Genomic DNA, 199,858 nt, shown 5'->3' on the forward strand with positions numbered 1-199,858 from the left:
CTGCGATGGCTGAGGTCTCCGCGTCGGACGCGTCTACCGAAGGCACAACATATAGGGGCGGCTCAAGCACCGGTGCGCCCGACTACCCACACGGAACGAGAAGGGACCAAAACTCGGCGCCCGTCATGCGGTGGTGATCGCCGGTCAGCGCATAGCCGCCCGGTTTTTCGTCGATGAACAGCTCTTCGGTCAGCGCAATCCCCGACGGCTCGTCAAGCGCGCCCATGTTGACGTAATAGGTCCCATGCTGCGGGCCGGGCATCGTCAGGCGAAACCACAGGCCACTGCCGCAGCGGGTGCAAAAGGCGCGCTCGCCCCATTCGGAAGAGGTATAGACGCCGATGGTCTCGCCAGCGGAGATTTCAAGAGCGTCCGCAGGCACCTCGACCGAGGTCAGGATGCCGCCCGACCATTTTCGGCACATGCCGCAATGACAGGCACCCGCCTGCGTAAGGGCACAGGTGACGGTGAATGTCGCGGCGCCGCAAAGGCAGGATCCGGTATGGGGCATGGGATTATCCTCAAAAAACACACCGCGCTTGGCGCAGGCGCAGGGAGTTAATCTTCTGTCGCGGCAGCTTCCTCAGTCTCGTCGGTCTCGCCAGTCTCGTCTGCCTCGACAGTGTCGTCAGTCGCGGCAGGTGAGGCCGGGGCCTCAGCTTCAGCAGGCACATCGGCGGCATCATCGGCGGTGGCGTCCGCGTCCGGCGCCGTTTCGGTGCTGTCCGGCTCGGCAGCCAGCGCGCCATTCTGCCACTGGCCTGTTTCCTCCTGCCCGCTGGCATAGCGCATCGTGCCGGTGCCCTGCCGCTTGCCGTTCTCAAAGAGGCCTTCGTAGACATCGCCATTGGCGTAGGTGGCCACGCCCGTGCCGTTGATCTCACCGTTCTGCCATTCGCCCTCATAGACAAATCCGTCAGGCATCTCGATGCGGCCCTGGCCATCGCGCTGCCCGGCGGTGAAGTCGCCGGTATAGACGGTGCCATCGGGATAGGTCGCCGTGCCGGTGCCCTCGCGCTCGCCCGCGATCCAGTCGCCCTCATAGCGATACCCATCGGCATAGGTCATAACGCCCTGACCATGGTTGCGTGCGTCCTTGAACATGCCTTCATAGACCAGCCCGCTAGGATAGGTCGCGCGGCCCAGCCCCTCGATCACGCCGTCCACCCATTGGCCCTCGTATGTGGCGCCATCGGGATAGGTGATGCGGCCCTCGCCATTGGCCAGATCATCGCGGAACTCGCCCTCGTAGATCGACCCATCAGGATAGGTGACACGGCCCGAGCCCGAGATTTTGCCGGCAACCCATGAGCCTGTGTAGACATAGCCGTCGGTGCCGGTGAACGTGCCCTGACCGTCGCGCTTGTCATCGGCGAACTCCCCTTCGTAGACGTCGCCGCCCTCATAGACGACGCGGCCCGTGCCCTCGCGGCGGCCTGCCACCAGATCGCCCTCGTAGACGTCGCCGTTGGGCTGGGTCAGCGTGCCTTCTCCGTCGATCTGGCCGTCCTTCCAGAGGCCCGCATAGATCAGGCCGTCGGGCATGGTCAGCGTTCCGGTGCCGTCGCGCGCGCCGCGCTTGACTTCGCCCTCATAGGTCGCGCCGTCGGGATAGGTGATGGAGGCGCTGCCCTCCTTGATCCCTTCCAGCCAGTCGCCGTCGTAGACGTAGCCATTGGGCGAGGTCATCGTGCCGCGCCCGTGGTGCATCGCGTTCAGAAATTCGCCCTCGTAGCGCACGCCATTGGCATAGTCGGCGGTGCCGCGCCCGGTGATCTTGCCATTGACCCACTGGCCCTCATAAGTGCCGCCATCGGTAAAGACGATGCGGCCGATCCCGTTCGGCTTGCCCAGTGCGAATTCGCCCTCGTAGACCGAGCCGTTGGGAAAGCGCGCCGTGCCGCTGCCCTTGATCTCGCCCTCGATCCACTCGCCGGTATATTCATAGCCGTTTGGCAGCGTGTAAGTGCCGGTGCCATGTTGCAGCCCGTCCTTGAAGGTGCCCTCATAGACACCGCCATCGTCGTATTGCTTGGTTTCAATCGCGTCGTCCTGCGCCGCCGCACCGCCGCCGAGGGCGCCTGCGCCCATCGCCATTGAGACGGCGAATATGATCGGTCGTGCCTTGCTGGATACCATGCTCTGCCCCGGATGTCCTTGCCCGCGACATCGCGCGGCTTTTGAGGAAGTTAATGGACGGCCCCCCTCTGGGCAACGCGATTCGGTCAAATCGGCTTTCCTCCGCGCGCTCATCTGCTATCTCAGGGCCAACAAACGTAAGGAAGCGCCCATGTCCGACCGGTTTCGCCTGACCCTCGCCCAGTTGAACGCGGTCGTGGGCGACATAGACGGCAACGCCGAACAGGCAAAAACCGCCTGGGGCGAGGCCAAGGCGGCGGGCTCGGACATGCTGGCGCTGCCCGAGATGTTCATCACCGGCTACAACACCCAGGATCTGGTGATGAAGCCCGTGTTTCATCAGGCCGCCATCGCCGCCATTCACGCGCTGGCCAAGGTGTGTGCGGATGGTCCGGCCATCGCCATAGGCGGCCCCGCTCTTGAGGGGGCTGAGCTTTTCAACGCCTATTACGTGCTTCAGGGCGGGGCGGTGACGGCACGGGTGCTCAAGCATCATCTGCCGAATGAGACTGTGTTCGACGAGGTGCGCCTTTATGGCTCGGCGCCTGTCGCGGGGCCATATACCGTCGGCCCCCTGCGCATCGGCAGCCCGATTTGCGAGGATGCCTGGCATGAGGATGTGGCCGAGACGCTGGCTGAGACCGGCGCCGAGATCCTTCTGGTGCCCAATGGATCGCCCTATTACCGGGGCAAGATGGACACGCGCCTGAACATCATGGTTAGCCGCGTGGTCGAGACGGGCCTGCCGCTGGTCTATCTCAATATGGTCGGGGGACAGGACGATCAGGTGTTTGACGGGGGCAGTTTCGTGCTCAACCCCGGCGGCTCACTGGCCGTGCAGATGCCGGTTTTCGAGCGCGCGCTGACGCATGTGGATTTCCTGCGCGGGCCTGAGGGCTGGCGCGCAGAGGCTGGCGATCTGGCGCATGTGCCGGATCTGATGGAGCAGGATTATCACGCGATGGTTCTGTCGTTGCGCGACTACATGCGCAAGACGGGTTTCAAGAAGGTGCTGCTGGGCCTGTCGGGCGGAATCGACTCGGCCATCGTCGCGGTTATCGCCGCCGATGCGCTGGGGCCGGAAAATGTCCGCTGCGTCATGTTGCCGTCCGAATATACCTCGCAAGGCTCGCTCGACGACGCGCAGGCGGTGGCCGAGGCGCTGGGCTGCGGCTATGATTTCGTGCCCATCACCGAAGGGCGCGGAGCGATCACAGCGACGCTTGCGCCGCTTTTTGAGGGGACTGAGCCGGATGTCACCGAAGAGAACATCCAGTCGCGCCTGCGGGGGCTGCTTTTGATGGCGATGTCCAACAAATTCGGGGAAATGCTGCTGACCACGGGCAACAAGTCCGAGGTGGCGGTCGGCTATGCCACGATCTACGGCGACATGAGCGGGGGCTATAACCCGATCAAGGATCTCTACAAGACGCGCGTATTTGACATCTGCCGCTGGCGCAACGCCAACCACCGCCCCTGGATGATGGGGCCCAAGGGCGAGGTGATTGCGCCGCGCATTATCGACAAGCCCCCCTCGGCCGAGCTGCGCGCGGATCAGAAGGACAGCGACTCCTTGCCCGACTATCCCGTCTTGGACGCAATCCTGCAAATCCTCGTGGATGGCGATGGCAGCATCGAGGATTGCGTCAAGGCGGGCTATGCTCGCGAGGACGCGGTGAAGGTCGAGCATCTGATCTACATCAGCGAATACAAACGCTTTCAGTCCGCGCCGGGCACGCGCCTGAGCAAACATGCCTTTTGGCTCGACCGGCGCTATCCCATCGCAAATCGCTGGCGGGACGGCAGGCATAACTGAAGATTTGAGTATTTTGGGAACAATGAAAGCGCGCTTGCGCGCATTGACGCAGGAACGATATGCTGCGTGTGTGCATTGAGGGCCATACACCAAGAGGAGAATTTCATGTCCGATACCCGCCTTTTGATCCTGTTCTACAGCACCTACGGGACCAATCACGAGATGGCCGAATGCGCCGCCGGGGCCGCGCGCGAAGCGGGTGCGGACGTGAGGCTGCGCCGGGTGCGCGAGACGGCGCCGCAGGAGGTCATCGACGCCCAGGATGCCTGGAAAGCGCAGATCGAGCGGATGAAGGACATCCCCGAGGCCGCGCCTGACGACATGGAATGGGCCAGCGCTTATCTCTTCTCGGCGCCGACGCGCTTTTCGTTGATGCCAAGCCAGATGCAGGCGTTTTTCGACACGCTCGGCCCGCTTTGGCAAAAGGGCGTCATGGCCAACAAGGTCGCAAGCGCCATGACGTCGAGCCAAAGCCAGCATGGCGGGCAGGAGACGACGCTCATGCATCTGCACGCGACGCTCATCCACTGGGGCTGCGTGATCACGGCGCCCGGCTATACCGATGAAGTGATGTTTGAGTTGGGCAACCCCTATGGCGCGACGGCCATCGCGGGCGAAGTCAATGACACCGTGCGCGGCGCGATCCGCCACCAGACACGGCGCATGATCGGAATGGCGGACAAGTTGGCGGGCTGACCGGCTTTATTCCCACCAGCGGTCTATGGTGGCGATATCGTCATCGGACCAGCCAAAGTGATGCGCAAATTCATGGATCGTGACATGGGAGACCAGCTCTTCCAATGTCACATCCTCGCGCGTCTCAAGCTCTGCCAAGATCGGCTGGCGAAAGAGCCAGACGGTATCGGGCCACGGCGCAGGGTAGCTTGCGGATTTTTCGGTCATCGGGATCCCCTCGTAGAGCCCGGTCAGCTCAAGCGGATCGTCCATGCCCAGATCGGCCAGCATGCCTGCATCCGGCATATCCTCGATTTGCAGGACCACCTCGCGCGCCGCCGCCGCGAATGGTGCGGGAAGCTCTGCGATCGCGGCAAGGGCGATCTCTTCTATCCGTGCAAGAGAGGGGATTTGTGTCATGCCCACCATATGAGGCAAGCGCCGCGCGAAGGGAAGCTTCGCGCGGCGCTATTCATGTGGAGGGCCGGTCATTGGGGGGCGATCATTGGCGGCCCGAAATCATTGGCAGTCAGAACGCCTCAGAGGCGGAGCTGGTAGCTTTCAGGGACATAGCCATAGCCGTCTCCGCGCGCCTCGACAAAGCCCATGGCCGGGAAGGGCATGTGATAGCCGATGAAGGGCATCCGCTCGGCCACGAGCATGTCCAGCAATTTGCGCCGTGTTTGGGCGGCGGCGGCCTTGTCCATGTCGAACTTGACCTCCCAATCGGGCTGCTCGAGCGAAAAGACCGGGTGGTTGGCGAAATCGGCTGCGATCAGCAGGGATTTGCCTTCGCTCTCGATCCGGTAGGCCATGTGGCCAGGTGTGTGGCCGAACGCCTCGACGGCTGTAATGCCTGACGCCGCATCCTCGCCGGGGGCGATCATGGTGGTCTGCTCGGCCAATGGGCGCACCTTGGCGTCGAAGCCTTCGTTTCCGGCGGCGGACCAATGGTCGAATTCGGTGGCGCCTGCGATGTAGCGCGCATTGGCAAAGGTCGTGCCCGCCTCGCCGCTGAGGCCGCCGATGTGATCGCCGTGCATATGCGTCAGAACAACGATATCGACCTGATCGGGGGTATAGCCCGCCGCCTCGAGCGCGGCGGTGATGCCCTCGGGATTGAGGCCCGTGTCAAAAAGGACCAGCTCTTCGCCGGTGTTGACCAGCGTCGGCGTGAAAAAGAACTGGGCCGCGTCTGTCGGCAGAAAGGCGGCGCGCGCGACCTCCTCAAAGGTGGTGGCATCGACGTTGAGGCCAAAAATCGAATGAGGGTCCTCGCGCGGCGTCGTGCCTGCAAGGAGCGTCGTCACCTCGAAGCTGCCGAGTGCGACGCGGCGGTGAATTGCGGCGGAGGCGCCCATCATGGGGGCGGCGGCCCTGGCGGCATGGGCAAGAGGCAGCGCGGCGGCCGCGCCCAAAAGCGTGCGGCGGGTCATGTTGGATGTCATGTTTCAATTCTCCCTATCAGCTGCGGTGAAAGGTAGCGCACGGGATTGCGGCGCGCGCTCACGTTCGTGTGATCGCGCAGTGCCGCACCAGTCAGAGTGGTAGGCACACGCGCCAGAAACCACCGGGCCCATCGCCCAGATCGGTGCCGCCGGTGGCGTCAAGCGCGCCTGCGTCGCTGCGCAGGCCGGGCCCGGTGTCGAGCAGGACATGCGTGCCGGGCATGGGTGCAAATGCCCAGTTTTCTGCAAATCCCTCCGGGGGGGCGAGCGGCGTATGGGCGACATGCTCGACCAGTTCCTGCCGCAGAAGGGCTGTCGAGACGTAGACAAGCCGCTCCGGCGGCGTTGGTGCATAGGCGCCCGCGCCGAATGCGCGGTAGGTGTTCGTTGCCAGAATGAGCCGCGCATCCTCGGCCAAGGGACGGCCCTGATGCCGCAGGTCGCGGATGCGCCCCGTGCCGCCCTCGGTCCGGTTCCCAGAGCGGTCGTAGAGCGGCGGGGCCGCCAGATCGATCGTGTAGGTCAGCCCCGAGATGACATCGAAATCATGGCCAGGCACGTCCATGTCGCGCAGCATCTGGTCGGGCGCGCCGGGCTGGAGGGTGGCAAAGCAGATTGCCGCCCTTTCAAGCCAGTCGCGCAGGCCCGCGCCATCAATCTCGATGCCGCACAGGCTGTTGGGAAAGGGGTAGAGGTCTGCGGCGTGGCGCCGTGACAACGGGCCTTCGGGCAGATCGGTAAAGTGGCTCGGGCCGCCGCGCCCGCCGGTCTTGAAGGCAGGCGTGGCGGACACGATCGGCAGCCCTTCGTGCGGTGTTCCTGCAAGGGCGCGCGCCAGCAACTGCGTTTGCACTGCGTTCAGCGCGGCGACCGACGGATCGGGCGGCGCCAGCGCGAGATAACTGTGCAGGCGCATCGCCGCGCGGCCGATCGGTTGGCGCATGTGGCGCAGTGTCATGTCATGCGCCGGAGCCAGCGTGGCCTTCAGCGGCAGATCGCAGGGCAGGGCGGCCGCATCGCGCACCTCGGCCCGGTGGCCAGAGCAGCGCCAGCGCCCGTTCGACGCGGTCACGGTCAGGTCCAGGACGCCCAAGTGTCCGCCGCAAGCCCCCGCCATCACCGCGGGCGTGCCCGACAGCAAGCCGCGCTTGTGGTCGATGCCGGCCTTTGCGGCATCGGGGCATATCTGGCCGGCCAGCGGGAATATCTGGTGACTGTGCCCCGTCATGATCGCATCGACCCCGTCGAGGCCCGCCAGTGCAAGGGCCGCGTTCTCGGCCATCGCATCGGGTGCGCGCGCGTCGATCCCGCTATGGGCCAGCAGGATCACGATATCTGCACCATTCGCGCGCAGCTTGGGGATCATCCTGCGTGCCGTCTCGACCATATCCTTGGCGCTCAGGCGCCCGCTCAGATGCATCTGGTCCCACATCGTGATCTGCGGCGGCACAAGACCGAGGACACCCACCTTGATCGGGCGGGCAGCGCCATCGTCGCAGATAAGCGTGCGCTCCAGAATGACCGACGGCAGAACGGGCCATGGGCTCTCGTCCGTGGCGGACGGAACCTCGACATTGCCGCAGGTGACGGGGAATTTTGCACAGCGCAGCGTGCGCGCCAGCCAATCTATGCCAAAGTTGAATTCGTGATTGCCAAGGGCCGCCGCGTCATAGCCCAGATGGTTCATCGCCGTGATCACCGGGCTTGGGCCCTGCCAAGCCTCCTCCGAGCAAGTGGTCAGATCCCCCATCGGCGTGCCCTGAAGCGCATCGCCATTATCGAAAAGCAGCGTATTGGCGGCCTCGGCGCGCGCGGCGCGGATGGCTGTTGCAACGCGCACCAGCCCGTATGGCTGGCCGCCCTCGTCGGCGTAGTAATCATAGGCCATCAGGTGCGCGTGAATATCCGTCGTACCCAGCAGGCGCAGCTGTGCGGTGGCGCCTTCCGGTAGGGCGCAAAGCGTCTGAGCCTCAGGCCGGGCCCTGCGGGCTTGCACGGGCGATCCTGCGGTCATGCGCTCTCCTTTGGGTGCGGTGTCATGCGTCGTGCAACGCGGCTTTACACGTCCCATCGGGGTAATGCACCCGTAAGATATTTCAAAGAATTAGAAAACAACTTTAAAGAGAATTGATCTGCGCCGTTGCAGCATTACCACCCTTGCAAGCGCCGCTTGCGTAGAGGCGGGGATCATGGCAGGCCATCCCGATCGGATCAGGCGGGGTCGCGCGTATGAAATTGGCGGAAACAGTGACATTTGCCGGCGGGGCGCTGGACCGCGCAGGCGAATTGCGCGGCACGGATCTGGATGCGGCGATTGCCTCCGCCGGGGCCGAGACGATCCTGATGTGGCGCGGCAAGCCGCTGACCCAAGGCGAGGTGCTGGCGCCGCTGGTGCGCCTGCCGCTGGATCATCCGGTGCTGGAGGGCGCGCGCCGGATCCTTCTGGGGCGCGGGCCGGACGGCCGGTTGATCTTTGCGCATGACATATCGCACTGGGTACCCGAGGTCGCGCCTGCCTTCCTCGATACATTCGCGGACCCGACCGAGCAGCGCCACCCCGGTCTGCCGGACACTTACGTCTTTGCCGAGTTGCGCCGGATCATGACACTTCTGGACGTCGAGGATGCGGCGCAGGCCTCGACGGCGCGCGCGCTGTTTGCATGGCATGACATTCACGGGTTCTGCGCGCGATGCGGCGCGGCCAGCGATATCGTGCAGGCGGGGTGGCAGCGCATCTGCCCGGCTTGCGGCGGGCATCATTTCCCGCGCACGGATCCGGTGGTCATCATGTTGATAACGGACGGCAATTCCGCGCTGCTGGGTCGGTCGCCGGGCTGGCCCGAGGGGATGTATTCGCTGCTGGCGGGCTTTGTCGAGCCGGGCGAGACGCTGGAGGCCGCGGTGCGCCGCGAGGTGTTGGAGGAGACGAATGTGCGCGTGGGAGAGGTGAGCTATCTTGCCAGCCAGCCGTGGCCCTTCCCGGCATCGCTGATGATCGGGATGCGCGGCACGGCGCTGAGCCGTGAGGTCACCATCGATCCGGTCGAGATCGAGGATGCCGTCAGGGTCACACGCGAAGATCTGATGGATGCCTTCGGCGGGCGGCACGCGTTTCTCAAACCCGCGCGCAAAGGCGCAATTGCGCAGTTTTTACTGAGCAACTGGCTTGCGGACCGCTTGGATTGAGGCAAGAATGGCGTTCAACGATCCGCCGCCGGCCCTGACAGGCGGGCCGGTAAAAACGGGCGAAGGCAGACAGGCAGTGCGGGCAAGCAGGGCAGACACATGATTTTCACCTCACGCGAAGATATCGAGGCACCGATTGATTTCGTATTTGCACAGGTTGCGAATTTCGCCGCGCTCGAGCGCTCGATCCTGCGGCGCGGCGCCGAAGTGCAGCGCAAGGTTGACCGCACCTCTGCGGCTGCCGGAATGATGTGGGAGACATCCTTTGACTTCAAGGGCAAGCGGCGGCAGATGGAGGTGACGCTGGTGTCCTTCGATCCGCCAAGCAGCATGAGCTTCGAGGGCAAGGGCAAGGCGCTGAATTGCGATTTCTCGGTCGATCTGGTGGCATTGTCGCGCGGTCGCACGCGCCTTTCGCTGGTTGCCGAGATCAAGCCTCAAAACCTGACCGCCCGCCTGATGATCCAATCGCTGAAACTGGCGCGCGGCAATGTGACCAAGCGGTTCGAGATGCGCGTTGCGTCCTACGCCAAGGACATCGAAGATAGGTATGCAAGCTGCGCCTGAAGGCGCGGCGGGATGCCCTGCGGCGTGAGGGCGCATCGTGGTCCACGTGATCAGACGGTTTGAAATCCACAACAAGAAATACGCCTGCCACGGGAAGATGGCAGGCGCTTTTCATCGTGATTTCAAAATGCTGGATCAGTCCCTGCGCGGGTCGCGAGGGTAGACGCCCAGAATGTTCACCTGGCTGGTGAAATAGTCCAGTTCCTCAAGCGCGCGTGCAACATTTGCGTCCTCGGGGTGCCCCTCGATATCCGAATAGAACTGCGTGGCGGTAAAGGATCCGCCAACCATGTAGCTCTCCAGCTTGGTCATGTTGACGCCATTGGTCGCAAAACCGCCCATCGCCTTGTAGAGGGCGGCAGGAATGTTGCGCACTTCAAAGACGAAGCTGGTGATCATGCCCGCGGCGCCGCGTCGCGCCCTGTCAGGCTTGGGTGACATGACCAGAAAGCGGGTCGTGTTGTTGCCCTCGTCCTCAATTCCTTTCGCCAGCACATCGAGGCCATAGATGCCGCCCGCCAGCGGGCTGGCCAGCGCGGCGGTGGCGCGATCGCCAAGCTCGGCCACTTCGCGTGCCGAGCCTGCGGTATCGGCCCCGGTGATGCGGGTGATGCCATGCTCGCCCAGAAAGGCGCGGCACTGGCCCAGCAGCATGGGATGGCTCATCGCCTGCTTGATTTCGCTCAGCGGTGTGCCCGGCACTGCCAGCAGGGCGATTTCGACCCGCACGAAGGCCTCGGCGATGATATGCAGTCCACTGCCCGGCAGCAGGTGGTGGATGTCGGCCACGCGCCCGAAGGTCGAGTTTTCGACCGGCAGCATCGCCAGATGCGCCGCGCCGCTGCGCACCGCGTCGATTGCATCCTCGAAGGTCCGGCAGGGCAAGGGCGTCGCATCGGGGTAGGTCTGAATGCAGGCCTGATGGGAATAGGCCCCTGGCTCACCTTGAAAGGCAATGGTTTGGCTCATCTGGCGGCTGTCCCTTTCTTGCGGGCCCGGCCCTGCGAACAGGGTGCAGGGCCGGGCATTTGGTCGCGGAAACTATACCTTGCGCAAGGGGAGGGGAAGCGGATAGATACGCGGCCAAGAGTTATCAAATGGAAGCGTGCGCATGTTCGATACAATGACATTCACCAAAATTCTCGGCGGTTTCGCGGGCGCCTTTCTGGTGTTCCTGCTGGGCAAGTTCGTCGCAGAGACGCTGTATCACTCCGAAGTTGCCGGCCATGATGGTGAGGTTGTTCAGGGGTATTTGATCGACACCGGCAGCGAGGACAGTGGCGAGGAAGAGGCCGAGGGCCCGACCTTCGAGGAAGTTTTTGAAGCGGCTGACGCGGGCCGCGGTGAGCGCGTTTACAACCAGTGCCGCGCCTGCCACGCGCTTGAGGACGGTGCGAATGGCGCGGGCCCGTATCTTTATAATGTGGTGGGCCGCGATGTGGGCACAGCCGAGGGCTATGCCTATTCCGGCGCGCTTTCGGAGGCGGCTGACGTCTGGACCCCCGAAAACCTCAGCGCATTTCTTGAAGACCCGCAGGGCTATGCGCCCGGCACGTCCATGGGCTATTCAGGCCTCGGGGATGTCGAGGATCGGGCCAACCTGATCGCGTATCTGGATACGATTGGCGATTGATCGCCGAAACCTGACGGAAGAGGGCCGCCATTCCCATCGGGATGGCGGCCTTTTTTCATGCGCTGTGCACTGCCACGGTGCCTATATTGCAAGCAGCTTGAGGGGCATGCGCCATTTTACCCGCTTGAATGTCGCGCCCGCCCTCCTTTAGCGTGCCGCAGGTGTATATATGAAATCTCGTATGTATCTTTTGGGAGGGACGGCATGACATCGGCACATACCGCAACGCAGGCGCGCGTCAGGGCGCATCCCCCACAAGCCGCAAGGGCATGGATCATCGGGGCGTTTTCAGGCCTGGCCATCGCCGCGCTCATGGCGCAGGCCGCGTTCTCGGCGAGCGATGACAGCAGCAGCGAGAGCGATGATGCCGAAATCATCAGCAGCCACGGATACAGCTATTTCGGTGAGCTAACATATCCCGAGGATTTCCCGCATTTCGATTACGTCAATCCGGACGCGCCCAAGGGCGGTGAAATCTCGCTGGCGGTCACGGGGTCCTTCAGCTCGATGAACCCCTATTCGCGCAAGGATCGCGCGGGCGCCTATTCGTGGATGGCCTACGAGAGCCTGCTGGGCGATATGCCCGCCACCAGCGAGGGTGCCCCTGCGGATGTCTATGGCGAATCCTACGGCCTTCTGGCCGAGCGGCTGGAATATGATGTGGGCAAGAACTGGGTCATTTTCTACATGCGCCCCGAAGCGCGGTTTTCCGATGGCACACCGGTAACGGCACATGATGTGGTGTTTTCGCATAATCTGTTCCTCGAGCAGGGGCTGCAATCCTATGCCGAGGCGGTTAAGCGACGGGTGACGGGCGCCGAGGCGCTGGATGATCACACGGTCAAATTCACCTTTGCCAGCGGGATCTCGCGTCGTTCACTGGTCGATCAGGTGGGCAGCGTCCCCGTCTTTCCCAAGGCTTGGTATGAGGAAACGGGTGCCCGCCTTGACGAACCCCGCATGGATCCGGCGCCCGGATCAGGGCCTTACGTGCTGCAAAGCGCCGAGCCCGACCGCAGCATCACCTATGAGCGCAATCCCGACTATTGGGGCCGCGATTTGCCGATCAACGTGGGGCGGCACAATTTCGATACGATCAGCGTGATCTATTTCGCCGACGACTCCGTCGCGTTTCAGGCGTTTACTGCTGGCGAATATACGTTCCGGGCCGAAACCACGTCCAAGACATGGGCGACTGGCTATGACTTTCCTGCCGTGCAGGAGGGCTGGGTCAAGCTGGAAGAGATCCCCGATGGATCACCCCCAACGCCATCAGGCTTTGTCTTCAACCTTGGCCGCGAAAAATTGCAGGATGAGCGGGTGCGCGAGGCCATTGCGCTTGGCTTCAACTTCGAGTGGACGAACGAGAGCCTGCAATACGGCCTCTTCGAGCAGCGCGACAGTTTTGTTCAGGACACGCCGCTGCAAGCGATGGGCCCGCCCGAGGGGGCGGAGCTGGAGCTTCTGCAAGGCCTTGGCGACCTGATCCCCGAGGAGATGCTGAGCGAGCCTGCCGTCAGTGCCCACACTTCGGACCCCGACCGACTGACCGACCGGCGGAACCTCCGCCGCGCGATGAGCCTGCTCGACGAGGCTGGTTGGCCGGTGGATGAAAGCGGCCAGCGCCGCAATGCGGCTGGCGAGCCGCTGACGATCGAATTGCCGGTGTCTTCCGCGGGATCGGCGACCATCGGTGCCGTGGTCGAGAATTTCATCAAGAACCTGCAGGCGATGGGCATCGACGCGCGGATGAACAAGATCGACTCGTCGCAATACACGCTGCGCAGCCGCGACCGCGACTATGATATCATCTTTGATAACTACATGGCCTTCTTGCAGCCCGGCACGGGCCTGATGCAGCGCTTTGGATCCTCCGAGGCGGAGTTCAGCCTCTTCAACCCCGCCGGTCTTGCCAGCCCCATGGTCGATGCCATCATCAACGCCGCGCTGGAAACGAACGAGTTGGAGGCGCAGAACGCTGCGCTCATGGCTCTTGACCGGGCGCTGCGTTACGAGCGTTTCATGATCCCGGTCTGGTACAACGCGTCCCATTGGGTGGCCTACTGGGACAAGTTCGACCACCCCGATCCCATGCCGGCCTATGCCTTGGGTGTGCTCGATTTCTGGTGGGTCGATGCCGACAAGGCCGCTGCGCTGGCCGAGTCCGGCGAGGTGAGGTAGCACCGTATGGGGGCCTACATCCTGCGGCGTCTGTTGCTGATCATCCCGACGCTGCTGGGCATCATGGTGATCAATTTTGCCCTCGTGCAATTCGTGCCGGGTGGCCCGGTCGAGCAGGCCATCGCCAACATGCAAGGCAAGGGCGATGTCTTTGACAGCTTTGCCGGGGGCGGCAATGACGCGGGTCAGGACATGGGCAGTCAGGGCGGCGAGAGCGCCTACGTCGGCGCGCGTGGCCTGCCGCCCGAAATGATCGCCGAGCTGGAACGCCAGTTCGGCCTCGACAAGCCTGCGCTCGAGCGGTTTGGCCTGATGATGTGGAACTACATGCAATTCGATTTCGGCGAGAGCTATTTTCGCAAGATCGAGGTGACCGATCTGGTGCTGGAGAAGATGCCGGTGTCGATCACGCTGGGGCTGTGGTCGACGCTGATTGCCTATCTCATCTCGATCCCTCTTGGCGTGTCCAAGGCCGTGCGCGACGGTAGCACATTCGACACCTGGACCAGCGGCGTCATCATCGTCGCCTATGCGATCCCTGCGTTCCTCTTTGCAATCATGCTGCTGGTCCTCTTCGCGGGGGGCAGTTACTGGAAGATCTTCCCCCTGCGGGGCCTGACATCCGATGAATTCGACACATTCACCTTGGGCGGCAAGATATTGGATTATCTGTGGCACATCGCGCTGCCCGTGCTGGCCAGCACGATCGCGGCCTTCGCGACGCTGACGCTGCTGACCAAGAACAGTTTTCTCGACGAGGTGAAAAAGCAGTATGTCATCACCGCCCGTGCCAAGGGACTGTCGGAAAAGCGGGTGCTTTACGGGCATGTGTTTCGCAACGCGATGCTGATCGTGATCGCGGGATTTCCGACCGTCTTCATCGGCATCTTCTTTGGCGGCTCGGTTCTGATCGAGACGATCTTTTCGCTCGACGGATTGGGGCGCTTGGGCTTTGAGGCTGCCGTGGGGCGGGATTATCCGGTGATGTTCGGCACGCTGTTCCTTTTTGGCCTGATTGGCTTGGTGGTGAACATCTTCAGCGACCTGATGTATGTGCTGGTCGATCCGCGCATCGATTTTGAAAAGCGGGAGGGGTGATGAGACTTCGCGACCTTGCGCCCGGCGCATTCGAGGCAGATGTTGCAGGGGGGCTTTGCCCCCCGCGCCGAAACTGCGTTTCGCCGCTCCCCCCAGGATACTTGGGGCAAGAAGAAACGGGGGGCGCGCGCTGAATGACCCTCTCTCCACTCAACCAGCGCCGGTGGCGCAATTTTCGGCGCAACAAGCGTGCCTTCTGGTCGCTGATCCTCTTTGTGATCGTGTTCGGGCTGAGCCTCTTTGCCGAGTTTCTGGCCAATGACAAGCCGATCCTCGTGCAGTATCGGGGCGAGCTTTATACGCCGATCTTCAACTTTTATCCCGAAACGGAGTTCGGGGGGGATTTCAGGACCGAGGCGGTTTATCGCGACCCCGAGGTGCGTTGTCTGATTGCGTCGGGGGGGCTAGATATCTGCTTTGACGATCCCGAAGCGGTGATTGAGGATGCCGCAGACGGCGTGGTCGAAGGCGAGCAGATCGATAAGGGTTGGGCCATTTGGCCGCCTATTCCATATAGCTACGACACGCCTGTCGACCGGCCCGGCGCGGCGCCGCTGCCGCCTAATGCGCAGAACCTGCTGGGCACCGACAACACCAAGCGCGACGTGCTGGCGCGGGTGATCTACGGATTCCGCCTGTCGGTGATGTTCACGCTGATCGTGACGACGCTGGCCTCGATCATTGGTGTCGCGGCGGGCGCGGTGCAGGGGTATTTCGGCGGCTGGCTGGACCTGTCCTTCCAGCGATTCATCGAGATCTGGGCCGCGACGCCGCAGCTCTATGTCATCATCATTCTGTTTGCGATCCTGCCAAGGGGGTTCTGGCTATTGGTGGGGATAACCGTTCTCTTTGGCTGGATGGCGCTGGTGGGCGTCGTGCGGGCCGAGTTCCTGCGCGCGCGCAATCTGGAGTATGTGCGCGCGGCCAAGGCGCTGGGCGTCAGCAACGGGCGCATCATGTTCCGCCATATGTTGCCCAATGCGATGGTGGCAACGCTGACCATGCTGCCCTTTGTCATCACCGGGACCATCAGTCTTCTTGCGGGGCTCGATTTTCTGGGGTTTGGCCTGCCGTCCTCATCACCATCGCTGGGCGAGCTGACCTTGCAGGCCAAGCAGAACCTGCAGGCGCCGTGGCTTGCCTTCACGGCCTTTTTCGCTTTTGCGATCATGCTGTCTCTGTTGGTATTTATCTTCGAGGGGGTGCGCGATGCGTTCGATCCCAGAAAGACGTTTAGATGAGCCTTCTGACAGTCGAAAACCTGACCATCGCCTTTCGGCAGGACGGCGCGCTGACGCGCTGCGTGCATGGCGTCAGCTTTAGCGTTGATCGCGGTGAGACCGTCGCGCTGGTGGGCGAAAGCGGGTCGGGCAAATCCGTGACGGCACTCAGCACGGTATCCCTTCTGGGGGATGCGGCCGAGGTGGGCGGCAGTGTGCGCTATGACGGGCAGGAGCTGATCGGCGCGCCGGCCAAGCTGCTGCGAAAAGTGCGCGGCAATGACATCAGCTTCATTTTCCAAGAGCCGATGACATCGCTCAACCCTCTGCACACGCTGGAAAAACAGCTGGGCGAGTCGCTGGCCCTGCATCAGGGTCTGACGGGGGCAGAGGCGCGCGCGCGCATCGTCGAGCTTTTGACCGAGGTGGGGATTCGCGACCCCAAGAGCCGCCTTGGCGCCTATCCCCACCAGCTGTCCGGCGGGCAAAGGCAGCGGGTGATGATCGCTATGGCGCTGGCGAACAAGCCTGATATCCTGATCGCGGACGAGCCGACGACAGCGCTTGATGTCACGATCCAGGCCCAGATCCTTGCGTTGTTGGCCGAGCTCAAGAGCCGCGACATGGGCCTTTTGTTCATCACGCACGATCTGACGATCGTGCGGCGCATCGCCGACAAGGTCTGCGTCATGAAGGACGGCATGATCGTCGAGGCCGGGCCTACAGCAGACGTCTTTGACAACCCCCGCCATGACTATACGCGCAAGCTGCTCGGCGCGCACTCCGTGGGCCTGCCGGGGCCGGTGCCCGACGATGCGCCGGTGGTGGCCGAGGCCGAGAACCTGCGCGTCTGGTTTCCCATCCAGCAGGGGTTTCTGAAACGGACGGTCGGCCACGTCAAGGCCGTCAACGACGCCAGCCTGACCGTGCGAGCGGGCGAGACGCTGGGCATCGTGGGAGAGAGCGGGTCTGGCAAGACGACGCTGGCATTGGCGATGATGCGCCTCATCTCATCCACTGGGCGCATCGTTTTTTGCGGTGAGGATGTGAACGGCTGGACCACCAAGACGCTCCGCCAGCGGCGGGCGGACATGCAGATCGTGTTTCAGGACCCCTTCGGCAGCCTCAGCCCGCGCATGACCTGCGCCGAGATCATCGCCGAGGGCCTGGGTGTGCATGGTCACCCGGATGGCAAGTCCGGCAAGGGATCGCAGCGCGAGCTGGTGGCAGAAATGCTGGACGAGGTGGAGCTTCCGCGCGATGCGATGGACCGCTATCCACATGAATTTTCGGGGGGGCAGCGCCAGAGGATCGCGATCGCACGCGCCATGATCCTGCGCCCCAGACTTCTGGTTCTGGACGAGCCGACGAGCGCGCTGGACATGACGGTGCAGGTGCAGATTGTCGACCTTCTGCGGCGGCTTCAGCAGAAATACGGGCTGGCCTATCTCTTTATCAGCCACGACCTCGCCGTGGTGCGCGCCATGAGCCACAAGATCATGGTGATGAAACAGGGCGACGTGGTCGAGGCAGGCAGTGCCGAGGACTTGTTCGAGCGCCCGCAGACAGAATACGCGCAGACGCTGTTGCGCGCGGCGCTTGACCCGGTGGGGTAGGCCCCGCTCCGCGCTCCTTTGACGCACAGCCGGGTTGCGCTAGCTCATTCTCCAGTTGCAAAAGTGATTTGGAGGATTGGCCGATGGCCAGAGCTGAAAACAGAGCCGGCGCGCGCCTGATGGATCGCCCGGAATATGCGCACAAGCCCAAGCCGCTCACCTGCAGCCCGGACAGCACAGTTGCCGATGCCGTCAGCGATATGTCCGAGAAGAATTTTGGCTGTGTGATCGTGGTTGATGGCGAAAAGAAGGTCGTTGGCATCATGACCGAGCGCGACATTCTCAAGAAGCTCGTCAACAAGGGGATGGACCCCAAGATGACCAAGGTTTCGGAATTGATGACCGAGGATCCGCGCTGTGCGCGCGAGGATGATCAGATCGTCGACTGGTTGCGCGTGATGTCAAACGAGCGGTTTCGCCGTTTGCCGGTCACGGGTGAGGATGGTCGCGTCACGGCGATCTTTACCCAAGGTGACTTCGTCAGCTACACGTGGCCCGATCTGATCAATCAGGCGAGGAACCTGGTCAAGGCGCAGGTCATGGGCCGGTTTCATTATTTTCTCATTGGCGGCGGTATCTTGATGTATGCGCTGGCAATGATCATCGTTCTCAGCGTCGTTTGAGGCTGCCAGATAGGTCGACCAGATAGGCTTGGCAAGGAAAGGCCCGTCCGTCCCGGTTTCAGGGGCAGGCGGGCCTTTGACGTTCGAGTTGCGGCTCAGTCCCTGCGGCGGGCAGTCAGGTGTGCTTCGATCTCGGCCGTGCGGCGTGTGTCAAAGCGGTTGCGGCGCCCTTGGTGGCCCTCGGCCTCGGGAGTGGTGGGCAAACGAGTGGCAGTCATGAAAGATTTTGCAAGAATGTTCAGCATGGCGCGTTCCTTTGATTGGCTTGGGATGTGCTATACAGATGCGCTTTTGCGTGCGATGTTGCGAGTCTGAAAGAATTCTCATTCGTAAGGTAATCTAACATATGGATTGGCGGGCGCTTCCTCCACTCACGGCGCTCAGGGCTTTTGCCGCCTTGGCGCAAACCGGATCGGCAAGCGCTGCGGGGACGGCGCTGAATGTCAGCCATGCGGCCATCAGCCAACAGATCAAGGCACTTGAGGCGCATATGGGTCTGACGCTCGTGCAGCGCGACGGGCGCGGCCTGAGCCTGACACCCGAGGGGCGCCATCTGGCCGAGGCGCTGGATGAAGGGTTCGGTATGATCGCGCAGCGCGCTGCGTCATTGACGGGCGCAGATGCGCAGCGCCCCTTGCAGATATCGACGACGCCGCAATTCGCCGCGACCTGGCTGATGCCGCGCTTGCGTGCGTTTCAAACGCTGCATCCCAAGATCGACCTGATGGTCCATCCCTCGCCGCAGCGCGCGGATCCGGCGCCGGGCGGGGTCGACCTGGCCATTCGGTTCGGCCTCGGCGTCTGGGATGGGCTTGAGGCAGAGCTGCTCATGCCGACCGACATCGTCGTGACCGCCGCGCCCGCGCTGGTAGGGTCGCGCGCGTTCAACGCGCGCGAGGAACTGCTGGAGTATCCGTGGTTGATGGAGCTGGATCTGAGCCCGGCGTCGGACTGGATGTTTCGCGCGGGCCTGGACGAGATGCGCGGCACCTCCGTCACGCAGGTGCCCGGCAACCTGATGCTGGACGGTGCGCGGGCAGGGCATGGTATCGCGGTCATGACGGCGTCATCAGTCGAGGCGGATGTCGCGGCGGGGCGCCTGCGCATCCTTTTTCGCGATTCCGGCGAGACGGGATATTTCACCGTCACGCGGCCCGGCGTGATGCGTCCGCAAGCCAAGGCGTTTCTGCGCTGGCTCAGGTCTCAGCGTCCGGAGGCGTGACCTGCGTTGGCTGGATGAAAATAGGGCGCCGAAAGGATGGTTCCCCGGCGCCCTTCATCGTGGTGGTGGTCAGACGTTGATCGCGGCAGGCCTCAGCCCGGCTCGATCATGAAGCACGTCACTTGGCGCGATTGCAGGCGGCGACAGGCGAGATCGGCGGTCTCTCGGCTGAGGCCGAGGAAGTTGGCGTCGAAGCCGTTCGAGCGTTTGGCCACCTTGCGCAGCGAGCCGTCGAGCGTGCTCATCTCGCTCAGCGCGGTCTTCAGCAGAACCTTGCGTGCCTGATATTGGCTGGGATAACGCCCGATGTTGATGCCCCAATTGCGCCCCCCCGAGGTGGAGACGCGCGTGACGACTTCCTGAATCGGATCTGCCTCTTCGGTTTGCAGGCTGGCCAGCGTCAGGCCCTCTGGGCGCACGACGGGGCGGGGCATGTCCGGGTCAGCTGCCGTGTCGGCCTCTGCGACGGCGACGGCTGCTGTGGCCGGCGTCGTCGCCTGTGCGGGCTGCTCGGCGCCGGGCAGTGAGGCGGCGGGGATCTCGGCCTCTTGCGCGGCCTGCAACGCTTTTTCGATATCGTCCGCGGCGGCGATCAGCACCGGCTCGGCGGGGAGGGGGCGCGACTTGGGCCGCAGGCTGGACTTGACGGCGGCCGCGGCTGCCAGGCGCACTGTCTTGCCGGCCACGCCGTGTCCCTCGTCGTCACCCACGGTCACGACGCGCGTTCCGCCCGGCCCCTGATAGCGGGGCTTGGACGGAAGGTTGAAGGCGACACGGGTGGGCGATTTTCGAAATCCGAGGTCCAGCAGTTCGGCCACGCGGGCATTGCGCGTCGCTGTGGACCGGCCGCCAAAGACGGTGGCGATCACGCGCTCGCTGCCCAGCTCGGCGCTGGCAACCAGATTGAACCCGGCGGCGCGGGTGTATCCTGTCTTGATGCCGTCCGCCCCCTTGTAGGAGCGCAGCAGCCTGCGATTTGTGTGCGAGACCTTGCTAATCCCGGCATCGGCGGTGATGCGCGAGAAAAGATTGTAATACTCGGGATAGTCGTAAAGCAGGTGGCGCCCCATGATCGTCATGTCGCGCGCGGTCGACAGGTGCCCCTCTTCGGTCAGGCCGTGCATGTTCTTGAATGTGGTGCGGGTCATTCCGAGGGCCTGGGCCGTTCGGTTCATCCGGCGGGCATAGGCCGCCTCGGTGCCCTCGATGGCCTCGCCGATGGCGGTGGCGGCATCATTTGCCGATTTCACGGCGGCGGCGCGGATCAGGTAGCGGAGCTTGATCCTTTGCCCGGATTTCAGACCCAGCTTGCTCGGCACCTCGTTTGCGGCGTTTCTGGTGATGACCACCTCGTCATCAAGGCCGATTTCGCCGTTCTCGATTGCCTCGAAGGCGACATAAAGCGTCATCATCTTGGTCAGGGAGGCGGGGTGCAAACGCGCGTCGGCGTTTTCTGCATGCAGCACCTCACCCGTCCGGGCATCTATGACCATCGCCGCATAGGGCGCCGCTACCGCGCTGAGCGGCAAGACAACAAACATCCAGAGCGTTGCGAACGCCCACAGACCCAGCCTGATTGGCCGCCTGTTCCGGTTTTTCATGGAACCACTCTTTTCACTGCCTCACGCCGCCGATTTGCTCGACTGGTATTCTTTATGGCGTTAAAGGTATCACATGACTTGTTTCGAATAAAGTCTTCTATTCAATGGAAGTTATACGCCCAAGCGGTATGGTGCGACTATATGTTGCGCCACCGGATGGGATATGCACAATACTGGCGATTGTGGCGGAACTGTGGCCATGCAGCCGCTTTTGAGAGGCGGGTCGTTACCGGGGCGGGGCCATCGCGGCCACAGGTGCGTGCCGATGGCACGTCGTCAGGTGATCGTTGACCAGCCCGCAGGCCTCCATGAAAGCATAGACGATGGTCGGACCACAGAATTTGAACCCGCGCCGCTTCAACTCCTTGGAGATTTCCGTGGAAAGGGGGGTGTGCGTCGGCACATCGGCATGGCTTTGCCACGCGTTCTGGAGCGGCGTGCCGCCGACATAACTCCATAAAAACGTATCAAACCCGCCCTCGTCTTCGATCTGGCGCCAAGCGCGGGCGTTGGTGATCGTCGCCTCGATCTTGCCCCTGTGGCGGATGATGCCGGGATCGTCCAACAGGCGCGCCACGTCCGCCTCGCCCCATTCGGCGATGATGTCGGGGTCGAACCCGGCAAAAGCGGCACGAAAGTTATCCCGCTTTTTCAATATGGTTATCCAGGATAGCCCGGCCTGAAACCCATCTAGGATCAGCTTCTCCCACAAGGCGCGACTGTCCCATTCAGGCACGCCCCATTCGGTGTCGTGATAGTCGATGTAGATTTCTTCGGGCCCAGCCCAGGCGCAGCGTTGGCACATATGAACAATACTCTCTATCGGACCCATGCGTCTTAAGTCTTCCTTAGGGCATGAGGCGCAAGTTAGGCACACTTCAATCGGAGCGAGTCATGCCAGATCATCGCACAGAAAAACAGAAGATAGGGAAATGGGCGGATGTGCCTCACGGGCATCATGATCCGTTGTCATATGCCATTACTGCAAGGGATAAATCGATCATCGAAATGGTCGATGATGCGGTGCGTCACAAACAGGTCATGCTGGCCTTTCAGCCTGTCGTGCCGACCGGTCAGGCCGACCGCGTCGCATTTTACGAGGGGTTGGTCCGCGTTCTGGACGCGACGGGGCGCATTATCCCTGCGCGTGAGTTCATCGGTGCGATTGAAACGACCCAGACGGGGCGGATCATTGACTGCCTCGCGCTGGAAAAGGGTCTGCGCACACTGTCGATGCATAGCGAACTCAGGCTCTCGATCAACATGTCGGCGCGCTCCATCGGGTATTCACGATGGATGCGCACGCTCCACAAGGGGCTCGATGCCCATCCGACCGTGGGCGAGCGTCTGATACTGGAGATCACGGAAAGCTCGGCGATGTTGGTCCCCGAACTGGTCACGGGCTTCATGAATGAAGTGTCGCAACGCGGGGTCAGCTTTGCCTTGGATGACTTCGGTGCCGGATTTACGTCGCTGCGGTATCTCAAGGATTTCTATTTCGACATTCTCAAGATCGACGGCCAGTTCATTCGCGGTATTGCGCAGGATGCCGACAATCAGGTGCTGACGACGGCGCTGGCCACGATCGGGCGTCAGTTCGATATGGTCACCGTCGCTGAAAACGTCGAGCGTGCGGATGACGCGGAATACTTGGCTGCAATCGGCATTGATTGCCTTCAGGGCTATTATTATGGCGCGCCAACGGTCAAGCCAGTCTGGCTTCAACCCGAAGCGCGCCGGGGCGTCGCCTGACGCAGGCCGTGCGCATGCTCCACGCATTCAGCAGTCGGAGAATGATCGGGCAGGTTGCCGCAGTGCAGTCCATGGGATATGAAATCTGCAAGTGGCGGTCCGGTGAGGTTGGGGCCGCTGTCACCATGGTGGAGGAACTCCTATGACCAAAGTCGTTATCGCATCTGCCGCACGCACTGCTGTCGGCTCTTTCGGGGGCGCATTCGCGACCACGCCCGCACATGATCTGGGAGCCGCCGTGCTCGAGGCTGTCGTCGCCCGCGCAGGAGTCGAAAAGGGCGAGGTATCTGAGACGATTCTTGGCCAGGTCCTGACGGCCGCACAGGGCCAGAACCCGGCGCGCCAGGCGCATATCAATGCGGGCCTGCCCAAGGAAAGCGCCGCATGGAGCATCAACCAGGTTTGCGGGTCGGGCCTTCGCGCCGTGGCGCTGGGGGCACAGCACATCATGCTGGGCGATGCATCCATCATTTGCGCGGGCGGCCAGGAGAACATGACGCTCAGCCCGCATGCCGCGAACCTGCGCGCGGGCCAAAAGATGGGCGACATGTCGATGATCGACACGATGATCCGTGACGGGCTGTGGGATGCCTTCAACGGGTATCACATGGGCCAGACCGCTGAAAATGTCGCCGAGCAGTGGCAGATCAACCGCGAGACGCAGGACGAATTCGCGCTCGCCAGTCAGAACAAGGCCGAGGCGGCGCAGACGGGTGGCAAGTTCGACGACGAGATCATTTCCTTTACCGTCAAGACGCGCAAGGGCGAGACGACGATCGACAAGGATGAGTATATCCGCCACGGCGCGACTATTGAGGCAATGCAGAAGATGCGCCCTGCCTTCTCCAAGGATGGCAGCGTCACGGCCGCAAATGCCAGCGGCATCAATGACGGCGCGGCGGCGACCCTCTTGATGAGCGCGGACGAGGCGGAAAAGCGTGGTATCGAGCCGCTCGCCCGCATCGCCAGCTACGCGACAGCGGGTCTCGATCCGTCGATCATGGGCGTGGGCCCGATTCATGCCAGCCGCAAGGCACTGGAGAAGGCGGGCTGGAGCGTGGATGATCTGGACCTTGTCGAGGCGAACGAGGCGTTTGCCGCGCAGGCCTGCGCGGTCAACAAGGAAATGGGCTGGGATCCGGCGATTGTGAACGTCAACGGCGGCGCCATCGCCATCGGCCACCCCATCGGCGCGTCGGGCTGCCGCGTCCTGAACACATTGCTGTTCGAGATGAAGCGCCGCGGCGCCAAGAAGGGCCTCGCCACGCTCTGCATCGGCGGTGGCATGGGCGTTGCACTCTGCGTCGAGCGGGACTGAATACGGCTTGGCGCCACATCGGCAATTCGGCACAAGGGCACCCATTCGGGTGCCCTTTTTCGTCGCCAGCGCTTGCACAAGCTATGTGAGTGTTTAATCTGCCAAATAGACGCTAGCAGTTAAATTTCCCAAATATTAGTATTTGGGTAATAAAATTGCGAATTGAGGACGCGACCGAAGGGTTTCGCAGAATGGGAGGAGACGAGACAATGACAAGAACGGCACTGGTGACGGGGGGCACGCGCGGGATTGGCGCGGCGATTTCAAAGCAGCTGAAGGCGGATGGTTGCACCGTCGCCGCGACCTATGCAGGCAATGACGAGGCGGCCAAGACCTTTACCGAAGAGACGGGCATCGCCACCTACAAATGGAACGTCGCCGACTACGAGGAAAGCGCGGCAGGCATTGCGCGCGTCGAGGCGGATCTGGGGCCAATCGACATTGTCGTTGCAAATGCCGGGATCACCAAGGACGCACCGTTTCACAAGATGACCCCCGAGCAATGGCATCAGGTGATCGACACGAATCTGACCGGCGTCTTTAACACCGTGCACCCGGTCTGGCCCGGCATGCGCGAGCGCAAGTTCGGCCGCGTGATCGTCATCAGCTCGATCAACGGGCAAAAGGGACAATTTGCCCAAGTCAACTACGCGGCCACCAAGGCGGGTGACCTTGGCATCGTCAAGTCACTGGCCCAAGAGGGCGCGCGCGCAGGGATTACGGCCAATGCAGTCTGCCCCGGCTATATCGCGACCGAGATGGTCATGGCCGTTCCGGAAAAAGTGCGCGAATCCATCATCAGCCAGATCCCCACCGGGCGTCTGGGTGAGCCAGAGGAAATCGCGCGCTGCGTGTCATTCCTTGCTGCCGACGGATCGGAATTCGTCAACGGATCGACAATTTCGGCGAATGGTGCGCAGTTCTTTGTCTGAACGCACGCTTTGAATGTAGAAAAGGGCCGGTGCGCATTGCACCGGCCCTTCGCATACCTTGTCGTCAGAAAAAATCAGGTGCCCGAAAGCCTGGCAATCTCTTCCTTCAGCTTCAATTTCTTTTTCTTCATTTGTGCCACATCAAGGGTGCTGACGCCGGGGGCGCGCTGTGCTTGGTCTACTTTGGCCGACAAGTCCTGATGTTTTTTCTTCAGTTCCTCGATATGCGAACCCAGACTCATGAAAGCACTCCTCTATGATTGTGTACGAATTGTAACAGGACGAGTGCAGCACAAAAATTGCGTTCTGTCACGCCGCAGGCGCAGCATGGGGGCGAGATTTTGCTTAGAACTTGATGAAAGATGTCGAAAAACAAGGCATCGCGCATCTGCGACATTTCGGCTCAGGTGCTGTCCGGCACCTCGATGCCGTTGTCGCGCAGTGCCTCGGCGGCATCGTCCCAATCATCCGGATGGACCATCAAACGCCTTGGAAATATGCCGATGCCACCCTCGAGGACGCTCATGTTTACGTCCATTTCAAAGCAGTCTATACCCTCGCCCTGAAGCAGGGCCTGAGCGAAGGCGATGGTGGACATGTCGGTCGTGCGCAGCAACTGTTTCATGAGAACGATCTAGGCATATGTGCCGCTTTTGTCGAGCGGCGTTAAATGGAATGGGTGGGGTTTGGACCAGGTAACGAGCAAACCGCATGACCGGCTGGCTGCCCGGTTCGAGGCCAAGCTGGACAGCGTCGGCGCATTGATCCGCGCGCGCATGGAATCGCGCCATGCCCCCCGCATTCCCGAGGTGACGGCGCATCTGGTCGGTGCCGGCGGCAAGCGTTTGCGCCCGATGCTGACACTGGCGGCCGCCGATATCTGTGGCTATCGCGGCACGGATGACGAGAAGCTGGCCGCAACGGTCGAATTCATTCATACTGCCACGCTCCTGCATGACGATGTCGTGGATGAGAGCAGCCAGCGCCGGGGCAGGGCGACGGCAAATCTGCTGTGGGACAACAAATCCAGCATTCTTGTCGGCGATTATCTCTTTTCACGCTCTTTCCAGCTGATGGTCGAGACGGGCAATCTGCGCGTGCTGGATATTCTGGCGAATGCATCGGCCACGATTGCCGAGGGTGAGGTGTTGCAACTGACCGCGGCGCGCGATCTGGCTACGACCGAGGACATCTATCTTCAGGTCGTGCGGGGCAAGACGGCGGCGCTATTTTCCGCGGCGACCGAGGTGGGCGGTGTAATTGCAGGCGCGCCCGATGATCAGACGCAGGCCCTTTTCGATTATGGTGACGCGCTGGGCATCGCCTTTCAGATCACTGATGATCTTCTGGATTTTCAAGGGGATACGGCGGCGACCGGCAAGAATGTCGGGGATGATTTCCGTGAACGCAAGCTGACCTTGCCGATTATCAAGGCGGTTGCGCAGGCGAATGAAGACGAGCTTGGGTTCTGGCGCAGGACGATCGAGCAGGGCGATCAGCACGAGGGCGATCTGGACCGTGCGATGCAGGTGATGGCATCACACAGCGCGCTGGATGCGGCGCGCGCTGATGCACTGGCTTGGGCCGCGCGCGCGACCGATGCGCTCAGCGTTCTGCCGGATCATCCGGTGCGCGGCATGTTGTCGGATCTGTCGGACTACGTGGTCGCACGCATCACCTGAGCGCGCGCGGCGCTCAAACTGCGTTGAGACGCGTGGCGGCCACCCACCAGCCCGAATGACTTTCCTGAAGGCGCCCTGCGGCCGAGGCCGCCGTCTCGGCGTCGCCGTAGATGCCAAAGCAGGTCGCGCCCGATCCGGACATGCGCGTCAAGAGGCACCCCGGCGTCACGCTGAGCGCGCCAAAAATCTGTTCGATCACCGGCTCTGCCGCGATGGCGGCCTCCTGAAGGTCGTTGCGCTGTCCGTTGAGCCACGAAATCAGCGCGCCCGCGTCGCAGTCGCTGGGCAGCATGTCCGGCATCGGCGCATTGTCACGCTTGGCAAGGTTGCGAAACACCTCGGCAGTCATCACGGGCACGTTCGGATTGACCAGCACGGCATGCAGTTCGGGCAATCCGGGCGCGGGAGAGATCTTCTCGCCGATGCCGCCCATGCGGGCGGCACCGCTGGGGGCCGCGCAGCAGATATAGGCATCGGCTCCAAGATCTTGCAGGTCCTCGGGAATGTCGTGACCCGTCATCTTGGAGAGGGCGCGCAGGGTCGCTGCGGCATCGCTTGATCCGCCGCCGATACCGGCGGCCACGGGCAGGCGTTTGTCCAATGTGATGGCGGCAGTGGCGCCCATCAGGCGCGCCGCGCGGATCACCGAGTTATCATCGCCGCGTGGCGTTCGCTCGGCCATCGGGCCGGTCAGCGTCAGGCTGGTGCTATCGGCTCTGCGGGCGCTGATGCGGTCGCCGATATCGGCAAACATCACCAGCGAATCGAGCGTATGATAACCGTCAGCGCGCTGGCCGGTGACATGGAGAGTCAGATTAACCTTTGCCGGGGCAAAGACTTCGATCACGTCATCATTCATCAGGGCGTGCTCATCCTTCATTTCCGCTCACTTTCAGGGGCTCGGCGCCCTCTTCTTCCAAAACCACATCCAGGCCGACTTCCAGTTTGCGGCGAATCCGCTCCGGCTCGACATCCGGCGCCGGGCCTTCGTCATTGATCAGCGAGAGCGCCCTGCGCCATTGAAAGCGTGCCTCTGTCGTGCGCCCGACGGCCCACATGGCATCGCCCAGATGATCGTTGACCACAGGGTCGACGGCATAAAGCTCGGCCGCGCGTTCCAGTGTCACGACAGCCTCCTGATACCTGCCAAGGCGGAATTGTGCCCAGCCGAGGCTGTCGACAATAGCACCGCTGTTGGGCTCGGCCTCGACGGCGCGTTCGATCATGTCCAACGCCTCGTCCAGCTTCTGGCGTTGCTCGACCAGTGAGTAACCCAGATAATTCAGAACCATCGGCTCATCGGGGTTCAGTTCCAGCGCGCGGCGAAAATCGGCCTCGGCTTCGGGCCAGATGCCTTGCCGCTCGTAGCTTATCGCGCGGGAGTAATAGACGAACCAAGGCTCGTCTCCGTCCCTTTCAGCATAAAGGTCCAGTGCCGCATCGTAGGCCGTGACGGCCTTGGCAAAATCCTCGTTCTGGCGGTAGAGATCGCCCGCCGAGGCATGGACCAGCGCGACCTGTGGATGCGTCTCGCGCAGTTTGGCCACCACCTCGATGGCCCCCTCCAGATCGCCGGAGCTGCGCAGCGCCTCGGCGCGCCCAAGCTCGGCTGTGTAATAGGCGGGGGCGTCGCGCGGCACGCGGGCGAACGCCTCGGTCGCCAATTCATAGCGTCCGAGTTGCTCCAGAAGCTCGCCGGTCATGATGATGGCATCAACATCCGTGTCATCCAGAAATTCGGCCATGCGGCTGTAAAGCAAAACATAATCAGGACTGGTGTCCTGCAGGAGAGCCATGCCCAGCGACAGAAAAACCTCGCCGATGCCCTGCGCGGGCGTCTCGATCCGGCCCAGGTTCAGGGCCTCGCCCGCCTCCAGCTTGGCGCGCATATCGACGATCTGCGGGTCGGGATCGCTGCCGAAGGTTTCGTCGAGAACCTCGATCGCATCCTCGTGGCGCTCAAGTTGGCTGAGCACTTCGACCCAGGCGATGACGCTTCGGCGCGTGGTTTGCATGGGGCCGTCGCTCTCGCCGGCATAGATATCGTCCGCGCTCTCGAAGTCACCGACCGAAGCCAGCGCCAGCGCCTTGTGATAGATGGCAAGGCCGCGCAGCCCCGGCTCGGCGGCGATGGTGTCGAATTTCTCCAGTGCCGCGCTCATGTTGCCTTGGCCCAGTGTGGCCCAGGCGCTGATGAGGCCGTCGGCCAGCGGCCCGACCCCTTGCTCGGCCTCGATCCGGGCGATGACGGCGTCGTAATCGCCCTCCATCACGTCATTGCCCAAGAGGACCATCTGAGCGACCTGGCTGCGAACATCGGCCTCGTCCATGCGCTGGGCAACGGGAATGGCGCGCTCGATCTCGCCGGTGGCCAGAAGGGCGCCAACGGCGCTTTCCATCAGCAAGGGGTTGTCGGTATCCGTGCGAAGCGCCTCAAGCGCGTATTTCGCCGCCGCCGCAAAGTCGCTGTCATAGCGCGCTTGTCGCGTGGCAAGGTAGGGACCGGACGCCTCTTGGGTCACAAGCTCCTCGGCCATGACCTCATCTGCCGCTATAGTTTGAGCCGCGACCTGGGCGGGCAGGGCGGTGTATGTAGGGGCCGCGAGGGCCAGAATGGTCAGAAATCGGAATGTCACGCGCGCTGCCCCTAATGTGATGGTTCGTGATCGTTGCGAGCAACGTAATGCGACGCCAGCCCAAGGGCAATGCAGGCCAGCGCATCAGCGCGGGCCCGCTTATGACTTCTGCGTGTGTGCAGGCCCTTCAGGGGGCGCTACATGTTCGGATAATTCGGCCCGTCGCCGCCCTGCGGCACCGTCCAATTAATGTTTTGTAACGGGTCCTTGATGTCGCATGTCTTGCAATGCACGCAATTCTGGAAGTTGATCTGGAAGCGCGGCGCCTTGCCCTCCTCCTCGATGAACTCATAGACGCCGGCCGGGCAATATCGCGCCGATGGGCCTGCATATTTCGGCAGGTTCACCTCGACCGGGAGGCTGGGATCCTTGAGCTTGAGGTGCGCGGGCTGGTTTTCCTCATGGTTGGTCATCGAAAAGCTGACATTCGTCAGTCTGTCAAAGCTCAGCTTGCCGTCAGGCTTGGGATATTCGAGTTTCTTGTGCTTCTCAGCCGGCTCGGTCGCCTCGGCGTCGCTTTTGCCGTGGCCCAGCGTGCCCAGCAGCGAAAAGCCGAAGCTGTTGGTCCACATGTCCATCCCGCCCAAGGTGAGCGAGGCCATGAGGCCATGCTTGGACCACAAGGGTTTGACGTTGCGAACTTTCTTGAGATCGTCGCCGATGTCGCCCGTGCGCACCTCGGTCTCGTAGTCGTTCAACTCGTCACTGCTTCGACCTTCCTTGATCGCTGCATGAGCGGCTTCGGCAGCGGCCATTCCCGAGAGCATCGCGTTATGGTTGCCCTTGATGCGCGGCACGTTGACCATACCGACCGAGCAGCCCAGCAGCGCCACGCCCGGTGCGACCATCTTGGGCATCGACTGATAGCCGCCCTCGCTGATGGCGCGGGCGCCATAGGCCACACGCTTGCCGCCCTTCAAAAGCTCGGCCACCATCGGGTGATGCTTGAACTTCTGGAACTCCATGTAGGGATAGAGGTACGGGTTCTTGTAGTTCAGGTGGACGACAAAGCCGACATAGACCTGATTGTTATCAAGATGATAGATGAAGGATCCGCCGCCCGCATTCTTGCCCAGCGGCCAGCCCATCGTATGCGTGACGCTGCCCGCGCTATGCTTGTCAGGGTCGATTTCCCAGATTTCCTTCATGCCGAGGCCGTATTTCTGCGGCTCGTGCCCGGCGGCCAGATCGAACTTGGCGATCACCTCCTTGGAGAGTGATCCGCGCACGCCCTCACCGAGGAAGACATATTTGCCGTGCAGCTCCATTCCCGGCTCGTAGTTGGGGCCCTCGGTGCCATCGGGATTGCGGCCGAACTCGCCCGCGACGACGCCCTTGATGCTGCCGTCCTCCGCATAGACGAGCTGCGAGCAGGACATGCCGGGGAATATTTCGACACCCAGCTCTTCGGCCTGTTCGGCCATCCAGCGGCAGACATTGCCCATCGAGACGATGTAGTTGCCATGATTGCTCATCAGCTTGGGCATCGGAAAGTTGGGGATCCGCACCTGTCCGCCTTCGCCCAGAAGGTAGAACTTGTCATCCGTGACCGGCACATTCAGGGGAGCGCCCTTGGCCTTCCAGTCGGGGATCAGGCGATCAAGGCCCACAGGATCGAGCACGGCGCCTGAAAGGATATGCGCGCCCACCTCGCTGCCTTTTTCCAGCACGACGACATCCAGATCGGCATCGAGCTGCTTGAGCCTGATCGCGGCCGAGAGGCCAGCGGGGCCAGCCCCGACGATGACCACATCGTACTCCATTGTCTCACGTGCCTGATCGGCCATCCGATGTTCCTTATCTGAGGGCCCTGTGCGGGCATTTCACGTCCGCGAAGTCCTAACGCGGCGCGCGAAGGATAGTCAAATCAAACACGAACCTCCCCCGGGTGCAAAACGGCATTTCGCCGCTCCCGCGATGCGATTGCGCGCCCAAGTTGGATGCCCTATTGCAAAGCCCCGCGCGCTCAGGTCATCCTTGTGCGGTAGCAAAGACGAAAGGCGGCAGCGCAGGGAGGAACCGCGCGGCCGATAAGGGAGTATCATGGACAAACTACCGATGACACGTGGCGGTTACGATGCGCTCAATGCCGAGCTGAAGCAGCTGAAATCGGTGGAGCGTCCGGCCATCATCCGCGCCATCGCCGAGGCGCGCGAGCATGGCGATCTGTCTGAGAACGCCGAATACCATTCCGCCCGCGAAAAGCAGAGCTTTATCGAAGGCCGGATCAAGGAACTGGAAGGCGCACTGGGCCTGTCCGAGGTGATTGATCCCAAGAAACTGTCGGGCGCGATCAAGTTCGGCGCGACCGTGACACTGGTCGATGAGGATACGGAAGAGGAAAAGACCTGGCAGATCGTGGGCGAGCATGAGGCCAATATCGAAAAGGGCCTGCTGAACATCAAATCGCCCATCGCCCGTGCCCTGATCGGCAAGGACGAGGGCGACAGCGTCGAGGTGCACACCCCCGGCGGCGACCGTGCCTACGAAGTGCTGAAGATCCAGTATATCTGAAAAGGCGCCGGTGATGCCCCCCTCGAATTCAGCGACCAGCAAGGTGAGCGCCCAGACGGCCGTGGCAGCCGGCAGCAAGTCGCCTCCCTCTGGTGCTGCCCCTTCTGACCCAAGTCTGTCGGCCCCTGAAAAGGTCGCGCTGGTGCTGTCTGTGCTTTGGCTGGCGCTGGCGGCTGTGGTCTTTGCAGTCTTCGGGCTGGGCGGCGCCGAGGGCGCGTTGGGGTTTCTGGTCATCGCGCTGGTCATCTTCTTGCCGGTCGCGATGATCTGGGTCGCCGCCACGGCGGCCCGCACCGCGCGCATCATGCGCGAGGAGAGCGCGCGCCTGCACGCGGCCATAGATGCCATTCGGCAGGCCTATATCAGTCAGAGCCAGAACCAGAATACTCCGGGCAGTGACGACAAGACGGTTGCACGCAAGCTGGACGAAATTGCCGCTGCGCAACGCAAGACCGAGGCGGCGATGGCCACATTCTCGTCGATCCGGCCCATGGCAACCACCAGTCAGCCGCCGCGCCGGGCTGCCGTGCCAGTGCAGCCTGCGCCAAGCGATGATGCGCAGGTGTCGCTGCCTCTGGGCACGCAGGCCGAGGATCTGCGCCCGCCGCTGGATCGCGCGGATTTCATTCGCGCGCTGAATTTCCCCGAGACGGCCGAGGACAAGGAGGGATTTGCCGCACTGCGCCGTGCGCTCAAGGACCGGCCCACGGCGCAGTTGATCCAGGCGGCGCAAGACGTGCTGACCCTGCTCAGCGAGGATGGGATCTATATGGACGATTTGCGCCCGGATATGGCCCGGCCCGAGACCTGGCGCAACTTTGCCGGCGGCACGCGCGGGCGCGCCATCGCGGCGCTGGGGGGTATCCGCGACCGCTCGTCCTTGGCGCTGGCGGCGGCGCGGATGAAGAGCGATCCGATTTTCCGCGATGCCGCCCATCATTTTCTGCGCCGCTTCGACCAGATGTTCAGCAGCTTTGCCGACGATGCCAGCGACAGCGACATCTCGGATCTGTCCGACACGCGCACGGCGCGCGCCTTCATGCTGCTCGGGCGGGTTGCGGGCACGTTCGACTAAGCCCGGCGGCGCGCCGGATTGCTGGCCGGGCGCGTGAGTATTTAAAGAACAATGAAAGCCCGGGGCGTTACGGCCTTTGAGCTGAGGCATCAGCCAAAGGTGTGGCGAGTGCATAGCTCATGTTGGGCATTCATACCTCTTGCGCGGCAAGGCGCGAGGTGCGCCGGGTGATCGCCATGCGCCGCAGAAAGGCGGCGATGAAGATCGCGGTCAGCATCAACACGATAGTGGCCGCGGGCGCGGAATCAAGAAAGAAGCTGACATAGGTGCCGCCCAGCATCGCGGCCACGCAGACCAGCACCGACACCCACAGCATCCGACCAAAGCTGCGCACCAGAAGGAAGGCGATCGCGCCGGGCGTGACCAGGAGCGCCACGGCCAGGATCAAGCCGACCGAGCTGAGCGTGGCCACGATGCAGAGCGACAGCGCGGTCAGCAGCGCGTAATGGAGAACTCCGGTGCGCAGACCTGACGCCTTGGCCTGTGCCGGATCGAATGCATGCAGCAGCAGATCGCGCCATTTCAGCGCGAGAAGGCCGGTGACGGCCAGTGCGATCAGGCCCGAGGTCCAGAGATCGGGGCGGCCAACGCCCAGCATGTTGCCGAAGAGGATATGATCGAGATGCTCGTTCGTGGTGATCGAGGTATACATCACGATCCCGAGGCCAAACATGCCGGAGAAGACGACACCCATCACAGTGTCCTCCTTGACCCGGCTGTTGTGCGACAGATACCCTGTTGCCAGCGCGCAGGCCATGCCCGCGCCGAACGCCCCCACGATCAGCGGCAGACCCAACATCCAGGCCAGTACGATCCCCGGCAGTGTCGCGTGACTGACGGCATCGCCCATCAGCGCCCAGCCCTTGAGCACCATGAAGCACGAGAGCATTGCCGTGGGCGGCGCGACAAGGAGCACGATCAGGAAGGCGTTCTGCATGAAGGGAAACTGGAACGGCAGGAGGAGCGTGTCGATCATGGGCGCAGCTTTCCGGTCTGTGCGCTCGCCCTATGGTCAGGGACCGCGTCGCGGCCGCCGGCGGCCTTGCGCCGCGCGGCCAGCATCCCGTGCTTGGGCGCGAAAAAGAAGGCGATGAGGAAGATCACGGTTTGCAGCACCACGATGATGCCGCCCGTCGCGCCGTCGAGGAAATAGCTGGCATAGGCGCCGAGAAAACTGGTGAGTGTGCCGATCAGGACAGACACAACGATGAGGCGTGGGAACCGGTCGCACAGCAGATAGGCCGTGGCGCCGGGGGTGACGACGAGCGCGATCACCAGAAACGCACCGACCGTTATCATCGCGGCGACGACCGCAGCGGACAGCAGGATGAAGAAGACGGCCTTGAGCAGGTCTGGCCTGAGGCCGATCGTGCGCGCGTGATTTTCATCGAAGAAGACGACCATGAGGTCTTTCCATTTGGCCAGAAGCACCGCCAGCGCGACAAAGCCGATGATGGCCAGTTGCAGCGTATCCTCGGGCGTGATGGCCAGAATATTGCCCATGATGATCGTCTGGATGCTGACCGACATGGGCGAGAGCGACACCATGAAGAGGCCGAGCCCGAAGAACGAGGTGAAGATGATGCCGATGATGACGTCGATCTTGAGCCCCGAGCGCCCCGACAGGAACAGCATGGATCCCGCCGCCAGACCGCCAGCGATGAATGCCCCAAGCGCGAAGGGCAGCCCCAGCATGAAGGCTCCGGCAACGCCCGGCACGACCGAATGGCTCAGCGCGTCGCCGATCAGGGACCACCCCTTGAGCATCAGGTAGCACGACAGGAACGCGCAGACCCCCCCTGTCAGCGCTGAGACCCACATCGCGTTGAACATGTAGCTGTAGGAAAAGGGCTCAAGCAGGGTCTGGATCATTCGGCGTCGCCTGCCTTGGCCGGTTTGGCCTTCTTGCGGCGTTCGCCATAATGGACAAAGGGCCGCTCGTCATCGGTGATGATGCGCAATTCGCGCGGATCATCGTCCTCATGCAACTCGTCTCCGCGCAAGGTGAAGTGGCGCAGCACGCCGCCGAACGCCTCTTCGAGGGTGTCGCGGGTAAAGACCTCATCGGTCGGCCCGTATGCCAGCACGGTGCCCTTGACCAGTACGGTGCGATCGCAGAATTCGGGCACCGAGCCAAGGTTATGCGTCGAGACCAGCATCACGCGGCCCTCGTCGCGCAGCTCGCGCAAAAGGGCGACGATCTGCTCTTCGGTCTTGACGTCGACGCCGGTGAAAGGCTCGTCGAGCAGGATCACCTGACCGTCCTGCGCGAGGCTGCGGGCGAGAAAGACGCGCTTGCGCTGGCCGCCCGACAATTCGCCGATCTGGCGGTGGCGAAACTCGGACATCCCGACGCGGGACAGGGCGGTGTCCACGGCGGCGCGGTCGGCCGCGCGGGGGCGCCGCAAGAAGCCCATGTGGCCATAGCGCCCCATCATCACCACGTCCTCGACCAGCACCGGAAAGGCCCAGTCGACTTCTTCGGACTGGGGCACATAGGCGACGAGGTTGGCGGCAAGAGCCTCCTTGACCGATTTGCCCAAAAGGCGGATCTGGCCGCTTGAGGCGGGCACGAACCCCATGATCGCCTTGAAAAGCGTGGACTTTCCCGCGCCATTGACGCCAACGAGGGCGGTGATCGTGCCGCGCGGGATCTGGAACGTGGCATCGCGCAGGGCCGTATGGCCGTTGCGGTAGGTCACGGTGACGCCGGTGGCGGTGATGCCGTCCATGGGGGGCTCTGTGCTGCCCTCTTGGGCATCGCCCGAGCGTGTCTGTTCCGCCGTCATATGTAACCTTGAGTTGTTCATGGCATGAGGTAGCGCATAAGGCCCCGCTGCATAGTCCGCCTATGGCTCCAGCTTGTCTGCGATGGTTTCAGCATTGACGCGCAAGAGGTCGAGATACGTGGGCACAGGGCCGTCCGGGCCGCTGAGGCTGTCGACATAAAGAACACCGCCATAGAGCGCGCCGGTCTCGCGTGCGACTTGCTGCGCGGGATCGGTGTTAACGGTGCTTTCGCAGAAAACGACGGGGATCGCGTTCTCGCGCACGCCGTCGATGACCTTGCGCACCTGTTGGGGCGTGCCGATCTGGTCGGCGTTCATCGGCCATAGATACAGCTCCTTGAGGTCGAAGTCGCGCGCAAGATAGCTGAACGCGCCCTCGCAGGTGACCAGCCAGCGGTCCTCTTCGGGAATGCGGGCGATCCGTTCGCGCAGGGGCTGCACGGCGCGCGTGATCTGCTGTTGATACGTCTCTGCATTGGAGGCGTAGGTGGCCGCGTTTTCGGGGTCATGCTCGGCGAAGGCGGCGGCAATATTGTCGATATAGAGCAGCGCGTTGTCGAGGCCCATCCAGCCGTGGGGGTTGGCCATGCCCTCGTAGGAGCCGCTCGAGATCGAAATCGGGTCGAGGCCATCGGACAGGGTTGCCGAGGGAATGTCGCCCAGATTGCGCAAGAACTGCTCGAACCACAGCTCGAGATTGAGGCCGTTGTAAAGGATCAGGTCCGCGTCCGAGGCGCGCACGATGTCCTGCGGGGTTGGCTGATAGCCGTGGACCTCGGCCCCCGGCTTGGTGATCGAGACGACTTCGGCGGCGTCCCCGGCAACATTCGCGGCCATGTCCTGCAAGATGGTAAAGGTCGTGACGACCTTCATTGGGGCGTCATCTGCCAAAGCGGTGGAGGCGCCAAGGATGGCCCAGACCGTCAGGGCGGCGCGCAGTGGGGCGTTGATGGTGCGGCGCATTGGATCCTCATCGGGAGTGAACATGAGGCCATGTAAATGCGAAGCACTCGCAAGATGCAAGTAAAATGATAATCATTCGCAGAAAGGGTGCGGGGCGCGCCTCAGGGGCTGTTATGGCCGTGTTCAGGGGGCCGCGCTGCCTTGCATCGTGACGGCATTGTCCGGCAGACGGCGCACGCGCAGGGCGAGGCCATCGGCGGTCTGGGACGCTTCGACGCGCACCGGCTGGCCGCAGATCAGCGGCGCCGTGCCGCGATAATCGAAGGCGCTGGGCGCGTTGCCCATGATCGAGGCGGCAAGGTTCTGCATCCAGATGGCCTGCATGGGTCCGTGAACGACAAGGCCATCATAGCCCTCGACACCCTGCGCGTAGGGCGCGTCATAATGAATGCGGTGGCCGTTGAACGTGAGCGCCGAATAGCGAAAAAGCAGCGTCGGATTGGTCGTGATGTCCCAACCCTCGGCGTCGGGCCATTGCTCTGCCTCGGGCAGCTTTGGTTTCGGCGCGCCGGGCCGCTGTGGGGCAGGGTCCTCGCGGTAGACGATATCCTGCCGCTCTTCGATGCGCTTCGTGCCGTCCACTTGGTAGAGATGCCGCACGGTGACAAATCCGAGGCGGCCACTGCGGCCTGTCTTGAAGGTGACATCCTCGATGGTCGAGGTGCGCGTGACCAGGTCGCCCTCCCCAAGGGGAGCGTGACGCTCGATCCGGCCCCCGGCCCACATCCGGCGCGGCAAGGGCAGATCGGGCAGGAATATCCCCGTCCGGGGATGCCCGTCGCGGCCCAGAAGGCCAGGGGTGCAGATATCGGGCGCAAGGCAAAACTCGACGCCGGGGGGCACTTCCAGAGGTGCAAGCATGCCATCCAGAGTGGCGCGATACTCGGCCAGAAGGCGCGGTGCCACCGGGTCCGCGCGCTCGGTGCTGCGCCCGATCCAATCTGAATAGTCGGTCACGCCTTGGCCTCCATGAGTGCGGCCAGATCGCTGGCTGCCATACCATCGAGAGTGGTCAGCGCATCGCAGAGCGCGGCGCCCGGCGCACCCAGCAGCGCCTGCGCCTTGCCGCGCAGACTGCGCGCCAGATCGTCGGGCGCAATCGGTGCGGCCAGATCGTGGGCGAACGTCTGTGTGCGGCCATCCTTCAGCGTGATCTCGCCCGTCGCCTGCATATCGCTGAGCGCGGCGTCGCCCGTGACCGTGACGGATCGGGCGAATTCGGCCAGCGCGGGGTCGGCGGCCAGCGCATCCGTATAGATACGGTCACTGCCCGTTGCATCCCCGCGCAGCGCCATGCCGGCCAGCCACGCATAGCTGAACTTTACCTCAAGGCCGGTGCGTGGCACCTTGATGTCGCAAACGCTCAGCCACCTGGGGTTGGTGCGCAAATGAACCGCTGCGACATCGGCCAAGGCCGCGCCGCGCAGGGCCTCAATCATCGCGTGAGTGCCGTGGCAGCAGGCGTGCAGCTTGTATTTCATCGCGTCCAGCAGCCATGCGCCATCCGGCGCGGCGATGTCGCCGGGCGCATCGCTGTGGGTGGCAAGATAGCCGTTCTGCCCAAAGAGGCCGTCATCTGGCGCGGTCATGCCAGCCTTTGCGAGTTGTGCGCATTCGACCCCCGCCGAGGCCGCGACGCCGGCGTTATAGGGCTTGCCCATCGTGCCGAACTGGCAGCGCAGGCCCGTTGCGCGCGTGGCACACAGGCCAATGGCGGCGCGCATCCGGGCGCGGTCCAGACCCATCAGGCGGCCCGCGGCGATGGTCGCGCCAAAGGCGCCGGCGGTGGCAGTCTGGTGGAACCCGCGCTCGTAATGCGCGCGCCCCAGCGCGAGACCGACGCGAATCGCCGCCTCGCCGCCGACGGCAAAAGCGGCAGATATCGCCTCGGCGCTGGCGCCTGCTTGCTCGCCCACGGCAATCGCGGCGGGATATATGCCGACCGAGAGGTGCCCGACATGGGCGAAATGCGTGTCATCGTAATCGAGTGCATGGGACGCGGTGCCATTGACGAGCGCGGCCATTCGCGCCGGGGCGCGTCCCCCGCCCAGCAGCGCCGCTTGCGGCGCGCCGCCCTCCGAGGTTGCCAGCCCGCGCAGGATACCCGCCACAGGCTCGGCCACGCCTGCGCGGCCGCACATCATCCAGTCCATCAGCGACAGATGCGCGATGCTCCGGCTGGCCTCGGGCACGGCGTGATCCGGCAAGGCGGCCAGATCGAGAAGGGGATCGAGGCCGCTCATACGCCGTAGGACTTCGGCAGGCCCAGCACACGCTCGGCAATGAAGCAGAGGATCAGGTTGGTCGAGATGGGGGCGACCTGGTAAAGTCGCGCCTCGCGGAACTTGCGCTCTACATCGTATTCCTCGGCAAAGCCGAAGCCGCCATGCGTTTGCAGGCACGCCTCGGCGGCCTCCCAACTGGCGTCGGCGGCCAGCATCTTGGCGGTGTTCGCCTCGACGCCGGGATTCTCGCCCGCATCATACATCGCGGCGGCGCGATAGACGATCGCTTCGGCAGCCATCATGTGGGCGTGGGCGCGGGCCAGCGGAAACTGCACGCCCTGATTGGCGCCGATCGGCTTGCCAAAGACGACGCGCTCGCGCGCATAATCCGACCCCTTTTCGAGGAACCACTTGGCGTCGCCGATGCACTCGGCGGCAATCAGGATCCGCTCGGAATTCATGCCCGACAGGATATAGCGAAATCCCTTGCCCTCTTCGCCGACGAGGCTCGAGGCGGGGATGCGGGCGTTTTCAAAGAAGATCTCGGTCGTGGCGTGGTTGATCATGGTGCGGATCGGGCGGATCTCGACACCGTTGCCGCGCAGCTCGCGCAGGTCGATCAGAAAGACCGACAGGCCGTCTGTTTTCGATTGGACCTCATCGCGCGGAGTGGTGCGGGCGAGCAGAACCATCAGATCGGAATGCTCGGCCCGCGAAATCCAGATTTTCTGGCCATTGACGATGTAATCATCGCCATCGCGCTTGGCGGTCGTCTTGAGTCCCAAGGTATCGGTGCCGCTGGTCGGTTCCGTCACCCCGAAGGCTTGCAGGCGAATCGAGCCATCGGCGATGCCGGGCAGATACTGCTGTTTTTGCGCGTCGCTGCCGTGGCGCAGGACGGTGCCCATCGTGTACATCTGCGCGTGGCAGGCCGCCGCGTTGCCGCCGCTGCGATGAATTTCCTCAAGGATCACGGACCCCGCCGTCAGGCTGAGCCCAAGGCCACCGTATTCCTCGGGAATCATCGCACCCAGATATCCCTCGCGGATCAGCGCCTGCACGAATTCGGTCGGGTAGGCACGGCGCGCATCCAGATCGCGCCAATAGCTGCCGGGGTATTGCGCGCAGACGGCCGCCACGCCTTCGCGGATGTCCTGATAGTCGGCTGTCGGATGAAAGGATGTCATGGGCTCACCTCGAAAACTTCTGTTGGCCTATATGTGAAGCAATGGGGCTGGATCGGCCAATAGGGCGGGCGTCTGGCGGCTATCGGCGCACCTTATGTCTCCAGTTCGCCCTCCCAGATGCCGCGCTCGACTAGGTCGCGGGCAACGTCCAGCGTGACTTGCGAAATGGCGTGGCAGGCGCGGCTGCTCTTGCGGGCGGGATTGGTCGCCAGATAGACGGGGCGCACCATGTCCGGCTCGCAGATCGGCGCCTTGACCAGATCGCCGCGCGCGACGAAATCATGCGCGGCGGCGGGGGCAAAAATGGCGTAGCCCGATCCGCGCGCCACCAGTTCCTTGATCTGGGTCATCGCATCCATCTCGATCGTGACATTCAGTTGAACGCCGCGCGGCTGGGCATAATCCTCGATCGTCTTGCGCAGGCCGTGGGACGGGCTGGGCAGGATCAGTTCCAGCTTTTGCAGGTCGCGCAGGCGCACGGGCGTGCCGGGGGGCGTGTCCAGCGGCCATGCGTCCGGGGCCGAGAAAAAGAACAAACGCTCGTTGAGCACATGGATGGTGCGGAAATGGTCGGCCTTGGCGAGGTCGTAGATGAACCCGATATCGACCGTGCCATCGTCGATCCATGTCTTGATATAGCCGCTCATCGCCTCGATGGCTTGCAGGCGAAGATCGGGGAATTCGACGCGCACCGTTTCGGCCAGCGGGACGGCCATGACCATCGACACCGAGGGCGGCATGCCAAAGCCTACCTTGCCGCGCAGGGCGCCGCCCGCCTCGCGCATCTCGTCGAGGCAATCCTCAAAAGCGGCGCATACCGTGCGGGCGTGCTTCAGAAAAAGCGTGCCGTCATCGGTCAGAACCGTGCCGCGCGGGCTGCGCTCGACCAGGCGCACACCCAGTTCTTCCTCCATGCGCACCACGTTCTGCGACAGCGATGGCTGCGCCACGCCCAATGTGCTGGCCGCGACCGAGAGGGACGGCGCTTCGGCGATGGCGATGAAGTAGCGAAGTTGGCGGATATCCATAGGCAGCCCCTTGGTGGTAGAGGGGTCAGCTAAAGGGGTTGCCTATGGGTTTGTCAAGCGAGCCGGGGCCGAGGTTTAGCTGAAGTCGACGATCTGGCGGATCGCAGTGCCGTCGTTCAGCCTGTCCATCGCAACGTTGATCTCATCCAGCCGGACACGGTGGCTCAACATCTTCTCGACCGGCAGCTTGCCTTGCTCGTAGAGGGCGAACATGCGCGGCAGGTCGCGTTGCGGCACGCAAGACCCGATGTAGCTGCCCTTGAGGGTGCGCTCCTCAGCCACCAGTTTCAGCGCGGGCAGGGCCATGCGCTGATCGGGGTGCGGCAGGCCCGCCGTCACGGTCAGGCCGCCGCGCCGGGTGATCTCATAAGCCGTCTCCAGCGCCTTGACCGAACCTGCGAGTTCGACCGCGCAGTCGACGCCGCCGTTGGTCAGGTCGTGCACGGCTTGAATTGTATTCTCGTCCGCCTTGATGCAGTCGGTTGCGCCCATGGTGCGAGCCGCCTCCATTTTCGACTCGAAGGGGTCGATGGCGATGACGCGCCCCGCGCCAGCCGCCGCTGCCCCCAGCACCGCCGACAGGCCCACGCCGCCAAGGCCGATGACCGCCACCGTCTGGCCCGGCAGGATGCGCGCCGTGTTGAATATCGCGCCCGCTCCGGTCAGCATTGCGCAGGAAAACAAGGCGGATACGTGCGCGGGCAGGTCATGCTCGACCTTGACGAGCGAGCGGCGGTCCATCACCGCATGGGTGGCGAAAGCCGACACACCGACGTGGTGGTTGATCGTGTCGCCGTCCATCGACAGGCGCCGCGCGCCGGTCATCAGCTCGCCCACGCCGTGATGCTTGGCCGCGCGCTCGCACAGGGCGGGGCGCCCCTCGGCACAGGGCGTGCAGATGCGGCAGCCGGGGGCAAAGATGCACACGACATGGTCACCGGGCGCCAGATCATCGACTCCCGCGCCGACCTCTTCGACATATCCCGAGGCCTCATGGCCCAGTGCCATGGGCAGGGGGCGGGGGCGGGTGCCGTTGATGACCGACAAGTCGGAGTGGCACACGCCCGCCGCGCCCATGCGGATCAGCACCTCGCCACGTCCCGGAGGGGCCAGGTCGACCTCCCGCACCTCCAGCGGGGCCTCCTTGGCAAAATTTTCGGTGATTCCATCGCGCATCAGCACGGCTGCGGTGATTTTCATGTGACCTCTCCCAATGTCGCGCCCGGCGCACTTGGGGTGCGGGGCGATATGTCTCTGGCCCTAGTCTTGCCTCGCCTTGGGCAATTACAAAAGGGCTGGCGACTCCAAGAGGTATAGGTTTATGATATGGCGGAGCAAGGCACAAACTATTAGTCGTGGCACGCTGATCGTGCTTATGCTGAGGCCGGTCATACCTTTGGGAGGAGGAGTGATGATGTCTATTTCACGAAAAGTAGCGGTCGCGGCCTTGGTCACATGCTTGGGCGCCGGAGCTTTTGCTCAGGACGCGGAGAAGCCCGAGTGGACGAAGTCGCAGTGGGGCCCCGATGATGAGATCGGTTCCGCCAACACGATGACGCCCGAGCGGGTCAAGGATGCAGCCGAGTTGGTCACGACGGGCAAGGTCTATAGCCTTGGCATGATCGTGGACAGCGATACGCCCGCCTTTCCGCCGCGCAGCCTGTCCGTGACCGTTCTGCAACCCAATCAGGTTTCAACGAGCGGATTGGGTGAGAATGCATTCACCTACAATGACGATATCTTCATGGGATGGCTGGGCATCGGCCCGCAGATCGACGGTCTGGGCCATTCCGGAATCGATCACATGTATTACAACGGCCATTCCGACCATGAGTTTGCGGATGCCGCCGGTCTGACCAAGCTGGGCCTCGAGAAGTTGCCGGGCCTTGTCGGGCGCGGCGTCCTGCTGGACATGACCGCGCATTTTGATGTCGACATGGTCGAAGAGGGCACACCCTACACCGAAGAAGACATCAAGGCCGCCGCCGAGGCGCAAGGCGTCACGATCGGTGAGGGCGATGTCGTGCTGTTCCATTCCAACTGGATGGACCTCTTGGATGGCGATGCGCCCGATCCCGAGCGCTTTGCCGCTGCCGAGCCGGGCGTGGGCGTCAGCGGAGCAGAATATCTCGCCTCGCTGGGGGTGATGGCCGTGGGCGCGGACACCTGGGGCATGGAAGTCGTGCCCGCCGAGGAAGAGGGGCAAGCCTTCCGCGCGCACCAGATCCTGCAACCCGAGCATGGCATCTACATTCTGGAGAACATGGACACGCGCGAATTGGCGCAGGACGGCGTCCATGAATTCCTGTTCGTTCTGGGGCAGGCCCGCATCAAGGGCGCGGTCCAGATGATCATCAATCCGATCGCGATCCGTTGATCGTCTATCGGGCCGCCGCAGTGTTCTGCGGCGGCCAACACACCAAAAAAGGGGAGAAAAACCAATGAAAAAACTGCTTATGGCTACTGCGGCCTGCGCAGCCATGCCGCTGGCGGCATTCGCGCAGGACAAGCCAGACGCGCTGCAAGTCGGCGTTACGGGCTTTTTGACGGGCCCGGCCTCCGTGTTTGGCGTTCCCGCCAAGGACGCGGCGGAAATCCTGGCCGAAGACATCAACGCAGATGGTGGCATTCAGGGCGTTCCGCTCGAGCTGACCTTCATCGACGAGGGCGCGGGCACCGAGGTGCTGACGACCGAATATCGCCGCCTTGTCGAGAATGGCGCCGATGTGATGCTGGCGGCCATTTCGTCGGGCAACTGCAAGACGATTGCCCCGCTGGCGGAAGACCTCGAAGTCATCAACATCATGTGGGACTGCGGCACGCAGACCATCTTTGAAGAGGATGACTACAACTACGTCTTCCGCAGCCAGGCCCATGCCGGCACCGAGATGCTGGCGACGGTTGCCTACCTGCTCAAGACCATGCCCGATTTCGAGACCATTGCCGTCGTCAACCAGGACTATGCCTGGGGCCGTGACAGCTGGGACATCTTCAGTGCCGCGCTGAAGGCGCTGCGTCCCGATGTGGAAGTCGTCGGCGAGTTCTTTCCGAAATTCGGCTCGCCCGACTTTTCGACCGAAATCTCGCGCCTTCAGGCATTGCAGCCCGACATCATCCTGTCGACCAGCTGGGGCGGCGATCTGGACACCTTCGTTCAGCAAGCCTCGCAGCGCGGCCTGACCAACAGCTCGACCTTCGTTCTGCCCCTCGCGGAAAGCTCGCTCGAGCGTTTGGGATCCAGCCTGCCATCGGGCCACATCGTCGGCGCGCGCGGCGATCACTACTGGAACCACCCCGAGCGCCGCGATGACGAGGACTTCAAGTCGTTCATGGCCAAGTTCGAGGAAAAGACCGGCTCCAAGGCGATCTACCCCGTCTTTCACATGAGCCAGGGCATCGCCGCGATGAAGGCTGCCTACGACAAGGCTGCCGAGGCGAATGATGGCAACTGGCCCAGCGAGGACCAGGTGATCGAGGCGATGGCCGGGTTGGAATTCCAGGGTCTGGGCCGTCCGGTGACGATCCGTGAGGACAACCAGGGTATCGAGGCACAGCTTCTGGGCATGTCCGTTCAGGGCGGCGAGCTTCCTTTTGCCACGCTTGAGAACATCATGATCTTCGATGGTGACGAGCTGACCACGCCTGTTGGCGAGGAATCCGTTTCTTGGGTTGGCACGCTCGATCAGGAATGGCTTGATGGGCTGACCGTCGATACCTACGAGAACTGATCGACCGAAGAACTTGCAGCGGGGCCTTCGCTAGTCGAAGGCCCCGTTTGCGCCACCACCAGCTAGCGAATCGCGCCCATCCTCGGACGGCCGACTGCCACGCTGGCACCCTCGGGCCTGAGCCTGACCTTGTCTTTTTCGCCGCCACCATCCTTGCCGCCATGAAACAGTGTGGACCCTCATGAACCTTACCTTGTTCCTCCTCGCCTTGTTCGACGGTATCGCCTACGCGGCGCTCGTCTTTATTGTCGCCGTCGGCCTGACGCTGATCTTTGGGGTGATGCGCATCCTCAATGTCGCGCATGGCTCGCTCTATGCCGTCGGCGCGTATCTCACGGCCTCGCTCACGACCTTTATCGTGTCGGCCGGATTGCCGCCCGTCTTGGCCTTTCCCTGCATGTTGGTCTCGGCCATCCTGATCGGCGTCGTTCTGGGCGGCCCGCTGGAGTGGCTGCTCTTGCGCCGCATCTATCACAAGCCCGAAGTTCTGCAGCTGCTTGTGACCTTCGCGATCTTCATGATCCTCGAAGATGTGCAGCGCCTCGTCTGGGGAACGCAGCCGATCTTCCAGTCGACAGCGTTGCAGCTGATGGGCAACGTGCAGGTGTTTTCAGTCAATTACACAGTCTACCAGCTCATCTTGCTGCCGCTTGTAGCGGTCGGCCTTCTTCTTGGGCTTCGGTATTTCTTGCGGCGGACGGTTGCGGGCAAGCTGATCACGGCCACCACCGAGGACCGCGAGGCGGCTCAGGCGATCGGCATTGATGCCGACAAGGTGTTCCTTCTGACCTTCATCGTGGGTGCCGGCCTTGCGGGCCTTGGCGGCGCGCTGGCCTCGCCGACCACCTCCATCCTGCCGGGTATCGGCGCGGATATGATCGTGCTCAGCTTTGCCGTGGTTGCCACCGCTGGCCTCGGCCAGATCGAGGGTGCGGCCTTGACCGCGCTGCTCATCGGTCTGGGGCGGTCCTTCGCGGTCTATGTCTGGCCCGAGACGCAAGTTCTCGTGCCTTATCTGATCATGGTTGCCGTGTTGCTGGTGCGCCCCGAAGGGCTCTTTGGCAGCCCGTCGGCACGCAAGATTTAAGGGGGGCGAGCTAGATGTCTATCCGTTTCATCATTCCCGCTATCCTCCTTTTGCTGCTGGCGTTGGTGCCTTTCGGGGCACCCGGGCTGCAAGTGCTGCTGACGCTTGCGCTGGCCAAGGGTATCGCTGTCATGGGCATCACGGTCCTCTTGCGCAGCGGGCAGGTGTCATTCGGGCACGCGCTCTATTTTGCGATCGCGGCCTATGGCGGCGCGTTTACCCTCATGCTGATGCCGGGAGCGGACCTGATCGTCGTGTTCCTGCTGGGCCTCATCGCTGCGGTGCTATCCGGCGTGATCGTCGGCCTCTTCGTGGCGCGCTATCGCTTCATCTTCTTTGCGATGCTGAACCTCGCCTTCTCGATGATCTTCTGGTCCATCCTCGAGAAATTCTATCACTACACCGGCGGCGCAGACGGCATGCGCCTGCCGCGCCCCACCGTCTTCTGGATGGAGCTTGAGCGCGGTGCGTATGAACTCTTCATGTTCTATCTCGCACTGGCGTTGGCGCTGGGACTTGGCTGGTTTTCGATGCGCTGGCTGGAGTCGCCCACCGGGCAGCTATTCCGCACCATCAAGACGAACGAGACGCGCTTGCAATATCTGGGCATGTCCCCCCAGCGCGTGATGCTGACGGGCTACGTGCTCTCGGCTCTGCTTTGCGGTGTCGGCGGCATCATCATGGGCCTCGTCCAGAACGTCGTCACGCCGGAATACGCCTTCTGGGTCCGCTCGGGCGAAATGGTGTTCATCGCGGTTCTCGGCGGCGCCGGATCGGTCCCCGGCGCCCTGGTGGGGGCAGCGATCTACGAGATCGTGCGCACCTACGCCTCGGCCTTTGCGGGGGATATCTGGCAGTTGGTGCTGGGCACCTTCCTGCTCATCATCATCCTTTTCGCGCCCGGCGGTATCGCGGGCATCTATAACAGCGTGATGGACCGCATCGCGGGCAAGAAGGAGGAGGGCGAATGACCCATCTGCTGGAAACCAAGGGGCTCGAGATCCGCTTTGGCGGCGTCGTGGCCGCTGATAATATCACCCTTCAGATCGATGCTGGCAAGAACCTGGCCATCATCGGACCGAACGGGGCGGGCAAGACGACCTTCCTTAACATCTGCACTGGCTGGCTCAAACCGGCCAAGGGCAAGGTCTATTTCGAGGGCCACGATGTTACCCCCCTGTCGCCGCGTCAGATCACGCGGCGGGGCGTTGCGCGCGCTTTCCAGATCCCACAGCTTTTTACCGAGCATACGGCGCTGGAAAATCTGCTGATCGCCGCTGCCGCGCGCGACCAGCTACGCAATCCGATCCGTGCGCTCAAGGACAGGCGTCAGCGGGCCGAGATGATGCACCTGCTGGACCTGATCAATTGCACTGATGTGGCCCACCGCCAAGTGGACGAGTTGTCCGAAGGCCAGCGCAAGCTGATCGACATCGCCGTAGCGCTGGCGCTCAAGCCCAAGCTGCTCTTGATGGACGAGCCGACATCAGGCGTCGCCAGCTCCGAGAAATTCGGTGTCATGGAGATTCTGGTCAAGGCCTTGGCCGAGGCCGAGGTGACTGCCGTTTTCGTGGAGCATGACATGGGCATCGTCGAGAAATACGCCGACGAGGTCGCCGTCTGGAACATGGGCAAGATCGAAATGCGCGGATCACCACAGGAGGTGCTGGAGCACCCCGACGTGATCCGCGACGTGATCGGGGAGGTCGCCTGATGCTGAGCTTTCACAATACCAACGCTTCGATCGGTAATATCCCCATTTTGCGCGGTTTGGATTTCACTATTCCGGCATCTGGGACAGTGGCGCTGATCGGCCGTAACGGCGCGGGCAAGACGACGCTTTTGCGCTCGATCATGGGGTTCACGAACGTCACGGGCGAGATCCGCTTTGATGGGCAGGACATCAGCGGCATGACCCCGGCCAAGCGGCCCGCCCTTGGGATCGGCTATGCGCCCGAGGATCGCCGCCTGTTTTCGGCCTTCACTGTCGAGGAGAACATCCTCCTGCCCGCTCAGGTGGCCAAGCTGGACGCCGAGACGACCCAGAAAAGGCTTGATCGCGTGTATCACATCCTGCCCGAGTTGCGCGAGATGGCCAACCGGCCTGCCGGGAACGTGTCGGGCGGGCAGGGCAAGATGGTTGCTCTGGGCCGCGCGCTGATGCTGGGCACCAAGCTGATCATGCTGGACGAGCCGTTTCAGGGTCTCGCGCCCGCGCTGGCCAAGCGGTATGCCGACGCGCTGCGCGATCTGCGCGACACGGACCAAAACGTGACACTGATAATCACCGAATCGAACCCCGCGCTGCTGCGCGGATTTGCCAGCCTGACCTTCGTGATCGAACGCGGCGCCGTCGCCGAGGGATCGCTGGACGACAAGAAGGAGACTGCGTGATGCCGTATGACATGACCCTGCCCAAACCCTTGAACCTGGTCGGCGGCAAATGGGTGCCGACCGCCTCGGGGGAGGAGATGGACGTGCGCTCGCCGCTGGATGGTGAGGTCTTTACCACGATTGCCGCGTCCCAGCCCGAGGATGTAGACGCTGCTGTGATTGCCGCGCGCGACGCCTTCGATACAGGCGCATGGGGCCAGTTGACCGCCGCCGAGCGCGGTCGCCTCATGCTCAAGCTCAGCCTGCGCATCCTTGAAGAGGCCGAGCCGCTGGCGCAGTTGGAGAGCCGCGACAATGGCAAGCCGATGAAACAGGCGCGCGCCGACATGGTCGCCTGCGCGCGCTATTTCGAATTCTACGGCGGTGCCGCCGACAAGGTCCACGGCGAGATCATTCCCTTTATGGCCGGCTACAACGTGCAGGTCGCGCGCGAGCCCTACGGCGTCATTGCCTGCATCATTCCGTGGAACTACCCGTCGCAGATGTTCGCCCGCGCGCTGGCGCCGGCGCTTGCCATGGGCAATTCGACCGTGTTGAAGCCTGCCGAGGATGCGTGCCTGACCTGCCTGCGTCTTGCGGAACTGGCGGGTGAGGTCGGCTTCCCGGACGGTGCGATCAACGTGGTGACAGGGCGCGGCGATGTCGCGGGCAAGGCCCTGTCAGAGCATCCCGGCGTCGATTTCATCGCCTTCACCGGCTCGCCCGAAGTGGGCCAGATGATCCAGATCGCGGCGGCGAAAAACTACATCCCCTGCACGTTGGAACTGGGCGGAAAATCCCCGCAGATCGTCTTTGACGATGCCGATATCGAGGCTGCGCTGCCCTTTCTCGTGGGCGGGATCATCGCCAACGCTGGCCAGACCTGCTCGGCCGGGTCGCGCATCCTGATTCAGGAGAGCGTCTATGACAAGGTGATCGCGGGCCTCAAGGAGCGGTTCGAGGCCATCGAGGCATCCGATCAATCCGAAGATGCCACGCTGGGCCCGGTCATCTCGGCCAAGCAGAAAAAGCGCGTCGAGGCCTATATCGACGGGGCCGACGCGCCGCTGATCGCGCGCGGCACGGTGCGCGAGGGTGCGCCGGAGGGCGGCTATTTCGTGTCGCCCGCACTCTTTGGTCCTGTCGATCCGCATTCGAAAATCGGGCAGGAAGAGGTCTTTGGCCCCGTCCTTTGCGCGATGACGTTCAAGGATGAGGCCGACGCGATCCGCATTGCCAATGACACCGAATACGGCCTCATGGCCTCGGTCTGGACCCGCGATGGCGCGCGCCAGCAGCGCGTGGCCAAGAAACTGCGCGGCGGCCAAGTTTACATCAATGGCTTCGGCGCGGGCGGCGGTATCGAACTGCCTTTCGGGGGCGTGCGCAAATCCGGGCATGGCCGCGAAAAGGGGTTCGCGGCGCTTCTGGAATTCTCGCAAATCAAAACGATCATCAACAAGCACGACTGAGGAGGCGCGTATGAGACTCAAGGGCAAAACGGCATTGATAACGGGCGCGGCCTCGGGCTTTGGCAAGGGCATTGCCGAGCTTTTCGTGGCCGAGGGCGCACGCGTTGCGATCGTTGATCTGAACGAGGCGGGGGCCAAGGAGGTCGCGTCCAGCCTCGGGGATGCGGCCATTGCCGTCGGCTGCGACGTCGCTGATGGCGCACAGGTGGCGAATGCGGTGACCAAGACCAAGGAGGCGTTTGGCGGCCTCGATATCGTGGTCAACAACGCGGGCTGGACCAATAAGAACAGTCCGTTGATGGAGACGGACGAGGCGACGTTCCGCAAGATCTATGACATCAACGTGCTGTCGATCTTTCACATGACCAAGGCGTGCGTGCCGCTGTGGCGCGAGCAAGGCAGCGGCGTCATGATCAATATCGGATCGGTGGCGGGCATCCGTCCGCGTCCGGGCCTCACGTGGTACAACTCGTCCAAGGGCGCGGTGAACCTGATGACCAAATCGCTGGCCGTGGAACTGGCACCAGACAAGATCCGCGTCAACTGTGTGGCCCCGGTGATGGGCGCGACCGGCCTGCTGGAGCAGTTCATGGGCATGCCCGACACCCCCGAGAACCGCAAGAAGTTCATCGCGACCGTGCCGATGGGCCGCCTGTCGGAGGCGCGCGATATCGCCAATGCGACACTCTACCTTGCCTCGGATGACGCCGATTTCATCACCGGCGTGGTGATGGAAGTGGACGGCGGGCGCACCATTTAAGCCACTTTAGCTTCTCTGGTTAAGCTCTTGCCACATATGTAAAAAATGCCACCACAGCAGGTCAGGCCCGCGCCCATTGGCGCGGGCCTGTTTCGTGGATCGAGTTACCGCGCGTATCGACCGCAACGGTCACTGGCATGTCCTCGACCGTGAATTCGCGGATCGCCTCCATTCCGAGATCGTCATATGCGACGACACGCGCCGATTTTATGGCTTGCGACACTAGGTAGGCGGCGCCCCCGACGGCGATCATGTAGACTGCGCCATGCCGGCGGATCGCCGCGATGGCCTCTGCGCCGCGCTCGGCCTTGCCGATCATCACCTTGAGGCCCGTCGCTGCCAGCACTTCTTCGGTGAATTTGTCCATGCGGGTGGAGGTCGTGGGGCCAGCGGGGCCGATGATCTCACCGGGCACCGCATCGACGGGGCCAACATAATATAGCGCGCGGCCCCTCAGATCGACGGGCAGAGTGCCCCCGGCGCGCAGGGTTTCGACCATGCGTTTATGCGCGGCATCGCGCCCCGTGTAGAGCGTGCCCGACAAAAGCAGCGTCTCGCCCGGCTCCAGCCCTGCCAGAACCTCGTTTGAGAGATCATCAAGCGAAAACCGCCGTCCGATCGGCCCCTGTCCCTCGATTTCGGGCCAGAGCGACAGGTCGGGCGGGGCGAACTCGGCGGGGCCATCGCCGGTCAGGGTGAACTCCGCGTGGCGCGTCGCCGCGCAATTGGGAATGAGAGCGACGGGCATCGAGGCGGCGTGGGTGGGATAGGTTGCGATCTTGACGTCGAGCGCGGTGGTGATCCCGCCCAGCCCTTGCGCGCCGATACCGAGGGCATTCACCCGGTCAAGGATCTCGAGCCGCATTTCTTCGACGCGTGTCTGCGGCCCGCGCGCGCGCAGGTCGGTTATGTCTATGGGCTCGTTCAGGGCCGCCTTGGCCATCGCCATCGCCTTGTCCACGCTGCCGCCGACCCCGATTCCCAGCATGCCGGGCGGGCACCAGCCGGCGCCCATTTGCGCCACGCGCTCCACCACCCAATCGGTCACGCTGGCCGAGGGGTTGAGCACCGCGAACTGCGTCTTGTTCTCGGATCCGCCGCCCTTGGCCGAAACGGTGACATGCACCTCGCGGCCCGCGACCAACTGGGTCTGGATCATGGCGGGCGTGTTGTCACCGCTGTTCTTGCGGCTGTCCAGCGGATCGACCACGACCGACGCGCGCAGGGGGTTCGTGTCGAGCGCCCAGGCCTGCCGCACCGCATCGTCGATCATGTCCTGCAGAGGGCGCGTCCAATTTGTCTGCGCCTCCACGCCGACCTCGACAAAGACATTCACGGTGCCGGTATCCTGGCAAATCGGGCGATGCCCGATGGCGCACATGCGTGAATTGACGAGGATCTGCGCAATGGCGGCCTTGGCCGAGGGGCTTTGCTCGCGCGTGTAGGCGCTGGCCATGGCGGCGATGAAATCTGGCGGGTGATAGTAAGAGACGTATTGCAGCGCATCCGCGATGCTGGATATCAGATCTGCCTCGGTGATGCGCCCGCTCATGCCGCTCGGCCCCCGCGGGCGATGATCTGGCGTGCGCGGGCGATCACCGGCGCGTCGATCATTGCACCCGCGACCTGCACCGCTGCGCCGCCCTCTGCCGCCTTCAGTACCTCCTCGGCCCATGCGAGTTCGTCGCCCGAGGGCGCAAAACCGCGCCGCGCCGCCGCCAGTTGCGCCGGATGAATGATCAGCTTGCCGCCCATCCCCATTTCCACCGCGTGGCGGCACTCGTCCTCGATCAGCGCCTCGTCGCGGATGGTCGTCGTCACCCCGTCAAGCGGGGCAGGGTGCCCGGCCAGCCGCGCGGCCAGCACCAGTGCCGACCGAGCCGTCATAAGCGACTGGCGCGTGTGGCCCATCCCCAGATCGGCGACATAGTCGATCGAGCCGAACGCCATGCGTGCCGAGGCGCCCGCGATCTCATCCAGCGATGACATGCCGCGCGCCGTCTCGACCAGCGCGAATACGGGCACGCCTGCGGTCTTGGCGACATGCGTGCAGATCTCGCCAGTCTCGGCCTTGGCCAGCATGACCGCGCTGAGGGGCAGGGCGGCGGCAGCGGCCAGATCGGCATCGAACCATTCGGTGCCGGCCGCATTGATGCGCAGGATGAGCGGCGCATCAATCGCGCCCAGTGCATCGGCCAGCCCCGACCGTGCGGCATCGCGGGCGTCGGGCGCGACGGCATCCTCCAGATCGACGATCACCGCATCGGCGCCCGCGGCTGCGGCCTTGGCGACACGCTCGGGGCGGTCGGCGGGCACGAAAAGGGTCAGGTTCATCTGATCTGGCAGGGCAAGCATAGGGGCACTCCGGCAATGTCGCTTTGGCTCATGCTACCCGGCGCCGGGCGATGCGGCCAGCCACCTGTGCCAAGAGGCATAGCCCCGGCCTATGGCACCACGCCAAGTCTGACTATTTCCGGGCAACCGCATGATCGGGCATCATCCCCGCAGGTTAAAAGGGACGGACAGCATGGCAGGTGATCTGGCAGGATTGATGGTGGTTTCGGTCGAACAGGCCGTGGCGGCCCCCTATGTCTCGGGGCGCCTCGCGGAGGCGGGCGCGCGCGTGATAAAGATCGAGCGGCCCGAGGGGGATTTTGCCCGCGGTTACGACCACCTCGTCCACGGCGAAAGCGCGTATTTCGTCTGGCTGAATCGCGGCAAGGAATCGATCTGCCTCGATCTGCGCGAGGGGGGCGACAAGGCGCTGATGGAGCGTCTGCTGGCAAAGGCGGATGTCTTTATCCAGAACCTCGCGCCGGGCGCCATCGCGCGGCTCGGGTTCGATCAGGCGGCCCTGCGCGAGAAGTATCCGCGCCTCATCACGGTCGCCATCTCGGGCTATGGCGAGGAAGGGCCGCTCAGGGATCTCAAGGCTTATGACCTTCTGGTTCAGGCCGAGAGCGGGCTGTCGCAGATCACCGGCACCGGGGACACGCAGGCGCGCGTCGGGGTTTCCGTTTGCGACATCGCGGCGGGTATGACGGCCTATCAGGCGGTGCTTCAGGCGTTGATCGGGCGCGGCATCACGGGGCAGGGACGGCATCTGAGCGTATCGCTTTTCCATGCGCTGACCGACTGGATGAACGTGCCCTATCTACAGTATGTTTACGGCGGCAAGACGCCGGTGCGCAGCGGGCTGAACCACCCCACGATTGCGCCCTATGGCGCCTATACCTGCTCGGACGGCAAGGATGTGCTCTTTTCCATCCAGAACGAGCGGGAATGGCAGGTGTTCTGCACCGATATTCTGGGCCTGCCAGAGTTGCCGCAGGAGTCGCGCTTTGGCACCAATTCGCACCGCGTCGAGAATCGCGAAGCGCTGGATGCGGTGATCCGGCCGATCTTTGCGCAGATCCCGCGTGACGACATGGCCGCGCGGCTCGAGGCGGCGCGCATCGCCTATGGACGCGTCAGCACGATGGAGGATCTGGCGCAGCATCCGCAGAACCGCTTTGTCGAGGTAGGCAGCCCGACGGGGCCGGTGCGGATGCTGGCGCCCGGCGCGCTGGCCAATGGCCAGGTGCCGCAGCCGGGCGATGTGCCCGCGCTAGGCCAGCATACCGATGAGGTGCGCGCCGAATTTTCCGAATGAACGAGGGGGGATGAAAGATGGCCGACACTGCCGAACGCCAGGAAATTACGGACGCCTTTATCAAGGATGCCAAGGCGATTGCCGATGAGGGGCCGATGGACCGGGCGCGTCTGGATCGGATCATGCATCGCCTGATGGATATCGCCGCGCGCGCCGATCTATGGGGCGCAGAGGATTTTCCGGCGCCCACGCCCGAGGACAAGCAGAACCGCTACTTCATCGCGGATGATCCCAGTGGCCTGACCCTCTATTTGAACGTGATGCAACCGGGCAAGGTGATCCCGCCGCATAACCACACGGTCTTTGCGTGCATTGCCGCAGTCGTCGGCTCCGAGCAGAACACCGTCTACGATCGGGTCGATGACGGATCGGTCCCCGGCAAGGCGGAATTGAAGCTGCGCGAGGAGGTCGATTTGCGGCCCGGAAATGCGCTGGCGATGATGCCTGATGATATTCACAGTGTCGTCATTGATGGCGATCAGGTGATCCGCCACCTGCATTTTTATGGCAAGCCTCTGGAATCGCTGGATCGCCGGATCAGTTATGACCTTGAGGCCGGGACGTGCAAGATCATGGACATTGGCGCCAAGACCCGAAAATGAGCGCGGCCCAGATCAGTGTTGCCGCAGTCCGTTCGGCCCTGACCGATGGCGCCGAGGTCGCGCTGATAGATCTGCGCGAGTTTGGTCAATACGGCGAGGGGCACCCTTTCTTTGCGGTCAATATCCCGTTCAGCCGACTGGAACATGATGCGCCGCGCCTGATGCCGCGCCGGTCGGTGCGCTGCATTCTGCTCGATGCGGGGGATGGCATTGCGCTGCGCGGGGCCGATGTGCTGGGCGCGCTGGGCTATACCGATCTGCATGTCATGGAGGGCGGCGCGCCGGGCTGGGCGGCTGCGGGGCACACGCTCTTCAAGGGGGTGAACCTGCCCTCCAAGACCTTCGGGGAGATGGTCGAGCATCAGCTCGGCACGCCCTCGGTTTCGGCGGGCGAGCTGCGGGCGATGCAGGATGAAGGGCGCGCCTTGCTGATCCTCGATGGGCGCAGCGCGGCGGAGTTTACCAAGATGTCGATCCCCGGCGCGCTGTCGTGCCCCAATGCCGAGCTGGGGTATCGCGCGCCCCAGATGGGCGCGCCGGGCACACCCATCGTGGTGAATTGTGCGGGGCGAACGCGATCGATCATCGGGGCCGAAACGTTGCGCCTCGCCGGGTGGGACGGCCCCGTTCATGCGCTGCGCAATGGCACCCAAGGCTGGCGGCTGGCGGGATACGATCTCGATCATGGTCAGGACGCTGGGCCCCTGCCGCAGGTGCCCGAGGCAGGGCTGGAGGCGGCGCGGGCACGGGCGGCGGCGCTGATCGCCAGCTATGACATCCCGGTGATTTCCTTGGCCGAGCTCAAGGAATGGGACACTGCCGCGCGGACCGTGTTCCGATTTGACGTGCGGACCGAGGCAGAGCACCGGGCAGGTCATGCGCCCGGCTTTGGCTCTGCGCCCGGCGGGCAATTGGTGCAAGCCACGGACGAGCAACTGGCCGTTCGTGGCGCGCGCATCGTCTTGAGCTGCGATACGGGCCTGCGGGCCGCGACCACGGCGATCTGGCTGCGCGGCATGGGGCATGACGCCTATGTGCTGCAAGATGCCCCCGTGGGCGAGGCCGCGCCCGATCAGGACCATGAGCGAGACCAAGAGCGGGGCGATCTTGGCCTGCTCCGTGGCTGCACCACGCTGCTTGATGCCTCGCGCGGGATGGACTACCGCGCGGCACATATCAAAGGCGCGGAGTGGGTCCAACGCGCGCAGCTGCACCGCAGCCGCCCCTATTTGAAAGAGCCCATTGCGGTTCTGGGCCGCGATCCGGCGCTGGTCGCGGGCGTCCGGGCCGAACTGCTGCATCAGGGACATGAGGATATTCGCACGGCCGTCTGCGGACCTGAGGATTGGCGTGCGGCCGGGCTTGAGATCGTCTCGACGCCGGACTGCCCGCCTGAGGCCGACTGCATCGATCACCTTTTCTTTGTGCATGACCGGCATGACGGCAATCTCGATGCCGCGCGCCGGTATCTGGAGTGGGAGACGGGCTTGCTGGCGCAACTGGACGCGGACGAACGGGCTGCGCTTCAGCCGCTCGAACCGCGCGCCTAAAGCGTCACGCCTGACCCTGAGACATTGGCCCAAGCCGAAGCAGCGCGCCCGTCATGTTGGGCACTGTGCTCCGCCCAAAGCTGTGGTGCAGGGTTTTGGCGAAGCGCTTTAGCGGCTCATCCTTGGGCCGCGCCCCTCGATCCAGCGGAAGCCGAGCGTGATGACCCCCGCGATGACGAGGTATCCGGCGGCCAGCAGCAAGAGAGGCTCGTAAATGATGAAGGTATCCTGCCGCACGCGGCCGGCGACGGCATAAAGTTCGACAATGGTGATGGTCGCAACCAGTGGCGTCGCCTTCAATTGCAGGATCGTCTCGCCGCCCAAGGTGGGCAGGGCATTGCGGATCGCCTGTGGCAGCCAGATGCGAAAGAATATCTTGTGGCGTGGCATGCCAAAGGCGCGCGCTGCCTCGATCTGGCCCTTTTGCACGGATGAAAAGGCGCCCCGCATGACTTCGCCCTCGTAGCCCGCATAGGACAGGGTCAGCGACAGAACCGCATAGGGCCACGCCTGACGCAGATAGGGCCAAAGCTCGGAATTGCGGATCCATGGGAACTGCGGAAAAAGGGAGCCGAGGCCGTAGTAGAGCAGCCATATCTGCAACAAAAGCGGCGTGCCGCGAATGACAGTGCAAAAGGCGCGCGCGGGCGCGGCCAGGTACCACGGCCCGATCGCTTGGGCGAGGCCCAAGGGCACCGCCAGCATGAAGCCGAGGATGATGGTCACCACCAGAAGCCATATGGTCACCCAGAGCCCCTCAAGCGCGAGCGGCGCATAGCGCGGCAGCCAGCTCCAATCCATGGCAATCGCGCACCAAACCACGAAGGCCGCGAAGAGGCCCAGCATGATGATGCGGCGGGGGATGAGCATGGCGCGGATCATCTGCATGGCGTCAGCTCCGGTGCGACGGCTGGCCGCGCCGCGCCCATTTTTCGATCCGGCCAAAGATCACGCCCGAAAAAAGCGTGACCATCAAATAGAGAAAGCCCGCTGCGAGGAAAAACGTGAAATAGGCCCGCGTCGATTGCGCGGCCTGCCGCGTCTCGAGCGTGAGTTCGGAAAACCCGACAACGGCCAGCAGTGCGGTATCCTTGGTGGCGATCAGCCACAAGTTCGCAAGGCCCGGAATGGCGAAGGCGGTCATCGCGGGGATCGTCACGCGGCGCGCCATCAGGCCGCGCGGCATGCCATAGGCGCGCGCCGCCTCGATCTGGCCGGGCGGAATCGCGCGGATCGCGCCGCGTAGAATTTCGGTGGAATATGCGCCCTGCACGATGCCCAGCACCCAGATACCGGCGGCAACACCGCTGATTTCGACGGGGCCGCGGCCCATCGCGCGGGCCGCCTGATTCAGAAGGTCAGTGCCCATGTAATAAAGGATCAGGATCAGGACCAGTTCGGGCACCGCGCGTACGACGGTGGTATAGACCTCCAGAAGGTCGCGCACCCAAGGGCTGCCATAAAGTTTGCCCATTGCGCCAAAGAAGCCGATGACAAGGCCAAAACCAAAGGCCCCCAGCGCGATCTGGATCGAATTGACCAGACCGCGCAGAAGGTTCGCCCCCCAGCCGGGGGGCGATAGCGAGAGCAGTTCGAGAGTTTGCTCCAAAGCGGGCTCTTACTCGCTATAGATCGGGGCCGAGAAATACTTGGCCGTGATCTCTTCGTGCGTGCCATCCTCGAGCACCTTGGCGATGCCTTCGTTCAGCTTTTCGCGCAGCTCGTCATCGCCCTTGCGCACGCCAGCGCCGACGCCCTGGCCCAGCACGGCCACATCATCGGCCACCGCGCCGACGATCTCGCAGCAATCGCCCATGTCACTTTCTACGAAATCTGCCATGGCGATGCTGTCGGCCTGAATCGCGTCGACGCGGCCCGAGAAGAGATCCTGATTGGCCTCGTCCTGGGTCTGGTAAATGCGGATCTCGGCGACTGCGTCCTCGAAATGCTTTTGCGCATACGCCTGGTGCGTGGTCGAGGCCTGGACACCCAGGATCTTGCCCTCAAGGCCCTCAAGGCCCTCGACCGTCGGCTCGATGTCCGAGCCTTTGGGCGCGACGACCACGGCCGGTGTCTTGTAGTAGTGATCGGTAAAGTCGATCTGCTTGGCGCGGTCTTCGGTAATCGACATCGAGGCCATGATGACATCGATCTGCTCGCCCATCAGCGAGGGGATGATGCCGTCCCAGGCGGTCGGCGTCAGCTCGCATTCGATCTCGGCGGCGTTGCAGACGGCGTCGATCATCTCGACTTCCCAGCCTGTCCAGTTGCCGGCGCTGTCGGGCGCGGCGAAGGGCGGATAGGGCTCGGCTGCGATGCCGACCTTGACGGTCTCGGCCATGGCGGCCCCCGTCATGAGGGCGAATGTCGCGGCCCCTGCGGCCAAAGTTGTCTTGAGCTTCATAATGTCGTCTCCCTGTTTTTCTTTTGTTGGGTTTGCATTCAACGGCCCGCCTCAGGCGACGGTCCGAAGAAACTGTTTGAGCCGTTCGGATTTGGGATTGCCGAACACCTCTTCGGGTGGGCCTTCCTCTTCGATCCGGCCCTCGCTGAGGTAGATGACGTGGCTTGCCACCTCTCGGGCGAATTTCATTTCATGCGTGACAAGGATCATGGTGCGCCCCTCGGCGGCCAGATCGCGGATCACACTCAGCACCTCGCCCACCAGTTCGGGGTCGAGCGCGCTCGTCGGTTCGTCAAAGAGCATGACAGACGGGTTCACCGCCAGCGCGCGCGCGATCGCCGCGCGTTGCTGTTGTCCGCCCGACAGGAACGCCGGATAGCTGTCTGCCTTTTCCGACAGGCCGACCCGCTTGAGCAGCACCATCGCGCTGGCAATCGCCTCGCGCTTGGGCACCTTGAGGACATGCACGGGCACCTCGATCACGTTTTCCATCAGGGTGCGATGCGTCCAGAGGTTGAAGGATTGGAACACCATTGCCAGCCGGGTGCGGATGCGTTCGATCTGGCGCGGCTTGGCAGGGCTGCCATCGGGCTTCATCTCAACTTCTTCGCCGCCGACGATGATGCGGCCGCTGGTCGGCGTCTCGAGAAAGTTGATGCAGCGCAGCATCGTCGACTTGCCCGACCCCGAGCCGCCGATTATCGCCACCACGTCGCCGCGCGCCGCCGTTAGCGACACGCCCTTGAGCACCTCGAGGTTGCCGAAGGACTTGTGCAGATCCTCAACCCGAATCGCCTCGGCGGCGGGTTCGGCCCGGTCTGCGGCATCATCTGCGGTGTTCGCCTCCGCTTGTGGCGCGGATTGTGCGGAACTCATGCAATTGTCTCCCTTACGTGCTTGCAGTAATTCCTATTTTGTATACTTATGCAACTGTATAATTATATTGTTTCCAGCCACCCCTTGCCAGAAAGGCCCCGGATGTCGCCCGATCGCAAATCCTTTCGCCGAATCGGCCCTGACCTGCGCCGCGACGCGATGATCGCGGGCATGCTGGCCGTGATCGCGGAAGAGGGCATCGCTGCGGCCACCACACGCGCCGTCGCCGCGCGTGCGGGCGTCACGCCGGGGCTGATCCGGCATTATTTTGACAGCAAGGACGCACTGCTGAGTGCTGCATTCGAGCGCCACATGGGCGATCTGACGGAGGCCACGCGCCGCATGGGGCAGGGGGATAGCGCCGCAGCGCGTCTTGCCGCGTTCATTGACGCGGGGCTGCGCGCCCCTGTCGTGAGTGCCGAAGCCGTCTCGCTCTGGGCCGGGTTTCTCACGCATGTGCAGCGCAGCGCCGAGATGCAGAGCGTTCACGCGCGCACCTACGCAGAGTTTCGCGATCATTTGCAGGGCCTTGTCGCCGATGCGCTGCGCGAGGCGGGCCGCCCCGCGCCGGATGCGGCCCTGCGCCGCCATGCCATTGCCTGCAATGCGGTGATCGACGGGCTCTGGCTGGAGGGCGGAATGCTGCCCGATGCCTTTGCTGGGGGCGAGTTGGCCGAGATCGGGCTTGAGACGATTGGCGAGATGCTGAATTTGCCGCTGCGCACTGCCGCGCCGCGCCACGACGAAATGACAAAAGAGGAAACATCATGAAGTTCGCAGACATCACGCAGCGCCTGTCCGGTCTTGGCAGTGCCAAATGGGCCGTTCATGTGCGGGGCCGCGCCCTTGCCGCCGAGGGCCGCGACATTGTCGAGCTCACCATCGGCGAGCCTGACGTTCCGCCCGTCGATGCCCTGATGGAGGAAGCGGCGAATGCGATGCGCTCCGGGCGCATGGGCTATTCCGACGGCATGGGCGAGCCGGGGCTGCGCGCCGCCCTTGCGCGGCGGTATACCGAATCGACGGGTCGCGACATTCACCCCGATCAGGTGATGTGCCTGCCCGGCACGCAGACGTCGCTTTACACCGCGCTGATGGGGGTGGTGCAGGACGGCGACGAGGTGCTGGTGGGCGATCCGATGTACGCCACCTACGAGGGGTGCATCCGCGCCACCGGCGCCGCCATGGTCCCGGTCCCGCTGTCGCCCGAGAACGGCTTTCGCATGAAGGCATCCGACATCGAGGCGCGCATCACACCGCGCAGCCGCGCGATCTTGCTGAACACGCCGCACAACCCCACGGGTGCGGTGCTGACCCGGGACGACATCCGCGAGATCGGCGCTGTCGCGCGCAAGCATGACCTCTGGATCATCTCGGACGAGGTCTACGAGGAGCTGATCTTTGACGGCGTTCCCTTCGCCTCGCCGCTGGCCGAGCCGGATCTGGCCGAGCGGACGGTGGTCGTGTCCTCCATCTCGAAAAGCCATGCGGCGCCGGGCTTTCGTAGCGGCTGGGCCATTGGCAGCACCGAGTTTACCTCCCGCCTGTTGTCGCTATCGGAAACCATGCTCTTTGGCAGCCAGCCCTTCCTCGCCGACGCAACCGCAGCAGCAATATCCGCGCCGTCGACCGTCGCGCCCGGCATGCGGCAAAGATTTGCGGCCCGCGCCGGATACATCGCAACGCGGCTCGAAAATGAGAGCGCACTGCGCGTCAGCCGACCGCAAGCGGGCATGTTTGCGCTGATCGACATCGCCTCCACCGGGATGGACGCCGAGAGCTATGCGTTCGATCTGCTGGAAAATTCGGGCGTCTCGGTGATGCCCGGCACATCCTTTGGCAAGACGCTGGACACTTGGGTGCGCGTTGCTCTGACCGCGCCCGACGCCGCAGTCGAGACGGCATGCGATCGCATCATTGCCCATGCCGCCGCGCGCGTCCCTGCTGCCGTTTGACCCAGAGGAACCAGTAACATGACCAGCCCCGCCACCCATTTCAGCCATGCCATCTCGCGCCGCCCCGGTGCCAGCGTCACCGCGGGCCTGCGGGCCGAGGATCGCGGCGCGCCGGATCGGGCCCGCATGATGGCCGCGCATGACGCCTATATCGCAACCCTGCGCAGCACGGGCGCCGAAGTGACGGTGCTGGAGGCGCTCGAGGAATATCCCGACGCGCTCTTTGTCGAGGACACTGCGCTTTGCCTGCCGGAGGGCGCGATCATGATGCGCCCCGGCGCGCCCAGCCGCATGGGCGAGGTGGCGCAAATGCGCCCGGTCCTCGCCACGCTTTTCGCAGATCTGCGCGACATTGCGGGGCCGGGTCACATCGAGGGCGGGGATATCCTTTATACCGGGCGCGAGGTGCTGGTGGGCCGTTCGGCCCGCACCGACGCGGCAGGCGTGGCCGAGCTGCGCGCCATTCTGGATGAGTGGGGCCACGCCTTGCGCGAGCTGCAGACGCCCGAGGGCGTGCTGCATTTCAAGACAGACTGCTCGCTGCTGGACCCCGAGACGATCCTCTCGACGCGGCTTCTTGATTCGGAAGGCTGCTTTGACGGCTACCGGGTGCTGCACCTGCCCGAAGGCGAGGAGGCGGCAGCCAATGCCATAAGGTTCAACGACGTGGTGCTGCTGCCGGACGGATTTCCCAAGACGGCCGAGATGCTGACGCGCGAAGGCTATGCCATCCGGCCCATCGACAACACCGATTGTGCGCTGCTGGATGGCGGCATGTCCTGCCTGTCGCTGCGCCTCAATCCGGCCCCCTGACTGGGGGCCTATTTCAGCTCGACCTCGATGAAGGACATCGGCGCGTCACCGCCATTGATGACATTATGCTCGATGCCCTCGTCGCGCCGATAGACGCTGCCCGCGGTGACATGGTTTTCCGCAACCTCGCCGCCGGGCAACTCCAGCCGCATGTGGCAATCTGTCAGCGCAGTGATGACGTAGTCCATGCCATGCACATGCCAGCCCGTCTGCTGCCCCGGTTCGAAGTCGAACCGGGTGACGCGTGTGCGGGCGTCATCGATCAGTTGGGTCGCGGTGCATGTCATGGCCATTGTCGGAGCCTCCGGCGGGAGTATTTCAGGAACTGTGAAAGATCATGTCGCCACAGATGGGCCGCACTGTCCAGAGGCCAAAGCCAATGGCAGAGGCGGCCCACCCTGCTTTTTCTTGGGAAGAGTACCCGGCCCACATTGGGGCCGGGCAGGGCGGTGCCTTCAGGTCGCGTAGTTTGACTTCTCGTCGTCCAGAACCGCCATCAACTCGGTAAGGTGTCTGTCGGCCTGGCCGGGGTATCCCTCAAGCTCGCGTGCGGTCTTTTCGGCGATGTCATCGGGCAGGACGCGCAGCGGCTGGCCGGTCTGAAGCGCGCGGATATAGGTCTCGGCGGCGCGCTCGAAGTAATACATGCGGTTGAAGGCGTCTGCGGGGCTGTCACCAAGGATGAGCACGCCGTGGTTGCCCATGATCATGACTTTCTTGGAGGGGTCTTGCAGCTGGGCTGCGCAGCGCTCGCCCTCTTCCTCGAAGGCGAGGCCGCCGTATCCTTCGTCGATCACGGTGCGGCCAAAGAAGGTGGCGCAGTTCTGGTCGATGGGCAGCAGGCGGCTATCAGCGAGGCTGGCGAGGACCGTGGCAAAGATGGAATGCACATGCATCACGCAGCGCGCGTGGGGGCAGCGGCGATGTACCGCGCCGTGCAGGCCCCAGGCCGTCGCGTCGGGTGCGCCCGGACGATTGAGGGCCTCTGCATCATTGGCGTCCAGCTCCAGCAGGTCGGAGGCGCGAATGCGCGAGAAATGCGCCTGATCGGGATTCATGAGGAATCGCGTGCCGTCTTCGTTGACCGCGAGGCTGAAGTGATTTGCCACCGCCTCGTGCATTCCAAGGCGGGCGGTCCAGCGAAAGGCAGCGGCCATCTGGCAACGCTCTGACCAATGGGTGATGTTCGGTGGTGTGGATGCGTCTGGCATGATGAGTCCTTTGGGTTTTCGGGGGTGAATGAAGGTCTTCGGGCCGGAGTCTGCACGATTCGGCGGAGGGGCCGCAAGCCTTGGCAGGGGCGATATTTAAGAGGCCGATGGCCGCTATATAATTGCACGTGACCGAGCCGTGGCGCCCACGGGCACCGGGCGAGGCCAGCAAAACAAGGGGGCTGTGCCGGGCGTGCGCCGGGTGCGGCAACACTGTGTGCCAAAATCGTCACAGCCTTGGCCGCATCCGCACCACCGGGCCGGGGTTCGTTGACAGCGAAGGGCAAAATACCGCATTTGAACTCAAGTCGCGTCCAACAGGGAGGCGGCGGATCATGACACACATCATTCCTGCTACTCTGAGGAGGGACATACCTTGAAAAAGCATCTGCTTAGCACCAGCGCCATCGCCCTGGGCGTCGCCGCAGCGGCCCCCGCCGCGGCCCAAGAATGGGACGTTTCGTTCGGCGGCTTCATGAGCCAGCACGTCGCATATGCCGACATCGGCGGCACCGCTGCAGCCGGTCTCGACCTTGACGGCGTCGACCTGCACTCGAACACCGAGATCATCTTCACCCCCTCGATCACGCTGGACAACGGCCTGACCTTCGGTGTGAACGTCCAGATGGAAGGTGAAAACCAAGGCGGTTTCAGCCAGATCGACGAATCCTACATGACGATCAGCTCGGACACTCTGGGTAAAATCGTTGTCGGTTCCGAGAACTCGGCTGGCTACATGTCCATGGTTGGCGCGCCCGGCGTGACCTCGATGTACATCAACTCGCCCTCGATCTCGACCTTCATCCCGTTCTCGCTGGCATATCCGGGCGGCTTCCGCCAGGCTGGCCTGTCGAGCTACACCGAAGTCGCGGGTAACAACGACGTTCAGCGTCTGACGTACTTCACGCCTTCGTTCAACGGCCTGACAGTCGGCATCTCCTATGCACCCACCGGTGCACTGAACGTTCGCAACAGCTATGGCGTCGACCGTAACGCCGTTCTGTCGGACATCTTCGACATCGGCGCGAACTACAGCCAGACCTTCGGCACCACCAGCGTCACGCTGGCGGCACGCTACGGCACAGGCGAAGCGCCGACTGGCGGCGGTTCGGATCCCGAGACTTGGGGTGTTGGCGCACAGGTTGGCTTCGGCGACTTCACAGTCGGCGGTAGCTATGCCGAGAACGACAACGGCCTTGCACTGGGTGCGAGCGACAGCGAAGGCTGGAGCCTTGGCGTGACTTACGACGTCGCTGGTCCTTGGGCTCTCGAAGCGCTTACCTACCAGGGTGAGACAAAGAATGCTGCCGGTAACAATGCCGACTACAAAGCCTACCGTATCGGCGCAAGCCGCGACTTGGGCCCCGGCGTCAGCTGGGACATCTATGCGGCACAGGTCGACGCGGACAACGGTGTGACCGGCGCAGGCGCGGCTGACATCGATGGTACGATCATCGGCACCGGCATCAACCTGTCTTTCTAAGACCGGTTCGCCAGACAATATCGAGCGGGAGGGGTGGCAACGCCCCTCCCGTTTTTTGTGCGAAGTCGTTTTTCTGCCCTCGTCTGATTCCGGCCTAAAGACATCGGCAGGGCGCGATGCGCCCTCGTCCCTTGGGTGCATTGATCTAAGCTTTTGCAGCGATGGTACCCCCGAGTTCCGCCAGAGGGGTAGCAACGCAGCGCCCCTTGGTTTAATTGGCTAGGGAACGGGCGATTTCCACGCAGGGGCCGAAAAGATGAGCAAGAAACCCAAGCCAAAGACCGCGCCAAAGCCGGCCGCCGCAGCACCCCGGCCCAAGCCGAAGGCAAGCATTGTCTGGCTGGCCTCCTACCCAAAGTCGGGGAACACTTGGACGCGGATCTTTCTCGCCAATTATCTGACCAATGCCGACAAGCCGGTGTCGATCAATGAGGTCCACCGCTTTGGCATGGGCGATTCCATCGCCAAGACCTACAACATGGTGGCCGCACCCCATACGCCTGATCTGAACGATTATCTCGTGACCCTGCGCCTGCGCGACAAGGTGCTGCGCGGCATCATCGGTAATGGCGCCGACGTCAATCTGGTCAAGACGCATAATGTGCGCAGCAAGGCCTATGGCACAGTGCTGATTCCGCCGGAATATACCCGATCATCTGTGTATATCGTGCGCAATCCGCTGGACATGGTGCTGTCCTACGCGCGCCACTACGGGATCGAGCCTGCGGAGGCCGTCGAGGCGATCGGCCGCGGCGACAATGCCAATGCGACCGATGGCGCTGCGGTCTGGCAGTTCCTTGGCTCGTGGTCCGAACATGTGGAAAGCTGGACCAACAATTCGCCCTATCCGTCACTGGTGCTGCGCTATGAGGACATGCTGGACAAGCCCGAGCAGGCGTTCGGCTCGCTGGTGCGGCATCTGGGCGTGCCCTTGCAGGAAGAGCGGCTGGAAAAGGCGATCCGATTTGCCAGTTTCGACGAGGTGTCGAGCCAGGAAAAGGCGACCGGGTTCAAGGAAAACCCCGGCAAGAGCGAGACATTCTTTACCTCCGGCAAGGCCGGAAAGTGGAAAGAGGCGCTGGGCGAGGATCTGATCGACAAGATCAAGACCGACCACAAGGCCACCATGAAGCGCTTTGGGTATCTTTGAGATGGCCGCGCTCAACCGTATCATCTGGATCGCGTCCTACCCCAAGTCGGGCAATACATGGATGCGCAGCCTTCTGGCGCATTACTTCATGCCGCAGGGGCAGGCGCCCGATATCAACAACTTGCGCAATTTTACCACCGCCGACGTGCGGCAGGATTTTTATGACGCGGCCAATGGCGGCCCCTACAAGGGCAAGGATCTGAACGATTGGATGCGCGTGCGGCCGGCCGCGCTGCGCCTGATCGCGCAATCCCGGCCCAATCATCATTTCGTCAAGACGCATTGCCAGACGCTGCGCATCGGCAATCAGGATGTGATCCCACCAGAGGTGACGGCGGGGGGCATTTACCTGATCCGCAACCCGTTTGACCTTGCGCCCAGTTTTGCGCGCCACCAATCGGCGGATATCGACACGGCCATCGACCGGATGTGCAATCCCGACACGGTGATGGGCACGCCCAGCGGCATTTTCGATCTGCTGGGGCGCTGGGACGATCACGTTGGATCGTGGACCAAGGCGCCGGGACTGAAGCGGCGCGTGATCCGCTATGAGGATCTGCTGACCAAGCCCGCCCGCGAGATGCGCGGCCTGCTTGAGGTGTTTCTGGGCCAGAAGGTGGATGCGACCAAACTGGCCCGCGCGGTCAAAGCAACCACCTTTGCCAACATGCAAAAGCAGGAGCGCGAGAAGGGCTTTACCGAGAAGCCCGCCGGGATGGGCAACTTCTTTGCGAAGGGGCAGGCGGGCGTCTGGAAGGACGATCTGACGCCCGCGCAGGTTGGTCGCCTGCGAGAGGCGTTCCTTCCGACGCTCGAAACGCATTACCCTGAAATGCTGGCCGAGACCGAAGCCTTCGCCGCAAAGGCGTGATATGATCGGCGCAAAGACAGGCCGCGACAAGACTGGAGGACCCCAGATATGACACATGCGATCAAGATCCTTATGGCCGGTGCCGCCGCTGCGGGACTTGCCGCCTGCTCGCCCAACATGCCTGCGGGCACCGCGACGCTGGGCCCTGCGCCCGCGCTGGGCGGCGGGACGTTTACCTCGCCGGGCGGTCTTACGGTTGCGGTGGATGCGCGCAACATCGGTGGGCGCACGGGCGTCTGCGGTGTCTGGGCCGAGAGCGTCAATCAGTCGGTCATGACCCGTAACACCGCGCCCAAGATCCTCGACAGCGCCGGTGTGACACTGGCGGGCGAGGGCGTGGCGCAGGGCCTCAAGTTCCTGCGCCAGGTTGAGCCTGCGACAAGCTATGCGGGCCTGGAGGCAAATTGCATCACGACCGAGCGTCCATGGCGTGCCGGCGATGAAGCCCGCCCCCTTGAGGTGCATATACCGCGCCAGATCGTCGTGAATGATCTCGACGGCGGCTTTGGCGAATCCGGTGGCATCCTGATCTGGTTCCGGCCGGGCGGACCGGGCGCACACCCCAGCGACCCCAAGCCGTGGTATCATCTCGGCGGAACGGGCGTATCCGGCCGGATCTCATCCCAGGAGCAACCTCAAGAGTAAGGCGACAGCCACCTTCTCATTTGGGTGCGCTCCCCGGCAGGGAACTGCCGGGGCGTGGATTGCGTTTGCCTTTGGACTAACTGTTTCAAGAGTTAAGTGCCAAAAGTTAAGTGAAGGAAAGTAAATGGTTGAAGTATCAGGTTTCGGCGGGCTGATCCTCCTTGCATGTACCGTTTGGGCAATCGTCTCGACCCTCGGAGCGCGGATTTCCTCGGGGCGCAAGGCGGTCTGGATCCTCGTCGTCCTCTTGCTTCCTTTGCTTGGCTTCTTGATCTGGTTGCTCTTCGGTCCGCGCGCGGATCGGGGCACGGCATGAGAGCGCGCATTGCGTCTGCCTATGCCGGCCGTCGGTGGCCTGTTGGTCTGTGGCCGGCGCTCAAGGGGGTCTGGATCCTGATCGGCGAGAAGAACCTGAACCTCATTGCCTCGGGCATCGGTTTTTACGGTATTTTGGCAGTTTTTCCATCTATCGCGGCGGTGATTGCCCTTTGGGGCTTCGTTGCCGACCCAGCGCTCGTGGAAGCGCAAGTATCGGAATTCACCACACTATTACCGGAAGAGGTTGCAACCCTGCTGACCTCGCGCGTGGCCGAACTGGTGGCTGCCGATGCGACGACTTTGGGATGGGCCGGGGTTTTATCGGTTGCCCTAGCGCTTTGGTCCTCCCGTGCGGGCGTTGCGGCGCTGGTCATCGGGTTGAACGCGGTTTATGGCGAGGATAACAGGGGCGGATTTCGCCATCTGATGGTCGCGTTTGGCCTGACTGGATCGCTCATGCTGCTTGCGCTGGCCTGTTTTGCGGCACTTGTCGTCGCGCCTATCGCGCTCACATTCCTGCCACTGGGGCCATTCGGAACCTTCGTAGCCGAAATGATGCGGTGGTGTGTGGCTGTGGCGACAGTGCTCATTGCCTTGGGGTTGCTCTATCGCTATGCGCCCAATCGTCGGCGCATGGCGCGGGCGAACTGGATCACTCCGGGCGCGGTCACAGCCACGATTCTCTGGGCGCTGGCCACTTGGGCCTTCACCGTCTATTTGCAGAATTTTGCGAATTACAACAAGATCTACGGCTCACTCGGTGCGGTGATCGTGATGCTTTTGTGGCTCTACATCAGCGCCTTCGTCTGCCTGCTGGGGGCTGCGCTGAATGCCGAGCTGGAGTTGCAGCAAAAGAAGGATACGACGCGCGGGCCCAGCAGACCGATGGGCAAGCGCGGCGCATTTGTTGCAGACAACCTCGAGCGCGATGGCGATAGCCGTTAACGACGCCCGCGTGCGGCGTGGGCGGCGTTGAGCCCGATGATGAAGGCTTCGGCCAAGGGCGACATGTTGCTTCGAGACGGGGGGGCTGCCGGATCATGAGCCGCCGCAGCCTCGGCCATGATGTCCTCGCGGCGGTCTTTGGAACTTGATGCCACTCCAAGGAAGATCAGCCCCAGACCGAGGAAGATTCCGCCCATGATAAGGGAGGCGAACAGGTTCGAATACGCTTCAGCCAGAAGTATCCAACCGGCAGAGGCCAGAAAACCGACGCCAACCGCGACGAGTGCCACGCCAATACCGCGCAAAAGCGCGCGCCGGATGGCGCGCGCCGAGCGCATTTTTAGCGCTTCTACCAAGCCTGACATAACGCTTAGCGCCGGTTGGTGGTCAAGATGCCGACGACAAAGCCGAGTGCGGCCGCCATGCCAAGCGAAAGGGCAGGCTTGTCATGAACAAACTCATGGGCCTGAGCGTTCAGCGCGTCTGCCTGCGCCTGAGCGGAATTGATTGCATTCGTGCCGCGGGCGCGGGCTTCGTCGAACCGCTTTTGCGCCGCTTCGGTCATTCCCTCTTTCTGCGCCTTGGCCATCGCGCCGAGCGTATCGGTGATGGAGGCGATGTCGTCGCGCAGAATTGCAATCTGCGCTTGCAGATCTTCGCTGTCGGGGGACTTGTTTTGTGCCATGGTGCGGCCTCCTGAATTTCCATTGTCGTTGCGCGTCAACGCAGCAGTTTGCCGTTGGTTCCTCGCTCCTGACGTTTGAGTGAACGCAGGAACCGCTACGAGACTGGCGCGTTTGAAAGGTCTAGCAGACTTTGCCAGCCACGTCGTTTCATAAGTCTTAAAAACAGGAGGCCACCATGCTGTATTGGGCCGCCGTCTTTCTTGTTGTCTCCATCGTCGCGGCCATCTTTGGATTTGGCCTCATCCCCTCGGCATCTGCGGGCGTTGCACAAACCGTATTCTTCATTTTCATCTCATTGTTCGTGTTGACCCTTATCCTGAGCGCCTTTCGCAAGTAATGCCAATCACCTTACCGGGCACCAGATGAGCAAGTCGATGAAAAACGCCGCCCACATCGAATGTGAGGGCGGCGTTGCTTTGATCCATCTTGAGTAGCGCTCGGGCTCAGGCTGTCTTCAGCGTCTCGGTCGATGAAAAGAACATGGCCTGACCGACAGCCGAGCGCACCTGATCTTCGCTATAGGGCTTGGCGATGACGAATGCCGGCTCGGGCTTGTCACCTGTCAGCAGCCGCTCGGGAAAGGCCGTGATGAAGATGACCGGAACATCCCCGATCTGCTTGAGCAGAGCATTGACCGCGTCGATCCCGGACGAGTTGTCGGCCAACTGGATGTCCGCCAGAATGAGATCCGGCGTCTTCTGCAGGCCCAACTCGATTGCGGCATCCCGCGTGCGCCCGATGCCAGTCACCCTGTGTCCGATCGACGTGACGATGCTGTGCAGATCCATCGCGATGATCGCCTCATCCTCGATGACAAGGACATCGCCCGCCATGCTTTCCTCGATTTCGCGGCGCGCGGCGGAGATCAGATCCTGGGCATCATCAGCGCTGATATCCATGATCTTGCCAATTTCCTGCGGTGTGAACTCTTCGATCGAGTTCAAAAGCAGGGCTTGGCGCGTGTCGGGCGTCAGCTGCCTCATCCGGTCCTGCGCCGCCGTTTCAAGGCTGCGCGGGAGGGAAACATCGGAGGCTTCGTCGGGCGCACCGGCGCTTTGCCAGACTAGGCGAAAGGCACGAAAGAGTGCAACGCGCGGCGACGCATCGTCCGCGTAAGCTGCGCGGTCGATCAATATCGCTTCAAGAGTGGCAGTTGCAAACGCATCCCCGCTGGACTGGCTGCCGGTAAGTGCTCGGGCGTAGCGCCTCAGGTAAGGAAGGTGGTGTGCGATCTGCTGCGAAAAATCCGCGCTCGCGTCAGAAGTACCCATCGTTGCTCCGTTGTATTACTGAATGTTTTTTGTAACGTAGGGAACCAACTATGTGACCGTGCGTTTGGTTCCAACGCGCGAAAAAAGTAACTCAAAGGTTGAAACCATGGATTGGCAGACGTGACGATGGGTAGCAAGCCAGACAGCGCCAAAGGTGGCGGGAAACCGCCCGCCAAAGTGCCCAAGCGCGATCAAATCGATGACAACCTCAAGCGTGTCTATAACGAGATGCTGGAAGAGGACGTGCCGGATCGGTTTGAAGAATTGCTGCGTCAGTTGCGCGAACAGGACAAGTCATGACATCCAAGCGAGCCGATGGCGATGCTGCGGATCTTGATCCACGCGAAGAGATCGTAACCCACCTCAAGCCGATGCGCGCCTTTGCGCTGTCGCTGACCCGCGACGTCGCGCGGGCCGATGATCTGGTGCAGGATACGGTCGTCAAGGCGTGGACCAACATCGACAAGTTTACAGCCGGGACGAACATGCGCGCGTGGCTGTTCACGATCCTGCGCAACACGTTCTATTCCGAGCGGCGAAAGGCCAAGCGCGAGGTTGCCGATGTCGATGGCGCAATGACAGAGCGCATGTCGGAAAAACCCGCCCATGACGGACGCTTGGCGCTCACGGATTTTCGCCGCGCCTTTGACCAATTGCCGGCCGAGCAACGCGAGGCATTGATCCTTGTTGGGGCTCAGGGCTTTGCATATGAAGAGGCTGCGCGCATGTGTGATTGTGCTGTCGGCACAGTAAAAAGCCGCGCAAATCGAGGCCGCAAACGCTTGGCCGAGATGCTGCACATGCACGAGGACGAAGCGATGGAACTGACCGACCAGGCCACCGTTGCAGTGATCAGCCGTAACCCGGGTGCTTAAAAGACGTGCATGAAAAGAGACCCGAGAGGGCCGTCGTGCCCGAGGAGGGGTGGCAATCTCTCAGTCGTCGCAATGCGTTGCTGCCCCGCATTGCGTTGATGCTGACGCTTGCGCTGCTTCCTCTGGGTATCATTGCCGTCGCTCAGACCAAAAGCGCGATCGACAATGCACAAGAGACATACCGCGCCGGTCTGAGCGCGCAGACGTCGCGCCTGATCTCTCCCGAGCGCGAAGCGCTTCAAAGCGCGCGGGGGATCACCCAGGGCCTCGCCGATGCACTGGCGGTTCTTGGACCCAGCGATGCTGTCTGCGCGGATCTCATGAAGTATTCGTCCCAGCGCAACGAGGATATCGTATTTCTGGGCTATATCGACGCCGAGCGTCGTTCGGAGTGCAACAATTACGGCATAGCCTATGATTTTTCGGGCATCGAGCCGCTCGGTCGAGCGATGGAAAAAGAAGATCTGTCGATCACATACAATCCCGCCGGCGGGGCCAGTTCCAAGCCGGTCGTCATCCTGCAACAGCCGGTCTATAGCGCACAGGGCGTCTTTCGCGGCTTCGTGACCCTGTCGATGCTCAGCGAGACGTTGAAGGCCGAGCGGGCACGGGAAATGGTGGCGGATGATGCTGTTGTCGTCACGTTCAACCGGGACGGAATGGTTCTGACGTCCGACGATGTGCCAGGGGGCTACGAGCAATACATGCCCGCGGACACGTCTTTGGCAAAATTGATGGGCAATGGTAAACAGCTCTTTTCAGAAATCAGCATCGGCGGCGAGGCGCGAGAATTTTCTGTCGTGCCGATCCTCGAGGACCGGGTTTATGGCCTTGCCAGTTGGCAAACGGCGCAGCCCTTGATGCGCGACCGCGCGTTTGCGACCTTCACCCTGCTCTTTCCGTTACTGATGTGGCTGATCAGCCTGATCGTTGCGCTGCTGGCGATCCGCTTGCAGGTAATCCGCCCGATCCGCATTCTCGGTCGCCAGATGCGCGACTTTGCCGAGGGTCGCCGGGTATTCAAGAGCGATGCGCTGAATCGGGCGCCCAGCGAGTTGCGCGAAATCGGCGAGACCTTCTCGATCATGGCGCAGAAGGTCGTCCGTGACGAAGCGGATCTGGAGAACACCGTTCACGAGCGTGATGTGCTGATCAAGGAGGTGCATCACCGGGTAAAGAACAACCTTCAATTGATGTCCTCGATCCTGAACATGCAATCACGCGACGCGCCCAGCACCGACACACGCAGTGCGCTTCGCAGGGTGCAGGACCGCCTGACCAGCCTCGCTGCGGTGCATCGCGGCCTCTACGAGACGCCGCAAGTCAGCCAGGTGCGCGTTGATGCGCTGCTCGATGATCTCTTGGGGCAGCTGGTCAAACTGGGTGATGGCGGCTCGACGCCGCTTGACGTGGAACTCAAGTTTGAGCCGGTGACGCTTGTGCCCGATCAGGCCGGGCCGCTGGCGATGCTGGCAGCCGAAGGCTTCACCAACGCGCTGAAATACGCGACGATCGGCGATGATGGGCGCCGCCGCATTCGTGTGCGGCTTTATCCGCACGACTCCGGTCCGGATATGGTGATGTTTGAAATCGCCAACACCGTGCAGAGCGAGATTCGCGCAGAGACCGAGCAGGGCCTTGGCCTCAAGCTTATTCAGGCGTTCTGTGCGCAGCTGGATTGCCGCATGAAGAGCAGCGATGAAGAGGCCGGTTGGTTTGCGATGCAGGTCTGCTTCAAGATGCAGGAATTCGCACCCGAGCAGCACACGCCGCGTGTCTGACGCGTCAGCCTTGCATCCTGTGATATAAGATCAAGGGAGGCGTGCGCATCTCTGTTGTGGGGCACTGCGCCTTGACACATTCGGCAGGTCATCCGCGCTGGGTGACAGCTATAAATCCACGAAAAAAGGGGCTGCCCGATGGGCCGCCCCTCTGAAATATCTCTGCGGTCGTAGGCGCTTACTTGGTTGCGCTGGTGTGATGTGCGCCGATGAACCACGCATCCTTGCTGACGCCGCGGCTGACGGCGGTAAAGAGGTCTGCGGTTTCCTCATCCCCCAGTTCGCCGACTTCCTTTAGGCTTTCATGAACGATGCCCGCAAAGGCAACCATGCGCGACTTCAGCTCGTCGATGTGCGTGTCCTGATGGACCGCGTCGCGCGGGTAGGCATCCAGCTTGCCATTCTTCTTCACGCCGTCCAGCGTGCCATCGGCGGTCCCGCCCAAGATGACGCAGCGCTCGGCAATGGTGTCCACGTGCTCGCTCATCCGGTCGTAAACCTCGTCAAGCAGCTGATGGATCCCGATAAAGCCGGGGCCCTTGATGTTCCAATGGGCCTGCTTGATCGCGAGTTGCAACTGGATGCTGCTGGCAAGGGCGATATTCAGGTGGTTGATCGACGCCTCGCGGGCGTTGTCGGTCAGATAGTTTGTGAACGTCTCGGTCATGAGCTGTCCTCTCTGTGCAGTGGAACGGGCAAGCGGCAGCCCGATCAGACTGCCGCTCTTTCAAAAGGAATACGCCCAAGGAGGCGGTTTGGTTCCACCGATGGCGCGCGGGTCAGCGCCCGCTCATGATCATGCGGAAGCGCAGCTGATCAAAGATCACCGCAAGGATCAGAAGCGAGCCGAGCAGAACCATCTGCATATAAGAGCTGACCTGTGCGAGGTTCATCCCGTTCTGCACGAGGATGATGAAGAAACCGCCCAGCACCACGTTCTCGACCCGGCCCAGACCGCCGCGCAGGCTGACGCCCGCAATGACGCAGGCGGCGATCGATTCCAGTGCGATGGTACCGCCCAGATTTGCCTCGCCCGACTCCACCCGCGCGGTCAGCAACAGGCCCGTCAGCGCCGCGATGAGCGAGCAGAGGATATAGGCGACCATCAAGGTGCGCTTGGTGTTGATGGCCGATAGGTGTGCGGCCTTGATATTGCCGCCCACCGCATAGACCTGCGCGCCCAGCCGCGTGCGCGACATGAAGACCCACATGGCGATGATGCAGACCCCGGCGACGATGACGGGCACAGGAACGCCCCAAAGGCGGCCAAAGCCAAATACATTGCCGAATTCAAAGGGCAGGCCCGAAACCGGGATACCGCCCGTCATGAAGAGCGCGAGCCCCGCGCCCACGGAACTGACGCCGAGTGTCATGATGAAGGGTGAGACTTCGAAAACCGCGACACCGATGCCGTTGATGCCGCCCACGACCAGAGCCGCGCCAAAGCCCGCGAGCGCGCCGATGGCAATGGCGATCCAGACGGCGTCAGGAAAGATGCCGACCATCGCCACCATGGTCGAAGCAGACACGACCGAGCTGAGCGCGATGACCGTGCCCACCGACAGATCGAAACCGCCCGAGATCAGCACCAGCATCTGCCCGAGGGAGACGAGGATCAGATAGACTGACTGGCGCCCCACATTCACAAGGTTCTGAATCGTCAGAAACTTGTCCGACAGTATGGTGAACACGATCAGCGCGATTCCGAGAAAGAAAGGCAGCACCCCGACGCGGATGAATATCCGCTTTATCAGGTTGTTCCCGGCTGCGGTGTCATTGGTGCTCATGCACTCTCTCCTGTCTCGTCAAAGAAATGGCGCAGCACGTTGTCTTCGGTGCGCTGATCGCCGGTCAGATCGGCGGTGATGTGGCCCTCGGCCATCACCAGAACGCGGTGTGCGAGGTTCAGAACCTCGGGCAGGTCCGACGAGATCACGATCACCGCCGTGCCCGAGGCCGCGATCTTGCCAATGAGGCGATAGAGCGCGGCGCGCGTGCCCATGTCGACGCCCACTGTCGGCTCGTCAAAGATATAAAGATCGGCCTCATGGCCAAAGCTCTTTGCGAAAAGCACCTTTTGCTGGTTGCCCCCCGACAGTTGCGCAACCACCTTTGAGCGGTAGCTTTCCTTCAGCTCGACGGTCTCGAATATTTCGGCCGAAGTCTCGCGCAGGGCGCGGGGGCGGATCATCGGACCGCGCGCCTCGCGGCCCATCATCAGGTCGATGTCGAGGTTTTGCCACGCTGATTTGGCCAGATCGAGGCCCTCGGCCTTACGGTCGGACGACAGATAATAGATCCCCGCGCCGATGACATGCCGCGTGGCCATGCCGGTGATGTCCTTGCCCTTCCAGCGGACGGTGCCGCCGCGAATGGGCTGGATGCCCATGAGGGTGCGAAACAGGCGCGACTTGCCCGAGCCGACAAGGCCCGCTATGCCCAGAACCTCGCCCCGCCGCGCTGTCAGGGACGCGCCGCGCACACCCCAAGAGTGCATGTCCTCGACCTCCAGCAACACCTCGGCCGGATAATGCTGGATGTCAGGGTAAATGTCGCGGATGGCCCGGCCTGCCATCATCTCGACCAGCGTGGCCTCATCCGTTTCGGCCATCTGGGTGGTGCCGATATAGGCGCCATCGCGCAAGACGGTGACGCGGTCGGCGATGCGTTCGAACTCGTGGATGCGGTGCGAGATATAGATGATCGCCACGCCCTGATCGCGCAGCTTGAGGATCGTCTTGAACAGATGATCGACCTCGCGGTCGGTCAGCGAGGCGGTCGGCTCGTCCAGGATCAGAACCTTGGGGTCGCCGTGAAACGCCTTGGCGATCTCCACCATCTGCTGCTGTGCGCGGCTCAGATGGGCAACGGTCTCGCCCACCGGCACGTCAAAGCCGAGACGATCCAAAAGCTCCTGCGCACGGCGCCGCATCGCGCGATGGTCGGTAAAGGGGCCGATCCCCGGCTCGCGGCCCAGAAACATGTTCTGCGCGACGGTCATCGTCGGGATCAGCGAAAATTCCTGAAAAACGGTATAGATACCAGCGGCCTGCGCATCGGCCACAGAGGCAAAGCGCACCGGTTGCCCTTCGACTGCGATCTGGCCGTCCGAGGGCGTGTTGGCCCCGGCCAAGAGGGAAATCAGTGTCGATTTACCTGCGCCATTCTCGCCAAAAAGCACATGGACCTCGCCGCGCTTCAGGTCGAAATCGACATGATCCAGCGCGGTCACACCGGGGTAGGTGCGCGTCAGTCCGGTCGTTTTAATGAGGGGGGTATCGGTCATATCGGGGGATGGACCTTCCTAGGGGTGCGCCGGGCGGCGGTAGGGGCCGCCCGGCGACAGTTCAGATCACTCGACCGAGAAGACGGGCGAGAAGTCTTCCGGCGGCAGAACGGCGCTGCGATCGGTTTCGGCGATATTGTCCTGATTGATGACAAAGATCTTGGGGCCGACATGTTTGACCACGTCCTTGCCTTCCAGGATGCGTACGGCCTGATCGACTGCCATGCGCCCTTGGATGACCATCGAGTCTGCGGGTGCGGCGGTGATGAAGCCACGCTCGATTCCGGTCCAGACGCCGGGCGTCAGGTAGAAGGCCAGAATGCCCGTCTCGCCCATCAGGCCGCGCTCGCGGATGAGGCCCTGGGCCGCCTCCGCCGTCACGGCGGTGCCGGCAATGTAGTCAACGTCCGAGTGAGCCTGAAGAACGTTCTCGACCAGGCTCATCTGTGCCTCTTTGCCGGTATCGCCATAGCGCGCCTCGAGCACGGTGACGGCGCTGCCTTCAACGGCGTCCATGAAGCCGGTATTCGCGGCTTCGACCCAGCCTGCGCCTGCGGGGCCGGGGAACCAGCCGACAGTGACTTCTTCGCTGCCTTCTGGGTGCTGCTCGGCCAGGTAGTTGCCGATCTCGCTGCCCATCGTGTTGAAGGACACCAGTGCCTTGGCGGCGATATCCTCGGAGGAGACGCCGTTGATGACGTCGATCACCGGAATGCCCTGATCCGCCACCTCGGAGATGACCGAATTGAGGCCATCATAGGAAATCGCGCCAACGATCACGGCGTCCGCGCCGCCGGAAACGCAATCCTCGATCTGGCTGATCTGGTTGGCCAGCTCGGTATAGCCGCCCGCCTCGGTCACGTTCAGCTTGACGCCAAGGCGGCGCGCCTCCTCAACCAAGCCGTAATCGACGCCCAGCCAATAAGCGTCCTTCATATGGGGCAGGGCGGCGCAGATGTTCCACGCCTTCTCGGCCGACTCGAGTGCCTCATAGGTGATCGGGCTGCGCTCGCCATCGGTGGCGAAGGCTGGTGTGGTCTCCTCGGCCTCATAGGGATACCAGCTGTCCTGCGCCAGGGCGGCGCCGGGCAACATCAGCGCACCAAGCGCTGTGCCGAGGGTCAGTTTTGTGAGTGTCTTTGTCATTTATCGTTACTCCCTTTTGGGTCTTTGCGGGCGGGCATCATGCCCGCCTCGTTTAGTGCCGTGCGCGCTCTTACTTCAGCGCACTGCGGATCTTTTCCAGCCGCGCGGTGCGTGCGTGACGCGCCTCCAGCGACTGGGCCATATCGACCTGCCGGAACTTGACAGGTGTGTTGGGCTGCAACTGTCCGATCAGGTCCATGTCGGCTGAAATGATCGCACCGATGGTGAAATACCCGCCGCCCGAGACGGCATCACGGTGCAGCACGATAGGCTCGGTGCCGCCGGGGATCTGGATGGAGCCGTAGCTGTAGCAGCCATCGACGATGTTCGACGGGTCCGAGCCTGCGCCAAACGGCTGCTCTCGCTCGACGAATTCCATCGGATTGCCGCCGCGAAAGCGGTATCCCATGCGATCCGCCTCGGGTGCGACCTTCCACTCGTCTTCAAAGAACCGCTTTTGCGAGGCCTCTGTCAGGCGGTGCCAGTAAAGGCCGGGCAATACGCGCAGCTCCACGGGTTTGGGCAGTTCCGCCAACAGGCTTTGGTCCAGTGTGCGCTCCTTGGCGCTGGCGCTGGGCTTGCCCACTGGCACGGTATCACCCGCCGCCAATGCGCGGCCCTCAAAGCCGCCCAAGGCGCCGATGGGATAGGTTGAGCGGCTGCCAAGCGCGGGGGGCGTGTCGATGCCGCCTGCAATGGCGATGTAGATCCGCGCGCCGGTCTTGAGGTAGCCAAACTTCAGCGTCTGGCCTGCCTTGACCGGGAAGGAGGACCAGCATTTGCGCTCTTCGCCATCGACGAAGACGGGCATTTCAGCCCCGCCGATCGCGACCAGCGCGTCGTCGTTGAACTTCAGCTCGGGGCCCATGAAGACCGCTTCGAGGCCCGCGGCATCCTCGGGGTTGCCGACCAGCATGTTGGCGATGCGCATTGCCGCGCGGTCCATCGCGCCGCCCTCGGGGATGCCGAGGTGGAAATAGCCGGGGCGTCCCAGATCCTGAATGGTGGTCAAAAGGCCGGGTTTGATAACTTCAAACGTCATTGAGAGCCTCCATCAGCTTGGCATTGGTGCCTTTCATGTCGCCGTTGAACTCTTCCAGATCGAAGGTCACTTCGGCAACGCGGGGCTGCCATGTGCCCTCTTCTACGGCCTTGAGGATGCGGTCGTATTCGTCCCGGTCGATCGGGCTGAATTTCACGATGTCGCCGGGCTTGAAGAAGACCATGAAGTCCTTGAGATAGCTGACCTCCTGATCTGCGTCGAAGATGGTCATGGGCGTGATGCCGAACATCTGGTAGCCGCCGGCGCCGCGCACGGAGTAGACGCAAGAGAAGCATCCGCCATAGCCCACCGTCTGCTTGGGCGTGTCCGTGCGGGGTTTCAGATACTTGGGCACCTCGATCTGCTTGTCGCGCTCGACCAGCTGATAGAGGAACGGCAGGCCCGAAACGAAGCCGACCATCGACACGAACCAGGGCGTGCTGTGATGCGCCTCGATGAACGCCTCGACACTGTCATACCCATTGATGCGCGCGGCATATTCCAGATCGGTGCCGCTGGGGTCCTGATGGCGCTCGCGAAAGCGCATGACGCAGTCGTGGGTCCAGGGATCCTGATAATAGACGGGCATCTCGACGATGCGGGTCGTCAGGCGCTTTTCAGCGTGCATTGCCTTTTGCTCAAGCTCCTTGAGCTTGGCCATCATGTCCTCGGGCGAGATGACTTCGGGGTCATAGCGCACCTGAAAGGATGCATTGGCAGGGCAAATCTCGCGCACGCCGTCAATGTCGGCCTCGCGGGCCGCATTGCTCATGGCGAGGGATTTGAAAAAGGCGTCCAGCGACATTTCCTCGTCCATCTCGACAAAGATATGTTCGTCGCCGCCGTATGAATACCGTGTCTTCACGATGCTCCTCCTGTCTCGGGGGTGAGGTTGCCCGCCTCCAGCCAAGGCTCGAGCCATTGGGTATGGATGCGGCCCGCCCGCACGTCGGGCGATGTCGCCAGCGCCTTGTGCAGCGGGATGGTGGTCTTGAGGCCGTCGATCTTAACCGCGTCCAGCGCGCCCGCCATCTTGTCGATGGCGGCCTCGCGGTTCTGTGCATGCACGATCAGCTTGCCGATCAGCGAGTCGTAGAAGGGCGGGATCTGGTATCCTTCGTAAAGGAAATGATCGACGCGGATACCGTCCGATTCCGGCAGATCGAGGCTGCCGACCACGCCGGGGAACGGCATGAACTTCTTGTGCGGATCCTCGGCGTTCAGGCGCACCTCGATGGCGTGGCCATTCAGCTTGATCTCGTCTTGCGTGACGGGCAGATCCTCGCCGCCGCAAATGCGGATCATCAGCGCCACCAGGTCAAGGCCGGTGATCATCTCGGACACAGGGTGTTCGACCTGGATCCGCGTGTTCATCTCGATGAAATAGAACTTGTCGGCGCGCGCATCATAGAGATATTCGACCGTGCCGGCGCCGCGATACTCGACCGCTTCGGCCAGATCCACGGCAGAATCGCACATCGCGGTGCGCGTCGCCTCGGGCAGGCCAAAGGCCGGAGCCTCCTCCCACACCTTCTGGCGGCGGCGCTGGAGCGAGCATTCGCGCTCGAAGCAATGGACCGCGCGGGTGCCGTCGCCAAGGATCTGCACCTCGATATGGCGCGGCTCGCGGATCACCTTTTCGATGTAGATGCCGCCGTCACCAAAGGCCGCCTCCGCCTCCTGGCGGGCTTGTGGCGCGAACTTGGCCAACTCCTCGGGCGTCTCGGCGATGCGGATGCCGCGCCCGCCGCCGCCTGCGCTGGCCTTGATCATCACCGGATAGCCGATGCGCTGGGCGATCTCGGCAGCTGTGTCCATGTCGTTGACGCGCCCGTCCGATCCGGGCACCACCGGCACGCCTGCCGTTTCGGCGGCCTGCCGGGCCGACACCTTGTCACCCATGCTCTGGATCGTGTCCGCTGAGGGGCCGACAAAGATCATGCCGGCATCGGTCACGGCGCGGGCAAACCGGGGGCTTTCAGCCAGAAAGCCGTAGCCGGGATGCACCGCATCGGCGCCTGCATCCTTGGCGGCCTTCACCACGGCGTCCACATCGAGATAGGATTTCGACGCCTGCGCGGGGCCGATACACACGGCCTCATCTGCCATGCGCACGGCCAGCATGTCAGCATCCGCCTCGGAATGGGCCTGGATGGTGTGGATGCCCAAGGATTGCGCGGCGCGCACGATACGCACGGCAATCTCGCCTCGGTTTGCAATGAAAAGGCGTTGAATGCTCATGTTATTTCAGCGTCGCCAGAACATCGCCCGCCGATACGGCCGCCTCGTTCTCGGCGGTGTAGCCGCCAAAGGTGCCATCGGCCTCGGCCTGCACTTCGATGAAGGATTTCATGACCTCGACAAGGCCGATGGTGTCGCCGGTTTTCACAGCGTCACCCTCGGATTTGAAGGGCGCATCCTCGGGCGAGGGCTTGTGATAAAAGGTGCCGGGGACGGGGGATTGAATGTCAGCCATGGTGTCTGTCTCCTATGAATTTCAAGCGGCGTCATGCGCCAGAACATCGCGCGCCGGCGCGATGATGATATCGTTTTCGGTCAGTTTCTTGCGGATCGCCTTGAGGATCTCGACGGCGCCGGGCGTGTCGGAATGGACGCAGATCGATTCAAAGTCGACATCGATGTCCTTGCCACTTTCAGTCTGAACCTTGCCTTCCTTGCAGGCGCGCAGGCATTTTTCGGCGATCGCCTCGGGGTCGGATGCTGCGCCCTTGCGGGTAAAGATGATCAAGCCATCGTCGGCATACTCACGGTCGGAATAGAACTCGCGGACGACGGGGTGCGAATGCCGCTTGGCGACCTCGTAGGTCAGGGCGGCGCCCATGCAAAAGAGGATCAGCTCGGGCGCGGTGGCCTGCAACGTCTCGACCAGATGACGCGACAGATCCTCGTTGCGCGCAGCCTCCATGTAAAGCGCGCCATGCGGCTTGACGTGTTGCAGCGGCACGTCATGGCGGCGGCCAAACTCGCGCAGCGCCCCGATCTGGTAGAGGATGTCATTGACCAGTTCGTCATCGGCGGCGTCGATCTTGCGGCGGCCAAATCCTTGCAGATCCTTGTAGGCCGGATGCGCGCCCAGTCCGACGCCATGTGCCTTGGCCAAGGCCGCGACACGGTTCATCGAATTGGGATCGCCAGCGTGAAATCCTGTGGCGACATTTGCGGAACTGATGACGGCCATCAGCGCCTCGTCGGGCGCGTCGCCATAGCTCCAATGACCAAAGCCTTCGCCCATGTCACAGTTTAGGTCTACAATCTTGCGCATAACATCATCCCCCCGGAAGTATTCTTTCCCGAAGCCTGCGCGCTCATTACATCTTTGTAAATTGCAAAAAATTGTGTAACGATTATCGGAATATCCGATAATCGGAATTTTCAAGGCAAAGCATGAATTTAAGACAGCTCAAGTATTTCGTCGCGACGGCTGAAACCGCGCAGGTCAGCCGCGCAGCCTCGGCCTTGTCGATCTCGCAAAGCTCGGTGACGACGGCGATACGCGATCTGGAAGCCTCGCTGGGCGCTACGTTGTTCTTGCGCACGCGGCACGGAATGGACCTGACCGATGCGGGGCGCGAGCTTCTGGCCTCGGCCTATGCGATTCTGAGCAAGATCGACGAGGCGCAGAACCTGCGCCACCGCGACACGGATGCATCCGGCACAATCCGCATTGCCGCCAGTTATACGGTGATCGGCTATTTCCTGCCCTATCACCTGGACCGGTTGCGCCGCCTGCATCCGAACCTAAATGTCGAGTTGCACGAGCTGAACCGCGACAGCATCGAAGAGGGGCTATTGTCGGGGCGCTTTGATGTGGCGGTTCTGCTGACCTCGAACATCACCAATCCCGGACTGGAGAGCGAGACCCTCCTGCGCTCGGCCCGGCGGGTGTGGTGTGCCAGCGGTCACCACTTTGCCCAGCGGCGCAATATTACCTTCGATGAGATCGCGGATGAGGATTACATCCTGCTGACCGTCGATGAGGCGGCCAACACGGCGATGAAATACTGGAGCGCGCAAACCCGCGAGCCGCGCGTGCGCCTGCGCACCATGTCGATCGAGGCGGTCCGCTCGATGGTGGCGAACGGGCAGGGGATCACCATTCTCAGCGACATGGTCTATCGGCCCTGGTCGCTTGAGGGCAAGCGCATCGCGACGGTCATGCCCGCCGCCCCGGTGCCGACGATGGATATCGGCATGGCGTGGCGGCGCGGCGCGGTCTTTACCCCGCAGATGGAGCTGATCCACGCCTATTTCCGGCAGGCCGTCAATTCGCCTTATGTGGCCAGCGCCTAGAGGATCGGGCCAATCGTCGCCACCGCATTGTTCCAGATGCGCCGATGATGCGGCCAGGCCGCGACATCGGCCAGCTCGATACGCGACGAGTTGGCGATGTATTCGGCCTGCCGCGCCTCGACGGCCCGCACGATCTGTGCATCCTGCAACAGGATATTGTTCTCGTAATTCAAATCGAAACTACGCAGGTCGATGTTGGACGACCCGATCAGGCAGGCGATCCCGTCCAGCGTCATCGTCTTGGCATGAAGCAGCCCGCCAGTGAACTCCTCTATGACGCAGCCCGCCTCAAGGAGGCGCCGGTAAAAGCTGTGGCTGACGGCGGCCACGACCCAGCTGTCGTTGCGCTGCGGCAGGATCAGCGTCACCCGGACCCCTCGGTGTGCGGCGGCGCAGAGCGCCTCGAGCACGGTGGCGTCGGGCACGAAATAGGGTGTGGTGATCGTCACGTGCTCGCGCGCGCAAGCAAGCGCGGTGGCAAATAGCTGCGGGGTCGAGCCGCGCCGCTCGGTCGGGCCATGGCCCATCGCCTGCGCAGGGAAACCGCCGGTGGCGGGCGGGCAAGGATGGCACAGCGCGCCGGGTGGCTCGCCCGTTGCACGCATCCAGTCACTTGCAAAAAGCAGCTGATTTTGCGCAACGACTGGCCCGGTCAGGCGCAGCATTATATCGACCCATGGACCGTATTTCGCCTTGGGCAAAAACTCGGGGTCGGCGGAATTCCGGCTGCCGCAATATGTGATCGCCCCGTCGATGACGGTGATCTTGCGGTGGTTGCGCATGTCGAGGCGGCTGGTCAGAATAGTGCGAATGGGCTGGCTGATGGGCAGCGCGACAGCCAGATGAACGCCCGCCTCGCGCATGCGCGTCCAAAGAGGCGAGCGGATCAGCCCGCGCGAGCCAAGGCCATCGGCCATCACGCGGCAGGTCACGCCGCGCCTTGCGGCGCGGATCATCGCTTCGGCCAGTTCCGTGCCGGTATTGTCGGTAAGCCATATGTAATAGAGCACATGGACATGGTCGTTGGCCGCGTCGATATCGGTGATCATGCGCGCGCGCGTCTCATCCGCATCTGTCATCAGCTGCGCGGTGTTGCCCATCATGGGGTAGAACCCGTTTATCGACGCGCCATAGCCAAAGAGGGGCCGGAACGCGGGCGCGATCTCGCCTTCAATCGTGGCAGCCTCGCCCATGAAGGCGCCCGCGCTGCCTTGAACCTCGTCATGTATCGACTTCTGCGAGGCGCGTGCCTTGCGGCCCAGATCCACCTCGCCAAAGAGCAGGTAGACAATGGTGCCCAGCACCGGCAGCAGGATCAGCACGATGATCCAGGCAAGCCGCGCGGAGGGTGACAGATCTTCGCGCAGCATCAGGCGCACCGTCATTGCGACAACCACGGCGATATGGGCGATAAGGGCAATGTTCATGGGCGCGCGCCTTTCGGCAAGGCCGGCCAGTCGAGGTCCAGCACGATGGGCAGATGATCGGAGGCGCGTGCAGCCAGATCTGAGGCGTGGACATGCGACGACGCCGCGCCGATAGCGCCCTTCAGCACAAAGCGGTCAAGCGGTGCGGCGGGCCGCGCGGCATGAAAGCTGTTGCCCGGCAGGATCATGCGGCAACTGTCGCCGAGCACATCGGCAATGCCCGGATCGCGCCGCCACGCGTTGAAATCTCCGCCGATGAGCACCGGATGATCCGCCGCCTCGATGTGTTTCGCGAGCGCGTCCAGTTGCCGCGCGCGAATCCGGCGCGCCAGCGCCAGATGCACGCCGATCACCTCGATGTCGGGCGGCGGTTGGTCCACGCCTTCGAGGCCCGGCGCGCCAAAGCAGGCCGAGATGGCGCCGCGTGGCTCAAGGGACGGCAGCACGATACGCGCCGAATCCGTCAGCACCAGCGACTGGTCGCGATAAAGGATCAGATTGCCGTGCCAGCCATGGCTGTCGGGCCGCACCGCCAGATCGACGGGACGATAGCCCAGCCTCTCGGCCAGCGCGTCAATGGGCAACACGCCCGCCCGCGCACCGATGCGCTTGTCCGCCTCCTGCAAGATCACGATGTCCGCGTCGATCTCTTCGAGGACGCGGGCAATGCGGTCCGCGTCGCGGCGCCAGTCAAGGCCGACGGCCTTGCGGATATTGTAGCTTGCGATGCGCATCGGCACTTCCTTGGATACAGTCGGCCGTCGGCCCGCTCAACACATAACATGTTGTTCCTATATGCGTATGTTGGCCACACCCATGCAAGCAGAGCCAAGCGGACTTGTGCCCGCCGGATCAGAACATCAAAGCGCAGATGCGCTAGAACCGGTTGACCGGCATTTTGAGATAGCTGTGCCCGTCGTTTTCGGCCTCGGGCAGGCGCCCGGCGCGCAGGTTGATCTGAAGCGCGGCCAGCATCCGGTCGGGCAGCGGCAGGCCGGCGTCCCGTTTCTGGCGGGCCTCGATGTAATCTGCCTTCGGGGTGCCGGTCTTCACGTGCTTGTTCTCGGCCTTGTGCTGGGCAACGGTTGCCTCCCACGCGGGGTCTGGCCGGTCCTCGGTGCCGTAATCATGACCGATAAAGAGGCGCGTTGCGTCCGGCAGGGACAGGATCTGCTGGATCGACTCCCACAGCTGATCCGCCGAGCCGCCGGGGAAATCCGCGCGGCTGGTGCCGGCATCCGGCATCATCAGCGTGTCATGCACAAAGGCCGCATCGCCGCACTGGTAGGTGATCGAGCCCAGCGTATGACCGGGCGAGAGTATCACGCGCAGTTCCAGATCGCCGATGGTGAATGTATCGCCATCCTCGAAAAGGTGATCGAAATCCCGGTCTGGATCGAAGGCATCCGGCGTGTTGTATAGGTCGCGCCACAGCTCTGCGATGTCGCGCACGCGGGCGCCGATGGCGTTTGGCACGCCAAGTCGCTCTTTTAGCTGGTTTGAAGCCATGAGGTGATCGGCGTGGGGGTGCGTGTCGAGGATCATCTTGATGTCGAGGTCATGCTGGCTGGCCAGGTCCAGCACTTGATCCATGCTGCTCGTGTCGGTGGCAAAACTGGTCGGGTCAAAGTTCCAGACCACATCGATCAGGGCCGCCGCGCGGGTGGTGGGGCAGGCGCAGATATACTGGATCGAGCCTGTGTCAGGCTCGTAGATCCCCCAGATATCGGGGCTGCCCGCGCCCGATGAAGGGGAATGGCGAACGATCGCGTCTTCGGATGTGCTCATGACTCAATTTCTCCTCTTCCGGTTCCGTGAAGGGCCCAAGCCACTGCCCCCTTTCGGGGCGCGGAATACCAACTGCTGCGCGCCTCGCTCGGTGGCCTGAAAACGCCATGCCGATCGAGGCCGCTGGACCGCAATCCTAGGCGATACACGTAACGACGCATTGCGCTGTATCAAGCCCGCCGTGCCTGCCTGACCATCCGCACCAGCAAGTATACCGCCAGCGCCAGCATCACCAACGAGATCGGCGAGCGCAGCAAGAAGAACGGATCGCCCCCCGAGGCCGTGAAGGATCCGCGCACCAGACCCTCGAGCGTCGGGGCCAGCAGGAAGCCAATGACGAAGGGCAGGATCGAGATATCGAGCCGCCGCAGCGCATAGCCGATCACCGCAAAGATGCAGGCGGTCATCAGGCCCAGATAGCCGCCGTCCTGCACATAGGCGGCGACCAGCGAAACAGTGAGGATGGCTGGCAGGATCAGCGTCTTGGGGATGCGCACAAGATGGCTGAGAAAGCCCATCAGAACGCCGCCCAGCGTCCAGTTGAAGAGGTTGGCGGCGACCATCATGGTGAACATGCCAAACGCCATCACCAGATTGGCGTTCACGATCGTGCCAAAGCCTTCGACCTGCTGAATGGGCGTGAACTGAAAGACCTGCGGGCCGAACGAGAAATCCCCGATGGTCTCGACCGCGAGGATGATGAAGACGGCGGCGAAATTGCCCGGAATGCCAAGGCTCATCACCGGAATGAGGTTGGCGCCGGAGACGGCGGAATTGGCCGCCTCGGTCGCGACGACCCCTTCGGGGGTTCCCTTTCCGAAATCCTCCGGCGTCTTGGACCGCTGTTTGGCCACGTCATAGCTGAGCGTGGCGGCCGTGGTCGTGCCGATGCCCGGCAGCGCGCCGATCACGGTGCCGATGGCGGCGCTGCGCAGGACGGCGGGCGTCATAGCCAGCCGCTCGCGCAGGGTCAGGCGGGGGGCCCATGATGGGGCGGTCCTTGCGGGCCTGCTCGGCCTTGCGGGTTTCGTGCATCTCCTCGATCGAGATCAGCACCTCGGAGATGACCAGCACGCCCAGCACCGTCGAGGTCAGGGGAATGCCGCCGCCCAGTTCGGGAATACCGAAGGTCAGGCGCGGTCCGTTGCCCGACAGGGTCGAGCCGATGAGCGAGACGAACATCCCCAGCAGGCCGCCGATCAGCCCCTTGAGCGGCGCATTGCCCACAACTGCGGCCATGAAGCAAAGCGACAGGATGATGAGCGCCGATTTCTCGGGAAGGCCAAGGATACGCTCGACTGCGACCGCAATCGCAGGGGCCGCGATGAAGAGCGTGATATCCGAGAAGCTATCGCCCATCACGGAGGAGAAATGCGCGGTCTGGATCGCCTTGCGGCCCTGACCCTTCTGCGCCATCGGGTAGCCGTCGAGCGTGGTCAGAAAGGCATCGGGCGTGCCCGGCGTCTTGAACAGGATCGCAGGCACCGCCCCGCCCATCGTCGCCCCCTTCATGATACCCAGAAGGCAGCCGAGGACCGGATAGAGTGCCTCGTTGGAATAGCCGAAGATCGACACGAGGACGGGCAGGGCGATGGCCATGGCAAAGGGGCCGGACATGCCCGGCGTCGCCCCGATCAGGATCCCGATCACAACGCCCGTCAGCACCATTGCAATGGGCAAAAGCCAAAGCGCGCCGTCGCCGGTCTGAAAGACCGAAGTGACACCAAGCCCAACATATTGAAGGATGAGGTCCATGCGCGCGCCCCTCAGAGATCGGCGTTTGGCGGCAGCTGGATATTGTTCAGCAGGCCGTCGAAGATGACGATTAGGACGATGGCGGTCGCCGCGCCGATGACGACATCGCGCCACCCCAGCTTGTGGCGCGCGGTATGGATGAGGCCGCAGGTGAGAAGGGTCGCGCCAACGAAAAAGCCCGACACATCGTAGGGAAAGGTGGCCGAAACGGCGCGATAGCCGCTGTGGTCCGTCAGGCCCGCCGTATTGGTCAGCCACACCAGCAGGGGACCGGTCCAGCCGGTGACCAGTAGGCAGGCCGCGATCAGCGCCGCGATGCGCGCGATGAACAGCAGGTTGCGCGGGGCGATCTTGCCGACCGTCTCGCCGCCTGCCTTCGATGTTCCGATGTCGCTGGCGATCAGCAACAGCGCCAGTGGCACCATCAGCCCGACCAGCAGGACAGGAAAGAAGCTGTCACCGGGCACGGTGCGCCCGGTGAGATTTTGCTCGAGAAAACCGCTGCCGATATCGACCGGAAACCAGACGAGCAGGCAGACTGCGACAAAGACAAGCGTGCCGATGCCGAGCCAGAGGTTCCAGCGCGCCGTTCCCGGCGCGTCTTCTGCGGTTTTCTCGGGGCCGCGTGTCATTCCGCGATGGTTTTCATGATGTCGACGTTCGCGTCATAGCCGGTCAGGATTTGTTCGCGCAGTTCTTCGCCTTGGGTCAGGATCGGTGCAGGCGGATACTGCTTTTCGATGAACTGGCGTGTCTCGCTGTCGGGGTTGTTCAGGATCTCGGCAACAACGCCGGCAATCTCGTCGCGAATCTCATCGGGGGTGCCTGCGGGCGCAGTGATGATGTACTGGTAGCCAAGGTTCAGATTGACGCCCAGGTCCTGCAAGGTCGGCGCGTCGGGGGCCAGCTCGACCGGGCCGTTCTCGGCCGATGCGAGGATCGTCAGTACGCCCGCTTCGACCAGTGGCTTTTGCACGCCGCCGCCCCACGCGAGGTTGGCGTCCTCGGCCACCAGCGCGTTCAGCGTGCCCTTGCCGCCCTGCTGGCGCACGTGGTTCACGTCGATGTCCAGAGCGCGCGCCACCAGTTCGGCACCCGCCTCGACCTGGGTGCCCCAGTTGGCCCAGACCAGCTCCTCGCCCGCCTCGGCGGCGGCCTTGACATCATCGAGCGATGTCCAGCCGCTATCGGTGCGCGCCAGAACGGCCATTTGCGAGCCTGCGGTGGTGGTGATGTAGGTGAAATCCTCGGGCGACAGGTTGTCGCTGTTCATCGGGGCGAAATCGTAGGTCGTGGTGATCGCAAAGCCCAGGGTCTGCCCGTCAGGCTCCTCGCCTTTCAGCTGTGCGGACATGACGGTGCCATCATCGCCGGCCTTGTTCTCGGGCACGACTTGCCATCCGCGCAGCGCCTCGATTTCCTTGGCCAGGGTCCGGCCCTGCACATCGGTGCCGCCGCCCGCGCCATAGCCGATCCACAGGCGGATCGGGCCATCGGGGTTCCATTCGGCCAGCGCGGGGCTGGCCAGCATCATCAGGGATGCGCCTATCAGGACTGTTTTTTTCATCTTAGTCTCCACTGTTGAATTTCGGTTTGGTGTCCGGCCTGAGGCCGGGTTTACCCTCGACCAGCTCCATCGGGCGATGGCCGCGGGGTAATTCAAAGCGTTGCAGGATTTGCAGCGTGCCGTTCTGATCATGTTCGTAGGCGTCCCAGATCATGCCGACATGCGGCGCTGCGAGGTCCAGATGCTCGCAGGCGCGGGCTGACAGAAGATCGGCATGGGCGCTGTGGCGCACCTGCGTCGTGCGGATCCCGAAGCGCTCCCACAAGAGGCGGTGATAGGAGGCGCCATGCAACGGCTGGTGGTCCTTGCCGGGTATTGGCACGTGATGTTCGCAGCGCATGAAAAAGGCACTAAAGGCCGGGGCGGCGCCCGTAACCCAGACGAGGCGGTCGATGCGCATAACTTCCGGCGCCTCGAAGCCGGTCAGAAGGCTGCCATATTCGGCAGTCTGGACCGCCTCGAGGCGCAAGACGCGGGTGTAGGGCATCATCTCGCGCCCGGTGACCGGATCGCGAAAGCGGTAGACATGCACCTCGGGCACCTGCCGGTCGCGGTCCGCGATAAAGCTGCCCAGCTTGCGGCGTCGCACGATCAGGCCGTCATCGACGAGCTGTCCAAGGGCCTTTTGCACGGTCGACAGGCCCACGGGCAGGGCGGCGCAGATTTCCGTCTCCTTGGGCAGATGGCCGCCGGGGCGATACGTGCCGGTGCGTATGCAGGTGGCAAAAGCAGCTGCGAGGCGGTGATATTTCGCGCCCGAGCCTTGCGCGTCGCCCACGGCGCTCCACTGCGCGACAAGCGGCTCCAGTGGCAGTTTGGGGGCAGGCTGTGACATGCAGCAACGGTAGTTAGCATGGTTTGCACTTGTCAACTGCGTAGTTAATTGGCTACCGTAATTATTAACAATGATATGACAGGACACAGGCAATGACCGCAAATTGGGCAGTGGCCACCGGACATCCCATCGCAACCGAAGCGGCCGAGAGGATCTTGCGCGCGGGCGGCAATGCGGTGGATGCGGGCGTCGCGGCGGGCATCGCACTAGGTGTGGTGCAGCCGGATCTGGTGTCAGTCGCAGGCGTCGCGCCGATCATCATGTATGATGCACGTAGCGGCGAGGTCACCAGTCAGGACGGCGTCGGCGGCTGGCCCGCCGCCGCGAATGTAGAGCGCTTTCACGCCCAAAGCGGCCCGCATGTGCCCGAGGGGATCTTGCGCACTGTCATCCCCGCCGCCCCGGCCAGCTGGATCGCGGCGCTGTCGCGCCATGGCACGCTCGGCTTTGGCGATGTGGCGGCCGCGGCGGTGCGGGCGGCGCGCGAGGGGTTCACCGTCTATCCGCTCTTTGCCGATTTCATCGCCTCGCGGGCAGAGAAATACGCGCGCTTCGCCTCGACTGCCGATATTTTCCTGCCGGGCGGCGCCCCGCCAAAGGTCGGTGATCTCTTTGTCCAGAGCGATCTGGCAGATACGTTGCAGATCATGATCGACGCTGAGGCGGACTGCGACGGGGATCGCCTTGCCGGCCTCGCCGCTGCGCGCCATGCGTTCTACGAGGGGCCGATCGCTGCTGAAATCACCGCATTTCACGCTGCCAATGGCGGGCTCCTGACCGCCGAGGATCTGGCGGGCTACGAGGTGCGGCAAGAGCCGACATTGCCGGTCGCGTTTCGCGGCGCCGAAATTCACTGCTGCGGCGCGTGGTGCCAAGGCATTTCCATGGCGCAGACGCTGGCAATGGTCGAAGCGGCGAGGCCGGATGCGGCCAGCCGCGAGGGCGCGCTTGATCTTCATTTCCTGATCGAAGTGCTCAAGCGCGTCTTTGCCGACCGCGAGGCATATGTGACCGACCCCGATTATATGCACGTCCCGCAAGAGGCGCTGGTCGCGCCCGACTTCATTGCCGAGCGGCTGGCCAGCATCGGGCCCGCCTCTGACCCGCTGCCCGATCCGGGCGCGGTGCACAACAGCGATGATGCGCCCGTCTATCGCGCGGGCTGTGCGGACACATCGCATGTCAGCGTGATCGACGGCGCGGGCAACATCTTTTCGGCCACGCCCAGCGATCCCAGCTATGACACCATCGTCATTCCGGGCACGGGCCTGTCGGTCTCGTCGCGCGGCTCGCAATCGCGCGCGGTGCCGGGGCATCTGAATGCCCTTGCCCCCGGCAAGCGTCCGCGCCTCACGCCCAACCCCATTCTGGGCCTCAAGAATGGCAAGCCGTGGCTTGCCATGGGCACGCCCGGCGGGGACGTGCAGGTTCAGGCGATGATCCAGGTGCTGCTGAACATGACGGATCTGGGGATGCCTGCCGAGGCCGCCGTGCGCGCGCCGCGCGCGGCCAGCTATTCCTATCCGGGCAGTTTCGCGCCCCATGACATTCATCCCAACAAGGTGCTCTGCGAGGGCGATCTGGATCAGGCCCGGCTGGCCGATCTGGCTGCGCGCGGCCATGATGTCGTGATGTGGCCTGCCGAAACGTGGATGGCTGGCGGCATCTGTCTTGCTCTGCGCGCCGAGGACGGTGCGGTCGCCGTGGCCGATCCGCGCAGGGCCGGCACAGCGGCGACGGGGGGCACATCATGAGCCGGGTGCCCGATCCGCTGCTTGCGCGCCTGTCGGACACGGCCACGCCGCTTGCCGAGGCTTATGAGATCTGCGCCGCGCAAATTCCGAACGGCCTCTTCACCGCCATGCGGTTCCACGAAGCGGCGATGGAGGTCGAGCGGCTGTATTCGACCTTGCCGGACGACTACCCGGTCAGCGGGCGCAAGCCCAAGCGCCAGACCGAGTGGGGCGACAAGGTGCTGATCCGGCGTGAAGTCAACGCAGGCTTTGGTGAGGATGACATCGCGTGGGCCTTTTCGGATCACGCGTTGATCGGATCGTTGGGCCTGCGCGCGGTTCTGAATGTGCCGGTCACGAACGGCGATCGGACGCTGGGCACGATCAATTACCTGCGCAGCGGGCCACAGTTCGACGCGGATGAAATCGAGATGGGCCGTGCACTTGCCGCGGCGCTGGGCCGCCGCGGCGCCCTGATCTGACAGGCAGACAGACCGCCGCGCGCCGTTTGCGCTTGAATGGCGGGCCGGTGCCTGTATTTTGCGGAACGTCAATCAGGAGACGTCATGACCGTGATCCCCACCCGCAAACCGGCCGAGCGCAAGCGCGGATCGGGCGTGCAGTTCATCTATGGTGTGCTGCGCGACGAGATCCTCAACCTGACGTTGGCGCCGGGCAGCCCCATCGACGAGGTGCAGCTGTCCGAGCGGCTGGCGATGTCGCGCACGCCGATCCGCGAGGCGCTGGTGCGGCTGGCGGGCGAGGGGCTGGTCACGACCTTGCCCAACCGCTCGACCGTGGTTGCGAACATCGACTTTCTCAACCTGCACACTTTCTTTGATGCGATCACGCTGATGTATCGCGTGACCACGCGCCTCGCGGCTGAGCATCGCACCGAGGCCGACCTCGAGGCGATCCGCGCACGGCAGGCCGAATTCGCACAAGCGGTCGCTGCGCAGGATGCGCTGGAGATGATCGGGACGAACCGCGAATTTCATGCCGCCATCGCCGTCGCCGGGCGCAATCCTTACTATGAAAGCCTGTTTTTGCGTCTTCTGGACGAGGGGCGGCGGCTTTTGCGCCTATATTATTCCTCATTCGACGACCAGCTGCCTCAGCGTTACGTGACCGAGCACGAAGAGATCATCGCCGCCATCGAGGCCCGCGACATCGAGGCATGTGATGCATTGGCTAAGGCACATGCCGATCAGATCACGGCGCAGATTCGCAAGATGATCGCTGTGGACCGCCGCCGGGAAATCGCTCTTTAAAGCGTTTCGCGAAAATCCTGACTAACAGAGTTTCGCGAAACGCAGAGCGACATCAAGCGTTGCATGCGTTTCCCCTTTCGCTGATGTCTCAGGTTAAAGGCGAAACGCTTTAGGCATCGGCCAGAATGGGTATCGGCATCAAATCCACAGCCATGTGATTTGTGTCGACAAAAAATATACAAGTGTTATCCTAGCGCCGATTCCTCGCCGCGCCATGCCGATGGCCAACCGGCCCAGACCCATGAAGGAGACCATCATGACCACCAGCATTTTCTCGGGCACGGTTCCCGCCCTGATGACGCCCTGCAAGGCGGATCGCACGCCTGATTTCGACGCGCTGGTGCGCAAGGGCCGCGAGTTGATCGATCTGGGCATGCGCGCTGTCGTCTATTGCGGCTCGATGGGCGATTGGCCGCTGCTGACCGATGCGCAGCGGATGGAGGGTGTCGAGCGTCTTGTCGAGGCGGGCGTGCCCGTCATCGTCGGCACCGGCGCCGTCAACACCAAGATCGCCGCCGAACATGCGGCGCACGCACAGAAGGTCGGCGCTCACGGCCTGATGCTGATTCCGCGCGTCCTGTCGCGGGGCATCTCGCCTGCCGCACAGCGCAGCCATTTCAAGACAGTCCTGTCCGCCGCGCCCGATCTGCCTGCCGTCATCTACAACAGCCCCTATTACGGGTTTGCCACGCGCGCCGATCTCTTCTTTTCGCTGCGGGCCGAGCACAAGAACCTCGTCGGATTCAAGGAATTCGGCGGGCCGGACGATCTGACCTATGCCGCCGAGCACATCTCTAGCGGCGAGGATGTCGTGCTGATGATCGGCGTCGATACCACCGTTTACCACGGTTTTGTCAATTGCGGTGCGGGCGGGGCGATTACAGGCATCGGCAACGTGCTGCCGCGCGAGGTCCTGCACCTTGTTGCGCTCAGCCAAGCAGCGGCGGCGGGCGACCCGGAGGCGCGTCAGCGCGCGCTCGAGCTGGATGCGGCGATGCAGGTGATTTCGAGCTTTGACGAGGGCCCCGATCTGGTGCTTTATTTCAAGCACATGATGGTGCTGAACGGCGAGTCCGAATACGAGCTGCATTTCAACGAGGACGATGTGCTGTCCGACAGCCAGCGCGGCCATGCCGAAGCGCAGCTCAAGCTTTTCCGCACATGGTATGCCGAGTGGAGCCGCCAGCCCGGCGCAGTCAGCAAATACGCCGCCTGAAAACTCCGGTAACTGGTTTAAACGGCCCCGCCACGAATGGCGGGGCCGTCTTGCGTTTCAGTCCGTTGCGTTTCAGTCCACTGCGTCAAGGCCCTGTTCGGCGAGGCGCTCAAGGTGCGACATTTCTTCGGCCGTCAGCGTGATCCCATCCGCCATCGCGGTCCGGCGCGCAGCAAAGCGGCGTTGCGAGGGCAGGCGCGCGCCCTGTCCGACGATCGCGCCAAAGAGCGTCTCGGCCCGCGCCATCGGATCGCCATCGCGCCCGGCGGCGAAACGCGCCGGATCAAAGGCGAGGATAAGCTCGCCATGACCGGGCAGGAGGGTGAAATTACCCAAGCGGTCCAGCGCCTCGCGGCTGGTCAGATCCCCGATCATGACGCCTGCCAGCAGCTCGATCATCGTTGCGATGGCCGAGCCCTTGTGCCCGCCGAAGGGCAGCATCGCGCCCTCCAGAGCCGCCTCGGGATCGGTCGTGGGATTGCCCGCGCTGTCCACCGCCCATCCCTCGGGCAGGGGGGTGCCGGCGCGGCGGTGCAACTCGATCTCGCCGCGCGCGGCAACGCTGGTGGCGAAGTCGAAGACGTAGGGGTCAGTGTCCGCGCGCGGCCAGCCGAACGCGAAGGGATTGGTGCCCATCAGGGCCTCCGACCCGCCGGTGGGTGCTACGCTGGAGTAGCTGGGGCACATCGCCATCGCAGCAAGGCCATGCGCGGTCAGCGCCTCGATCTCGGGCCAGAGCGCGGCGAAATGCGTGCAATCGTTGATGACAAGGGCGGCCATGCCCAGATCCTTGGCCCTGAGCGCCAGTTCCGGCGCGCCCAGCTCGAACGCGGCGTTGGCAAAGCCGCCGTTGGCCGCGACGCGCACGATCGCGCCCTCCTCGGGGGCCAGTTCGGGGACCGCATCCAGCGTCACCTTGCCCGCCTTGATCGTGCGCAGGCACCCGTCGATGCGGTAGATGCCGTGCGATTTGCACGCGTCCCTCTCGCCCGCCGCGATGGTGCGCGCGACCGCATCCGATTGCAGCGCAGACAGGCCGCCGCGCTGGAAAATCTGCGATACGCGCGCGATCAGATCGTCGTGGGTCAGGGTCGTCTCGGTCATGCTCGGGGCCTCGCCTTTGGGTTTCTCGCGGTTGCGCTCTTGCATACATACTGTATGCGTATACGTATCTAGGCAAGGGGGCGTACCCGCCCTGCCAAAAGACTTCAGGAGAATGATATGCCTTTCACACCGCATGGAAAACACTTGATCGCAGGCGAGTGGACCGAGGGCGAGAAGACCTTCGCGTCGACCCCCGCTCACGGCCCCTCGCATGACTTTGCCGTGGGCACCGAAGATCTGGTGGATCGCGCGGTGCGTGCCGCCGAAGATGCCTTCGAGATCTATGCTGCGACCAGCCGGTCGGCGCGGGCCGATTTTCTTGAGGCCATCGCAGAAGAGATTGAAGAGCGCGCAGAGCAGATCACCGAGATCGGCACGCAGGAAACGGGCCTGCCTGAGGGGCGGCTTGAGGGGGAGCGGGGGCGCACCGTGGGCCAGATGCGCCTCTTTGCCGATCATATCCGTGACGGCGCCTATCTGGACCGTCGCCATGATGAGGCAAAGCCCGATCGCGCGCCCGCGCCGCGTCCTGAACTGGTGATGATCCAGCGGCCCATCGGGCCGGTCGCGGTCTTTGGCGCATCCAACTTCCCGCTCGCCTTTTCGGTGGCGGGGGGCGATACCGCCGCCGCGCTGGCCGCCGGGTGCCCCGTCGTGGTCAAGGGCCATTCGGCCCATCCCGGCACGGGCGAGATTGTTGCCGAGGCGATCAAGGTTGCCGCCGCGCGGACAGATATGCCCGCAGGCGTCTTTTCGCTGATCCAGGGCGGCGACCGCAAGGTGGGGCAGGCCCTCGTGCAGCATCCGCTGATCAAGGCCGTCGGCTTTACTGGAAGCCTGTCGGGAGGCCGCGCGCTCTATGATCTGTGCGCTCAGCGCCCTGAGCCGATCCCGTTCTTTGGTGAGCTGGGGTCCGTCAATCCGATGTTCGTGCTCGACACCGCCGCAGAGACGCGGGCCGAGGAGATGGGCAAGGGCTGGGCCGGGTCGCTCGTGATGGGCGCGGGGCAGTTCTGCACCAATCCCGGTATCGCGATCATCACCGACGGCGCGGCGGCTGACCGGTTTGTCAAGGCCGCGGCCGAGGCGCTGGCGGGCGTCCAGCCGCAGGTCATGCTGACCGATCGCATCGCCGATGCCTATGGCGAGGGGCGCGCGCGTGTCGCGGGTGGCGCGGATGTCGAGGTCGTGCAGGTGGCCGAAGCGACCGGGCGCAGCGCGGCCCCCGCGCTCTACCAGACGACCGGCGAGGCATTCCTTGCCAATCCGGAGCTGCACCACGAGGTTTTCGGCCCTCTTGGCCTTGTCGTGCGCGCCGCGTCCGAGGACGAGCGGATGCAGATCGCGCGCGGCCTTGAGGGCCAGTTGACCGTGACGATGCACATGGATGATGCCGATATGGAAGACGCCCGCGCGCTGGCCCCGGTGCTGGAGCGAAAGGCGGGACGCGTCTTGGTCAACGGCTTTCCCACCGGCGTCGAAGTGGTCGATTCGATGGTGCATGGCGGGCCCTATCCGGCCAGCACCAATTTCGGCGCGACCAGCGTTGGCACCCTGTCGATTCGCCGCTTTCTGCGTCCCGTCTGCTATCAGAACATGCCTGCCGGGCTGCTGCCGGAAAGCCTGGACGACTGACGGGCGATCTGTCGGGCAACCGGTAGGTGCCCCCTTGGCAATATGGAACGGCGCGCCAGCGATGGCGCGCCGTTTTGCGTTTCTGCTGCGTCAAAAGCCCTTTATTTCAGCTGCCGGTGCGATGCTTCGCGTTTCGCACATAGATTGCATTTTATTTGTCGACAAATTTGCAGAACCTCTTGTAGCGTCGCTGAAAATGAGGAGGCTGAAAATTTCGCCTTTTCGCAGTATACAACTTGTATCCATAACATATCTGGTGTTCGCTGACTTCAGTCCCGACTCGTTGTCGTCAAGGCAGGAGGGGGCGGGATGCCATCAGGGAGATAAAAAATGAAATTTATTAAATTCGCAGGCGCGATGATCGCCGCCGCACTGGTCGCGCCCGCCGCGCAGGCCGACAAACTGGACGATATCATCGCCTCGGGCACGCTGCGCTGCGCCGTTGTTCTAGACTTTCCGCCCATGGGCTCGCGCGATGCCAACAACGAGCCGGTCGGTTTTGACGTCGATTATTGCAACGATCTGGCCAAGGCGCTGGATGTGGAGGCGGAAATCGTCGAGACGCCTTTCCCCGACCGTATTCCGGCGCTGGTGTCGGGCCGCGCCGATGTGGGCATTGCCTCAACTTCGGACACGCTCGAGCGGGCGCGCACCGTCGGCTTTTCGATCCCGTATTTCGCCTTTACCTTCAACGTGGTGACCAACGCTGATGCGGGCCTTGAGACCTACGAGTCGCTGGCGGGTCAGACCGTCGGATCGGTCGCGGGCACCTACGAGGCGATCCGCCTTGAGGAGGACATCAACGAATGGGGTGATGGCGGCTCTTTCCGGTCGTATCAGAGCCAGGCCGATGTGTTCCTCGCCCTGTCGCAGGGCCAGATCGACGCAACTGTCGTGACCTCGACCGTCGCCTCGTCGATCGTGCAAGGCGGCACCTATGAGGGACTGTCGATGACCGGCGCCGCACCTTATGACATCGACTACGTTGGCCTGATCGCGCTGCGCCAGGAATACGGCCTGCTGAACTACCTCGATCTTTTTGTGAACCAGCAGGTGCGCACCGGCCGCTATGATGAGCTTTACGAGCAGTGGATCGGCGGCGACGCGCCTCGCCTGACCGTCGACAAGGTCTACTACTGATCCCACTCGGCGGCCGGGCGGGGGCATCGCGCACCTGTCCGGCCCCTATTCCAAGGCCCCGTAGCCGGAGCGCGTATGTTCGAATATACCTTTCAATGGCGACAAGCCTTTCGCGCCCTCCCGCAGATGCTGGAGGGCGCGCTTGTCACGATGCAGATCTCGCTTTTGTCGATGGTTCTGGGCATCACGCTTGCGGTCCTTTTGGCTGTCGGGCGCAATTCGAAATCCATCTGGCTGCGCGGGCCGGCAACCGCCTGGGTCGAGGTGGCGCGCAACACGCCCGCTCTTTTTCAGATCTACATGGCACATTTCGGTCTTGGCTCTTTCGGCATTTACCTCAGCCCCTTTGTCGCGCTGCTGGCCGGGATCACGTTCAATAACGCAGGCTATCTGTGCGAGACGTTTCGCGGCGCGCTGCGCGCCATCCCCGAGACGCAGATCCGCGCGGGACGGTCGCTGGGCATGGGCCAAGCCAAGGCGTTCCGCTTGATCGTCATGCCGCAGATGTTCCGCATCGCCTTTCTGCCGACTATGAACCAGATGGTCTGGGCGATCCTCATGACCTCGCTGGGCGTCACCGTGGGCATGAACACGGACCTCACGGGCGTGACGCAGGCGCTGAACTCGCGCACCTTCCGCACGTTCGAGCTGTTTGCGCTGGCGGGTGTCATTTACTACTGCATCGCCAAGGCGGTGATGCTGGGTGCGCGTCTGCTCGCCTGGCGTCTCTTCCGGTATTGAGGAGATAGCCATGTTCGATACGGGGCTTTCCCTCAATGACCTGTGGTTCATGATAAAGGGCGCTGGCGTCACGCTGACGATCACGTTCTTTGCGGTCACCGGCGGCACGCTGATGGGCCTTGCCTTTGGCGTGATCCGCAGCCACGTGAACCCGTGGCTGACGCTGCCGCTGGTCTTTGTGCTGGACATCTTCCGCTCGGTGCCGTTGCTGATCCAGCTGATCCTTGCCAATGCGTTTCAGGCGATTGCGGGGCTGCAAATATCGCCCTTCACCACGTCCTGCATCGTGCTTGCCCTCTATACGTCGGCCTATTGCACCGAGATCGTGCGCGGTGCCATTGACGCGGTGCCCATCGTGACGCGCCGCGCCGCGCGGTCACTGGGCCTGAGCTGGGGCCAGGACATGACGCAGATCGTCTTTCCCATGGCGCTGCGCGTGGGACTGCCCAGCTGGATCGGGCTGACACTCGGGGTGATGAAGGACAGCGCGCTTGTGCTGTGGCTGGGCATCATCGAGCTTTTGCGCGCCAGCCAGATCATCGTGACGCGCTTGCAAGAGCCGATGCTGATCCTGCTGATCGCGGGTGCAATTTACTTCGCCATCAGCTTTCCCATCGCGCGGCTGGGCGGGCATTTGGAAAGAAAGTGGCAAGAGAATGATTGAGATCGAGAACGTCCATAAGTCCTTTGGTGCCTTGAAAGTGCTCAAGGGGATCGACCTGAATGTGCGAAAGGGCGAGGTCGTCTCCGTCATCGGGGGCTCCGGCTCGGGCAAGTCGACGCTGCTGACCTGCATCAATGGGCTGGAGCCGATCGACAGCGGCACGATCACCGTCGATGGCACGGTCGTCCATGCGCGCGGCACCGATCTGAACAAGCTGCGCCAGAACATCGGTATCGTCTTTCAGCAGTTCAACGCGTTCCCGCATCTGACCGTGCTGGAAAATGTCACGCTCGCGCCCCGCAAGGTAAAGGGCATGGGCCGCGCCGAGGCCGAAGAGATCGCGGTCAAGCAGCTCGAGCACGTGGGTCTCGGGGACAAGATCAAGGTCTATCCCAGCCGCCTTTCAGGCGGTCAGCAGCAGCGCATGGCGATTGCCCGCGCGCTGGCGATGTCGCCGGACTACATGCTGTTTGACGAGGTGACATCCGCGCTCGACCCGCAACTGGTGGGCGAGGTGCTCGATACGCTGAAACTGCTGGCCGAGGGCGGCATGACGATGATCTGCGTCACCCATGAGATGGGCTTTGCCCGCGACGTGTCGGACCGCGTCGCCTATTTCGAAAGTGGCGTCATGGCCGAAATCGGACCGCCCAGCCAGATATTTGGCGCGCCGGAAAACGAGGCCACGCGCAAGTTCCTGTCGAGCGTTCGCTGATGCAAAAGGACGTGTTGGTCGTCGGGGCGGGGGTCGTCGGCCTTTCCATCGCGCTTGAGGCGCAGTCGCGGGGCCTGAATGTGCGCGTGATCGACCGCACAGGCCCTGCCGCAGGGGCATCTGCCGGCAATGCGGGCGCGTTTGCCTTTGCCGATATCCTGCCGCTTGCCTCGCCGCGCATCATGCGGCAGGCACCGAAATGGTTGCTGGACCCGCTCGGGCCGCTGAGCGTGCCGGTGGGCTATGCACCGCGCCTGCTGCCGTGGATGTGGCGGTTCTGGCGCGCCAGCCGCCCGGCCCAGGTGGCTGCATCGACAAAGGCGCAGACCGCGATGATGCGCCACGCCCAAGGCACGCTGGATGGGTTTCTGGCGCGCGCGGGCGCGTCGAACATGCTGCGCCGCGAGGGGCAGATGCAGGTCTATGAGGGCGCCCGGCAGTTCGAGGCGTCGCTCGAAGGCTGGGCCGCGCGCGAGGCGGGCGGGGTGGCGTTTCGCCATCTGAAAGGCGATGAGGTCCAACAGATGCAGCCGGGCCTCTCGCCCCGCTTTACCCATGCCACATTCACCCCCGGCTGGGCCACGATTGACGACCCCAAGGCGTACGTGGAGACGCTGGCCGACAAGTTCCGCGCGAATGGCGGCGAGATCATCATCGCCGACGCCGAGGCGCTGATCCAAGACGGGCTGCGCACCAGCGCGGGGCCGCTTAGGGGGTGCGTCGTGATCGCGGCGGGCGCGCATTCGCATCATCTGGCGGGCACGGCGGGCGTGCGCATCCCGCTGGAGACCGAGCGCGGCTACAACACCACGCTGCCCCATGATGGCATCGAGTTGCGCCAGCACATCACCTTTCCGGCGCATGGTTTCGTGATCTCCAAGCTCGATGGCCGCCTGCGCATCGGCGGCGCGGTCGAGTTGGGCGGGCTGGAAGCGCCGCCCAATTACAAGCGCGCCGACGCGATGCTGCGCAAGGCGGCCACCTTTTTTCCCGGCCTCGACACCAGCGGCGGCACGCAGTGGATGGGGTTTCGCCCGTCGCTGCCCGACAGCCTGCCCGCCATCGGCCCACTGCCGGGCCGCCCGGATGTCATCTGCGCCTTTGGCCACGGCCATCTGGGCCTGACCCAGTCAACCGCAACGGCCGATATCGTCGCGGACCTCTTGACAGACAAGGCGCCGGGGATCGACATGGCCCCATTCTCGCCTGCGCGTTTCTAGGAGGCACCGATGACGCAACACACCTTTCCCTGCATCGACGGCCATACCTGCGGCAATCCCGTGCGCCTTGTCACGGGGGGTGCGCCGCTTTTGCACGGCGCCGACATGCTGGAAAAACGGGCGCATTTTCTGGCCGAATATGACTGGATCCGCACGGGCCTCATGTTCGAGCCGCGCGGTCATGATCAGATGTCGGGCGCCATCCTCTATCCCCCGACGCGGCCTGATTGCGATATCGCGGTCCTTTTCATCGAGACGTCCGGCTGCCTGCCCATGTGCGGGCATGGCACCATCGGCACCGTGACCATCGCGCTGGAGAACGGGCTCGTGCGGCCCGCCGTGCCGGGGCAACTGGCGCTCGAGACGCCGGCGGGCCGGGTCGATGTGACCTACCGCCAGGAGGGCCGCTTTGTAGAGGAGGTGCGCCTGACCAACGTGCCGGGCTTCCTGCACTCCGAAGGGCTGACCGCCGAGGTTGAGGGGCTGGGCGAGGTGGTGGTCGATGTCGCCTATGGCGGCAACTTCTATGCCATCGTGGAGCCGCAAAAGACCTTTGGGGACATCGCCGATTTCACCGCGTCGCAGCTGATCGGCCTCAGCCCGACACTGCGCGCCGCGCTCAATACCAAATACGAATTCATTCACCCCGAGCATCCCAGCATCAATGGCCTTAGTCACATCCTGTGGACCGGTGCGCCGCGCGACCCCGAGGCGCATGCCCGCAATGCCGTTTTCTACGGCGACAAGGCGATCGACCGCTCGCCCTGCGGCACCGGCACCTCGGCCCGCATGGCGCAGCGGGCGGCCAAGGGCCTGCTGAACGTTGGCGACGAATTCGTTCACGAAAGCATCATCGGCTCGCTGTTCCGGGGCCGCATCGAGGCGGCGGCCGAGGTGGCGGGCACGCCGGCGATCATCCCTTCCATCTCTGGATGGGCGCGCGTGACAGGTTTCAACACCATCTTCATAGACGAGCGTGATCCGTTTGCGCACGGCTTTGTCGTCATCTGAAAAAGGGGCAGTCGTGGCACAGATCATCCTCGAGGCCGCCGCCAAGGGCCCGGTTCTGGCCAGCGCTGAGGGGCTCAGTTTCTGGGGCGGGGTGGATGCAGCCACGGGCCGGGTGATCGACGCGCATCATCCGCTCCACGGGCGCACGTTGGGCGGCACGATCCTCTTGTTGCCAACCAGCCGAGGCTCCTGCACCGGCAGCGGTGTCCTGCTGGAGTTAGCGCTGTCCGGCAATGCGCCCGCTGCGCTGGTCTTTCGCGAGGAAGAGGACATTCTGACGCTGGGCGCGACAATCGCAGGGCGCATGTTCGGCCAGCCCGTGGCGGTCTTGCGGCTGGGCGCGGACGCGTGGGACCGGCTGGCCAAGGAGGGCCATGCCGAAGTCGATGGCGCGCGTCTGACGGCTGGCGATTGGGCGCTGGACCTTGCCCCGCCGCCGACCGCCACGCTGGAGCTGACCGAGGGCGACCGCGCGATGCTGGACGGCGCCGAGGGCGCAGCCGCCCAGCTGGCGCTGGAGGTGATCTGCACGATGGCCGCGGGGCAGGGGGCGAGCCGCCTGACCGATGTCACCCGCGCGCATATCGACGGCTGCATCTATGCCAGCCCCGCGAACCTGACCTTCGCCCGCCGGATGGCGGATATGGGCGCGCGGGTGCGGGTGCCGACCACGATGAACGCGATTTCGGTCGATCATTCCAACTGGCAGGCGCAGGGCGTGCCACCGGTTTTCGGCAATCCGGCGCAGAAGCTGGCCGACGCCTATGTCGAGATGGGCGCGCAGCCCAGCTTTACCTGCGCGCCCTATCTGCTGCGGGAGCCGCCCGAATTGGGCGAGATGATCGGCTGGTCGGAATCGAATGCCGTCATCTATGCCAATTCGGTGCTGGGCGCGCGCACGGTCAAACATCCTGATTTCATGGATCTTTTCATCGCGCTTACGGGCCGTGCGCCGCTGTCGGGCGTCTATCTCGATGAGGGCCGGGCCGCGCGGCGTGCGATCCATGTCGATTTGCCGGCAAGGCATGATGACGCGCTCTGGCCACTCTTGGGCTGGCTGGCGGGACGCGCTGCGCCCGACCGGATCCCGCTGCTGACGGGGCTGGAGCATACGGCGCCCAGCTCCGATGATCTCAAGGCGCTCTGCGCGGCCTTCGGCACCACCTCGGCGGCGCCCATGCTGCATATCGCAGGCATCACGCCCGAGGCGGCGGGCGCGCTGGATGCGGATGCCGATGCGCTGCGCATCGGCGCCGCCGATCTGGCCGAGGCATGGCGGCAGTTCAATGCCGCGCCCGCCGAGGTCGATCTGATCGCCTTGGGCAGCCCGCATTTTTCGCTGCCCGAATGCCGTGCGCTGGACGCGGCGATGGCGGGGCGCCGCCGCCGCGAGGGCACGCAAGTGATCGCTACCGTGGGACAGCACGTGCTGGATGCGATCCGCGCAGATGGCACGCTTGCCAGCCTTGAGGCATCGGGCGTTCAGGTTGTGCCCGATATCTGCTGGTGCTCGATCTCCGAGCCTGTCTTTCCGCCCTCGGCGCGCGTATTGATGACCAATTCGGGCAAATACGCCCATTACGCGCCGGGCCTGTCGAGCCGTGAAGTGCGCTTTGGCGCGCTGGCGGATTGCGCCGAGGCTGCCATCACCGGCATCGCGCCAGACCAGCCGCCCGGTTGGCTCCTCCCCTAGAAAGGCTCCATCATGCGCAGCACCAAGACCGTTCATGTCATCTCAGCCCATGCCGAGGGCGAGGTGGGCGATGTCATCGTCGGCGGCGTCGCGCCGCCCCCCGGCGATACGATCTGGGAGCAGAGCCGGTGGATCGCCGCCGACAATACCTTGCGTAATTTCGTCCTGAACGAGCCGCGCGGCGGGGTCTTTCGCCACGTCAACCTGCTGGTTCCGCCCAAGGATCCGGCGGCCGATGCGGCCTTCATCATCATGGAGCCGGAGGACACGCCGCCGATGTCCGGCTCGAACTCGATCTGCGTGTCGACGGTGCTGCTGGACAGCGGCATCGTGCCCATGACCGAGCCTGTGACCGAGATGCTGCTGGAGGCGCCGGGCGGCCTTGTGAAGGTGCGCGCCGAGTGCAACCATGGCAAGGCGCAGCGCATTTACGTGCAGAACCTGCCCAGCTTTGCCGCGCAGCTTGACGCACCGCTCGAGGTCGAGGGGCTGGGCACGCTGAGCGTCGATACGGCCTATGGAGGTGACAGCTTTGTCTTTGTGGACGCGGCCGCTCTGGGCTTTGCACTGGTTCCCGAAGAGGCGCATGCGCTGGCCAAGCTGGGCGTGCGCATTACGGCGGCGGCGAATGAGGCGCTGGGCTTTCACCACCCGGACAATCCTGACTGGCGACATATCTCCTTTTGCCTTTTTGCAGGCCCGGTGACGCGCGAGGGCAATGCCTTGCGCGCGGGGGCCGCTGTTGCGGTGCGACCGGGCAAGATCGACCGCTCGCCCACCGGCACCGCGCTGAGCGCGCGCATGGCGGTGCTGTCCGCGCGAGGCCAGATGGGCATGGGCGATACGCTGACCGCCGTGTCGCTGATCGGCTCGACCTTCGCTGGGCAGATCGTGGGCGAGACCATCGTGGGCGGCAAGCCTGCGATCCTACCCGAAATCTCGGGGCGCGGCTGGATCACTGGCACGCATCAGCACATGCTGGACCCCGAAGATCCGTGGCCAGAAGGGTATCGTCTGTCCGATACTTGGGGTGCGCAGTAACGGGCGCGCAGTGACGCGCGCAGTGTCCCGCGCGCGCTAGAGCGCGAAGTTGCCGAAGGGAATGTAACGCACCGGGTCGCCGGGCGCGATCTGGGCAGCGCCGTCGGGCAACTCGACCAGCCCTTCGGCCCAGCTGAGGCTGCTGACGCGGCCCGATCCCTCGGATGGGAAAACCTCGGCGCGGCCCTCGCGGATGCGCGCGCGCAGGTATTCGCGGCGCCCCGGCTTTTTGGACTTGCTGAAGGCGGCGGGCACGTCAAAGCCCTGCGGCACGCTCCACCCCGCACCGGCCAGAAGGGCCAGCGCCGGGCGCGCGAAGATCAGCGTGCAGACCAGCGCCGCCACCGGATTGCCCGGCAGACCGAAGATCGGCGCTTTCTGCCACAGCCCCAAGGCGAGGGGACGCCCCGGTTTCAGTGCGATCCGCCACTCGCGCAGCGCTCCGGCCTCGCCAAGAAGGGCTGAGACGTGATCCTCATCTCCCGCGGATGCGCCGCCCGAGGTGAAGATGACATCGGCGCGGCCTGCCGCCTCATCGAGGGCGGCGCGCAAGGCCGCGCGATCATCGGGGATGCGGCCCATGTCGATGGCCTCCATCCCCCAGCTGGTGATCTGGGCCAGCAGCATCGGGCGGTTGGCGTCAAAGATCTGGCCCCGGCCCGCGTCGCCGCCAGCCTCGATCAATTCGTCCCCTGTCGAGAGGATCGCAACGCGCAGGCGCTGATAGACCGGCACCTCGCCAATGCCGACGGAGGCCAAGAGCGCCAGGTCGGCGGGGGTCAGCACGCGGCCCGGTCCAAGAACTTCGGCGCCTTCCGGGGTGTCCTCGCCCGCCTTGCGCGCATTCGCGCCGGGTTTGATCCCGGTGCGAAAGGCGATCTGGCCCGCAGATTGGCGCGTGTCCTCTTCCAGAACGACGGTATCCACGCCGTCCGGCAGGATCGCGCCGGTCAGGATGCGGATCGATTGGCCCGCCGGGACTGCGCCGTCATAGGGCGCGCCCGCCGCCGCCCGGCCCGGCGCAAGCGGCATCACCGGATCGCCTGGCGGCAATGACCCATGGGCAAAGCCATAGCCATCAACCGCGGAATTGGCGTGGGGCGGGCTGGCGCGGCGGGCGGTGACGAGGGAGGCAAGGATGCGGCCGGCCGCAGCGCCCAGCGGGCAGGGGGCGGTGCGCGCAATCGGATGCAGGCCCTGTCGCAGCGCCGCCAGAGCCGTGTCCACAGGTGTCCATTCGGTGCCCTGCGGCATGGCAAAGCAATCGTCCCGCAGGGGTGGCGGCGCTGGTGGCGGGGCTATCGGGCCCGGTGCGGCAGGCGGGGGCGGCGGGGCGCTGCGATGGGCCAGATCGCTCAGCAAGTCGGCATGGCCCGCGCCGAGGATCCACGCCTCTTCGCGCGCCTCATCCTGCACCTCTGGGGGCAGGTCCGACATCATTGCGCTCAGGCGCGCGTCTGGCAGATGCGCCAGCGCGCGCGACAGCAGATCGACCTGCACCGCATCGCGGATCTGCGCAGGATCCGCGGCCAATGCCGCGCGCACCGCAGGCTCGATCAGGCCCGGCCATATTTCGGCCAGCACGACGTCTGCCTCCTGCCAATCCTGAAACGGCCAGACGGCAGTGCCCGGCTGCCGTCGCAGCCGCGACAGCATGGGCAGGCCCATCAGGGCCTGACTGCCGACCGTGGGATGGTAGCAAAGCTGAAAACAACTGCTGGCCGCCTTGGACGCCAGATCGCAGGCGCGTTTCTCGGCGATGGTGTCGTAACGGACGCCCTCCTTGCGGTAGGGGATGCCGGGCCAGCGATCGGCATGCGTCTTGCCCCAGAAGGGGCCGGGGCCGTCCCAGAGCGCATTGAGCGTCTCGGCCACGTCAAAGCGGTTGTTGGCGCCTGTCTCGCTGTCGGTGATGCGGGCGGCCAGCCAATCCCACAGGTCCAGCGGATCCTCCCCGCCGGTCACGCGGCGGGCCACGCCCGCCGGATAGCCGAAGGGAAAATCAAATCCGGCAAGCAGGCGGCGCCCGGCGGCGCGCTCTGCCTCCATGATGCCGGCAATGGCCACTTCGGCCTCGATCCGGCTGCGGCAATAGATCGGGCTTTGCGGCGCGCCCGCCTCGACGAACCCCAGCCAGATCGCATCCTTGGACGGGCGGGCCGGCGCGCGCGAGGAGGCGGCGGACCAATCGACGACAAGAACGCTGTCAAACCCGCTCACAGCCCCACCTCTCGCAGGATGAAATCCGCGATGGCCGGGGTGTCGTCCAGATCAAGCACCGGGCAGGGTGCGGCGCGCGGCACCTCGAGCGTGCAATCGGCAGCGACGGCGCGGATACTGGGATCGTCCGGTGCGATCAGGGGATTTCCCGCCGCCGCGCGATAGGCTTCGACCTTGGGGTGGGGCGCGCGTTTGTAGCCTTCGATCAGCACAAGATCCACGGGCGCAAGGCGCGCCAGCAGGTCGGCAAGGTCAGGCTCGGGCGCACCGCGCAGCTCTTGCATGAGGGCGATGCGCGCCTTGGAGGCCAAGAGCACCTCATGCGCGCCCGCCTCCCGGTGGCGATAGCTGTCGCGCCCTGGCTGATCGACCTCGAAACTGTGATGCGCGTGCTTGACCGTCGAGACGGAAATACCGCGCGCCGTGATCTCTCTCACAAGGCGCTCCATCAGGCCGGTTTTTCCCGCGTTCTTCCAGCCAGTGACGCCAAAGACCCTCATTCGGCCACCATCGCCTGGGCGCGGGCCAGATCCTCGGGCGTGTTGACGTTGAAAAAGGGATCGCCCGCTGCCGGAAACATCGCCGTGGCGGCCCCATGCGCATCTGTCCATTGCACGACCTTGCGCAAGCCGCCCTCCAGCGCCGCGCGCAGGTCTGCGCGCAAGGCGACCGGCCAGAGGCCAAAGGTGGGGTGTCGCCCGTCCGGCGTCGCGGCAAGGGCCAGCGGCACGTCCATGCCCTCGGTCGCCAAAAGGAGCTGCGGCACCAGATCGCACGGAAAGAACGGCGTATCGGCGGCCACGGAAACGACGGTTTCCGCGCCTTGCCGCGCCGCCCAATCCATGCCTGCCAGAACGCCCGCCAAGGGGCCGGCGAACCCCTCCACCGGATCGGCCAGCACGGGCAGGCCAAACCGGGCAAGCCGCGCCGGATCGCCATTGGCGTTGAGAGCGGTGGCAGCCACCTGCGGCGTGATCCGGTCGATCACATGATCCAGCAGCGCGCCCCGGCCCAGCGGCAGCAGCCCCTTGTCCCCCCCGCCCATGCGCGTGGCGCGGCCCCCGGCGAGGATGATGGCGCAAGGCTGCTTCATGACGTCTCTTGCGCGCTGCGCGCCGATTTGCGGCGATGCTTGCCCTCTTCCTCGGCCACGCTTTCGGGGTCGGTATCGCGCACGAGGCGCTCCTCGCCCGCAAGGCAGACAAAGCGCCGTCCGCGCATCCGCCCGATCAAGGTGAGGCCAACCTGCCGTGCGATCTCGACCCCCCAGGCGGTAAAGCCCGAGCGTGAGGCCAGCACCGGGATGCCCATCAGCGCGGTCTTGATGACCATCTCGGAGGTGAGCCGCCCGGTGGTGTAGAGCATCTTGCCCTGCGGCCCCACGCCCTCGGACAGCATCCATCCCGCGATCTTGTCGACGGCATTGTGGCGCCCGACATCCTCCATATAGACCAGCGGACGCGCCCCCTCGCACAGGACCGTGCCATGGATCGCCCCCGCCTCGAGATAGAGGCTGGGCGTCGTGTTGATGACATGCGCCAGATGATAAAGATCGGAGGTGCGCACCTCCGCCTCGGGCAGGCTAACGCCCTCCAGCCCTTCCATCATGTCGCCAAAGACGGTGCCGACGGCGCAGCCGCTGGTGCGCGTCTTTTTCTTGAGCTTGTCCTCGTAGGTGGTGCTTCCGTCCGTGCGCACCACGACAGTTTCGAGCTCTTCGTCGTAATCGACGCGCAGCACGGCCTCACCGTCCTTCAACATGCCCTGATTGCGCAAGAACCCGAGCGCCAGATACTCGGGGTAATCCCCGATGGTCATGGCCGTCACGATCTCTTGCGCGTTGAGAAAGATTGTCAACGGGCGCTCTTCGACCACGTTGATCGTCTGGGCGCGGCCCTCGTGATCGGTGCCGGTGACGGCGCGTGTCAGGCCCGGTGCGGCGGGCGCAGGGGCGATGATGTAGGGGCTGTCATCGGGCGGGGGCAATTGCATCTCCTTGGCGGGGCGGTTAAGCGCAGCGGGGCGCGGCATTTTCAGGTGGCGGCGCGGTTTTGCTTGGCTAGGCACCTCATGACACCAGAAAGCACCAAATCCACCTACTGGCAAGGCGTCGGCGCCGGGGCGCCCTTCATCCTCGTGCTGGTACCCTTCGCGCTGCTTTTCGGGGTGGTCGCGACCGAGGCGGGGCTGACCCTGATCGAGACATTTTCGTTCTCGCTGCTGGTTGTCGCGGGCGCTGCGCAATTCACCGCGATTCAGCTTTTGTCAGAACATGCGCCGACCATCATCGTCGTGGTCACGGCGCTGGCGGTCAACCTGCGGATGGCGATGTATTCGGCCTCATTGACGCCGCATCTGGGCGAGGCGCGCCTTGGCGTGCGGGCGCTGGTGGCCTATTGCATGGTCGATCAGGCCTATGCCAGCGCGATCCTGGCCTATGAAAAGCATCCCGGGTGGAGCCTGCGTCAAAGGCTTGCCTTCTATTTCGGGGCAATCACCCCGCTGATGCCTTTGTGGCTGATCTTTACCGTGATTGGTGCGCTGGTGGGCGAGCGGATTCCGCCCGAATTCGCGCTGGATTTCGCTGTGCCGATCACGTTCCTTGCAATGATCGCGCCGATGCTGCGCACGGCGGCGCATGTGGTCGCGGCGCTGGTGTCGATCACCGTGGCGCTGGTGCTGGCCTTTGTTCCCTACAGCATGGGCCTCCTGGTGGCGGGGCTGGTCGGCATGATGGCGGGCGCGCAGGTCGAGCTGATTATGACCCGCAAGGAGCGCGCGCCATGAACGAGATTGCTGCGCTGGATATCTGGATCACCATCGTCTGCCTCGGGCTGGGCAGTTTCGGATTGCGGTTCGTCTTTCTGGGTCTCATCGGGGATCGTCCGCTGCCGGCGTGGATCTTGCGCCACCTGCGCTATACGGCGGTGGCGGTTCTGCCGGGCCTCGTTGCGCCGATGGTGGTCTGGCCGCCCGCAACGGGCGGCGCGCTGGATCTGCCGCGCATGGCGGCGGCCTGCGCCACGATCCTGATCGGCCTTGCCACGCGCAACGTCGTGGCGGCCATCCTCGCGGGGGCGGCCACGCTTTACGGAATGCTGTACCTGCTGGGCTGATCCGGCGGGGCGCATGGCCGCGGGGTGAGGCATCCGTTCGGGCTGCCGCGCAGGCCTCTGCTCCGGATGCTGTGCTGGGCATTGCAATTGCGCGCTCAAGGCACAGGTAAGACCTTACCTGCTCAAACAGGTGAAACAATTCTCATCTCTGTGACGCGGCTCGGCGCCACATTTGGCGCGGGGGCATACAAACGCCCGCCCATCCGCAGGCTGCGACGGCAAAGGAGACCATCCATGACCCAGACCGATGACCAGAACCGAAAATTCGTGTTGGCCGAGCGCCCCAAGGGCGAGCCGGACGACCGGACGCTGCGCCTTGAGACCGAAGAGCGCCCGGTTGCTGGACAGGGGCAGATGCTGCTGCGCAACGCCTATCTGTCGCTCGACCCCTATATGCGCGGCCGGATGAGCGACGCACCCTCCTATGCTGCCCCGGTTGAGATCGGCGCGGTCATGGTCGGCGGCACGGTTGCCGAGGTCATCACCTCGGACGTCGACGGGTTTGAGGCCGGCGATTGGGTTTCGGCCTTTGGCGGTTGGCAGGACTACGCGGTCTCGGATGGCACCAGCGTGATCAACATGGGCAAAAACCCTGAAAATCCCTCATGGGCGCTAGGCGTTCTGGGTATGCCGGGGCTGACCGCTTGGGCAGGTCTGACGCAGATCGGTCAGCCCGAACCGGGCGAGACCCTCGTGGTTGCCGGGGCCAGTGGCCCGGTCGGTGCCACGGTGGGCCAGATCGGCAAGATCCTGGGCTGCCGCGTCGTCGGCATCGCAGGCGGGCCGGAAAAATGCGCGCATGTCGTCGATACCCTGGGGTTTGATGCCTGCATCGACTACAAGGCGGGCAGCTTTGCCGATGTGCTGCAAGAGGCCGTGCCGGATGGCATCGACATCTACTTCGAGAACGTGGGCGGCGCCGTCTTCGATGCGGTTCTGCCGCTGCTCAACACCTCCGCGCGCATTCCGGTCTGCGGCCTGATCTCGCAGTATAACGCCACGTCACTGCCGGATGGCCCGGACCGGCTGAGCCTGCTGATAGGCACCATTCTGCGCAAACGCATGACCCTGCGCGGGTTTATCGTGTTTGACGACTTTGGCCATCTCTACCCCGAGTTCGCCGAGCAGGTGGGCGCATGGGTCCGCGAGGGCAAGATCCAGTATCGCGAAGAGGTGATCGATGGGCTGGAACAGGCGCCAGAGGCGTTTGTTGGGCTGCTCAACGGCGAGGCTTTCGGCAAGCGTGTCATCAAGCTGGCCAACTGAAACTCAAAGACAAAGGTTTATTAAATGAAAATTCTCATGGTCCTCACGTCGCACGACAAGCTGGGCGATACTGGCAACAAGACGGGCTTCTGGCTCGAAGAATTCGCGGCGCCGTATTACGTCTTCAAGGATGCGGGCGCTGAGATCACGCTGGCCTCGCCCAAGGGCGGCCAGCCCCCGCTGGACCCATCGAGCGATGCCGAGGATGCCCAGACAGAGGCAACCAAACGCTTCAAGGGCGATAGTGCGGCGCAAGAGGAGCTGGCCAATACCAAGGCGCTGTCCGGCGTTTCGGCCGATGGGTTCGATGCCATCTTTTATCCCGGCGGGCATGGCCCCTTGTGGGATCTGGCCGAGGACGCCGACAGCGCGGCGCTGATCGAAACCTTTGCGTCCACCGACAGGCCGGTCGGTGCGGTCTGCCACGCGCCAGCGGTCTTCAAGCACCCCAAGGGTGCGGACGGCAAGCCGCTGGTGTCGGGCAAGACCGTGACCGGCTTTACCAATACCGAGGAGGAGGGCGTGGGCCTGACGGACGTTGTGCCTTTCCTTGTCGAGGACATGCTCAAGGCCAACGGGGGCGACTATCAGAAGGGCGACGATTGGGCCTCCTTCGTGGTGGTCGATGGCAAACTCGTCACCGGCCAGAATCCGGCGTCATCCGAAGAGGCGGCCCGGAAGATGCTCGCCCTGTTCTAGCGCGCTGTTGGCAGGTGGATCAGCCGCTGGTCTGCCTGCCAACATGCTCTGAACACGCGGGGTTGCCCAAGATGGCAGTGCCGCTGCGGCTAGACGGCTAAAATGCCTCGTAAATTCTCTTTTTCGTTCTCCATTTCTTAATGCCTGCGCACGCATGTTTGCTCGGCAGCCGAAAATTCGGCGCTGCGTCGCAAGGACAACTTGGAGATCCGGGTTTTGGCTACGATTTATGATCTCATCGAGGTCACGGGCATTCGTGAAAACACCACCTATTCCGTAGCCAACGGCAATCTACTGGGCGTCGTCGAAAATGTCACGTCACCCGAGCTTGATGATGGCGAATTCGACGAACGGGACGACATTTTCATCGGCGGCGTCCGATACAGGATTGACCTGATTCAGGAACCTGAAAGCAGCGGCCGATTTACGGATGGGAACGGGGTGGACTACCCCTTTGATCCGAAAAGCGAGTCGAACCTGGATGTGGTGTTCCTGACGGTGTCGAACGGCGCAGATGTCAGGTATTTCATCGTTCCGAACGACAAATACGGCGACATCAACGTTCGGTCGATCCGAACGGGCCAAATCGAAGATGTGGCAGGCAATGACGCCGCCATCATTTCCACGCTCAACAACAACGTCAATGTCGTGTGTTTCCTGCGCGGCACCCTGATCGAGACAGAGAACGGCAGGTGGGCCCCGGTGCAGGACCTGCGTCCGGGCGACCGGGTCATGACGGCAGATCATGGGTTGCGGCAGATCATGTGGATCGGTGCCAAGACCGTTGGTGCGCGGATACTGGCCCGGACTGCGCGACTGCGCCCAATTCACGTCAGCGCCGGCGCGCTGGGGGCACAGATACCGCAAAATGATCTCTATCTGTCACCGCAGCACCGTGTGCTGGTGCGCTCCAAGACCGCCGCGCGGATGTTCGGCACGCAGGAGGTGCTTGTCGCGATCAAAAACCTGACACCTCTGGCAGGAATCGACGCGACGGATGATGGCCGCAGTGTTGAATACTTTCATCTATTGTTGGAAAACCACGAAATCGTCTTTGCAAATGGCGCGCCGTGCGAAAGTCTGCTTTTGGGCAAAGAGGCCCTGAAATCGCTGGATCACGACACCCGTCAGGAGATCATATGCCTTTTTCCCCAGTTGGTTGAGCGGCGCGTGCAGCAAGAGCCGTGCAGACCCCTGGCTGAGGGCAGGAAAGGGCGCAAACTGGTCGAGCGCCTGAAGAAGAACGGACGGTGCGTCGTCGCGCCTGACGTGCGATGCGGTCCTGCGATACCGCCACATCACGCGAACGCGGCGCGCGGGGCCGAACGGTTGCATTAGTTCGCGCTGGACTGCCGCGATGACAAAGGGCGCACCTTATGGCGCGCCCTTTGGAAAGTTTCAAAAGCAGAGGGCTGGGGTCACCCGATGGCGGCCGCCTTCACGTCCTCGTCGATATGCGGGACATACTGTTCGAAATTCTCCGCGAACATGTTGACCAGCTTGGCCGCCTGGCGGTCATAGCTGTCGGGTCTGTCCCAGGTGCGGCGCGGGTCCAGCAGGACAGTGGGCACGCCCGGCGCGTCGATCGGCACCTCAAAGCCGAAATTCGCATCCGTGCGGAATTCCACATCGCCCAGCGAGCCGTCAAGCGCCGCAGTCAGCAGGGCGCGCGTCGCCTTGATCGGCATGCGTGAGCCGGTGCCATAGGCGCCGCCCGTCCAGCCGGTATTGACCAGCCAGCACGTGGCGCCATGCTTGGCGATCTTGCTGCGCAGCAGGTTGCCATAGACCTCGGGCCGCCGCGGCATGAAGGGCGCGCCAAAGCAGGTCGAGAATGTCGGCTCGGGCTCGGTCACGCCGCGCTCGGTGCCGGCAACCTTCGAGGTGAAGCCCGACAGGAAGTGATACATCGCCTGCGCCGGTGTCAGTCGCGCGATGGGGGGCAGCACGCCGAACGCGTCGCAGGTCAGCATGATGATGTTCTTGGGGTGTCCGCCGATGGCCGTCTCGCTCGCGTTCGAGATATACTCAAGCGGATAGGCGCAGCGCATGTTCGCCGTCAGCGAGTCGTCCTCGAAATCCAGCTCCTTGGTTTGCGCGTCATAGACCATGTTCTCGATCACGGTGCCGAACTTGGACGTGGTCGCATAGATCTCGGGCTCGGCCTCGGGGTCGAGGTTGATCGTCTTGGCATAGCAGCCCCCTTCGAAGTTGAAGGTGCCGCGATCCGACCAGCCGTGCTCGTCATCGCCGATCAATGTGCGGTCCGGGTCTGCCGACAGCGTCGTCTTGCCCGTGCCCGAAAGTCCAAAAAAGATGGCGGTATCCACCGGGTTGCCGTTGGCGTGGTTGGCCGAGCAGTGCATCGGCATCACGTCCTTTTCCGGCAGCAGGTAGTTCAGCAGAGAAAACACCGATTTCTTGTTTTCACCGGCGTATTCCGTGCCGCCGATCAGGATGATCTTGCGATCGAAATTCATCGCGATGACGGTTTCGGACCGGCAGTCATGCTTGGCCGGGTCCGCCTGAAAGCTGGGGCAGTTGATGACGGTGAAATCGGCGATGAAATTATCCAGCGCCTCCGCCTCGGGACGGCGCAGAAGGTGGCGGATGAAGAGCCCGTGCCAGGCCAGTTCAGTGACCATACGCACCTTGATCGCATAGGCGGGATCCGCGCCGCCGACGAGATCCTGCACGTAGTACGTGCCGCCCTTCATATGCGCCAGCATATCCTCATACAGCGCGTCGAAGCCTTCGGGCGACATGGCGGCATTGTTCTCCCACCAGATGTTATCCTTGACGCTCTTGGTGGCGACGACGTGCTTGTCCTGCGGCGAGCGGCCTGTGAATTTGCCGGTCGAGACCAGAAAGGCGCCGCCGCGGCCCAACTCGCCCTCACCGTTTTTCAGCGCGGCCTCGATCAGCGCGGGCTCGATCAGATTGTAGTGGACGCTGTCCAGCCCATTGATCCCCTGATCTTCAAGCCGGAAGTTCGGATTTACCCGTCCCAATGTCATGACATTCTCTCTCTGATACCTGTTCGTGGCCGCCTTGGGGCACGGTGCGTTCGCCCCCCCCATGAAAGGGAATGGCGCGCTCCGGCCAGGTGCCGCTCGCGCCTCTTAGCATGGCGTCTTGAGGGTTGAACAGGCGGCAAGGCAAACGTTAGCGCAACCAAATTGACGTTAGCGCAATCGCGCCGTTTTGCCGCGGCTGCGTGGGGTTTTCGCGCAATTCGATGCGGAAAGGTGAGTCATATTAGCCATTGGTTATGAAAAACGGCCTCAAATAGAGGCTTGAGAGAGGGCGATTCGATAATTGGGATTGATCGGTGCGCGCAAACAGCGGCATAGTAGGCGAAAAAAATCAGGCAATCTGAGCAGTACAAGGAATTAAGACATGTCCAAAATCGCCCTTGTGGACGATGACAGGAATATTCTGACATCCGTTTCCATGACCCTCGAGGCCGAAGGCTTTGAGGTCGAAACCTATAACGACGGCCAGCAGGCTTTTGACGCATTTTCCAAGAAGCTGCCCGACATGGCCGTGCTCGATATAAAGATGCCGCGCATGGATGGCATGGACCTGCTTCAGCGGCTGCGCCAGAAGTCGCAGATGCCGGTGATCTTTCTGACGTCCAAGGACGATGAGATCGACGAGGTTCTGGGCCTGCGCATGGGCGCCGACGACTATGTGAAGAAGCCGTTTTCGCAGCGCCTTCTGGTCGAGCGGATCCGTGCGCTGCTGCGCCGGCAGGATGCGCTGGACGGCAAGGTGACCGCCGTTGACGCCGAAGAGGGCAAGGTGATCGAGCGGGGCGAGCTGCGCATGGATCCGCTGCGCCACGCCGTCGCATGGAAGGGGCGGGACGTGTCGCTGACCGTGACCGAATTCCTGCTGCTGCAGGCGCTGGCGCAGCGGCCCGGCTTCGTCAAGAGCCGCGACCAGCTGATGGATGTGGCCTATGACGATCAGGTGTACGTCGACGACCGCACCATCGACAGCCATATCAAGCGTCTGCGCAAGAAGCTGCGCCAGGTCGATCCCGAATTCTCGGCGATTGAGACGCTTTATGGTATTGGCTACAGGTATAACGAAGAATAAAAGTGGCGTTGGCCGAGGGGATTGATGTGCGCGATGCGGCACCGGGACGGGATGGCGATGTAGTCCTCGGCGATGATTTCGTCGCACCGGACAACGTGGTCGAGGATGAGATCCGCGCGCGCCGGGCGCGGCGCGGCTTCTTTTCGCTGCGTGGGTCGCCGCTGACGCGCAAGATCATCATCTTCAACCTGATCGCGCTGAATATTCTCGTTGGAGGCATTCTGTATCTCAACGCGTCGCGTGACGGGCTGGCGCTTCAGCGGATGAGTGGCCTCGTTGGCGAGGCCGAGTTGGTCGCGAATGTCTTTGAGGTGCAAATGCCTGGCCGCTCGCCGGTCAACATGATTACTGGCGACGGCATCGATGTGGAGGGCACGCTGGCGGCAATCGACGTTCAGGAAGGGGCCGAGGTCTTTGTCTTTGACGCGGCTGGCGCCCTTGCGGGTCGCGTGACGGGCGCCGCTGACCGACCGGCCACCTCGTCACAGCGCCAGCCAACGATCATCACCGACGCGCTGACGCGTCTGTGGGCTGTTCTATCGAGGCCGTTCACCGCAGGCACGAGTGATGCAGCGGTGAACCTCGAGGATCTGGCGCGCGCGCAAGTGAGCAAGGCCCTGACGGAAGGCACGCAGGTGATTACGGGCGAAGTGGACGGCGGCGCCGTCTTTGTCATCTCGACCCCGATCGAGCAGGGCGATGAGCCTGTGGCTGTCGTCTCGATGATCAGCGCCACTGGAGAAATCGACAACCTCGTCATGTCCGAGCATGAGCGCGTCTTGCAAATGTTTCTCATCGCGACGCTGGTTTCCATCGGTCTCAGCCTGATTTTAGCCTCGACCATCGCCCACCCGCTTGCGGATCTGGCGGCGGCCGCCGAAATCGGCGGGGCGCGCAATCGGGGCCGGCAAGGCAATGGGCGCATTCGCATTCCCGATCTGACCGCGCGCCCGGACGAGATCGGGCGCCTGTCGGGCGCCCTGCGCGGGATGGTGGCCGCGCTTTACGACCGGATTGACGGAAACGAGCAGTTCGCTGCGGACGTCGCGCATGAGATCAAGAATCCGCTAGCCAGCCTGCGCAGCGCGGTCGGCACGATGCGTGTGGCCAAGCGTGACGACCAGCGCGAAAAACTGCTGGACGTGATCGACCATGACGTGCGCCGCCTCGATCGGCTGGTCAGTGATATCTCAAACGCCTCGCGCCTCGACAGCGAATTGGTCAAGGAAGAGGAAGAGGCATTCGATCTGCTGACCATGATGCGCAATCTGGGCCAGTATCTGGGCGAGCAGGCGGGCGAGAAGGGGATAGAGTTCATCACGGACTTCCCCCGTGAGCCGATCATCATCAACGGGCTCGAGGCGCGTCTGGCTCAGGTTTTCGTCAACCTCATTTCGAATGCCACCAGCTTTTGCGAGGAGGGCGACGCCATCCGTCTGTGGGCCCGCCGCCGCGAAAACCGGGTGCTGATCGTGGTCGAAGATACGGGCCCCGGCATTCCCGATCAGGCCCTGACCAAGATTTTCCAGCGCTTCTACTCTCAGCGGGACGCCAATGACTTCGGCAATAATTCCGGTCTTGGACTCGCGATCTCCAAGCAGATCGTCGAGGCGCATGGCGGTGTCATCTGGGCCGAGAATATCCGGCCAACGGACGCAGACATAACCTCGGATCCGCTGGGTGCCCGTTTTGTCGTTGGCCTGCCGGTCTAGCGAAATGGCCAGGTCAGCGTCCGGCACTCTCACGCTGCACGCAACGAGCGTCGCGGTGGCGGGTCGCGCCGTATTGGTGCGCGGCGCGTCGGGCAGTGGCAAATCATCGCTCGCTCTGCAATTGATCGCCATGGGCGGCACGCTTGTTTCGGACGACCGCACGGATGTCTGGCGGGACGAAAGCAGGCTTTTGCTAGATGCGCCTGCGGCCATCAAGGGCAAGATCGAGGCGAGGGGGGTCGGTATCCTGAACGCCCCCGCATCGGGGCCGGTGCCGGCGGCCTTGATTGTTGAGCTGTCAGGAGATCCGCAGCCGCGGCTTCCACCGGCTGAAACGGAGGCAATCCTGGGCGTGTCGCTGCCGTTGGTGCGGGGCAATGCCGCAGGGCATTTTGCTGCTGCGATTCATCTATATCTCTTGCATGGTCGCGCGGCGTGATGCCGGAGCGAAACGAGGAGTTTCAACGATGAGCCACGAGACCAGCCATGAGATGAGCGATACGCCGGTGCGGGACAAGCCGCACGTCGTGCTGGTGACCGGCCCCTCGGGGGCAGGGCGCCGCACGGCGATCCACGCGCTCGAAGACATGGGCTATGAGGCGATCGACAACTTGCCGCTCAGTCTGCTTCCCCGGCTGCTTGCCGTTCCGGAGGGCGGCGGCGACACTCCGATCCGGCCCATGGCGCTGGGAGTCGATCCGCGCAATCGCGATTTTTCGACCGAGGCCATCATCGACGCGGTCGACCAACTCTGCGCGCGCGGTGATCGGCATGTGCAACTGCTCTTTGTTGACTGCCGGTCCGAGGTTTTGCTGCGGCGCTTTTCCGAGACAAGGCGCCGACATCCGCTGGCCCCGGCGGAAAGCGCGCAGATCGGGATTGCGCGCGAGCTGGATCTGCTGCGTGCCGTGCGCACCCGTGCCGATATCCTGATCGACACGTCCGAGCTGAGCCCGCAAGAGCTGCGCGCGGAGCTGGAGCAATGGGTCGGTCCCAGTGACGCGGGGAGGCTTGCCGTGTCGGTTCATTCTTTTTCGTACAAGCGCGGCCTACCACGCGGTGTCGATATGGTGTTCGATTGTCGGTTCCTGAAAAACCCCTACTGGGTGCCGGGCCTGCGCGGGCTGGATGGGCGCACACCGGATGTGGCGCGTTTTGTTCAAGACGACGTCCGGTCCGTCCAGTTTCTGGCGCATCTCAAGGAGATGCTGAACATGCTCATTCCGGCCTTTCAGGCCGAGGGCAAGTCCTACCTTTCGATTGCGCTGGGCTGTACCGGCGGGCAGCATAGATCGGTGGCCATGGCGGAAACTTTGGCGCGCACCCTTGCGGAAGAGGGGTGGCCGGTGTCAATTAGGCACAGAGAGATGGAGCGCCGCGCAGGCGCCGACCAGATATCTTAAACGGCGCAGGAATATAAGGATTGCAAGGCGTTGATCGGGATCGTCATCGTAGCACACGGCGGGTTGGCACGCGAGTATATGGCCGCGATCGAGCATGTCGTGGGGCCGCAGCAGGGCATCCGGGCGATCTCGGTCGAAAGCGGCGATGACCGCGAGGCCAAGGCGCAGGAAATCACCGAGGCAGCCATCGAGGTCGACCGCGGCGACGGCGTGGCGGTCGTGACCGATATGTTTGGCGGATCACCGTCGAACCTGTCCATGCCTGCCTGCCGCACGGGGGATCGCCGCATGCTTTATGGCGCGAACCTGCCGATGCTGATCAAGCTGGCCAAGAGCCGGGACAAGCCGCTGCCCGATGCAGTGCGCGACGCACTTTACGCGGCGCGCAAGTATATCGACAGCCAGAATATTTCAGTGGAAGATTGAACTTATGTCCGCACCCGTTACGCGCAAGTTGGAGATCGTCAACGTCAAAGGGCTGCACGCCCGCGCCTCGGCCAAGCTGGTCGAGGTGGTCGAAGGGTTCGATGCGACGGCTGAAGTCTCGCATGAGGGGCAATCGGCAAGCGGCGACAGCATCATGGGCCTTTTGATGTTGGCAGCCGCGATGGGAACCACTATTGACGTCGAAACCCGCGGCCCCGATGCCGAGGCGCTGGCCGATGCGGTCGCCGCCCTCGTCGCAGCCAAGTTCGGGGAAGACATGTAGCACGCCACTCGCGCCGAGTGACGGATTGGAACGGTCCAAGTTGGCAATCGAGCACACCGACGACAGGGGTGAGGGATCCGATCATGGCGGTGCCGAGGCACCGAACTCAGGTGCGCGCGCGGGATCGACTGTGACGTTCCCCAAGTATGATCGGCGCAGCCTGACCTATTCGAACACCTTCGATTCACCTCTGACGGGGGCGACGATCCGGGCAATCGAATGGATGACGGGCAAGATCTCGATCATCCGGATGATCCGCGACTTTGAACGGCGCGGCGCGCCGACCGGCCAGCCTTTCTGGCGCGCTTCACTGGATACGATGGGTATAGATCTGCTGACGCCCGACAGCGAGTTGGAGAACATTCCCCCGACAGGCCCCGTGGTCGCAGTCGCCAACCATCCGCACGGGCTGGTCGATGGCATGATCCTTGCCGATTTGATCGGCAGGCGCCGCACGGATTACAAGATCCTGACCCGCGCCCTCTTGACCGGGATCGACGAGGTGGCGGCCAGCTACATGATTTCGGTGCCTTTCCCGCATGAGCCCGATGCGCAGCGCAAGTCAGTGGACATGCGCGCCAGTGCGATGGCCCACCTCAAGGAGGGCGGGCTGATCAGCGTCTTTCCTTCGGGGGTCGTTGCGTCATCGGACACGATGTTCGGCCCCGCGATCGAGCGCGAGTGGAACGTCTTTACCGCGCAGATGATCCGCCGTTCGGGCGCGCGGGTGGTTCCGATCTATTTCCCCGGCGCCAACAGCCGCTGGTATCAGATGGCCAACCGGATTTCGCCCACGCTGCGCCAGAGCCTTTTGCTGCACGAAGTGGTGCATAGCTGCAATCGCCCGCAAAAGCCGGTGGTCGGCGCGCCCATCTCGGACGAGCGGATGAAGATGCTCGAAAGCGATCCGCGCGGATTCATGACATGGCTGCGCGCCCATACGCTGTCGCTTGGCGAGGCATCCCCAGACGAGAGCCGCGACGCCAAGCAGCCCTAGCGCGATGGACCGCCGCTTGCGGGTGCGCTATCAGTGCGGCAACGCAACAAAGGCAAAGGCGCGCGCATGTCAGGCCACGGCACCCCCATCCCCATGACTTCGGCCAAATGCGGCCCTCTGACCGGCACGGCAGACGTGCCCGGCGACAAATCCATATCGCACCGCGCGTTGATCCTGGGGGCGATGGCCGTGGGCGAGACGCGCATTACGGGCCTTCTGGAGGGCGAGGACGTGCTTGATACCGCCCGCGCCATGCGTGCCTTCGGCGCCGAGGTCACGGATCACGGCAGCGGTGCGTGGTCCGTTCACGGTGTGGGCGTCGGCGGCTTTGCCGAGCCGGCGGCGGTGATAGACTGCGGCAATTCCGGCACCGGCGTGCGCCTGATCATGGGGGCAATGGCGACCTGCCCGATTTCGGCGACCTTCACGGGCGATGCCTCGCTGAACAAGCGGCCCATGGCGCGGGTGACCGACCCCTTGGCGCTCTTCGGGGCGCGCAGCTATGGGCGTAGTGGCGGGCGCCTGCCGATGACGATCATCGGCGCCGCCGATCCCGTGCCTGTGCGCTACGCGACGCCCGTCCCCTCGGCACAGGTCAAATCGGCAGTGCTGCTGGCGGGGCTGAACGCGCCGGGCGAGACCGTCGTAATCGAGCGCGAGGCGACACGCGACCATTCGGAGCGGATGCTGGCGGGCTTTGGTGCGACGGTTCACACCGAGGACACGCGCGAAGGCCGGGTCATCACGCTGATCGGTCAGCCCGAATTGCGCCCGCAGGTGATCGAGGTGCCGCGCGATCCCAGCTCGGCGGCCTTCCCTGTTTGCGCCGCATTGATCGTGCCCGGCTCGGACGTTCTGGTGCCGAACATCGGCCTCAACCCGACGCGCGCCGGGCTTTTCACGACGCTCCGCGAGATGGGCGCCGATCTGAGCTATGAGAACGCGCGCGAAGAGGGCGGCGAGCCTGTGGCCGACCTGCGCGCGCGCTTTTCGCCGGACCTCAAGGGGATCGAGGTGGATCCGGCCCGCGCCGCTTCGATGATTGATGAATATCCGGCGCTGTCGGTTGTCGCCGCCTTCGCCGACGGCACGACCATGATGCGCGGCGTGGCAGAGCTGCGCGTCAAGGAGTCTGACCGCATCGAGGCAATGGCGACCGGGCTGCGCGCGAATGGCGTCACCGTCGATGATGGCCCCGATTGGTGGAGCGTGCAGGGCCGAGGCCATGGCGGCGTGCCGGGCAGTGCGACCTGCGCCAGCCATCTGGACCACCGCATCGCGATGTCCTTCCTTATCCTCGGCATGGCCGCCAACGCGCCCGTCGCGGTGGATGACGGCGGCCCGATTGCCACGTCATTTCCGATCTTCGAGCCGCTGATGGAGCGTCTAGGCGCACAGATAACGCGCAGCGCTTCGTAGCCTTTGAGTATTTGAAGAACAATGAAAGCCGGGCCCGAAGTGGGACCGAAGTGCGCGGTGCATCCCGGTTTGAAAACACGCCCTCCCTGCGGGGCGTCGCCCGCACCTTGAGGTGGCTCACAAAAGAAAAGAGGCGCGCCCATTGCTGGACGCGCCTTTTCCTCTAACCCTCGGGGGGGCTTTGGGCGTCAGTTTAGCGCCTGATCGGTCACCTTATGGGTCCATGCGGCGTCGCCGGGATCTGCGGTGATCACCGGGTCAGATCCTCCCGACAGAAGCGAGTCGATCGTGCGCTGGAAGTCGGCCGGATCGAGCGCGCCGTTGCTGCCCGCCGTCAGCTTGGCGATTTCCTGCATCATGCGGATCTGGTGCTCTTCGGTCTGGGCGCCGCTGGCATCATTGTCGAGCACGATCATCGCGGCTTCCTCGGGGTTTTCCTCGGCCCATTTCCATCCCTGCATCGAGGCGCGGACAAAGCGCGCCATCTTGTCGACGAAGGCGGGATCTTCAAGGTTTTCACCCAGCACATAGAGGCCATCCTCAAGCGTCGAGACGCCTTGATCTTCGTATTTGAAGACCACCAATTCGTCCTCGGCCAGACCCGCGTCAAGCACCTGACCATACTCGTTGTAGGTCATCGTCGATATGCAGGCGGCCTGGCCTTGCAGCAGGGGATCGACGTTGAAGCCTTGCTTGAGCACGGTGACGCCGTCGTCGGAGCCGTCCGTGGGGATGCCCAGTTTACTCATCCAGCTGAGGAAAGGGTATTCATTGCCGCTGAACCATACGCCCAGCGTCTTGCCCGGGAAATCCTCGGGCGTCTCGACGCCGCTGTCCTTGCGGCAGGTCAGCATCATGCCCGATGCCTTGAACGGCTGCGCGATGTTGACGAGGTCGAGGCCCTTTTCGCGGCTGGCCATGGCAGAGGGCATCCAGTCCACGACAACATCGGCGCCGCCGCCCGCGATGACCTGCGTTGGGGCAATGTCGGGGCCGCCCGGCTTGATCGTGACTTCAAGGTCTTCATCGGCGTAAAACCCCTGATCTTGCGCCACGTAGTACCCGGCAAATTGCGCTTGGGTGACCCACTTGAGTTGTAGTGTCACCTCGTCAGCAGCCTGCGCAGCGCCCGCGCCCGCAATGGCAAGGCCGGCAAGGCCGAGAGTGGTTTTGAATTTGTTCATCATGATAGCTCCCTGTTGATTTTTCGTTTCTTGTTCATCGGCTCCGCTGTGACGGATGCCAGAAGGTGAGGGCCTTTTCCGCAAGAGTGATCGCCCCGTAAAAGGCCGACCCCGCCAGCGCCGCGACGACGATCTCGGCCCAGACCAGATCCATCGCCAGTTGCCCCACCGAGATCGAGATGCGAAACCCCATCCCGCGCGTGGGCGAGCCAAAGAATTCTGCCACGATAGCACCGATCAGCGCCAGCGTTGTCGCGATCTTGAGCCCGTTGAAAATGAAGGGCAGGGCGGCGGGCAGGCGCAGCTTGAGCAGCGTCTGCCAGTAGCTCGCGGCGTAGGTGCGCATCAGGTCGCGCTGCATCGCGCCGGTATCGGAGAGGCCCTGAACGGTGTTCACCAGCATGGGAAAGAAGACCATGACGACGACCACGGCGGCCTTTGATTGCCAGTCAAAGCCGAACCACATGACGAGGATCGGCGCGAGGCCGATGATGGGCAGCGCGGCCATGAAATCGCCAATCGGCAGCAGGCCGCGTTTGAGAAAGGTGAAGCGGTCAACGGCGATCGCCATCACGAAGGCCGCGCCGCAGCCGATGACATAGCCACTCATGGCGCCTTTGATGACGGTCTGCACGAAGTCCTGCCACAAAAGGCTCGTGGAGGCGGCGAAGGTGCGCGCGATGCCTGTCGGGGCGGGCAAGAGGATGGGGCTGATGCCAAAGCCGCGCACGGCGACTTCCCACAGCGCCAGCAGGGTCAGACCAAATATGACAGGCACCATGATGCGGGCGGCGGTCCTGTCTGATTGTGCCAGCCGCGCGTTGAGGTGCCAGGCAATCAGCCAGATTGCCAGCAGCAAAGCCAGTGTCTGGCTGTAGAGCCCGAGGCCAACCAGGGCGGCCCCAAGCAGGCAAAGCACATAAACGTCCTTGGGGATTCGGTTGGCTGTGCCGGATTTTGAGGCGTGCTTCGTCATTGGCTCATCCCCATGCGCCTGAGCATCAGGCGCTGAATTGCGCCGATGATCCCCACCAGGATCGCCGCCAGCAGGGCCGCCATCAAGAGCGCGCTCCAGATCTGGACGGTCTGTCCATAATAGCTGCCCGCCAGAAGGCGCGCGCCAAGGCCGGCGACAGCGCCTGTCGGCAACTCGCCGATGATGGCCCCGACAAGGCTGGCCGCCATGCCGATCTTGAGCGAGGTAAAGAAGTAGGGCATCGACGAGGGCAGGCGGAGGCGCCAGAATGTCTGCGCCCGGCTGGCATTCCAGGTGCGCATCTGGTCAAGCTGCATCGCATCGGGGCTGCGCAACCCCTTTACCATGCCGACGACTACGGGAAAGAACGAAAGATACATGGATATCATGGCCTTGGGCAGAAGGCCCGAGATGCCGATGGCATTCAGAACGACAATGATCATGGGCGCGATGGCGATGATCGGGACGGTCTGACTGGCGATGATCCAAGGCATCACGCTGCGGTCCATCGTGCGATTGTGCACGATCCCGACCGCAAGCAGAACGCCCAGCCCGGTCCCCAGAACAAAGCCCAGCATCGTGGCGCTGAATGTCACCCAACTATGATAGATGAGCGAGCGCTTGGAAAAGCCGCGCCCCTTCAGGACCATGGCACCGGTGGTGTCCCATATCTCGGCGGCGATCTGGTGAGGGGCCGGAAGCCTGGGCTTGTCCTGGCTCCAGGTGTCGGCGACGAGGTCCTGCGTGCTCAACTCGATGTCCGCACGCTGTGCCTTGTCATAGGCCCACGACGCGTTGAGCGGGATGGCGGCGACATACCAAAGCGCAATTATTGCGACAACGACGGTGAGGATGGGCCCTGTGTCTCTCACAGTGCACCTCTTGCTTTCATTGTTCCGAAAATACTCGTTTGCACCGTGTGTTTCAGGTGCGGGAGTTTGAGTATTTTAAGAACAATGAAAGATTTGCGTGCTTTTGTAAGGTCACGGTACAGGCTGGAGAGCCGATGACCGTGAACAGTGAAAGACCCCATGGCGTTACGACCGCTCGGGGCATGGTGCGGGGCGCCGCGATCAGTCATCGCCGTGTCCCGCACGCAGCCCCTCGCGAACGCGGTGCGCGATGTCGATGAACGCTTGGCTGTCGCGGATATCCAGTGGTCGGTGCCGGGGCAGCGGGCTGTCGATCACGTCGGCGATGCGGCCCGGGCGAGGGGACATCACGACGATGCGTGTCGAGAGATAGACGGCCTCGGGGATGGAGTGGGTGACGAAGCATATGGTCTTGCCGGTGCGATCCCAGAGTTTGAGAAGTTGCTCGTTCAGGTGATCGCGGACGATCTCGTCCAGAGCGCCGAAAGGCTCGTCCATCAAGAGCAGATCGGCATCGAATGCCAAGGCGCGCGCGATCGAGGCGCGCTGCTGCATCCCGCCGGAAAGCTGCCAAGGGAATTTCTTTTCAAAACCGGCAAGCTCGACCAGTTCCAGCACGTTGGCGGTGCGGCGCGCTTGCTCTTCGCGCGAATAGCCCATGATTTCGAGTGGCAGGCGGATGTTGCCGCTGATCGTGCGCCATGGGTAGAGGCCGGCGGCCTGGAACACGTAGCCATAGGCGCGATTGCGGCGGGCTTCGGCGGGGGAGGTGCCGTTGACGGTGATGGTGCCCGCTGTTGGATGCTCGAGGTCGGCCATGACGCGCAGGAACGTCGTCTTGCCACAGCCAGATGGGCCGATGAAGCTGACGAAATCGCCCCGATTGACGTCGAGGCTGACGTCCTTGAGCGCATGGACCGGGCCATCATTGGTATCAAATGTGAGGCTGAGATCCTTTGCCGAGATGACGGTATCCTCGATGGCGGCATCCTTCATTCGTCAAAACCCCATAATCTCGCCTCGGCGAATTCGACTGAATTGCGCGCCGGATCACGCACATAGATGGACCGCGCGCCGCCGGGCCATTCGAAATCCGCCTCGATCTCGATGCCTTCAGCCGCCAGATGGTCGGCCCAGGCGTCAAGCTCGCCCCTCTTGGCGCGAAAGCACACATGCCCTTCGCCATGGCAGCCATGGGGTGGAACGGGCGGCGAATCGCCGCCTTCCTGTGTCGCGTCCGGATCGAAAAGTAGGATCATGGACGTGTCGCATCGCAGGAAAACATGGCGTCCGGGCACGCGCACAACTTCGCGCAGTCCGATGACATGCTCGTAGAACGCCGCCGTCTCGTCGAGGTTGTGAGCATAGAGCGCCGTCTCGAGAACGGCCTTTGGGGGATGCGGTTTCGCCATCTGGGCGTCAAATCCCCGCCGGGATATTTAGGGGGTCACGCTTGATCATCTTGGGCGCGTTCAGTGCCTTCCATTTGCTGAGTGCGCTATGCGCCGAGGGAAAGGCGGGGCGCGGCACAAAGCGGCCCCGGCCCGGCTGCGGTTGCGAATTCTGGCCCCAGGCCCAGATGACCTCGCCGCGCGAGAGGGTGTAGCGGCTGTTGGCGGTCACCTCAAACCCCTCGAAGACGTTGTAATCGAGGATCGAGTGGTGGTTGGCGGGGCTGATTGTCTTGGTGATCTTGGGATCCCAGACGACAATATCGGCGTCCGCGCCTTCGACGATTGCGCCCTTTTTGGGGTATATATTCAGGATCTTGGCCACGTTGGTCGACGTCAGCGCGACGAATTCGTTCGGCGTCAGGCGCCCTGTCTCGACGCCGGTGGTCCAAAGGACCGGCAGGCGCTCTTCCAGCCCGTTGGAGCCGTTGGGGATGATGCGAAAATCGTCGCGGCCTGCGCGCTTTTGCTCGGTCGAGAAGGCGGCGTGGTCGGTGGCGACCACTTGCAACGATCCGGCCTGAAGCCCGGCCCAGAGCCCATCCTGATGCTCTTTGGAGCGGAAGGGGGGCGACATGACGCGGCGGGCGGCGTGATCCCAATCGGTGTTGAAATACTCGCTCTCGTCCAGCGTCAGGAACTGCACCAGAGGCTCGCCATAGACGCGCATCCCCTTTTGGCGCGCGCGCCGGATCGCCTCATGCGCCTGTTCGCAGCTGACATGCACGATATAGAGCGGCACGCCTGCGGCGTCAGCGATGCAGATGGCGCGGTTCGCTGCCTCGCCCTCGAATTCGGGCGGGCGCGAATAGGCGTGGCCCTCGGGGCCGGTGATGCCCTGATCAAAGTATTTCTGCTGCATCTCGGCCACCAGATCCCCGTTCTCGGCATGGACCATCGGCAGCGCGCCCAGCTCGGCGCAGCGCTTGAAGGAGGCGAACATCTCGTCGTCCTCGATCATCAGTGCGCCCTTGTAGGCCATGAAATGCTTGAACGAATTGACACCCATGTCGACGGCGTCCTTCATCTCGTTGAAAACGGTCTCATCCCAGCCGGTGATGGCCATGTGATAGCCGATATCCGAGCAGATCTGCGGCGCAGATTTGCGGTGCCATTCGTTGATGGCGTTCTTGATGCTGCCATCGGCGCCGGGCAGGCAGAAATCAATCAGCATCGTGGTGCCGCCGCAGGCCGCCGCCCATGTGCCAGTCTCGAAGGTTTCGGCCGCCGTGGTGCCCATGAAGGGCATTTCCAGATGGGTATGCGGGTCGATTCCGCCGGGGATGACATAGGCGCCGGTCGCGTCGATATACTCGTCGCCCTTCAGGTCCTCGCCGATCTGTTTGATCGTCTCGCCCTCGATCAGGACATCGGCCTTCCACGTGCGGTCGGCGGTGCAAACGGTGCCGCCCTTGATGACTTTGGTGGTCATGGTGTTTCTCCCTTGGTCGTTGTCGTGGTCGGCGTTTTATCTTGCTCGAAGTCTGGGCAGGGTTTTTGGCGCAACTACCCCTCGACCCCTGCCGTCTCGACCACTGCGTGCATCAAAACGTCTGCCCCGGCGCGCGCCCATTCCAGCGTGATTTCCTCGGCCTCGTTGTGCGACAGGCCGTCCACGCAGGGGCACATCACCATGGCGGTCGGCGCGGCGCGGTTGATCCAGCAGGCATCGTGACCGGCGCCCGAGATGAGATCCTTGTGCGAATAGCCCAGACGCTCGGCGGCCGAGCGGACGGCGCTCACGCAGTCCGCATCGAAGGTGACCGGATCGAAGCCGCCGACCTTTTCGAAGGCGACCTCCAACTCCATCTCATCGCAAATCGCCTTTGCGGCCTCTTTCATCTGGCTGACCATCTCGGTCAGGGTGTCGATGTCGGGCGAGCGGAAATCGACGGTAAAGACCGCCTTGCCGGGAATCACATTGCGCGAGTTCGGAAATATGTCGAGCGCGCCGATGGCACCCACGGCGTTCGGTGCATGGGCCAGGGCAATCTCGTCGACCTTGTCCATCACGCGCGCCATGGCGAGGCCCGCGTTGCGCCGCATCGGCATGGGGGTGGAGCCGGTGTGGGCATCGCGCCCGGTGATCGTCACCTCGGTCCAGTCGAGGCCCTGGCCATGGGTGACGACGCCAACGTCCTTGCCTTCGGCTTCCAGGATGGGGCCCTGCTCGATATGTAGCTCGAAAAACGCCTTCATCTTGCGCGCTCCCACGGGCTCGTCGCCCTGCCAGCCGATGCGCTTCAGCTCGTCGCCGAAGGTCTTGCCGTCCTTGTCGGTGCGCGACTTGGCCCATTCCTCTTCGTGCAGACCGGCAAAGACGCCCGAAGACAACATGGCAGGGGCAAAGCGCGTGCCCTCCTCGTTGGTCCAGTTGGTGACGACGATGGGGTGGCGGGTCTTGATGTCCAGATCGTTCAGGGTGCGCACCAGTTCCAAACCGGCAAGCACGCCGAGCACGCCATCATATTTGCCGCCCGTCGGCTGCGTGTCGAGGTGCGAGCCGACATAGACGGGAAGGGCGTCCGGATCGGTGCCCTCGCGCCGGGCGAACATATTGCCCATCGTGTCGAGGCCCATGGTCAGCCCCGCATCCTCGCACCATTTTTGAAAGAGCGCGCGGCCTTCCGCATCTGCATCGGTCAGCGTCTGGCGGTTGTTGCCGCCCGCGATGCCGGGGCCGATCTTGGCCATCTCCATCAGGCTGTCCCAAAGACGCTGGCCGTCGATCTTGAGGTTCTGTCCGGGCGCTGTGGTGGGGGCTGTGGTGGAGGCTGCCATGGGGTGTCCTTTGTTACGCGGAGAATCCGGGCGGGTCCGGGTCATCTTTTTACCGTTTGGTCAACTAAACGATTGCGGAGTGGGCCCGACCTGTCAAGAATTGTGTTGGGGAGCGTGTGCGCAGTCGATACGCTGCCCAAAGATTGGGCGATGTTGGCGAAATAGGAAAGGGGCGATATGAGCGATCCGGCAAAATCGCGCGATCCGGCCCAACGGTCTGCCGCCAAACCGGCGAGCGCCCCGCAGCCCAGCCGCATCCAGATGCGCAACCGCGCGCGCATCCTCGAGGCGGCGCTGGATGTGTTTTCCCAGCATGGGTATCGCGGCGCGACGCTGGACCAGATTGCCGAGAGCGCGGGGCTGAGCAAGCCGAACATCCTCTATTATTTCGCGGGCAAGGAGGAAATCCACGTCACGCTCTTGCATCAATTGATGGACAGCTGGCTGGAGCCGCTGCGCCAACTGGACCCCGATGGTGTGCCCCTGGACGAGCTTTTGACCTATGTGCGCCGCAAGCTGGAGATGAGCCAGGCATTCCCGCGCGAGAGCCGCCTTTTCGCCAATGAAATCCTTCAGGGCGCGCCGCGCATTACGCCGCTGCTGGAGGAGGAACTGAAGCCGCTCTTTGACAGTGCGGCGGCACTGATCGACAGGTGGAGCCGCGCGGGCGCCATCGCGGATGTGGACGCGCGGCATCTGATCTTTTCGATCTGGGCGACGACGCAGCATTACGCAGATTTCGAGGCGCAGATCGGCGTGCTGATGGGCGCAGCTGATACCGGGGTCGAGGCGCGCCGCGGCGCGGGCGCGTATCTGGCCGAGATGTATCGAAAGGTGCTGACGCCCGGCAGAGGTTAAGAGGCGGTTAAGCATTGGCTTCAAATCTGCTGGCGGGGCGGGGCGCGCGGGCGTATTTTCCCTTCGGGTGGCGGGCTCTGGGTGAGGGCCAAATGGCGGGATTTTACTACCACGATTTCGGCGCTGGGCGCGCCGGTCAGGACGAGTCTATCGAGGCGCGCCTGCGCACCGATCAATTGCGCCGTGCGCTGCACGAGGCATCGGGGCTGCGCTCGGCGCCGCCCGGCACGGTGCCGCGTGCGGTGCGGGCGGTGAACGGTGAGTTGCTGGACGAAGACGACCCGGGCGGCGACAGTGCGCGCGTTATAGATGCAGAAGGGTACGGCGGCGGCGCCAGCGAGACCGCGTCTCGCAAGGGATTGCGCACAGGCAAGCGGCGCCCGCGCTGACGCGGGGCCGCCCGGAATGGCCGCCCGCCGACTATTCGGCGGCGCAGGCACCCGGATTGTTCGGATGCGTCGTCCAGTTGGCATATTCCGCCTCGACGACCTTGCCGGTGCGCGGATCCACCGCGCCGGACGCCATCGCCTCCATCGTGATGCAGCCCTCCACCGGGCAGACATTGACGCAGAGGTTGCAAGCAACGCATTCGGCGTCGATCACCTCGAACACGCGGTCCGGCGACATGGAAATCGCCTGATGCGAGGTATCCTCGCAGGCCGCGTAGCAGCGCCCGCATTTGATGCAGTCGTCCTGACTGATGACGGCCTTGGCGACGTAATTGAGGTTCAGGTCCTGCCAGTTGACCGTGTTGGGCACCGCGCGTCCGACGATCTGCGACGTTTGGGTCATGCCCTTTTCGTCCATCCATTGGCTGAGCCCCGAGATCATCTCTTCGACGATCTTGAAGCCATAGGTCATCGCCGCCGTGCAGACCTGCACATTGCCTGCGCCCATCGCCATGAATTCGGCTGCGTCGCGCCACGTGGTGATGCCGCCGATGCCGCTGATCGGCAGGCCGCGGGTTGCCGGATCGCGGGCGATCTCAGCCACCATGTTCAGCGCAATGGGCTTGACCGCAGGGCCGCAATAGCCGCCATGCGCGCCCTTGCCGTCGATGGTGGGCTGGGGGGCAAAAAGGTCCAGATCGACCGAGGTGATCGAGTTGATCGTATTGATGAGGCTGACCGCATCCGCGCCGCCCTCCATCGCAGCCTGCGCGGGTTTGCGCACGTCGGTGATGTTCGGCGTGAGTTTCACGATCACGGGCAGATCGCTGTGCTTCTTGCACCAATGCGCAACTTGTCCCACGTATTCGGGCACCTGGCCCACGGCGCTGCCCATGCCGCGCTCGCTCATCCCGTGGGGGCAGCCGAAATTCAACTCGACCCCGTCACAGCCGGTATCCTCGACGCGGCGCAGGATCTCGCGCCACGCATCCTCGTTGACCGGCACCATCAGCGAAGCGATCAGTGCCCGGTCGGGGTAGTCGCGCTTGACGCGGCGCATTTCCTCCAGGTTCACTTCCAGGGGCCTGTCCGTGATCAGCTCGATATTGTTGAGGCCCAGAAGGCGGCGATCGGCGCCATAGATTGCGCCGTAACGCGGCCCGTTGACGTTGACGACGGGCGGTCCGGCCTCGCCCAGCGTCTTCCATACCACGCCGCCCCAGCCCGCATCGAAGGCGCGGCGCACGTTGTATTCCTTGTCGGTGGGCGGCGCCGAGGCCAGCCAGAAGGGGTTGGGGGATTTGATCCCGATGAAGTCACTCGTGAGGTCGGCCATGGCTCAGCCCTCCGCCATCAGTGTTGCATGGATGTCCATCGCGGCGTCGCGGCCCTCGGCCACAGCCGTCACGGTCAGATCGTCGCCGCCCGCCGCACAATCGCCCCCGGCCCAGACCCCGTCCAGCGAGGTGCGGCCAGCGCCGGTGACGGCGATCTTGCGCCCATCGAGATCGGGAAGCGCCGCGCCGTTCAGCGTCTGGCCGATGGCGCGAAACACCTGATCGGCAGCAAGGCGAAAAGTCTCGCCCGTCGGTTTCAGATCGTCGCCGGTATAGTCGAACTCGATCTCGCGCACGGCGCCGTTGCCGATGATCGCGCGAGGGGCGGCGCCGGTGATGATGCGCACGCCCTTCGATGCGGCCAGATCCTGCTCGAACTGGCTGGCGTTCATCCGGTTGCGGCCCCGGCGATACACCAGCGTGACGTTGAGCGCGCCCAGAAGCTTGGCCTGCACAGCAGCGTCCACGGCGGTCATGCCGCCGCCGATCACCACCACATCGCGCCCGATGGGGAGGGCGGCGACATCGCTGGCTTGCCGCAGGTCGGCGATGAAATCGACAGCATCCCGCAGCCCGTCCTTATCCTCGCCCTCGAGGTTCAGCGCATTGACGCCGCCCAGACCGATCCCGAGGAAAACTGCATCATGACCTGATTTCAGCTGGTCCAGCGTCATTGCGGGCCCGAGCGCCTTGCCCGTCTCGATCGTGATGCCGCCAATCTTGAGCAGCCAGTCCACCTCGCGCGCGGCAAAATCCTGCGGTGTCTTGTAGCTGGCGATGCCGTATTCGTTCAGCCCGCCGGGCTTGGGGCGCGCATCATAAACCGTCACATCATGGCCCAGCATCGCGAGGCGGTGCGCGCAGGCTAGCCCCGCAGGCCCCGCGCCGACGACCGCGACGCGCTTGCCTGTCCGGGGCGCGCGCACGAAAGGATGCACGTCTGCGTCCATCAGTGTGTCGGTCGCATAGCGCTGCAACTGGCCGATCAGCACCGGCTTGCCCTCGGCCACCTCGCGCACGCAGACCTCCTCGCAGAGCGTCTCGGTCGGGCAGACGCGGGCGCACATTCCGCCCATGATGTTCTGGCTGAGGATCGTGCGGGCCGCCGCCTCGGGCGTGCCGGTGGCGATCTGCCGGATGAAAAGCGGGATGTCGATATCCGTGGGGCAGGCCGTGATGCAGGGCGCATCATGGCAAAAATAGCAGCGATCGGCGGCGACAAGCGCCTCGTGCCGGTCAAGCCTGGGGTGGAGATCGTCGAAATTCTCGGCGTATTCCTCAGGCGGCAGGCGCCCCGCGACGATGCCGGGGGTGAGTGCGCTGGGGGATGGTGCGCTGTCAGACATGGCGTCCTCCTTGTGAAAGGGGTGGCTGGGGCCGAGTAGATCACGAATTGAATTTTTATCAACTGGTAAAATTTGATCGGCCGACATTTTCTTGCGCCTTCATTGCAGATGTTGAAATTTGAGGCGTCCTAGGAATGGTAATCGGGTGTTAACCATTCGTGCGGCAGGGTGGCGCCATGAGATGTGTCCTTCTCCTTTTCGTCGCCGCGCTCGGTCTGGTGGCTTGCGACACGCCGAGCCCCGGTTTTCGCGGGGTCGAAGCGATGCGCATCACCATGCGCGGCGACGTATTCGACGTGCGTGTGGATGGCGTGCGCGCCGAGGCCATGCGCCTCAATGCACGCTGGGCGCCCAATCTGGACAGCGTTGCGCCCAATAGTGTCGCCGCGATCGAGCAGGTCTCGGGATGCCGCGTGCGCAAACTCTATGGGGATGCGGCGCTGATGACCGCGCGCCTCGATTGCGGTCAGAAGCTGGAGCCGTTGCCGCGCGGTTTTACCTATGAATGTGACGTCTACAAGATTTTCGACGGGCTGGCGGAGTTGGAGTGCAGGCCGAAGCCGGTGTGATCGGTGCCGCTTGCTCTTGGCGCGTATTTGGGGCAAGAGCACGCGCTAGGGGCACCTACGCCCACCGAGGATGATTGCCATGAACTACAAGGCACAAGGCGCCCCCAAACAGGGTCGCAACGCACCCCGCCACGCAGAGCATAACGCGCCCGGATCGGACAAGGACCCGTTCGGCAAGCGCGGCGCCAAGCGCCCCGGCAAGGCCGAGCTGCTGGAGCGGATGAAATCCGCGCAGGCCAAGGCCGCCAGCGGCGGCGCGCAGGCCAAGGACGAACAATCGACGGACGAAAGCTAAAGCGTCTTTTCCATGTAGACGCTTGTCTGGTTGGGCCGGTAATCGCCAAAGCGGGCGCAGCGGACAAAGCCGTTTCGCTCGTATAGGCGCACGGCGCCATCCAGAATATCGGCCGTCTCGAGCCGCAGAAGGCCCACGCCGGTCTCGCGCGCGTGGTCCTCAAGCGCGCGCAGGATCGCCGCCGCAACACCGCGCCCGCGCGCCTCGGTAGCGGTGAACATCGACTTCACCTCGCCATAGCCATCCTTGCGCACCAGCGCGCCGGTGCCCAGCACCGTCTGGCCCTCGCGCGCGGTTATGAAATGGACGCCGGGCGCGCAGAGCGCCTCGAAGCCGAGAAAATAGTTCTCTTCAGGCTCGAACAATTCCAGCATCATCGCATGGCTCTGCTCTAGCAGGGCGCGCGGAGCGGGGTCCAAGGGGTGGGCTGGCTCGATCATCAACATGCCCGCGGGTGTGGACGCGCAGCGCGCCCGCTGTCAAGACAGATGGCACGACATTTCGCTTCCGCAGGGTCAATATCTTGTGGATAACGCGCCAGGGTGAGGCATATGCGGGGGTAAGGGCGTTGACAGAGGGCCGCAGCGCCCCGCACATTGGCAGCCAGAACTTGAATCACCTCCCCTTGCGTCGGAGCGACCCCGCCCAGTGCGTTTTTCCAAGCTCAGACTGAACGGCTTCAAGAGCTTTGTCGATCCGACCGACCTGATCATCGGCAGCGGGCGCACCGGCGTGGTCGGCCCCAATGGCTGCGGCAAGTCGAACCTTCTGGAGGCACTTCGCTGGGTCATGGGCGAGAATCGCCCGACCGCGATGCGCGGCGGCGGGATGGAGGACGTGATCTTTGCCGGGGCCTCGTCGCGTGGGGCGCGCAACTTTGCCGAGGTGACGATCCACCTCGACAATGCCGACCGGCTGGCCCCCGCGGGCTTCAACGACAGCGATCATATCGAGATCATCCGCCGCATCACCCGCGATGTCGGCAGCGCTTACCGCGTCAACGGCAAGGATGTGCGCGCGCGCGATGTGCAGATGCTCTTTGCCGATGCCTCTACCGGCTCTCATTCGCCCGCGCTGGTGCGGCAGGGCCAGATTTCCGAGCTGATCAACGCCAAGCCCAAGTCGCGGCGCCGCATCCTCGAAGAGGCGGCGGGCATTTCCGGCCTCTATCAGCGCCGGCATGAGGCCGAGCTCAAGCTGAAGGGCGCCGAGGCGAACCTGAGCCGCGTCGATGATACCGTCGACCAGTTGGCCAGCCAGCTGGCCACTCTGGCGCGGCAGGCGCGTCAGGCGGCGCGCTATCGCGCCATCGGGGACGAGTTGCGCGCCGCCGAGGGCTTGCTGCTCTACCGGCGGTGGCGCGAGGCTGACGAGGCGCTGAACGCGGCCCGTGCCGAGTTGCGCGAGCGCAGCGCCGCGACCGCCCGCGCCGAGACAGCCGCGCGTGAGGCGGCCAGCGCGCGCGCCGCCGCCGATGATGCGCTGCCCAAGCTGCGCGAGGAGGAGGCCATCGCCGCCGCCGTTCTACAGCGCCTTGGCGTCCAGCAGGGCAGCCTCGCGGATCAGGAAACGGCCGCCCGCACCCGCATCGAGACGCTGGAGGGGCGCATTGCGCAGCTTGTGCGCGATATCGAGCGCGAGGCAGGGCTGAATTCGGACGCAGGCGAGACGATCCGTCGGCTGGAGTGGGAGCAGGCCGAGCTGCTGAAGGCCGGCGAAGGCCATGACGCGCGCGTCGAGGCCGCAGCCGAGGCTGCGCGCGAGGCCAGCCAGACATTGCAGGCGCGCGAGGCGGATCTGGGGACCTTGACCGAGGATGTGGCGCGGCTTGCGGCGCGGCACCAGTCGGCGCAGCGCCTTCTGGCTGACAGTCGCAAGACGCTGGAGCGCAGCGAGGCCGAGGAGGTGCGCGCGCGCACCGCCGTCGAGGACAGCCGCGCGGCGCTGGAAAAGGCGGGCGCAGATTTCGAGGCCGCAAAGCAGGCCGAGGCGGATGCGCTGGCCGCCGCCGAGGCCGCAGAGGCCGCGCTGACCGCCGCTGACGCCGCGCGCAATGACACGCAAACGCGCGAGGCGGCCGCCCGCGCCGAGCGCAGCGAGGCCGAGGGCGAGCTGAGCGCCATCAGCGCCGAGGTTTCGGCGCTTGCCCGTCTGCTGGAGCGGGACACGGCAGAGGGCGGCCAGATCCTCGACCGGCTGCAGGTGCAGCAGGGGTATGAAAAGGCGCTGGGCGCGGCGCTTGCCGATGATCTGCGCGCGCCTCAGGTTGGCCCCGACGGCCCCTCGGGCTGGGCCGAGCTTCCGGCATATGATGTGCCGCAGACCTTGCCGGACGGGGTGCAAGCCCTGACGCAGAATGTGTCCGTGCCCGATGTGCTCAGCCGACGGATGGGCCAGATCGGCCTCGTTGATGCCGATGATGGCCTGCGCCTGCAACCGCTGCTGAAGCCTGGCCAGCGACTGGTCAGCATCGAGGGCGATCTGTGGCGCTGGGACGGCTACCGCGCATGGGCCGAAGACGCACCCTCTGCCGCTGCGCTGCGGCTGGAGCAGCTCAACCGCCTTGAATCGTTGAAACAACAGTTGGCCCATGCGACCGCTCGGGCCGAGGGCGCGCGCTCGGCGCATGAAACGCTGGGCCGCCAATTGGCCGAGCGGACAGAGGCGGACAAGGACGCGCGGGCTGCAAGGCGTGCCGCCGATGCGGCCGTCAACGATGCCTCCCGTGCGCTCAGCCGCGCCGAGGCGGATCGCAACCTCGCGGCCTCGCGCCTTGAATCGCTCGGGCTTGCCGTGACGCGCCATGGAGACGAGGCGATGGCCGCCCGCGCACAGTTGGCCGAGGCTGAAAAATCCCTTGCCGATCTGGGCGATCTGGAGGCCGAGCGCGCCCGCGCCGAGGATATCAAGATGACGGTCGAGGCCGCGCGCATCACCATGATGACGCGCCGCTCGGCCCATGATGAATTGCGCCGCGAGGGCGATGCGCGCGTGCGCCGCCGCCAAGAGGTGACCAAGGAGATAAGTGGCTGGCGTCACCGGCTGGAGACGGCGGAAAAACGCAGCGCCGAGTTGAGCGAGCGCAAGACGGCCTCGGAAACCGAACTGGCCGAGGCCGCATCCCTGCCCGAAACGCTGGCCGCAGAGCGTGCGGCGCTTGCGGGTAAAATCGCCGAGGCCGAGGCGCGGCAGGCCGCTTCGCGCGATACGCTCAGCACGGGCGAGGGCGCGCTGCGCAGCGCCACCGAAGCCGAGCGCGCCGCCGAGCGCGCCGCCGGCGAGGCCCGCGAGGCCCGCGCGCGCAGCGAGGCGCGCACCGATGCGGCCGCCGAGGCGCGCCGCGCCGCCCATCAGCGGATCGCCGACGAACTGGAGACAACGCCCGAGGCGCTGCTGCAATCGCTTGAGACGGACGTGGAAAAAATGCCCACGTCCGAGGCGATCGAGGCTGAGGTCAACCGCCTCAAGCGTCAGCGCGACGCGCTGGGCGCAGTCAACTTGCGCGCCGAGGAGGATGCGAAGGAGATTGAGGAAGAGCATGGCACGTTGGTCACCGAAAAGACCGACCTCGAGGAGGCGATCAAGGCCCTGCGCAGCGGTATCGCCAGCCTCAACCGCGAGGGGCGCGAGCGGCTTCTGACAGCCTTTGAGCAGGTGAATTCCAACTTCGCGATGCTCTTCAAACATCTCTTTGGCGGCGGCGAGGCGAATCTCGTGCTGGTCGAAAGCGACGATCCGCTTGAGGCGGGGCTAGAGATCATGTGCCAGCCGCCGGGCAAGAAGCTGAGCGTTCTCAGCCTCTTGTCGGGCGGAGAGCAGACGCTGACCGCGCTAGCGCTGATCTTTGGCGTGTTCCTCGCCAATCCGGCGCCCATCTGTGTGCTGGATGAGGTGGATGCGCCGCTGGATGACGCGAACGTCGCGCGGTTTTGCGACCTGCTGGACGAAATGTGCCGCCGGACCGAGACGCGCTTTCTCATCATCACGCATAATGCGGTCACGATGAGCCGGATGGATCGCCTTTTTGGCGTCACAATGGCAGAGCAGGGCGTCTCGCAACTGGTTTCTGTCGATCTGAAAAAGGCCGAGGCGATGGTCGCCTGATCTAAAGGCGATTCAGCAGGTCTTGAGTGGGCCAAGCGTCGGCAGGCAGGCCCAGCTTTTCCTGCACATCCTGCACCGCCGCGCGCGTTCCAGCACCCAGAATCCCGTCGATCTCGCCCACGTCATAGCCTTGCGCCGCCAGCTTTTGCTGCAACTGCTTCATTTGCCCGCCTGACAGCCCCGGATCGGGGTTGCCCTGCGACATGACCGGCGCGCCTTCCAGCCGGGTGGCGAAATATGCGGCTGTGAGAACATAAGTAAAGCTTTGATTCCATTCGAAAAGAACGCGAAAGTTGGGGTAGGCGATAAAGGCCGGGCCGCGGCGCCCCTCGGGCAGGAGGATGTTGGCATCAAGTGTGGGGGCGAGGTCTTCTTCGCGGGCGGTGATGCCCATCTCGGCCCATTCGGCGCCTGTTTTCGTGGTGCGCAGCCCGCTTTGCGACCAATCGAAGTCGGCGGGCACGGCAACCTCTTGCAACCACGGCTCGCCCGCGCGCCAGCCGAGATGACGCAGCATCTGGCCCCCGGACATGAGCGCATCGGGCGCTGATGTCGTGAGCGATACGCGCCCGTCACCATCGCCGTCCGTGCCACTGTCGATAATGTCCTGCGGCAGCATCTGCACCATCCCGATTTCCCCTGCCCAGGCACCGGTGGTGCTCTGAGGATCGAAATCGCCCCGCTCGAAGAGCGTCAGCGCGGCGAATATCTGTGGACGGAATATCTCGGGTCTGCGGCAGTCATGTGCGAGGGTGACGAGGGCATTCAGCGTGTTGAAATCACCCTGATAGCCGCCAAAGTCCGTCTCGAACGCCCAAAAGGCCAGCAATATGCCGCGACTGACGCCATATTCCGCCTCGATGCGATCGAAAAGGCTGTCCAGGGCTTCTCCCTTTGCGATCCCGGTGTCGAGCCGATTGGTCGAGATCAGGCGCTGTGCAAACTCGGTAAACGGCTTTTGAAAGACGCCTTGGGCGCGGTCGGCCTTCAAGACAGCCGGGTCCTGCCGCACCTCAGCAAAAAACTTCTGCGCCGCATCCGCGTCATGGCCACGATCAACCGCCTCCTGCCGTAGGTCGGCGACAAAACCGCTGAAATTGCCGCCGCAGGAGGGGTCGGCGAAGGCGGGCGTGGCGCAAAGGGCGAGTGCAGTCAGGGTCGGCAGAAAACGCATCAAAAACCTCGTGAATGGCAGGATCGACACGCAGTCTAGACGCATTTCATGGGGGTTTGACACCGGCAAGTTAACAATTGGCCCTCAAGATGAGCGGATCAGATGAGGAGGGCTGCCACGAATGCGCCGGCCAGAACTGCGCCCCACGCGCGCCAGAGCACCCGCACCGCCGCGTCGATCTGAACCGGGCCGGGGGTGCGCATGCCCTCGGGGTTGACCAGGGGATACTGCTGCATCTGGCCGCCATAGGCGCGCGGGCCAGACAGCGCGACACCTATGCTGCGCGCCATCGCCGCTTCGGGCCAGCCACCGTTTGGCGAGCGGTGTTGATGCGCCTCACGGGCGATGTCGCGCCACTGCGGGCGCGGCTTGGCGAGGATGGCAATCAATGCCGCGCTCAGCCGGGCAGGCCCGATGTTGAGCAGATCGTCAAGACGCGCGGCAGCCCAGCCAAATGCCTCATGGCGGGGCGTGCGGTGGCCAATCATGCTGTCTGCGGTATTGACCGCCTTGTAGAGCATCAGACCGGGCAGCCCGCCGATGACCAGCCAGAAGATCGGCGCGATGACACCGTCGCTGAAGTTTTCGGCGGCTGATTCGATGGCAGCGCGGGCGACATCCGCCGGCTCCATCGCGCTGATATCACGCCCGACGATCATGGCGACGGATGCACGGCCTGCCTCGGTCGACTGGCGCAATGCGGTGGCCACGGCAGCGACATGATCGACCAGCGAGCGCTGGGCGATCAGGACGGCAGCGGCAAGGGCGGTGAAAAGCCCGCCCAGTTGCGCGATGAGCGTGCCCGCGATCCATGCGCCAAGGCAGAGCGCCGCCAGCGCAGCAATGCCTTTGGCGCGCCGCATCCCGCCATGGTTCAGGTGCCGGTCCAGCGCGTCTATCGCGCGCCCCATCAGCACCGCCGGGTGCGGCAGGCGTGACCAGATCCACCTCGGCTCGCCCATGGCCGCGTCCAGCAGCATGGCCAGCAGCAGGATTGCGGCGATGTTCATGGGGGTCTCCCTTGACCGGGGGCAAAGCAATCGCCGCGTTCAAGCGGATCCGGGGGCGGGGCGCAAGAGGGACGTCGCAGGCGTGCGGCCAATTTTTGCAAACGGGTGACGGCTTGCAAATTGGTGACTCCGAGATGTTTCGTAAAATCTTAACTTGATTGAAACAGATAACGGCTCATCCTGTTCGCAAGGAACAACCCGGAAGGAGACTCAGATGGAAACGGCGTTGCCGCGTGATGTGCAGGACGGGCTCGATGCCGCGCGCCGGAAGGCGGAGCTGAAAAGCAACCGCCTCAGGGTTGAGGTGGGCGATCTGTCCTATAGGGTTCTGCGCGCGTGGCCGGGCGGCTTTGCCGTGGACGCGCGCGACGGCGCGCATCTGCGCGGTCTGGTCGATCTTTTTGATGGCGGGCGCCACCTGTCGCGCGGCCTGATCGTTGCCGCCGCTGAAGAGGGCGGCGAGCGTATTTTCGAATTCAAGCGCATGACCGAGGCGACGGGCAGTCAACCGGCTGATTTCGTGCGCGCCGAGGATGCGCCTGCGGGGTTGCTGGAGGCACCCTGAGCGGGCAGCGGGGGTAGCTTAAAGGCAGTGTGGCGCTTCACTGAAGGTCCGAGAACGCATCCTCCAGCCGCTTGACCGCCTCGCGGACGCGGCTGCGGGGCGTCGCCAGATTGAAGCGTAGATGATCCGCGCCGCCCGTGCCGAAGCTGGGCCCATGATTTGCCGCAATGCGCGCCGTTCCCTGAACGCGGGCGATGACATCCTCGGCCGGCATGCCGGTGCCCGAAAAATCGACCCACGCCAGATACGTCGCCTCTAGCGGCATCGAGCGTGCGCCCGGAATGGCGTTGACCCCTTCGTCGAAAAGCTTGCGATTGCCATCGAGGTAGGCGCAAAGTCCATCCACCCATGCAGCGCCCTCCGGGGAATAGGCCGCTTCGGTCATGAAGAGGCCGAAGGAATTGGCCGATATGCCCATCGCCGCCATCCACGCGGCGAACCGAGCGCGCAGCGCGGTATCGTGGATGATGACGTTGCCCGTATGCGAGCCTGCGATATTGAACGTCTTGGTCGTCGCGGTCATCATGACCAGCCGGTCCTCGACCCCCTCGATCTGCGACATCGGCATATGGCGGTGGCCGGGCATCACAAGATCATGATGGATCTCGTCCGACACAAGGATCAGATCGTGGCGCCGGGCGAACTCGGCGACCTCGACAAGTTCCGCCTCGGTCCAGACGCGCCCGCCGGGGTTGTGCGGCGAGCAGAGCACCAGCATCTTCTCGTGGCCGGTCATCTGTGCATCATAACGCTCGAAATCCATCACATAGGCGCCGTCCTGCAAGACCAGCGGGCATTCGACCACCTCGCGCCCGGCCGCTTTGATGACGCGGGCAAACGCATGATAGACGGGTGTGAAGAGGACCACGCCATCCCCCGGCGCCGTGAAGGCATCGACGCACATCGCCGTCCCGTTGACGAGACCGTGGGTGGTAAAGATCGCTTCCTTGTCCACGCTCCAGCCGTGGCGTTCCTTCATCCACCACTGGATGGCGGCTCGGTAGGCGCCCTCGTCGCCGAAATAGCCATAGACGCCGTGATCGTGCATCGTCGACACAGCGGCGGACACACAGGCGGGCGGGCGGAAATCCATGTCTGCCACCCACATCGGAATGCCGTCCTTGGGGCTCACACCATAGATCGGCTCCATCATGTCCCATTTGCTGGAATGGGTGCCGACGCGGTCGATGATTTCGTCGAAATTCATGGCAGGTCTTCCTTTGGGGGCAGTTCCGGATTGGCGGGCAAGCTAACCGTTGATGCGGCGGGTGCAAGGGCCGTTGCACTGCGGCGGGCCATGGCCTACATGCAGCCCCATGAAAATGCCGATCCTGATCCATCCCGATCCCCGCCTCAAGAAGGTGTGCGCGCCCGTTGACGATGTCAGCGGCGATCTGCGCGCGCTGGCCGAGGATATGCTTGAAACGATGTACCACGCGCCGGGTATCGGCCTTGCCGCGCCGCAGGTTGGCGTGCTCAGCCGTCTCATCGTGATGGATTGCGTCAAGGACGAAGGCGCGCCCGCCGAGCCGATGGTGATGTTCAACCCCGAGGTCACGGCAAGTTCGGAGAGCCTGAACGTCTATGAGGAGGGCTGCCTGTCGATCCCCGACCAGTTCGCCGAGGTGACGCGACCTGCCGAGGTCGAGGTGCGCTGGATCGATATCGACGGCAAGGAGCAGCGCGCCGGTATGGACGGTCTTTGGGCCACATGCGTGCAGCATGAGATCGACCACTTGAATGGCAAGCTTTTCATCGACCATATCGGCCCCATGAAGCGGCAGTTGATCACGCGCCGGATGCAAAAGCTCAAGCGCGAACTGGCGCGGGAGTAGACCATGACCGCGCGCCGTTGCATCCCCTGGCCCGACAAGCGGCTGCGCACGGCGGCCGCACCGGTGGGCGAGATCACCGATGAGATCCGCGCGCATTGGGATGACATGATCGACACGATGGAGGCGATGCCGGGTGTTGGTCTCGCCGCGCCGCAGATAGGTGTGATGCTGCGCCTTGCGGTTGTCGACGCGAGCGAAGCACGCGGGCAGGCGATCCGCATGGCCAACCCCGAGGTGCTGCACGCCAGTGCCCAGATGCGCCCGCATGAGGAGGCAAGCCCAAATCTGCCCGGCCTTTCGGCGCTGGTGGCGCGGCCCCGCGCTGTGACGGTGCGCTTTATGAATGAGGCGGGCGAGATGGAGGAGCGCGACTTTGTCCACCTCTGGGCCACGTCCGTGCAACACCAGATCGACCATCTGAACGGGCGGATGTATTTTGATCGCCTAACCAAGCTGCGCCGCGACATGTTTTTGCGCAAGGCACGTAAGGTGATAGGTTAGCTATGCGTGTTATCTTCATGGGAACGCCTGACTTTTCGGTTCCAGTGCTCGAGGCGCTGGTGGGGGCTGGGCATGATGTCGCCGCCGTCTACTGCCAGCCGCCACGCCCCGCGGGGCGTGGCAAGAAGGATCGGCCCACGCCGGTCCATGCACGGGCTGCCCAGATGGGGCTGGAGGTGCGCCACCCTCAGTCGCTGAAGGATGCCGGGGCGCAGGCGGAATTTGCCGCGCTGGGCGCGGATGTGGCGGTGGTCGTGGCCTATGGCCTGATCCTGCCACAAGCGGTGCTGGACGCGCCTCGGCGCGGCTGCCTCAATATCCACGCCTCACTTCTGCCGCGCTGGCGCGGGGCCGCGCCGATCCACCGCGCCATCATGTCCGGCGATGCCGAGACAGGCATCTGCATCATGCAGATGGAGGCGGGGCTGGACACCGGGCCGGTGTTGCTGCGCGAGGCGACCGCCATCGGAGCGCAGGAGACCACCGGCGCACTGCATGACCGGCTGAGCGCGATGGGCGCGCGGCTGATCGTGGAGGCGCTGGAGCGGCTGGACACGCTGGAGGCAACGGTGCAGCCGGAGGAGGGTGTCACTTATGCCGCCAAGATCGACAAGGCCGAGGCGCGCGTCGATTGGAGCCGGGATGCGACTCAGGTCGACCGCCAGATCCGCGGCCTCTCTCCCTTTCCGGGGGCGTGGTGCGAGATCGAGGGAAGCCGGGTAAAGCTGCTGGCCTCTGAGACGGCGACGGGCGCGGGTGCGCCCGGCGAAGTGCTGCAAAGCCCTCCGGGCACTTTGGAGGTGGCATGCGGGCAAGGCGCGGTGCGCCTTTTGCGCTTGCAGCGGGCCGGGCGCGCGGCGCAGGATAGCCAGGATTTCCTGCGTGGCATGGCGCTGCCGCCGGGCACACGGCTGTAGGCGGGGCCTTATGTTTCCAACCATCATGGGCACGGTCGTGATTGCCGGGATCGTCGGCTATCTGTCGGAGAAGTCGGGATTTACCCGCAACGGGATCTTGCCCTCGATCATCATCTGCATTGGCGGCGCGTTTCTGGCCTATTTCCTGCGGCTGATGTTCGGCATCGGCTTTGGCTCGCCCGGACTGAACGCCATTGCCTCGTCGGTCGGTGCGCTGATCATCGTGCCCTTTCACTGGCGCGGTCGGCGCTGATCGGGTGGTGCGCCTGTTCCCTCGGCAGGATTTGGGTGTTTTTATCAAGAAAAAGCAGATGCCGTGGCCATCCTGAGGCCCCTCATTGGCGGGGCGGGCGCGCCTTGTAGACCGGCAAGGACCACCCGAACGCCAAGGAGCCTGCACGCAAGGCCCATGTCACCGCGCCGCAGCCGCCAAGGACGATGACCGGATCGGCCGTGACCTCGCTCAAGAGCACAGCGGCCAGCGCGCCCGAAAAGGCGGCACTGACATAAAGCTCGCCCTGTTTGAGCACCAGTGGCACCTCGCCGATGACAACGTCGCGCATCAGCCCGCCCATGCATCCCGTCACCATGCCCATGAGCACGATGATCGGTGCCGGCTGCGCCATCAGCATCGCCACCGAGACACCCGCCGGGACGGCGACGGCAAGGGCAAAGGCGTCGAGCCAGAGAAGCCAGCGATAGCGGCTTTCGACCAGATGCGCGGTAAAGAAGATAAGCGCGGCGGCCGTGGCTGCGATGAGGATATAAATCGGATCGCCCATCCAGAAGATCGGATTGCGGTCCAGCATCACGTCGCGCAGCGTGCCGCCGCCCACCGCCGTTAGGCAGGCGATGAAGGCAAAACCGACAATATCGAGTTGCGCGCGGCTGGCCACTAGCGCGCCCGTGAGGGCGAAAATCAGGACCGAAGCGTAGTCGAGAAGCACGGGTGCGGTCATCGGGGCGCGCTCACTTGGCCGGAGATTTCTTGAAGGGGGCCATCCCTTCGCGCGCCAACTCATCGGCGCGCTCGTTCTCGGGGTGGCCTGCGTGCCCCTTGACCCATGCCCATGTCACGTCGTGGCGGGCTTGGGCCGCATCGAGGCGCTGCCACAACTCGACGTTCTTGACCGGTTTCTTGGCCGAGGTTTTCCAGCCGTTCCGCTTCCATCCGTGGATCCAGCCGGTGACGCCATTCTTGACGTATTGGCTATCGGTGACGATGGTCAGTTTTGAGGGCTTTGCCAGCGTTTCCAGCGCGTTGATGGCGGCCAACAGCTCCATCCGGTTGTTGGTGGTGTTGGCCTCGCCGCCCTTGAGGCAGCGCTCCTTGACGATCCGGTCGCCGTCCATCGCGCGCAACAGCGCCCCCCAGCCGCCGGGGCCGGGATTGCCAGAGCAGGCCCCATCGGTATAGGCAAAGAGCTCAGCCATGGGCGTGGATCACCACCCAGTCGTCCATCTGGCCCGCCAGACCACGATCGCGGCCGGTCCAGCTGTCATGCGGCGCGAGGCCGGCTGCGCTCAAAAGGCCGCGCAGCTCGCCTTGGGTGTAATAGGTGTAGTGTCGGCCCAGCTTGTCGCGCGCCGCGCCCGTCCCTGTCTTGACGCCGATGTGGAATAGGCCCCCCGGTTTCAGCGCGGTTTTCAGCGCGGCAAGGTGGCCCGGCATATCGGCGCGCGGCGCGTGCAGCAGGCTGAAATTGGCCCAGATCCCGTCGTAAAGATCGGTGCCGGCTATATCGTGAAATGTGCCTTGCCGGGCAGCGACGCCGGGGTGCACGGCGGCCATCGCAACCATCTCGGGCACGGCATCCAGCGCATCGACCTTGAGGCCATGATCGGCCATCTGGCCTGCCGCGCGGCCCGGGCCGCAGCCCAGATCGAGCACGCGCGCGCCCTTGGGCAGGGCGGCGATGAAAATGGCCAGATGCTTGTCGCCCTTGAGGCTGTCGGTCATGGCGGCGTAGTTTTGCGCCTGCGTGCCGTAGGCGGCAAGGGTTTCTGGATCGGAGGTCATGCAAAGACACCGATGGCAAGGCAGGCGACGACGATGACCGTCAGAAGGACGCGCAGATGCATCCACCATGGCGGGGCCACGCCGTAGCGCCAGAACAACCAATCGAGCGCGAGAAGGCCCAGAAAACCCGCGATCAGGGAAATGCCCGCGCTGGACGGCCCGCCCCCGGTGGTGAAAAACGCCCAGAGCGCGGGAATGACCGACAGCCCATAGCCCGTGGTGGCCTGCGCGCCCTCCAGCTTGGTCGCGAATCCCCAAAGGACGCCGGACATGAACGACAGAATGATCGCACCGTAAAAGAGCATGACATAAGGCCCGGCAAAGCGCGGGCCGATGCTGCGCACCGTCCATTCGGCAAGGGCAGGTGCCATCACGGTCAAGGCGCCCCAGACGAAGGGGATGAGCCCGGCGAGGCCCAGGATGAGGGCAGAGCGGGGAATGGCGCTCATGCGGGCGCTCTCAACACGCGGGGCACCTTGAATTCGACGTTTTCCACGGCGGTTTCGACCTGGCTGATCGTGACGTCATAGCGCGCCTGCAATGCCTCGATCACTTCGTTGACGAGGATTTCGGGCGCAGATGCACCTGCGGTCACACCGATCGAGCGGATGCCCTCGAGCGAGCGCCAGTCAATGTCGGTGGCGCGCTGGACCAATTGGGCATGGGCACAGCCCGCGCGTGCGCCGACCTCGACCAGCCTGCGTGAATTGGACGAATTGGGTGCGCCGACGACCAGCATGGCGTCACATTGCGCGGCCATTGCCTTGACGGCGGCCTGCCGATTGGTGGTGGCGTAGCAGATGTCTTCCTTGTGCGGGCCCTTGATGGCCGGAAAGCGCGCATTCAGCGCGGCGACGATACCGATCGTATCATCGACGCTCAGCGTCGTTTGTGTGACATAGGCCAGCGCGGTTTCGTCGCGCACGTCCAGTGCGGCGACATCCTCTTCGGTTTCGACCAAGAGGACCGCGCCGGGGGGCAACTGGCCCATTGTGCCGATGGTTTCGGGGTGCCCCTCATGGCCGATCATGATGATCTGAAGGCCCGCCTCATGGTGGCGCTCGGCCTCGATGTGCACCTTCGACACGAGCGGGCATGTGGCATCCACATAGATCATCTGGCGCTTGTCCGCCTCGGCGGGCACCGATTTGGGCACGCCGTGGGCGGAAAAGATCACTGGGCGGTCATTCGGGCATTCGTCCAGCTCTTCGACAAAGATCGCGCCCTTGGCCCGAAGATCGTCGACGACGTATTTATTATGCACGATTTCGTGCCGGACATAGACGGGCGCTCCCCATTTCGTCAGCGCCATCTCGACGATCTTGATGGCCCGGTCGACGCCTGCGCAAAAGCCGCGCGGCGCTGCCAGATAGAGTGTGAGGGGGGGATGTGTCATGGCGCGCTCCTTAAGGGGCAGAGGTAAGGGACGAGGCGGCCTGCGTCCAGAGGGGATGGCGGATTTGCCGCGCGCGGCGGATGCTTGACGCGGCGGGATTTGGGCGCGCAAGGTCTGCGCATCGCCATGGCGCACGCAGGAGGAATGACGATGCAGTACGATCTGGCCGTGGTGGGTGGCGGTATTCTGGGCCTTGCGCACGCGTGGCAGGCGGCGCGCAGCGGCATGCGCGTGGCGGTGTTCGAGCGGGGGGCCTTCGCAGACGGCGCGTCGGTGCGTAACTTTGGCATGCTGGCCATCGCCGCGCAGCAGCCCGGCCCCGAGCTGGACAGCGCGCGCGCCGGTCTTGCGGCCTGGCAGGAGGTCGCGGCGGGCGCGGGCATCTCGCTGCGGCAGGCGGGGTGCCTTTTCGTAGCGCGCCGCCCCGAGGAGATGGACGTGCTGGCCGAGCGCGCGGCGGCGACCGGGCCGGCCGTGCAGGATTTCGCCCTGATCGGGCCGGAGGATCTGGCGCGCCATGTGCCCGGCCTCACGGATGCTGCCTTGGGCGGATTGTGGAGCCCGGAGGCATGGAAGGCGGACCAGCGCGGCGCTCCTGCGGCGATTGCCGCGTGGCTGGCGCGCGCGCATGGCGTCACCTTTCACTTCAATACCGAAGTCACCCATGCCGAAGGCGGGCGGATCGAGACGGCAGGCGGAAGCTATCGCGCCAATCATGTCGTGATCTGCGGCGGAAACGAATTTGCGCGCCTCTGCCCCGAGGCTTGGGCGGCGAGCGGTGTCTCGACGTGCCGCCTTCAGATGCTGCGCACCCTGCCGCGGCCGCAGGACTGGCGGCTGGACCCCTTCGTGATGGGCGGGCTGAGCATGACGCGCTACAGCGCCTTTGCCGATTGCGCGGCCTTGCCTGCCCTGCGCGCCCTGCAACAGCAACACATGGCAGAGGCGTCGGCGCACGGCGTGCATGTCATCATCGTGCAAGAAGACGACGGCAGCATTACCCTGGGCGATTCGCACCACTATGGGGCGGATGCTGCCCCGGATGATCCGGCGCGCGTCGATGATCTGATCTTGGGCGAGACGGATGCCTTGATGCGCCTGCCTGAACGGCGCATTGCCGCGCGCTGGGTCGGCAATTATGCGCACATGCCGGGCCGCGCGCTGCTGCGCATGCATCCCGGCGCGGGCATCACGGCTGTCACGAATACAAACGGGCAGGGAATGACGCATGGCTTTACGGTGGCGGCCGAAACCATTGCGCAGATCGCATCCTGAGGCGGCGCGGCAAGATTACAACTGCGTCTCGTATTGGTCCGAACGGTTGCTTGACGCATCGCGGGGAGGGCGGCCGATGACATCTTTCAGGTCGTCCAACTCGATGAAGTTGTCGGCCTGACGGCGCAACTCGTCCGAAATCATGGGGGGCTGGCTGCGGATCGTCGAGACGACAGAGACGCGCACGCCTTGCCGTTGCAGTGATTCGATCAGCGGGCGAAAGTCACCATCGCCCGAAAAGAGCACGATGTGATCGATCCGCGGCGCCAGTTCCATCGCATCGACGGCCAGTTCGATATCCATGTTGCCTTTGACTTTGCGGCGCCCCTGACTGTCCGTATATTCCTTGGCTGGTTTGGTCACCATCGAGAAGCCGTTGTAATTCAGCCAATCCACCAAGGGACGAATCGGGGAATACTCGTCGTTTTCGAGCAGCGCGGTGTAGTAGAAGGCGCGCAGCAACTTGCCGCGCCGCATGAATTCGGTGCGCAGGAGCTTGTAATCGATGTCGAACCCCAGCGCCTTGCCGGCTGCATAAAGGTTTGCGCCGTCGATGAAGAGCGCCAGACGCTCGTCTTTGTAAAACATTGCTTGGTCCTCTCTTCCCTCGGGCCGTGCGACGGCAGGGGGATTATGAAGTTGTATAGTTGTGTGTCTGAGGCGAACATCTTGAGTAGAGGGTGAATTGGATTTTCAAACACCCGATCAGCCTATAGGCGTCATGTAGTGCCAACGTTTGGCGTTAACCGAAAGTTCATTGTTACATGGGTGACGCAAAGGCATTTGGCGATAAGTCTACCAACATATTTGTCGCAATGGGCGGAAATATGCCATCGGAGGCAGGATTGCCAGCAGAAACCTTGGCTTTGGCGCTTGGCGCGCTAGGCGCCGAAGGCGCGCGCGTGCTGGCTGTGAGCGACTTTTACGCGACCCCCTGCTTTCCTGCGGGCGCAGGCCCCGATTACGTCAATGCCGCCGTCCGCTTGTCGGCACAGATGGACCCGGACGAGACATTGGCGATGCTGCACCGCGTGGAGGCGCAATTTGGCCGCACTCGCGAGCGGCGCTGGGGGCAGCGAACGCTGGATCTGGATCTGATCGCCCATGGCAGCCATATTGTTCCCGATCTGGCGTCCTATCAGGCATGGCAGCGCCTGCCGCTTGAGGCGCAGATGGCGCAAACGCCCGACCGGCTGATCCTGCCGCATCCACGCCTGCACGAGCGGGCCTTTGTTCTCGTTCCGCTGGCGGATGTGGCGCCGGAGTGGTGTCATCCGGTGCTGGGGCAAACGGTGGCGCAGATGCTGGCCGCGCTGCCTGCGGGCGATGTGGACGAGGTGCGGCGCCTGCCATAACCTGCTTGCACCTCGCCGCAGTGCCGCGTAAGTAGCAGGTTTACACCCCGATCCCACATATCCCGGAGGTCTCATGGCCCGCGTTACGACCGAAGATTGCGTCGACAAGGTTCCCAACCGTTTCGATCTGGTGCTGCTTGCTGCGCACCGTGCCCGCGAAATCTCGTCCGGGGCAACCCTGACGGTTGACCGGGACAATGACAAGAACCCCGTCGTTGCCTTGCGCGAGATTGCCGACGAGACCCAGAGCGCCGCCGACCTGCGCGAGCGGATGATCGAGGCGAACCAGACCGAAATCGAAGTCGATGAGCCCGAAGAGGACCAGATGGCCCTTCTGATGGGTGGCGAGGCCGACAAGCCCGCCGAAGACGACATGTCCGAAGAGCGCCTGCTGCGCGAGTTGATGCGGGCGCAAGGGCAGGGCTGACGCAAGCGCATGTGGCACGCGGCGCACCGCGTGCCATGACGGCGCTGCGCGCAGGCTTCAACAGTGTGGCCGCGCTGCGCGGCGGGTGAATGTCATGATTACCGCCGACGACCTGATCGCGCTGGTCCGCACCTACAATCCCCGCTGCGACGAGGCCCTGCTGAGGCGGGCCTATGACTACGGCTTGCGGATGCACGAGGGGCAAACCCGCCATTCGGGCGAGCCCTATTTCACCCATCCCATCGCCGTGGCGGCCATCCTCGCCCAGCAGCGTCTGGGCGATGCGACGCTGGTGACGGCCCTTCTGCACGACACGATCGAGGATACCCGCGCCTCCTATGTCGCGGTGTCCGAGATGTTCGGTAGCGAGATCGCCGATCTGGTCGATGGCGTGACCAAGCTGACCAACCTTCAGCTGAGCAGTAGCGAGACCAAGCAGGCCGAAAACTTCCGCAAGCTCCTGATCGCCATGTCCAAGGACTTGCGCGTCATTCTGGTCAAGTTGGCCGACCGGCTGCACAACATGCGCACCATCAAGGCGATGCGACCCGAAAAGCAGGTGCAAAAAGCGCGCGAGACGATGGACATCTACGCGCCGCTCGCCGGGCGCATGGGCATGCAATGGATGCGAGAAGAGCTGGAGGATCTGGCCTTTCGCGTGATCAACAACGAGGCGCGCGCGTCCATCATGCGCCGCTTCATCATGCTGCAACGCGAGTCGGGTGATGTCATCACCCGGATCACTGGCGACATCCGCAAGGAATTGGCCAAGGTGTGCATCGAGGCCGAGGTGATCGGCCGCGCCAAGAAACCTTATTCGATCTGGCGCAAGATGCAGGAAAAGGATCTGGCCTTTTCGCGGCTGTCGGACATCTACGGCTTTCGGATCATCTGCGAGACCGAGGGCGATTGCTATGCGATCCTCGGCGCGATCCACCAGCGCTGGCGCGCCGTGCCGGGCCGGTTCAAGGATTACATCAGTCAGCCCAAGTCGAATGGCTATCGGTCGATCCACACAACCGTTTCGGGCCGCGATGGCAAGCGGGTGGAAGTGCAGATTCGCACCCGCCAGATGCATGACGTGGCCGAATCGGGCGTCGCGGCGCATTGGTCCTACCGTGACGGTGTGCGCAGCGAAAACCCCTTTGCCGTCGATCCGGCCAAGTGGATCAACACGCTGACCGACCAGCTGGACGGCGACGAGGATCACGCGGATTTCCTCGAGGCGGTCAAGCTCGAGATGTATTCCGATCAGGTCTTTTGCTTTACCCCCAAGGGCGACGTTATCAAGTTGCCGCGCGGCGCGACGCCGATTGATTTTGCCTATGCCATCCATACGCGCATCGGTCATGCGGTGGTGGGCGCCAAGATCGACGGGATGCGCGTGCCGCTCTGGACACGGATCAAGAACGGCCAGTCTGTCGAGGTCATCATCGCGGACGGGCAGACGCCGCAATCAAGCTGGCTGGACATCGCGACCACGGGCAAGGCCAAATCCGCCATTCGCCGCGCCCTGCGCGAGCAGGATCGTGGCCGCTACATCAAGCTGGGCCGCGAGTTGGCGCGCGCCGCGTTCGAGCATGTGGGCAAGCGCGCGACCGACAAGGCGCTGACGGCGGCGGCGCGCAACCTGCGCCTGCCCGATACCGCAGCGCTCCTGGCGCGGCTGGGCAGTGCCGAGCTGACCGCGCGCGAGGTGGTCAGCGCCGTCTATCCCGATCTTGCGCCTCAGGGCGGCGAGGAGGTGGGGCGCGACCGCGCGGTGATCGGCCTCGATCCGGGTCAGCGCTTTGAACGGGCCCGCTGCTGCGAGCCGCTGCCGGGTGAGCGCATCGTAGGCATCACGTTTCGCGGCCAGGGCGTGACCGTGCACTCGATTGATTGTGACGCGCTGCAAACCTATGAGGATCAACCCGAACGCTGGATCGACCTCGCCTGGCATTCGGGCACCCACGCGGCGGCCTATAGTGTGTCGCTGAACATCACGATGAGCAATGACGCGGGCGTGCTGGGCCGAATTTGCACCTTGATTGGGGAGTGCAACGCCAATATCTCGAACCTGACGTTTATCGACCGAAAGCCGGATTACTATCGCATCCTCATCGAGGTCGAGCTGCGCGACGCCGAGCAATTGCACAATGTGATCAGTGTGCTGGACGCCGATAGCGACGTGGCGCAGATCGAGCGTCATCGCGACTTGGCCCACGCCTCCGGCAAGGCTGTAACCTGAACGAGAAAGAGGGCTCCCCTTGGTCTTCAAGCGACGAGACAGAAGATCCGTCTGGAGGGCCACTGCGGGTGTCTTCTGGCCAAAGGGTGGGTGGACGCGCGCGGCGAAATACGTGCAGCACCGCGTCACGCGCTTGCCCGATCCGCCGCATCGCATCGCGCGCGGGATCTTTGCGGGTGTCCTCGTGACGTTCACGCCATTTTTCGGGCTGCATTTCCTTCTGGCGGCTCTGATCGCCAAGATCATGCGGGGCAACATCATCGCGTCGCTGTTGGCGACGTTCGTTGGCAATCCGCTGACGTTTCTCGCCATCGCGGCCAGCTCGCTTCAGACCGGGCATTTCCTGCTTGGCACAGGGCACAATGTTCTTGAAAATTCGGAGCTGAGCCTCGCCGAGAAGTTTTCCGGCGCGGCGGGTGATCTGAAGCACAATGTTCTTTCCATCATCACGCGTGAAGAAGCCAATTGGGATCAACTGGCACTTTTCTATCATGACGTGTTCCAACCCTACATGGTGGGCGGCATTGTCGTTGGGCTTATCGCGGGCATCGCAGCCTATTACTTTTCGCTGCCGATCATCATGGTGTATCAAAAACGTCGGCAGGCCAAGCTGAAGGCGAAATGGATCGCGCTCAAGCAGAAGGCGGCGGTGGACGATGCCAAAGCGTCACACAACGAGACACCGCCGCGCTAGGTGACTTGACGCCGCCGCGCCGTGTGCTTTTTGTGAAGTGATGTTGGCCGTGAGCGGCCAGCGCGCTGCCATTCCGTCCTGGGGGACGTTTCGGGGGAAAACAATGCCGGATACATCCAAGTTGCGCCTTGGCGTGAACATCGATCACGTCGCCACCCTGCGCAATGCGCGCGGCGGGACCGTTCCGGACCCTGTGCGCGCCGCCCTTCTGGCAGAGGCGGCGGGCGCAGACGGGATCACCGCACACCTGCGCGAGGATCGCCGCCATATCATCGACGGTGACATCGACGCGCTGATGGCGCAGCTGACCGTGCCGCTCAATTTCGAGATGGCCGCGACCGAGGAGATGGCCGGCATTGCGCTGCGCCTCAAGCCGCACGCGGTCTGCCTCGTGCCCGAAAAGCGCGAAGAGCGCACGACCGAGGGCGGGCTGGATGTGGTGCGCGACGAGGTCAAGCTGACGCAATTCATCGCACCCCTGCGCGCGGCCGGAAGCCGTATTTCGATCTTTATCGGCGCAGACGCGGCACAGATCGACGCCGCCGCCCGCACCGGTGCAGAGGTGATCGAACTGCACACGGGCGCCTATTGCGACGCCCATGCCGAGGGCCGTTTCGATGTGCGAGACGCCGAATTGAAGTCGCTGCGCGAGATGGCGCGCCATGCCCACGCCTTGGGGCTCGAGGTGCATGCGGGCCATGGGCTGACCTTTGACACTGTGGCGCCCATTGCGGCACTGCCCGAGGTCGCCGAGCTGAACATCGGCCATTTCCTGATCGGCGAAGCGGTATTCATGGGTCTGGAGGCGGCGATTGCCAAGATGCGGCGGCTGATGGAGGCCGCGCGATGAACTACATCCGCTACACCGGGGTTTACCTTGCTGTTGCCATATTCTCGGCGCTGATCGTGCTGGCGCTGAACGCTTGGGCGGATGCGGGTCTTGGCTCTTCCGGGCAATTTCTGGCGCCGGCGATGATCGCGGCGCTGCTGGAAGGGCGGTCTTTCGTGCGGAGCGAAGCGCGCATGCCCAATCCGTCCGAGGCGTGGAACTTTGCCGTCCTGGCGACAGGGCTGGCAGTTGCGCTGAATGTCGCGCTCAGCTTTGTGGCGGTGGCGCTGATCCCGGCGGATTCGGCGCAGAGCGTTGCGCCGCCCGGCACGCGGGCCTTCTGGCTGATGCTGGGGGTTCACGCAGTGATCTACCTGCTGTCCAACCGGTTTTTCCTGGGCCTTGGCGCGCGCAATGAAGAGACGCGGCGCAACAGGGAAGGCTCTTGATGCGGCGCGTGCGGCCATGATCCTCGGCATCGGCACGGATCTTGCCAATATCGAGCGCATCGGGCGCACGCTGGATCGCTTTGGCGACCGCTTTCGCAACCGCGTCTTTACCGAGGTCGAGCAGCGAAAGGCCGAGCGGCGCGCCGATACGCCCGGCACCTACGCCAAGCGCTGGGCCGCCAAGGAGGCCTGCTCAAAGGCGCTGGGCACGGGCTTGCGCATGGGCATCGCGTGGAAGGACATGGCCGTCAGCAATCTGCACAGCGGCCAGCCGGTGATGGAGGTCACGGGCTGGGCCGCAGAGCGCTTGGCCGAGATGACGCCGCCGGGGCACACCGCCCTCATTCACGTCACCCTGACCGACGATCACCCTTGGGCGCAGGCCTTTGTGGTGATCGAGGCGCGTCCATTGGCCCCATAGCTCTCATGTCGCCCTGCGCCGGGTTGACTTGCCCGCCCCCCACGCCCATGAAGCATCTCGACGAGCCCGATCCACTTGCACAGGCGGAGACCGCGCATGGCCAAAGGCGCCAAGACAGGCAATCCCATCATCGAAACGATCAAGACCGTGGTTTTCGCGCTATTGATCGCGGGCATCTTTCGCACGCTCTTCTTCCAGCCCTTCTGGATCCCCTCGGGCTCGATGAAGGACACGCTGCTGATCGGTGATTTCCTTTTCGTCAACAAGATGGCCTACGGCTATTCCTATGCGTCTTGCCCATCGGTCAGCATCGGAGCACTCGGCATAGATATCGACGCCGAGGATATCTGCGGCTTTCTCGATGGGGACAACACCCGCCTTTGGGGCGGTGAGCCCGAGCGCGGCGACATCATCGTCTTTCGCCACCCCGTCAACCACAAGGATTTCATCAAACGCCTGATCGGCATGCCCGGCGATACCGTCCAGATGAAGGACGGCGTGCTGCATCTCAATGGCACGGCGGTCGAGCTGGAGGATGCGGGCAGCTTTGACGAGGTCTATGCGCCCCAAGGATCGATGAACAGCCGTCCACGCTGCGAAAACGGTGTTGTAGGCGAGGGGGGCGTATGCTCGAAATCGCGCCAGATCGAAACGCTGCCGGGGGGCCATTCGCATCATGTCCTCAATATCGACGATCAACGGTCGGACGATACGGGCGTCTTTACGGTGCCTGAGGGGCATTACTTCTTTCTGGGCGACAACCGCGACAATTCCACTGACAGCCGCTATCCCCAGACCGTCGGCGGCGTTGGCTTTGTCCCCTATGAGAATCTGATCGGGCGCGCGGGCCGCGTCATCTTTTCATCTGCGGGCAATTCGATGCTCTACTTCTGGACATGGCGGGGGGACCGCTTCTTCAAGAGGCTCGATTGAAACTCTCTGGTGATCTGACGGCGTTCGCGGCCCGGCTGGGGCATGAATTTGCACAGCCTTCGCTGCTGATCGAGGCGGTGACGCACCCCTCGATGTCCTCGCCGTCGCGCGCCGACAACCAGCGGCTCGAGTTTCTGGGCGACCGGGTGCTGGGCCTCGTGATGGCCGAGGCGCTGCTGGCGCACGACCCCACCGCCAGCGAGGGCCAATTGGCCCCGCGCTTCAATGCGCTGGTGCGCAAGGAAGCCTGCGCCGATGTCGCGCGTCAGATTGATCTGGGCAAGGTGCTGAAACTGGGCCGCTCCGAGATGCTCTCTGGCGGGCGCCGCAAGGAGGCGCTCTTGGGCGATGCGATGGAGGCGGTGATCGCGGCCGTCTACCTTGATGCGGGCTTTGATGCGGCGCGCGCGATGATCACCCGGCTCTGGGCCGGGCGGATCGAGGCCGTGGCCGAGGACGCGCGCGACCCCAAGACGGCGCTTCAGGAATGGGCGCAGGCGCGCGGCATGGCGCCGCCGAAATACGTGCAGACGGCCCGCACCGGGCCGGATCACGCGCCGCAATTCACCATCACGGCCCAGCTTGAGAACGGCGCGTCCGAGGCCGCCTCGGCGGGCTCCAAGCGTCAGGCCGAACAGGCGGCGGCGCAGGAACTGCTGGCCCGGCTCGAAGCGCAGCCATTCACGAAAACGCCCCCGAAGGAGTAACTCCGGGGGGCGCGTCTCATCTGCGGGCTGTCGCTTGCGCCTACATCACCGCGATCATGGCTGCGGGAAGCCCGATCATGCCGGCGGCGATGAGAACGATGGACAGTGCAAGACCTTTGAACATGGTACGATCCTTTGAAATGGTGGCTGTGGGCAAGCAGATAGTCGCCCCGTTTCGCTTCCCAATGCGACCCTGCGCCGCAACCCTGCCAGGCTACCGCCGCGCTGCGTGCCCTCTGGGCAATCGCGCCTTAATCGGATAGGGCTGCGGCTCGCAACCAATGGATATAGCCCTCATGACCACTCGCGCCGGATTTGTAGCCCTGATCGGTGAGCCAAACGCAGGCAAGTCGACCCTGCTGAACCGCATGGTCGGCGCCAAGGTCTCGATCGTCACGCATAAGGTGCAGACCACCCGCGCGCGCATCCGGGGCGTCGCGCTTGAGGGCGAGACGCAGCTGATCTTTGTCGACACGCCTGGCCTCTTCACGCCGCGCCGCCGCCTTGACCGCGCCATGGTCGCCGCCGCCTGGGGGGGCGCGTCCGACGCGGATGTCGTGGTGCTTCTGATCGAGGCGCATCGCGGCATCACCGAGGGGGTGGAGCGCATCCTGGAAAACCTGCCCAACGTCACCAAGGGGCGGAAGGTCGCGCTGGCCATCAACAAGATCGACCGGGTGGAATCGCCTCGGCTGCTCAAGCTGACCCAGGAAATGAACGCACGGTTTGCCTTCGACGAAACCTATCTGATCTCGGCCGAAAAGGGCCACGGCGTCGATACCTTGCGCCAATGGCTGGCCGGCGAGATGCCCGAAAGCCCTTGGCTCTATCCCGAGGATCAGATCGCCGATCTGCCCATGCGCATGATCGCCGCCGAGATCACCCGTGAAAAGCTGACGCTGCGCCTGCATCAGGAACTGCCCTACCAGTTGACCGTCGAGACCGAGAACTGGGAAGAGCGCGACGACGGCTCCGCCCGGATCGACCAGCTGATCTACGTGATGCGCGATGGGCATAAGGGCATCGTCCTTGGCCGCAAGGGCGAGACGATCAAACAGGTCGGCGCCGCCTCCCGCACCGAGCTTGAGGAGTTTCTGGGCCGCCGCGTCCACCTCTTCCTTCAGATCAAGGTGCGCCCGAACTGGCTCGAAGAGGCCGAGCGTTATTCCGAGATGGGCCTTGATTTCAAGGATGGCAACTGACGCGATGCTTGTCTTTCATTGTTCCTCAAATACTCGAATTCCGGCGCCCGCATGACGCGCCTTACGGCGGAATTCTGGGTGCATGCCTATCTTGCGCGCCTGCGCGTGCATGACATACCCGCCTTCATCACCGCCCATGGCGATAACACCGCCGGCGCGGTTCTGGTCAAGCTCAACACGCTCGACGGCAAGGCCGCAGCCTATCAGCGCAGCTTTGATCTGATGTCGGGCGCGCGCACGTGGGACACGCTCGTCGCTGGTGCCGAGGCGGATGTCGATGCCGCCATTGCCCGCCAGCGCGGCTTTGATCCCGATCTTTGGGTGGTCGAGGTCGAGGACCGGTCAGGGCGCCATCTGCTGGATCAACCCGGCCTTGCCGATTGAGGCGCTTGCCATGTCCCGCAGCCACGTGCCTCATGGCGCGGCAAGGGGGTGATGCGGAATGGAATGGCGCGATCAGGGCATATTGCTGTCGGCGCGGCGGCATGGGGAATCCTCCTCGATCATCGAGGTGCTGACGCCCAGCCGGGGCCGCCATGCGGGCGTGGTGCGGGGCGGGGCCTCGCGCAAGCTCGCCCCGATCCTTCAACCCGGTGCGCAGCTTGATCTTGCTTGGCGTGCGCGGCTTGAGGATCATATCGGCACCTTCACTGTCGAGCCTGTGCGCAGTCGCGCAAGTCATGTGATGAACGACCGGCTGGCGCTGGCGGGGTTGAATGCGGTGACGGCGCTGCTGCTTTTCTCCTTGCCCGAGCGCGAAGCGCATCTGCCGCTTTACGCGCGCACCGAGGCGCTGCTGGATCTCATGGGCGAGCGGGACATCTGGCCGCTGGCCTATCTGAAATGGGAGCTGGCGCTGCTGGAGGAAATGGGCTTTGGCCTCGACCTGAGCGCTTGCGCGGCCCTTGGCGCGCGGGCCAACGACCTCAGCTATGTCTCGCCGCGCACCGGACGCGCGGTCTCGCGCGCAGGGGCGGGCGAATGGGCCAACCGGCTTTTGCCGTTGCCCGCCTGCCTTCTGGGACATGGCGGTGCGCCCGATGCCGAGATCGCGCAAGGCTTTGCGCTGACGGGGCATTTTTTGCACAATTGGCTGGCGCCCGAACTGGGCGGCAAGCCGTTGCCCGAAGCGCGTGCGCGGTTTGTCGAGCGCTTTGCCGCGCGCTTGCAGGGTGGGGCGTAGCAGCGCCTGCCGCTTTGACACCCCATGCGGCGCGCCCCATAAAGGCGCGGCACCATCAATGGAGAATACCCCGATGACCGCCGCCCCCCTCTTTGACGTCCCGCCCGCCCCCAGTGTTGCAGTCGCAGGCAGTGACCAGCTGTTCCCCGTGCGCCGGGTTTTCTGCGTCGGGCGCAACTATGCTGCCCATGCCGCCGAAATGGGCAACGAAGTGGACCGCGCCGCGCCGTTTTACTTTACGAAATCAGCGCATGCGGTGATCCCTTCTGGGTCCGAGATCGCCTATCCGGCGGGCACGCGCGATTGCCACTATGAGATGGAGTTGGTCATTGCCATCGGCGCCGAGGCGCATGAGATGCCTGAGGCGCAAGCGCTGAGCGCCGTATTCGGCTATGCTTGCGGGATTGACCTGACACGGCGCGATCTGCAAGCGCAGGCCAAGGACGGGCGCAAGCCCTGGGACTTGGGCAAGGATTTCGAGAACTCGGCGCTCATGGGAACGATTACGCCCGTGGCGCAGGTCGGCGAGATCGGCGATCAGGCGATCACGCTGGATCTGGACGGGCGCCGTGTGCAGGATGCCAAGCTGTCGGAGATGGTGTGGAGCGTGCCGGAAATCATTGCGCATCTGTCGCGCTACTACCGCCTCGCGCCGGGTGATCTGATCTATACAGGCACGCCTGCAGGCGTCGGCCCCGTCGTGCCCGGCAGCGTGCTGAACGGCAATGTCGATGGGTTGGAGCCGATTACATTGACCATCGCGTCATGATCCGGTGCGGCGCCCGGTGCGGGCCGGGCGCCGTGAGTATTTTTGCCAAGATGAAGCTGGGAGCGTTTTCCGAGGGCCGCTGGCTTTTCTTCAGTTGCTCTGGCTGAGGACGCGCCGGGCGATGACCTGGGCCTGAATCTCGGCCGCGCCCTCGAAGATGTTGAGGATGCGTGCGTCACACAGGATGCGGCTTATCTTGTATTCCAGCGCAAAGCCGTTGCCGCCGTGAATTTGCAGGCCGTTATCGGCCGCCGCCCAGGCAACGCGGGCGCCCAGCAGCTTGGCCATGCCGGCCTCGACATCGCAGCGGCGCCCTTCGTCCTTTTCCCAGGCTGAAAAATAGGTCAGCTGGCGGGCGATCATGATCTCGACCGCCATCATGGCCAGTTTGCCGGACACGCGCGGGAAGTCGATCAGCGCGCCGCCGAATTGTTTGCGATCCTGGGCGTATTGCATGGACACATCGAGCGCCGATTGCGCGACGCCGACGGCGCGGGCGGCGGTCTGGATTCGGGCAGATTCGAAGGTCTCCATAAGTTGTTTGAAGCCTTTGCCTTCCTCTCCGCCCAGAAGGTTCTCGCCCTTGACGTGAAAGCCGTCGAAGGCGATTTCGTATTCCTTCATTCCGCGGTAGCCAAGCACTTCGATCTCGCCGCCCGACATGCCTGTGGTGGGAAACGGCGCCTCATCCGTGCCGGGCATCTTTTCTGCAAGGAACATGCTGAGCCCCTTGTGATCGGTGCTATCGGGGTCCGTGCGGGCAAGCAGCGTCATCATATGGGTGCGCGCGGCATGGGTGATCCATGTCTTGTTGCCGGTGACGCGGTAGTCGTCGCCGTCCCTGGTCGCGCGGGTGCGCAGCGCGCCAAGGTCGGAGCCGGTGTTCGGTTCGGTAAAGACGGCTGTCGGCAGGATCTCGGCGCTGGCAAGCTTGGGCAGCCATTGCGCCTTTTGAGCGTCGGTTCCGCCGCAGAGGATCAGTTCGGCCGCGATCTCGGACCGGGTCCCGAGGGAGCCGACGCCGATGTAGCCGCGGCTCAACTCCTCGGAGACGACGACCATTGACGCCTTGGACATGCCGAGGCCCCCGAACTCCTCGGGAATGGTCAGGCCAAAGACGCCCATCTCGGCCAATTCCTCGATGGTCTCCATTGGAATCAACTCATCCTTGAGGTGCCACTCATGCGCGAAGGGCTCGACCCGCTCGAGCGCATAGCGGCGAAATTGTTCGCGGATCATTTCAAGCTCGTCGTCCAGCCCGCTGTGGCCAACCGTGATCTCGGCGCTGCGCTCTTGCATGAGCTGGACGAGGCGGGTGCGCGCGGCCTGGGTATTGCCCCGTTCCGTCAGGGTCATGATTTCGGGCGTCATGAGGCCGGCCATCTGCTCGCGCGTCAGGCCGATATCTTGCAGGCGCAGCAATTCCCCCTGACTCATCGGGATGCCGCCTTGGATCTGCGCGAGATATTCACCGAAGGCGATCTGATGGATCAGCGCCTCGACCTCGCCAAACTTGCCGTCGGTCGTCAGCCGGTCGGCCCATGCCTGCATCTGGCGCAGCGCCTCTGCATAGGTGGCCAGCCAGGCGAGACCATGCGCGGCGGTCTGGTTTTCATCGACCATTGCGCCCGAGATGCGGCCATCGACCGTCACGCTCTGGCGCAGCGCGGATTTGGCCGCCGCCACGACAGCATCCACAGGCCCAAGAGCCGCGCGCGTGATGTCTGTGATGCCGTCCAGCACGGCGGATTTTGCCGCCAGGTCGATTTGTCCATCATGGGCCATGTCGTGATCCTTTCACATTTGAGCGCTTTCTAATCCCTTCGCACGCGCAGCGCAACTATAAGACAAAAGGAGAATTGATTTTGTTCTATTCTTGCGCGGCAATTTGGCGCAGAGAAGGGGCCGTGGCCCATTCCAACGCCCTGATTTAGCGCGTAAGCATGGCGAATGGAGATTTTCGCTGCCCTTGGACCACCAGAATTATGGCTGCTTGCCTATGTGATCGCGCTTGGCGCTGGCGTGATCAAGGGCGTTGTCGGTTTTGCAATGCCACTGATCCTCTTGTCGGGGCTCAGCAGTTTTGTTGCGCCGGATCTGGCGCTGGCGTGCCTGATCGTGCCGACGCTACTGACCAATGCATGGCAGGCATTGCGACAGGGGCCGGCAGAGGCACTGGCCTCGCTCAAGCGGTTTCGCCTTTTTCTCATCGTCGGTGGCGCGATGCTGCTGCTCAGCGCGCAACTGGTGCCGGTTCTGCCCGCGTCGGTGCTTTTGCTGATTATCTCGGTGCCCTTGGTGGCCTATGCGGGCGCCACGCTCGCCGGGCGCCCGCTGCGCTTGCCGCCGCGCCCCGGCCGCGCGGTCGAGGCAGGCATGGGCGGGGCTGCGGGTTTTATCGGTGGGCTGTCCGGCGTCTGGGGGCCGATCACCGTCGCGATGCTGACGGCGATGGAGACTGAAAAGCGCGAACAGGTGCGCGTGCAGGGCGTGATGTATGGCCTTGGCGCGCTGGCGCTGGCGGGGGCACATCTGGCATCGGGGGTGTTGAACGCGCAGACATTGCCCCTTTCTCTGGCGCTGGTGCCGCCCGCGCTTTTGGGGATATGGACCGGATTTCAGATACAGGACCGCATTGATCAGGCGCTTTTCAAACGGCTTACCTTGTGGATTTTGCTGATTGCGGGGCTGAACTTGCTGCGGCGCGCCATCGTATCGTTTTGAGGGCGCCAAGCGGGCGGCGTAAGCCCGGCACCTGTGATTTGAGGGCTGCGAATCGCTTGTGCGCCCGGCGGCCGAGATCCGGAAAAGCGTGCCTTGGTCATGGCTGGCGCCGTCCAGGATGATCCCGAAACGCGCCCGCCGCGCGCTATTTGACAGAATTCATGGCATAATCTGTTCTTTCTGTTTTTGTTTCACGGGTTTCCAACTATACTCGCTTAAAGCCGAAACAGGCATATAACGAACGACCGGGGGGACTGCGCCGATGATCCGATCGGAACTGATTCAAAAGATCGCCGATGATAATCCGCATCTTTATCAGCGGGATGTGGAGCGGATCGTGAACACCGTCTTCAACGAGATCACGGATGCCATGGCTGCGGGCAACCGCGTCGAGCTGCGTGGCTTTGGTGCGTTTTCCGTCAAGAAGCGCGATGCGCGCATCGGCCGGAACCCTCGCACCGGCGAATCCGTTCCCGTTGAAGAGAAACACGTGCCCTTTTTCAAGACCGGCAAGCTCTTGCGGGACCGCCTGAACGGAAAGTAAATAATGCGCTACATTCGCTACGCTTCGATCGCCATCTTCGCGCTGGCCCTGATCCTCATCGCCTTGGCCAACCGCGTCTATGTGCCCGTGCGCCTCGTCCCCGAGGAGCTGTCTGGCTTTACCGTGCTGAACCCCGGTCATGAAGTCCCGCTGTTCGTGGTGATCTTTGGCGGGATTCTCGCGGGCCTCGTCCTCGGCTTTATCTGGGAATGGATCCGCGAAGCTGGCGAGCGGGCGGCGGCGGCCCGCCAAGCGCGCGAGATGAAGCGCCTGCGGGCCGAAATCAAGCGCCTCAAGGCCGAAAAGCACGAAGGCAAGGACGAGGTGCTCGCCCTTTTGGACAACGACCGCTGATCGCCCCATGACAAAAGATATTCGGATCAAAATGTGCGGTTTGCGCACCGCTGCGGATGTGGCGACTGCCGCCGAGGTGGGCGCGAATTATGTGGGCTTCGTGTTTTTCCCGCGCTCTCCTCGCAATGTTTCATATACTGATGCCGCAGCGCTCGCGCTTGCCACGCCAGAGGGGATCGCGAAAGTCGCACTGATCGTCGATATGGACGATGCGGCCCTGGACGCCTTGGTGGCGGCGGTGCCCCTCGACATGCTGCAACTGCACGGCCATGAGACGCCCGAGCGGGTGGCTGAGATCAAGGCGCGCCACGGCCTGCCTGTGATGAAGGCCGTCGGCATCGCGGATGCGGAGGATCTGCCGCAGATCGACCGCTATTCAGGCGTTGCCGACCAGCTATTGGTGGACGCCAAGCCGCCCAAGGACGCGGTTCTGCCAGGCGGCAATGCGCTCGCCTTTGATTGGTCACTTATCGCGGGTCGCCGCTGGGCGCTTCCCTGGATGCTGGCGGGCGGGCTAACGCCCGAGAACGCGGCGCTCGGCGTTGCGCGGACAGGGGCGCGGCAACTGGATGTGAGTTCGGGGATCGAGAGCGCGCCGGGCATCAAGGATGCCGCCCGGATGCGCGCCTTCGCCGCAGCCGTCCGCAGCTGACGGGTTTTCGCTGGAAAAGCCCGCCCGCCTCCCATATCCAGTCGATACGCGTGCGTCAGGAAAGGCCCCACAGATGAATGACCTCTTCAACAGCTTCATGACCGGCCCCGACGAAAAGGGCCGCTTTGGCGATTTCGGTGGCCGTTTTGTCAGCGAGACATTGATGCCGCTCATCCTCGAGTTGGAAGAGCAGTATGAGCACGCCAAGACGGACGACAGCTTCTGGGCCGAGATGCACGATCTGTGGACCCATTACGTGGGCCGCCCCAGCCCGCTCTATTTTGCCGAGCGGATGACCGAGAACCTGGGCGGCGCCAAGATTTACCTCAAGCGTGACGAGCTGAACCACACCGGGGCGCACAAGATCAACAATGTGCTGGGCCAGATCATCCTCGCCCGCCGCATGGGCAAGACGCGCATCATTGCCGAAACAGGCGCCGGACAGCACGGGGTCGCGACGGCGACGGTTTGCGCCAAGTTCGGCTTGAAATGCGTTGTCTACATGGGCGCGCATGACGTTGAGCGGCAAAAGCCCAACGTGTTTCGCATGCGCCTTCTGGGCGCCGAGGTGGTGCCTGTCACCTCAGGGCGCGGCACGCTGAAGGATGCCATGAACGACGCGCTGCGCGACTGGGTGACCAATGTGCGCGATACATTCTATTGCATCGGCACGGTCGCCGGGCCGCATCCCTATCCGGCCATGGTCCGCGACTTCCAAAGCATCATCGGCAAGGAAGCCAAGGAGCAGATGCAGGCTGCCGAGGGGCGTCTGCCCGACACGATCATCGCCTCGATCGGCGGCGGCTCGAACGCGATGGGCCTCTTTTATCCGTTTCTCGACGACAAGGACGTGAACATCATCGGCGTCGAGGCTGGCGGGCGCGGCGTCAACGCCAAGATGGAGCATTGCGCATCGCTGACGGGCGGTCGCCCGGGCGTGCTGCACGGAAATCGCACCTATCTGCTCCAGGACGACGACGGACAGATCCTTGAAGGCTACTCGATCTCGGCGGGCCTCGACTATCCCGGCATCGGCCCCGAGCACAGCTGGCTGCACGATATCGGCCGCGCGAAATACGTGTCGATCACCGACAAGGAGGCGCTGGAAGCGTTCCAGTTCAGCTGCGCACTCGAAGGGATCATTCCCGCGCTCGAGCCCAGCCATGCCCTTGCGCATGTCATGAAGATCGCGCCCGAGCTGCCCAAGGATCACCTCATTATCATGAATATGTGCGGACGTGGCGACAAGGATATCTTTACGGTCGCACAGCACCTCGGCTTTGGCATGGAAGAAAAAGACTGATCCGCGCCGCAGCAAACGCTGTGCCTGCCAGCGCCGCCGGGATTTGAGTATTTTTGCCAAGATGAAGCCGGGCCTTAACCCGACATTAAGGTTAATGGGCGCATTGTGGGTTTGCGGTACAGGCTGGAGAGCCGATGGCCGTCCAAGGTGAAGCCCCGCCGTCCGTTCCGCCTGGCGAATGTCGGACGGCGGGGTAAGTCCCCTCATTCATCTTGGAAAAAAACTCGATCAACGGATGCTCAGGGGCGCGGCGTCAGCGCGTGGGCTGAGGCTCGTCCCCGCGATAATCGTAGAAGCCACGCCCCGCCTTGCGGCCCAGCCACCCCGCCTCGACGTATTTGGTCAGGAGCGGACAGGGGCGATACTTGGTATCGGCCAGCCCATCATGAAGAACGTTCATGATGGCGAGGCACGTGTCCAGCCCAATGAAATCAGCAAGCTCCAGCGGCCCCATAGGGTGGTTTGCGCCTAGTTTCATCGACTGATCGATCGAGCGCACGTTGCCGACGCCCTCGTAGAGCGTGTAGACGGCTTCGTTGATCATCGGCATCAGAATGCGATTGACGATAAAGCCGGGAAAGTCCTCTGCCGAGGCAGCGGTCTTGCCGAGGTTTTGCACGACCTTGAGGCAGGCGTCATAGGTTTCCTTGTCTGTGGCAATCCCGCGGATCAACTCGACAAGGCTCATCACCGGGACGGGGTTCATAAAGTGAAACCCCATGAATTTTTCCGGCCGGTCTGTCCGGCTGGCAAGGCGCGTGATCGAAATCGACGAGGTGTTCGAGGTCAGGATCGTATCGGGCTTCAGGTGTGGGACGAGGTCTTCAAAGATCGCCTGCTTGACCGTCTCGCGCTCGGTCGCGGCCTCGATGACGAGGTCGGTACGGCCCAGATCGGTCAGCGTGAGGGTCGTCCCGATTCGCTTCAGGGCACTGTCCATATCGGCTTGCGAGATCTTTTCGCGGCTAACCTGACGGTCGAGGTTGCGGCGCATTGTCTCCATCGCCGAGTCCAGCGCATCTTGGCTGACGTCCGTCAGCAGCACTTCGTAACCCGCCAGAGCCATGACATGCGCGATGCCGTTGCCCATCTGGCCTGCGCCCACGACGCCGATTGTCTGGATGTCCATCTAGCTGCCTCACATGCGGTTTTGCGCACAATAGGCCCTTGGGCAGGGGGGCCGCAAGGGGCGCGGAGGCGGCGCGTATCCCAGACAAATTTAAATGAATTAACGCTTTAGCAATTTATCAAGGGATTACGCCGATTCTCATTCTCGGGTGAACTTCTTGGTGGGAAAAATGGCTTATGAAAAACTGGGGGCAGCGCCTCTCGATTACATGCCGTGCCGCTATGGCGCGTCGAAACTCCTCTTTCGCGGACCTAGGCGGGATCTGGGCGGGCCCTATGTGGCCTTCCTTGGGGGCACTGAGACCTATGGCAAATTCATAAGGCGGCCCTTTCCTGCGCTGATCGAATCGCAACTGGGTGTGCCTTGCGTCAACTTCTGCTGGCCAAATGCCGGGCCCGATGTGCTGCTGCATGATAGCGCGATTGTCGCGGCTGCGTCGGGTGCGACTGTGGCCGTGTTGCAGGTTCCGGGGGCTCAAAACATGTCCAACCGGTACTTTACGGTCCATCCGCGCCGCAATGATCGTTTTGTTCAGGCGTCTGCGCTTTTGCGAGGGATCTATCCGGAGGTGGATTTTACCGAATTTCACTTCACTCGGCACATGCTGGGTATGCTGGAGCAGGTGGCACCGGATCGCTTTGCCGTTGTGCGGCGCGAGCTGCAATGTGCCTGGGTGGCACGGATGAAGCTGCTGCTGAGCCGGATCGAGGCGCCGGTGATCTTGCTGTGGATGGCGCCGCGCGCGCCGCAGGATTGCGCGGACGCGCCGGGGCTAGGGTGGGATCCGCCCTTTGTCACGCGGGCCATGTTGGCCGCTTTGACCGGCCCGCAGGTCACTTTTGTCGAGGTCGTTTATAGCTCTGCGGTGCGCACCGAGGGCACACGTGGGATGGCTTTTTCGCAGTTCGAGGCGAATGCCGCCGCCGAATTGCCTGGCCCTGCGGCCCATGACGAGGCGCGCGATGCCCTGCTGCCCCTTTTGATGGGCTATTTCGACAGATAAAAAAGACCCGCCCGCGCTATCTCGCGGGCGGGCCTTAACAACATGGCGCGAACAGGTGCTTCGCGATCAGCTCAGCTTGCTGGTCAGGTCGGGCACTGCTTCGAAGAGGTCCGCAACGAGGCCGTAGTCGGCCACCTGAAAGATCGGCGCCTCTTCGTCCTTGTTGATTGCCACGATGATCTTGCTGTCCTTCATGCCGGCGAGGTGCTGAATCGCGCCCGAAATGCCGACCGCGACATAGAGATTGGGGGCAACGACCTTACCGGTCTGGCCGACCTGCCAGTCGTTGGGCGCATAGCCCGAATCGACGGCTGCGCGGGATGCGCCGACAGCTGCGCCAAGTGCATCGGCCAGCTTTTCGATCATGGCAAAGTCTTCCTTGCTGCCGATCCCGCGGCCGCCCGAGACGACGACGCCCGCCGATGTCAGTTCGGGACGGTCCGAGGCTGCGACCTTGTCCTCGACCCATTCGGAAAGGCCGGGGTTTTCGCTTGCCGAGATCGTCTCGATCGGGGCCGATCCGCCGTCTTCTGCGGCATCGAACGTCGAGGTGCGGAAGCTGATGACCTTCTTGGCGTCGGTCGATTTGACGGTTTGGACAGCGTTACCCGCGTAGATCGGCCGCTCGAACGTGTCGGAGGAGACAATGCCAGAGACATCCGAGAGCACCATCACATCCAGCAGCGCGGCAACGCGGGGCAGGACGTTCTTGGCGTCTGTCGTGGCGGGGGCGACGATATGCTCGAAATCGCCTGCGAGAGAGACGATCAGCGCCGCTGTCGGCTCGGCGAGGCGATGGCCCAGGGAGGCATCCTCGGCGACAAGAACCTTGGTGATGCCCTTGATCTTGGAGGCCGCTTCGCCCGCGGCCGCAGCGGACGCACCGCAGCAGAGCGCGGTCACCTCGCCCAGCTGGGCGGCGGCGGTCACAGCCTTGGCGGTGGCGTCCATCGCCAGTTCGCCATCGGTCACTTCGGCAAGGAGAAGAACAGCCATTACACAGCCCCCGCTTCTTTGAGTTTCGCTACAAGCTCGTCCACGGAGCCCACCATTTCGCCAGCCTTGCGTGCCTCGGGCTCGGCCGTGCCCGTCACCTGCAAACGCGGGGTCACGTCAACGCCGTAATCGTCGGCAGTCTTCTCATCCAGCGGCTTTTTCTTGGCCTTCATGATGTTCGGCAAGGACGCATACCGCGGCTCGTTGAGGCGCAGATCGACGGTGATGATCGAGGGCATCGTGACCTTGATCGTTTGCAGGCCCCCATCGACTTCGCGCGTTACGATGGCATGATCCCCGTCGATGTCGAGTGCGCTTGCGAAGGTGCCCTGCGACCAGCCAAGGAGCGCCGACAGCATCTGGCCGGTGGCATTCATGTCGTTATCGATCGCCTGCTTGCCCGCGATGACGAGACCGGGCTTCTCTTCTTCGATGATCGCCTTGAGGATCTTGGCTACGGCGAGTGGCTCGATATCGGTGTTCACATCTTCGGACGCGACAACGAGGATGGCGCGGTCTGCACCCATGGCCAGCGCGGTGCGCAGTGTTTCCTGCGCCTGCTTGACGCCGATCGAGACGGCAATGACCTCATCGGCCTTGCCAGCTTCCTTGAGGCGGATCGCCTGCTCGACAGCGATTTCGTCGAACGGATTCATCGACATTTTGACGTTGGCAAGATCGACACCGCTTCCGTCCGCCTTTACGCGAACCTTGACGTTGTAGTCGATCACGCGTTTGACAGGCACGATCACCTTCATTGCATCATCTCCCTAACATTGGCGAGGCGCCTGTGATCGGCGCCTCGAATACACTTCTCCGCCCCGTTGATATAGAACCGGCGCTGGGGAAAACAGCGCAAAATCGTCGCGTTCTCACTCCAGTGCGGCAGGCAGGACCGATATCTGCGGCGCGCGTGTTTTCTTGCCGGATCTGGCCGGAATAGACGCCCCGGCGACAAGCTGCGCCTAGCGGTTCGCGCCCGGAACCCAGAGCACATCGTCCTTGCCGCTGTTGTTGGCCATGCGGCCCGCGACAAAGAACCAGTCGCTCAGACGGTTGAGATACATGGTGGCTGCCGGGTTGACTGTTTCGAGTGTTGCCAACTGGGTTGTCAGGCGCTCGGCGCGGCGGCTGACGGTGCGGCAAAGGTGCAGATATGCCGCCAAGGGGGCGCCGCCCGGCAGGATGAAGCTGCGCAGCGGCTCGAGCACGTCGTTCATCGCGTCAATCTCGGCCTCGAGACGGTCCACCTGGCTCTGCGCGATGCGCAGCGGCGGGTATTCGGCCTCATCGTCGTGTTCCATGCCGGGGCGGCAAAGATCCGCACCAAGGTCGAACAGATCGTTCTGGATGCGTGCCAGCGCCTCATCCGTCTCGCCAGTGGCATGAAGGCGGGCCATGCCGAGGGTAGCGTTCACCTCGTCGACGGTGCCATAGGCGGTGACCCGCGCCGAATGCTTTTCAACGCGGCTGCCATCGCCAAGGGCGGTGTCGCCCTTGTCGCCGGTGCGGGTGTAGATCTTGTTGAGAACGACCATGGTCACTGGCCTCCGAATTGCTTGTGAATGGTGACAAAGGCGAGGATGACAACCACGGCGGCAAATTGTGCGATGATGCGCCAGCGCATGAATTTATTGGCGCGCTTGCCGTTTTCGGCGCCTTCCTTGCCAAACGTGCTGATGCCGAGGGCCAGGATCACCGCCACGCCGATGCAGGCAGCGGCGACGAGCAAGAAGAGCGGGTCTTTGAGCATGAGAGCCTCCGGAGTTGCGTCTTGGGGCCGGATGTAGACCGGATGACGTCAAAGGCGAAGTGGAAATTCCGCCCAAGGGCGTTTCGGTCTGCTTGGATCTCACGCGCGCGATAGGATCCAGTCAAGCGCGCGCGTGGGCAGGATACGCCGGGCAACGCCCATCGCGTGGGTCGGCACGGTCACCGGATAGCGCACGCGCGGGCGGCGCGCCTCGACTGCGTGAATCAGCTTGCGGGTCACCGCCGATGGGGGCAACTCGAACGTGTCGGGACCGCTTGAGGTGTAGAGACGCTTTTGCAGGCCGGCGCGGTAATCGGCCTCGCGGGCGGAATTTTCCCAATCAATCCAGCGCTCGAAATGCGGGATCGAGTTTTGCCGGATGCGCGACGTGACGGGGCCGGGCTCGATCAGGCTGACCTTGATTCCGGTGCCGCGCAGCTCGATCCGCATCGTGTCGGTCAGGCCTTCGACGGCGAATTTCGTGGCGTTGTAAGCGCCGCGCCACGGCAGCGTCACAAGGCCCAGCACCGACGAGCATTGCACGATCCGCCCCGCGCCCTGATGACGCATCACCGGAATCACCCGGCGTGTCAGATCGTGCCAGCCAAAAAGGTTCGTCTCGAAAATCTCGCGCAGTGCGTCGGTGGGCAGATCCTCAACGAGGCCGGGGCAGGCGTAGGCACCGTTGTTGAAGAGCGCATCCAGCCGGCCGCCCGTCGCCTCCAGCACTTCGGCAAGGCCGCTGGTGATACTGGCCTCATCGGCATAGTCGATGCGCGGGCTTTCCAGCCCCTCGCCGCGCAGGCGGTCGCAATCGGCCTCTTGCCGGCAGGCCGCAAAGACCCTCCAGCCGCGCGCCGCCAGCCCATGTGCCGCGTCATAGCCAATACCCGATGAGCATCCGGTGATGAGAATTGAGCGCGCCGCGCCAGCTGTGCCGAGTGTCAATTCAGTTGGCCGCCGTGACCAGCCAATCGGCCATCCATCCGGTCTGTCCGGTATTCAGATCGCGCAGCTCCACCCAGGCGCCGCGCCGGTCGAGAACCTCGACATCGGTGCCGCGCGTCAGTTGATCGACGGCCTCGAAATCGGTTCCGGGGCCGCTGCGCATGTTGGCGCTGTCGCCCGCGACGCGGCGGATGTCGGCCACGTTGCGGGTCGAGACGACGGCCTGATCGATGGGCGTGTCCCGTACATCTGCCACCAGTGTTTCGGCACTGAACGCGCCGATGCCGTCAAGCGGGCGCTGCACCATGGCGCCCCCGCCATTCAAAGACTCCGACGCGGAGACGAAGGTGGTGCCTGCGCCGCCCAATTCATTCTTGGGAATACCCGAAAGGCCCGCAAGAACCACCGGCTCCTGCCGCTGGCCGCCTCTGATCTCGGTTTTTGTGGTCGGGGTCCTCTTGGGCTGGGCGTTGGCGGTTTGCGCCAACGGCAACTTGGGCTCCGCTGCCGGGACCGACGCGACTGCGGTGGGGGCGCTCATGTCCCTCGCCGGGGCAAAGAAGGATTTATCCTGCATTGCAACCTGAATCGATCCGGGCGCGGGGGCGTAATCGCCGCCGCCGCTGGCCTCATAGAACGCGAAGCCCATAAAGCCGAAACTGATCAGGATAAAACGCCACATAACCCGCAACCCCCATTGCAATCCACATCGACGCAGCAAGCTGTGCCTCTTGGGCGCATCACGTCGGAGCGAGAGCACCCTATCCGTCGGCAGACAGTCGCCGACGAGACGATTTACAGTTTACACGATTCGCCCCCAAGCCAGAATGGCAAAAGACGCGAGACGTGTGCGACAGGCGCTTTACGTGCATGGGCGCCACGGCTATCACCGCGAATATGAGCGATGATGTAAAAGATCCGGGCCCGCCTTCTGGTGCAACGCCCCCCGAATTATCCGAGACGCTGCGGCGTGCCTTGGGTGAGCGCTATCTTACCTATGCGCTCAGCACGATCATGCACCGTGCGCTGCCCGATGCGCGTGACGGGCTGAAACCCGTTCACCGCCGTATCCTATATGCAATGCGCGAGTTGCGATTAAGTTCCACCGGGGGCTTCCGAAAGTCGGCCAAGATCAGCGGCGACGTGATGGGTAACTACCATCCGCACGGCGACGCCGCGATCTATGACGCCATGGCGCGCCTCGCCCAGGATTTCGCCGTGCGTTATCCGCTGGTCGACGGGCAGGGCAATTTCGGCAATATCGACGGCGATAACCCCGCCGCCGCGCGCTATACCGAAGCGCGCATGACGGCCGCTGCCGAGGCGCTGCTGGATGGTCTGAGCGAGAATGCGGTCGATTATCGTGACAATTACGACGGCACCCTGACCGAGCCGGTCGTGCTGCCTGCAAGCTTTCCCAACCTCTTGGCCAATGGCTCAAGCGGCATCGCGGTGGGCATGGCGACGAATATCCCGCCCCATAACATCGCCGAGCTGATCGACGCCTGCCTGCACCTCATCAAGGTGCCGGATGCGCGCGACGACACGCTGCTGAACTATGTGCCCGGCCCCGATTTTCCCACCGGTGGCGTCATCGTCGAGCCACCCGAGAGCATCGCACAGGCCTATCGCACAGGGCGCGGCAGCTTTCGCTTGCGTTGCAAATGGGAGGTCGAGGATCTGGGGCGCGGGCAGTGGCAGATCGTCGTCACCGAGATCCCCTATCAGGTGCAGAAATCCAAGCTGATCGAAAAGATCGCCGAGGTGATCCAGACCAAGAAAATCCCGATCCTTGCCGATGTGCGCGACGAGAGCGCCGATGACGTGCGCCTCGTCCTCGAACCGCGCAGCAAGAATGTCGCGCCCGAGATGCTGATGGGCATGATGTATCGCAACTCTGACCTTGAAGTCAGATTTTCGTTGAACATGAACGTCTTGATCGACGGAGTTACACCAAAGGTCTGCTCGATGAAGGAGGTGCTGCGCGCGTTCCTCGACTTCCGCCGCGAGGTGCTGCAACGCCGCTCGGTCTACCGGATGGAAAAGATCGACCATCGCCTCGAAGTGCTTGAGGGGCTGATCGTCGCCTTCCTCAACCTCGACCGCGTGATCGACATCATCCGCTATGACGACGCGCCGAAGGCGGCGCTGATGCGCGAAGATTGGGGGCGCGAGTTCGTCCGCGCCACGAGCGAGGCCGATTATGTGCCCCCGGCGCCTAGCGGCGAGGACGGGCTGACCGACCTGCAGGCAGAGTCGATCCTGAACATGCGCCTGCGCAGCTTGCGGCGGCTTGAGGAAATCGAGCTGCTGAAAGAGCAAGGCGCCCTGTTGGAAGAGCGCGCAACGCTGGAGGATCTGCTGGAGCATCCAGAACTGCAATGGGATGCCATCGCAGACCAGCTGCGCGAAGTGAAGAAGACCTTCGGTAAAAGCTCCAAGGACGGCGCGCGCCGCACGCAATTCGCCGAGGCTGGCGAGGTCGAGGAGGTGCCGCTGGAGGCGATGATCGACCGCGAGCCGATCACGGTGGTTTGCAGTCAGATGGGCTGGATCCGCACCATGACGGGGCACATCGACCTTGGCCGGGAGCTGAAGTTCAAGGATGGCGATGGGCCGCGCTTCTTGTTCCACGCCGAGACGACGGACCGCCTTCTGGTGTTCGCCAGCAACGGCCGGTTTTACACCGTTCCTGCCGCCAGTCTGCCCGGTGGGCGTGGCATGGGCGAGCCGCTGCGTCTGATGGTGGACCTGCCCAACGAGGCCGAGATCGTCGATATCCTCATCCACCAGCCGGGCCGCAAGCTGCTGATCGCCTCTTCGGCAGGCGACGGGTTTATCGTGCCTGAAGACGAGGTTCTGGCCCAGACGCGCGGCGGCAAACAGGTGCTGAACGTGCGCGCCCCGGCGCGTGCGGTGGTGTGCAAGCCGGTGCACGGCGATCATGTCGCTGTCGTTGGCGAAAACCGCAAAGTGTTGGTTTTTGATATGTCCGAACTGCCAAAAATGGGGAGAGGTAAGGGCGTAAGGTTGCAAAAGTACAAGGATGGTGGCTTGAGCGATGCCACGACATTCAGCCGTGAGGCGGGGCTGAGTTGGCTTGACCCGGCCGGTCGCACGCGCACTGAAACGGCCTTGGACGAGTGGACGGGCAAGCGCGCAGGCAGCGGCCGCATGGCGCCGCGTGGATTTCCGAGAAACAACAAGTTCACCTGAGCTTTCAGGTGCAATTGTCTGATATCGTGTCGAATTAGTGGGCTCTGTAATAATTTGGGACATTGATGCGATGCCTCCCAAGATATCGCTCATTTGACACCGCCGAATGCACCGCCAGCGTCAAGGCACCCTCTGGACAGGCCTTGGCGCCGCGCGATACTGCCTCGAGAGCCAAAAGCGAAAAGGCGGATCCATGACTTCGATACTGAAGGGCGAGTATCACGGCGGGGCGGCGTCCCTCTTTTGGCTGGGGCTGCGCACCGCGCTGCTGACCGCGTTGACCCTTGGCATCTATCGGTTCTGGGCCAAGACGCGGATTCGGCGGCATATCTGGTCTTGCGTATCCGCCGATGGCGACGCCTTCGAATATACCGGCACGGGAATGGAGAAGTTTCTGGGCTTTCTGGCTGCGATCGTGGTGCTGGCGCTTTATCTGGGCGCGGTGCAGATGATCCTGTTCTACTTTGGTCTGACGTTGTTCGGCTCGGCCGAAACCCAAGCGCAGGCGTTCTTGCAGTTCGGTGCCTTCGGCATCACGTCGCTGGCGGTTCTGCCGCTGATATTTTTCGCTCAATACCGCGCGCGGCGCTACAAGCTTGCGCGCACACGCTGGCGCGGGGTGCGGTTTGGCGTGCTGCCGGGGGCGTGGGGCTATGTCTGGCGCGCGATGGCGCATTGGGCTGTCACACTTCTAAGCCTTGGGCTGCTGTGGCCGCGGATGACCTTCTACCTTGAGAAATACAAGGCGGACCGTAGCTGGTATGGCGATGCGGCGTTTCATCAGGGCGGACGCTGGCAGGGTCTTTATCCCGCGATGAAGCATCTTTTTGTCGGCATGGGTCTGATCGCGCTCGCGGCGCTCTTCGCGTGGGGTGAGGTTTACGTGATGGCGGGGCTCTGGGCTGCTTTGGGCACGATATGGGCGATCGTTGGCGTGCTGTCCTACCGCGTGAGCAGCTTTGCCTATCTTGCCCGGCACCTGACGCTGGGGGCGGGTGCGCCGGACACGGGGTCACTGGATGCGGAGCGTATCACCTTCGAGGCGGCCCCCGAGACGTGGTCGATCCTGTGGCAAATCGTTGGTGGAACGCTGCTGGTGTCGCTTGGCACGGGCCTGGCCCTTGGTTTGCTCGGCCTTTTGCCGATGGGATTGGTCGCGCTCGAGGCCGTGCCGCTTGGCTTTTTGGTGGTGCCGACGGTGCTGGGCTATCTGGTGGCGATGGCGGTGTCTTCCGCCCTTTATCTCACTTGCGTGGCGCAGCCGATCCTGCGGCATGTGACGACGCGCTGCACCCTGACCGGGGCGGACGCACTGGGCAGTATCCGCCAGCGCGGCGCGGATGGCGACACCGATGCCGAAGGCTTTGCCGATGCGCTGGATATCGGGGGGGCGTTCTGATGATGCCGGTGAACGCGCGGTATTATGACGGCGCCTCGGCGGCGCGTCGGGATGTGCGCGTCATGCTTTCCGAAGATGGCGCCGCCCTCACAATTCTTGGTGGTGCGGACGCCGCGCGCGAGGAGTGGCCGCTGACGAGGCTGCGCGCCGTGCCGGGGCAGGCGCGGCGGGGCCAGCTGGTGCTGACGTTGCACCAGCCCGATAACCTCAGCGATGCGATGCCATTGTCGCCCGCGCGGCTTGCCATTCGAGATACCGAATTGATCGCCGCGCTGCGTGCGCGCTGCCCGCATCTGATGTGGCGCGAGCGGCGGCCGCGCGGCATTGCCCGCCTCGCCCGGCGTGCCGGTCTGGCGGTGGCGGCGGTGGCGGTCATGCTGTTTTTCATTCTGCCGCGCATGGCCGATACTCTGGCCGGTCTCTTGCCGATCGAGCGCGAGGTGGCCTTTGGCCGCGCCGTCGTCGGCCAGATCGAGGCGGCGCTGGGCGCGGCCAATCTGGGCGCGCTCGAATGTGATGCGCCCGCGGGCCTCGCCGCGCTCGATAGCATGGTGGCGCGGCTGAGCGGCCCCGCAGACCTCAGCTATGATTTGCAGGTTGCCGTGCTGGATCACGAGATGGTCAATGCCTTCGCGGCCCCCGGCGGGCATGTCGTCATCATGCGCGGCCTGCTCGAGCAGTCGGAGGGCCCCGATGCGGTCGCCGCCGTGATGGCGCATGAGATCGGCCACGTCGAGGCCCGCGATGCCACGCGCCATGCGCTGCGGGCTGCGGGCTCTGCCGGGCTTTTGTCGATGGTCATGGGCGATGTGACCGGCGGCGCTGCTGCTGTGTTCCTGGGGGAGCGTGTGCTACAGGCCAGCTACACCCGCGAGGCCGAAGCGCAGGCAGATGCCTTCGCGCTGGACATGTTGCAGGGCGCGGGCGTCAGCAGCGGCGGCATGGCCGATTTCTTTGACGGGCTGGCCGAGGAGGAGGGCGACATTGGCGAGGCGCTGCCCGGCTACCTTGCGTCGCATCCGGTCACCGCGGCCCGCGCGGCGCGTGCGCGAAACCATGCTGCACGGCAAGGCGCGACGACGCCCATCCTAGATGATGCGCAGTGGCAGGATCTTCGGGCGATCTGCGACTGAGGCGGCGCATGAAACGGCCCGCAGGATACCTTCTGCGGGCCGATCTGTCGGTTGTGGTCTGTTGGCCGCTAGGCGGCTGATTTACTCCAGAGTGTTGCCCTGCTTGATCATGCCGGTGCCCTGACTTTCACCGTCCTGGAACCACTCCAGCTGGTCGCCATCGACCTCTGCGGCGTAGCAGCCGAAATCGGTGCCGGGATAGCAGACGCCCTCATCGGTGATCTCGTAGGTGCCGCCGCCGGTGGCATCCTCGTAGGTGCCGTCCTCGGCGAAGTAGCTGGAATAACCGCCACCGCCCATATCGCCCTGGAAGGTATTGCCAACCAGCGCCTCGCGCAGCTCTTCGGCCGAGGATGCTGCCAGCGCGCCAGAAGTGGCAGCGCCAAGCGCCAGGGCTGCGGCGGCTGCGGTACGGGTTATCATCGAAAGGGTCATTTCAATCTCCTCATGTGTTGAACTCCCGGGAACTAGATAGAGGGATTTCACAAAGATCAACGTGTCACGCGCGCAGGCTTCGCGTTCATGCGCGTATCCTTGCCGCCCCTTCAGATACGGCCCATTCTCTACAGCGGGTCCGCCTGTAGCCAGACACCGCCTTCGGGGCGCAGCGTCAGGATCATCACGGGCTCGGGGTTGCGCCCCGGAACGGGGGTAAAGCGGCAGTGTTTGAGCAAGGTGGCAAGGATGATGACCGCTTCTTGCAGCGCGAAACTCGCGCCGATGCAAATGCGCGGGCCATCACCAAACGGCAGATAGGCGTAGCGCTCTACGTTTTTGCGTTCTTCGAACCGCTCGGGCAGGAAGGCGTCGGGATCGTCCCAAAGCTGATGATGACGGTGCAACGCATAGATTGGCACGATGACCGTATCGCCCCGCCGGATCTGCCGTCCGCAAAGGGTGTCATCGGCCAGCGCGCTGCGCGAAACCATTGCGGCAGGGGGATAGAGCCGCAATGCCTCGTCTGCGATCATGCGAATATAGGGCAGCTTTGCGACATGATCGCCAGTCACAGGCCCATTCCCGCAAACTTCGGTGATCTCGGCGCGCGCTTTGTCCTGCACGCGGTTGTCGAAGGCACAAAGATAGAGCGACCACGCCAGCGTCAGCGCGGTGGTCTCGTGCCCGGCGACGATGAAGGTAAGGAGGTTGTCGCGCAGCTCGGCAGTGTCCATACGTCGCTTGGTTTCAGGGTCTTCGCCCTCAAGCAGCAGATCCAGCAGATCCGGCACGCCCTGGGGGCCACGCTTGCGCCGTGCCTCGACGGCCTCGTCGGCCACCTTTTTCATGTCGCGCATGGCCGAGCCGGACATCATGCGACCGGGGCGCGGCACCCAATCGGGCAGGCCAAGAATATCAAAGAGCGAGATCTTGCCCGCCTCGGAAATATAGGCGTCGATAGCATGATGCACGCCATCTGAGTCAAAGCTGCCGTCGCCCGAGAATGTGACGTCTGCGATGACGTCGAACGTGGTGCGCACCATATCCTCGGCCACATCCACGGCGCGCGGCCCGGCGGCGGCAATGCGCTCGGCGCTGCGCTCGGCGGCGGCCGTCATGATGGGCGCAAGGTTCATCACGTTGCGATGCGAGAAGACGGGCGCGGCCGCGCGCCGCTGCCAGCGCCATTCAGCACCCTCGGCGATGAACATGCTCTGGCCGATGGCAGGGCGCAGAAGGTTCTTGGTGACGAGCGACTTGGGATAGTTCTCGATGTTTTCCAGTAGCACACGGCGCAGCGCGCCGGGGTCCATAACCATGTGCCACCGCTTGCCCGTGCGTCCCGTCACCATCGGCTGGCGCGTTGCGATTTCGGGTATGATGCTCAGCACGTTGCGGCGCGCGGCACCGAGGCTGCCCAATATGCCCATCGGCTCGGTGACCAGCGGCACGCGCACCGGCAGGGCAGGCGCGGCAGTGGCGGTGAATGTGGCTGTGTTGCTCATGCCTTATCATGTAGTGGTTCCGGTCGGCCCGGCAATTGCGCAACTCCGCATTGAGGCGCATTTCGTTGCGGATCGTGGCGGTCTGAGCTATCGCAGGCGGGCACGTCTCTGTCTCAGATCCCGAGGATTGCCGCCCATGTTTCGCATCATTGCCCTTTTTTGCCTCGCGTTTTTTGTAGCGGCCTGCACCAATCCCAATGATCTGGACAAGGCGCCCGAGCCGCTGGGCGATTTTGCACTGGGCCATAACGTGGTCGTCGCGCCAAACCTCACCAAGGGGCCTGTGTCGCGCGATGCGTCCAAGGAGGAGTGGATCGCCTCGATGAAGTCGGCGGTGGATGAGCGGTTCAGCCGCTATGACGGCGACAAGCTCTATCACCTGGGCGTCTCGATCGAGGGCTATGTGCTTGCGATGCCGGGTGTGCCGCTGGTTGCCTCGCCGAAATCCGCGCTGATTATCAATGTGACGGCCTGGGATGACGCCGCCGGCAAGAAACTGAATGAGGAGCCCGAGCAGATCACCGTGATCGAATCGATCTCGGGCGAGACGGTATTGGGCTCGGGGCTGACCCAGACCAAGGAAGTTCAGATGAGAAACCTCAGCCGTAACGCGGCCAAGCTGATCCAGAACTGGCTGGTGCGCCAGAAGTATCAGGAAGACTGGTTTGGCGGGACCGCAGCCGACCGCAAGCCTGCAAAGCCAGCGTCGGCTCCCGCCGATGCGACAGCCGCAGCGGCGGCTTCTGTGCCTGCCGTCGATAGCGAAAGCTGAGGGACGCCAAAGATGTTGGCCTTTTGCCGATTTATCCGAGATTGATGGCTTGATTCCCGCTGCGGTGTCGCGTAATCCGACGATCGGCCATAGGGGTATAGCTCAGCTGGTAGAGCGACGGTCTCCAAAACCGTAGGTCCCGGGTTCGAGCCCTGGTGCCCCTGCCAATTTCCAAACATCGCGTTATGAAATGCGTGCGCCGCTGCGCGCGCCCGCTCATGCGTGTCTTGTTCGGGCGCTGCTCATGTCTGCCCATTTTGTTAGTGATCCCGTCGCCTGCCAAATGCGGCAGGATCCACGCGCGGTGCATCACAATCGACATGATTTGAACATGCTTGCCACAATTTTGCCCAAATCGCGCCGTACCAATATCCCATTCGGCGAATCGCGCAAATAGTGCGGCGGCGGATACGCGTGGGGGCGCGGAACAAAAGGGTCATGCTGCCATGGCATTTTCTGATGATTTGACGACGGCACATGTGCCTTTGCATGCGCTCAGACCGGGTTTGCGACTGAGGCCGCTTGAATCGCGCGGCGGCAAGCTGACCGACGAGGAAATCGACCACGTCATCGCGCGCACGCTGGCAGAGGACCGCCAGATCGAGGCGCGCCATGCGTTGCCGGCGATTGCCAGCCAAGAAGAGATATCGGGCGTCGCTGGGCGTATCGCGCGCCGCGCCGCACGCCAAGAGGGGGCGGCGGCAGCCCGTCTTGATGCGGTCGCGGCCCGGCACCCGGTGCAGAACAAGGCGTATGGCGGGCCAGACATCCGGCCAAGCACCAGCGCCCCGCCTGTCGAGGATCTGACCAAAAGCCGCGGCAGGAGCCTGCCGCGGCTCGGTCCGCGGCCTCGGCGTATCGCCTTCGCGCTTGGGGTGGTCGCGTTGGTCTGGACGTGGCCGGGGTTGGTGTTGGCGGCCTTGTTTGCAAGTTTGCTGCTGGTGCCGTCCTTTATCGTGGCGCTGGGCAGCACTGCGGTCTCGGGCGCTCTCATCCGGCTCTTTTACTGGCGCCATGCCCGCAGTCCCGAGCGGGCCGAGCGGATGCGCGCACGCCTTGATCGGCTCGCCATGCGCATAGATATCGTGTTGGACCGCCTTCCCGAGGGCTGGACGCAGGGGCTTTACATGGCGGATTTCAGCCGTGAAGCATTGCTCGGCGATCTGGATGACGCCGCGCCTGATCCTTTTGAGCGGCTACGCGGCGAGGCGGCACGAAACTAAAGCCACCTCGCGCCAAAGGCGCGGGGCGTGACGGGTGGCCACCTTTTTGCGGACTTGAATTCAGGCAGATTGGCGCGTATGTGCAGCGTCACGGCTCGCAGACGCGCGGCGCCGCAATCAGCAAAAGAAGGCAGCGCATGGCACGCACCAATCCGCTTCAATTCGTTCAGCAGGTTCGCTCGGAAGTCAGCAAGGTTGTCTGGCCCACGCGCCGCGAGGTTCTGCTGACCACGGTCATGGTCTTTATCATGGCGGCGCTTACGGCGGTCTTTTTTGCACTGGTCGACCTGGGGATTCGCAGCGGTTTGCAGGGCGTTTTCACCTTGGTTGGCTGAAGACGGGGGGCTGCGTCCGCAAGGGCGCACACCCAATCGGGTCATGGCCCCTTGAATCCATGGACGAGGCCGGGTATCTGCACGTCAATTCTGCAATGTGGCGCGCGGCGATTCGAGCCCCGCGCCGATTTTGTTTTGAAAACGTCCGGATGTGAGGCTTCGTGCCAGCCCGGACACGCAAGGTAATTCCGGCCCACGCGCCGGACGAGACGGAGACAGGCTCAGCATGGCAAAGCGGTGGTATTCGGTGAGCGTTCTGTCGAATTTCGAGAAGAAGATCGCCGAACAGATCAGGACGGCAGTCGTCGAGAACAACCTCGAAGAAGACATCGACGAGGTTCTGGTGCCGACCGAAGAGGTCATCGAGGTGCGTCGCGGCAAGAAGGTCACGGCCGAGCGCCGCTTCATGCCCGGCTATGTGCTGGTTCGGATGGAAATGTCCGACAAGGGCTATCACATGATCAACTCGATCAACCGCGTCACCGGCTTTCTGGGCCCGCAGGGGCGCCCGATGCCGATGCGCGACTCCGAAGTGCAGGCCATCATTGGCCGCGTTCAGGAAGGCGAGGAGAGCCCGCGCACCCTGATCCACTTCGAGATCGGCGAGAAGGTCAAGGTCAACGACGGCCCGTTCGAGGGCTTTGACGGATCGGTCGAGAATGTCGACGAGGATCACCAGCGCCTCAAGGTGTCGGTTTCGATCTTTGGCCGGGAAACCCCGGTCGAACTGGAATTCACGCAAGTTACCAAGCAATAGGGACTTGCGCGATGCGGCGCCCCTGACCGGGGCGGCGCTGCCCGGAGAGATCCGGGCTTCATGTGGGAGGGCAGGGCGCCGCGGTGCCCGCGTCCGGACCACACAACCTGAGTGGTTCGCGGGCGCGCCCCGGACCTGTTGGAAATGGAAGGAGAGGCCTCATGGCCAAGAAACTCGCCGGGAAGATGAAGCTGCAGGTGAAAGCCGGGCAAGCCAACCCCAGCCCGCCCGTCGGCCCCGCATTGGGCCAGCGCGGCATCAACATCATGGAATTCTGCAAGGCGTTCAACGCCAAGACGCAGGACCTGGAGCCTGGCGCCCCGTGCCCGACCGTGATCACCTACTACCAGGACAAGTCCTTTGAGATGGACATCAAGACGCCGCCCGCGTCCTACTATCTCAAAAAGGCGGCCAAGCTGTCGTCGGGTGGCAAGACCCCCGGCCGCGAGACCGCTGGCTCCGTCACGGTCAAGCAGGTGCGCGAGATCGCGGAAGCCAAGTGGAAAGACCTGAACGCAAACGACGTCGAAGCCGCGATGAAGATCATCGTGGGCAGCGCACGCTCCATGGGCATCGAGGTGAAGTAAGATGGCAAAACTTGGAAAACGCGCTCGCGCTGCACGCGAAGCATTCGCAGGCAAATCTGACCTGACGGTCGAAGACGCCGTGGCCCTGGTCAAGGGCAATGCGAAGTCGAAATTCGATGAGACCATCGAGATTGCCGTCAACCTGGGCGTCGATCCGCGCCACGCCGACCAGATGGTTCGCGGCGTCGTTGGCCTGCCCAACGGCACCGGCAAGACCGTCCGCGTTGCCGTGTTTGCTCGCGGTGCCAAGGCCGAAGAGGCCGAGAAGGCCGGGGCCGATATCGTCGGTGCCGAGGACCTGATGGAAATCGTTCAGGGCGGCAAGATCGAGTTCGATCGCTGCATCGCCACGCCCGACATGATGCCCGTTGTGGGCCGTCTGGGCAAGGTGCTGGGCCCGCGCAACCTGATGCCGAACCCCAAGATCGGGACGGTGACGATGGATGTCGCACAAGCCGTTGCAGACGCCAAGGGTGGCCAAGTGCAATTCAAGGCCGAAAAAGCCGGTGTTGTGCACGCAGGCGTTGGCAAGGCGTCCTTTGATCAGGCGCAATTGGTCGAAAACGTCCGCGCCTTCATCGGTGCGGTCGCCAAGGCCAAGCCGGCAGGCGCCAAGGGCTCTTACATGAAGCGCATCTCGCTGACCTCGACCATGGGGCCGGGCGTGACGATCGACGTATCGGACGCCGTGTCCGAGTGATCGGGCTGAAAGGCTGAGCTTGAAATTTGGAACAGGCCTCGCTTCGGCGGGGCCTGCTTCGTTCTGGACGCAGAAGGACGCGAAGCCCCGTAAACCGGGTGATAGGTTGGCGCATATCCGCTGATCGCGAAGCCAACTGGGCCGTTGCCGGATTTTTCCCTTGATTTATCCCGCAGGGGGGGTTGGCATTCGGTCGCCAACCCTCTAATGGCATCCCAGCAGAGGTGGCTTGGGATTCGCGTTCCATGCCCCTTTGTGTTTCGTCCAAGACGGTGGGTGGGCCTCATGCCCTTAATATCCTGCCCGAGGCGGGAATTGAGATTATCAGCCAGGCGCAAGCCTTGGATGCTTTATCGATGCCCCGTTTACAGGACCAAATGCCGGGCATTCCTGCCTGGCTAAACTGAGCCGGGGGGTGTCCCCCCAAATTTGGAGTAAAACTGTGGATAGAGCCCAGAAAGAGAAAGTGGTCGACGAGCTCGGCCAGATCTTCGAAAGCTCTGGCGTCGTAGTGGTAGCCCACTACACCGGTCTGACAGTTGCGGAAATGCAGGATCTGAGGGCGCGCGCACGTGCGGCCGATGCATCCGTCCGCGTTGCAAAGAACAGGCTCGCCAAGATTGCCCTGGACGGCAAGCCCTGCGAATCAATCGCAGGCTACCTGACGGGCATGACCGTTCTGACCTTTTCCGAAGATCCCGTGGCAGCTGCCAAGGTGTCCGAGGAATTTGCCAAGGGGAATCCGAAATACCAGATTCTCGGCGGCGCTATGGGTGAGAACGCTCTGGACCGTGCCGGCGTCGAAGCCGTGTCGAAGATGCCCTCGCGCGACGAGCTTATCGCTCAGATCGCAAGCTGCATCGGCGCACCGGGATCGAACATTGCCGGTGCGATTGGCGCGCCCGCTTCGAACATCGCAAGCATTCTTTCGACCATCGAGGAAAAGGCCGAAGCGGCCTGAGCCTCGCGCAACTGAATTGCCGGCATGGGCATCCCGCCCTGTCGTTGGAACACATCTAAAACGGAAAGCATGATAAAATGGCTGATCTGAAAAAACTGGCAGAAGAGATCGTTGGTCTGACCCTGCTCGAAGCACAAGAACTGAAAACCATCCTCAAGGACGAGTACGGCATCGAGCCCGCCGCAGGCGGCGCTGTGATGATGGCTGGTCCCGCTGATGGCGGCGGCGCGGCTGCAGAAGAGCAGACCGAATTCGACGTCATCCTGAAGTCGGCTGGCGCCTCCAAGATCAACGTGATCAAGGAAGTCCGCGCGATCACCGGTCTGGGCCTGAAAGAAGCCAAGGACCTGGTCGAAGCCGGTGGCAAGGCCGTCAAGGAGCAAGTCTCCAAGGACGAAGCGGACGAGATCAAAGGCAAGCTGGAAGCAGCTGGCGCCGAAGTCGAAGTCAAGTAATAGAGGGGGCTCGGGCCGGGGTGGTTGCCTCGTCCGACCCCTTGATGATGTGGCTGGATCCGGAGTTTCCGGGTCCAGCCGAACCTGTCTTGGACAGGCCCCATGTGCCATCGCTGCGCCGGTTCACGATACCGGCGCCTTCAGTTGCGGTGGCGGGCGGGGGGCTTATCTCAGGCGAGGTTCGTGTGATCGGGAGGCCGTCATTGGGACGACGGCCATGAATGGATCACACCCCCGCTCTCTCTGATGGCCGTGCGGCTGTGGCCCGACAGCACGCGCGCCCGTTGAGAAAATGAAAGGTGACCAGACACATGGCTCAATCCTATCTTGGCCAGAAGCGTTTGCGTAAATACTTCGGTAAAATCCGCGAAGTCCTCGAAATGCCGAACCTCATCGAGGTTCAAAAATCCTCTTATGATCTGTTCCTGCGCTCGGGCGATCAGCCCATCCCCACGGATGGCGAAGGTATCAAGGGCGTGTTCCAGTCCGTATTCCCCATCTCGGACTTCAACGAGACCAGCGTGATCGAGTTTGTCAGCTACGATCTGGAAAAGCCGAAATACGACGTCGAAGAGTGCATGCAGCGCGACATGACCTACAGCGCCCCGCTCAAGGTGACGCTGCGTCTGATCGTGTTCGATATCGACGAGGATACGGGTGCCAAGTCGGTCAAGGACATCAAGGAGCAGGACGTGTTCATGGGCGATATGCCCCTGATGACGCCCAACGGCACGTTCGTCGTCAATGGCACCGAGCGTGTGATCGTTTCCCAGATGCACCGCTCGCCGGGCGTGTTCTTTGACCATGACAAGGGCAAGACGCACTCCTCGGGCAAGTTGCTGTTTACCTGCCGCATCATTCCCTATCGCGGCTCATGGCTGGATTTCGAGTTCGACGCCAAGGATATCGTGTTTGCGCGCATCGACCGCCGCCGCAAACTGCCTGTGACCACCCTGCTGTATTCGCTGGGCCTGGACCAGGAAGCGATCATGGATGCGTATTACGACACCATCCAGTTCAAGCTGAAAAAGAACAAGGGCTGGGTCACCAAGTTCTTCCCCGAGCGTGTGCGCGGCACGCGCCCCACCTATGACCTTGTCGACGCCAAGACCGGCGAAGTCATCGCCGAGGCCGGCAAGAAGATCACCCCCCGCGCCGTGAAAAAGCTGATCGACGAGGGCAATGTCACCGAATTGCTGGTTCCGTTCCAGCATATCGTGGGCAAGTTCGCGGCCAAGGACATCATCAACGAAGAAACCGGCGCGATCTATGTCGAGGCGGGCGATGAGCTGACGCTTGAGTATGACAAGGCTGGCGACATCACCGGCGGCACGCTGCAAGAGTTGATCGACGCGGGCATTACCGACATTCCGGTTCTGGACATCGACAACATCAATGTCGGTCCCTACATCCGTAACACCATGGCTGCGGACAAGAACATGAGCCGCGAGACCGCGCTCATGGACATCTACCGCGTCATGCGTCCGGGCGAGCCGCCCACCGAAGAGGCTGCATCGGCTCTTTTCGACACGCTGTTCTTTGACAGCGAGCGCTATGACCTCAGCGCCGTTGGCCGCGTCAAGATGAACATGCGTCTCAACCTCGACGCCGAGGATACACAGCGCACGCTGCGCCGCGAGGATATCGTGGCCTGCATCAAGGCGCTGGTTGAGCTGCGTGACGGCAAGGGCGGCATCGACGATATCGACCACCTCGGCAACCGCCGTGTGCGCTCGGTCGGCGAGCTGATGGAGAACCAGTACCGCGTGGGTCTGCTGCGCATGGAGCGCGCGATCAAGGAGCGGATGAGCAGTGTCGAGATCGACACGGTGATGCCGCAGGATCTGATCAACGCCAAGCCTGCCGCCGCCGCCGTTCGCGAATTCTTTGGCTCCAGCCAGCTGTCGCAGTTCATGGACCAGACGAACCCGCTGTCCGAAGTGACGCACAAGCGCCGCCTCTCGGCGCTTGGACCGGGCGGCCTGACGCGCGAGCGCGCAGGCTTTGAGGTGCGCGACGTGCATCCGACCCACTATGGCCGCATGTGCCCGATCGAGACGCCGGAAGGCCCGAACATCGGTTTGATCAACTCGCTCGCCACCTTTGCGCGCGTGAACAAGTATGGCTTCATCGAAACGCCTTATCGCAAGGTGGTCGACGGTCAGGTCACGGACGAAGTGCAATACATGTCCGCGACCGAGGAAATGCGCCACACGGTCGCTCAGGCCAACGCCAACCTCGATGAGAATGGCCGGTTCGTGAACGATCTGGTCAGCACGCGCCAGTCGGGCGACTACATGCTGGCGCCGAACGAGCAGGTCGATCTGATCGACGTCTCGCCCAAGCAGTTGGTCTCGGTTGCCGCATCGCTCATTCCGTTCCTCGAGAATGACGACGCGAACCGTGCCCTGATGGGGTCGAACATGATGCGTCAGGCGCTGCCCCTGATCAAGGCCGAGGCGCCGCTGGTCGGGACCGGGATCGAGGGCGTCGTTGCCCGCGACTCGGGTGCTGCGATCATGGCGAAACGTGCCGGCATCATCGACCAGGTCGATGCCCAGCGTATCGTTGTGCGCGCGACAGAAGATATGGAGCCGGGCGATCCGGGTGTCGATATCTACCGCCTGCGCAAGTTCCAGCGGTCAAACCAGAACAGCTGCATCAACCAGCGTCCGCTGGTCAAGGTGGGCGACACCGTTGGCAAGCATGAGGTCATCGCCGATGGCCCCGCGACCGATATGGGCGAGCTGGCCGTTGGCCGGAACGTCATCGTCGCGTTCATGCCGTGGAACGGCTACAACTACGAGGACTCGATCCTGATCTCTGAGCGGATCTCGCGCGATGACGTCTTTACCTCGATCCATATCGAGGAGTTCGAAGTCGCCGCCCGTGATACCAAGCTGGGGCCGGAAGAGATCACCCGCGACATTCCCAACGTGGGCGAAGAGGCGCTGCGCAACCTCGACGAGGCGGGCATCGTCTATATCGGTGCAGACGTGGAGCCGGGCGATATTCTGGTGGGCAAGATCACGCCCAAGGGCGAAAGCCCGATGACGCCGGAAGAAAAGCTGCTTCGCGCGATCTTTGGCGAGAAGGCGAGCGACGTGCGCGACACGAGCCTGCGCGTCAAGCCGGGCGACTTCGGCACGGTCGTCGAAGTGCGGGTCTTCAACCGCCACGGTGTGGAGAAGGACGAGCGCGCGCTGCAGATCGAACGCGAAGAGGTCGAGCGCCTGGCGCGTGACCGTGACGACGAGCTGGCGATCCTGGATCGCAACATCTACGCCCGTCTGCACGACATGATCCTGGGTAAGACGGCAGTCAAAGGCCCCAAGGGCGTCAAGTCGAACTCGGAGATCACCGAAGATCTGCTGTCGTCGCTGACCAATGGTCAATGGTGGCAACTGGCGCTCAAGGAAGAGGCCGACGCGCAGATCATGGAGGCGCTCAACGCGCAGTATGAGGCGCAAAAGCGCGCCTTGGATGCACGGTTCGAGGACAAGGTCGAAAAGGTGCGCCGCGGCGACGATCTGCCCCCCGGTGTGATGAAGATGGTCAAGGTGTTCATCGCGGTGAAGCGCAAGCTTCAGCCCGGTGACAAGATGGCTGGTCGTCACGGCAACAAGGGCGTGATTTCCAAGGTGGTGCCAATGGAGGACATGCCGTTCCTCGCGGATGGCACGCCGGTTGATTTCTGCCTCAACCCGCTGGGCGTTCCGTCGCGCATGAATGTGGGCCAGATCCTTGAGACGCACATGGGTTGGGCCTCGCGCGGCTTCGGCATCAAGATCGACGAGGCGCTTCAGGGCTATCGCCGCAATGGTGACCTGACTCCGGTCAAGGAGGCGATGCATCTGGCTTATGGTGACGAGGTCTTCGAAGAAGGCATCAAGGACATGAGCGAGCATCAGCTGATCGAGGCCGCAGGCAATGTGACGAACGGCGTTCCGATCGCAACGCCTGTATTCGACGGCGCCAAGGAGCATGACGTGAACGACGCGCTGAGCCGTGCTGGCTTTGACACGTCGGGTCAGTCGGACCTTTACGATGGCCGCACGGGCGAGAAGTTTGCGCGCCCCGTCACGGTCGGCATGAAGTATCTGCTCAAGTTGCACCACCTGGTCGACGACAAGATCCACGCACGCTCCACCGGGCCCTACAGCCTCGTTACCCAGCAGCCGCTGGGCGGCAAGGCACAGTTCGGCGGACAGCGCTTTGGTGAGATGGAGGTCTGGGCGCTCGAAGCTTACGGCGCCGCCTACACCTTGCAGGAGATGCTGACGGTCAAGTCGGACGATGTTGCAGGCCGCACCAAGGTCTACGAGAGCATCGTCAAGGGCGAGGACAGCTTCGAGGCCGGTGTGCCCGAGAGCTTCAACGTGCTGGTCAAGGAGGTCCGGGGTCTGGGCCTCAACATGGAACTCCTGGATTCGGAGGGTGAGGAATAGAAAATTGAACCAATTTTCTAGGCCCGGTTTTCGGATGAAAACCGGGCTATTGCCCTTTCCGGACTACCCAAAATTCGAGGTAACTAAATGAACCAGGAACTGACGAACAATCCGTTCAACCCCGTTGCACCTGCCGCGGTCTTTGATGAAATCAGGGTCTCGCTGGCATCGCCCGAGCGTATTCTCAGCTGGTCCTACGGCGAGATCAAGAAGCCCGAGACCATCAACTACCGCACGTTCAAGCCTGAGCGGGATGGTCTTTTCTGTGCGCGCATCTTTGGCCCGATCAAGGATTACGAATGCCTTTGCGGCAAATACAAGCGCATGAAATATCGCGGCGTCGTCTGCGAGAAATGCGGCGTCGAAGTCACGCTGCAAAAGGTCCGCCGCGAGCGGATGGGCCATATCGAGCTGGCCGCGCCCTGCGCGCATATCTGGTTTCTGAAGTCCCTGCCGTCGCGCATCGGTCTCATGCTGGACATGACGCTGCGCGATCTTGAGCGTGTTCTTTACTTTGAGAACTACGTCGTGATCGAGCCGGGCCTGACGGATCTGACCTATGGCCAGATGCTGACCGAAGAAGAGTTCATGGACGCGCAGGACGCCTATGGCCTCGACGCGTTCACCGCCAACATCGGCGCCGAAGCGATCCGCGACATGCTGGCCCAGATCGATCTGGAGTCCGAGGCAGAGAACCTGCGCGCGGACCTTGCCGAGGCCACGGGCGAGCTGAAGCCCAAGAAGATCATCAAGCGTTTGAAAGTCGTCGAGTCGTTCCTCGAGTCCGGCAACCGTCCCGAGTGGATGGTCATGACGGTGATCCCGGTCATCCCGCCCGAGTTGCGCCCGCTGGTGCCGCTGGATGGTGGCCGTTTCGCGACATCCGATCTCAACGACCTCTATCGCCGGGTCATCAACCGCAACAACCGCCTCAAGCGTCTGATCGAGCTGCGCGCGCCCGACATCATCGTGCGCAACGAAAAGCGGATGTTGCAGGAATCCGTTGACGCGCTCTTTGACAACGGCCGCCGTGGCCGCGTCATCACCGGCGCGAACAAGCGTCCGCTGAAGTCGCTGTCGGACATGCTGAAAGGCAAGCAGGGCCGCTTCCGCCAGAACCTTCTGGGCAAGCGCGTCGACTTCTCGGGCCGGTCCGTCATCGTGACGGGTCCGGAACTCAAGCTGCACCAGTGCGGCCTGCCGAAAAAGATGGCGCTCGAGCTGTTCAAGCCGTTCATCTACAGCCGTCTTGAGGCCAAGGGGCTCAGCTCGACCGTCAAGCAGGCGAAGAAGCTGGTGGAAAAAGAGCGCCCCGAGGTGTGGGACATCCTCGACGAGGTGATCCGCGAGCATCCCGTGATGCTGAACCGCGCGCCGACGCTGCACCGTCTGGGCATCCAGGCGTTCGAGCCGATCCTGATCGAAGGCAAGGCGATCCAGCTTCACCCGCTGGTTTGCTCGGCCTTCAACGCCGACTTTGACGGCGACCAGATGGCCGTTCACGTCCCGCTGAGCCTTGAGGCCCAGCTGGAAGCGCGCGTCCTGATGATGTCGACCAACAACGTTCTGTCGCCCGCCAACGGCGCGCCGATCATCGTGCCGTCGCAGGATATGATCCTTGGCCTTTACTACACCACGCTAGAGCGTGCGGGTATGAAGGGCGAGGGCATGATGTTCTCGTCGATCGACGAAGTTCAGCACGCGCTGGACAGCGGCGAGGTCCATCTGCATGCGCGCATCACCGCCCGCATCCCGCAGATCGACGGCGAGGGCAATGAGATCTTCGAGCGGGTCGAGACGACACCGGGCCGCGTGCGTCTGGGATCGCTTCTGCCGAAGAATGCAAAGGCGCCGTTCCATCTGGTCAACCGTCTGCTGCGCAAGAAGGAAGTGCAGCAGGTCATCGACACCGTCTACCGCTACTGCGGTCAGAAGGAATCTGTCATCTTCTGCGATCAGATCATGACGATGGGCTTCCGCGAGGCCTTCCGTGCCGGTATTTCCTTCGGCAAGGACGACATGGTCATCCCCGACAACAAGTGGGACATCGTCGGCGAGACGCGCGATCAGGTCAAAGGCTTTGAGCAGCAGTACATGGACGGCCTGATCACTCAGGGCGAGAAGTACAACAAGGTGGTCGATGCCTGGTCGAAGTGTAACGATCAGGTCACCGAGGCGATGATGAACAACATCTCTTCGGGCAAGGTCGACGATAATGGTGCCGAGGCCGAGCCCAACTCGGTTTACATGATGGCCCACTCAGGTGCGCGTGGCTCTGTCACGCAGATGAAGCAGCTGGGCGGCATGCGCGGCCTGATGGCCAAGCCGAACGGCGACATCATCGAAACGCCCATCATCTCGAACTTCAAGGAAGGTCTGACCGTTCTTGAGTACTTCAACTCGACCCACGGCGCCCGCAAGGGTCTGTCCGATACCGCCCTGAAAACGGCGAACTCGGGCTATCTGACGCGCCGCCTTGTTGACGTGGCACAGGACTGCATCGTGCGCGAGCATGATTGCGGCACGGACCGCGCCATCACGACCGAGGCCGCCGTCAATGATGGCGAGGTCGTCTCGTCCATTGGCGAGCGTCTTCTGGGCCGCGTTGCCGCCGAGGACATCCTGCGTCCCGGCACGGACGAGGTTCTGGTCAAGGAAGGCCAGTTGATCGACGAGCTGACTGCGGATTCGGTCGAGGAGGCCGCGGTGCAGACCGCGCGCATCCGCAGCCCGCTGACCTGCGAGGCCGAGGATGGCGTCTGCGCCATGTGCTACGGGCGCGACCTTGCCCGCGGCACGATGGTGAACCAGGGCGAGGCTGTCGGCATCATTGCCGCGCAGTCCATCGGCGAGCCGGGCACGCAGCTGACGATGCGGACGTTCCACATCGGCGGCGTTGCCCAAGGTGGTCAGCAGTCGTTCCTCGAAGCCAGCCAATCGGGCAAGATCGCCTTCGACGGCGAGCAGACGCTCGAGAATTCGTCAGGCGAGACGCTCGTCATGGGCCGGAACATGAAGCTTTTGATCATGGGCGAGGGCGATGTCGAACTGGCCAGCCACAAGCTAGGCTACGGCACCAAGCTGCACGTCAAGGCGGGCGACACCATCGCGCGCGGCGACAAGCTGTTCGAGTGGGATCCCTACACCCTGCCGATCATCGCCGAGAAGGCTGGTCAGGCCAAGTTCGTTGACCTCGTGACCGGCGTTGCCGTGCGCGACGAGACGGATGATGCCACCGGCATGACCCAGAAGATCGTCATGGACTGGCGCGCGGCCCCCAAGGGCAACGAGCTGAAGCCCGAGATCATCATCGTGGGTGCGGATGGCGAACCGATGCGCAATGAGGCGGGCAACCCCGTCACATATGCGATGTCCGTGGATGCGATCCTCAGCGTTGAAGAGGGCGATGAGGTCAAGATGGGCGATGTCGTCGCGCGTATTCCGCGCGAGGGTGCCAAGACCAAGGACATCACCGGCGGTCTGCCGCGTGTGGCCGAACTCTTTGAGGCGCGTCGCCCCAAGGACCACGCCATCATTGCGGAAATCGACGGCTATGTGCGCTACGGCAAGGACTACAAGAACAAGCGCCGTATTTCGATCGAGCCTTCGGATGAATCCCTCGAGACCGTCGAATACATGGTCCCGAAGGGCAAGCACATCCCGGTGCAAGAAGGCGACTTCGTGCAAAAGGGTGACTACATCATGGACGGCAACCCCGCGCCGCATGACATCCTGAGCATCATGGGTGTCGAGGCGCTGGCCGATTACATGATCGACGAGGTGCAGGACGTCTATCGCCTCCAGGGCGTCAAGATCAACGACAAGCACATCGAAGTCATCGTGCGCCAGATGCTGCAAAAGTGGGAAATTCAGGACAGTGGGCAAACCACTCTGCTGAAGGGCGAGCATGTGGACAAGGCCGAGTTCGACGAGGCCAACGCCAAGGCGCTTGCCAAGAATGTGCGTCCCGCACAGGGTGAGCCGATCCTGCTGGGCATCACCAAGGCGTCGCTGCAAACGCGCAGCTTCATCTCGGCGGCGTCCTTCCAGGAAACGACGCGCGTGTTGACCGAAGCCTCGGTTCAGGGCAAGCGCGACAAGCTGGTGGGTCTCAAGGAGAACGTCATCGTGGGCCGCCTTATTCCGGCGGGCACGGGCGGTGCGACCCAAGAGATGCGCAAGATTGCCGCCAGCCGCGACAATGTTGTCATCGAAGCACGCCGTGAGGAGGCCGAAGCGGCCGCTGCTCTGGCTGCCCCGGTGGTTGAAGATGTGGCCGAGGCGGGCGCGAGCGAGACCGGCACCGAGTAATCACCGCCACGGTTTGACAAAAGAAGGCCCCGCAGAAATGCGGGGCCTTTTTCGTTTCCCGAGACCGCGCTCGCGTCAAATCACTAGTAACCGTCGGTTTCTGCAGTGTCTTTTACCATGTGTGCAAGCCTACCCGGAGGCTCGTGCATACATCAGGTTTCCTGCGCATTCGAAAAACACTTTACAAAACTAGAATTGTAGTTATTTTATGAGGCATGACAATAACCAGCCCCCATGCCCGCGCGCTTGCCGCCCTCGGACACGACGCACGTCTGTCGATCTTTCGCCTCTTGGTAAAGGCGGGGGAGGACGGGCTTCGGGTCGGCGATATTGGCGACCATCTGGGGCTCGCTCCGTCGACGCTTGCGCATCATCTGTCCGCGCTCGTCGATGCGGGCCTTGTGGTGCAGGACAAGCAGGGGCGCGAAGTCTTCAATCGGGTCGATTTCGCCGCGATGCGCCGGGTGCTTGGCTTTTTGACGTCGGAATGCTGCACCGGGGTGACGGTGCGCCCTGCGGAGGATGTTGCATGAGACGCATAACCGATTTTTCACGGTCAAAAGAAACGGTAAATCCGGAGATTTAGGAATGACAGACACAAGCCTCTCCAATCCTGGCCTTCGGTCCACGCTGAGGCATCTGTGGCAAGACCAGCGCGTGTGGTTTGCGTCGGCGCTGATCCTCGCGGTGCTTGCGCTGTTCGATCCGTCTCAGGCGGCCGATAGCGCGCAATTCGCCGGCCGTGCGCTGTTGAGCACGGCGCCGTTTCTCGTGCTGTCGATTGCCATCGCTGCATGGGCTGGCGCCACCGGCGCTGACAATCTGATCGCCAAGGCATTTACGGGCGCGCCGCTCTTGATGGTCGTGCTGGGAGCGTTGGCGGGGGGTATTTCGCCCTTTTGCTCTTGTGGGGTGATCCCGCTGATTGCCGCGCTTCTGGCCATGGGCGTGCCGCTGTCTGCGGTCATGGCCTTCTGGCTGGCCTCGCCGATCATGGACCCGTCGATGTTTGTTCTGACGGCGGGCGTTCTCGACCTGGAGTTCGCGGTGGCCAAGACCTTGGCTGCGATCGGGCTGGGGGCGTCCGGCGGATTCATCGTGCATCTACTGATGCGGGGCGGGGCCTTTGCCGATCCGCTGCGCGAAGGGATCGGCAATGGCGGATGCGGCGGCGCCAAGATCCGTGCGCCGGGCCCCGTCGTCTGGCGTTTTTGGCACGATGCCGGGCGACGTGCCAAATTTGGCAAGACAGCGCTGAGCACGACGCTCTTTCTCGCCAAATGGCTGACGCTTGCTTTCATCCTCGAAAGCCTGATGCTGGCGTGGATCCCGACCGAGACGGTGACGGCCACGCTTGGCGGTGAGGGGCTGCTGCCCATCGTGACCGCCACCTTGGTCGGGGTGCCGGCCTATCTGAACGGCTACGCGGCGCTGCCGCTCGTGGGCGGGCTGATCGAGCAGGGCATGGCGCCCGGCGCTGGCTTGGCCTTCCTCGTCGCGGGGGGCGTGACCTCGATCCCGGCAGCGATGGCGGTCTGGGCACTGGCCAAGCCGCAGGTCTTTGCGCTCTATATCGGGCTGTCGCTTGCAGGTGCCTTCGCTTCGGGGCTGCTGTTTCAGCTGTGGACAATGACATGAGGCTGCTGAGCGTCGAGATCACGGAGCCTTGCACCGACCCGGTGCTGGCACCCGCCGGGCTGAGTGTGCCGGGCCAAGCGGTGACGCGCCTGACGGTGACGGGCGGCGATATCGTTGCGGTAGCGACCGAGCCGGAGCTTGGGCTGGGCGCTGCGCTGATCGTGCCCACGGGCGGCCCCGTTACCTTGCAATATGCCGTCGAGAAGGGGCGAGGCGCTGCGGGGTATCCCGAGTCGGCGTTTTGGCCGCGCGTCAATCGTCATACGATGCCAGCCGATGCGCTGGCCGCGGCAAGCCGCAGGATTGCTGATGAGGCAGGCGGTGGCCGTGCTGGCATTACCGCGCTTGTGGCAGAGGCGCAGGGACGCTTTGCTTACGCGCATCCCGACCGGAAATTCAACGACGGCCTCGACGTCATTCCCCATCTCTCCTGCGGCCTGACGCCTGGATCTTGCGTGGATATCAACACCTACCTCGTGGCGAGCCTGCGCGCCGCAGGATATGAGGCGGCTTATTTCTATGGCTATTTCTTTCCCGAAGAGCGCGGCTGCAGGACGGATGACGGTCATTGCTGGGTCGTCACACGGCATGAGGGCGAGGTTCTGGAGTGGGACATTGCCCACCACCTGAAGGCAGGTCTGGGGCTGGCGCAGCCTTGCCTGAACCCGCGTCCGGGTGAGCGTGTGGCGTTGACCCACTCGATGGGTCACCGCTATGCTCTGCCGGGGCAGGATGTCGCGCTCAAGCTGCTGGGCGAGCCGGTGCGGTTGCCAGCGGGCGGCGCGCCAGCGTCCGTGACGCTGATTGCCCGGTTGTCGGGCGCAACCGCATCTATGGCCTGAAATCTTCGGTCTGCGGTGACCCTTTGGATGACCACGCCCCGGGAAATCTGTAGGGGTGCCTCGGAGCCGGGGAACATGCGTTCTCTGGCCGAAAAAGGGGAACGTTGCATATGTTGATTACCCTTGGGCTGTTGTTGTCATGCCAGTTGGTGGGCGAAGTCGCCGTGCGCGCATCGGGCACGCCTATTCCGGGGCCGGTCGCGGGGCTGGCGCTGCTTGTCGCGATACTGCTGATATGGCCTGATCTGGCCACGCGGATCCGGCCCACGGTGAGTGTCGTGCTGGCCAACCTGTCGCTGATGTTCGTGCCGGCCGGTGTCGGCGTCATCAGCAATCTGGACGCGCTGGCCGAGGATTGGCTGGCGCTGCTGGTGGTGGTCGTCGGCTCGACGTTCCTTGCGATGCTGGCTGCGGTTGGCACCTTCATCGGCGCCGCGCGCCTTCTCGAGGGGCGGCGGGTGCCATGAATGACGTGATCAGCCTCTGGACGTATCTCTCGGCCAGCCCTCTTTTGTGGCTGACCGCAACCCTGCTGGCCTATATCGCTGCGGATGCTGCGGCCCGGCGCATCGGCTATGCGCCTTGGGCCAATCCCGTGCTGGTCTCCGTCTGTCTGATCGCGCCTGTCCTTTGGCTGACAGGCACCGATTATGGCACCTATTTCGAGGGCGCGCAGTTCATCCATTTCCTGCTGGGGCCCGCCACCGTGGCGCTTGCGCTGCCGCTGATCGACAATCTCGATGCGATCCGCCGCTCGGTCGTTCCCATCCTTGTCGCGCTCTTCGTTGGCAGTTTTGTCGCCGTGATTTCAGCTATCTGGATCGCGCAGGCCCTTGATCTGCCGCGCGAAATCATCCTGTCGATCAGTCCCAAAGGCACGACGGCCCCGGTTGCACTGGGCGTGTCCGAGGCGGTCGGGGGCATCCCGACGCTTACGGCGGTACTGGTCATCTTTACCGGCATCACAGGCGCGGTGATCGTGACGCCGCTGATGAACCTTCTGCGCATCCGCGACTGGCGTGCGCGCGGCTTTGCCGTGGGGGTGGCGGCGCATGGCATCGGGACGGCTCGCGCGTTTCAGGTCAACAAGGTCGCCGGGGCCTACGCCGGGATCGGCATGGCGCTCAATGCGCTTCTGACCAGCCTGATCGTGCCCTTCGTGGTGCGCCTGATGATGTGACCGCAGGGGGGGCAGACTGGGGTCAGGCGCGGCGTCGCGTGGCCTCAGTCGGTAATGGCCGCCCCGTCCGAGCGGGGATCCGGCGCCGACCCCATCAGGCCCGAAGGGTGATGCGCCACCGCGCCGGCATGGCCCGCGAGATCGGAATAGGGCGCGATCATCTCGACGTCATGGCCGCAGCCCTGAGCGCCGCGACCACGCCCGGATCAAAGCGCTCCTCCAGCTTGTGCGGATCAATGCGCACGACCATCGCCTCGATTGCCGTCCCGCCCTCGCGCAGCACGTCGCGGCCTGCCAGCGCCGCCGCGCGATGAGGTGCGGTCATGGCGCCGTTAAATCCCAGTGCAGAATGTAGCATGTCGTCTGATCCGATTTGTTTGGAACGCGCCGCGACCTGCCGCGATGAACCATCCCGTGCGGGGCGACAGCAAGTTTACTTTAGTCTTGCGCCTGAAACTAAGGGCGGCGTCCAGCCTGCGTTTCTCAGTGCCAGCTGCGCCATGCGCCGCCACGTTCGATTATTAGCAACATATGGTCACAACTATCCCATGTGATGCATTTTTTGGCGCCTATGCGCAATATTCGGGCAGTGCGCGTCCGAGCAAAATGTTGTGCCATTTGAAAACTTGTGCCACTTGTTGTGCCTGCGCCGCATTTTCGTCGCTCTCGTGCCGCAGCTCTCGTGGGGTGCGGTAGGGGAGCGACTGTTGGAGATGGCGCAGACAAACTAAAATGGACGTCCAAAAGGGGCGATTCAAACAGGGAGAGGTTTAGCAGGCTGCTGAAAAAGGCCGGTCTCGACGCGGTTGCGAGAACATGATTCACTTCTGGCACGGTAGCGGCAGTGAGGGTGACGATGCGCGGGACGGACGAAGTGA

The 199,858-nt window shown here is 63.4% G+C and carries 203 protein-coding genes and 1 tRNA gene; 117 read left to right on the top strand and 87 right to left on the bottom strand.

The genetic code is table 11. The features are described from left to right. Nucleotides 1-82: 82 nt before the first annotated feature. Together V8352_RS03070 and V8352_RS03075 are read right to left on the bottom strand one after the other, a co-directional pair. Nucleotides 83-511 carry a GFA family protein gene (locus tag V8352_RS03070; protein WP_336422790.1) on the bottom strand — a complete coding sequence of 143 codons (429 nt, stop codon included), beginning with the start codon at nt 509-511 and terminating at the stop codon, nt 83-85. 47 nt (nt 512-558) lie between these two features. After that, nucleotides 559-2,097, bottom strand: coding sequence for an MORN repeat-containing protein (locus tag V8352_RS03075; protein ID WP_336422983.1), 1,539 nt, complete (start codon nt 2,095-2,097; stop codon nt 559-561). Between the two features lie 193 nt (nt 2,098-2,290). Here V8352_RS03075 and V8352_RS03080 point away from each other — a divergent pair, with 193 nt between their 5' ends. Beyond that, nucleotides 2,291-3,955, top strand: a complete 1,665-nt coding sequence (locus V8352_RS03080; RefSeq protein WP_336422791.1) for an NAD+ synthase — start codon at nt 2,291-2,293, stop codon at nt 3,953-3,955. A 105-nt stretch (nt 3,956-4,060) separates the two neighbouring features. Further along, complete coding sequence (gene wrbA, locus V8352_RS03085) at nt 4,061-4,651, top strand: NAD(P)H:quinone oxidoreductase (RefSeq protein ID WP_336422792.1); 591 nt, start codon at nt 4,061-4,063, stop codon at nt 4,649-4,651. A gap of 6 nt (nt 4,652-4,657) precedes the next feature. On the opposite strand, the gene V8352_RS03090 is transcribed toward wrbA, so the two are convergent. From V8352_RS03090 to V8352_RS03100, 3 genes are all read right to left on the bottom strand, one after another. After that, nucleotides 4,658-5,050: a metallopeptidase family protein gene (locus V8352_RS03090; protein WP_336422793.1), complete on the bottom strand. Its 393-nt coding sequence runs from the start codon at nt 5,048-5,050 to the stop codon at nt 4,658-4,660. Between the two features lie 119 nt (nt 5,051-5,169). Next, entirely contained in the window at nt 5,170-6,078 is a 909-nt protein-coding gene (locus V8352_RS03095; RefSeq protein WP_336422794.1) for an MBL fold metallo-hydrolase, read from the bottom strand. Between the two features lie 91 nt (nt 6,079-6,169). Further along, nucleotides 6,170-8,092, bottom strand: a complete 1,923-nt coding sequence (locus tag V8352_RS03100; protein WP_336422795.1) for a bifunctional 2',3'-cyclic-nucleotide 2'-phosphodiesterase/3'-nucleotidase — start codon at nt 8,090-8,092, stop codon at nt 6,170-6,172. A gap of 215 nt (nt 8,093-8,307) precedes the next feature. Here V8352_RS03100 and nudC point away from each other — a divergent pair, with 215 nt between their 5' ends. Together nudC and V8352_RS03110 are read left to right on the top strand one after the other, a co-directional pair. After that, on the top strand, nt 8,308-9,264 hold the full coding sequence (gene nudC, locus V8352_RS03105) for an NAD(+) diphosphatase (RefSeq protein WP_336422796.1): 957 nt from the start codon (nt 8,308-8,310) through the stop codon (nt 9,262-9,264). A gap of 99 nt (nt 9,265-9,363) precedes the next feature. Continuing rightward, complete coding sequence (locus V8352_RS03110; RefSeq protein ID WP_336422797.1) at nt 9,364-9,831, top strand: SRPBCC family protein; 468 nt, start codon at nt 9,364-9,366, stop codon at nt 9,829-9,831. Between the two features lie 135 nt (nt 9,832-9,966). Here V8352_RS03110 and V8352_RS03115 read toward each other — a convergent pair whose 3' ends face one another. Continuing rightward, nucleotides 9,967-10,800, bottom strand: coding sequence for a prephenate dehydratase (locus tag V8352_RS03115; protein WP_336422798.1), 834 nt, complete (start codon nt 10,798-10,800; stop codon nt 9,967-9,969). A gap of 142 nt (nt 10,801-10,942) precedes the next feature. Here V8352_RS03115 and V8352_RS03120 point away from each other — a divergent pair, with 142 nt between their 5' ends. The 6 genes from V8352_RS03120 to V8352_RS03145 all read left to right on the top strand — a co-directional run bounded on the left by V8352_RS03120 (nt 10,943) and on the right by V8352_RS03145 (nt 18,202). Further along, nucleotides 10,943-11,464, top strand: coding sequence for a c-type cytochrome (locus V8352_RS03120; RefSeq protein WP_336422799.1), 522 nt, complete (start codon nt 10,943-10,945; stop codon nt 11,462-11,464). Nucleotides 11,465-11,668: 204 nt separating this feature from the next. After that, complete coding sequence (locus V8352_RS03125) at nt 11,669-13,645, top strand: extracellular solute-binding protein (protein ID WP_442970941.1); 1,977 nt, start codon at nt 11,669-11,671, stop codon at nt 13,643-13,645. Between the two features lie 6 nt (nt 13,646-13,651). Further along, nucleotides 13,652-14,743, top strand: a complete 1,092-nt coding sequence (locus V8352_RS03130; RefSeq protein ID WP_336422800.1) for a microcin C ABC transporter permease YejB — start codon at nt 13,652-13,654, stop codon at nt 14,741-14,743. A 134-nt stretch (nt 14,744-14,877) separates the two neighbouring features. After that, nucleotides 14,878-15,984, top strand: a complete 1,107-nt coding sequence (locus tag V8352_RS03135) for an ABC transporter permease (protein ID WP_336422801.1) — start codon at nt 14,878-14,880, stop codon at nt 15,982-15,984. After that, complete coding sequence (locus V8352_RS03140) at nt 15,981-17,579, top strand: ABC transporter ATP-binding protein (protein ID WP_336422802.1); 1,599 nt, start codon at nt 15,981-15,983, stop codon at nt 17,577-17,579. Before V8352_RS03135 ends, V8352_RS03140 begins: the two co-directional genes overlap by 4 nt. Nucleotides 17,580-17,662: 83 nt before the next feature. After that, the gene (locus V8352_RS03145; RefSeq protein ID WP_336422803.1) at nt 17,663-18,202 is read left to right on the top strand and encodes a CBS domain-containing protein; all 540 of its coding nucleotides are present in this window, start codon (nt 17,663-17,665) and stop codon (nt 18,200-18,202) included. A gap of 95 nt (nt 18,203-18,297) precedes the next feature. Here the strand turns inward: V8352_RS03145 and V8352_RS03150 are convergent, their stop codons facing one another. Next, nucleotides 18,298-18,447, bottom strand: coding sequence for a hypothetical protein (locus V8352_RS03150; protein ID WP_336422804.1), 150 nt, complete (start codon nt 18,445-18,447; stop codon nt 18,298-18,300). A 101-nt stretch (nt 18,448-18,548) separates the two neighbouring features. Here V8352_RS03150 and V8352_RS03155 point away from each other — a divergent pair, with 101 nt between their 5' ends. Next, nucleotides 18,549-19,424, top strand: coding sequence for a LysR family transcriptional regulator (locus V8352_RS03155; RefSeq protein ID WP_336422805.1), 876 nt, complete (start codon nt 18,549-18,551; stop codon nt 19,422-19,424). Nucleotides 19,425-19,516: 92 nt separating this feature from the next. On the opposite strand, the gene V8352_RS03160 is transcribed toward V8352_RS03155, so the two are convergent. Next, nucleotides 19,517-21,025: a D-alanyl-D-alanine carboxypeptidase family protein gene (locus V8352_RS03160; RefSeq protein ID WP_336422806.1), complete on the bottom strand. Its 1,509-nt coding sequence runs from the start codon at nt 21,023-21,025 to the stop codon at nt 19,517-19,519. 226 nt (nt 21,026-21,251) lie between these two features. Next, a complete protein-coding gene (locus tag V8352_RS03165; protein WP_336422985.1) occupies nt 21,252-21,830 on the bottom strand; it encodes a DNA-3-methyladenine glycosylase I in 579 nt (192 codons plus the stop codon). A 203-nt stretch (nt 21,831-22,033) separates the two neighbouring features. Here V8352_RS03165 and V8352_RS03170 point away from each other — a divergent pair, with 203 nt between their 5' ends. The 3 genes from V8352_RS03170 (at nt 22,034) to phbB (ending at nt 25,027) form a co-directional block, all read left to right on the top strand. Then, the gene (locus tag V8352_RS03170) at nt 22,034-22,777 is read left to right on the top strand and encodes an EAL domain-containing protein (RefSeq protein WP_336422807.1); all 744 of its coding nucleotides are present in this window, start codon (nt 22,034-22,036) and stop codon (nt 22,775-22,777) included. 142 nt (nt 22,778-22,919) lie between these two features. Continuing rightward, entirely contained in the window at nt 22,920-24,095 is a 1,176-nt protein-coding gene (locus V8352_RS03175; protein ID WP_336422808.1) for an acetyl-CoA C-acetyltransferase, read from the top strand. Between the two features lie 209 nt (nt 24,096-24,304). Further along, on the top strand, nt 24,305-25,027 hold the full coding sequence (gene phbB / locus V8352_RS03180) for an acetoacetyl-CoA reductase (RefSeq protein WP_336422809.1): 723 nt from the start codon (nt 24,305-24,307) through the stop codon (nt 25,025-25,027). A gap of 74 nt (nt 25,028-25,101) precedes the next feature. Here phbB and V8352_RS03185 read toward each other — a convergent pair whose 3' ends face one another. After that, nucleotides 25,102-25,269, bottom strand: coding sequence for a YdcH family protein (locus tag V8352_RS03185; protein ID WP_336422810.1), 168 nt, complete (start codon nt 25,267-25,269; stop codon nt 25,102-25,104). A 161-nt stretch (nt 25,270-25,430) separates the two neighbouring features. Further along, entirely contained in the window at nt 25,431-25,652 is a 222-nt protein-coding gene (locus V8352_RS03190) for a putative signal transducing protein (protein ID WP_336422811.1), read from the bottom strand. Nucleotides 25,653-25,713: 61 nt separating this feature from the next. Between V8352_RS03190 and V8352_RS03195 the strand changes: the two genes are divergently transcribed. Beyond that, entirely contained in the window at nt 25,714-26,709 is a 996-nt protein-coding gene (locus tag V8352_RS03195; RefSeq protein WP_336422812.1) for a polyprenyl synthetase family protein, read from the top strand. A gap of 13 nt (nt 26,710-26,722) precedes the next feature. Here V8352_RS03195 and V8352_RS03200 read toward each other — a convergent pair whose 3' ends face one another. From V8352_RS03200 to V8352_RS03210, 3 genes are all read right to left on the bottom strand, one after another. Beyond that, nucleotides 26,723-27,556, bottom strand: a complete 834-nt coding sequence (locus tag V8352_RS03200) for a 4-(cytidine 5'-diphospho)-2-C-methyl-D-erythritol kinase (protein ID WP_336422986.1) — start codon at nt 27,554-27,556, stop codon at nt 26,723-26,725. Nucleotides 27,557-27,578: 22 nt separating this feature from the next. Further along, complete coding sequence (locus tag V8352_RS03205) at nt 27,579-29,246, bottom strand: tetratricopeptide repeat protein (RefSeq protein ID WP_442970948.1); 1,668 nt, start codon at nt 29,244-29,246, stop codon at nt 27,579-27,581. 236 nt (nt 29,247-29,482) lie between these two features. After that, nucleotides 29,483-31,132 (bottom strand): electron transfer flavoprotein-ubiquinone oxidoreductase, encoded by a 1,650-nt coding sequence (locus V8352_RS03210; protein ID WP_336422814.1) that lies wholly within the window; start codon nt 31,130-31,132, stop codon nt 29,483-29,485. A gap of 256 nt (nt 31,133-31,388) precedes the next feature. Here V8352_RS03210 and greA point away from each other — a divergent pair, with 256 nt between their 5' ends. Both greA and V8352_RS03220 read left to right on the top strand, forming a co-directional pair. Beyond that, nucleotides 31,389-31,859, top strand: a complete 471-nt coding sequence (gene greA, locus V8352_RS03215; protein WP_336422815.1) for a transcription elongation factor GreA — start codon at nt 31,389-31,391, stop codon at nt 31,857-31,859. A gap of 13 nt (nt 31,860-31,872) precedes the next feature. Next, nucleotides 31,873-32,934 (top strand): hypothetical protein, encoded by a 1,062-nt coding sequence (locus tag V8352_RS03220; protein WP_442970942.1) that lies wholly within the window; start codon nt 31,873-31,875, stop codon nt 32,932-32,934. A 130-nt stretch (nt 32,935-33,064) separates the two neighbouring features. On the opposite strand, the gene V8352_RS03225 is transcribed toward V8352_RS03220, so the two are convergent. From V8352_RS03225 to V8352_RS03265, 9 genes are all read right to left on the bottom strand, one after another. Then, on the bottom strand, nt 33,065-33,910 hold the full coding sequence (locus V8352_RS03225; protein ID WP_336422817.1) for a metal ABC transporter permease: 846 nt from the start codon (nt 33,908-33,910) through the stop codon (nt 33,065-33,067). Further along, complete coding sequence (locus V8352_RS03230; RefSeq protein ID WP_336422818.1) at nt 33,907-34,806, bottom strand: metal ABC transporter permease; 900 nt, start codon at nt 34,804-34,806, stop codon at nt 33,907-33,909. Before V8352_RS03230 ends, V8352_RS03225 begins: the two co-directional genes overlap by 4 nt. Beyond that, the gene (locus V8352_RS03235) at nt 34,803-35,723 is read right to left on the bottom strand and encodes a manganese/iron ABC transporter ATP-binding protein (protein WP_442970943.1); all 921 of its coding nucleotides are present in this window, start codon (nt 35,721-35,723) and stop codon (nt 34,803-34,805) included. The genes V8352_RS03230 and V8352_RS03235 overlap by 4 nt, the downstream gene beginning before the upstream one ends. Before the next feature lie 60 nt (nt 35,724-35,783). Then, nucleotides 35,784-36,686, bottom strand: coding sequence for a metal ABC transporter substrate-binding protein (locus V8352_RS03240; protein WP_442970949.1), 903 nt, complete (start codon nt 36,684-36,686; stop codon nt 35,784-35,786). 123 nt (nt 36,687-36,809) lie between these two features. Then, nucleotides 36,810-37,643, bottom strand: coding sequence for an FAS1-like dehydratase domain-containing protein (locus V8352_RS03245; RefSeq protein WP_336422819.1), 834 nt, complete (start codon nt 37,641-37,643; stop codon nt 36,810-36,812). Next, the gene (locus V8352_RS03250) at nt 37,640-38,929 is read right to left on the bottom strand and encodes an MmgE/PrpD family protein (protein WP_336422820.1); all 1,290 of its coding nucleotides are present in this window, start codon (nt 38,927-38,929) and stop codon (nt 37,640-37,642) included. The genes V8352_RS03245 and V8352_RS03250 overlap by 4 nt, the downstream gene beginning before the upstream one ends. Beyond that, complete coding sequence (locus V8352_RS03255) at nt 38,926-40,098, bottom strand: acyl-CoA dehydrogenase family protein (RefSeq protein WP_336422821.1); 1,173 nt, start codon at nt 40,096-40,098, stop codon at nt 38,926-38,928. The genes V8352_RS03250 and V8352_RS03255 overlap by 4 nt, the downstream gene beginning before the upstream one ends. A 92-nt stretch (nt 40,099-40,190) precedes the next feature. Further along, nucleotides 40,191-41,126, bottom strand: coding sequence for a LysR family transcriptional regulator (locus tag V8352_RS03260; RefSeq protein ID WP_336422822.1), 936 nt, complete (start codon nt 41,124-41,126; stop codon nt 40,191-40,193). 75 nt (nt 41,127-41,201) lie between these two features. After that, a complete protein-coding gene (locus V8352_RS03265; RefSeq protein WP_336422823.1) occupies nt 41,202-42,326 on the bottom strand; it encodes a zinc-dependent alcohol dehydrogenase family protein in 1,125 nt (374 codons plus the stop codon). Nucleotides 42,327-42,540: 214 nt separating this feature from the next. On the opposite strand from V8352_RS03265, the gene V8352_RS03270 reads away from it, so the two are divergent. The 8 genes from V8352_RS03270 to V8352_RS03305 all read left to right on the top strand — a co-directional run bounded on the left by V8352_RS03270 (nt 42,541) and on the right by V8352_RS03305 (nt 50,546). Then, nucleotides 42,541-43,503, top strand: a complete 963-nt coding sequence (locus V8352_RS03270; protein WP_336422824.1) for a cyclase family protein — start codon at nt 42,541-42,543, stop codon at nt 43,501-43,503. A gap of 64 nt (nt 43,504-43,567) precedes the next feature. Next, nucleotides 43,568-44,854 carry an ABC transporter substrate-binding protein gene (locus V8352_RS03275; RefSeq protein WP_336422825.1) on the top strand — a complete coding sequence of 429 codons (1,287 nt, stop codon included), beginning with the start codon at nt 43,568-43,570 and terminating at the stop codon, nt 44,852-44,854. A gap of 181 nt (nt 44,855-45,035) precedes the next feature. Next, entirely contained in the window at nt 45,036-45,941 is a 906-nt protein-coding gene (locus V8352_RS03280) for a branched-chain amino acid ABC transporter permease (protein ID WP_336422826.1), read from the top strand. Nucleotides 45,942-45,955: 14 nt separating this feature from the next. Then, complete coding sequence (locus tag V8352_RS03285) at nt 45,956-46,912, top strand: branched-chain amino acid ABC transporter permease (RefSeq protein WP_336422827.1); 957 nt, start codon at nt 45,956-45,958, stop codon at nt 46,910-46,912. Beyond that, a complete protein-coding gene (locus V8352_RS03290) occupies nt 46,909-47,655 on the top strand; it encodes an ABC transporter ATP-binding protein (RefSeq protein ID WP_336422828.1) in 747 nt (248 codons plus the stop codon). Before V8352_RS03285 ends, V8352_RS03290 begins: the two co-directional genes overlap by 4 nt. After that, nucleotides 47,655-48,335 carry an ABC transporter ATP-binding protein gene (locus V8352_RS03295; protein WP_336422829.1) on the top strand — a complete coding sequence of 227 codons (681 nt, stop codon included), beginning with the start codon at nt 47,655-47,657 and terminating at the stop codon, nt 48,333-48,335. The genes V8352_RS03290 and V8352_RS03295 overlap by 1 nt, the downstream gene beginning before the upstream one ends. After that, complete coding sequence (locus V8352_RS03300; protein WP_336422830.1) at nt 48,335-49,786, top strand: aldehyde dehydrogenase family protein; 1,452 nt, start codon at nt 48,335-48,337, stop codon at nt 49,784-49,786. The genes V8352_RS03295 and V8352_RS03300 overlap by 1 nt, the downstream gene beginning before the upstream one ends. A gap of 10 nt (nt 49,787-49,796) precedes the next feature. Beyond that, nucleotides 49,797-50,546 carry an SDR family oxidoreductase gene (locus V8352_RS03305; protein WP_336422831.1) on the top strand — a complete coding sequence of 250 codons (750 nt, stop codon included), beginning with the start codon at nt 49,797-49,799 and terminating at the stop codon, nt 50,544-50,546. 61 nt (nt 50,547-50,607) lie between these two features. Here the strand turns inward: V8352_RS03305 and V8352_RS03310 are convergent, their stop codons facing one another. Together V8352_RS03310 and V8352_RS03315 are read right to left on the bottom strand one after the other, a co-directional pair. Further along, nucleotides 50,608-52,098, bottom strand: a complete 1,491-nt coding sequence (locus V8352_RS03310) for a fumarate hydratase (RefSeq protein ID WP_336422832.1) — start codon at nt 52,096-52,098, stop codon at nt 50,608-50,610. Beyond that, complete coding sequence (locus tag V8352_RS03315) at nt 52,095-52,880, bottom strand: HpcH/HpaI aldolase/citrate lyase family protein (protein WP_336422833.1); 786 nt, start codon at nt 52,878-52,880, stop codon at nt 52,095-52,097. The genes V8352_RS03310 and V8352_RS03315 overlap by 4 nt, the downstream gene beginning before the upstream one ends. A gap of 193 nt (nt 52,881-53,073) precedes the next feature. Between V8352_RS03315 and V8352_RS03320 the strand changes: the two genes are divergently transcribed. The 3 genes from V8352_RS03320 to V8352_RS03330 are packed head-to-tail and all read left to right on the top strand — an operon-like array spanning nt 53,074 to nt 56,350. Further along, nucleotides 53,074-54,198 carry a CaiB/BaiF CoA transferase family protein gene (locus V8352_RS03320; RefSeq protein WP_336422834.1) on the top strand — a complete coding sequence of 375 codons (1,125 nt, stop codon included), beginning with the start codon at nt 53,074-53,076 and terminating at the stop codon, nt 54,196-54,198. Between the two features lie 17 nt (nt 54,199-54,215). Then, entirely contained in the window at nt 54,216-54,800 is a 585-nt protein-coding gene (locus V8352_RS03325) for a cysteine dioxygenase family protein (RefSeq protein ID WP_336422835.1), read from the top strand. Continuing rightward, nucleotides 54,797-56,350, top strand: a complete 1,554-nt coding sequence (locus tag V8352_RS03330) for a rhodanese-like domain-containing protein (RefSeq protein WP_336422836.1) — start codon at nt 54,797-54,799, stop codon at nt 56,348-56,350. Before V8352_RS03325 ends, V8352_RS03330 begins: the two co-directional genes overlap by 4 nt. A gap of 108 nt (nt 56,351-56,458) precedes the next feature. Here V8352_RS03330 and V8352_RS03335 read toward each other — a convergent pair whose 3' ends face one another. Genes V8352_RS03335 through V8352_RS03350 form a run of 4 tightly spaced genes read right to left on the bottom strand, consistent with a single transcriptional unit; the run spans nt 56,459 to nt 59,630 of the window. After that, on the bottom strand, nt 56,459-57,238 hold the full coding sequence (locus V8352_RS03335) for an ABC transporter permease (RefSeq protein WP_336422837.1): 780 nt from the start codon (nt 57,236-57,238) through the stop codon (nt 56,459-56,461). A gap of 4 nt (nt 57,239-57,242) precedes the next feature. Beyond that, nucleotides 57,243-57,959 carry an ABC transporter permease gene (locus tag V8352_RS03340; protein ID WP_336422838.1) on the bottom strand — a complete coding sequence of 239 codons (717 nt, stop codon included), beginning with the start codon at nt 57,957-57,959 and terminating at the stop codon, nt 57,243-57,245. A gap of 9 nt (nt 57,960-57,968) precedes the next feature. After that, on the bottom strand, nt 57,969-58,754 hold the full coding sequence (locus tag V8352_RS03345) for a transporter substrate-binding domain-containing protein (protein WP_336422839.1): 786 nt from the start codon (nt 58,752-58,754) through the stop codon (nt 57,969-57,971). Nucleotides 58,755-58,805: 51 nt separating this feature from the next. Beyond that, entirely contained in the window at nt 58,806-59,630 is an 825-nt protein-coding gene (locus tag V8352_RS03350; RefSeq protein WP_336422840.1) for an ABC transporter ATP-binding protein, read from the bottom strand. A 102-nt stretch (nt 59,631-59,732) separates the two neighbouring features. On the opposite strand from V8352_RS03350, the gene V8352_RS03355 reads away from it, so the two are divergent. From V8352_RS03355 to V8352_RS03365, 3 genes are read left to right on the top strand one after another with little or no spacing between them, the layout of a single operon-like run. After that, nucleotides 59,733-60,401 carry a TetR family transcriptional regulator C-terminal domain-containing protein gene (locus tag V8352_RS03355; protein WP_336422841.1) on the top strand — a complete coding sequence of 223 codons (669 nt, stop codon included), beginning with the start codon at nt 59,733-59,735 and terminating at the stop codon, nt 60,399-60,401. Then, entirely contained in the window at nt 60,398-61,585 is a 1,188-nt protein-coding gene (locus V8352_RS03360) for a pyridoxal phosphate-dependent aminotransferase (RefSeq protein ID WP_336422842.1), read from the top strand. Before V8352_RS03355 ends, V8352_RS03360 begins: the two co-directional genes overlap by 4 nt. Before the next feature lie 18 nt (nt 61,586-61,603). Further along, a complete protein-coding gene (locus V8352_RS03365; RefSeq protein WP_336422843.1) occupies nt 61,604-62,398 on the top strand; it encodes a dimethylarginine dimethylaminohydrolase family protein in 795 nt (264 codons plus the stop codon). Between the two features lie 8 nt (nt 62,399-62,406). Here the strand turns inward: V8352_RS03365 and V8352_RS03370 are convergent, their stop codons facing one another. After that, the gene (locus V8352_RS03370) at nt 62,407-62,691 is read right to left on the bottom strand and encodes a cupin domain-containing protein (protein ID WP_336422844.1); all 285 of its coding nucleotides are present in this window, start codon (nt 62,689-62,691) and stop codon (nt 62,407-62,409) included. Between the two features lie 162 nt (nt 62,692-62,853). Next, nucleotides 62,854-63,609 (bottom strand): class II aldolase and adducin N-terminal domain-containing protein, encoded by a 756-nt coding sequence (locus V8352_RS03375; protein ID WP_336422845.1) that lies wholly within the window; start codon nt 63,607-63,609, stop codon nt 62,854-62,856. A gap of 376 nt (nt 63,610-63,985) precedes the next feature. Here V8352_RS03375 and V8352_RS03380 point away from each other — a divergent pair, with 376 nt between their 5' ends. From V8352_RS03380 to V8352_RS03405, 6 genes are all read left to right on the top strand, one after another. Continuing rightward, complete coding sequence (locus V8352_RS03380) at nt 63,986-65,092, top strand: porin (protein WP_336422846.1); 1,107 nt, start codon at nt 63,986-63,988, stop codon at nt 65,090-65,092. Between the two features lie 256 nt (nt 65,093-65,348). Next, nucleotides 65,349-66,242, top strand: coding sequence for a sulfotransferase domain-containing protein (locus V8352_RS03385; protein ID WP_336422847.1), 894 nt, complete (start codon nt 65,349-65,351; stop codon nt 66,240-66,242). Then, the gene (locus V8352_RS03390; RefSeq protein WP_336422848.1) at nt 66,229-67,113 is read left to right on the top strand and encodes a sulfotransferase domain-containing protein; all 885 of its coding nucleotides are present in this window, start codon (nt 66,229-66,231) and stop codon (nt 67,111-67,113) included. The genes V8352_RS03385 and V8352_RS03390 overlap by 14 nt, the downstream gene beginning before the upstream one ends. Before the next feature lie 48 nt (nt 67,114-67,161). Beyond that, the gene (locus V8352_RS03395; protein ID WP_336422849.1) at nt 67,162-67,758 is read left to right on the top strand and encodes a hypothetical protein; all 597 of its coding nucleotides are present in this window, start codon (nt 67,162-67,164) and stop codon (nt 67,756-67,758) included. Nucleotides 67,759-67,882: 124 nt separating this feature from the next. After that, on the top strand, nt 67,883-68,074 hold the full coding sequence (locus V8352_RS03400) for a PLDc N-terminal domain-containing protein (protein WP_336422850.1): 192 nt from the start codon (nt 67,883-67,885) through the stop codon (nt 68,072-68,074). Continuing rightward, the gene (locus V8352_RS03405; protein ID WP_336422851.1) at nt 68,071-69,021 is read left to right on the top strand and encodes a YihY/virulence factor BrkB family protein; all 951 of its coding nucleotides are present in this window, start codon (nt 68,071-68,073) and stop codon (nt 69,019-69,021) included. The genes V8352_RS03400 and V8352_RS03405 overlap by 4 nt, the downstream gene beginning before the upstream one ends. Here V8352_RS03405 and V8352_RS03410 read toward each other — a convergent pair. Further along, complete coding sequence (locus V8352_RS03410) at nt 69,018-69,359, bottom strand: hypothetical protein (RefSeq protein ID WP_336422852.1); 342 nt, start codon at nt 69,357-69,359, stop codon at nt 69,018-69,020. The genes V8352_RS03405 and V8352_RS03410 overlap by 4 nt on opposite strands. A 32-nt stretch (nt 69,360-69,391) precedes the next feature. Continuing rightward, on the bottom strand, nt 69,392-69,706 hold the full coding sequence (locus V8352_RS03415; protein ID WP_336422853.1) for a DUF883 family protein: 315 nt from the start codon (nt 69,704-69,706) through the stop codon (nt 69,392-69,394). 176 nt (nt 69,707-69,882) lie between these two features. On the opposite strand from V8352_RS03415, the gene V8352_RS03420 reads away from it, so the two are divergent. Then, entirely contained in the window at nt 69,883-70,044 is a 162-nt protein-coding gene (locus V8352_RS03420) for a DUF1328 domain-containing protein (protein WP_336422854.1), read from the top strand. Nucleotides 70,045-70,150: 106 nt separating this feature from the next. Here the strand turns inward: V8352_RS03420 and V8352_RS03425 are convergent, their stop codons facing one another. Beyond that, nucleotides 70,151-70,978 carry a response regulator gene (locus tag V8352_RS03425; protein WP_336422855.1) on the bottom strand — a complete coding sequence of 276 codons (828 nt, stop codon included), beginning with the start codon at nt 70,976-70,978 and terminating at the stop codon, nt 70,151-70,153. 126 nt (nt 70,979-71,104) lie between these two features. On the opposite strand from V8352_RS03425, the gene V8352_RS03430 reads away from it, so the two are divergent. From V8352_RS03430 to V8352_RS03440, 3 genes are read left to right on the top strand one after another with little or no spacing between them, the layout of a single operon-like run. Beyond that, a complete protein-coding gene (locus V8352_RS03430) occupies nt 71,105-71,278 on the top strand; it encodes a NepR family anti-sigma factor (protein WP_336422856.1) in 174 nt (57 codons plus the stop codon). After that, a complete protein-coding gene (locus V8352_RS03435; RefSeq protein ID WP_336422857.1) occupies nt 71,275-71,853 on the top strand; it encodes an RNA polymerase sigma factor in 579 nt (192 codons plus the stop codon). Before V8352_RS03430 ends, V8352_RS03435 begins: the two co-directional genes overlap by 4 nt. Before the next feature lie 5 nt (nt 71,854-71,858). Continuing rightward, nucleotides 71,859-73,634 (top strand): sensor histidine kinase, encoded by a 1,776-nt coding sequence (locus V8352_RS03440; protein ID WP_336422858.1) that lies wholly within the window; start codon nt 71,859-71,861, stop codon nt 73,632-73,634. A gap of 178 nt (nt 73,635-73,812) precedes the next feature. Here V8352_RS03440 and dps read toward each other — a convergent pair whose 3' ends face one another. From dps to V8352_RS03485, 9 genes are all read right to left on the bottom strand, one after another. Beyond that, nucleotides 73,813-74,301: a DNA starvation/stationary phase protection protein Dps gene (dps, locus tag V8352_RS03445; RefSeq protein ID WP_336422859.1), complete on the bottom strand. Its 489-nt coding sequence runs from the start codon at nt 74,299-74,301 to the stop codon at nt 73,813-73,815. A gap of 112 nt (nt 74,302-74,413) precedes the next feature. Continuing rightward, nucleotides 74,414-75,421: an ABC transporter permease gene (locus tag V8352_RS03450; protein ID WP_336422860.1), complete on the bottom strand. Its 1,008-nt coding sequence runs from the start codon at nt 75,419-75,421 to the stop codon at nt 74,414-74,416. After that, entirely contained in the window at nt 75,418-76,920 is a 1,503-nt protein-coding gene (locus V8352_RS03455; protein ID WP_336422861.1) for a sugar ABC transporter ATP-binding protein, read from the bottom strand. The genes V8352_RS03450 and V8352_RS03455 overlap by 4 nt, the downstream gene beginning before the upstream one ends. A 66-nt stretch (nt 76,921-76,986) precedes the next feature. Next, a complete protein-coding gene (gene torT, locus V8352_RS03460; RefSeq protein ID WP_336422862.1) occupies nt 76,987-78,066 on the bottom strand; it encodes a TMAO reductase system periplasmic protein TorT in 1,080 nt (359 codons plus the stop codon). 70 nt (nt 78,067-78,136) lie between these two features. Next, entirely contained in the window at nt 78,137-79,108 is a 972-nt protein-coding gene (locus tag V8352_RS03465) for a biotin-dependent carboxyltransferase family protein (protein ID WP_336422863.1), read from the bottom strand. After that, a complete protein-coding gene (locus V8352_RS03470) occupies nt 79,098-79,973 on the bottom strand; it encodes a 5-oxoprolinase subunit B family protein (RefSeq protein ID WP_336422864.1) in 876 nt (291 codons plus the stop codon). The genes V8352_RS03465 and V8352_RS03470 overlap by 11 nt, the downstream gene beginning before the upstream one ends. Continuing rightward, nucleotides 79,970-81,349, bottom strand: a complete 1,380-nt coding sequence (locus V8352_RS03475) for an acetyl-CoA carboxylase biotin carboxylase subunit (RefSeq protein ID WP_336422865.1) — start codon at nt 81,347-81,349, stop codon at nt 79,970-79,972. Before V8352_RS03475 ends, V8352_RS03470 begins: the two co-directional genes overlap by 4 nt. Nucleotide 81,350: 1 nt before the next feature. Beyond that, nucleotides 81,351-81,584, bottom strand: coding sequence for an acetyl-CoA carboxylase (locus V8352_RS03480; protein ID WP_336422866.1), 234 nt, complete (start codon nt 81,582-81,584; stop codon nt 81,351-81,353). A gap of 21 nt (nt 81,585-81,605) precedes the next feature. Further along, entirely contained in the window at nt 81,606-82,391 is a 786-nt protein-coding gene (locus tag V8352_RS03485; RefSeq protein ID WP_336422867.1) for a 5-oxoprolinase subunit PxpA, read from the bottom strand. Nucleotides 82,392-82,513: 122 nt separating this feature from the next. Here V8352_RS03485 and V8352_RS03490 point away from each other — a divergent pair, with 122 nt between their 5' ends. Then, entirely contained in the window at nt 82,514-83,419 is a 906-nt protein-coding gene (locus V8352_RS03490; RefSeq protein ID WP_336422868.1) for a LysR family transcriptional regulator, read from the top strand. On the opposite strand, the gene cls is transcribed toward V8352_RS03490, so the two are convergent. The 8 genes from cls to V8352_RS03530 form a co-directional block, all read right to left on the bottom strand. Next, nucleotides 83,416-84,846 carry a cardiolipin synthase gene (gene cls / locus V8352_RS03495; protein ID WP_336422869.1) on the bottom strand — a complete coding sequence of 477 codons (1,431 nt, stop codon included), beginning with the start codon at nt 84,844-84,846 and terminating at the stop codon, nt 83,416-83,418. The genes V8352_RS03490 and cls overlap by 4 nt on opposite strands. Further along, the gene (locus V8352_RS03500) at nt 84,843-85,580 is read right to left on the bottom strand and encodes an endonuclease/exonuclease/phosphatase family protein (protein WP_336422870.1); all 738 of its coding nucleotides are present in this window, start codon (nt 85,578-85,580) and stop codon (nt 84,843-84,845) included. The genes cls and V8352_RS03500 overlap by 4 nt, the downstream gene beginning before the upstream one ends. A 142-nt stretch (nt 85,581-85,722) precedes the next feature. Continuing rightward, nucleotides 85,723-86,634 carry an MBL fold metallo-hydrolase gene (locus tag V8352_RS03505; protein WP_336422871.1) on the bottom strand — a complete coding sequence of 304 codons (912 nt, stop codon included), beginning with the start codon at nt 86,632-86,634 and terminating at the stop codon, nt 85,723-85,725. Nucleotides 86,635-86,804: 170 nt separating this feature from the next. After that, the gene (locus V8352_RS03510) at nt 86,805-87,584 is read right to left on the bottom strand and encodes a tripartite tricarboxylate transporter permease (protein WP_336422872.1); all 780 of its coding nucleotides are present in this window, start codon (nt 87,582-87,584) and stop codon (nt 86,805-86,807) included. After that, nucleotides 87,490-88,389: a tripartite tricarboxylate transporter permease gene (locus tag V8352_RS03515; RefSeq protein WP_336422873.1), complete on the bottom strand. Its 900-nt coding sequence runs from the start codon at nt 88,387-88,389 to the stop codon at nt 87,490-87,492. Before V8352_RS03515 ends, V8352_RS03510 begins: the two co-directional genes overlap by 95 nt. A gap of 11 nt (nt 88,390-88,400) precedes the next feature. Further along, complete coding sequence (locus tag V8352_RS03520; protein WP_336422874.1) at nt 88,401-89,021, bottom strand: hypothetical protein; 621 nt, start codon at nt 89,019-89,021, stop codon at nt 88,401-88,403. Further along, the gene (locus tag V8352_RS03525) at nt 89,018-89,956 is read right to left on the bottom strand and encodes a tripartite tricarboxylate transporter substrate binding protein (RefSeq protein WP_336422875.1); all 939 of its coding nucleotides are present in this window, start codon (nt 89,954-89,956) and stop codon (nt 89,018-89,020) included. The genes V8352_RS03520 and V8352_RS03525 overlap by 4 nt, the downstream gene beginning before the upstream one ends. A gap of 1 nt (nt 89,957) precedes the next feature. Further along, nucleotides 89,958-90,791, bottom strand: a complete 834-nt coding sequence (locus tag V8352_RS03530; protein WP_336422876.1) for a GntR family transcriptional regulator — start codon at nt 90,789-90,791, stop codon at nt 89,958-89,960. Between the two features lie 92 nt (nt 90,792-90,883). On the opposite strand from V8352_RS03530, the gene V8352_RS03535 reads away from it, so the two are divergent. From V8352_RS03535 to V8352_RS03550, 4 genes are all read left to right on the top strand, one after another. Further along, a complete protein-coding gene (locus V8352_RS03535) occupies nt 90,884-92,545 on the top strand; it encodes a gamma-glutamyltransferase family protein (RefSeq protein ID WP_336422877.1) in 1,662 nt (553 codons plus the stop codon). Next, nucleotides 92,542-93,006 (top strand): GAF domain-containing protein, encoded by a 465-nt coding sequence (locus tag V8352_RS03540; protein ID WP_336422878.1) that lies wholly within the window; start codon nt 92,542-92,544, stop codon nt 93,004-93,006. Before V8352_RS03535 ends, V8352_RS03540 begins: the two co-directional genes overlap by 4 nt. A gap of 84 nt (nt 93,007-93,090) precedes the next feature. Further along, entirely contained in the window at nt 93,091-93,795 is a 705-nt protein-coding gene (locus V8352_RS03545) for a GntR family transcriptional regulator (protein WP_336422879.1), read from the top strand. A gap of 256 nt (nt 93,796-94,051) precedes the next feature. Further along, nucleotides 94,052-95,011 (top strand): dihydrodipicolinate synthase family protein, encoded by a 960-nt coding sequence (locus V8352_RS03550; RefSeq protein ID WP_336422880.1) that lies wholly within the window; start codon nt 94,052-94,054, stop codon nt 95,009-95,011. Nucleotides 95,012-95,083: 72 nt separating this feature from the next. On the opposite strand, the gene V8352_RS03555 is transcribed toward V8352_RS03550, so the two are convergent. Further along, on the bottom strand, nt 95,084-96,115 hold the full coding sequence (locus tag V8352_RS03555) for an Ldh family oxidoreductase (RefSeq protein WP_336422881.1): 1,032 nt from the start codon (nt 96,113-96,115) through the stop codon (nt 95,084-95,086). Between the two features lie 117 nt (nt 96,116-96,232). Here V8352_RS03555 and V8352_RS03560 point away from each other — a divergent pair, with 117 nt between their 5' ends. From V8352_RS03560 to V8352_RS03600, 9 genes are all read left to right on the top strand, one after another. Further along, nucleotides 96,233-97,750: an aldehyde dehydrogenase (NADP(+)) gene (locus tag V8352_RS03560; RefSeq protein ID WP_336422882.1), complete on the top strand. Its 1,518-nt coding sequence runs from the start codon at nt 96,233-96,235 to the stop codon at nt 97,748-97,750. A 330-nt stretch (nt 97,751-98,080) separates the two neighbouring features. Next, the gene (locus V8352_RS03565; RefSeq protein WP_336422883.1) at nt 98,081-98,890 is read left to right on the top strand and encodes an ABC transporter substrate-binding protein; all 810 of its coding nucleotides are present in this window, start codon (nt 98,081-98,083) and stop codon (nt 98,888-98,890) included. Between the two features lie 75 nt (nt 98,891-98,965). Beyond that, nucleotides 98,966-99,631, top strand: a complete 666-nt coding sequence (locus tag V8352_RS03570; protein ID WP_336422884.1) for an amino acid ABC transporter permease — start codon at nt 98,966-98,968, stop codon at nt 99,629-99,631. Between the two features lie 10 nt (nt 99,632-99,641). Next, nucleotides 99,642-100,295: an amino acid ABC transporter permease gene (locus V8352_RS03575; protein ID WP_336422885.1), complete on the top strand. Its 654-nt coding sequence runs from the start codon at nt 99,642-99,644 to the stop codon at nt 100,293-100,295. Next, the gene (locus V8352_RS03580; RefSeq protein ID WP_336422886.1) at nt 100,288-101,010 is read left to right on the top strand and encodes an amino acid ABC transporter ATP-binding protein; all 723 of its coding nucleotides are present in this window, start codon (nt 100,288-100,290) and stop codon (nt 101,008-101,010) included. Before V8352_RS03575 ends, V8352_RS03580 begins: the two co-directional genes overlap by 8 nt. Continuing rightward, the gene (locus V8352_RS03585; protein ID WP_336422887.1) at nt 101,010-102,230 is read left to right on the top strand and encodes an NAD(P)/FAD-dependent oxidoreductase; all 1,221 of its coding nucleotides are present in this window, start codon (nt 101,010-101,012) and stop codon (nt 102,228-102,230) included. Before V8352_RS03580 ends, V8352_RS03585 begins: the two co-directional genes overlap by 1 nt. A gap of 9 nt (nt 102,231-102,239) precedes the next feature. Beyond that, nucleotides 102,240-103,241 (top strand): 4-hydroxyproline epimerase, encoded by a 1,002-nt coding sequence (locus V8352_RS03590; RefSeq protein WP_336422888.1) that lies wholly within the window; start codon nt 102,240-102,242, stop codon nt 103,239-103,241. A 13-nt stretch (nt 103,242-103,254) separates the two neighbouring features. Then, nucleotides 103,255-104,934 carry a cis-3-hydroxy-L-proline dehydratase gene (lhpI, locus tag V8352_RS03595; protein WP_336422889.1) on the top strand — a complete coding sequence of 560 codons (1,680 nt, stop codon included), beginning with the start codon at nt 103,255-103,257 and terminating at the stop codon, nt 104,932-104,934. A 12-nt stretch (nt 104,935-104,946) separates the two neighbouring features. After that, on the top strand, nt 104,947-105,975 hold the full coding sequence (locus V8352_RS03600) for a trans-3-hydroxy-L-proline dehydratase (RefSeq protein WP_336422890.1): 1,029 nt from the start codon (nt 104,947-104,949) through the stop codon (nt 105,973-105,975). Between the two features lie 36 nt (nt 105,976-106,011). Here V8352_RS03600 and V8352_RS03605 read toward each other — a convergent pair whose 3' ends face one another. From V8352_RS03605 to V8352_RS03620, 4 genes are read right to left on the bottom strand one after another with little or no spacing between them, the layout of a single operon-like run. After that, on the bottom strand, nt 106,012-108,195 hold the full coding sequence (locus V8352_RS03605) for a molybdopterin-binding protein (protein WP_336422891.1): 2,184 nt from the start codon (nt 108,193-108,195) through the stop codon (nt 106,012-106,014). Next, on the bottom strand, nt 108,192-108,695 hold the full coding sequence (gene mobB / locus V8352_RS03610; RefSeq protein WP_336422892.1) for a molybdopterin-guanine dinucleotide biosynthesis protein B: 504 nt from the start codon (nt 108,693-108,695) through the stop codon (nt 108,192-108,194). Before mobB ends, V8352_RS03605 begins: the two co-directional genes overlap by 4 nt. Further along, nucleotides 108,692-109,288 (bottom strand): molybdenum cofactor guanylyltransferase MobA, encoded by a 597-nt coding sequence (gene mobA / locus V8352_RS03615; protein ID WP_336422893.1) that lies wholly within the window; start codon nt 109,286-109,288, stop codon nt 108,692-108,694. Before mobA ends, mobB begins: the two co-directional genes overlap by 4 nt. Beyond that, the gene (locus tag V8352_RS03620) at nt 109,285-110,187 is read right to left on the bottom strand and encodes a formate dehydrogenase accessory sulfurtransferase FdhD (protein ID WP_336422989.1); all 903 of its coding nucleotides are present in this window, start codon (nt 110,185-110,187) and stop codon (nt 109,285-109,287) included. The genes mobA and V8352_RS03620 overlap by 4 nt, the downstream gene beginning before the upstream one ends. Nucleotides 110,188-110,265: 78 nt before the next feature. Here V8352_RS03620 and V8352_RS03625 point away from each other — a divergent pair, with 78 nt between their 5' ends. The 5 genes from V8352_RS03625 (at nt 110,266) to V8352_RS03645 (ending at nt 114,614) form a co-directional block, all read left to right on the top strand. Continuing rightward, nucleotides 110,266-110,982, top strand: coding sequence for an AzlC family ABC transporter permease (locus tag V8352_RS03625; RefSeq protein WP_336422894.1), 717 nt, complete (start codon nt 110,266-110,268; stop codon nt 110,980-110,982). Continuing rightward, nucleotides 110,979-111,311 (top strand): AzlD domain-containing protein, encoded by a 333-nt coding sequence (locus V8352_RS03630; RefSeq protein WP_336422895.1) that lies wholly within the window; start codon nt 110,979-110,981, stop codon nt 111,309-111,311. Before V8352_RS03625 ends, V8352_RS03630 begins: the two co-directional genes overlap by 4 nt. Nucleotides 111,312-111,545: 234 nt before the next feature. Then, entirely contained in the window at nt 111,546-112,577 is a 1,032-nt protein-coding gene (locus tag V8352_RS03635; RefSeq protein WP_336422896.1) for an NADP-dependent oxidoreductase, read from the top strand. A gap of 24 nt (nt 112,578-112,601) precedes the next feature. Then, nucleotides 112,602-113,276, top strand: coding sequence for a type 1 glutamine amidotransferase domain-containing protein (locus tag V8352_RS03640; RefSeq protein WP_336422897.1), 675 nt, complete (start codon nt 112,602-112,604; stop codon nt 113,274-113,276). 216 nt (nt 113,277-113,492) lie between these two features. After that, the gene (locus tag V8352_RS03645) at nt 113,493-114,614 is read left to right on the top strand and encodes a Hint domain-containing protein (RefSeq protein ID WP_336422898.1); all 1,122 of its coding nucleotides are present in this window, start codon (nt 113,493-113,495) and stop codon (nt 114,612-114,614) included. 80 nt (nt 114,615-114,694) lie between these two features. Here V8352_RS03645 and V8352_RS03650 read toward each other — a convergent pair whose 3' ends face one another. After that, entirely contained in the window at nt 114,695-116,293 is a 1,599-nt protein-coding gene (locus tag V8352_RS03650) for a phosphoenolpyruvate carboxykinase (RefSeq protein WP_336422899.1), read from the bottom strand. A gap of 382 nt (nt 116,294-116,675) precedes the next feature. On the opposite strand from V8352_RS03650, the gene V8352_RS03655 reads away from it, so the two are divergent. The 8 genes from V8352_RS03655 (at nt 116,676) to aroA (ending at nt 123,620) form a co-directional block, all read left to right on the top strand. Further along, entirely contained in the window at nt 116,676-117,380 is a 705-nt protein-coding gene (locus V8352_RS03655; RefSeq protein WP_336422900.1) for a response regulator transcription factor, read from the top strand. A 2-nt stretch (nt 117,381-117,382) separates the two neighbouring features. Beyond that, nucleotides 117,383-119,092: a sensor histidine kinase gene (locus V8352_RS03660; RefSeq protein WP_336422901.1), complete on the top strand. Its 1,710-nt coding sequence runs from the start codon at nt 117,383-117,385 to the stop codon at nt 119,090-119,092. A gap of 4 nt (nt 119,093-119,096) precedes the next feature. Next, nucleotides 119,097-119,531: an HPr kinase/phosphorylase gene (locus V8352_RS03665; RefSeq protein ID WP_336422902.1), complete on the top strand. Its 435-nt coding sequence runs from the start codon at nt 119,097-119,099 to the stop codon at nt 119,529-119,531. A 28-nt stretch (nt 119,532-119,559) separates the two neighbouring features. After that, on the top strand, nt 119,560-120,495 hold the full coding sequence (gene rapZ, locus V8352_RS03670; protein ID WP_336422903.1) for an RNase adapter RapZ: 936 nt from the start codon (nt 119,560-119,562) through the stop codon (nt 120,493-120,495). Nucleotides 120,496-120,525: 30 nt separating this feature from the next. Then, entirely contained in the window at nt 120,526-120,921 is a 396-nt protein-coding gene (locus V8352_RS03675) for a PTS sugar transporter subunit IIA (protein ID WP_336422904.1), read from the top strand. 4 nt (nt 120,922-120,925) lie between these two features. Continuing rightward, nucleotides 120,926-121,204: an HPr family phosphocarrier protein gene (locus V8352_RS03680; RefSeq protein WP_336422905.1), complete on the top strand. Its 279-nt coding sequence runs from the start codon at nt 120,926-120,928 to the stop codon at nt 121,202-121,204. A gap of 130 nt (nt 121,205-121,334) precedes the next feature. Next, nucleotides 121,335-122,201 carry a lysophospholipid acyltransferase family protein gene (locus V8352_RS03685; protein ID WP_336422990.1) on the top strand — a complete coding sequence of 289 codons (867 nt, stop codon included), beginning with the start codon at nt 121,335-121,337 and terminating at the stop codon, nt 122,199-122,201. A 66-nt stretch (nt 122,202-122,267) separates the two neighbouring features. Beyond that, nucleotides 122,268-123,620, top strand: coding sequence for a 3-phosphoshikimate 1-carboxyvinyltransferase (gene aroA / locus V8352_RS03690; protein ID WP_336422906.1), 1,353 nt, complete (start codon nt 122,268-122,270; stop codon nt 123,618-123,620). Between the two features lie 188 nt (nt 123,621-123,808). On the opposite strand, the gene V8352_RS03695 is transcribed toward aroA, so the two are convergent. The 7 genes from V8352_RS03695 to V8352_RS03725 all read right to left on the bottom strand — a co-directional run bounded on the left by V8352_RS03695 (nt 123,809) and on the right by V8352_RS03725 (nt 130,884). Continuing rightward, nucleotides 123,809-124,804, bottom strand: a complete 996-nt coding sequence (locus tag V8352_RS03695; RefSeq protein ID WP_336422907.1) for an ABC transporter substrate-binding protein — start codon at nt 124,802-124,804, stop codon at nt 123,809-123,811. Nucleotides 124,805-124,838: 34 nt separating this feature from the next. Continuing rightward, entirely contained in the window at nt 124,839-125,780 is a 942-nt protein-coding gene (locus tag V8352_RS03700; RefSeq protein ID WP_336422908.1) for an ABC transporter permease, read from the bottom strand. Next, on the bottom strand, nt 125,777-126,652 hold the full coding sequence (locus V8352_RS03705) for an ABC transporter permease (protein ID WP_336422909.1): 876 nt from the start codon (nt 126,650-126,652) through the stop codon (nt 125,777-125,779). Before V8352_RS03705 ends, V8352_RS03700 begins: the two co-directional genes overlap by 4 nt. Before the next feature lie 201 nt (nt 126,653-126,853). Continuing rightward, on the bottom strand, nt 126,854-127,648 hold the full coding sequence (locus V8352_RS03710) for an ABC transporter ATP-binding protein (RefSeq protein ID WP_336422910.1): 795 nt from the start codon (nt 127,646-127,648) through the stop codon (nt 126,854-126,856). Further along, nucleotides 127,645-128,064 carry a VOC family protein gene (locus V8352_RS03715; protein WP_336422911.1) on the bottom strand — a complete coding sequence of 140 codons (420 nt, stop codon included), beginning with the start codon at nt 128,062-128,064 and terminating at the stop codon, nt 127,645-127,647. The genes V8352_RS03710 and V8352_RS03715 overlap by 4 nt, the downstream gene beginning before the upstream one ends. 7 nt (nt 128,065-128,071) lie before the next feature. Beyond that, nucleotides 128,072-129,535 carry a dihydropyrimidinase gene (hydA, locus tag V8352_RS03720; RefSeq protein WP_336422912.1) on the bottom strand — a complete coding sequence of 488 codons (1,464 nt, stop codon included), beginning with the start codon at nt 129,533-129,535 and terminating at the stop codon, nt 128,072-128,074. Nucleotides 129,536-129,609: 74 nt separating this feature from the next. Next, nucleotides 129,610-130,884 carry a Zn-dependent hydrolase gene (locus tag V8352_RS03725; RefSeq protein ID WP_336422913.1) on the bottom strand — a complete coding sequence of 425 codons (1,275 nt, stop codon included), beginning with the start codon at nt 130,882-130,884 and terminating at the stop codon, nt 129,610-129,612. Between the two features lie 177 nt (nt 130,885-131,061). Here V8352_RS03725 and V8352_RS03730 point away from each other — a divergent pair, with 177 nt between their 5' ends. Together V8352_RS03730 and V8352_RS03735 are read left to right on the top strand one after the other, a co-directional pair. Continuing rightward, nucleotides 131,062-131,742, top strand: coding sequence for a TetR family transcriptional regulator C-terminal domain-containing protein (locus V8352_RS03730; RefSeq protein ID WP_336422914.1), 681 nt, complete (start codon nt 131,062-131,064; stop codon nt 131,740-131,742). 14 nt (nt 131,743-131,756) lie between these two features. After that, the gene (locus V8352_RS03735; protein ID WP_336422915.1) at nt 131,757-132,131 is read left to right on the top strand and encodes a hypothetical protein; all 375 of its coding nucleotides are present in this window, start codon (nt 131,757-131,759) and stop codon (nt 132,129-132,131) included. 31 nt (nt 132,132-132,162) lie between these two features. Here the strand turns inward: V8352_RS03735 and preA are convergent, their stop codons facing one another. Continuing rightward, nucleotides 132,163-133,467, bottom strand: coding sequence for an NAD-dependent dihydropyrimidine dehydrogenase subunit PreA (gene preA, locus V8352_RS03740; RefSeq protein WP_336422916.1), 1,305 nt, complete (start codon nt 133,465-133,467; stop codon nt 132,163-132,165). Between the two features lie 3 nt (nt 133,468-133,470). Continuing rightward, the gene (locus tag V8352_RS03745) at nt 133,471-134,814 is read right to left on the bottom strand and encodes an NAD(P)-dependent oxidoreductase (protein ID WP_336422917.1); all 1,344 of its coding nucleotides are present in this window, start codon (nt 134,812-134,814) and stop codon (nt 133,471-133,473) included. Nucleotides 134,815-134,990: 176 nt separating this feature from the next. Here V8352_RS03745 and V8352_RS03750 point away from each other — a divergent pair, with 176 nt between their 5' ends. Both V8352_RS03750 and V8352_RS03755 read left to right on the top strand, forming a co-directional pair. Beyond that, nucleotides 134,991-135,383: a hypothetical protein gene (locus V8352_RS03750; RefSeq protein WP_336422918.1), complete on the top strand. Its 393-nt coding sequence runs from the start codon at nt 134,991-134,993 to the stop codon at nt 135,381-135,383. 79 nt (nt 135,384-135,462) lie between these two features. Next, nucleotides 135,463-135,678 (top strand): hypothetical protein, encoded by a 216-nt coding sequence (locus V8352_RS03755; protein ID WP_336422919.1) that lies wholly within the window; start codon nt 135,463-135,465, stop codon nt 135,676-135,678. Here V8352_RS03755 and V8352_RS03760 read toward each other — a convergent pair. Continuing rightward, the gene (locus V8352_RS03760; protein ID WP_336422920.1) at nt 135,675-136,118 is read right to left on the bottom strand and encodes a GNAT family N-acetyltransferase; all 444 of its coding nucleotides are present in this window, start codon (nt 136,116-136,118) and stop codon (nt 135,675-135,677) included. The genes V8352_RS03755 and V8352_RS03760 overlap by 4 nt on opposite strands. A 208-nt stretch (nt 136,119-136,326) precedes the next feature. On the opposite strand from V8352_RS03760, the gene V8352_RS03765 reads away from it, so the two are divergent. Continuing rightward, the gene (locus V8352_RS03765; RefSeq protein WP_336422921.1) at nt 136,327-139,782 is read left to right on the top strand and encodes a chromosome segregation SMC family protein; all 3,456 of its coding nucleotides are present in this window, start codon (nt 136,327-136,329) and stop codon (nt 139,780-139,782) included. A gap of 1 nt (nt 139,783) precedes the next feature. Here the strand turns inward: V8352_RS03765 and V8352_RS03770 are convergent, their stop codons facing one another. Both V8352_RS03770 and cbiB read right to left on the bottom strand, forming a co-directional pair. After that, the gene (locus tag V8352_RS03770) at nt 139,784-140,956 is read right to left on the bottom strand and encodes a lytic murein transglycosylase (RefSeq protein ID WP_336422922.1); all 1,173 of its coding nucleotides are present in this window, start codon (nt 140,954-140,956) and stop codon (nt 139,784-139,786) included. 98 nt (nt 140,957-141,054) lie between these two features. Further along, the gene (gene cbiB / locus V8352_RS03775) at nt 141,055-141,966 is read right to left on the bottom strand and encodes an adenosylcobinamide-phosphate synthase CbiB (RefSeq protein ID WP_336422923.1); all 912 of its coding nucleotides are present in this window, start codon (nt 141,964-141,966) and stop codon (nt 141,055-141,057) included. 214 nt (nt 141,967-142,180) lie between these two features. On the opposite strand from cbiB, the gene V8352_RS03780 reads away from it, so the two are divergent. Further along, the gene (locus V8352_RS03780) at nt 142,181-142,531 is read left to right on the top strand and encodes a hypothetical protein (RefSeq protein ID WP_336422924.1); all 351 of its coding nucleotides are present in this window, start codon (nt 142,181-142,183) and stop codon (nt 142,529-142,531) included. Between the two features lie 37 nt (nt 142,532-142,568). Here V8352_RS03780 and V8352_RS03785 read toward each other — a convergent pair whose 3' ends face one another. Continuing rightward, nucleotides 142,569-143,738: a MalY/PatB family protein gene (locus tag V8352_RS03785; protein ID WP_336422925.1), complete on the bottom strand. Its 1,170-nt coding sequence runs from the start codon at nt 143,736-143,738 to the stop codon at nt 142,569-142,571. Nucleotides 143,739-143,847: 109 nt separating this feature from the next. Here V8352_RS03785 and def (V8352_RS03790) point away from each other — a divergent pair, with 109 nt between their 5' ends. The 4 genes from def (V8352_RS03790) to V8352_RS03805 are packed head-to-tail and all read left to right on the top strand — an operon-like array spanning nt 143,848 to nt 146,037. Next, nucleotides 143,848-144,366: a peptide deformylase gene (def, locus tag V8352_RS03790; protein WP_336422926.1), complete on the top strand. Its 519-nt coding sequence runs from the start codon at nt 143,848-143,850 to the stop codon at nt 144,364-144,366. Nucleotides 144,367-144,369: 3 nt separating this feature from the next. Then, nucleotides 144,370-144,867 carry a peptide deformylase gene (gene def / locus V8352_RS03795; protein ID WP_336422927.1) on the top strand — a complete coding sequence of 166 codons (498 nt, stop codon included), beginning with the start codon at nt 144,370-144,372 and terminating at the stop codon, nt 144,865-144,867. Between the two features lie 2 nt (nt 144,868-144,869). After that, on the top strand, nt 144,870-145,784 hold the full coding sequence (gene fmt, locus V8352_RS03800; RefSeq protein ID WP_336422928.1) for a methionyl-tRNA formyltransferase: 915 nt from the start codon (nt 144,870-144,872) through the stop codon (nt 145,782-145,784). A 10-nt stretch (nt 145,785-145,794) separates the two neighbouring features. Next, nucleotides 145,795-146,037: a hypothetical protein gene (locus V8352_RS03805; protein ID WP_336422929.1), complete on the top strand. Its 243-nt coding sequence runs from the start codon at nt 145,795-145,797 to the stop codon at nt 146,035-146,037. A gap of 82 nt (nt 146,038-146,119) precedes the next feature. Here V8352_RS03805 and V8352_RS03810 read toward each other — a convergent pair whose 3' ends face one another. The 5 genes from V8352_RS03810 to ispH are packed head-to-tail and all read right to left on the bottom strand — an operon-like array spanning nt 146,120 to nt 149,200. Further along, nucleotides 146,120-146,743 (bottom strand): trimeric intracellular cation channel family protein, encoded by a 624-nt coding sequence (locus tag V8352_RS03810; protein ID WP_336422930.1) that lies wholly within the window; start codon nt 146,741-146,743, stop codon nt 146,120-146,122. A gap of 10 nt (nt 146,744-146,753) precedes the next feature. Beyond that, entirely contained in the window at nt 146,754-147,218 is a 465-nt protein-coding gene (gene rnhA / locus V8352_RS03815) for a ribonuclease HI (RefSeq protein ID WP_336422931.1), read from the bottom strand. Next, the gene (locus V8352_RS03820) at nt 147,211-147,804 is read right to left on the bottom strand and encodes a class I SAM-dependent DNA methyltransferase (protein WP_336422932.1); all 594 of its coding nucleotides are present in this window, start codon (nt 147,802-147,804) and stop codon (nt 147,211-147,213) included. Before V8352_RS03820 ends, rnhA begins: the two co-directional genes overlap by 8 nt. Further along, nucleotides 147,801-148,253, bottom strand: coding sequence for a DUF3429 domain-containing protein (locus V8352_RS03825; protein WP_336422933.1), 453 nt, complete (start codon nt 148,251-148,253; stop codon nt 147,801-147,803). The genes V8352_RS03820 and V8352_RS03825 overlap by 4 nt, the downstream gene beginning before the upstream one ends. Further along, nucleotides 148,250-149,200: a 4-hydroxy-3-methylbut-2-enyl diphosphate reductase gene (gene ispH, locus V8352_RS03830; protein ID WP_336422934.1), complete on the bottom strand. Its 951-nt coding sequence runs from the start codon at nt 149,198-149,200 to the stop codon at nt 148,250-148,252. The genes V8352_RS03825 and ispH overlap by 4 nt, the downstream gene beginning before the upstream one ends. A gap of 150 nt (nt 149,201-149,350) precedes the next feature. Between ispH and V8352_RS03835 the strand changes: the two genes are divergently transcribed. Next, nucleotides 149,351-150,475, top strand: coding sequence for a TIGR03364 family FAD-dependent oxidoreductase (locus V8352_RS03835; RefSeq protein ID WP_336422935.1), 1,125 nt, complete (start codon nt 149,351-149,353; stop codon nt 150,473-150,475). A gap of 15 nt (nt 150,476-150,490) precedes the next feature. Here the strand turns inward: V8352_RS03835 and V8352_RS03840 are convergent, their stop codons facing one another. Beyond that, on the bottom strand, nt 150,491-151,063 hold the full coding sequence (locus tag V8352_RS03840) for a LabA-like NYN domain-containing protein (RefSeq protein WP_336422936.1): 573 nt from the start codon (nt 151,061-151,063) through the stop codon (nt 150,491-150,493). A gap of 227 nt (nt 151,064-151,290) precedes the next feature. Here V8352_RS03840 and folK point away from each other — a divergent pair, with 227 nt between their 5' ends. The 13 genes from folK (at nt 151,291) to V8352_RS03905 (ending at nt 161,674) form a co-directional block, all read left to right on the top strand. Further along, nucleotides 151,291-151,830: a 2-amino-4-hydroxy-6-hydroxymethyldihydropteridine diphosphokinase gene (gene folK / locus V8352_RS03845; protein ID WP_442970951.1), complete on the top strand. Its 540-nt coding sequence runs from the start codon at nt 151,291-151,293 to the stop codon at nt 151,828-151,830. A 73-nt stretch (nt 151,831-151,903) separates the two neighbouring features. Continuing rightward, nucleotides 151,904-152,257: a DNA-directed RNA polymerase subunit omega gene (gene rpoZ / locus V8352_RS03850; protein ID WP_336422938.1), complete on the top strand. Its 354-nt coding sequence runs from the start codon at nt 151,904-151,906 to the stop codon at nt 152,255-152,257. Nucleotides 152,258-152,351: 94 nt separating this feature from the next. Then, nucleotides 152,352-154,487 (top strand): RelA/SpoT family protein, encoded by a 2,136-nt coding sequence (locus V8352_RS03855; protein WP_336422939.1) that lies wholly within the window; start codon nt 152,352-152,354, stop codon nt 154,485-154,487. Nucleotides 154,488-154,506: 19 nt separating this feature from the next. Further along, complete coding sequence (locus tag V8352_RS03860; RefSeq protein WP_336422940.1) at nt 154,507-155,181, top strand: DUF2062 domain-containing protein; 675 nt, start codon at nt 154,507-154,509, stop codon at nt 155,179-155,181. A 103-nt stretch (nt 155,182-155,284) separates the two neighbouring features. Further along, nucleotides 155,285-156,031 (top strand): pyridoxine 5'-phosphate synthase, encoded by a 747-nt coding sequence (locus tag V8352_RS03865; RefSeq protein ID WP_336422941.1) that lies wholly within the window; start codon nt 155,285-155,287, stop codon nt 156,029-156,031. Beyond that, entirely contained in the window at nt 156,028-156,459 is a 432-nt protein-coding gene (locus V8352_RS03870) for an ABZJ_00895 family protein (RefSeq protein WP_336422942.1), read from the top strand. Before V8352_RS03865 ends, V8352_RS03870 begins: the two co-directional genes overlap by 4 nt. Before the next feature lie 16 nt (nt 156,460-156,475). Then, entirely contained in the window at nt 156,476-156,880 is a 405-nt protein-coding gene (gene acpS, locus V8352_RS03875; protein WP_336422991.1) for a holo-ACP synthase, read from the top strand. A 96-nt stretch (nt 156,881-156,976) separates the two neighbouring features. Continuing rightward, nucleotides 156,977-157,813 (top strand): signal peptidase I, encoded by an 837-nt coding sequence (lepB, locus tag V8352_RS03880; protein ID WP_336422943.1) that lies wholly within the window; start codon nt 156,977-156,979, stop codon nt 157,811-157,813. Continuing rightward, entirely contained in the window at nt 157,810-158,520 is a 711-nt protein-coding gene (gene rnc / locus V8352_RS03885; RefSeq protein ID WP_336422944.1) for a ribonuclease III, read from the top strand. The genes lepB and rnc overlap by 4 nt, the downstream gene beginning before the upstream one ends. A gap of 296 nt (nt 158,521-158,816) precedes the next feature. Beyond that, nucleotides 158,817-159,722 (top strand): GTPase Era, encoded by a 906-nt coding sequence (gene era, locus V8352_RS03890; protein ID WP_336422945.1) that lies wholly within the window; start codon nt 158,817-158,819, stop codon nt 159,720-159,722. A 51-nt stretch (nt 159,723-159,773) separates the two neighbouring features. After that, a complete protein-coding gene (locus V8352_RS03895; RefSeq protein ID WP_336422946.1) occupies nt 159,774-160,106 on the top strand; it encodes a DUF1491 family protein in 333 nt (110 codons plus the stop codon). Nucleotides 160,107-160,164: 58 nt separating this feature from the next. Then, nucleotides 160,165-160,905 (top strand): DNA repair protein RecO, encoded by a 741-nt coding sequence (recO, locus tag V8352_RS03900; protein ID WP_336422947.1) that lies wholly within the window; start codon nt 160,165-160,167, stop codon nt 160,903-160,905. 73 nt (nt 160,906-160,978) lie between these two features. Further along, the gene (locus tag V8352_RS03905) at nt 160,979-161,674 is read left to right on the top strand and encodes a fumarylacetoacetate hydrolase family protein (protein ID WP_336422948.1); all 696 of its coding nucleotides are present in this window, start codon (nt 160,979-160,981) and stop codon (nt 161,672-161,674) included. Nucleotides 161,675-161,764: 90 nt separating this feature from the next. Here V8352_RS03905 and V8352_RS03910 read toward each other — a convergent pair whose 3' ends face one another. Next, entirely contained in the window at nt 161,765-163,459 is a 1,695-nt protein-coding gene (locus V8352_RS03910) for an acyl-CoA dehydrogenase family protein (protein WP_336422949.1), read from the bottom strand. 165 nt (nt 163,460-163,624) lie between these two features. Between V8352_RS03910 and V8352_RS03915 the strand changes: the two genes are divergently transcribed. The 5 genes from V8352_RS03915 (at nt 163,625) to trpB (ending at nt 167,251) form a co-directional block, all read left to right on the top strand. Continuing rightward, complete coding sequence (locus tag V8352_RS03915; protein WP_336422950.1) at nt 163,625-164,398, top strand: sulfite exporter TauE/SafE family protein; 774 nt, start codon at nt 163,625-163,627, stop codon at nt 164,396-164,398. A gap of 262 nt (nt 164,399-164,660) precedes the next feature. Then, on the top strand, nt 164,661-164,942 hold the full coding sequence (gene ihfB / locus V8352_RS03920) for an integration host factor subunit beta (protein ID WP_336422951.1): 282 nt from the start codon (nt 164,661-164,663) through the stop codon (nt 164,940-164,942). A 3-nt stretch (nt 164,943-164,945) separates the two neighbouring features. Continuing rightward, nucleotides 164,946-165,296: a lipopolysaccharide assembly protein LapA domain-containing protein gene (locus V8352_RS03925; RefSeq protein WP_336422952.1), complete on the top strand. Its 351-nt coding sequence runs from the start codon at nt 164,946-164,948 to the stop codon at nt 165,294-165,296. A 7-nt stretch (nt 165,297-165,303) separates the two neighbouring features. Further along, a complete protein-coding gene (locus tag V8352_RS03930; protein WP_336422953.1) occupies nt 165,304-165,948 on the top strand; it encodes a phosphoribosylanthranilate isomerase in 645 nt (214 codons plus the stop codon). A 73-nt stretch (nt 165,949-166,021) separates the two neighbouring features. Next, nucleotides 166,022-167,251 carry a tryptophan synthase subunit beta gene (trpB, locus tag V8352_RS03935; RefSeq protein ID WP_336422954.1) on the top strand — a complete coding sequence of 410 codons (1,230 nt, stop codon included), beginning with the start codon at nt 166,022-166,024 and terminating at the stop codon, nt 167,249-167,251. Between the two features lie 253 nt (nt 167,252-167,504). Here the strand turns inward: trpB and V8352_RS03940 are convergent, their stop codons facing one another. Then, nucleotides 167,505-168,380, bottom strand: a complete 876-nt coding sequence (locus V8352_RS03940; RefSeq protein WP_336422955.1) for a 3-hydroxybutyryl-CoA dehydrogenase — start codon at nt 168,378-168,380, stop codon at nt 167,505-167,507. Nucleotides 168,381-168,549: 169 nt separating this feature from the next. Here V8352_RS03940 and V8352_RS03945 point away from each other — a divergent pair, with 169 nt between their 5' ends. Further along, nucleotides 168,550-169,383 (top strand): DUF6473 family protein, encoded by an 834-nt coding sequence (locus V8352_RS03945; protein WP_336422956.1) that lies wholly within the window; start codon nt 168,550-168,552, stop codon nt 169,381-169,383. Nucleotides 169,384-169,449: 66 nt separating this feature from the next. On the opposite strand, the gene V8352_RS03950 is transcribed toward V8352_RS03945, so the two are convergent. The 6 genes from V8352_RS03950 to V8352_RS03975 all read right to left on the bottom strand — a co-directional run bounded on the left by V8352_RS03950 (nt 169,450) and on the right by V8352_RS03975 (nt 173,762). Further along, a complete protein-coding gene (locus V8352_RS03950) occupies nt 169,450-170,379 on the bottom strand; it encodes an electron transfer flavoprotein subunit alpha/FixB family protein (protein ID WP_336422957.1) in 930 nt (309 codons plus the stop codon). Then, nucleotides 170,379-171,137 (bottom strand): electron transfer flavoprotein subunit beta/FixA family protein, encoded by a 759-nt coding sequence (locus tag V8352_RS03955; RefSeq protein WP_336422958.1) that lies wholly within the window; start codon nt 171,135-171,137, stop codon nt 170,379-170,381. The genes V8352_RS03950 and V8352_RS03955 overlap by 1 nt, the downstream gene beginning before the upstream one ends. Before the next feature lie 207 nt (nt 171,138-171,344). Beyond that, complete coding sequence (locus V8352_RS03960) at nt 171,345-171,917, bottom strand: cob(I)yrinic acid a,c-diamide adenosyltransferase (RefSeq protein ID WP_336422959.1); 573 nt, start codon at nt 171,915-171,917, stop codon at nt 171,345-171,347. Between the two features lie 2 nt (nt 171,918-171,919). Then, entirely contained in the window at nt 171,920-172,132 is a 213-nt protein-coding gene (locus tag V8352_RS03965; RefSeq protein WP_336422960.1) for a twin transmembrane helix small protein, read from the bottom strand. A 99-nt stretch (nt 172,133-172,231) separates the two neighbouring features. Then, on the bottom strand, nt 172,232-173,080 hold the full coding sequence (locus V8352_RS03970) for an SDR family oxidoreductase (RefSeq protein ID WP_336422961.1): 849 nt from the start codon (nt 173,078-173,080) through the stop codon (nt 172,232-172,234). Nucleotide 173,081: 1 nt separating this feature from the next. Continuing rightward, the gene (locus tag V8352_RS03975; RefSeq protein ID WP_336422962.1) at nt 173,082-173,762 is read right to left on the bottom strand and encodes an SH3 domain-containing protein; all 681 of its coding nucleotides are present in this window, start codon (nt 173,760-173,762) and stop codon (nt 173,082-173,084) included. A 215-nt stretch (nt 173,763-173,977) separates the two neighbouring features. Between V8352_RS03975 and V8352_RS03980 the strand changes: the two genes are divergently transcribed. The 3 genes from V8352_RS03980 to V8352_RS03990 all read left to right on the top strand — a co-directional run bounded on the left by V8352_RS03980 (nt 173,978) and on the right by V8352_RS03990 (nt 178,828). Beyond that, nucleotides 173,978-176,296 carry a DNA topoisomerase IV subunit A gene (locus V8352_RS03980; RefSeq protein WP_336422963.1) on the top strand — a complete coding sequence of 773 codons (2,319 nt, stop codon included), beginning with the start codon at nt 173,978-173,980 and terminating at the stop codon, nt 176,294-176,296. A 193-nt stretch (nt 176,297-176,489) separates the two neighbouring features. Continuing rightward, entirely contained in the window at nt 176,490-177,695 is a 1,206-nt protein-coding gene (locus V8352_RS03985) for a DUF898 family protein (protein ID WP_336422964.1), read from the top strand. After that, nucleotides 177,695-178,828 carry a M48 family metallopeptidase gene (locus V8352_RS03990; protein ID WP_336422965.1) on the top strand — a complete coding sequence of 378 codons (1,134 nt, stop codon included), beginning with the start codon at nt 177,695-177,697 and terminating at the stop codon, nt 178,826-178,828. Before V8352_RS03985 ends, V8352_RS03990 begins: the two co-directional genes overlap by 1 nt. Before the next feature lie 81 nt (nt 178,829-178,909). On the opposite strand, the gene V8352_RS03995 is transcribed toward V8352_RS03990, so the two are convergent. After that, nucleotides 178,910-179,251, bottom strand: a complete 342-nt coding sequence (locus tag V8352_RS03995; protein WP_336422966.1) for a hypothetical protein — start codon at nt 179,249-179,251, stop codon at nt 178,910-178,912. Between the two features lie 140 nt (nt 179,252-179,391). Then, nucleotides 179,392-180,771, bottom strand: coding sequence for a cytochrome P450 (locus V8352_RS04000; RefSeq protein WP_336422967.1), 1,380 nt, complete (start codon nt 180,769-180,771; stop codon nt 179,392-179,394). Between the two features lie 136 nt (nt 180,772-180,907). Between V8352_RS04000 and V8352_RS04005 the strand changes: the two genes are divergently transcribed. From V8352_RS04005 to V8352_RS04080, 16 genes are all read left to right on the top strand, one after another. Continuing rightward, entirely contained in the window at nt 180,908-181,543 is a 636-nt protein-coding gene (locus V8352_RS04005; RefSeq protein WP_336422968.1) for a hypothetical protein, read from the top strand. Nucleotides 181,544-181,634: 91 nt separating this feature from the next. Continuing rightward, nucleotides 181,635-181,710, top strand: a tRNA-Trp gene (locus V8352_RS04010). A gap of 279 nt (nt 181,711-181,989) precedes the next feature. Then, the gene (locus V8352_RS04015; RefSeq protein WP_336422969.1) at nt 181,990-182,766 is read left to right on the top strand and encodes a hypothetical protein; all 777 of its coding nucleotides are present in this window, start codon (nt 181,990-181,992) and stop codon (nt 182,764-182,766) included. A 137-nt stretch (nt 182,767-182,903) separates the two neighbouring features. After that, nucleotides 182,904-183,101 carry a preprotein translocase subunit SecE gene (gene secE, locus V8352_RS04020; protein WP_336422970.1) on the top strand — a complete coding sequence of 66 codons (198 nt, stop codon included), beginning with the start codon at nt 182,904-182,906 and terminating at the stop codon, nt 183,099-183,101. A gap of 226 nt (nt 183,102-183,327) precedes the next feature. Further along, nucleotides 183,328-183,858, top strand: coding sequence for a transcription termination/antitermination protein NusG (gene nusG / locus V8352_RS04025; RefSeq protein ID WP_336422971.1), 531 nt, complete (start codon nt 183,328-183,330; stop codon nt 183,856-183,858). Between the two features lie 161 nt (nt 183,859-184,019). Then, nucleotides 184,020-184,445, top strand: a complete 426-nt coding sequence (gene rplK / locus V8352_RS04030; protein ID WP_336422972.1) for a 50S ribosomal protein L11 — start codon at nt 184,020-184,022, stop codon at nt 184,443-184,445. A 1-nt stretch (nt 184,446) separates the two neighbouring features. Beyond that, entirely contained in the window at nt 184,447-185,145 is a 699-nt protein-coding gene (gene rplA, locus V8352_RS04035; protein WP_336422973.1) for a 50S ribosomal protein L1, read from the top strand. A gap of 442 nt (nt 185,146-185,587) precedes the next feature. After that, nucleotides 185,588-186,106 carry a 50S ribosomal protein L10 gene (gene rplJ / locus V8352_RS04040; RefSeq protein ID WP_336422992.1) on the top strand — a complete coding sequence of 173 codons (519 nt, stop codon included), beginning with the start codon at nt 185,588-185,590 and terminating at the stop codon, nt 186,104-186,106. A gap of 77 nt (nt 186,107-186,183) precedes the next feature. Then, nucleotides 186,184-186,561 carry a 50S ribosomal protein L7/L12 gene (gene rplL / locus V8352_RS04045; protein ID WP_336422974.1) on the top strand — a complete coding sequence of 126 codons (378 nt, stop codon included), beginning with the start codon at nt 186,184-186,186 and terminating at the stop codon, nt 186,559-186,561. Nucleotides 186,562-186,872: 311 nt separating this feature from the next. Then, nucleotides 186,873-191,009: a DNA-directed RNA polymerase subunit beta gene (rpoB, locus tag V8352_RS04050; protein ID WP_336422975.1), complete on the top strand. Its 4,137-nt coding sequence runs from the start codon at nt 186,873-186,875 to the stop codon at nt 191,007-191,009. Nucleotides 191,010-191,096: 87 nt separating this feature from the next. Then, the gene (gene rpoC / locus V8352_RS04055; RefSeq protein ID WP_336422976.1) at nt 191,097-195,320 is read left to right on the top strand and encodes a DNA-directed RNA polymerase subunit beta'; all 4,224 of its coding nucleotides are present in this window, start codon (nt 191,097-191,099) and stop codon (nt 195,318-195,320) included. Between the two features lie 215 nt (nt 195,321-195,535). Continuing rightward, nucleotides 195,536-195,853, top strand: a complete 318-nt coding sequence (locus tag V8352_RS04060; protein WP_336422977.1) for an ArsR/SmtB family transcription factor — start codon at nt 195,536-195,538, stop codon at nt 195,851-195,853. Between the two features lie 55 nt (nt 195,854-195,908). After that, nucleotides 195,909-196,958: a permease gene (locus V8352_RS04065; RefSeq protein ID WP_336422978.1), complete on the top strand. Its 1,050-nt coding sequence runs from the start codon at nt 195,909-195,911 to the stop codon at nt 196,956-196,958. Beyond that, nucleotides 196,955-197,800 carry a transglutaminase domain-containing protein gene (locus V8352_RS04070; RefSeq protein WP_336422979.1) on the top strand — a complete coding sequence of 282 codons (846 nt, stop codon included), beginning with the start codon at nt 196,955-196,957 and terminating at the stop codon, nt 197,798-197,800. The genes V8352_RS04065 and V8352_RS04070 overlap by 4 nt, the downstream gene beginning before the upstream one ends. A gap of 110 nt (nt 197,801-197,910) precedes the next feature. After that, complete coding sequence (locus V8352_RS04075; protein ID WP_336422980.1) at nt 197,911-198,267, top strand: CidA/LrgA family protein; 357 nt, start codon at nt 197,911-197,913, stop codon at nt 198,265-198,267. After that, entirely contained in the window at nt 198,264-198,980 is a 717-nt protein-coding gene (locus tag V8352_RS04080; RefSeq protein ID WP_336422981.1) for an LrgB family protein, read from the top strand. Before V8352_RS04075 ends, V8352_RS04080 begins: the two co-directional genes overlap by 4 nt. Before the next feature lie 157 nt (nt 198,981-199,137). Here V8352_RS04080 and V8352_RS04085 read toward each other — a convergent pair whose 3' ends face one another. After that, entirely contained in the window at nt 199,138-199,305 is a 168-nt protein-coding gene (locus V8352_RS04085) for a hypothetical protein (protein WP_336422982.1), read from the bottom strand. Nucleotides 199,306-199,858: the final 553 nt, after the last annotated feature.

The organism is Roseovarius sp. D0-M9, from assembly GCF_037083805.1.
In the GTDB taxonomy this organism is placed as follows: domain Bacteria; phylum Pseudomonadota; class Alphaproteobacteria; order Rhodobacterales; family Rhodobacteraceae; genus Roseovarius.

Excerpts from the sequence above, each read along its gene's own strand:
- V8352_RS03070 (WP_336422790.1), bottom strand. The coding sequence starts at position 511 with ATGCCCCATACCGGATCCTGCCTTTGCGGCGCCGCGACATTCACCGTC.
- V8352_RS03075 (WP_336422983.1), bottom strand. The coding sequence starts at position 2,097 with ATGGCGATGGGCGCAGGCGCCCTCGGCGGCGGTGCGGCGGCGCAGGAC.
- V8352_RS03080 (WP_336422791.1), top strand. The coding sequence starts at position 2,291 with ATGTCCGACCGGTTTCGCCTGACCCTCGCCCAGTTGAACGCGGTCGTG.
- wrbA (WP_336422792.1), top strand. The coding sequence starts at position 4,061 with ATGTCCGATACCCGCCTTTTGATCCTGTTCTACAGCACCTACGGGACC.
- V8352_RS03090 (WP_336422793.1), bottom strand. The coding sequence starts at position 5,050 with ATGACACAAATCCCCTCTCTTGCACGGATAGAAGAGATCGCCCTTGCC.
- V8352_RS03095 (WP_336422794.1), bottom strand. The coding sequence starts at position 6,078 with ATGACATCCAACATGACCCGCCGCACGCTTTTGGGCGCGGCCGCCGCG.
- V8352_RS03100 (WP_336422795.1), bottom strand. The coding sequence starts at position 8,092 with ATGACCGCAGGATCGCCCGTGCAAGCCCGCAGGGCCCGGCCTGAGGCT.
- nudC (WP_336422796.1), top strand. The coding sequence starts at position 8,308 with ATGAAATTGGCGGAAACAGTGACATTTGCCGGCGGGGCGCTGGACCGC.
- V8352_RS03110 (WP_336422797.1), top strand. The coding sequence starts at position 9,364 with ATGATTTTCACCTCACGCGAAGATATCGAGGCACCGATTGATTTCGTA.
- V8352_RS03115 (WP_336422798.1), bottom strand. The coding sequence starts at position 10,800 with ATGAGCCAAACCATTGCCTTTCAAGGTGAGCCAGGGGCCTATTCCCAT.
- V8352_RS03120 (WP_336422799.1), top strand. The coding sequence starts at position 10,943 with ATGTTCGATACAATGACATTCACCAAAATTCTCGGCGGTTTCGCGGGC.
- V8352_RS03125 (WP_442970941.1), top strand. The coding sequence starts at position 11,669 with ATGACATCGGCACATACCGCAACGCAGGCGCGCGTCAGGGCGCATCCC.
- V8352_RS03130 (WP_336422800.1), top strand. The coding sequence starts at position 13,652 with ATGGGGGCCTACATCCTGCGGCGTCTGTTGCTGATCATCCCGACGCTG.
- V8352_RS03135 (WP_336422801.1), top strand. The coding sequence starts at position 14,878 with ATGACCCTCTCTCCACTCAACCAGCGCCGGTGGCGCAATTTTCGGCGC.
- V8352_RS03140 (WP_336422802.1), top strand. The coding sequence starts at position 15,981 with ATGAGCCTTCTGACAGTCGAAAACCTGACCATCGCCTTTCGGCAGGAC.
- V8352_RS03145 (WP_336422803.1), top strand. The coding sequence starts at position 17,663 with ATGGCCAGAGCTGAAAACAGAGCCGGCGCGCGCCTGATGGATCGCCCG.
- V8352_RS03150 (WP_336422804.1), bottom strand. The coding sequence starts at position 18,447 with ATGCTGAACATTCTTGCAAAATCTTTCATGACTGCCACTCGTTTGCCC.
- V8352_RS03155 (WP_336422805.1), top strand. The coding sequence starts at position 18,549 with ATGGATTGGCGGGCGCTTCCTCCACTCACGGCGCTCAGGGCTTTTGCC.
- V8352_RS03160 (WP_336422806.1), bottom strand. The coding sequence starts at position 21,025 with ATGAAAAACCGGAACAGGCGGCCAATCAGGCTGGGTCTGTGGGCGTTC.
- V8352_RS03165 (WP_336422985.1), bottom strand. The coding sequence starts at position 21,830 with ATGTGCCAACGCTGCGCCTGGGCTGGGCCCGAAGAAATCTACATCGAC.
- V8352_RS03170 (WP_336422807.1), top strand. The coding sequence starts at position 22,034 with ATGGTCGATGATGCGGTGCGTCACAAACAGGTCATGCTGGCCTTTCAG.
- V8352_RS03175 (WP_336422808.1), top strand. The coding sequence starts at position 22,920 with ATGACCAAAGTCGTTATCGCATCTGCCGCACGCACTGCTGTCGGCTCT.
- phbB (WP_336422809.1), top strand. The coding sequence starts at position 24,305 with ATGACAAGAACGGCACTGGTGACGGGGGGCACGCGCGGGATTGGCGCG.
- V8352_RS03185 (WP_336422810.1), bottom strand. The coding sequence starts at position 25,269 with ATGAGTCTGGGTTCGCATATCGAGGAACTGAAGAAAAAACATCAGGAC.
- V8352_RS03190 (WP_336422811.1), bottom strand. The coding sequence starts at position 25,652 with ATGAAACAGTTGCTGCGCACGACCGACATGTCCACCATCGCCTTCGCT.
- V8352_RS03205 (WP_442970948.1), bottom strand. The coding sequence starts at position 29,246 with ATGGCCGAGGAGCTTGTGACCCAAGAGGCGTCCGGTCCCTACCTTGCC.
- V8352_RS03210 (WP_336422814.1), bottom strand. The coding sequence starts at position 31,132 with ATGGCCGATCAGGCACGTGAGACAATGGAGTACGATGTGGTCATCGTC.
- greA (WP_336422815.1), top strand. The coding sequence starts at position 31,389 with ATGGACAAACTACCGATGACACGTGGCGGTTACGATGCGCTCAATGCC.
- V8352_RS03220 (WP_442970942.1), top strand. The coding sequence starts at position 31,873 with ATGCCCCCCTCGAATTCAGCGACCAGCAAGGTGAGCGCCCAGACGGCC.
- V8352_RS03225 (WP_336422817.1), bottom strand. The coding sequence starts at position 33,910 with ATGATCGACACGCTCCTCCTGCCGTTCCAGTTTCCCTTCATGCAGAAC.
- V8352_RS03230 (WP_336422818.1), bottom strand. The coding sequence starts at position 34,806 with ATGATCCAGACCCTGCTTGAGCCCTTTTCCTACAGCTACATGTTCAAC.
- V8352_RS03235 (WP_442970943.1), bottom strand. The coding sequence starts at position 35,723 with ATGACGGCGGAACAGACACGCTCGGGCGATGCCCAAGAGGGCAGCACA.
- V8352_RS03240 (WP_442970949.1), bottom strand. The coding sequence starts at position 36,686 with ATGCGCCGCACCATCAACGCCCCACTGCGCGCCGCCCTGACGGTCTGG.
- V8352_RS03250 (WP_336422820.1), bottom strand. The coding sequence starts at position 38,929 with ATGAGCGGCCTCGATCCCCTTCTCGATCTGGCCGCCTTGCCGGATCAC.
- V8352_RS03255 (WP_336422821.1), bottom strand. The coding sequence starts at position 40,098 with ATGACATCCTTTCATCCGACAGCCGACTATCAGGACATCCGCGAAGGC.
- V8352_RS03260 (WP_336422822.1), bottom strand. The coding sequence starts at position 41,126 with ATGGATATCCGCCAACTTCGCTACTTCATCGCCATCGCCGAAGCGCCG.
- V8352_RS03265 (WP_336422823.1), bottom strand. The coding sequence starts at position 42,326 with ATGAAAATCACCGCAGCCGTGCTGATGCGCGATGGAATCACCGAAAAT.
- V8352_RS03270 (WP_336422824.1), top strand. The coding sequence starts at position 42,541 with ATGTCTATTTCACGAAAAGTAGCGGTCGCGGCCTTGGTCACATGCTTG.
- V8352_RS03275 (WP_336422825.1), top strand. The coding sequence starts at position 43,568 with ATGAAAAAACTGCTTATGGCTACTGCGGCCTGCGCAGCCATGCCGCTG.
- V8352_RS03280 (WP_336422826.1), top strand. The coding sequence starts at position 45,036 with ATGAACCTTACCTTGTTCCTCCTCGCCTTGTTCGACGGTATCGCCTAC.
- V8352_RS03285 (WP_336422827.1), top strand. The coding sequence starts at position 45,956 with ATGTCTATCCGTTTCATCATTCCCGCTATCCTCCTTTTGCTGCTGGCG.
- V8352_RS03290 (WP_336422828.1), top strand. The coding sequence starts at position 46,909 with ATGACCCATCTGCTGGAAACCAAGGGGCTCGAGATCCGCTTTGGCGGC.
- V8352_RS03295 (WP_336422829.1), top strand. The coding sequence starts at position 47,655 with ATGCTGAGCTTTCACAATACCAACGCTTCGATCGGTAATATCCCCATT.
- V8352_RS03300 (WP_336422830.1), top strand. The coding sequence starts at position 48,335 with ATGCCGTATGACATGACCCTGCCCAAACCCTTGAACCTGGTCGGCGGC.
- V8352_RS03305 (WP_336422831.1), top strand. The coding sequence starts at position 49,797 with ATGAGACTCAAGGGCAAAACGGCATTGATAACGGGCGCGGCCTCGGGC.
- V8352_RS03310 (WP_336422832.1), bottom strand. The coding sequence starts at position 52,098 with ATGAGCGGGCGCATCACCGAGGCAGATCTGATATCCAGCATCGCGGAT.
- V8352_RS03315 (WP_336422833.1), bottom strand. The coding sequence starts at position 52,880 with ATGAACCTGACCCTTTTCGTGCCCGCCGACCGCCCCGAGCGTGTCGCC.
- V8352_RS03320 (WP_336422834.1), top strand. The coding sequence starts at position 53,074 with ATGGCAGGTGATCTGGCAGGATTGATGGTGGTTTCGGTCGAACAGGCC.
- V8352_RS03325 (WP_336422835.1), top strand. The coding sequence starts at position 54,216 with ATGGCCGACACTGCCGAACGCCAGGAAATTACGGACGCCTTTATCAAG.
- V8352_RS03330 (WP_336422836.1), top strand. The coding sequence starts at position 54,797 with ATGAGCGCGGCCCAGATCAGTGTTGCCGCAGTCCGTTCGGCCCTGACC.
- V8352_RS03335 (WP_336422837.1), bottom strand. The coding sequence starts at position 57,238 with ATGCAGATGATCCGCGCCATGCTCATCCCCCGCCGCATCATCATGCTG.
- V8352_RS03345 (WP_336422839.1), bottom strand. The coding sequence starts at position 58,754 with ATGAAGCTCAAGACAACTTTGGCCGCAGGGGCCGCGACATTCGCCCTC.
- V8352_RS03350 (WP_336422840.1), bottom strand. The coding sequence starts at position 59,630 with ATGAGTTCCGCACAATCCGCGCCACAAGCGGAGGCGAACACCGCAGAT.
- V8352_RS03355 (WP_336422841.1), top strand. The coding sequence starts at position 59,733 with ATGTCGCCCGATCGCAAATCCTTTCGCCGAATCGGCCCTGACCTGCGC.
- V8352_RS03360 (WP_336422842.1), top strand. The coding sequence starts at position 60,398 with ATGAAGTTCGCAGACATCACGCAGCGCCTGTCCGGTCTTGGCAGTGCC.
- V8352_RS03365 (WP_336422843.1), top strand. The coding sequence starts at position 61,604 with ATGACCAGCCCCGCCACCCATTTCAGCCATGCCATCTCGCGCCGCCCC.
- V8352_RS03370 (WP_336422844.1), bottom strand. The coding sequence starts at position 62,691 with ATGGCCATGACATGCACCGCGACCCAACTGATCGATGACGCCCGCACA.
- V8352_RS03375 (WP_336422845.1), bottom strand. The coding sequence starts at position 63,609 with ATGCCAGACGCATCCACACCACCGAACATCACCCATTGGTCAGAGCGT.
- V8352_RS03385 (WP_336422847.1), top strand. The coding sequence starts at position 65,349 with ATGAGCAAGAAACCCAAGCCAAAGACCGCGCCAAAGCCGGCCGCCGCA.
- V8352_RS03395 (WP_336422849.1), top strand. The coding sequence starts at position 67,162 with ATGACACATGCGATCAAGATCCTTATGGCCGGTGCCGCCGCTGCGGGA.
- V8352_RS03400 (WP_336422850.1), top strand. The coding sequence starts at position 67,883 with ATGGTTGAAGTATCAGGTTTCGGCGGGCTGATCCTCCTTGCATGTACC.
- V8352_RS03405 (WP_336422851.1), top strand. The coding sequence starts at position 68,071 with ATGAGAGCGCGCATTGCGTCTGCCTATGCCGGCCGTCGGTGGCCTGTT.
- V8352_RS03410 (WP_336422852.1), bottom strand. The coding sequence starts at position 69,359 with ATGCGCTCGGCGCGCGCCATCCGGCGCGCGCTTTTGCGCGGTATTGGC.
- V8352_RS03415 (WP_336422853.1), bottom strand. The coding sequence starts at position 69,706 with ATGGCACAAAACAAGTCCCCCGACAGCGAAGATCTGCAAGCGCAGATT.
- V8352_RS03420 (WP_336422854.1), top strand. The coding sequence starts at position 69,883 with ATGCTGTATTGGGCCGCCGTCTTTCTTGTTGTCTCCATCGTCGCGGCC.
- V8352_RS03425 (WP_336422855.1), bottom strand. The coding sequence starts at position 70,978 with ATGGGTACTTCTGACGCGAGCGCGGATTTTTCGCAGCAGATCGCACAC.
- V8352_RS03430 (WP_336422856.1), top strand. The coding sequence starts at position 71,105 with ATGGGTAGCAAGCCAGACAGCGCCAAAGGTGGCGGGAAACCGCCCGCC.
- V8352_RS03435 (WP_336422857.1), top strand. The coding sequence starts at position 71,275 with ATGACATCCAAGCGAGCCGATGGCGATGCTGCGGATCTTGATCCACGC.
- dps (WP_336422859.1), bottom strand. The coding sequence starts at position 74,301 with ATGACCGAGACGTTCACAAACTATCTGACCGACAACGCCCGCGAGGCG.
- V8352_RS03450 (WP_336422860.1), bottom strand. The coding sequence starts at position 75,421 with ATGAGCACCAATGACACCGCAGCCGGGAACAACCTGATAAAGCGGATA.
- V8352_RS03455 (WP_336422861.1), bottom strand. The coding sequence starts at position 76,920 with ATGACCGATACCCCCCTCATTAAAACGACCGGACTGACGCGCACCTAC.
- torT (WP_336422862.1), bottom strand. The coding sequence starts at position 78,066 with ATGACAAAGACACTCACAAAACTGACCCTCGGCACAGCGCTTGGTGCG.
- V8352_RS03465 (WP_336422863.1), bottom strand. The coding sequence starts at position 79,108 with ATGACGTTTGAAGTTATCAAACCCGGCCTTTTGACCACCATTCAGGAT.
- V8352_RS03475 (WP_336422865.1), bottom strand. The coding sequence starts at position 81,349 with ATGAGCATTCAACGCCTTTTCATTGCAAACCGAGGCGAGATTGCCGTG.
- V8352_RS03480 (WP_336422866.1), bottom strand. The coding sequence starts at position 81,584 with ATGGCTGACATTCAATCCCCCGTCCCCGGCACCTTTTATCACAAGCCC.
- V8352_RS03485 (WP_336422867.1), bottom strand. The coding sequence starts at position 82,391 with ATGCGCAAGATTGTAGACCTAAACTGTGACATGGGCGAAGGCTTTGGT.
- V8352_RS03490 (WP_336422868.1), top strand. The coding sequence starts at position 82,514 with ATGAATTTAAGACAGCTCAAGTATTTCGTCGCGACGGCTGAAACCGCG.
- cls (WP_336422869.1), bottom strand. The coding sequence starts at position 84,846 with ATGAACATTGCCCTTATCGCCCATATCGCCGTGGTTGTCGCAATGACG.
- V8352_RS03500 (WP_336422870.1), bottom strand. The coding sequence starts at position 85,580 with ATGCGCATCGCAAGCTACAATATCCGCAAGGCCGTCGGCCTTGACTGG.
- V8352_RS03505 (WP_336422871.1), bottom strand. The coding sequence starts at position 86,634 with ATGAGCACATCCGAAGACGCGATCGTTCGCCATTCCCCTTCATCGGGC.
- V8352_RS03510 (WP_336422872.1), bottom strand. The coding sequence starts at position 87,584 with ATGACGCCCGCCGTCCTGCGCAGCGCCGCCATCGGCACCGTGATCGGC.
- V8352_RS03515 (WP_336422873.1), bottom strand. The coding sequence starts at position 88,389 with ATGGACCTCATCCTTCAATATGTTGGGCTTGGTGTCACTTCGGTCTTT.
- V8352_RS03520 (WP_336422874.1), bottom strand. The coding sequence starts at position 89,021 with ATGACACGCGGCCCCGAGAAAACCGCAGAAGACGCGCCGGGAACGGCG.
- V8352_RS03525 (WP_336422875.1), bottom strand. The coding sequence starts at position 89,956 with ATGAAAAAAACAGTCCTGATAGGCGCATCCCTGATGATGCTGGCCAGC.
- V8352_RS03530 (WP_336422876.1), bottom strand. The coding sequence starts at position 90,791 with ATGTCACAGCCTGCCCCCAAACTGCCACTGGAGCCGCTTGTCGCGCAG.
- V8352_RS03535 (WP_336422877.1), top strand. The coding sequence starts at position 90,884 with ATGACCGCAAATTGGGCAGTGGCCACCGGACATCCCATCGCAACCGAA.
- V8352_RS03540 (WP_336422878.1), top strand. The coding sequence starts at position 92,542 with ATGAGCCGGGTGCCCGATCCGCTGCTTGCGCGCCTGTCGGACACGGCC.
- V8352_RS03545 (WP_336422879.1), top strand. The coding sequence starts at position 93,091 with ATGACCGTGATCCCCACCCGCAAACCGGCCGAGCGCAAGCGCGGATCG.
- V8352_RS03550 (WP_336422880.1), top strand. The coding sequence starts at position 94,052 with ATGACCACCAGCATTTTCTCGGGCACGGTTCCCGCCCTGATGACGCCC.
- V8352_RS03555 (WP_336422881.1), bottom strand. The coding sequence starts at position 96,115 with ATGACCGAGACGACCCTGACCCACGACGATCTGATCGCGCGCGTATCG.
- V8352_RS03560 (WP_336422882.1), top strand. The coding sequence starts at position 96,233 with ATGCCTTTCACACCGCATGGAAAACACTTGATCGCAGGCGAGTGGACC.
- V8352_RS03565 (WP_336422883.1), top strand. The coding sequence starts at position 98,081 with ATGAAATTTATTAAATTCGCAGGCGCGATGATCGCCGCCGCACTGGTC.
- V8352_RS03570 (WP_336422884.1), top strand. The coding sequence starts at position 98,966 with ATGTTCGAATATACCTTTCAATGGCGACAAGCCTTTCGCGCCCTCCCG.
- V8352_RS03575 (WP_336422885.1), top strand. The coding sequence starts at position 99,642 with ATGTTCGATACGGGGCTTTCCCTCAATGACCTGTGGTTCATGATAAAG.
- V8352_RS03580 (WP_336422886.1), top strand. The coding sequence starts at position 100,288 with ATGATTGAGATCGAGAACGTCCATAAGTCCTTTGGTGCCTTGAAAGTG.
- V8352_RS03585 (WP_336422887.1), top strand. The coding sequence starts at position 101,010 with ATGCAAAAGGACGTGTTGGTCGTCGGGGCGGGGGTCGTCGGCCTTTCC.
- V8352_RS03590 (WP_336422888.1), top strand. The coding sequence starts at position 102,240 with ATGACGCAACACACCTTTCCCTGCATCGACGGCCATACCTGCGGCAAT.
- V8352_RS03600 (WP_336422890.1), top strand. The coding sequence starts at position 104,947 with ATGCGCAGCACCAAGACCGTTCATGTCATCTCAGCCCATGCCGAGGGC.
- mobB (WP_336422892.1), bottom strand. The coding sequence starts at position 108,695 with ATGAGGGTCTTTGGCGTCACTGGCTGGAAGAACGCGGGAAAAACCGGC.
- mobA (WP_336422893.1), bottom strand. The coding sequence starts at position 109,288 with ATGAAGCAGCCTTGCGCCATCATCCTCGCCGGGGGCCGCGCCACGCGC.
- V8352_RS03620 (WP_336422989.1), bottom strand. The coding sequence starts at position 110,187 with ATGCAATTGCCCCCGCCCGATGACAGCCCCTACATCATCGCCCCTGCG.
- V8352_RS03625 (WP_336422894.1), top strand. The coding sequence starts at position 110,266 with ATGACACCAGAAAGCACCAAATCCACCTACTGGCAAGGCGTCGGCGCC.
- V8352_RS03630 (WP_336422895.1), top strand. The coding sequence starts at position 110,979 with ATGAACGAGATTGCTGCGCTGGATATCTGGATCACCATCGTCTGCCTC.
- V8352_RS03635 (WP_336422896.1), top strand. The coding sequence starts at position 111,546 with ATGACCCAGACCGATGACCAGAACCGAAAATTCGTGTTGGCCGAGCGC.
- V8352_RS03640 (WP_336422897.1), top strand. The coding sequence starts at position 112,602 with ATGAAAATTCTCATGGTCCTCACGTCGCACGACAAGCTGGGCGATACT.
- V8352_RS03650 (WP_336422899.1), bottom strand. The coding sequence starts at position 116,293 with ATGACATTGGGACGGGTAAATCCGAACTTCCGGCTTGAAGATCAGGGG.
- V8352_RS03655 (WP_336422900.1), top strand. The coding sequence starts at position 116,676 with ATGTCCAAAATCGCCCTTGTGGACGATGACAGGAATATTCTGACATCC.
- V8352_RS03665 (WP_336422902.1), top strand. The coding sequence starts at position 119,097 with ATGGCCAGGTCAGCGTCCGGCACTCTCACGCTGCACGCAACGAGCGTC.
- rapZ (WP_336422903.1), top strand. The coding sequence starts at position 119,560 with ATGAGCCACGAGACCAGCCATGAGATGAGCGATACGCCGGTGCGGGAC.
- V8352_RS03680 (WP_336422905.1), top strand. The coding sequence starts at position 120,926 with ATGTCCGCACCCGTTACGCGCAAGTTGGAGATCGTCAACGTCAAAGGG.
- aroA (WP_336422906.1), top strand. The coding sequence starts at position 122,268 with ATGTCAGGCCACGGCACCCCCATCCCCATGACTTCGGCCAAATGCGGC.
- V8352_RS03695 (WP_336422907.1), bottom strand. The coding sequence starts at position 124,804 with ATGAACAAATTCAAAACCACTCTCGGCCTTGCCGGCCTTGCCATTGCG.
- V8352_RS03700 (WP_336422908.1), bottom strand. The coding sequence starts at position 125,780 with ATGACGAAGCACGCCTCAAAATCCGGCACAGCCAACCGAATCCCCAAG.
- V8352_RS03710 (WP_336422910.1), bottom strand. The coding sequence starts at position 127,648 with ATGAAGGATGCCGCCATCGAGGATACCGTCATCTCGGCAAAGGATCTC.
- V8352_RS03715 (WP_336422911.1), bottom strand. The coding sequence starts at position 128,064 with ATGGCGAAACCGCATCCCCCAAAGGCCGTTCTCGAGACGGCGCTCTAT.
- hydA (WP_336422912.1), bottom strand. The coding sequence starts at position 129,535 with ATGACCACCAAAGTCATCAAGGGCGGCACCGTTTGCACCGCCGACCGC.
- V8352_RS03725 (WP_336422913.1), bottom strand. The coding sequence starts at position 130,884 with ATGGCAGCCTCCACCACAGCCCCCACCACAGCGCCCGGACAGAACCTC.
- V8352_RS03730 (WP_336422914.1), top strand. The coding sequence starts at position 131,062 with ATGAGCGATCCGGCAAAATCGCGCGATCCGGCCCAACGGTCTGCCGCC.
- preA (WP_336422916.1), bottom strand. The coding sequence starts at position 133,467 with ATGGCCGACCTCACGAGTGACTTCATCGGGATCAAATCCCCCAACCCC.
- V8352_RS03745 (WP_336422917.1), bottom strand. The coding sequence starts at position 134,814 with ATGTCTGACAGCGCACCATCCCCCAGCGCACTCACCCCCGGCATCGTC.
- V8352_RS03750 (WP_336422918.1), top strand. The coding sequence starts at position 134,991 with ATGAGATGTGTCCTTCTCCTTTTCGTCGCCGCGCTCGGTCTGGTGGCT.
- V8352_RS03755 (WP_336422919.1), top strand. The coding sequence starts at position 135,463 with ATGAACTACAAGGCACAAGGCGCCCCCAAACAGGGTCGCAACGCACCC.
- V8352_RS03760 (WP_336422920.1), bottom strand. The coding sequence starts at position 136,118 with ATGATCGAGCCAGCCCACCCCTTGGACCCCGCTCCGCGCGCCCTGCTA.
- V8352_RS03770 (WP_336422922.1), bottom strand. The coding sequence starts at position 140,956 with ATGCGTTTTCTGCCGACCCTGACTGCACTCGCCCTTTGCGCCACGCCC.
- cbiB (WP_336422923.1), bottom strand. The coding sequence starts at position 141,966 with ATGAACATCGCCGCAATCCTGCTGCTGGCCATGCTGCTGGACGCGGCC.
- V8352_RS03780 (WP_336422924.1), top strand. The coding sequence starts at position 142,181 with ATGGAAACGGCGTTGCCGCGTGATGTGCAGGACGGGCTCGATGCCGCG.
- V8352_RS03785 (WP_336422925.1), bottom strand. The coding sequence starts at position 143,738 with ATGAATTTCGACGAAATCATCGACCGCGTCGGCACCCATTCCAGCAAA.
- def (WP_336422926.1), top strand. The coding sequence starts at position 143,848 with ATGAAAATGCCGATCCTGATCCATCCCGATCCCCGCCTCAAGAAGGTG.
- def (WP_336422927.1), top strand. The coding sequence starts at position 144,370 with ATGACCGCGCGCCGTTGCATCCCCTGGCCCGACAAGCGGCTGCGCACG.
- fmt (WP_336422928.1), top strand. The coding sequence starts at position 144,870 with ATGCGTGTTATCTTCATGGGAACGCCTGACTTTTCGGTTCCAGTGCTC.
- V8352_RS03805 (WP_336422929.1), top strand. The coding sequence starts at position 145,795 with ATGTTTCCAACCATCATGGGCACGGTCGTGATTGCCGGGATCGTCGGC.
- V8352_RS03810 (WP_336422930.1), bottom strand. The coding sequence starts at position 146,743 with ATGACCGCACCCGTGCTTCTCGACTACGCTTCGGTCCTGATTTTCGCC.
- rnhA (WP_336422931.1), bottom strand. The coding sequence starts at position 147,218 with ATGGCTGAGCTCTTTGCCTATACCGATGGGGCCTGCTCTGGCAATCCC.
- V8352_RS03820 (WP_336422932.1), bottom strand. The coding sequence starts at position 147,804 with ATGACCTCCGATCCAGAAACCCTTGCCGCCTACGGCACGCAGGCGCAA.
- V8352_RS03825 (WP_336422933.1), bottom strand. The coding sequence starts at position 148,253 with ATGAGCGCCATTCCCCGCTCTGCCCTCATCCTGGGCCTCGCCGGGCTC.
- ispH (WP_336422934.1), bottom strand. The coding sequence starts at position 149,200 with ATGACACATCCCCCCCTCACACTCTATCTGGCAGCGCCGCGCGGCTTT.
- V8352_RS03835 (WP_336422935.1), top strand. The coding sequence starts at position 149,351 with ATGCAGTACGATCTGGCCGTGGTGGGTGGCGGTATTCTGGGCCTTGCG.
- V8352_RS03840 (WP_336422936.1), bottom strand. The coding sequence starts at position 151,063 with ATGTTTTACAAAGACGAGCGTCTGGCGCTCTTCATCGACGGCGCAAAC.
- folK (WP_442970951.1), top strand. The coding sequence starts at position 151,291 with ATGGGCGGAAATATGCCATCGGAGGCAGGATTGCCAGCAGAAACCTTG.
- rpoZ (WP_336422938.1), top strand. The coding sequence starts at position 151,904 with ATGGCCCGCGTTACGACCGAAGATTGCGTCGACAAGGTTCCCAACCGT.
- V8352_RS03855 (WP_336422939.1), top strand. The coding sequence starts at position 152,352 with ATGATTACCGCCGACGACCTGATCGCGCTGGTCCGCACCTACAATCCC.
- V8352_RS03865 (WP_336422941.1), top strand. The coding sequence starts at position 155,285 with ATGCCGGATACATCCAAGTTGCGCCTTGGCGTGAACATCGATCACGTC.
- V8352_RS03870 (WP_336422942.1), top strand. The coding sequence starts at position 156,028 with ATGAACTACATCCGCTACACCGGGGTTTACCTTGCTGTTGCCATATTC.
- acpS (WP_336422991.1), top strand. The coding sequence starts at position 156,476 with ATGATCCTCGGCATCGGCACGGATCTTGCCAATATCGAGCGCATCGGG.
- lepB (WP_336422943.1), top strand. The coding sequence starts at position 156,977 with ATGGCCAAAGGCGCCAAGACAGGCAATCCCATCATCGAAACGATCAAG.
- era (WP_336422945.1), top strand. The coding sequence starts at position 158,817 with ATGACCACTCGCGCCGGATTTGTAGCCCTGATCGGTGAGCCAAACGCA.
- V8352_RS03895 (WP_336422946.1), top strand. The coding sequence starts at position 159,774 with ATGACGCGCCTTACGGCGGAATTCTGGGTGCATGCCTATCTTGCGCGC.
- recO (WP_336422947.1), top strand. The coding sequence starts at position 160,165 with ATGGAATGGCGCGATCAGGGCATATTGCTGTCGGCGCGGCGGCATGGG.
- V8352_RS03905 (WP_336422948.1), top strand. The coding sequence starts at position 160,979 with ATGACCGCCGCCCCCCTCTTTGACGTCCCGCCCGCCCCCAGTGTTGCA.
- V8352_RS03910 (WP_336422949.1), bottom strand. The coding sequence starts at position 163,459 with ATGGCCCATGATGGACAAATCGACCTGGCGGCAAAATCCGCCGTGCTG.
- V8352_RS03915 (WP_336422950.1), top strand. The coding sequence starts at position 163,625 with ATGGAGATTTTCGCTGCCCTTGGACCACCAGAATTATGGCTGCTTGCC.
- ihfB (WP_336422951.1), top strand. The coding sequence starts at position 164,661 with ATGATCCGATCGGAACTGATTCAAAAGATCGCCGATGATAATCCGCAT.
- V8352_RS03925 (WP_336422952.1), top strand. The coding sequence starts at position 164,946 with ATGCGCTACATTCGCTACGCTTCGATCGCCATCTTCGCGCTGGCCCTG.
- V8352_RS03930 (WP_336422953.1), top strand. The coding sequence starts at position 165,304 with ATGACAAAAGATATTCGGATCAAAATGTGCGGTTTGCGCACCGCTGCG.
- trpB (WP_336422954.1), top strand. The coding sequence starts at position 166,022 with ATGAATGACCTCTTCAACAGCTTCATGACCGGCCCCGACGAAAAGGGC.
- V8352_RS03940 (WP_336422955.1), bottom strand. The coding sequence starts at position 168,380 with ATGGACATCCAGACAATCGGCGTCGTGGGCGCAGGCCAGATGGGCAAC.
- V8352_RS03945 (WP_336422956.1), top strand. The coding sequence starts at position 168,550 with ATGGCTTATGAAAAACTGGGGGCAGCGCCTCTCGATTACATGCCGTGC.
- V8352_RS03950 (WP_336422957.1), bottom strand. The coding sequence starts at position 170,379 with ATGGCTGTTCTTCTCCTTGCCGAAGTGACCGATGGCGAACTGGCGATG.
- V8352_RS03955 (WP_336422958.1), bottom strand. The coding sequence starts at position 171,137 with ATGAAGGTGATCGTGCCTGTCAAACGCGTGATCGACTACAACGTCAAG.
- V8352_RS03960 (WP_336422959.1), bottom strand. The coding sequence starts at position 171,917 with ATGGTCGTTCTCAACAAGATCTACACCCGCACCGGCGACAAGGGCGAC.
- V8352_RS03965 (WP_336422960.1), bottom strand. The coding sequence starts at position 172,132 with ATGCTCAAAGACCCGCTCTTCTTGCTCGTCGCCGCTGCCTGCATCGGC.
- V8352_RS03975 (WP_336422962.1), bottom strand. The coding sequence starts at position 173,762 with ATGTGGCGTTTTATCCTGATCAGTTTCGGCTTTATGGGCTTCGCGTTC.
- V8352_RS03980 (WP_336422963.1), top strand. The coding sequence starts at position 173,978 with ATGAGCGATGATGTAAAAGATCCGGGCCCGCCTTCTGGTGCAACGCCC.
- V8352_RS03985 (WP_336422964.1), top strand. The coding sequence starts at position 176,490 with ATGACTTCGATACTGAAGGGCGAGTATCACGGCGGGGCGGCGTCCCTC.
- V8352_RS03990 (WP_336422965.1), top strand. The coding sequence starts at position 177,695 with ATGATGCCGGTGAACGCGCGGTATTATGACGGCGCCTCGGCGGCGCGT.
- V8352_RS03995 (WP_336422966.1), bottom strand. The coding sequence starts at position 179,251 with ATGATAACCCGTACCGCAGCCGCCGCAGCCCTGGCGCTTGGCGCTGCC.
- V8352_RS04000 (WP_336422967.1), bottom strand. The coding sequence starts at position 180,771 with ATGAGCAACACAGCCACATTCACCGCCACTGCCGCGCCTGCCCTGCCG.
- V8352_RS04005 (WP_336422968.1), top strand. The coding sequence starts at position 180,908 with ATGTTTCGCATCATTGCCCTTTTTTGCCTCGCGTTTTTTGTAGCGGCC.
- V8352_RS04015 (WP_336422969.1), top strand. The coding sequence starts at position 181,990 with ATGGCATTTTCTGATGATTTGACGACGGCACATGTGCCTTTGCATGCG.
- secE (WP_336422970.1), top strand. The coding sequence starts at position 182,904 with ATGGCACGCACCAATCCGCTTCAATTCGTTCAGCAGGTTCGCTCGGAA.
- nusG (WP_336422971.1), top strand. The coding sequence starts at position 183,328 with ATGGCAAAGCGGTGGTATTCGGTGAGCGTTCTGTCGAATTTCGAGAAG.
- rplK (WP_336422972.1), top strand. The coding sequence starts at position 184,020 with ATGGCCAAGAAACTCGCCGGGAAGATGAAGCTGCAGGTGAAAGCCGGG.
- rplA (WP_336422973.1), top strand. The coding sequence starts at position 184,447 with ATGGCAAAACTTGGAAAACGCGCTCGCGCTGCACGCGAAGCATTCGCA.
- rplL (WP_336422974.1), top strand. The coding sequence starts at position 186,184 with ATGGCTGATCTGAAAAAACTGGCAGAAGAGATCGTTGGTCTGACCCTG.
- rpoB (WP_336422975.1), top strand. The coding sequence starts at position 186,873 with ATGGCTCAATCCTATCTTGGCCAGAAGCGTTTGCGTAAATACTTCGGT.
- rpoC (WP_336422976.1), top strand. The coding sequence starts at position 191,097 with ATGAACCAGGAACTGACGAACAATCCGTTCAACCCCGTTGCACCTGCC.
- V8352_RS04060 (WP_336422977.1), top strand. The coding sequence starts at position 195,536 with ATGACAATAACCAGCCCCCATGCCCGCGCGCTTGCCGCCCTCGGACAC.
- V8352_RS04065 (WP_336422978.1), top strand. The coding sequence starts at position 195,909 with ATGACAGACACAAGCCTCTCCAATCCTGGCCTTCGGTCCACGCTGAGG.
- V8352_RS04070 (WP_336422979.1), top strand. The coding sequence starts at position 196,955 with ATGAGGCTGCTGAGCGTCGAGATCACGGAGCCTTGCACCGACCCGGTG.
- V8352_RS04075 (WP_336422980.1), top strand. The coding sequence starts at position 197,911 with ATGTTGATTACCCTTGGGCTGTTGTTGTCATGCCAGTTGGTGGGCGAA.
- V8352_RS04080 (WP_336422981.1), top strand. The coding sequence starts at position 198,264 with ATGAATGACGTGATCAGCCTCTGGACGTATCTCTCGGCCAGCCCTCTT.
- V8352_RS04085 (WP_336422982.1), bottom strand. The coding sequence starts at position 199,305 with ATGACCGCACCTCATCGCGCGGCGGCGCTGGCAGGCCGCGACGTGCTG.